The 230,686-nt window shown below is 60.1% G+C and carries 203 protein-coding genes, 5 tRNA genes, 1 riboswitch and 2 other annotated features (1 of these 211 cut by a window edge); of the genes, 134 read left to right on the top strand and 74 right to left on the bottom strand.

The annotated features are described in order from the left end of the window. From deoC to deoD, 4 genes are all read left to right on the top strand, one after another. Window positions 1-145, top strand: partial view of a deoxyribose-phosphate aldolase gene (deoC, locus tag ACJ8PL_RS16340; RefSeq protein ID WP_016929165.1) — the 3' portion only. Its footprint begins 635 nt before the window's first position; 145 of the gene's 780 nt are visible here — the last part of the coding sequence; its start codon lies off the left edge, out of view; its stop codon occupies window positions 143-145. Between the two features lie 66 nt (window positions 146-211). Then, window positions 212-1,537, top strand: coding sequence for a thymidine phosphorylase (deoA, locus tag ACJ8PL_RS16335; RefSeq protein WP_048796556.1), 1,326 nt, complete (start codon window positions 212-214; stop codon window positions 1,535-1,537). Between the two features lie 193 nt (window positions 1,538-1,730). Further along, complete coding sequence (gene deoB, locus ACJ8PL_RS16330; RefSeq protein ID WP_016929163.1) at window positions 1,731-2,954, top strand: phosphopentomutase; 1,224 nt, start codon at window positions 1,731-1,733, stop codon at window positions 2,952-2,954. A 166-nt stretch (window positions 2,955-3,120) separates the two neighbouring features. Then, window positions 3,121-3,852 carry a purine-nucleoside phosphorylase gene (gene deoD, locus ACJ8PL_RS16325; protein ID WP_004933059.1) on the top strand — a complete coding sequence of 244 codons (732 nt, stop codon included), beginning with the start codon at window positions 3,121-3,123 and terminating at the stop codon, window positions 3,850-3,852. A gap of 169 nt (window positions 3,853-4,021) precedes the next feature. Here deoD and ACJ8PL_RS16320 read toward each other — a convergent pair whose 3' ends face one another. Further along, entirely contained in the window at window positions 4,022-4,705 is a 684-nt protein-coding gene (locus ACJ8PL_RS16320; RefSeq protein WP_004933054.1) for a YtjB family periplasmic protein, read from the bottom strand. A gap of 110 nt (window positions 4,706-4,815) precedes the next feature. Between ACJ8PL_RS16320 and serB the strand changes: the two genes are divergently transcribed. From serB to ACJ8PL_RS16300, 4 genes are all read left to right on the top strand, one after another. Then, window positions 4,816-5,793, top strand: coding sequence for a phosphoserine phosphatase (gene serB / locus ACJ8PL_RS16315; RefSeq protein WP_016929162.1), 978 nt, complete (start codon window positions 4,816-4,818; stop codon window positions 5,791-5,793). A gap of 19 nt (window positions 5,794-5,812) precedes the next feature. Next, entirely contained in the window at window positions 5,813-7,198 is a 1,386-nt protein-coding gene (gene radA, locus ACJ8PL_RS16310; RefSeq protein ID WP_028127870.1) for a DNA repair protein RadA, read from the top strand. A 58-nt stretch (window positions 7,199-7,256) separates the two neighbouring features. Further along, window positions 7,257-8,531, top strand: coding sequence for a multifunctional transcriptional regulator/nicotinamide-nucleotide adenylyltransferase/ribosylnicotinamide kinase NadR (gene nadR, locus ACJ8PL_RS16305; protein ID WP_016929160.1), 1,275 nt, complete (start codon window positions 7,257-7,259; stop codon window positions 8,529-8,531). A 133-nt stretch (window positions 8,532-8,664) separates the two neighbouring features. Continuing rightward, window positions 8,665-10,098, top strand: coding sequence for a glycosyltransferase family 39 protein (locus tag ACJ8PL_RS16300; protein WP_442531281.1), 1,434 nt, complete (start codon window positions 8,665-8,667; stop codon window positions 10,096-10,098). 31 nt (window positions 10,099-10,129) lie between these two features. Here the strand turns inward: ACJ8PL_RS16300 and ACJ8PL_RS16295 are convergent, their stop codons facing one another. Then, the gene (locus ACJ8PL_RS16295) at window positions 10,130-11,131 is read right to left on the bottom strand and encodes a zinc-binding alcohol dehydrogenase family protein (protein WP_016929158.1); all 1,002 of its coding nucleotides are present in this window, start codon (window positions 11,129-11,131) and stop codon (window positions 10,130-10,132) included. A 97-nt stretch (window positions 11,132-11,228) separates the two neighbouring features. On the opposite strand from ACJ8PL_RS16295, the gene ACJ8PL_RS16290 reads away from it, so the two are divergent. Further along, window positions 11,229-12,140: a LysR family transcriptional regulator gene (locus ACJ8PL_RS16290; protein WP_016929157.1), complete on the top strand. Its 912-nt coding sequence runs from the start codon at window positions 11,229-11,231 to the stop codon at window positions 12,138-12,140. Between the two features lie 30 nt (window positions 12,141-12,170). Here ACJ8PL_RS16290 and ettA read toward each other — a convergent pair whose 3' ends face one another. The 4 genes from ettA to ACJ8PL_RS16270 form a co-directional block, all read right to left on the bottom strand. Next, window positions 12,171-13,838 carry an energy-dependent translational throttle protein EttA gene (gene ettA / locus ACJ8PL_RS16285; RefSeq protein WP_442531280.1) on the bottom strand — a complete coding sequence of 556 codons (1,668 nt, stop codon included), beginning with the start codon at window positions 13,836-13,838 and terminating at the stop codon, window positions 12,171-12,173. A 142-nt stretch (window positions 13,839-13,980) separates the two neighbouring features. After that, a complete protein-coding gene (locus ACJ8PL_RS16280; RefSeq protein ID WP_016929155.1) occupies window positions 13,981-14,478 on the bottom strand; it encodes an OmpA family protein in 498 nt (165 codons plus the stop codon). Between the two features lie 38 nt (window positions 14,479-14,516). Next, the gene (locus tag ACJ8PL_RS16275; protein WP_016929154.1) at window positions 14,517-15,764 is read right to left on the bottom strand and encodes a diguanylate cyclase domain-containing protein; all 1,248 of its coding nucleotides are present in this window, start codon (window positions 15,762-15,764) and stop codon (window positions 14,517-14,519) included. Then, a complete protein-coding gene (locus ACJ8PL_RS16270; RefSeq protein ID WP_015376603.1) occupies window positions 15,761-16,366 on the bottom strand; it encodes a YfiR family protein in 606 nt (201 codons plus the stop codon). Before ACJ8PL_RS16270 ends, ACJ8PL_RS16275 begins: the two co-directional genes overlap by 4 nt. 639 nt (window positions 16,367-17,005) lie before the next feature. Here ACJ8PL_RS16270 and sltY point away from each other — a divergent pair. Continuing rightward, window positions 17,006-18,934 carry a murein transglycosylase gene (sltY, locus tag ACJ8PL_RS16265; RefSeq protein ID WP_016929153.1) on the top strand — a complete coding sequence of 643 codons (1,929 nt, stop codon included), beginning with the start codon at window positions 17,006-17,008 and terminating at the stop codon, window positions 18,932-18,934. A gap of 54 nt (window positions 18,935-18,988) precedes the next feature. Next, the gene (trpR, locus tag ACJ8PL_RS16260) at window positions 18,989-19,318 is read left to right on the top strand and encodes a trp operon repressor (RefSeq protein WP_016929152.1); all 330 of its coding nucleotides are present in this window, start codon (window positions 18,989-18,991) and stop codon (window positions 19,316-19,318) included. A gap of 11 nt (window positions 19,319-19,329) precedes the next feature. On the opposite strand, the gene yjjX is transcribed toward trpR, so the two are convergent. After that, the gene (gene yjjX / locus ACJ8PL_RS16255; protein ID WP_004933015.1) at window positions 19,330-19,848 is read right to left on the bottom strand and encodes an inosine/xanthosine triphosphatase; all 519 of its coding nucleotides are present in this window, start codon (window positions 19,846-19,848) and stop codon (window positions 19,330-19,332) included. Window positions 19,849-19,949: 101 nt separating this feature from the next. On the opposite strand from yjjX, the gene gpmB reads away from it, so the two are divergent. Beyond that, window positions 19,950-20,597, top strand: a complete 648-nt coding sequence (gene gpmB, locus ACJ8PL_RS16250; RefSeq protein ID WP_049300123.1) for a 2,3-diphosphoglycerate-dependent phosphoglycerate mutase GpmB — start codon at window positions 19,950-19,952, stop codon at window positions 20,595-20,597. On the opposite strand, the gene robA is transcribed toward gpmB, so the two are convergent. Further along, window positions 20,594-21,463: an MDR efflux pump AcrAB transcriptional activator RobA gene (gene robA, locus ACJ8PL_RS16245; protein ID WP_033641224.1), complete on the bottom strand. Its 870-nt coding sequence runs from the start codon at window positions 21,461-21,463 to the stop codon at window positions 20,594-20,596. The genes gpmB and robA overlap by 4 nt on opposite strands. Window positions 21,464-21,805: 342 nt before the next feature. Here robA and creA point away from each other — a divergent pair, with 342 nt between their 5' ends. After that, window positions 21,806-22,285, top strand: a complete 480-nt coding sequence (gene creA, locus ACJ8PL_RS16240) for a protein CreA (RefSeq protein WP_004933005.1) — start codon at window positions 21,806-21,808, stop codon at window positions 22,283-22,285. Window positions 22,286-22,336: 51 nt separating this feature from the next. On the opposite strand, the gene arcA is transcribed toward creA, so the two are convergent. Beyond that, the gene (gene arcA, locus ACJ8PL_RS16235; RefSeq protein ID WP_004933003.1) at window positions 22,337-23,053 is read right to left on the bottom strand and encodes a two-component system response regulator ArcA; all 717 of its coding nucleotides are present in this window, start codon (window positions 23,051-23,053) and stop codon (window positions 22,337-22,339) included. 629 nt (window positions 23,054-23,682) lie between these two features. Here arcA and ACJ8PL_RS16230 point away from each other — a divergent pair. The 5 genes from ACJ8PL_RS16230 (at window position 23,683) to thrC (ending at window position 29,414) form a co-directional block, all read left to right on the top strand. After that, a complete protein-coding gene (locus tag ACJ8PL_RS16230; protein ID WP_016929150.1) occupies window positions 23,683-24,369 on the top strand; it encodes a tRNA/rRNA methyltransferase in 687 nt (228 codons plus the stop codon). A gap of 194 nt (window positions 24,370-24,563) precedes the next feature. Continuing rightward, on the top strand, window positions 24,564-24,650 hold the full coding sequence (gene thrL, locus ACJ8PL_RS16225; protein WP_071525951.1) for a thr operon leader peptide: 87 nt from the start codon (window positions 24,564-24,566) through the stop codon (window positions 24,648-24,650). Then, window positions 24,589-24,706, top strand: a sequence feature (Thr leader region). (Overlaps the previous gene by 62 nt.) A gap of 24 nt (window positions 24,707-24,730) precedes the next feature. Then, the gene (thrA, locus tag ACJ8PL_RS16220) at window positions 24,731-27,190 is read left to right on the top strand and encodes a bifunctional aspartate kinase/homoserine dehydrogenase I (RefSeq protein ID WP_016929149.1); all 2,460 of its coding nucleotides are present in this window, start codon (window positions 24,731-24,733) and stop codon (window positions 27,188-27,190) included. Window position 27,191: 1 nt separating this feature from the next. Beyond that, entirely contained in the window at window positions 27,192-28,121 is a 930-nt protein-coding gene (gene thrB / locus ACJ8PL_RS16215) for a homoserine kinase (protein WP_016929148.1), read from the top strand. A 3-nt stretch (window positions 28,122-28,124) separates the two neighbouring features. Beyond that, window positions 28,125-29,414 carry a threonine synthase gene (gene thrC, locus ACJ8PL_RS16210; RefSeq protein WP_442531279.1) on the top strand — a complete coding sequence of 430 codons (1,290 nt, stop codon included), beginning with the start codon at window positions 28,125-28,127 and terminating at the stop codon, window positions 29,412-29,414. Window positions 29,415-29,460: 46 nt separating this feature from the next. Here thrC and yaaA read toward each other — a convergent pair whose 3' ends face one another. Beyond that, the gene (gene yaaA / locus ACJ8PL_RS16205) at window positions 29,461-30,237 is read right to left on the bottom strand and encodes a peroxide stress protein YaaA (protein WP_442531278.1); all 777 of its coding nucleotides are present in this window, start codon (window positions 30,235-30,237) and stop codon (window positions 29,461-29,463) included. Window positions 30,238-30,342: 105 nt separating this feature from the next. Then, the gene (locus ACJ8PL_RS16200; protein WP_016929145.1) at window positions 30,343-31,779 is read right to left on the bottom strand and encodes an alanine/glycine:cation symporter family protein; all 1,437 of its coding nucleotides are present in this window, start codon (window positions 31,777-31,779) and stop codon (window positions 30,343-30,345) included. A gap of 383 nt (window positions 31,780-32,162) precedes the next feature. On the opposite strand from ACJ8PL_RS16200, the gene tal reads away from it, so the two are divergent. The 3 genes from tal to ACJ8PL_RS16185 all read left to right on the top strand — a co-directional run bounded on the left by tal (window position 32,163) and on the right by ACJ8PL_RS16185 (window position 35,287). Then, entirely contained in the window at window positions 32,163-33,116 is a 954-nt protein-coding gene (tal, locus tag ACJ8PL_RS16195; RefSeq protein WP_004932982.1) for a transaldolase, read from the top strand. 151 nt (window positions 33,117-33,267) lie between these two features. Further along, window positions 33,268-33,855: a molybdopterin adenylyltransferase gene (mog, locus tag ACJ8PL_RS16190; RefSeq protein ID WP_015376607.1), complete on the top strand. Its 588-nt coding sequence runs from the start codon at window positions 33,268-33,270 to the stop codon at window positions 33,853-33,855. A 124-nt stretch (window positions 33,856-33,979) separates the two neighbouring features. Further along, window positions 33,980-35,287 carry an MFS transporter gene (locus tag ACJ8PL_RS16185; protein WP_079451079.1) on the top strand — a complete coding sequence of 436 codons (1,308 nt, stop codon included), beginning with the start codon at window positions 33,980-33,982 and terminating at the stop codon, window positions 35,285-35,287. 45 nt (window positions 35,288-35,332) lie between these two features. On the opposite strand, the gene satP is transcribed toward ACJ8PL_RS16185, so the two are convergent. Beyond that, complete coding sequence (gene satP, locus ACJ8PL_RS16180) at window positions 35,333-35,932, bottom strand: acetate uptake transporter (protein WP_139375481.1); 600 nt, start codon at window positions 35,930-35,932, stop codon at window positions 35,333-35,335. Window positions 35,933-36,256: 324 nt separating this feature from the next. Between satP and dnaK the strand changes: the two genes are divergently transcribed. The 4 genes from dnaK to nhaR all read left to right on the top strand — a co-directional run bounded on the left by dnaK (window position 36,257) and on the right by nhaR (window position 41,896). After that, window positions 36,257-38,170, top strand: coding sequence for a molecular chaperone DnaK (gene dnaK, locus ACJ8PL_RS16175; RefSeq protein ID WP_004932972.1), 1,914 nt, complete (start codon window positions 36,257-36,259; stop codon window positions 38,168-38,170). Window positions 38,171-38,276: 106 nt separating this feature from the next. Continuing rightward, entirely contained in the window at window positions 38,277-39,401 is a 1,125-nt protein-coding gene (gene dnaJ, locus ACJ8PL_RS16170) for a molecular chaperone DnaJ (protein ID WP_004932969.1), read from the top strand. A 236-nt stretch (window positions 39,402-39,637) separates the two neighbouring features. Further along, window positions 39,638-40,804: a Na+/H+ antiporter NhaA gene (nhaA, locus tag ACJ8PL_RS16165; protein ID WP_033641227.1), complete on the top strand. Its 1,167-nt coding sequence runs from the start codon at window positions 39,638-39,640 to the stop codon at window positions 40,802-40,804. A 192-nt stretch (window positions 40,805-40,996) separates the two neighbouring features. Beyond that, on the top strand, window positions 40,997-41,896 hold the full coding sequence (nhaR, locus tag ACJ8PL_RS16160; protein WP_028127865.1) for a transcriptional activator NhaR: 900 nt from the start codon (window positions 40,997-40,999) through the stop codon (window positions 41,894-41,896). 71 nt (window positions 41,897-41,967) lie between these two features. Here nhaR and rpsT read toward each other — a convergent pair whose 3' ends face one another. Further along, window positions 41,968-42,231 (bottom strand): 30S ribosomal protein S20, encoded by a 264-nt coding sequence (gene rpsT / locus ACJ8PL_RS16155; protein ID WP_004932960.1) that lies wholly within the window; start codon window positions 42,229-42,231, stop codon window positions 41,968-41,970. 390 nt (window positions 42,232-42,621) lie between these two features. On the opposite strand from rpsT, the gene ribF reads away from it, so the two are divergent. The 5 genes from ribF (at window position 42,622) to ispH (ending at window position 48,462) form a co-directional block, all read left to right on the top strand. Further along, window positions 42,622-43,560 carry a bifunctional riboflavin kinase/FAD synthetase gene (ribF, locus tag ACJ8PL_RS16150; protein ID WP_016929138.1) on the top strand — a complete coding sequence of 313 codons (939 nt, stop codon included), beginning with the start codon at window positions 42,622-42,624 and terminating at the stop codon, window positions 43,558-43,560. Window positions 43,561-43,716: 156 nt separating this feature from the next. After that, window positions 43,717-46,533, top strand: coding sequence for an isoleucine--tRNA ligase (gene ileS, locus ACJ8PL_RS16145; RefSeq protein WP_016929137.1), 2,817 nt, complete (start codon window positions 43,717-43,719; stop codon window positions 46,531-46,533). Window positions 46,534-46,546: 13 nt separating this feature from the next. Further along, window positions 46,547-47,056, top strand: coding sequence for a signal peptidase II (lspA, locus tag ACJ8PL_RS16140; protein ID WP_016929136.1), 510 nt, complete (start codon window positions 46,547-46,549; stop codon window positions 47,054-47,056). Window position 47,057: 1 nt separating this feature from the next. After that, on the top strand, window positions 47,058-47,528 hold the full coding sequence (gene fkpB / locus ACJ8PL_RS16135) for an FKBP-type peptidyl-prolyl cis-trans isomerase (RefSeq protein ID WP_016929135.1): 471 nt from the start codon (window positions 47,058-47,060) through the stop codon (window positions 47,526-47,528). Continuing rightward, the gene (ispH, locus tag ACJ8PL_RS16130) at window positions 47,509-48,462 is read left to right on the top strand and encodes a 4-hydroxy-3-methylbut-2-enyl diphosphate reductase (RefSeq protein WP_049300133.1); all 954 of its coding nucleotides are present in this window, start codon (window positions 47,509-47,511) and stop codon (window positions 48,460-48,462) included. The genes fkpB and ispH overlap by 20 nt, the downstream gene beginning before the upstream one ends. A gap of 273 nt (window positions 48,463-48,735) precedes the next feature. On the opposite strand, the gene ACJ8PL_RS16125 is transcribed toward ispH, so the two are convergent. After that, entirely contained in the window at window positions 48,736-49,641 is a 906-nt protein-coding gene (locus ACJ8PL_RS16125) for a LysR family transcriptional regulator (protein ID WP_016929133.1), read from the bottom strand. A gap of 212 nt (window positions 49,642-49,853) precedes the next feature. Between ACJ8PL_RS16125 and pvcA the strand changes: the two genes are divergently transcribed. The 8 genes from pvcA to kefC all read left to right on the top strand — a co-directional run bounded on the left by pvcA (window position 49,854) and on the right by kefC (window position 61,585). After that, a complete protein-coding gene (pvcA, locus tag ACJ8PL_RS16120; protein WP_079450074.1) occupies window positions 49,854-50,819 on the top strand; it encodes an L-tyrosine isonitrile synthase in 966 nt (321 codons plus the stop codon). A 96-nt stretch (window positions 50,820-50,915) separates the two neighbouring features. Continuing rightward, the gene (locus ACJ8PL_RS16115) at window positions 50,916-51,779 is read left to right on the top strand and encodes a TauD/TfdA dioxygenase family protein (protein WP_442531277.1); all 864 of its coding nucleotides are present in this window, start codon (window positions 50,916-50,918) and stop codon (window positions 51,777-51,779) included. Between the two features lie 25 nt (window positions 51,780-51,804). Further along, a complete protein-coding gene (locus ACJ8PL_RS16110; protein ID WP_116404036.1) occupies window positions 51,805-53,064 on the top strand; it encodes a glycosyltransferase in 1,260 nt (419 codons plus the stop codon). Window positions 53,065-53,327: 263 nt separating this feature from the next. Continuing rightward, on the top strand, window positions 53,328-54,149 hold the full coding sequence (dapB, locus tag ACJ8PL_RS16105) for a 4-hydroxy-tetrahydrodipicolinate reductase (protein ID WP_048796020.1): 822 nt from the start codon (window positions 53,328-53,330) through the stop codon (window positions 54,147-54,149). Between the two features lie 471 nt (window positions 54,150-54,620). After that, window positions 54,621-55,769 carry a glutamine-hydrolyzing carbamoyl-phosphate synthase small subunit gene (carA, locus tag ACJ8PL_RS16100; protein ID WP_071525950.1) on the top strand — a complete coding sequence of 383 codons (1,149 nt, stop codon included), beginning with the start codon at window positions 54,621-54,623 and terminating at the stop codon, window positions 55,767-55,769. Between the two features lie 16 nt (window positions 55,770-55,785). Next, window positions 55,786-59,010, top strand: a complete 3,225-nt coding sequence (gene carB, locus ACJ8PL_RS16095; RefSeq protein ID WP_016929127.1) for a carbamoyl-phosphate synthase large subunit — start codon at window positions 55,786-55,788, stop codon at window positions 59,008-59,010. 171 nt (window positions 59,011-59,181) lie between these two features. Continuing rightward, window positions 59,182-59,739 (top strand): glutathione-regulated potassium-efflux system oxidoreductase KefF, encoded by a 558-nt coding sequence (gene kefF, locus ACJ8PL_RS16090; RefSeq protein WP_016929126.1) that lies wholly within the window; start codon window positions 59,182-59,184, stop codon window positions 59,737-59,739. Beyond that, window positions 59,732-61,585 (top strand): glutathione-regulated potassium-efflux system protein KefC, encoded by a 1,854-nt coding sequence (gene kefC / locus ACJ8PL_RS16085; RefSeq protein ID WP_016929125.1) that lies wholly within the window; start codon window positions 59,732-59,734, stop codon window positions 61,583-61,585. The genes kefF and kefC overlap by 8 nt, the downstream gene beginning before the upstream one ends. 32 nt (window positions 61,586-61,617) lie before the next feature. Here kefC and ACJ8PL_RS16080 read toward each other — a convergent pair whose 3' ends face one another. Continuing rightward, window positions 61,618-62,232: a LysE family translocator gene (locus ACJ8PL_RS16080; RefSeq protein WP_049300140.1), complete on the bottom strand. Its 615-nt coding sequence runs from the start codon at window positions 62,230-62,232 to the stop codon at window positions 61,618-61,620. Window positions 62,233-62,360: 128 nt separating this feature from the next. Here ACJ8PL_RS16080 and ACJ8PL_RS16075 point away from each other — a divergent pair, with 128 nt between their 5' ends. The 4 genes from ACJ8PL_RS16075 to ACJ8PL_RS16060 all read left to right on the top strand — a co-directional run bounded on the left by ACJ8PL_RS16075 (window position 62,361) and on the right by ACJ8PL_RS16060 (window position 66,323). Continuing rightward, window positions 62,361-63,167: a threonine/serine ThrE exporter family protein gene (locus ACJ8PL_RS16075; RefSeq protein WP_016929123.1), complete on the top strand. Its 807-nt coding sequence runs from the start codon at window positions 62,361-62,363 to the stop codon at window positions 63,165-63,167. Beyond that, a complete protein-coding gene (locus ACJ8PL_RS16070) occupies window positions 63,164-63,628 on the top strand; it encodes a threonine/serine exporter (RefSeq protein WP_015376621.1) in 465 nt (154 codons plus the stop codon). Before ACJ8PL_RS16075 ends, ACJ8PL_RS16070 begins: the two co-directional genes overlap by 4 nt. Window positions 63,629-63,771: 143 nt before the next feature. Beyond that, window positions 63,772-64,254, top strand: coding sequence for a type 3 dihydrofolate reductase (gene folA, locus ACJ8PL_RS16065; RefSeq protein ID WP_016929122.1), 483 nt, complete (start codon window positions 63,772-63,774; stop codon window positions 64,252-64,254). A 179-nt stretch (window positions 64,255-64,433) separates the two neighbouring features. Next, entirely contained in the window at window positions 64,434-66,323 is a 1,890-nt protein-coding gene (locus ACJ8PL_RS16060) for a PhoX family protein (protein WP_016929121.1), read from the top strand. 48 nt (window positions 66,324-66,371) lie between these two features. Here ACJ8PL_RS16060 and apaH read toward each other — a convergent pair whose 3' ends face one another. The 6 genes from apaH to lptD all read right to left on the bottom strand — a co-directional run bounded on the left by apaH (window position 66,372) and on the right by lptD (window position 73,133). Continuing rightward, window positions 66,372-67,223: a bis(5'-nucleosyl)-tetraphosphatase (symmetrical) ApaH gene (gene apaH, locus ACJ8PL_RS16055; RefSeq protein WP_016929120.1), complete on the bottom strand. Its 852-nt coding sequence runs from the start codon at window positions 67,221-67,223 to the stop codon at window positions 66,372-66,374. A 2-nt stretch (window positions 67,224-67,225) separates the two neighbouring features. Next, window positions 67,226-67,603, bottom strand: coding sequence for a Co2+/Mg2+ efflux protein ApaG (apaG, locus tag ACJ8PL_RS16050; RefSeq protein ID WP_016929119.1), 378 nt, complete (start codon window positions 67,601-67,603; stop codon window positions 67,226-67,228). A gap of 12 nt (window positions 67,604-67,615) precedes the next feature. Further along, a complete protein-coding gene (gene rsmA, locus ACJ8PL_RS16045; RefSeq protein WP_016929118.1) occupies window positions 67,616-68,434 on the bottom strand; it encodes a 16S rRNA (adenine(1518)-N(6)/adenine(1519)-N(6))-dimethyltransferase RsmA in 819 nt (272 codons plus the stop codon). Continuing rightward, on the bottom strand, window positions 68,427-69,419 hold the full coding sequence (gene pdxA / locus ACJ8PL_RS16040; RefSeq protein ID WP_317006267.1) for a 4-hydroxythreonine-4-phosphate dehydrogenase PdxA: 993 nt from the start codon (window positions 69,417-69,419) through the stop codon (window positions 68,427-68,429). The genes rsmA and pdxA overlap by 8 nt, the downstream gene beginning before the upstream one ends. Then, window positions 69,406-70,707 carry a peptidylprolyl isomerase SurA gene (surA, locus tag ACJ8PL_RS16035; protein ID WP_033631769.1) on the bottom strand — a complete coding sequence of 434 codons (1,302 nt, stop codon included), beginning with the start codon at window positions 70,705-70,707 and terminating at the stop codon, window positions 69,406-69,408. The genes pdxA and surA overlap by 14 nt, the downstream gene beginning before the upstream one ends. Window positions 70,708-70,772: 65 nt before the next feature. After that, window positions 70,773-73,133, bottom strand: a complete 2,361-nt coding sequence (lptD, locus tag ACJ8PL_RS16030) for an LPS assembly protein LptD (protein ID WP_442531276.1) — start codon at window positions 73,131-73,133, stop codon at window positions 70,773-70,775. Window positions 73,134-73,361: 228 nt separating this feature from the next. On the opposite strand from lptD, the gene djlA reads away from it, so the two are divergent. Further along, entirely contained in the window at window positions 73,362-74,183 is an 822-nt protein-coding gene (gene djlA, locus ACJ8PL_RS16025; protein ID WP_015376627.1) for a co-chaperone DjlA, read from the top strand. Between the two features lie 144 nt (window positions 74,184-74,327). Here djlA and rluA read toward each other — a convergent pair whose 3' ends face one another. The 3 genes from rluA to ACJ8PL_RS16010 all read right to left on the bottom strand — a co-directional run bounded on the left by rluA (window position 74,328) and on the right by ACJ8PL_RS16010 (window position 80,556). Then, on the bottom strand, window positions 74,328-74,978 hold the full coding sequence (rluA, locus tag ACJ8PL_RS16020) for a bifunctional tRNA pseudouridine(32) synthase/23S rRNA pseudouridine(746) synthase RluA (RefSeq protein WP_442531275.1): 651 nt from the start codon (window positions 74,976-74,978) through the stop codon (window positions 74,328-74,330). A 57-nt stretch (window positions 74,979-75,035) separates the two neighbouring features. After that, a complete protein-coding gene (rapA, locus tag ACJ8PL_RS16015) occupies window positions 75,036-77,942 on the bottom strand; it encodes an RNA polymerase-associated protein RapA (RefSeq protein ID WP_028127862.1) in 2,907 nt (968 codons plus the stop codon). Window positions 77,943-78,189: 247 nt separating this feature from the next. Further along, window positions 78,190-80,556, bottom strand: a complete 2,367-nt coding sequence (locus ACJ8PL_RS16010; protein ID WP_442531274.1) for a DNA polymerase II — start codon at window positions 80,554-80,556, stop codon at window positions 78,190-78,192. A 215-nt stretch (window positions 80,557-80,771) separates the two neighbouring features. Between ACJ8PL_RS16010 and ACJ8PL_RS16005 the strand changes: the two genes are divergently transcribed. After that, window positions 80,772-81,542: a DedA family protein gene (locus ACJ8PL_RS16005; RefSeq protein WP_016929111.1), complete on the top strand. Its 771-nt coding sequence runs from the start codon at window positions 80,772-80,774 to the stop codon at window positions 81,540-81,542. A gap of 28 nt (window positions 81,543-81,570) precedes the next feature. On the opposite strand, the gene ilvN (ACJ8PL_RS16000) is transcribed toward ACJ8PL_RS16005, so the two are convergent. The 7 genes from ilvN (ACJ8PL_RS16000) to sgrR all read right to left on the bottom strand — a co-directional run bounded on the left by ilvN (ACJ8PL_RS16000) (window position 81,571) and on the right by sgrR (window position 89,011). Then, window positions 81,571-81,864 carry an acetolactate synthase small subunit gene (gene ilvN, locus ACJ8PL_RS16000; protein WP_016929110.1) on the bottom strand — a complete coding sequence of 98 codons (294 nt, stop codon included), beginning with the start codon at window positions 81,862-81,864 and terminating at the stop codon, window positions 81,571-81,573. Window positions 81,865-81,867: 3 nt separating this feature from the next. Next, window positions 81,868-83,562: an acetolactate synthase large subunit gene (ilvB, locus tag ACJ8PL_RS15995; protein ID WP_028127860.1), complete on the bottom strand. Its 1,695-nt coding sequence runs from the start codon at window positions 83,560-83,562 to the stop codon at window positions 81,868-81,870. A 111-nt stretch (window positions 83,563-83,673) separates the two neighbouring features. Further along, window positions 83,674-83,787, bottom strand: coding sequence for an ilvB operon leader peptide IvbL (ivbL, locus tag ACJ8PL_RS15990; RefSeq protein ID WP_154747116.1), 114 nt, complete (start codon window positions 83,785-83,787; stop codon window positions 83,674-83,676). Between the two features lie 88 nt (window positions 83,788-83,875). Next, window positions 83,876-84,580 carry a thiamine ABC transporter ATP-binding protein ThiQ gene (thiQ, locus tag ACJ8PL_RS15985; protein WP_079450076.1) on the bottom strand — a complete coding sequence of 235 codons (705 nt, stop codon included), beginning with the start codon at window positions 84,578-84,580 and terminating at the stop codon, window positions 83,876-83,878. Further along, window positions 84,567-86,174 carry a thiamine/thiamine pyrophosphate ABC transporter permease ThiP gene (thiP, locus tag ACJ8PL_RS15980; protein WP_079450077.1) on the bottom strand — a complete coding sequence of 536 codons (1,608 nt, stop codon included), beginning with the start codon at window positions 86,172-86,174 and terminating at the stop codon, window positions 84,567-84,569. The genes thiQ and thiP overlap by 14 nt, the downstream gene beginning before the upstream one ends. Further along, the gene (gene thiB / locus ACJ8PL_RS15975) at window positions 86,150-87,136 is read right to left on the bottom strand and encodes a thiamine ABC transporter substrate binding subunit (RefSeq protein ID WP_016929106.1); all 987 of its coding nucleotides are present in this window, start codon (window positions 87,134-87,136) and stop codon (window positions 86,150-86,152) included. Before thiB ends, thiP begins: the two co-directional genes overlap by 25 nt. A 57-nt stretch (window positions 87,137-87,193) precedes the next feature. Next, a riboswitch (TPP riboswitch) is annotated at window positions 87,194-87,312 on the bottom strand. 37 nt (window positions 87,313-87,349) lie between these two features. Beyond that, window positions 87,350-89,011 carry an HTH-type transcriptional regulator SgrR gene (gene sgrR / locus ACJ8PL_RS15970; protein ID WP_123867862.1) on the bottom strand — a complete coding sequence of 554 codons (1,662 nt, stop codon included), beginning with the start codon at window positions 89,009-89,011 and terminating at the stop codon, window positions 87,350-87,352. A gap of 90 nt (window positions 89,012-89,101) precedes the next feature. On the opposite strand from sgrR, the gene sgrT reads away from it, so the two are divergent. The 3 genes from sgrT to ACJ8PL_RS15955 all read left to right on the top strand — a co-directional run bounded on the left by sgrT (window position 89,102) and on the right by ACJ8PL_RS15955 (window position 92,243). Next, window positions 89,102-89,275, top strand: a complete 174-nt coding sequence (gene sgrT, locus ACJ8PL_RS15965) for a glucose uptake inhibitor SgrT (RefSeq protein WP_016929104.1) — start codon at window positions 89,102-89,104, stop codon at window positions 89,273-89,275. Between the two features lie 154 nt (window positions 89,276-89,429). Continuing rightward, window positions 89,430-90,626: a sugar efflux transporter gene (locus ACJ8PL_RS15960; RefSeq protein WP_110146686.1), complete on the top strand. Its 1,197-nt coding sequence runs from the start codon at window positions 89,430-89,432 to the stop codon at window positions 90,624-90,626. Between the two features lie 144 nt (window positions 90,627-90,770). Beyond that, window positions 90,771-92,243 carry a DASS family sodium-coupled anion symporter gene (locus ACJ8PL_RS15955; RefSeq protein ID WP_016929102.1) on the top strand — a complete coding sequence of 491 codons (1,473 nt, stop codon included), beginning with the start codon at window positions 90,771-90,773 and terminating at the stop codon, window positions 92,241-92,243. Between the two features lie 42 nt (window positions 92,244-92,285). Here ACJ8PL_RS15955 and leuD read toward each other — a convergent pair whose 3' ends face one another. From leuD to leuA, 4 genes are read right to left on the bottom strand one after another with little or no spacing between them, the layout of a single operon-like run. Beyond that, a complete protein-coding gene (leuD, locus tag ACJ8PL_RS15950) occupies window positions 92,286-92,888 on the bottom strand; it encodes a 3-isopropylmalate dehydratase small subunit (RefSeq protein WP_079450079.1) in 603 nt (200 codons plus the stop codon). Between the two features lie 9 nt (window positions 92,889-92,897). Beyond that, complete coding sequence (gene leuC / locus ACJ8PL_RS15945; protein WP_110146688.1) at window positions 92,898-94,298, bottom strand: 3-isopropylmalate dehydratase large subunit; 1,401 nt, start codon at window positions 94,296-94,298, stop codon at window positions 92,898-92,900. Between the two features lies 1 nt (window position 94,299). Next, complete coding sequence (gene leuB / locus ACJ8PL_RS15940; RefSeq protein ID WP_025159635.1) at window positions 94,300-95,391, bottom strand: 3-isopropylmalate dehydrogenase; 1,092 nt, start codon at window positions 95,389-95,391, stop codon at window positions 94,300-94,302. A 2-nt stretch (window positions 95,392-95,393) separates the two neighbouring features. Further along, complete coding sequence (gene leuA / locus ACJ8PL_RS15935) at window positions 95,394-96,968, bottom strand: 2-isopropylmalate synthase (RefSeq protein ID WP_016929098.1); 1,575 nt, start codon at window positions 96,966-96,968, stop codon at window positions 95,394-95,396. 874 nt (window positions 96,969-97,842) lie between these two features. On the opposite strand from leuA, the gene leuO reads away from it, so the two are divergent. The 5 genes from leuO to cra all read left to right on the top strand — a co-directional run bounded on the left by leuO (window position 97,843) and on the right by cra (window position 104,816). Beyond that, window positions 97,843-98,790, top strand: coding sequence for a transcriptional regulator LeuO (gene leuO, locus ACJ8PL_RS15930; RefSeq protein ID WP_442531273.1), 948 nt, complete (start codon window positions 97,843-97,845; stop codon window positions 98,788-98,790). 465 nt (window positions 98,791-99,255) lie between these two features. Then, a complete protein-coding gene (locus tag ACJ8PL_RS15925; RefSeq protein WP_442531272.1) occupies window positions 99,256-101,064 on the top strand; it encodes an AMP-dependent synthetase/ligase in 1,809 nt (602 codons plus the stop codon). A 316-nt stretch (window positions 101,065-101,380) separates the two neighbouring features. Beyond that, window positions 101,381-103,099: an acetolactate synthase 3 large subunit gene (ilvI, locus tag ACJ8PL_RS15920; RefSeq protein WP_033641254.1), complete on the top strand. Its 1,719-nt coding sequence runs from the start codon at window positions 101,381-101,383 to the stop codon at window positions 103,097-103,099. Between the two features lie 2 nt (window positions 103,100-103,101). After that, window positions 103,102-103,593, top strand: a complete 492-nt coding sequence (gene ilvN / locus ACJ8PL_RS15915) for an acetolactate synthase small subunit (protein ID WP_004932806.1) — start codon at window positions 103,102-103,104, stop codon at window positions 103,591-103,593. A gap of 218 nt (window positions 103,594-103,811) precedes the next feature. Beyond that, window positions 103,812-104,816, top strand: a complete 1,005-nt coding sequence (gene cra, locus ACJ8PL_RS15910; protein ID WP_397609384.1) for a catabolite repressor/activator — start codon at window positions 103,812-103,814, stop codon at window positions 104,814-104,816. 39 nt (window positions 104,817-104,855) lie between these two features. Here cra and ACJ8PL_RS15905 read toward each other — a convergent pair whose 3' ends face one another. Then, window positions 104,856-105,296 carry an L-alanine exporter AlaE gene (locus ACJ8PL_RS15905; RefSeq protein WP_004932798.1) on the bottom strand — a complete coding sequence of 147 codons (441 nt, stop codon included), beginning with the start codon at window positions 105,294-105,296 and terminating at the stop codon, window positions 104,856-104,858. An 861-nt stretch (window positions 105,297-106,157) separates the two neighbouring features. Here ACJ8PL_RS15905 and mraZ point away from each other — a divergent pair. From mraZ to lpxC, 16 genes are all read left to right on the top strand, one after another. Then, complete coding sequence (mraZ, locus tag ACJ8PL_RS15900; RefSeq protein ID WP_004932796.1) at window positions 106,158-106,616, top strand: division/cell wall cluster transcriptional repressor MraZ; 459 nt, start codon at window positions 106,158-106,160, stop codon at window positions 106,614-106,616. A 2-nt stretch (window positions 106,617-106,618) separates the two neighbouring features. Beyond that, window positions 106,619-107,560: a 16S rRNA (cytosine(1402)-N(4))-methyltransferase RsmH gene (gene rsmH, locus ACJ8PL_RS15895; protein ID WP_016929092.1), complete on the top strand. Its 942-nt coding sequence runs from the start codon at window positions 106,619-106,621 to the stop codon at window positions 107,558-107,560. After that, a complete protein-coding gene (gene ftsL / locus ACJ8PL_RS15890) occupies window positions 107,557-107,877 on the top strand; it encodes a cell division protein FtsL (RefSeq protein ID WP_015376645.1) in 321 nt (106 codons plus the stop codon). Before rsmH ends, ftsL begins: the two co-directional genes overlap by 4 nt. 42 nt (window positions 107,878-107,919) lie before the next feature. Further along, complete coding sequence (locus tag ACJ8PL_RS15885; protein WP_004932790.1) at window positions 107,920-109,683, top strand: peptidoglycan glycosyltransferase FtsI; 1,764 nt, start codon at window positions 107,920-107,922, stop codon at window positions 109,681-109,683. Next, complete coding sequence (gene murE, locus ACJ8PL_RS15880) at window positions 109,670-111,157, top strand: UDP-N-acetylmuramoyl-L-alanyl-D-glutamate--2,6-diaminopimelate ligase (protein WP_442531271.1); 1,488 nt, start codon at window positions 109,670-109,672, stop codon at window positions 111,155-111,157. Before ACJ8PL_RS15885 ends, murE begins: the two co-directional genes overlap by 14 nt. Next, complete coding sequence (gene murF, locus ACJ8PL_RS15875) at window positions 111,154-112,515, top strand: UDP-N-acetylmuramoyl-tripeptide--D-alanyl-D-alanine ligase (RefSeq protein ID WP_028127855.1); 1,362 nt, start codon at window positions 111,154-111,156, stop codon at window positions 112,513-112,515. Before murE ends, murF begins: the two co-directional genes overlap by 4 nt. After that, window positions 112,509-113,591, top strand: a complete 1,083-nt coding sequence (gene mraY, locus ACJ8PL_RS15870; RefSeq protein WP_004932782.1) for a phospho-N-acetylmuramoyl-pentapeptide-transferase — start codon at window positions 112,509-112,511, stop codon at window positions 113,589-113,591. The genes murF and mraY overlap by 7 nt, the downstream gene beginning before the upstream one ends. Before the next feature lie 2 nt (window positions 113,592-113,593). Beyond that, complete coding sequence (gene murD / locus ACJ8PL_RS15865; protein ID WP_049300163.1) at window positions 113,594-114,913, top strand: UDP-N-acetylmuramoyl-L-alanine--D-glutamate ligase; 1,320 nt, start codon at window positions 113,594-113,596, stop codon at window positions 114,911-114,913. Continuing rightward, complete coding sequence (gene ftsW / locus ACJ8PL_RS15860) at window positions 114,910-116,112, top strand: cell division protein FtsW (RefSeq protein ID WP_015376649.1); 1,203 nt, start codon at window positions 114,910-114,912, stop codon at window positions 116,110-116,112. Before murD ends, ftsW begins: the two co-directional genes overlap by 4 nt. Window positions 116,113-116,115: 3 nt before the next feature. Beyond that, window positions 116,116-117,180 carry an undecaprenyldiphospho-muramoylpentapeptide beta-N-acetylglucosaminyltransferase gene (murG, locus tag ACJ8PL_RS15855; protein WP_028127853.1) on the top strand — a complete coding sequence of 355 codons (1,065 nt, stop codon included), beginning with the start codon at window positions 116,116-116,118 and terminating at the stop codon, window positions 117,178-117,180. An 84-nt stretch (window positions 117,181-117,264) separates the two neighbouring features. Next, the gene (gene murC, locus ACJ8PL_RS15850; RefSeq protein ID WP_079450084.1) at window positions 117,265-118,740 is read left to right on the top strand and encodes a UDP-N-acetylmuramate--L-alanine ligase; all 1,476 of its coding nucleotides are present in this window, start codon (window positions 117,265-117,267) and stop codon (window positions 118,738-118,740) included. After that, window positions 118,733-119,653 (top strand): D-alanine--D-alanine ligase, encoded by a 921-nt coding sequence (locus ACJ8PL_RS15845; RefSeq protein ID WP_049300164.1) that lies wholly within the window; start codon window positions 118,733-118,735, stop codon window positions 119,651-119,653. The genes murC and ACJ8PL_RS15845 overlap by 8 nt, the downstream gene beginning before the upstream one ends. A 1-nt stretch (window position 119,654) precedes the next feature. After that, complete coding sequence (ftsQ, locus tag ACJ8PL_RS15840) at window positions 119,655-120,506, top strand: cell division protein FtsQ (protein ID WP_004932761.1); 852 nt, start codon at window positions 119,655-119,657, stop codon at window positions 120,504-120,506. After that, window positions 120,503-121,759, top strand: a complete 1,257-nt coding sequence (gene ftsA / locus ACJ8PL_RS15835) for a cell division protein FtsA (RefSeq protein ID WP_004932758.1) — start codon at window positions 120,503-120,505, stop codon at window positions 121,757-121,759. Before ftsQ ends, ftsA begins: the two co-directional genes overlap by 4 nt. A 74-nt stretch (window positions 121,760-121,833) precedes the next feature. Continuing rightward, window positions 121,834-122,988 carry a cell division protein FtsZ gene (ftsZ, locus tag ACJ8PL_RS15830; protein ID WP_004932757.1) on the top strand — a complete coding sequence of 385 codons (1,155 nt, stop codon included), beginning with the start codon at window positions 121,834-121,836 and terminating at the stop codon, window positions 122,986-122,988. A gap of 103 nt (window positions 122,989-123,091) precedes the next feature. Beyond that, on the top strand, window positions 123,092-124,009 hold the full coding sequence (lpxC, locus tag ACJ8PL_RS15825; RefSeq protein WP_004932754.1) for a UDP-3-O-acyl-N-acetylglucosamine deacetylase: 918 nt from the start codon (window positions 123,092-123,094) through the stop codon (window positions 124,007-124,009). 99 nt (window positions 124,010-124,108) lie between these two features. On the opposite strand, the gene ACJ8PL_RS15820 is transcribed toward lpxC, so the two are convergent. Continuing rightward, the gene (locus ACJ8PL_RS15820; RefSeq protein WP_004932751.1) at window positions 124,109-124,624 is read right to left on the bottom strand and encodes a DUF721 domain-containing protein; all 516 of its coding nucleotides are present in this window, start codon (window positions 124,622-124,624) and stop codon (window positions 124,109-124,111) included. Window positions 124,625-124,650: 26 nt separating this feature from the next. Between ACJ8PL_RS15820 and secM the strand changes: the two genes are divergently transcribed. From secM to mutT, 3 genes are all read left to right on the top strand, one after another. Beyond that, window positions 124,651-125,181, top strand: coding sequence for a secA translation cis-regulator SecM (secM, locus tag ACJ8PL_RS15815; protein ID WP_033641259.1), 531 nt, complete (start codon window positions 124,651-124,653; stop codon window positions 125,179-125,181). Between the two features lie 82 nt (window positions 125,182-125,263). Beyond that, on the top strand, window positions 125,264-127,972 hold the full coding sequence (gene secA, locus ACJ8PL_RS15810) for a preprotein translocase subunit SecA (RefSeq protein ID WP_033641260.1): 2,709 nt from the start codon (window positions 125,264-125,266) through the stop codon (window positions 127,970-127,972). 81 nt (window positions 127,973-128,053) lie between these two features. Further along, window positions 128,054-128,458: an 8-oxo-dGTP diphosphatase MutT gene (mutT, locus tag ACJ8PL_RS15805; protein ID WP_028127851.1), complete on the top strand. Its 405-nt coding sequence runs from the start codon at window positions 128,054-128,056 to the stop codon at window positions 128,456-128,458. Between the two features lie 39 nt (window positions 128,459-128,497). Here the strand turns inward: mutT and yacG are convergent, their stop codons facing one another. The 3 genes from yacG to coaE are packed head-to-tail and all read right to left on the bottom strand — an operon-like array spanning window position 128,498 to window position 130,113. Continuing rightward, entirely contained in the window at window positions 128,498-128,689 is a 192-nt protein-coding gene (gene yacG / locus ACJ8PL_RS15800; RefSeq protein WP_004932737.1) for a DNA gyrase inhibitor YacG, read from the bottom strand. Window positions 128,690-128,740: 51 nt separating this feature from the next. Beyond that, window positions 128,741-129,493 (bottom strand): cell division protein ZapD, encoded by a 753-nt coding sequence (gene zapD / locus ACJ8PL_RS15795; protein ID WP_121976316.1) that lies wholly within the window; start codon window positions 129,491-129,493, stop codon window positions 128,741-128,743. Window positions 129,494-129,498: 5 nt separating this feature from the next. Next, complete coding sequence (gene coaE / locus ACJ8PL_RS15790; RefSeq protein WP_079451066.1) at window positions 129,499-130,113, bottom strand: dephospho-CoA kinase; 615 nt, start codon at window positions 130,111-130,113, stop codon at window positions 129,499-129,501. 362 nt (window positions 130,114-130,475) lie between these two features. On the opposite strand from coaE, the gene ACJ8PL_RS15785 reads away from it, so the two are divergent. Continuing rightward, window positions 130,476-131,519, top strand: coding sequence for a GMP reductase (locus ACJ8PL_RS15785; RefSeq protein WP_442531270.1), 1,044 nt, complete (start codon window positions 130,476-130,478; stop codon window positions 131,517-131,519). Window positions 131,520-131,571: 52 nt separating this feature from the next. Here ACJ8PL_RS15785 and hofC read toward each other — a convergent pair whose 3' ends face one another. The 4 genes from hofC to nadC form a co-directional block, all read right to left on the bottom strand. After that, entirely contained in the window at window positions 131,572-132,771 is a 1,200-nt protein-coding gene (hofC, locus tag ACJ8PL_RS15780) for a protein transport protein HofC (protein ID WP_016929077.1), read from the bottom strand. After that, window positions 132,768-134,210 carry a type II secretion system protein GspE gene (gene gspE / locus ACJ8PL_RS15775; RefSeq protein ID WP_442531269.1) on the bottom strand — a complete coding sequence of 481 codons (1,443 nt, stop codon included), beginning with the start codon at window positions 134,208-134,210 and terminating at the stop codon, window positions 132,768-132,770. The genes hofC and gspE overlap by 4 nt, the downstream gene beginning before the upstream one ends. A gap of 5 nt (window positions 134,211-134,215) precedes the next feature. Continuing rightward, window positions 134,216-134,653: a prepilin peptidase-dependent pilin gene (ppdD, locus tag ACJ8PL_RS15770; protein ID WP_016929075.1), complete on the bottom strand. Its 438-nt coding sequence runs from the start codon at window positions 134,651-134,653 to the stop codon at window positions 134,216-134,218. Window positions 134,654-134,842: 189 nt separating this feature from the next. Beyond that, entirely contained in the window at window positions 134,843-135,733 is an 891-nt protein-coding gene (nadC, locus tag ACJ8PL_RS15765; protein ID WP_016929074.1) for a carboxylating nicotinate-nucleotide diphosphorylase, read from the bottom strand. A gap of 84 nt (window positions 135,734-135,817) precedes the next feature. Between nadC and ampD the strand changes: the two genes are divergently transcribed. After that, on the top strand, window positions 135,818-136,414 hold the full coding sequence (gene ampD, locus ACJ8PL_RS15760; RefSeq protein ID WP_049300177.1) for a 1,6-anhydro-N-acetylmuramyl-L-alanine amidase AmpD: 597 nt from the start codon (window positions 135,818-135,820) through the stop codon (window positions 136,412-136,414). Further along, entirely contained in the window at window positions 136,414-137,268 is an 855-nt protein-coding gene (ampE, locus tag ACJ8PL_RS15755) for a beta-lactamase regulator AmpE (RefSeq protein WP_004932714.1), read from the top strand. The genes ampD and ampE overlap by 1 nt, the downstream gene beginning before the upstream one ends. Before the next feature lie 61 nt (window positions 137,269-137,329). Here ampE and hemL read toward each other — a convergent pair whose 3' ends face one another. Then, window positions 137,330-138,619 carry a glutamate-1-semialdehyde 2,1-aminomutase gene (hemL, locus tag ACJ8PL_RS15750; RefSeq protein WP_015376661.1) on the bottom strand — a complete coding sequence of 430 codons (1,290 nt, stop codon included), beginning with the start codon at window positions 138,617-138,619 and terminating at the stop codon, window positions 137,330-137,332. 174 nt (window positions 138,620-138,793) lie between these two features. Here hemL and clcA point away from each other — a divergent pair, with 174 nt between their 5' ends. Further along, window positions 138,794-140,233: a H(+)/Cl(-) exchange transporter ClcA gene (clcA, locus tag ACJ8PL_RS15745; protein WP_442531268.1), complete on the top strand. Its 1,440-nt coding sequence runs from the start codon at window positions 138,794-138,796 to the stop codon at window positions 140,231-140,233. An 89-nt stretch (window positions 140,234-140,322) separates the two neighbouring features. Next, complete coding sequence (erpA, locus tag ACJ8PL_RS15740; protein ID WP_004932708.1) at window positions 140,323-140,667, top strand: iron-sulfur cluster insertion protein ErpA; 345 nt, start codon at window positions 140,323-140,325, stop codon at window positions 140,665-140,667. 126 nt (window positions 140,668-140,793) lie between these two features. On the opposite strand, the gene ACJ8PL_RS15735 is transcribed toward erpA, so the two are convergent. Genes ACJ8PL_RS15735 through mtnN form a run of 3 tightly spaced genes read right to left on the bottom strand, consistent with a single transcriptional unit; the run spans window position 140,794 to window position 142,917 of the window. After that, window positions 140,794-141,408 (bottom strand): TRIC cation channel family protein, encoded by a 615-nt coding sequence (locus ACJ8PL_RS15735; protein ID WP_015376663.1) that lies wholly within the window; start codon window positions 141,406-141,408, stop codon window positions 140,794-140,796. Further along, window positions 141,408-142,193 carry a vitamin B12 ABC transporter substrate-binding protein BtuF gene (gene btuF, locus ACJ8PL_RS15730; RefSeq protein ID WP_033641486.1) on the bottom strand — a complete coding sequence of 262 codons (786 nt, stop codon included), beginning with the start codon at window positions 142,191-142,193 and terminating at the stop codon, window positions 141,408-141,410. Before btuF ends, ACJ8PL_RS15735 begins: the two co-directional genes overlap by 1 nt. 22 nt (window positions 142,194-142,215) lie before the next feature. Next, the gene (gene mtnN, locus ACJ8PL_RS15725) at window positions 142,216-142,917 is read right to left on the bottom strand and encodes a 5'-methylthioadenosine/S-adenosylhomocysteine nucleosidase (RefSeq protein ID WP_004932702.1); all 702 of its coding nucleotides are present in this window, start codon (window positions 142,915-142,917) and stop codon (window positions 142,216-142,218) included. A 129-nt stretch (window positions 142,918-143,046) separates the two neighbouring features. On the opposite strand from mtnN, the gene dgt reads away from it, so the two are divergent. Both dgt and degP read left to right on the top strand, forming a co-directional pair. Next, on the top strand, window positions 143,047-144,564 hold the full coding sequence (gene dgt / locus ACJ8PL_RS15720; RefSeq protein WP_016929068.1) for a dGTPase: 1,518 nt from the start codon (window positions 143,047-143,049) through the stop codon (window positions 144,562-144,564). A 181-nt stretch (window positions 144,565-144,745) separates the two neighbouring features. Next, on the top strand, window positions 144,746-146,185 hold the full coding sequence (degP, locus tag ACJ8PL_RS15715; protein ID WP_033641270.1) for a serine endoprotease DegP: 1,440 nt from the start codon (window positions 144,746-144,748) through the stop codon (window positions 146,183-146,185). 66 nt (window positions 146,186-146,251) lie between these two features. Here the strand turns inward: degP and barA are convergent, their stop codons facing one another. After that, window positions 146,252-148,978, bottom strand: coding sequence for a two-component sensor histidine kinase BarA (barA, locus tag ACJ8PL_RS15710; protein WP_442531267.1), 2,727 nt, complete (start codon window positions 148,976-148,978; stop codon window positions 146,252-146,254). A 66-nt stretch (window positions 148,979-149,044) separates the two neighbouring features. On the opposite strand from barA, the gene rlmD reads away from it, so the two are divergent. The 8 genes from rlmD to ACJ8PL_RS15670 all read left to right on the top strand — a co-directional run bounded on the left by rlmD (window position 149,045) and on the right by ACJ8PL_RS15670 (window position 160,015). Beyond that, window positions 149,045-150,394, top strand: a complete 1,350-nt coding sequence (gene rlmD / locus ACJ8PL_RS15705) for a 23S rRNA (uracil(1939)-C(5))-methyltransferase RlmD (protein ID WP_079450092.1) — start codon at window positions 149,045-149,047, stop codon at window positions 150,392-150,394. Window positions 150,395-150,403: 9 nt separating this feature from the next. Continuing rightward, window positions 150,404-152,635 (top strand): GTP diphosphokinase, encoded by a 2,232-nt coding sequence (gene relA, locus ACJ8PL_RS15700; protein WP_004932686.1) that lies wholly within the window; start codon window positions 150,404-150,406, stop codon window positions 152,633-152,635. Window positions 152,636-152,737: 102 nt separating this feature from the next. Then, entirely contained in the window at window positions 152,738-153,532 is a 795-nt protein-coding gene (gene mazG / locus ACJ8PL_RS15695; protein WP_033641273.1) for a nucleoside triphosphate pyrophosphohydrolase, read from the top strand. 351 nt (window positions 153,533-153,883) lie between these two features. Then, window positions 153,884-155,521, top strand: coding sequence for a glutamine hydrolyzing CTP synthase (pyrG, locus tag ACJ8PL_RS15690; protein WP_004932674.1), 1,638 nt, complete (start codon window positions 153,884-153,886; stop codon window positions 155,519-155,521). 81 nt (window positions 155,522-155,602) lie between these two features. Further along, entirely contained in the window at window positions 155,603-156,898 is a 1,296-nt protein-coding gene (gene eno, locus ACJ8PL_RS15685) for a phosphopyruvate hydratase (RefSeq protein WP_004932670.1), read from the top strand. Window positions 156,899-157,196: 298 nt separating this feature from the next. Further along, window positions 157,197-158,387 carry an NAD(P)/FAD-dependent oxidoreductase gene (locus tag ACJ8PL_RS15680; protein ID WP_048796401.1) on the top strand — a complete coding sequence of 397 codons (1,191 nt, stop codon included), beginning with the start codon at window positions 157,197-157,199 and terminating at the stop codon, window positions 158,385-158,387. Then, window positions 158,384-158,788 (top strand): hypothetical protein, encoded by a 405-nt coding sequence (locus tag ACJ8PL_RS15675; protein ID WP_016929060.1) that lies wholly within the window; start codon window positions 158,384-158,386, stop codon window positions 158,786-158,788. Before ACJ8PL_RS15680 ends, ACJ8PL_RS15675 begins: the two co-directional genes overlap by 4 nt. Before the next feature lie 30 nt (window positions 158,789-158,818). Next, a complete protein-coding gene (locus ACJ8PL_RS15670) occupies window positions 158,819-160,015 on the top strand; it encodes a methionine gamma-lyase (protein ID WP_079450095.1) in 1,197 nt (398 codons plus the stop codon). A 37-nt stretch (window positions 160,016-160,052) separates the two neighbouring features. Here the strand turns inward: ACJ8PL_RS15670 and ACJ8PL_RS15665 are convergent, their stop codons facing one another. The 4 genes from ACJ8PL_RS15665 to ACJ8PL_RS15650 form a co-directional block, all read right to left on the bottom strand. Continuing rightward, window positions 160,053-161,447 carry an amino acid permease gene (locus ACJ8PL_RS15665; RefSeq protein ID WP_028127847.1) on the bottom strand — a complete coding sequence of 465 codons (1,395 nt, stop codon included), beginning with the start codon at window positions 161,445-161,447 and terminating at the stop codon, window positions 160,053-160,055. Between the two features lie 102 nt (window positions 161,448-161,549). After that, window positions 161,550-163,085, bottom strand: a complete 1,536-nt coding sequence (gene hutH / locus ACJ8PL_RS15660; protein WP_016929057.1) for a histidine ammonia-lyase — start codon at window positions 163,083-163,085, stop codon at window positions 161,550-161,552. Then, window positions 163,082-164,773 (bottom strand): urocanate hydratase, encoded by a 1,692-nt coding sequence (hutU, locus tag ACJ8PL_RS15655; RefSeq protein WP_025159649.1) that lies wholly within the window; start codon window positions 164,771-164,773, stop codon window positions 163,082-163,084. Before hutU ends, hutH begins: the two co-directional genes overlap by 4 nt. Window positions 164,774-165,148: 375 nt before the next feature. After that, window positions 165,149-166,489, bottom strand: a complete 1,341-nt coding sequence (locus tag ACJ8PL_RS15650; RefSeq protein WP_016929055.1) for an MFS transporter — start codon at window positions 166,487-166,489, stop codon at window positions 165,149-165,151. A gap of 327 nt (window positions 166,490-166,816) precedes the next feature. On the opposite strand from ACJ8PL_RS15650, the gene queE reads away from it, so the two are divergent. Together queE and ACJ8PL_RS15640 are read left to right on the top strand one after the other, a co-directional pair. Continuing rightward, window positions 166,817-167,488 carry a 7-carboxy-7-deazaguanine synthase QueE gene (gene queE, locus ACJ8PL_RS15645; protein WP_004932641.1) on the top strand — a complete coding sequence of 224 codons (672 nt, stop codon included), beginning with the start codon at window positions 166,817-166,819 and terminating at the stop codon, window positions 167,486-167,488. 43 nt (window positions 167,489-167,531) lie between these two features. Then, complete coding sequence (locus ACJ8PL_RS15640; RefSeq protein ID WP_162883488.1) at window positions 167,532-168,041, top strand: GNAT family N-acetyltransferase; 510 nt, start codon at window positions 167,532-167,534, stop codon at window positions 168,039-168,041. 26 nt (window positions 168,042-168,067) lie between these two features. Here ACJ8PL_RS15640 and queD read toward each other — a convergent pair whose 3' ends face one another. Further along, entirely contained in the window at window positions 168,068-168,427 is a 360-nt protein-coding gene (gene queD / locus ACJ8PL_RS15635) for a 6-carboxytetrahydropterin synthase QueD (RefSeq protein ID WP_004932638.1), read from the bottom strand. 436 nt (window positions 168,428-168,863) lie between these two features. Here queD and cysJ point away from each other — a divergent pair, with 436 nt between their 5' ends. The 3 genes from cysJ to ACJ8PL_RS15620 are packed head-to-tail and all read left to right on the top strand — an operon-like array spanning window position 168,864 to window position 173,176. Further along, window positions 168,864-170,666, top strand: coding sequence for an NADPH-dependent assimilatory sulfite reductase flavoprotein subunit (gene cysJ / locus ACJ8PL_RS15630; RefSeq protein ID WP_079450099.1), 1,803 nt, complete (start codon window positions 168,864-168,866; stop codon window positions 170,664-170,666). Next, the gene (gene cysI / locus ACJ8PL_RS15625; RefSeq protein WP_016929053.1) at window positions 170,666-172,381 is read left to right on the top strand and encodes an assimilatory sulfite reductase (NADPH) hemoprotein subunit; all 1,716 of its coding nucleotides are present in this window, start codon (window positions 170,666-170,668) and stop codon (window positions 172,379-172,381) included. The genes cysJ and cysI overlap by 1 nt, the downstream gene beginning before the upstream one ends. Window positions 172,382-172,441: 60 nt before the next feature. Continuing rightward, the gene (locus ACJ8PL_RS15620) at window positions 172,442-173,176 is read left to right on the top strand and encodes a phosphoadenylyl-sulfate reductase (RefSeq protein WP_016929052.1); all 735 of its coding nucleotides are present in this window, start codon (window positions 172,442-172,444) and stop codon (window positions 173,174-173,176) included. A gap of 55 nt (window positions 173,177-173,231) precedes the next feature. Here the strand turns inward: ACJ8PL_RS15620 and ACJ8PL_RS15615 are convergent, their stop codons facing one another. Next, complete coding sequence (locus tag ACJ8PL_RS15615) at window positions 173,232-174,302, bottom strand: aminopeptidase (protein ID WP_442531266.1); 1,071 nt, start codon at window positions 174,300-174,302, stop codon at window positions 173,232-173,234. A 260-nt stretch (window positions 174,303-174,562) separates the two neighbouring features. On the opposite strand from ACJ8PL_RS15615, the gene cysG reads away from it, so the two are divergent. The 5 genes from cysG to ACJ8PL_RS15590 all read left to right on the top strand — a co-directional run bounded on the left by cysG (window position 174,563) and on the right by ACJ8PL_RS15590 (window position 179,402). Continuing rightward, window positions 174,563-175,993: a siroheme synthase CysG gene (cysG, locus tag ACJ8PL_RS15610; RefSeq protein WP_016929050.1), complete on the top strand. Its 1,431-nt coding sequence runs from the start codon at window positions 174,563-174,565 to the stop codon at window positions 175,991-175,993. Between the two features lie 22 nt (window positions 175,994-176,015). After that, window positions 176,016-176,924 carry a sulfate adenylyltransferase subunit CysD gene (gene cysD, locus ACJ8PL_RS15605; protein WP_110146701.1) on the top strand — a complete coding sequence of 303 codons (909 nt, stop codon included), beginning with the start codon at window positions 176,016-176,018 and terminating at the stop codon, window positions 176,922-176,924. 11 nt (window positions 176,925-176,935) lie between these two features. Continuing rightward, on the top strand, window positions 176,936-178,363 hold the full coding sequence (cysN, locus tag ACJ8PL_RS15600) for a sulfate adenylyltransferase subunit CysN (RefSeq protein ID WP_016929049.1): 1,428 nt from the start codon (window positions 176,936-176,938) through the stop codon (window positions 178,361-178,363). After that, window positions 178,302-178,991 carry an adenylyl-sulfate kinase gene (gene cysC, locus ACJ8PL_RS15595; protein ID WP_079450100.1) on the top strand — a complete coding sequence of 230 codons (690 nt, stop codon included), beginning with the start codon at window positions 178,302-178,304 and terminating at the stop codon, window positions 178,989-178,991. Before cysN ends, cysC begins: the two co-directional genes overlap by 62 nt. 84 nt (window positions 178,992-179,075) lie before the next feature. Continuing rightward, window positions 179,076-179,402 carry a DUF3561 family protein gene (locus ACJ8PL_RS15590; RefSeq protein WP_016929047.1) on the top strand — a complete coding sequence of 109 codons (327 nt, stop codon included), beginning with the start codon at window positions 179,076-179,078 and terminating at the stop codon, window positions 179,400-179,402. Window positions 179,403-179,454: 52 nt separating this feature from the next. Here ACJ8PL_RS15590 and ACJ8PL_RS15585 read toward each other — a convergent pair whose 3' ends face one another. From ACJ8PL_RS15585 to ACJ8PL_RS15575, 3 genes are all read right to left on the bottom strand, one after another. Then, on the bottom strand, window positions 179,455-180,177 hold the full coding sequence (locus ACJ8PL_RS15585; protein ID WP_016929046.1) for an amino acid ABC transporter ATP-binding protein: 723 nt from the start codon (window positions 180,175-180,177) through the stop codon (window positions 179,455-179,457). Beyond that, window positions 180,161-180,880 carry an amino acid ABC transporter permease gene (locus ACJ8PL_RS15580; RefSeq protein WP_042706788.1) on the bottom strand — a complete coding sequence of 240 codons (720 nt, stop codon included), beginning with the start codon at window positions 180,878-180,880 and terminating at the stop codon, window positions 180,161-180,163. Before ACJ8PL_RS15580 ends, ACJ8PL_RS15585 begins: the two co-directional genes overlap by 17 nt. Window positions 180,881-180,994: 114 nt before the next feature. Continuing rightward, entirely contained in the window at window positions 180,995-181,765 is a 771-nt protein-coding gene (locus ACJ8PL_RS15575; RefSeq protein WP_015376687.1) for a basic amino acid ABC transporter substrate-binding protein, read from the bottom strand. A 403-nt stretch (window positions 181,766-182,168) separates the two neighbouring features. On the opposite strand from ACJ8PL_RS15575, the gene ftsB reads away from it, so the two are divergent. The 8 genes from ftsB (at window position 182,169) to rpoS (ending at window position 188,474) form a co-directional block, all read left to right on the top strand. After that, window positions 182,169-182,489, top strand: a complete 321-nt coding sequence (gene ftsB / locus ACJ8PL_RS15570) for a cell division protein FtsB (RefSeq protein WP_016929043.1) — start codon at window positions 182,169-182,171, stop codon at window positions 182,487-182,489. Between the two features lie 3 nt (window positions 182,490-182,492). Next, on the top strand, window positions 182,493-183,200 hold the full coding sequence (gene ispD / locus ACJ8PL_RS15565; protein ID WP_097102739.1) for a 2-C-methyl-D-erythritol 4-phosphate cytidylyltransferase: 708 nt from the start codon (window positions 182,493-182,495) through the stop codon (window positions 183,198-183,200). 10 nt (window positions 183,201-183,210) lie between these two features. Then, window positions 183,211-183,684: a 2-C-methyl-D-erythritol 2,4-cyclodiphosphate synthase gene (gene ispF, locus ACJ8PL_RS15560; RefSeq protein WP_097102737.1), complete on the top strand. Its 474-nt coding sequence runs from the start codon at window positions 183,211-183,213 to the stop codon at window positions 183,682-183,684. 4 nt (window positions 183,685-183,688) lie between these two features. After that, complete coding sequence (gene truD / locus ACJ8PL_RS15555) at window positions 183,689-184,735, top strand: tRNA pseudouridine(13) synthase TruD (protein WP_097102735.1); 1,047 nt, start codon at window positions 183,689-183,691, stop codon at window positions 184,733-184,735. Further along, window positions 184,716-185,477 (top strand): 5'/3'-nucleotidase SurE, encoded by a 762-nt coding sequence (surE, locus tag ACJ8PL_RS15550; protein WP_161544409.1) that lies wholly within the window; start codon window positions 184,716-184,718, stop codon window positions 185,475-185,477. The genes truD and surE overlap by 20 nt, the downstream gene beginning before the upstream one ends. Continuing rightward, window positions 185,471-186,097, top strand: a complete 627-nt coding sequence (locus ACJ8PL_RS15545; protein ID WP_004932585.1) for a protein-L-isoaspartate(D-aspartate) O-methyltransferase — start codon at window positions 185,471-185,473, stop codon at window positions 186,095-186,097. The genes surE and ACJ8PL_RS15545 overlap by 7 nt, the downstream gene beginning before the upstream one ends. Window positions 186,098-186,422: 325 nt before the next feature. Further along, window positions 186,423-187,421 carry a murein hydrolase activator NlpD gene (gene nlpD, locus ACJ8PL_RS15540; RefSeq protein WP_015376692.1) on the top strand — a complete coding sequence of 333 codons (999 nt, stop codon included), beginning with the start codon at window positions 186,423-186,425 and terminating at the stop codon, window positions 187,419-187,421. Between the two features lie 54 nt (window positions 187,422-187,475). Continuing rightward, a complete protein-coding gene (gene rpoS / locus ACJ8PL_RS15535; RefSeq protein ID WP_004932578.1) occupies window positions 187,476-188,474 on the top strand; it encodes an RNA polymerase sigma factor RpoS in 999 nt (332 codons plus the stop codon). A gap of 79 nt (window positions 188,475-188,553) precedes the next feature. Here the strand turns inward: rpoS and mutS are convergent, their stop codons facing one another. The 4 genes from mutS to ACJ8PL_RS15515 form a co-directional block, all read right to left on the bottom strand. Next, a complete protein-coding gene (mutS, locus tag ACJ8PL_RS15530) occupies window positions 188,554-191,109 on the bottom strand; it encodes a DNA mismatch repair protein MutS (RefSeq protein WP_079450111.1) in 2,556 nt (851 codons plus the stop codon). A gap of 311 nt (window positions 191,110-191,420) precedes the next feature. Further along, window positions 191,421-192,413, bottom strand: a complete 993-nt coding sequence (locus ACJ8PL_RS15525) for a hypothetical protein (RefSeq protein ID WP_170913140.1) — start codon at window positions 192,411-192,413, stop codon at window positions 191,421-191,423. Between the two features lie 29 nt (window positions 192,414-192,442). Then, entirely contained in the window at window positions 192,443-193,414 is a 972-nt protein-coding gene (locus ACJ8PL_RS15520) for an aldo/keto reductase (RefSeq protein WP_048794584.1), read from the bottom strand. 12 nt (window positions 193,415-193,426) lie between these two features. Continuing rightward, the gene (locus tag ACJ8PL_RS15515; protein ID WP_049300195.1) at window positions 193,427-194,227 is read right to left on the bottom strand and encodes an SDR family NAD(P)-dependent oxidoreductase; all 801 of its coding nucleotides are present in this window, start codon (window positions 194,225-194,227) and stop codon (window positions 193,427-193,429) included. 106 nt (window positions 194,228-194,333) lie between these two features. Here ACJ8PL_RS15515 and ACJ8PL_RS15510 point away from each other — a divergent pair, with 106 nt between their 5' ends. From ACJ8PL_RS15510 to chbG, 6 genes are all read left to right on the top strand, one after another. Next, complete coding sequence (locus ACJ8PL_RS15510; protein WP_079450102.1) at window positions 194,334-195,227, top strand: LysR family transcriptional regulator; 894 nt, start codon at window positions 194,334-194,336, stop codon at window positions 195,225-195,227. A gap of 417 nt (window positions 195,228-195,644) precedes the next feature. Beyond that, on the top strand, window positions 195,645-195,962 hold the full coding sequence (locus tag ACJ8PL_RS15505) for a PTS sugar transporter subunit IIB (RefSeq protein WP_442531265.1): 318 nt from the start codon (window positions 195,645-195,647) through the stop codon (window positions 195,960-195,962). Window positions 195,963-195,974: 12 nt separating this feature from the next. Next, window positions 195,975-197,336 carry a PTS N,N'-diacetylchitobiose transporter subunit IIC gene (gene chbC, locus ACJ8PL_RS15500; RefSeq protein ID WP_442531264.1) on the top strand — a complete coding sequence of 454 codons (1,362 nt, stop codon included), beginning with the start codon at window positions 195,975-195,977 and terminating at the stop codon, window positions 197,334-197,336. Window positions 197,337-197,379: 43 nt separating this feature from the next. Further along, window positions 197,380-198,765: a glycoside hydrolase family 1 protein gene (locus ACJ8PL_RS15495; RefSeq protein WP_079450103.1), complete on the top strand. Its 1,386-nt coding sequence runs from the start codon at window positions 197,380-197,382 to the stop codon at window positions 198,763-198,765. 15 nt (window positions 198,766-198,780) lie between these two features. Further along, the gene (gene chbR, locus ACJ8PL_RS15490; RefSeq protein ID WP_016929032.1) at window positions 198,781-199,629 is read left to right on the top strand and encodes a transcriptional regulator ChbR; all 849 of its coding nucleotides are present in this window, start codon (window positions 198,781-198,783) and stop codon (window positions 199,627-199,629) included. A gap of 148 nt (window positions 199,630-199,777) precedes the next feature. Further along, window positions 199,778-200,539: a chitin disaccharide deacetylase gene (gene chbG, locus ACJ8PL_RS15485; RefSeq protein ID WP_079451055.1), complete on the top strand. Its 762-nt coding sequence runs from the start codon at window positions 199,778-199,780 to the stop codon at window positions 200,537-200,539. Window positions 200,540-200,548: 9 nt separating this feature from the next. Here the strand turns inward: chbG and ACJ8PL_RS15480 are convergent, their stop codons facing one another. Beyond that, window positions 200,549-201,928: an MFS transporter gene (locus ACJ8PL_RS15480; protein WP_033641286.1), complete on the bottom strand. Its 1,380-nt coding sequence runs from the start codon at window positions 201,926-201,928 to the stop codon at window positions 200,549-200,551. Between the two features lie 240 nt (window positions 201,929-202,168). Here ACJ8PL_RS15480 and pncC point away from each other — a divergent pair, with 240 nt between their 5' ends. From pncC to recX, 3 genes are all read left to right on the top strand, one after another. After that, window positions 202,169-202,657 (top strand): nicotinamide-nucleotide amidase, encoded by a 489-nt coding sequence (pncC, locus tag ACJ8PL_RS15475; protein ID WP_048794685.1) that lies wholly within the window; start codon window positions 202,169-202,171, stop codon window positions 202,655-202,657. A gap of 111 nt (window positions 202,658-202,768) precedes the next feature. After that, complete coding sequence (recA, locus tag ACJ8PL_RS15470) at window positions 202,769-203,833, top strand: recombinase RecA (RefSeq protein WP_004932541.1); 1,065 nt, start codon at window positions 202,769-202,771, stop codon at window positions 203,831-203,833. A gap of 60 nt (window positions 203,834-203,893) precedes the next feature. Beyond that, window positions 203,894-204,415: a recombination regulator RecX gene (recX, locus tag ACJ8PL_RS15465; protein WP_117287130.1), complete on the top strand. Its 522-nt coding sequence runs from the start codon at window positions 203,894-203,896 to the stop codon at window positions 204,413-204,415. 40 nt (window positions 204,416-204,455) lie between these two features. Here the strand turns inward: recX and ACJ8PL_RS15460 are convergent, their stop codons facing one another. Continuing rightward, a complete protein-coding gene (locus ACJ8PL_RS15460; RefSeq protein ID WP_162180460.1) occupies window positions 204,456-204,599 on the bottom strand; it encodes a hypothetical protein in 144 nt (47 codons plus the stop codon). Between ACJ8PL_RS15460 and alaS the strand changes: the two genes are divergently transcribed. The 11 genes from alaS (at window position 204,549) to luxS (ending at window position 212,150) form a co-directional block, all read left to right on the top strand. Beyond that, entirely contained in the window at window positions 204,549-207,176 is a 2,628-nt protein-coding gene (gene alaS, locus ACJ8PL_RS15455) for an alanine--tRNA ligase (protein WP_028127835.1), read from the top strand. The genes ACJ8PL_RS15460 and alaS overlap by 51 nt on opposite strands. 252 nt (window positions 207,177-207,428) lie before the next feature. Continuing rightward, window positions 207,429-207,614 carry a carbon storage regulator CsrA gene (gene csrA / locus ACJ8PL_RS15450; protein ID WP_004091602.1) on the top strand — a complete coding sequence of 62 codons (186 nt, stop codon included), beginning with the start codon at window positions 207,429-207,431 and terminating at the stop codon, window positions 207,612-207,614. Between the two features lie 310 nt (window positions 207,615-207,924). Continuing rightward, window positions 207,925-208,017 (top strand) — tRNA-Ser (locus ACJ8PL_RS15445). Window positions 208,018-208,020: 3 nt separating this feature from the next. Beyond that, window positions 208,021-208,097: transfer RNA gene (locus ACJ8PL_RS15440), tRNA-Arg, on the top strand. Between the two features lie 61 nt (window positions 208,098-208,158). Continuing rightward, window positions 208,159-208,235, top strand: a tRNA-Arg gene (locus ACJ8PL_RS15435). Between the two features lie 52 nt (window positions 208,236-208,287). After that, window positions 208,288-208,364: transfer RNA gene (locus tag ACJ8PL_RS15430), tRNA-Arg, on the top strand. A 75-nt stretch (window positions 208,365-208,439) separates the two neighbouring features. After that, window positions 208,440-208,516 (top strand) — tRNA-Arg (locus tag ACJ8PL_RS15425). A gap of 315 nt (window positions 208,517-208,831) precedes the next feature. After that, window positions 208,832-209,398 carry a fructose-1-phosphate/6-phosphogluconate phosphatase gene (yqaB, locus tag ACJ8PL_RS15420; RefSeq protein WP_004932523.1) on the top strand — a complete coding sequence of 189 codons (567 nt, stop codon included), beginning with the start codon at window positions 208,832-208,834 and terminating at the stop codon, window positions 209,396-209,398. Continuing rightward, window positions 209,395-209,823, top strand: coding sequence for a YqaA family protein (locus ACJ8PL_RS15415; protein WP_117287129.1), 429 nt, complete (start codon window positions 209,395-209,397; stop codon window positions 209,821-209,823). Before yqaB ends, ACJ8PL_RS15415 begins: the two co-directional genes overlap by 4 nt. An 82-nt stretch (window positions 209,824-209,905) precedes the next feature. Further along, window positions 209,906-211,468 (top strand): glutamate--cysteine ligase, encoded by a 1,563-nt coding sequence (gshA, locus tag ACJ8PL_RS15410; protein WP_025301637.1) that lies wholly within the window; start codon window positions 209,906-209,908, stop codon window positions 211,466-211,468. A gap of 166 nt (window positions 211,469-211,634) precedes the next feature. Next, window positions 211,635-212,150: an S-ribosylhomocysteine lyase gene (gene luxS / locus ACJ8PL_RS15405; protein WP_004932513.1), complete on the top strand. Its 516-nt coding sequence runs from the start codon at window positions 211,635-211,637 to the stop codon at window positions 212,148-212,150. A gap of 65 nt (window positions 212,151-212,215) precedes the next feature. On the opposite strand, the gene ACJ8PL_RS15400 is transcribed toward luxS, so the two are convergent. Further along, a complete protein-coding gene (locus tag ACJ8PL_RS15400; RefSeq protein ID WP_016929024.1) occupies window positions 212,216-213,505 on the bottom strand; it encodes an HlyC/CorC family transporter in 1,290 nt (429 codons plus the stop codon). Between the two features lie 42 nt (window positions 213,506-213,547). Next, the gene (locus ACJ8PL_RS15395; RefSeq protein WP_004932506.1) at window positions 213,548-214,339 is read right to left on the bottom strand and encodes a cytochrome C assembly family protein; all 792 of its coding nucleotides are present in this window, start codon (window positions 214,337-214,339) and stop codon (window positions 213,548-213,550) included. Between the two features lie 169 nt (window positions 214,340-214,508). On the opposite strand from ACJ8PL_RS15395, the gene ffh reads away from it, so the two are divergent. The 5 genes from ffh (at window position 214,509) to rplS (ending at window position 218,125) form a co-directional block, all read left to right on the top strand. Then, window positions 214,509-215,870, top strand: a complete 1,362-nt coding sequence (ffh, locus tag ACJ8PL_RS15390) for a signal recognition particle protein (protein WP_004932504.1) — start codon at window positions 214,509-214,511, stop codon at window positions 215,868-215,870. A 214-nt stretch (window positions 215,871-216,084) separates the two neighbouring features. Beyond that, entirely contained in the window at window positions 216,085-216,333 is a 249-nt protein-coding gene (gene rpsP / locus ACJ8PL_RS15385; RefSeq protein WP_004932501.1) for a 30S ribosomal protein S16, read from the top strand. 18 nt (window positions 216,334-216,351) lie between these two features. Continuing rightward, on the top strand, window positions 216,352-216,900 hold the full coding sequence (rimM, locus tag ACJ8PL_RS15380) for a ribosome maturation factor RimM (RefSeq protein ID WP_019455135.1): 549 nt from the start codon (window positions 216,352-216,354) through the stop codon (window positions 216,898-216,900). 52 nt (window positions 216,901-216,952) lie between these two features. Further along, on the top strand, window positions 216,953-217,720 hold the full coding sequence (gene trmD, locus ACJ8PL_RS15375; protein WP_016929022.1) for a tRNA (guanosine(37)-N1)-methyltransferase TrmD: 768 nt from the start codon (window positions 216,953-216,955) through the stop codon (window positions 217,718-217,720). A gap of 48 nt (window positions 217,721-217,768) precedes the next feature. Then, window positions 217,769-218,125, top strand: a complete 357-nt coding sequence (gene rplS / locus ACJ8PL_RS15370) for a 50S ribosomal protein L19 (protein ID WP_015376707.1) — start codon at window positions 217,769-217,771, stop codon at window positions 218,123-218,125. Between the two features lie 143 nt (window positions 218,126-218,268). Here rplS and ACJ8PL_RS15365 read toward each other — a convergent pair whose 3' ends face one another. The 4 genes from ACJ8PL_RS15365 to ACJ8PL_RS15350 all read right to left on the bottom strand — a co-directional run bounded on the left by ACJ8PL_RS15365 (window position 218,269) and on the right by ACJ8PL_RS15350 (window position 220,288). Next, a complete protein-coding gene (locus ACJ8PL_RS15365) occupies window positions 218,269-218,496 on the bottom strand; it encodes an ogr/Delta-like zinc finger family protein (protein WP_016929021.1) in 228 nt (75 codons plus the stop codon). A 66-nt stretch (window positions 218,497-218,562) separates the two neighbouring features. Then, window positions 218,563-219,075: a lysozyme gene (locus ACJ8PL_RS15360; protein ID WP_079450105.1), complete on the bottom strand. Its 513-nt coding sequence runs from the start codon at window positions 219,073-219,075 to the stop codon at window positions 218,563-218,565. After that, window positions 219,059-219,280 (bottom strand): HP1 family phage holin, encoded by a 222-nt coding sequence (locus ACJ8PL_RS15355; protein WP_016929019.1) that lies wholly within the window; start codon window positions 219,278-219,280, stop codon window positions 219,059-219,061. The genes ACJ8PL_RS15360 and ACJ8PL_RS15355 overlap by 17 nt, the downstream gene beginning before the upstream one ends. Before the next feature lie 243 nt (window positions 219,281-219,523). Further along, window positions 219,524-220,288: a DUF481 domain-containing protein gene (locus ACJ8PL_RS15350; RefSeq protein WP_028127834.1), complete on the bottom strand. Its 765-nt coding sequence runs from the start codon at window positions 220,286-220,288 to the stop codon at window positions 219,524-219,526. Window positions 220,289-220,783: 495 nt separating this feature from the next. On the opposite strand from ACJ8PL_RS15350, the gene ACJ8PL_RS15345 reads away from it, so the two are divergent. Then, window positions 220,784-221,860, top strand: coding sequence for a 3-deoxy-7-phosphoheptulonate synthase (locus ACJ8PL_RS15345; protein WP_016929016.1), 1,077 nt, complete (start codon window positions 220,784-220,786; stop codon window positions 221,858-221,860). A gap of 3 nt (window positions 221,861-221,863) precedes the next feature. Further along, window positions 221,864-222,985: a bifunctional chorismate mutase/prephenate dehydrogenase gene (gene tyrA / locus ACJ8PL_RS15340; RefSeq protein WP_033641292.1), complete on the top strand. Its 1,122-nt coding sequence runs from the start codon at window positions 221,864-221,866 to the stop codon at window positions 222,983-222,985. Window positions 222,986-223,039: 54 nt separating this feature from the next. Here tyrA and pheA read toward each other — a convergent pair whose 3' ends face one another. From pheA to bamD, 4 genes are all read right to left on the bottom strand, one after another. Then, window positions 223,040-224,197 (bottom strand): bifunctional chorismate mutase/prephenate dehydratase, encoded by a 1,158-nt coding sequence (gene pheA / locus ACJ8PL_RS15335; RefSeq protein ID WP_033641293.1) that lies wholly within the window; start codon window positions 224,195-224,197, stop codon window positions 223,040-223,042. Between the two features lie 42 nt (window positions 224,198-224,239). Continuing rightward, window positions 224,240-224,366: a sequence feature (Phe leader region), on the bottom strand. After that, window positions 224,318-224,365, bottom strand: a complete 48-nt coding sequence (locus tag ACJ8PL_RS15330; protein ID WP_101428074.1) for a hypothetical protein — start codon at window positions 224,363-224,365, stop codon at window positions 224,318-224,320. Its footprint overlaps the feature before it by 48 nt. A gap of 122 nt (window positions 224,367-224,488) precedes the next feature. Next, window positions 224,489-224,830, bottom strand: a complete 342-nt coding sequence (raiA, locus tag ACJ8PL_RS15325; protein ID WP_004932457.1) for a ribosome-associated translation inhibitor RaiA — start codon at window positions 224,828-224,830, stop codon at window positions 224,489-224,491. A 312-nt stretch (window positions 224,831-225,142) separates the two neighbouring features. Then, window positions 225,143-225,874, bottom strand: coding sequence for an outer membrane protein assembly factor BamD (gene bamD, locus ACJ8PL_RS15320; protein WP_004932456.1), 732 nt, complete (start codon window positions 225,872-225,874; stop codon window positions 225,143-225,145). A gap of 131 nt (window positions 225,875-226,005) precedes the next feature. On the opposite strand from bamD, the gene rluD reads away from it, so the two are divergent. The 3 genes from rluD (at window position 226,006) to clpB (ending at window position 230,418) form a co-directional block, all read left to right on the top strand. Then, a complete protein-coding gene (gene rluD, locus ACJ8PL_RS15315) occupies window positions 226,006-226,983 on the top strand; it encodes a 23S rRNA pseudouridine(1911/1915/1917) synthase RluD (RefSeq protein WP_028127833.1) in 978 nt (325 codons plus the stop codon). Further along, on the top strand, window positions 226,983-227,714 hold the full coding sequence (yfiH, locus tag ACJ8PL_RS15310) for a purine nucleoside phosphorylase YfiH (RefSeq protein WP_079451051.1): 732 nt from the start codon (window positions 226,983-226,985) through the stop codon (window positions 227,712-227,714). The genes rluD and yfiH overlap by 1 nt, the downstream gene beginning before the upstream one ends. A 130-nt stretch (window positions 227,715-227,844) precedes the next feature. Next, window positions 227,845-230,418 (top strand): ATP-dependent chaperone ClpB, encoded by a 2,574-nt coding sequence (gene clpB / locus ACJ8PL_RS15305; protein WP_025301647.1) that lies wholly within the window; start codon window positions 227,845-227,847, stop codon window positions 230,416-230,418. Window positions 230,419-230,686 lie beyond the last annotated feature (268 nt).

The raw sequence follows: 230,686 nt of genomic DNA, 5'->3' as shown, positions 1-230,686 counted from the left end.
GCTGCATTATCTGCAACTTGCCGATCGTATTCTGGGCGAAGGGTGGGCCGATGCGCGGCATTTCCGCTTTGGCGCTTCCAGCCTGCTGGCCAGCTTGCTGACCGCGCTGGGCCACCAGACCCAGACCGCCGGCGGCGGCTACTGATCGATTTCGTTGGCGGGCGCCAGGCGCGCCCGTCTGCACCGACTCTCGGCGACACAGGGGGATGCCTTGTTCCTGGCTCAAGAAATTATTCGTAAGAAACGCGACGGCCAGCCGTTAAGCGAAGCGGAAATCCGCTTTTTCATCAACGGCATTCGCGACAACGTGGTGTCGGAAGGGCAGATCGCCGCGCTGGCGATGACCATTTATTTCCATGACATGAGCATGCCGGAGCGCGTGGCGCTCACCATGGCGATGCGCGATTCCGGCACCGTGCTGGACTGGAAGAGTTTGGCGCTGAATGGCCCGATCGTCGACAAGCATTCGACCGGCGGCGTGGGTGACGTGACCTCGCTGATGCTCGGCCCGATGGTGGCGGCTTGCGGCGGATATGTGCCGATGATCTCCGGCCGCGGCCTGGGGCATACCGGCGGCACGCTGGACAAACTGGAAGCCATTCCGGGCTTCAATATTTTCCCGGACGATAACGCCTTCCGCAAAATCATTCAGGACGTCGGCGTGGCGATCATCGGCCAGACCAGTTCGCTGGCGCCGGCGGACAAGCGTTTTTACGCCACCCGCGACATCACCGCCACCGTGGATTCGATCCCGCTGATCACCGCCTCTATTCTGGCCAAGAAACTGGCGGAAGGGCTGGATGCGCTGGTGATGGACGTGAAGGTTGGCTCGGGCGCCTTTATGCCGACCTATGCCCTGTCGCAAGATTTGGCGCAGGCGATCGTCGGCGTGGCCAACGGCGCGGGCTGCAAGACCACCGCGCTGCTGACCGACATGAACCAGGTGCTGGCTTCCAGCGCCGGCAACGCGGTGGAAGTGCGCGAAGCGGTACGCTTCCTGACCGGCGAATACCGCAACCCGCGCCTGCTGGAAGTGACGCTGGCGCTGTGCGTGGAGATGCTGCTGTCCGGCGGCCTGGCGCAAGACGAGGCCGATGCGCGCGCCAAGCTGCAGGCGGTGCTGGACAACGGCAAAGCGGCTGAGGTGTTTGGCCGCATGGTGGCGGCGCAGCAAGGGCCGATAGACTTCGTCGAACGTTATGATAGCTATCTGCCGGCGGCAACGCTGAGCAAGCCGGTGTATGCTGAAAAGCCGGGCATCATCAGCGCCATGGATACCCGCGCGCTGGGTATGGCGGTGGTGTCGCTGGGCGGCGGCCGCCGCCGGGCGAGCGACGCCATCGATTACAGCGTTGGCCTGACCGAGGTAGCGCGTCTGGGCGATAAGGTGGATACCCAGCAACCGCTGGCGATGATCCACGCCAACGATGAAGAGAGCTGGCAGCTGGCGGCCGATGCGGTGCGCAGCGCAATGACGCTGAGCGACAAGGCGCCGGAGGCGACGCCGGTGGTGTATAAGCGCATCACTCAAGCGTGATGACCCTCGTCTTTCAAGCCGTAGCGTTGTTGGCTGCACGCGTGCACCCCAGTCACTTACTTGAGTAAGCTCCTGGGGATACACGCGCTAGCCGCCTAGCTACAACTTGAAATCCATTGGGTATAAATTTAGAGAATAAGGGCGATTGCAGTTTTGCGGTCGCAATAGCGTGAGAACACGCAGGAGAGCACAGATGAAACGCACATTTATTATGGTATTGGACTCCTTCGGCATCGGCGCCAGCGAAGACGCCGAACGTTTTGGCGACCAGGGGTCCGACACCCTGGGCCACATCGCCGAGGTTTGCGCGCGCGGTGAAGCCAACGTGGGCCGCCAGGGCCCGCTGACGCTGCCTAACCTGAGCCGTCTGGGCCTCGGCAAAGCGGCGGAGGAGTCCACCGGCAACTTCCCGCAGGGGCTGGATCGCAACGCCGACATCATCGGTGCTTACGCTTACGCCAGCGAGCTCTCTTCCGGTAAAGACACGCCGTCGGGCCACTGGGAAATCGCCGGCGTGCCGGTGCTGTTCGACTGGGGCTACTTCAAGGACGAGCACAACAGCTTCCCGCAGGCGCTGCTGGACAAACTGGTCGAACGCGCCAATCTGCCGGGCTACCTGGGCAACTGCCACTCATCCGGCACCGTGATCCTCGATCAGCTGGGCGAAGAGCACATGAAAACCGGCAAGCCGATTTTCTACACCTCCGCCGACTCGGTGTTCCAGATCGCCTGCCATGAAGAAACCTTCGGCCTGGATCGTCTGTATGAGCTGTGCGAAATCGCGCGTGAAGAGCTGACCGAAGGCGGTTACAACATCGGTCGCGTGATCGCGCGTCCGTTCGTCGGCGATAAGCCGGGCCACTTCCAGCGCACCGGCAACCGCCACGATCTGGCGGTAGAGCCGCCGGCGCCGACCGTGCTGAAAAAGCTGGTGGACGAGAAGGGCGGCGAAGTGGTGTCGATCGGTAAAATCGCCGACATCTACGCCAACGTCGGCATCACCAAGAAGGTGAAGGCGACCGGCATCGATGCTCTGTTTGACGCGACCCTGATTGAAATGGAAAAGGCCGGCGATAACACCATCGTGTTCACCAACTTCGTGGACTTCGACTCCTCTTACGGCCACCGCCGCGACGTGGCGGGCTACGCCGCCGCGCTGGAGCTGTTCGACCGCCGCCTGCCGGAGCTGCTGAAGCTGGTGAAAGACGAAGATATCATCATCTTCACCGCCGACCACGGCTGCGACCCGACCTGGCCGGGCACCGACCACACCCGCGAGCACATCCCGGTGCTGGTTTACGGTCCGAAAGTGAAACCGGGTTCGCTGGGCCACCGCGAGACCTTCGCCGACATCGGCCAGACCGTCGCCAATTATTTTGGCCTGTCGCCGATGGATTACGGTAAGACCATGTTCTAAGCCCTGTCTTTCAAGCCGCAGCGTTGTTAGCTTCACGCGTGAACCTCAGTCGCTTACTCAAGTAAGTTCCTGGGGATTCACCCGCTAGCTGCCTGGCTGCGACTCGAAATTCAAGGCTTGGATGTTTGACGTTTTTATTAAATAAGATTTCTAAAGGAAGAAAATTATGGCTACGCCGCACATTAATGCTGAGATGGGTGATTTCGCTGACGTAGTACTGATGCCGGGCGACCCGCTGCGCGCAAAATACATCGCCGAAACCTTCCTGGAAGGCGCGGTGGAAGTGAACAACGTGCGCGGCATGTTGGGCTTCACCGGCACCTACAAAGGCCGCCGCATCTCCGTAATGGGCCACGGCATGGGCATCCCGTCCTGCTCCATCTATGCGCGCGAGCTGATTGCCGAATTCGGCGTGAAGAAGATCATTCGCGTGGGTTCCTGCGGCGCGGTGCGTGACGATATCAAACTGCGTGACGTGGTGATCGGCATGGGCGCGTGCACCGACTCCAAGGTGAACCGTCTGCGCTTCAAGGATAACGACTACGCGGCGATCGCCGACTTCGACATGGTGCGCAACGCGGTCGACGCGGCGGCGGCGCAGGGCATCCCGGCGCGCGTGGGCAACATCTTCTCCGCCGATCTGTTCTACACACCGGATCCGGACATGTTCCAGGTGATGAAGAAGTACGGCATCCTGGGCGTGGAAATGGAAGCGGCCGGCATCTACGGCGTGGCGGCGGAGCTGTACGAAGAGTTCGGCTGTAAGGCGCTGACCATCTGCACCGTGTCCGACCACATCCTGCGTCACGAAGCGACCACGGCGGCGGAACGCCAGACCACCTTTAACGAAATGATCGTTATCGCGCTGGAATCCGTGCTGCTGGGCGACAAAGCGTAATACCGCGGCGGGCGTCGTCATGGCGCCCGCCCGTCAATCTATTCATTCCGCACGGCCGTTTTTGGCTAACGCTTTACCTTTCAATTGATTATGGGTGCAGCCGTTACGGGCAATCTATTCACTGAAAGGACAATAAAACGGCGAGAACGCATTCAACGCCTGGCCTGAGTTATTCCTTCTTCGGCGCTTCCTGCTTTGTTTCCGGCGCATCCTCTTCGTCGTCTTCCACCGTATTGCCTTCTTCCAGTGGCGTGTTGGCGGTCAACAGGTACGGCGACTGCTGCCAGCGGCTGCGGCGGTGTTGCAGCAGGGTACGCGCCAGAATGATGCCGATCGCCAGCGCCAGCAGGATCATCAGGCGCAGCAGGTTGGTGGTGTTGTCCACCTGCTTGGATTCGGTCGCCAGCACGTGGGTGTCGAGGGTGATGCGGATAAAGCCGATCGGGCCGTCTTTGCCCTGAATGGATTCGACCAACTGGTGGTTGAAGTAGCTGCCGGCGCGTTTGCCGTCGAGCGACAGGCGATCGCGTATACTTATCTGTTCCCCAGCGTGGGAGACCAGCGTGCCGTCAAGCTGATACACGCTGACGTCGAGAATGCGGCTGTGATCGGTGAGCTGCTTGAGGATGGCGTCGATGCGCGGGTTGTTGCCGTCGTCGTCCAGCAGCGGCGCCAGGCTGTAGGCGACCTGTTTGGTCAGCGTCTGCGCCAACTCTTCCACCTGCTCGGATCGCGCCATTTGGTGACTCAGGCTAAAATAAGAGGCGCCCTGCATCAGCAGCACCAGCAAAGCCAGGCAAATCAGGATAATAGCGGTGCGGTGCAGGCGAAATTTCAGTTTAGCGCGAGCCATGCAGGTTCCTTGGGCATCGGGGACACTTTATGTTGCCAGAACCGCTGGCGATAGGATAGCTTGATGCGTCGTTTTATCATGCAGCGTTTTTGTCCATTCAGGAGTCAATGATGTCAAACAGTCTGACCTATTGCGATCTTCCGGCGGAGATCTCTCAATGGCCGGGTCTTCCCCTTTCGCTCAGCGGCGACGAAGTGATGCCGCTGGACTACCGGGCGGGCAATACCGGGTGGCTGTTATACGGCAGAAAGCTGGACAAGGCGCGCATTACGCAATTCCAACGCAAGCTGGGCGCGGCGATGGTGATCGTCACCGCCTGGGGCGTGGACGACTATCAGGTCGTGCGCCTGGCGGGCACCTTGACGCCGCGCGCCAAGCTGCTGGCGGCGGAGAGCGGGCTGGACGTGGCGCCGCTCGGCAAGATCCCGCACTTGCGCACGCCGGGGCTGCTGGTGATGGATATGGATTCGACGGCGATCGAGATCGAATGCATTGATGAGATCGCCAAGCTGGCGGGCGTCGGCGAACAGGTGGCGGAAGTCACCGAACGCGCGATGCGCGGCGAGCTGGACTTTACCGCCAGCCTGCGCCAGCGCGTCGGCACGCTGAAAGGGGCTGACGCCAACATCCTCAAGCAGGTGCGCGACGAGCTGCCGCTGATGCCGGGGCTGACCAGCCTGGTGGGCAAGCTGCAGGCGATGGGTTGGCATGTGGCGATCGCCTCCGGCGGTTTCACCTACTACGCCGAATACCTGCGCAACCGGCTGCGGCTGGTGGCGGCGGCGGCCAACGAGCTGGAGATCCGCGACGGCAAGCTGACCGGCGAAGTGCTGGGGCCGGTGGTGGACGCGCAGTTCAAAGCCGATACGCTGCTGCGGCTGGCGGAGAAGCTGGAGATCCCGCTGGCGCAGACCGTGGCCATCGGCGACGGCGCCAACGATTTGAAAATGATGCAGGCGGCGGGGTTGGGCATCGCCTACCACGCCAAGCCGAAAGTGTATGAAAAAGCGCAGGTGGCGATCCGGCATGCGGATCTGATGGGCGTACTGTGTATTCTCACCGGCAGCCTGAAACACGAAGTGCGATAACGAAAGATTGAGGTAAGACGTGGCAAAAGCGGCAAAACGGGCATTTGTGTGCAATGAGTGCGGGGCGGACTATCCGCGTTGGCAGGGGCAGTGCAGCGCCTGTCAGGCCTGGAACACCATCACGGAAGTGCGTTTGGCCGCGTCGCCCGCAGCGGCGCGCAACGATCGCCTCAGCGGCTATGCCGGCGACGCCGGCGTCAGCAAGGTGCAGAAGCTGTCGGAAATCAGCCTGGAGGCGCTGCCGCGCTTCACCACCGGCTTTCTCGAATTCGACCGGGTGCTGGGCGGCGGCGTGGTGCCCGGCAGCGCCATTCTGATCGGCGGCAACCCCGGCGCCGGCAAGAGCACCCTGTTGCTGCAGGTGCTGTGCAAACTGTCTGAACAGATGAAAACCCTGTACGTCACCGGCGAGGAATCGCTGCAGCAGGTGGCGATGCGCGCCCACCGTCTGGGGCTGCCGACCGGCGGCCTGAACATGCTGTCGGAAACCAGCATCGAGCAGATCTGCCTGATTGCCGAGCAGGAACAGCCGAAGCTGATGGTGATCGACTCGATTCAGGTGATGCACATGGCGGACATTCAGTCTTCGCCGGGCAGCGTGGCGCAGGTGCGGGAAACCGCCGCCTACCTGACGCGCTTCGCCAAGACGCGCGGCGTGGCGATCGTGATGGTCGGCCACGTCACCAAAGACGGCTCGCTGGCCGGGCCGAAAGTGCTGGAACACTGCATCGACTGTTCGGTGCTGTTGGACGGTGACGCCGATTCCCGCTTCCGCACCCTGCGCAGCCACAAGAACCGCTTCGGCGCGGTCAACGAGTTGGGGGTGTTCGCCATGACCGAACAGGGGCTGCGCGAAGTCAGCAACCCGTCGGCGATCTTCCTTAGCCGCGGCGATGAAGTCACTTCCGGCAGCTCGGTGATGGTGGTGTGGGAAGGCACCCGGCCGCTGCTGGTGGAGATCCAGGCGCTGGTGGATCACTCGATGATGTCCAACCCGCGCCGCGTGGCGGTGGGCCTGGAGCAGAACCGGTTGGCGATCCTGCTGGCGGTGCTGCACCGGCACGGCGGGCTGCAGATGTCGGATCAGGACGTGTTCGTCAACGTGGTCGGCGGGGTGAAGGTCAGCGAGACCAGCGCCGACCTGGCGCTGCTGATGTCGCTGGTCTCAAGCCTGCGCGATCGGCCGCTGCCGAACGATCTGGTGGTGTTCGGCGAAGTGGGGCTGGCGGGGGAGATCCGCCCGGTGCCGAGCGGCCAGGAGCGCATCTCCGAAGCGGCCAAGCACGGCTTCAAGCGCGCCATCGTGCCGCACGGCAATATGCCGAAAAAGCCGCCGGCCAACATGCAGGTGTTCGGGGTCAAGAAGCTGGCGGACGCGCTGGACGTGCTGGAAGGGTTTTATTAATGTCGCCGACGGCGAGCAAGATATGCTATTTTGTTTAGCATATTAAACGGAGGTGGCCATGCCGCAATTTGATTACCTGAAGACGTCCATCAAGCAAAAGGGCTGCACGCTGCAGCAGGTGGCGGATGCCAGCGGCATGACCAAGGGCTATCTGAGCCAGCTTTTGAACGACAAAATCAAAAGCCCGAGCGCGCAAAAACTTGAGGCGCTGCACCGTTTTCTCGGGCTGGAGTTCCCGCGTAAAGAGGTTAAAGTCGGCGTGGTGTTTGGTAAATTTTACCCGCTGCATACCGGCCACATCTATCTGATCCAGCGCGCCTGCAGCCAGGTGGACGAGTTGCACGTTATTTTGTGCCACGACGAACCTCGCGACCGCGAGCTGTTCGAGAACAGTTCAATGTCGCAACAGCCGACGGTCAGCGATCGCCTGCGCTGGCTGCTGCAGACCTTCAAGTACCAGAAAAACATCCATATCCACTCGTTCGACGAGCAGGGCATCGAACCCTATCCGCACGGCTGGAACGTGTGGAGCGACGGCATGAAGGCCTTTATGGAACAGAAGGGCATCGTACCGAGCTTCATTTATTCCAGCGAAGCGCAGGATGCGCCGCGCTACCGCGAGCATCTGGGCATCGAAACCATTTTGGTCGATCCCGAGCGTTCGTTCATGAACATCAGCGGCAATCAGATCCGCCAGGATCCATTCCGCTATTGGGACTACATCCCGACCGAGGTGAAGCCGTTCTTCGTGCGCACCGTGGCGATCCTCGGCGGCGAGTCGAGCGGCAAATCGACGCTGGTCAACAAACTGGCCAACATCTTCAACACCACCAGCGCCTGGGAATATGGCCGCGATTACGTGTTCTCGCACCTAGGCGGCGACGAGATGGCGCTGCAATACTCCGACTACGACAAAATTGCCCTCGGGCAGGCGCAATACGTGGATTTCGCGGTCAAGTACGCCAACAAGGTGGCGTTTATCGATACCGATTTCGTCACCACCCAGGCGTTTTGCAAAAAGTACGAGGGGCGTGAACACCCCTTCGTGCAGGCGCTGATCGACGAATACCGTTTCGATCTGGTGATCCTGCTGGAAAACAACACGCCGTGGGTGGCGGATGGCCTGCGCAGCCTCGGCAGCACCGCCGATCGTCTGGCGTTCCAGCGCCTGCTGGAGGAAATGCTGCGCGCCAACGACATCGAGTATGTGCACGTTGAGTCCAGCGATTACGAAGAGCGTTTTCTGCGCTGCGTCGAGCTGGTGCAACAGTTGCTGGCGGCGGACGCCGGCCGGTTGGCGAACGCGCCCGCCCAGCATCACGCCGCAGGCTGAGAAAATTAGCGGAATGTGCGGTCGCGGCGGCAGAAACGGCCGCCCGGGCGCATATTTAACGGCTTGTTTAAACATGGTTCATTCGACAGCGACTACGGTAAGATTTTCTTTACAATAACGCTCAGAAGAAGACATGTCTTATCGCTTGCTCGCTCTTTGGTTGGTCTGCTATGCCGCAGCCTGGACGCTGCTGACTATTCATCTCGATCCTACCCTGCCTTACGACGCCGTCGAGGCGCTCAACTGGGGCCTCAACGGCGAGTGGGGCTCACCGAAAAACCCGTGGCTGGTCGGGGCGGCGATGCAGCCGGCGATCGGGTTCTCGTGGCTGCCGCTGAACCTGTACTGGTATGGCGGGCACTTCATCGCCATCGCCATCGGCATGCTGGGTGTCTGGCTGTTGGCGCGCCGGCTGAGCGGCAGCACCTCGCTGGCCTGGATGGCGCTGTTGACGCTCAACCTGTCCGGCATCATCAATTTCGACATCATTCCCTACAACGACAATTACCTGTTGGTGATGCTGTGGCCGTGGATGGCGCTGTTTTTCCACCTGGCTATTTCGCGTTCGGCCAACTGGTGGCCGGCCTTCGCGTTGGCCGCCGGGCTGGCGATGATGGCGAAGTACTCGACCTTCGCCTTTGTCTATTTCGCTGCGCTGTCGACGCTGTTCGTGCCGCAGATCCGCCGCTGCTATCGCCAGCCGCAGTTCTATCTGGCGGTGGCGATCTGGTTGGCGCTGGTGCTGCCGAACGTGTTCTGGTTGTGGAACCACGACTTTGCCGCCTTCAAGTGGGTGGATTCGCAGATCAAGATGCAGCTCAACCTCGATATGCTGCAGTCGCTGCTGCTGGTGTTCTATCCGTCGCTGGTGCTGTGGGGGATCCTGCGGCGCAGCGGGGCGGTGCTGGCCTGGCCACCGGCGTTGCCGATGCGGGTGTTGCTGTGGGTCTATCTGTTGCCGCTCGGCATCATTACCTTCTGGTTCTCTTTCAACGTCGGCGGCCGGCTGACCGAATGGCTGCAGCCTTTCTTCATGCTGGCGCCCGCGCTGCTGGTCGGTTGCGTGCGCCAGCCGCCGGTGCGTTCTCTGCGCGCGGCAACCATTGGGCTGATGTGTGCGGCGCTGGCGGTCTATCTGGGGTATGCCGCGGTGATGCTGGGCAACGTGCGCAACGCCGGTCAGAAAATGGTGGGTATCAAGGCGTTCAGCGCCGGGGTGGAGCGGCAGTGGCAAGAGCGGTATGGCGTTGAACTGCGCTACGTCGGCGGCGAATACCTGTCGCAGTGGATGACGGTGTACGCCGGTTCCCGGCCGCGGACCATTACGCGTTGGTCCAATCATGCGCGGCCGAATATCTACAACGTCAACATCAGCTATCCGCAGATTGCGCAGCACGGCGTCGCCCTGTTCGGGCGGTTGGGTGAAGACTGCGCGCACAGCGACTTTGGCGGTGAGTTGGCCCACTGGCCGAAGATGCGCCTCGATTGGCAGCAGACGCTGACCTTCCGCGCCGATCCGCATAGTGACGAGCAGATGCTGTGCGTCGGCTTCGTTCGTCCGCAGTAACGGCGGCGCGCTGCGCCGCCGCGATTCAGGCTCAGTAAGCGATGACCAGCTTGCCTTGCATATGGCCGCCGAGCAGCTGTTGATGCGCGGCGGTCAGCGTGTCTACCGACAGCCCGTGCAGGGTTTCGCTCAGCGTGGTGCTCAGCTTGCCCTCGTCCAGCAGCTGCGCCACCTGCTGCAGGATCTTGCCCTGCTGCGCGATATCCGGGGTGGTGAACATGCTGCGGGTGAACATGAACTCCCAGTGCAGCGCGGCGCTTTTCAGCTTCAGCGCGTTTTGATCCAACGGCTGCGCGTTCTCGACGATGGTGCAGATATGGCCGAGCGGCGCGATCAGTTCGGCCATCGCCGGCCAGTGGCCGTCGGTATCGTTCAGACACAGGATGTAATCCACCTGCTCGATGCCGTGCTGCGCCAGGTTGCCCTTCAGATCGCGGTAGTCCACCACCAGATCGGCGCCGCGCTCACGGCACCAGGCGGCGGATTCAGGTCTTGATGCGGTGGCGATCACTTTCACCTTGCTGCGCAATGCGGCCAGCGGAATGGCCAGCGAGCCGACCCCGCCGGCGCCGCCGATGATCAGCAGCGTCTTGTGCTCCGGCGCGTCCTGAATGTTCAGGTGTTCGAACAGCGCCTCCCAGGCGGTGAGGGCGGTGAGCGGCATGGCGGCGGACTCGGCCCAGTTCAGGCTGCGCGGTTTGTGCGCGGCGATGCGTGAGTCGATCAGTTGGTGACTGCTGTTGCTGCCGGGGCGGGTGATGTCGCCGGCGTACCACACTTCATCGCCGGGCTTGAAGCCGCTGACGCTGCTGCCCACGCCCACCACGATGCCGCTGGCGTCCCAGCCGAGGACGCGCGGCTGCTGCAGGCCGCTTTTCTGCAGGCCGGCGTGCACTTTGGTGTCCACCGGGTTGACCGACGCCGCTTTCACTTCCACCAGCAGATCGTACTGGCCGGGAACCGGCATCTCCGGTGAGATTTCGATGAAACTGGCGGGGTTCTGCGGGTCTACGGCAATGGCTTTTATCGACATGATTGTACTCCTTTCAAATGATGCCCCCAGTGTAGACCCGCGGCAGTGGGGTGATAAGATGGACAATATCTAACGGAGTGTTCGTTTAAGGTGAACAATGGAATTCAAACAGCTGCAGGATATGGCGCTGTTCGCGCTGGTGGCGGAGTGCGGCAGCTTTACCGCCGCCGCGCAGCGTGTGGGGTTGCCGAAATCCAGCGTCAGCCAGCGCATCAGCCAGCTTGAGCAGACGCTGGGGCTGCGCTTGCTCAATCGCACCACGCGCCAGCTGAACCTGACCTTCGCCGGCGAGCGTTATCTGGAGCATTGTCAGGCGATGATGTCCGCTGCCGAACGCGCCGATCTGGCGTTGCAGCGGCTGCGCGATAACCCGAGCGGGCGCCTGCGCATCTCGACGCCGGCCGGGCTGGGGGCGACCCTGGTGGCGCGGCTGGCGGCGGATTTTCAGCGCCAGTACCCGGACGTTTCGCTGGAGGTGTCGGTGTCCGACGCCATGGTGGATCTGGTGCAGGAAGGTTACGACGCCGCGCTGCGCACCGGCAAGCCGCAGGATTCTTCGCTGATCGGCCGACGCCTCGGGTACGCGCCGCGCTATCTGCTGGCGGCGCCGTCCTACCTGGCGCAGCACCCGCCGATCGAACATCCGCAGCAACTGCAGCAGCATCGTTGCATCGCCCACCGCGCCTGGACGGCCTGGAACCTGCGCTGCGGCGATGACTACTATCGTTGGCAGCTGCCGCTGGCGCACACCACCGACAACCTGCTGTATGCGCGCGAATGCGCCATTGCCGGTGCCGGCATCACGTTGCTGCCGGCGTTTCTCAGCCGCGAGGTGGTGGCGCAGAAGCTGTTGGTGGAGGTGTTGCCGGCGTGGCGTGCGGAAGGGAACGAGCTGTATCTGGTCTACCCGAGCCGCAAGCTGAACTCCCCGGCGCTGGCTTGTTTCATCGATGTGGTGCTGCAGCACCCGGCGTTCGACGATTACGCGCGCGAGTTGGCGCGGGGGTAAAAAAAGGCGCCGCATGCGGCGCCTTGGGTATTACTTGGCGATCTTTTTGTACTTGATGCGGTGCGGCTCGAGCGCATCGGCGCCCAGCGCGCGCTTCTTGTACTCTTCGTACTCGGTGAAGTTGCCTTCGAAGAATTCCACCTTGCCCTCGTCCTGGTAGTCCAGGATGTGGGTGGCGATACGGTCGAGGAACCAACGGTCGTGCGAGATCACCATGGCGCAGCCAGGGAATTCCAGCAGGGCGTTTTCCAGCGCGCGCAGGGTTTCGATATCCAGGTCGTTGGTCGGTTCATCGAGCAGCAGCACGTTGCCGCCAACCTGCAGCAGCTTGGCCAGGTGCAGACGGCCACGCTCACCGCCGGACAGCTCGCCCACGCGTTTGCCCTGATCGACGCCCTTGAAGTTAAAGCGCCCGACATAGGCGCGGCTCGGCATCTCGGTGTTGCCGATGCGCATGATGTCCTGCCCGCCGGAGACTTCTTCCCAGACGGTTTTCGAACCGTCCATGCTGTCGCGGAACTGATCGACGGAAGCGAGTTTGACGGTGTCGCCCAGCACGATGCTGCCGGAATCAGGCTGCTCCTGACCGGACATCATGCGGAACAGCGTGGATTTACCCGCGCCGTTCGGGCCGATGATGCCGACAATCGCGCCTTTCGGCACCGAGAACGATAGGTCGTCGATCAGCAGGCGGTCGCCATAAGACTTGCGCAGGTTGCTGACTTCGACCACTTTATCGCCCAGGCGCGCGCCAGGTGGAATGAACAGTTCGTTGGTTTCGTTACGTTTCTGGTATTCGGTGTTGTTCAGCTCTTCAAAGCGGGCCAGGCGGGCCTTGCCTTTGGACTGACGGCCTTTGGCGCCCTGACGCACCCACTCCAGCTCTTTCTCGATCGACTTGCGACGAGCGGCTTCGGCGGACGCTTCCTGTGCCAGACGCGCGTCTTTCTGCTCCAGCCAGGACGAGTAGTTGCCTTCCCACGGAATGCCTTCGCCGCGGTCGAGTTCGAGGATCCAGCCGGCCACGTTATCCAGGAAGTAACGGTCGTGGGTGATCGCCACCACGGTGCCTTCAAAGTCGTGCAGGAAGCGTTCCAGCCAGGCCACGGACTCGGCGTCCAGGTGGTTGGTCGGTTCGTCCAGCAGCAGCATGTCCGGCTTTTCCAGCAGCAGGCGGCACAGCGCGACGCGGCGGCGTTCACCCCCGGACAGGTGGGCGATTTTGGCGTCCCAGTCCGGCAGGCGCAGCGCATCGGCGGCGCGTTCTAGCTGGGCGTTGAGGTTGTGACCGTCGTGCGCCTGAATGATCTCTTCCAGGCGGCCCTGTTCGGCGGCCAGCTTGTCGAAGTCTGCGCCTTCTTCCGCGTACAGCGCGTACACTTCGTCCAGGCGCTTCAGCGCGCCGACCACTTCCGCCAGCGCTTCTTCCACCGATTCACGCACGGTGTGTTCGAGGTTAAGCTGCGGCTCCTGCGGCAGGTAACCGATCTTGATGCCCGGCTGCGGGCGCGCTTCCCCTTCGATATCGGTATCGATGCCGGCCATGATGCGCAGCAGGGTGGACTTACCGGCGCCGTTCAGGCCCAGCACGCCGATTTTTGCCCCAGGGAAGAAGCTCAGGGAGATGTTTTTCAAAATATGACGCTTCGGCGGTACCACCTTGCCGACGCGGTGCATGGTATAGACGTATTGAGCCACGTTGCTCTAAGCCTCTCTATATCAGTATTTATAGGATGTCTGGCGGCATGAGTGTAGCCCGTTTCGATCTCGGATCCCAGACATCGCTCAGCGATCGCCAAGTATAACCGTTTATGCGCCGATAAAGGCGCATATTGGTGGCTTATGGCGTGACGACGATCGCGACGCGGCGGTTTTCCGCGCGGCCGCTGGAGGTGCGGTTATCGGCAACGGGATCGCGCTTGCCCATGCCGCGGGTTTCGATATTGGCGCGCGGAATGCCGACGCTGGCCAGCAGATCGGCCACCGCATCGGCGCGGCGCAGGGAAAGCTGATCGTTATAGCTGTCTTCACCGTAGTTGTCGGTATGGCCGTCCAGGCGGAACTTGGTGATGCCGACGCTCAGCAGCGCACGGCCCATCTTCTGCACCGTCTCGGTGCTTTCCGGGTTCAGCTTGCCGATGTTGTTGCCGAACAGCACCTTATCCGACAGGCCGAACTCCCAGCCGTTATCGGTCAGTTTGAAGCCCTGCGATTGCAGCAGCGCAACCTGCTCGGGCGTCAGGCCCTGCGGTTTGCTCTGGCAGCCGGCGAGCGCCAGCAGGGCGACGAACGCCATCGCCAGCAGTGAAAAACGACCTTTAAACAGTTGCTGTATCATAGTCAAAATCCCTAGTTCAAGTGTTATAGCCGGGGCTCTTATTTATGTATAGCCAGCCGCCAGCCTCCGTTATAACGATGCTTTGCCTGATACATCGCATCGTCAGCTTCGTGCAAAAGACCCTGAGGCGTCGACGCGTGATCAGGGTACAGCGCAATACCGATACTCAGAGAGGTGATGACCGCCTCGTCGTTCGGCAAAATGACCGGTTGCGTCATGCAGTCGATGATGTTGTCAGCGATCTGCAAGACATCTTCCGTGCCGTGTACCGGCGCCAACAGCACGGCGAATTCATCCCCTCCCAGGCGGGCGACCAGATCGGTCTCGCGCAACTGCGCGCGAATGCGCCCGGCAATGGTGGTCAGCACCGCATCGCCTGCGGCGTGGCCGTAACTGTCGTTCACCTCCTTGAAGCGATCGCCGTCGATAAACAGCACCGCCAATTTCGCCGGCGGTTCGATATCGCCCAGCGCCCGGCTCAGCCGCCCTTCGAAGAAGGCGCGGTTCGGCAAGCCGGTCAGGCTGTCGTGCGTCGCCCGGTGAGCCAGCGAGTCGTTTTCCTGCTTCAGATGGGCCTGCCAGGCCTCCAGCTCGTCGAGCAAGCCGTTGAAATCGTTGCTGAGCTCATGCAGCTCGGCGATAGGCGCCGACGGCACCCGCAGGCCGAAAGTGCGATCGCGGCGCACTGCATGTGCCACGTTGGCGATGTCGTCAAGCGAACTGACGATGCCGACCAGCATGCGGCGCGACAACACCAGGGCGCACAGGGTGCTGAGCACCAGGCAGGCGATCATGCCGACCATGCCGCGCAACAGGAAACGCAGCAGGCTGCCGCCGTTGCCGCTCAGCCAGACCTGGCCGACCTGTTTGCCCTCGTGGGTGATAGGCAGAATGACCGGTTCGGGCAGCGCCCAGTGCGCGACGATCTGCTCTAGGCCGTGCAGCGGCCCATCGGTAGGATGGCGCCAGTTGGCCAGCATCTTGCCGTTGTTGTCGAGGATCCGCGCGTCCGACACCTCTTCATTGGAGGATATCAGCATCAGCGCTTCGCGCGCGGCGGTGCGGTCTTCAAACACCACGGCGGCCTCGACGGTATAGCTGATGGAGCGCGCGATCAGGTGCAGGTTGTGATTGGCATAGGCGCGCAGCGCAAACAGCGCCACCAGCGTCAAAAAGATGCCGGCGGTGCCGACGGCGATCAGCGCCAGCCCAAGATGCACACGCTGCAGTACTCGGCCCAGCGTCGGGCGCGCATTGCCGGAGCGGTTTCTACGCAACAGCCTCATAGCGGCGGCGCCTGTTTGCGTGCCAGCTGCAGCACGTTGGGGTGAACGCGCACGCCGCTGCGCGCCAGAGCATCCAGGTTGACCTTGAAGCTGGCCTGGTCCCCATCAATCTGCAGGCAAAATGCGCTGCCGGCGGAGCATTCGCTATCGTTCTCGCTGATGCTGAGAATGGAGTTGCCGGAAATGCGCTGCATGAAATTTTGTCTCTGCGCGGCGGTGATGTTCCCTAAGTAGATGACATCACAGCCGGTACTCAGCGTTGGGCTGTCGAACGGCACGCGCTCGGCTTTAATCGGACGCGGCGCGCTCAGCAGGATCGGATCGAACAGCCCTTCGGCATACTGGGTGGGTGCGGTCACGCACAAGCGGATCGGATTGGGTTCACGCGACCAGCGTGCGTAGCTGATGATGCCTACCACCACGGTCGTCACGGCGTGCGTGCGCTTTTGATAGGGATCAGCGGCGGCGTGCGCAGGCTCGGACAACGTCAGCAGCACCAACAAAACGATCAGCAGCAGGCGGCCGATATTCAGGCGTGCGTCAAGGAAGCCCGGTTCGGGGCTTTTTGCGCAACGCATCGCTATCGCGGTCTTATTCACCATCTTCACCCGCCATTCCGGCCTGATCCACCGCCCGCAGGCCGTGGCCTGACAAGGAAAAATCCGGCCCGCTTGAAGGGACAATCGTTTTGCTGAAAGCTGTCAGTCGCACTGCCTAATGAACACTATCTAACCCATAATTGGCGCGGATTGTATTATAAGATGTCTTCGTTGGGCGCTTTATGTGCTGTTTTCTCGGAATTATCTTACTTATTTTTGATAGTATAAAAATGCCCACCCGGGTTTGCCACCGCTTTTCTGCAAAGTTGGCGCGTTTAGCCTGCTGTCAGGCGATTTGCGCAACGGCGGCATCATGTCGAAAATGCAATAATGTGATGGCTAATAATTAAAAAGTATTTTACTTCTCCAATAAGTGCCGGGGCAGCTAATAAAAATCCGGTGGCTGGAAATATCCCGCCGGCCTGATTTGTCAGCCAAAGTAAACGTTTTTTACCTGGCCCCCGTCATGGCGATACACTTCTTCTTCTACAGTATTGAATGGATAAGCGATTGCGCTGTCTATGGTAGATATCCGCGTCCGGGCCGTGCGCCCGGCTTTATTTTGTCCCGCGGCGCCGTGGTGCGGCGGTCACCGGGGAGCTGGGCGGCTCCTGCGGTACAACCAGTGAGGAAAGAGCGAGGATGGTCAAGGTGGACAAGCGACGGCTGTTGGCAATGGGCCTGTGTCTGACGGCGTTTTCAGGCGCGGCGCTGGCGGATTCTCTGGATGCGCAACGTCAGCGTTACCAGCAGATCAAACAGGCGTGGGACGGCAATCAAATGGACGTGGTGGCGCAGCTGATGCCGACGCTGCGCGATTACCCGCTTTATCCTTACCTGGAATACCGCGAGCTGACACAGGATCTGAGCCAGGCGGGGTTCTCCGAGGTGAACGACTTTATCAAACGCCACCCGACGCTGCCGCCGGCGAAATCACTGGTGCCGCGCTTCGTCAATGAACTGGCGCGGCGCGAAGACTGGCGCACCCTGTTGGCCTTCAGCGCGCAGCCGCCCAAACCGGTGGCTGCGCGCTGCAACTATTACTACGCCAAATGGGCTACCGGTGACCAGCAGGCGGCCTGGAGCGGCGCCGATGAACTGTGGCTGAACGGCAAAACGTTGCCGAGCGCCTGCGATCGTCTGTTCAGCGTCTGGCGCGGCGCAGGCAAGCAAACGCCGCTGGATATTCTGGCGCGCATGAAGCTGGCGTTGAAAGAGGGTAACAGTTCGCTGGTCAGCAACCTTTACGGCCAGTTGCCGGCCGACTATCAAACCATGGGCAACGCCCTGGTGCGCTTGCAAAACGATCCGACCACCGTGGAAGCCTTCGCCCGCAGCGTGGGGCCGACTGACTTTACCCGTGCCGCCACCGGCATCGCCTTTGAACGCCTGGCGCGGCAGGATGTGGAAAACGCGCGGGCGATGATCCCGACACTCGCGCGGTTGCAGAAAATGAGCGACGACGAACGGCTGGGGTTGGAAGAGGCGGTGGCCTGGCGCCTGATGGGCAGCGACGCTACCTACGAGCAGGCGCAGTGGCGCGATCAGGTGATTCTGCGCAGCCGTTCGCCTTCGCTGTTGGAGCGCCGAGTACGCATGGCGTTGGGCAACGGCGATCGGCAGGGCGTCGCGACCTGGCTGGCCCGCCTGCCGGAAGAGTCGCGCAACAAGGATGAGTGGCGCTACTGGCGCGCCAGTCAACTGATGGACGAAGGCAAACGCGCCGAAGGCGAGGAGATGTTGCGTAACCTGATGACCGAACGCGGCTTCTATCCGATGGTCGCGGCGCAGAAGCTGAACGCCACTTATCCGGTGATGGTGGCGGTGGCGGCCAAGCCGCGCACGTCGCTGGTCGACGGGCCGGAGGTCGCCCGGGTGCGTGAGCTGATGTACTGGAATATGGACAACCTGGCCCGCAGCGAGTGGGGCTCGTATGTCGCCAGCCGCAGCCGGCCGGAACAAGAAGCGCTGGCGCGCTACGCCTTTGAGCAAAAATGGGCCGATCTGAGCGTGCAGGCGACCATCGTCGGCAAGCTGTGGGATCATCTGGAGGAGCGTTTCCCGGTCGCCTGGCCGCAGGAGTTCCGCCGCGCGACCGATGACAAGGGGATCACCACCAGCTACGCGATGGCGATCGCGCGTCAGGAGAGCGCCTGGAATCCGAAAGCGCAGTCGCCGGTTGGGGCTACTGGCCTGATGCAGGTGATGCCGCGCACCGCGCAGCATACGGTGCAGATGTACAATATTCCCGGCTATGTCGGCCCGAGCCAACTGTTCGATCCGCAGACCAACATCACCATCGGCACCAGCTATCTGGAGTCGGTCTATCAGCAGTTTGGCCGCAACCGCATTCTGTCGAGCGCCGCCTATAATGCCGGCCCGTCGCGGGTGAATACCTGGCTGGGCAACAGCGCGGGGCGGATCGATCCGGTGGCATTCATCGAAAGCATTCCGTTCTCTGAAACCCGCGGCTACGTCAAGAACGTGCTGGCTTATGATGCGTTTTACCGTTATCTGACGCACCGGCCGGCCAAGGTGCTGACCGACGCCGAGTGGCAGAGACGTTATTGATTTTGACGGCCCTATGGTATGCTGCTGTACTAGTTAAATAGTATGGTGGCTGCCATGACGCAATTATCGTTAAACGACCCCGCTCTTTCAGAACAAGGCAATGAGGATTGGCTGCGCTTCGTCGCGCTGCTGCAGAATTCCTTTGCGCAAGAACTGCATCAACCGCTGCTGCAGCTGATGTTGACGCCGGACGAGCGCACCGCGCTGGGCACCCGGGTGCGGATCATTCAGGAACTGATGCGCGGCGAGATGAGCCAGCGCGAGTTAAAAAATGAACTGGGCGCGGGGATCGCCACCATCACCCGCGGATCGAACAGCCTGAAAGCGGCTTCACCCGCGCTGAAACAGTGGCTTGAGCAGCAGCTGTTGCACGACGCGCCCTAGCAGACTCAGCGTTATTGCTGATAGATGGCGTTGTGGAACGGCACCAGCGCCAGCAGCAGCGCCTGGTGGTAAACGCTGGTGCGGCTCAGCCGGCCGTCGGTGAAGACGCCGATGGCGCCGCCCTGACGTTTCACCTCGGCGTTGCCGGTGATCGCCGCCATTTCGCTGCCCAATTCGCGACCGGCGCGAATACCTTGTAAGATGACCTCCGGCAGCATCAGGCTCGCCGAGCGGGATTCGCCACGGATGTGCGGGTTCTCGATGGTCATCCAGGCGAAGGTCATATTCTCTTCAATCCCGGCTTCCACGCCGACCCAAAAATCGGCCTCGGGCCTGACCTGGCGCGCTTCCATGACGCGTTGACGCGAACCGGTGCGGGTTTCGTGGTTGCCTATTGGCTGCAGCGAGACGCCGCTGGCGACGTCAACGGATTCAATGCGGTATTGGCCCGCGCCAAAGACGTCATCGAAGGCGAGTTGAATAGCCTTGATCTTTGCCGGGTTGGTAGTTGCAGCGACAACATGGTACATAACGGGTTTGATATCCTTCTGGCCGATACGCCGGGCAGCGGCAAAAGCGCCACCGGGCCGGGGATAAATGCAAATTTCACGCAGTATAACGGAAAACAAAAATGTTACAGGTATACCTCGTTCGCCATGGCGAAACGGAATGGAACGCGGCTCGCCGTATCCAGGGTCAGTCCGACAGCCCGTTAACCGCCATGGGGGAACACCAGGCCCGTCTGGTCGCCAGGCGCGTCAGCAAAGAAGGCATTACGCACATCATTACCAGCGATCTGGGGCGCACGCGGCGCACCGCGCAGATCATCGCCGACGCCTGTGGCTGCGAAGTGATTAGCGATCCGCGTTTGCGTGAGCTGCACATGGGGGTTCTGGAAGAACGCCTGATCGACAGTTTGACGCCGCAGGAAGAGCTGTGGCGCAAACAGATGGTCGATGGTACTCCTGACGGCCGTATCCCTCAAGGCGAATCCATGGAGGAGCTGGGCGAGCGCATGCGCGCCGCGCTGGAGAGTTGCCTGATGCTGCCTGAAGGCAGCAAGCCGTTGCTCGTCAGTCATGGCATCGCGTTGGGGTGTTTGATCAGTACGGTGCTGGGGCTGCCGGCCTATGCGGAACGCCGTCTGCGCTTGCGCAACTGCTCACTGTCGCGCGTCGATCACCAGCAGAGCCCTTGGCTGGCTTCCGGCTGGATCGTGGAAACGGCGGGCGATGTCACGCATTTGGACATGCCCGCGTTGGACGAACTGCAGCGTTAACGCCGAATCGGGATCAGGTAATCGCACTTGATCTCGATAGGCGCCTGATGCGGACGGCGCTCGCCTTTCGGATAGAAGCGCTCGATGTCGTGCCCTTTGCGGCGCGTCAGCTGGAGCGCCGGCAGGCAGGTGCCGTAGACCGTCAGAATAAAGTCTTGCAGTCCCTCGGTGGGCCCTTCGTAGCTGAACATCGCAAACTCACCGCCCGGCAACACCAGCGGCTGGCCTTCCTGTACCTTGTCAGGCACCTGATCCGGCTCCAGCGCCGTGGTGTACAGCACTTCCTGTTCGTCGTCCTTCTCCTGGCTCGGTCGCGAGTGGTGCAGCCCGTACAGCACCGGCGGCAGGGTTTCGACGTCACCGAGGAACTGACGCCAGAACTGTGAGCGCAGTTCGGTGCGCACGGTGGTGATCTGTTCCAGCGTACAGGAGTAGCTTTGGGTCAGGCCGACCAGGTGCTTGTCCGGCAGCGAGACGAATTCCGGCTGCGGCAGGGTGAAGGCTCCCAGACGGATCGGCGGACAGATGCCGAATGCGTTCCAGTCTTCGGCGCGGCGGTACAGCGCCGGCGTTTGCGCAAACTGTTTTTTGAAGGCGCGGGTGAAGGTCTGCTGCGAGTCGAAGCGATATTGCAGGGCGATATCCAAAATCGGCCGGCTGGTCAAACGCAGCGCGACGGCGGCTTTGGACAGCCTCCTTGCCCGGATGTAAGCACCGATGGCGTTACCGGTAATATCTTTGAACATCCGTTGCAGATGCCATTTGGAGTAGCCTGCCTTGGCCGCCACGTTATCCAGCGACAAGGGTTGGTCCAAATGGCTTTCCAGCCAGCTAAGCAGATCACGAATGATACCGGCTTGATCCATAGATCTTCCTCGTAAAGCTTGGGGGTAGGAACCCGAACTGTTGATTCGTCACGCTGGTGCTGCGCTATCAGACCGATCCATGAGCCATTATGCGTTGCACTCTTTGCCTCTGCTGCGCATGCCGCGCCAGAGTTGGATTGGGGTACACCGTAGTGGGCGCAAAGAAATAACGACGCCGCATCATAGCAATTTTTTTACTCCGCGACTCTCAAAGATTTTTGTCACGCTCTGTGCTAAAACGGACGGTGCGGACCCGTAAAAAACCGATTCCGTGAGCTTAGACATAAATAATGGCGACCGCCGAACCTATTTTTGCAGCAAGGTTATACCGGAGTTAAGTAAATGAAAAAAAGCTGGATATTTTTATTCGGTTTGGTTTGCGCAACCGTTGGCAGCGCGCAGGCGGAGCAGGTGGGCTCCGTTGATACGGTGTTTAAATTGTTGGGGCCGGACCACAAAATCGTGGTGGAAGCGTTCGACGATCCGGATGTTAAAAATGTAACTTGTTATATCAGCCGCGCCAAAACCGGCGGCATCAAAGGCGGCCTGGGGCTGGCGGAGGATACCGCCGACGCGGCCATTTCCTGCCAACAGGTGGGGCCTATCGAGCTGAGCGACAAGATCAAAAACGGCAAGGCGGAAGGCGATGTGGTGTTCCAGAAACGCACCTCGCTGGTGTTCAAGAAGTTGCAGGTGGTGCGCTTCTATGACGCCAAGCGCAATTCGTTGATTTACCTGAGCTACTCCGACAAGGTGATCGACGGTTCGCCGAAGAACGCGTTGAGCGCGGTGCCGATCATGCCGTGGGCTGAGACGAAATAAAAAAACGGGGTTCAGCATGCTGAACCCCGTTTTCATGACGGCAGGCCGGAATTACTCTTCCAGATCGCCGCAGAAGCGGTAGCCTTCGCCGTGAATGGTGGCGATGATTTCCGGCGTGTCCGGCGTCGATTCGAAGTGTTTGCGAATGCGACGGATGGTGACGTCCACGGTGCGGTCATGCGGCTTCAGCTCGCGGCCGGTCATTTTCTTCAGCAGTTCGCCGCGCGACTGGATCTTGCCCGGGTTTTCGCAGAAGTGCAGCATGGCGCGGAATTCGCTGCGCGGCAGCTTGTACTGTTCGCCGGCCGGGCTGATCAAAGAACGGCTGTTGATGTCCAGCTCCCACCCATTGAACTTGTAGCTCTCGACCAGGCGGCGCTCTTCGCCCAGGCTGCCCAGGTTCATGGTGCGCGACAGCAGGTTGCGCGCGCGGATGGTCAGCTCACGCGGGTTGAACGGCTTGGTGATGTAATCGTCGGCGCCAATTTCCAGGCCGAGGATTTTGTCCACTTCGTTATCGCGACCGGTCAGGAACATCAAGGCGACGCTGGCCTGTTCACGCAGTTCGCGCGCCAACAGCAGGCCGTTTTTGCCTGGCAGGTTGATGTCCATGATGACCAGATTGATATCATTTTCAGACAGGATATTGTGCATCTCTGCACCATCATTGGCTTCATGAACAATGTAGCCTTCCGCCTCGAAAATGCTCTTCAGGGTGTTACGAGTGACTAACTCGTCTTCGACAATCAGAATGTGCGGGGTCTGCATATTTGCTACCTAAAATTGCCAACAAAATAGAAAATCGGAAGTACAGAAGTCTTTGTTTTCTTAGAGGAGGGCAGAGATAGCGCCACGTTCCCTCTCAGCAAATGACTAAAGTACGTAAACTCGTTCTTGATGCACTTTCCATCTCATGTCAACAAGATCGCTAGCCTGGTGGGGATGCTGTTCCCTACAACCCCTGGGGTGCCGAAACGGCGCATATCCTAACCCCATTAACAGCAATATAACAGCGCGTGCCGAATTCATCACCCAACAAAACTACGCTTTGTTGACATATATCAAATTCAATTGTAGCACGTTAACAGATTTGTGAAAAACACTTACAGAAATGCCAGTTTAAGTCACAGAACCTCAAATTCTGTGAACGATTCAGCATTATCCGGCCCGATAGGATACAATTATTCGCTTATTGATCATCGCGTTGTTTTAACTTATTGATAAATAAACGCAGTAAAACATAAGCGCGAATAATGACTATTACGATGGGTTTATTAGCTCAACGAGTCGTTTAATCTTGTTTGTTGCTATTAACGCGTTTATTGTTACGTAATTGTAAATATAAGCGGGCGCTGCGCCATCGTCAAAAACGCAGGCCCGCCTTCGGTGGAAGAGTGATGCAGCTTCATATTGTTTTAGTGGCTCCGGCGCGGCCGGAAAATGTTGGCGCGGCGGCGCGCGCGATGAAAACCATGGGCTTCACGTCGTTGCGCATCGTCGACAGCGAGGCGCACCTGCAGCCGGCGGCGCGCTGGGTGGCGCACGGTGCCGGCGAGATCCTCGACGGCGTGCAAACGTTCGCCACGCTAGAGCAGGCGCTGGCGGGCGTGGATTTTACCGTCGCCACCACCGCCCGCAGCCGCGCGCGCTTTCACTACTACTGTACGCCACCCGAACTGCTGGAACAGCTGAGCGAGCGTAAGCAGTGGGTCGGCCAGGCCGCGCTGGTGTTCGGCCGCGAAGATTCCGGCTTGACCAACGAAGAGCTGGCGTTGGCGGACTTGCTGACCGGCGTGCCGATGCAGGCGGACTATCCGTCGCTTAACCTGGGCCAGGCGGTGATGGTGTACTGCTACCAGCTGGCTAGCCTGATGGGTGTCAATACGCCACAGGAAACGGCGGCGTCGGAAGGGCAGCTTAAGGCGCTGCGCCGCCGCGCCGATGCCTTGTTGAGCGCATTGGATGTCGGCGATGACCAAAAATTGCGCGACTGGCTGCACCAGCGCCTCGGCGCGCTGCAACAGCGAGATACGGCGATGCTGCATACGCTGCTGCACGACATCGAAAAAAAACTCGCCAAGTGATAGCGGCTCCATCAGACGGTTACCCAGCGTGATCCACTAGTAAATCGGCTTTAAGTTGTTTTTTTGTTCTGTCATTTTGCTTTTCACCTGTTGCATCGCGCATTACCGCCGCTGAACGGAAAATAAGCAAAAAAAAGAAATAGTTTGACTTGGGATAGCGATTGCTTTAACCAATAGAGGGGACAGAGTATTTCATGAGACAGACAGACAACATGCGCAACATCAGCCTGAAAACCACAATTATTACCACCACCGATACCACAGGTAACGGGGCGGGCTGACGCGCACAGGAAACACAGAAAAAAGCCCGCACCTAATCAGTGCGGGCTTTTTTTTCGGCTTAAATTCGGAGAGATCACACATGCGAGTGCTGAAATTTGGCGGAACCTCGGTGGCGAATGCAGAACGTTTTCTGCGCGTCGCCGACATCATGGAGAGTAATGCGCGTCAAGGGCAGGTAGCCACGGTCTTGTCCGCCCCCGCAAAGATCACCAACCATCTGGTGGCGATGATCGACAAAACGGTGGCGGGCCAGGACATTCTGCCGAATATCAGCGACGCCGAGCGGATCTTTGCCGACCTGCTGAGCGGGCTGGCGCAGGCGCTGCCGGGCTTTGAATACGATCGCCTGAAAGGCGTGGTCGATCAGGAATTCGCGCAGCTCAAACAGGTGCTGCACGGCGTCTCGCTGCTGGGGCAGTGCCCGGACAGCGTGAACGCGGCGATCATCTGCCGCGGCGAAAAACTCTCCATCGCCATCATGGAAGGGGTGTTCCGCGCCAAGGGCTACCCGGTCACGGTGATCAATCCGGTGGAGAAACTGCTGGCGCAGGGCCACTACCTGGAGTCTACCGTGGATATCGCCGAGTCCACGCTGCGCATCGCCGCAGCGGCGATCCCGGCCGACCACATCGTGCTGATGGCCGGTTTCACCGCCGGTAACGATAAGGGTGAGCTGGTGGTGCTGGGCCGCAACGGCTCCGACTATTCCGCCGCGGTGCTGGCCGCCTGCCTGCGCGCCGACTGTTGCGAAATCTGGACCGACGTCGACGGCGTATATACCTGCGATCCGCGCACCGTGCCGGACGCCAGGCTGCTGAAATCGATGTCGTACCAAGAGGCGATGGAGCTTTCCTATTTCGGCGCCAAAGTGCTGCACCCTCGCACCATCACGCCGATTGCCCAGTTCCAAATCCCTTGCCTGATTAAAAACACCTCTAACCCGCAAGCCCCCGGCACGCTGATCGGCAAAGACAGCACCGATGACGCAATGCCGGTGAAAGGCATCACCAACCTGAACAATATGGCGATGATCAACGTCTCCGGCCCGGGCATGAAAGGCATGGTCGGCATGGCCGCGCGGGTGTTCGCCGTGATGTCGCGCGCCGGCATTTCGGTGGTGCTGATCACCCAATCCTCTTCCGAATACAGCATCAGCTTCTGCGTGCCGCAGGGCGAACTGCAGCGCGCCCGCCGCGCGCTGGAGGAGGAGTTCTATCTGGAATTGAAAGACGGCGTTCTGGATCCGCTGGACGTCATGGAGCGCCTGGCGATCATCTCGGTGGTCGGCGACGGCATGCGCACCCTGCGTGGCATTTCCGCGCGCTTCTTCTCCGCGCTGGCGCGCGCCAACATCAATATCGTCGCCATCGCCCAGGGCTCTTCCGAACGTTCAATCTCGGTGGTGGTCAGCAATGACTCCGCTACCACCGGCGTGCGCGTCAGCCACCAGATGTTGTTCAACACCGATCAGGTGATCGAAGTGTTCGTCATCGGCGTCGGCGGCGTCGGCGGGGCGCTGATCGAGCAGATCTACCGCCAGCAGCCGTGGCTGAAACAAAAACATATCGATCTGCGGGTGTGCGGCATCGCCAACTCGCGCGTGATGCTGACCAACGTGCATGGCATCGCGTTGGACAGCTGGCGCGACGAGCTGGCCGGCGCGCAGGAGCCGTTCAATCTCGGCCGCCTGATCCGGCTGGTGAAGGAGTATCACCTGCTGAACCCGGTGATCGTCGACTGTACCTCTAGCCAGGCGGTGGCCGATCAATATGTGGACTTCCTGGCGGACGGCTTCCATGTGGTAACGCCGAACAAAAAGGCCAACACCTCGTCGATGAACTATTATCAGCAACTGCGCGCGGCCGCCGCCGGTTCGCACCGCAAGTTCCTGTACGACACCAACGTCGGCGCCGGTTTGCCGGTGATTGAGAACCTGCAAAACCTGCTGAACGCCGGCGATGAGCTGGTGCGCTTCTCCGGCATCCTGTCCGGCTCGCTGTCCTTTATCTTCGGCAAGCTGGACGAAGGGCTGTCGCTGTCGGCGGCGACCCTGCAGGCCAGAGCCAATGGCTACACCGAGCCGGATCCGCGCGACGATCTGTCCGGTATGGACGTGGCGCGCAAGCTGCTGATCCTGGCGCGCGAGGCCGGTTACAAGCTGGAGCTGAGCGATATCGAGGTCGAGCCGGTGCTGCCGCCGTCCTTCGACGCGTCGGGCGACGTGGACCATTTCCTGGCGCGGCTGCCGGAACTGGATAAAGAGTTCGCGCGCAACGTGGCCAATGCCGCCGAGCAAGGCAAGGTGCTGCGCTATGTCGGTCTGATCGACGAAGGGCGCTGTAAGGTGCGCATCGAGGCGGTGGACGGCAACGATCCGTTGTATAAAGTGAAGAACGGCGAGAACGCGCTGGCCTTCTACAGCCGTTATTATCAGCCGCTGCCGCTGGTGCTGCGCGGCTACGGCGCCGGTAACGATGTGACCGCAGCGGGCGTGTTCGCCGATCTGCTGCGCACACTGTCATGGAAGTTGGGAGTTTAATATGGTTAAGGTGTATGCACCGGCCTCGATCGGTAACGTTAGCGTCGGTTTCGATGTGCTGGGCGCGGCGGTTTCGCCGATCGACGGCACGCTGCTGGGCGACTGCGTCAGCGTGGAAGCCGCCGAGACGTTCAGTTTGCAGAATGCCGGGCGCTTTGTCAGCAAGCTGCCGGCCGAGCCGAAAGAGAACATCGTTTATCAATGCTGGGAGCGTTTCTGCCAGGAGATCGGCCGCGAAGTGCCGGTAGCGATGCGGCTGGAAAAGAACATGCCGATCGGATCGGGGCTGGGCTCCAGCGCTTGTTCGGTGGTGGCCGGGCTGATGGCGATGAACGAATTTTGCGATCGCCCGCTGGATAAGACGACGCTGCTCGGCCTGATGGGCGAGCTGGAAGGCCGCATTTCCGGCAGCGTGCATTACGACAACGTGGCGCCCTGCTATCTGGGCGGCCTGCAGCTGATGCTGGAAGAGGAAGGCATTATCAGCCAGGAGGTGCCGTGCTTCGACGATTGGCTGTGGGTCATGGCCTATCCGGGCATCAAGGTCTCCACCGCCGAAGCGCGCGCCATTTTACCCGCGCAATACCGTCGTCAGGATTGCATCAGTCACGGCCGCTATCTGGCCGGCTTTATTCATGCCTGCCATACCCGGCAGCCGCAGTTGGCCGCCAAATTGATGCAGGACGTGATCGCAGAACCGTACCGCACTCGTCTGCTGCCGGGCTTCGCCGAAGCGCGCAAGGCGGCGCAGGACATCGGCGCGTTGGCCTGCGGGATCTCCGGCTCCGGCCCGACGCTGTTCGCCGTCTGCAATGACGGCGCCACCGCGCAGCGCATGGCCGCCTGGCTGCAACAACACTATCTGCAAAACGACGAAGGTTTTGTTCATATTTGCCGTCTGGATACCGCAGGCGCTCGACTACTGGGATAACGCATGAAACTGTACAACCTTAAGGATCACAACGAGCAGGTCAGCTTCGCGCAGGCGATCAAACAAGGCCTAGGCAAGCAGCAGGGGCTGTTCTTCCCGCTGGAGCTGCCGGCGTTCGAACTGACCGAGATCGACCACCTGCTGGAGCAGGACTTTGTCACCCGCAGCAGCCATATTCTGTCGGCCTTTATCGGCGAAGAGGTGCCGGAGGCGGCGCTGAAGAAACGCGTGCAGGCCGCCTTTGAGTTCCCGGCGCCGGTGGCGAAAGTGACGGAAGACGTCTCCTGCCTGGAGCTGTTCCACGGCCCGACGCTGGCGTTCAAAGACTTTGGCGGCCGCTTTATGGCGCAGATGCTGGCGGAAGTGGCCGGCGATCAGCCGGTGACCATTTTGACCGCCACCTCCGGCGACACCGGCGCCGCCGTGGCGCACGCCTTCTACGGCCTGAAAAACGTCCGGGTGGTGATCCTCTACCCGCAGGGCAAAATCAGCCCGTTGCAGGAGAAACTGTTCTGCACCCTGGGCGGCAACATTCACACCGTGGCGATCGACGGCGACTTCGACGCCTGTCAGGCGCTGGTGAAGCAGGCGTTTGACGATCAGGAATTGAAAGATGCGCTGCACCTGAACTCGGCCAACTCGATCAACATCAGCCGTTTGCTGGCGCAGATCTGTTACTACTTCGAAGCGGTGGCGCAGCTGCCGCAGGAAGCGCGCAATCAGCTGGTGATTTCGGTGCCGAGCGGCAACTTCGGCGATCTGACCGCCGGGCTGCTGGCCAAGTCGCTGGGTCTGCCGGTGAAGCGCTTCATCGCCGCCACCAACGCCAACGATACCGTGCCGCGCTTCCTGACCAGCGGCCAGTGGCAGCCGCACGCCACGGTCGCGACGCTGTCCAACGCCATGGACGTCAGCCAGCCAAACAACTGGCCGCGTGTGGAAGAGCTGTTCCGTCGTAAGGTCTGGCAGCTGAAAGAGCTGGGCCACGCGGCGGTCAGCGATGAGACCACCAGGGAAACGATGCGTGAGCTGGCCGAACTGGGCTATGTCTCCGAACCGCACGCGGCCATCGCCTACCGCGCGCTGCGCGATCAGCTGCAGGAAGGGGAGTTTGGTCTGTTCCTTGGCACCGCGCATCCGGCCAAGTTTAAAGAGAGCGTGGAAGCGATCCTCGGCCAGGAACTGCCGTTGCCGAAAGCGCTGGCGTTGCGGGCCGAACTGCCGCTGTTGTCGCACACGCTGCCGGCCAGTTTCGGCGAGCTGCGCACGTTCCTGATGGCACTTCCGGCCTGAAATTCGGCAGGTTAGAATGCGAAAAGCCGTCTTGCGACGGCTTTTTTTATGCCTGCTCCGGGCGCTTGAACACCAGTTCATTGCCCTGCGAGGCGGCTTCGTCGAAGGCGTAGCCTTCCAGGTTGAAGTCCACCAACTGCTCGCTGCGCGTCAGGCGGTTCTTGATGATAAAGCGGCTCATCAACCCGCGCGCTTTCTTGGCGTAGAAGCTGATGACCTTGAACTTGCCGTTCTTCTCGTCGAGGAACACCGGTTTGATCAGCGAGCCGCGCAGCTTGGCCGGCTTCACCGCTTTGAAATACTCGTCGGACGCCAGGTTGACCACCACGTCGTCGCCCTGTTGCTCCAGCGCTTCGTTGAGCTTTTTGGTGATCTGATCGCCCCAGAAGCTGTACAGATCTTTGCCCTTCGGGTTTTCCAGCTTGATGCCCATCTCCAGCCGATACGGCATCATCAGATCGAGCGGGCGCAGCACCCCATACAGGCCGGACAGCATGCGCAGATGCTGTTGGGCGAAGTCGAAATCGGCTTCGCTGAAATCCTGCGCCTGCAGGCCGGTGTAAACGTCGCCCTTGAACGCCAGCAACGCCTGACGGGCGTTGTCCGGGGTAAATGCCGGCTGCCACTCGCTAAAGCGCGCGGCGTTCAGGCCGGCCAGCTTGTCGCTGATGCTCATCAGGCTGGCGATTTGCGCCGGCGTCAGCTTGCGGCAAATGTTGATAAGCCGCTGAGACTTGTCCAGCAGTTCGGGTTGCGTGAAGCGTTTTGTCGCCAGCGGGCTGTCGTAATCGAGCGTTTTTGCAGGGGAAATAATAACGAGCATGGCCAGATCCTGTTTATCCAAGTGCGGGTACTGTAGCAAAAAGCGCAGGAAAAAGCGGCAATCGGTCCAATAGGCGGGGCGCGCATCGCACGCGCCCCGGAAAACTCAGCGCGGCGGCTTTTGATCGTCCCACACGCCCGGCTCCAGCTGCGATTTCAGCTCCGGGAATCGGGTGGCGTCGAAGGTTGGTAGCTTGCCCAGGCGGCGCTGGCGATGGTAGTCGTCGGCCAGTTTCAGCGCCACCCGCGACAGCAGCAGGATCGCCGTCAGGTTGGTGATCGCCATTAGCGCCATGGAGGTATCCGCCATTTTCCACACCAGCGGCAGCTCCGCCAGCGCGCCGAACATCACCATGCCCAGCGCCACACAGCGGAAAATCAGCAGGCCGCCCGGATGATTGTGTTCGAGGAACACCAGGTTGCTTTCGGCATAGGCGTAGTTGGCGATGATCGAGGTAAAGGCGAAGAAGAAGATGGCGATGGCGACGAACGGCGTTCCCCAACTGCCGACGGCGGTCGACAGCGCGCGCTGGGTCAGATCGATGCCGCTGATGCTGTCGGTCGGCTGATCGAGAATGCCGGAGGAGAGGATGATCGCCGCGGTGGCGCTGCAGATGACGATGGTGTCGATAAATACCCCGAGCATTTGCACGTAGCCCTGCGAAGCGGGATGCGGCGGATAAGGCGAGGCGGACGCCGCCGCGTTGGGCGCCGATCCCATGCCGGCTTCGTTGGAGAACAGGCCGCGCTGCACGCCCTGGGTCATCGCCTGGGAGATGCCGTAACCGACGGCGCCGGCCGCGGCTTCCTGCAGGCCGAAGGCGCTTTTGAAGATCAGCGCCAGGATCGCCGGCATGTGTTCGATGTTATGGCCAATCACCCAGAGGGCCAGCAACAGGTAGGCGCCGGCCATCAGCGGCACCACCAGCTCGGCCACTTTGGCGATGGAACGGATGCCGCCGAAGATCACCACGCCGCTCAGCAGCACCAGACCGATGCCGACGTGCAGCGGTTGCAAATGGAAGGCGACGGCGGAGGCTTGCGCGATGGAGTTGGCCTGCACGGCGTTGAATACCAGACCGAACGCGATGATCAGGAAGATCGAGAACAGCACGCCCATCCAGCGCATGCCGAGGCCTTTTTCCATGTAATAGGCCGGGCCACCGCGGTAGTTGCCGTTGTCGTCTTTGGTTTTATAGAGCTGAGCCAGCGAGCTTTCCACAAATGAGGTGGCCATGCCGATAAACGCCACCACCCACATCCAGAAGATGGCACCGGGGCCGCCGGCGGTCAGGGCGATGGCGACGCCGGTCAGGTTGCCGGTGCCGACGCGCGCCGCCAGCGTGGTGCACAGCGCCTGGAAAGAGGAGATGCCAGCGCTGTCGCTTTTATTGCTGTTTTTCAACACCGAGAACATGTGGCTGAAGTGGCGAAGCTGGATAAAGCGGGTACGCAACGTGAAGTAGATGCCGGTGCCGAGCAGCAGATAAATCAGCACTGACCCCCACAAAATGTTGTTTATAAAATTCATCAGGTCCGTCAAGGGATCCCTCCTCTTATCGAAATGTCATGCGCACCTTGCAGCATCCACCGCAGGTGAAAAACATTGGCCTATTTTTTACAAGAGCTTAGCTGGAATCTGTCCGGCGTCAGTCGATTAAGATTTTTCGCAGATTAGCGGACGAATTGCATCAATTTTTTCGAATTTAACATAATTTATTCGGGCGATAGCACGTTATTGCCTTTCCATCCGCTCGGTAATGGCGAAAGATATCGGCGTAAACGGTTGCTCGCCCAAGGATAAAACAGATGCTTGCGCGCCGCGGTTTTCCAGCCTTGCGCCGGGCTTGGCGCATGTTATTATCAGGGCAGGGCATGGTTGAACAATGCCAAAAGTTCATGCACAAACGATGAGATAATGCCAACATGACCGACAAATTAACTTCCCTGCGCCAACTGACTACAGTGGTTGCAGATACGGGTGATATCGCGGCAATGAAGCTGTATCAACCGCAGGACGCCACAACCAACCCTTCGCTGATCCTCAATGCAGCCCAAATTCCTGAATACCGCAAACTGATTGACGAAGCCATTGCCTGGGCGCGCGGCCAGAGCAGCGATCGCGAGCAGCAGATCGCCGACGCCGCCGACAAGCTGGCAGTCAACATCGGTCTGGAGATCCTCAAACTGGTTCCAGGCCGCATCTCCACCGAGGTTGACGCGCGTCTGTCTTACGACACCGTTGCCAGCGTGGCCAAGGCCAAGCGCCTGATCAAGCTGTACAACGAAGCCGGCATCAGCAACGATCGCATTCTGATTAAACTGGCCTCGACCTGGCAGGGCATCCGCGCGGCGGAGCAGCTGGAGAAAGAAGGCATCAACTGTAACCTGACGCTGCTGTTCTCCTTCGCTCAGGCTCGCGCCTGTGCCGAAGCCGGCGTTTACCTGATCTCGCCGTTCGTCGGCCGTATCCTCGACTGGTACAAAGCTAACGGCGACAAGAAAGAGTTCGCTCCGCACGAAGATCCGGGCGTGATCTCCGTGACCGAAATTTACCAGTATTACAAACAGCACGGCTACAACACCGTGGTGATGGGCGCCAGCTTCCGCAACGTCGGCGAAATCATCGAACTGGCCGGCTGCGACCGCCTGACCATCGCGCCTGCGCTGCTGAAAGAGCTGGCGGAGAGCGAAGGCGCGCTGGAGCGCAAACTGTCTTATACCGGTGAAGTGAAGGCGCGTCCTGCCGCACTGACCGAACCTGAGTTCTACTGGCAGCACAACCAGGATCCGATGGCGGTTGAGAAACTGACCGACGGCATCCGCAAATTCGCCGTAGATCAGGGTAAACTGGAAAAAATGATCGCCGACCTGCTGTAATTCCGGCAGATCGCGCAGTAAAAAGGTGGCTCAGGCCACCTTTTTTTATGCCCGACGCTCCCGTCGGCGGGGGAAGCCCTTATACTCTCGGCAATGACAACAGAACGGGAGACGAACCCGTTCGGACCCCATCAGGCTGTAGAGGTTACGCATGGATATTTTACGTATTGGTTTGGTTTCCGTTTCCGACCGCGCGTCCGGCGGCGTTTATCAGGATAAAGGCATTCCGGCGCTGGAGGAGTGGCTGGCCGGCGCGCTGGCGACGCCCTTCAAGCTGGAAACCCGGCTGATCCCCGATGAGCAGACGCAAATTGAACAGACGCTGTGCGAGCTGGTGGACGAAATGGGCTGCCATCTGGTGCTGACCACCGGCGGCACCGGGCCGGCGCGTCGCGACGTCACCCCCGACGCCACGCTGGCGATCGCCGATCGCGTGATGCCCGGCTTCGGCGAGCAAATGCGTCAGATCAGCCTACACTATGTGCCAACGGCAATTCTTTCTCGCCAGGTGGGGGCGATCCGCAAACAGGCGCTGATCATCAACTTGCCCGGCCAACCGAAGTCGATCAAGGAAACGCTGGAAGGGGTAAAGGATGAGCAGGGCAATGCGGTGGTGCATGGCATCTTCGCCAGCGTGCCTTATTGCATTCAACTGCTCGACGGGCCTTACGTCGAAACGCACGCCGCGGTGGTAGCAGCATTTCGGCCAAAGAGCGCGCGTCGCGAGATAAACCTCTAAATTTCAGCGTTCTGCGAGATCGGCTTCAGCCCGTCTGGTGTGAAAATAATTTGCCGTTATAGTAAGGATTCTTTTACAGAAAGCCTGCGGCTTTTATTTTTACAGCCTTTACCGACGGTGCCCTATGCCTCACGACAATAATCGCCGGCTGAACCGGCAAGACTACAAAACGCTGACGTTGGCCGCGTTGGGCGGCGCGCTGGAGTTTTACGACTTCATCATCTTCGTGTTCTTCGCCGCCGTGGTCGGCGATCTGTTCTTCCCGGCTGACATGCCGGAGTGGCTGCGGCTGGTGCAAACCTTCGGCATCTTCGCCGCCGGCTATCTTGCCCGCCCGCTGGGCGGCATCGTGATGGCGCACTTCGGCGATCTGGTCGGCCGCAAAAAGATGTTTACCCTGAGTATTCTGCTGATGGCGTTGCCGACGCTGGCGATGGGTCTGCTGCCGACCTACGCCAGCATCGGCATCGCCGCGCCGCTGCTGCTGCTGCTGATGCGCGTGTTGCAGGGCGCGGCGATCGGCGGTGAGGTGCCGGGCGCCTGGGTCTTCGTCGCCGAACACGTGCCGCGCCGGCGCATCGGCTTCGCCTGCGGCACGCTGACCGCCGGGCTGACGGTGGGCATCTTGTTGGGCTCGGTGGTGGCGACGGTGATCAACACCACGCTCAGCCCGCAGAGCATCGCCGGCGGCGGCTGGCGCATTCCTTTCCTGTTGGGCGGCATGTTCGGCCTGGTGGCGATGTACTTGCGCCGTTGGCTGCAGGAGACGCCGATCTTTATCGAGATGCAGGCGCGTAAAGCGCTGGCCGAGGAGCTGCCGCTGAAATCGGTGGTGATCAACCACAAACGGGAAGTGGCGGTGTCGATGCTGCTGACCTGGCTGCTCTCCGCCGGCATCGTGGTGGTGATCCTGATGACCCCGACCTATCTGCAAAAGCAGTTCGCCATCGCACCGGCCTTGACGCTGCAGGCCAACAGCATCGCCACCATCATGTTGATCGCCGGCTGCATCGTCGCCGGTTTGTCGGCCGATCGCTTCGGCGCCAGCAAAACGCTGGTGGTCGGCAGTGTGCTGCTGGCCGGCTGCAGCTGGCTGTTCTATCAAACGGTGGGCGTGCGCCCGGAAATGTTGTTCGCCTGCTATGCGCTAGTGGGCTTCAGCGTAGGCGTGGTGGGGGCCGTGCCGTATGTGATGGTGCGGGCCTTCCCGGCGGAAGTGCGGTTTACCGGCATCTCGTTCTCATATAACGTCTCGTACGCTATTTTTGGCGGTTTAACCCCTATTTTTGTGACGCTGATCATGAAATTAACCCCGTTAGCGCCCGCTTACTATGTGCTGGCGCTGTCGCTCATCGGGCTGCTGCTCGGCGTCTACCTGCATCGCGACCTGAACAGCGAAGCCGGCGAGCGGCGAGCCGACTCCTACAGCTAAAAAAAAAGCCCTGCACTGCAGGGCTTTTTCGTCAGGGGAGGGCGATTACGCCGCGACCGGCGATGCCGCGACGCGGGCCGGGGCCGGTTCGCCAATCGGCAGCACGGTGCGGCCGTATTGCTCGTTGAGCACTTCGGCCATCGCCAGGTAGATGGCGCTGGCGCCGCAGATGATGCCCTCATAACCGGCGAAGGTCAGCAGCGCGTGGTTGCCGGTGATGTTGCCGATGGCCAGCAGGGCGAACAGCAGCGTCAGGCTGGCGAACACGAACTGCAGCACGCGGTTGGCGCCCAGGGTGCCGAAGAACATGAACAGGGTGAAGATGCCCCACAGCGCCAGGTAGATGCCCAGCACGTGCGCCTCGGTGGCTTCAGCCAGGCCCAGACGCGGCAGCAGCAGCAGGCCGACCAGGCTCAGCCAGAAGCTGCCGTAGGCGGTGAACGCCGTCATGCCGAAGGTGTTGCCCTTCTTGTACTCCAGCAGACCGGCCAAGATCTGGGCCAGGCCACCGAAGAAAATCCCCATGCTGATGATGGCGGAGTTCAGTGGGAAAAAGCCCGCGTTGTGCAGGTTCAGCAAGACGGTGGTCATCCCGAAGCCCATCAGGCCGAGAGGGCCGGGATTCGCCAACTTGTTGGTGTGCATAAGTCCTCTGCGATAACAGAAAATTAACGGAAACAGCGAAGTAAAATCATAAATGGTCTGAATGGCCAAAAAATCGAAGTTTTCCACCAGAGCGCGCGCATCATAATGATCCCCGCAGCCGGAAACAATGATCTGAATGACGATAAAAAAAGAAATTTTTTTCGCCTTGCCCCTTGATGCCGGACTGGATGGCCCCATCTTATTTGCAACCGCAGCTGCTAACCGCGGGTCGCACTGAGATATCGGGCAGTTGAAAAGCAAAAAATCGCCCGCATATAGGTTAGCAACCTGACTGATTATGAATTTTTTAGTGGAGACGTTTAGATGGGCAAAATTATTGGTATCGACCTGGGTACTACCAACTCTTGCGTAGCAATTATGGATGGTGCCAAGGCACGCGTGCTGGAAAACGCCGAGGGCGACCGCACCACTCCTTCTATTATCGCATATACCCAGGACGGTGAAACTCTGGTTGGCCAGCCGGCTAAGCGTCAGGCAGTGACCAACCCTGAAAACACCCTGTTCGCCATCAAGCGCCTGATCGGTCGCCGCTTCCAGGATGAAGAAGCGCAGCGCGACAAAGCGATCATGCCGTACAAAATCGTCGAAGCCGACAACGGCGACGCCTGGCTGGAAGTGAAAGGCCAGAAAATGGCTCCGCCGCAGATCTCTGCGGAAGTGCTGAAAAAAATGAAGAAAACGGCGGAAGATTACCTGGGCGAACCGGTAACTGAAGCGGTTATCACCGTACCGGCTTACTTCAACGACGCCCAGCGTCAGGCGACCAAAGACGCCGGCCGCATCGCGGGTCTGGAAGTCAAACGCATCATCAACGAACCGACTGCGGCGGCTCTGGCCTACGGCCTGGACAAAGAAGTCGGCAACCGCACCATCGCGGTTTATGACCTGGGCGGCGGTACTTTCGATATCTCCATCATCGAAATCGACGACGTTGACGGCGAAAAAACCTTTGAAGTGCTGGCGACCAACGGTGACACCCACCTGGGTGGCGAAGACTTCGACAGCCGTCTGATCAACTACCTGGTGGAAGAGTTCAAGAAAGATCAGGGTATCGATCTGCGCAACGATCCGCTGGCGATGCAGCGTCTGAAAGAAGCCGCTGAGAAAGCGAAGATTGAACTGTCTTCCGCTCAGCAGACCGACGTTAACCTGCCGTACATCACCGCAGACGCGACCGGTCCAAAACACATGAACATCAAAGTGACTCGCGCCAAACTCGAGTCGCTGGTTGAAGATCTGGTTGCGCGCTCTATCGAACCGCTGAAAGTGGCGCTGAAAGACGCAGGCCTGTCGGTTTCCGACATTCAGGACGTGATCCTGGTGGGCGGCCAGACCCGTATGCCAATGGTGCAGAAGAAAGTCGCAGACTTCTTCGGCAAAGAACCGCGTAAAGACGTGAACCCGGACGAAGCGGTTGCCGTGGGCGCTGCGGTACAGGGCGGCGTGTTGGCCGGTGATGTGAAGGACGTTCTGCTGCTGGACGTGACCCCGCTGTCGCTGGGTATCGAAACCATGGGCAGCGTGATGACGCCGCTGATCACCAAAAACACCACGATCCCGACCAAGCACAGCCAGGTGTTCTCTACCGCTGAAGACAACCAGTCTGCGGTAACCATCCATGTGCTGCAGGGTGAGCGTAAGCGCGCCAGCGATAACAAATCTCTGGGCCAGTTCAACCTCGACGGCATCCAGGCGGCGCCGCGCGGCATGGCGCAGATCGAAGTGACCTTCGATATCGATGCCGACGGCATCCTGCACGTGTCTGCCAAAGACAAGAACACCGGTCGTGAGCAGAAGATCACCATCAAGGCATCTTCTGGCCTGAACGAAGACGAAATCCAGAAAATGGTGCGCGACGCCGAGCTGAACGCTGAAGCCGACCGCAAGTTCGAAGAGCTGGTACAGACGCGTAACCAGGCGGATCACCTGATCCACGGCACTCGCAAGCAGCTGGAAGAAGCGGGCGACAAACTGCCGGCGGAAGACAAAACGGCGATCGAAGCGGCGCTGAAGGATCTGGAAGCGGCGGTGAAAGGCGAAGATAAAGCCGAGATCGAAGCGAAGACTCAGGCGCTGGTGCAGGTTTCCGGCAAACTGCTGGAAATGGCTCAGGCGCAGCAGGCTCAGCAGGGTGCTGACGCCGGCGCGGACAACGCGGCGCAGAAAGACGACGACGTGGTTGACGCCGAGTTCGAAGAAGTTAAAGACAAAAAATAATCGCCCTTAAGCGGGCACGGGGCGGCCGAGGTGTCGTTCCCGGAAACCAGCACGGGCGTCGAGGCAACTCTGCGCCCGTGCACGCATGTTAAGGGTAAGCGAAAGAATGGCGAAGAAAGACTATTACGAGATTCTCGGCGTCAGCAAGACGGCGGATGAACGTGAGATCAAAAAGGCGTATAAACGCCTGGCGATGAAATACCATCCTGACCGCAACCAGGAACAAGACGCCGAAACCAAGTTTAAAGAAGTTAAAGAAGCTTACGAAGTTCTGACCGACGACCAGAAACGCGCGGCCTACGACCAGTATGGGCACGCGGCCTTTGAACAGGGCGGCATGGGCGGCGGCGGCTTTGGCGGCGGCGCCGACTTCAGCGATATCTTTGGCGACGTGTTTGGCGACATCTTCGGCGGAGGCCGCCGTCAGCGTGCCAGCCGCGGTTCCGATCTGCGCTATAACATGGAGCTGACCCTCGAGGAAGCGGTACGTGGCGTCACTAAAGAGATCCGCATCCCGACGCTGGAAGAGTGCGACGTCTGCCACGGCAGCGGCGCCAAACCGGGCAGTTCGCCGGTGACCTGTCCAACCTGTCACGGTCAGGGCCAGGTGCAGATGCGTCAGGGCTTCTTCACCGTGCAACAGGCGTGTCCGCACTGCCATGGCCGCGGTCAGATTATCAAAGATCCGTGCAACAAGTGCCACGGCCACGGCCGGGTAGAAAAATCCAAGACGCTGTCGGTGAAAATTCCGGCCGGCGTCGATACCGGCGACCGCATCCGCCTGGCGGGTGAAGGTGAAGCCGGCGAACACGGCGCACCGGCGGGCGATCTGTACGTTCAGGTGCAGGTGAAGGCGCACCCGATCTTCGAGCGTGAAGGCAACAACCTGTACTGTGAAGTGCCGATCAACTTCGCCATGGCGGCGCTGGGCGGCGAGATTGAAGTGCCGACGCTGGACGGCCGGGTGAAACTGAAGGTGCCTTCGGAGACCCAAACCGGCAAGCTGTTCCGCATGCGCGGCAAGGGCGTGAAATCGGTGCGCGGCGGCAGCCAGGGCGACCTGCTGTGCCGCGTGGTGGTGGAAACCCCGGTCAATCTGAACGACAAGCAGAAGCAGCTGCTGCGTGAGCTGGAAGAGAGCCTGGGTGGCCCGTCCGGCGACAAGAACAGCCCGCGTTCGAAGAGCTTCTTCGACGGGGTGAAAAAGTTCTTTGACGATCTGACTCGCTAACCTACTGTTTCTTTTGGTTTATGTACGAACCCCGGGCTTCTGTTCCGGGGTTTTTATTTGCGCGCCAAACCGCAAATTCCATAATATAAGTGTGACTTATTCGTGCTTTTTATCGGTTTTTCCGAGCTATTTAGCATTTATAAACTTATTTTTTCGAACTAAAACGCCCTCTATACTCACTTCATGACTGTGGTTCGCAGGGCGCTACGTCCTGCACAGATTTGGAGAGACGTACTGTGACCAACATCATTCGTCAATTTTTACGTCAGGAAGCCGCGGGCGGTATCATTCTGATCGCGGCGGCGATCGTCGCCCTGATCATGGCCAACACCCCGGCGCAGGGGATCTATCAGGCATTCCTTAACCTGCCGGTGATGGTGAAGATTGCTTCGCTGGAGATCGCCAAGCCGCTGCTGCTGTGGATCAACGACGGCCTGATGGCCATCTTCTTCCTGGTGGTGGGGCTGGAGGTCAAGCGCGAGCTGATGCAAGGCTCGCTGTCCGGGCGCGACAAGGCGGTGTTTCCGGCGATCGCCGCGCTGGGCGGCATGCTGGCGCCGGCGCTGATTTACCTGCTGTTCAACGGCGCGGATGACGTCACCCGCCAGGGTTGGGCGATCCCGGCCGCGACCGATATCGCCTTCGCGCTTGGCGTAATGGCGCTGCTGGGCAACCGCGTGCCGACCAGCCTGAAAGTGTTCCTGCTGGCGTTGGCGATCATCGACGACCTGGGCGTGATTATCATCATCGCACTGTTCTACACCCACGAAGTGTCGATGGTGGCGCTGGGCGTGGCGGCGGCGGCGACGGCGCTGCTGGCGGTGATGAACTGGCGCGGCGTGGGCAAGACCTCGTTATACATGATGGTTGGCCTGGTGTTGTGGGTGGCGATCCTCAAGTCCGGGGTGCATGCGACGCTGGCCGGGGTGATCGTCGGCTTTATGATCCCGTTGAACGTCAAAAAGGGGCCATCGCCGTCGGAAACGCTGGAGCATGAGTTGCACCCTTGGGTCGCGTTTATGATCCTGCCGCTGTTCGCTTTTGCCAACGCCGGGGTCTCTTTGCAGGGCGTATCGCTGGAAGGGTTAACGTCGCTGCTGCCGGTCGGGATTGCGGCTGGGCTGTTTATCGGCAAGCCGCTGGGGATTTTCCTCTTCAGCCTGCTGGCGGTGAAAATGGGCATCGCCCGTTTGCCTGAAGGCATCGGCTTCAAACAGGTGTTTGCCGTTTCGGTGCTCTGCGGCATTGGTTTCACCATGTCGATTTTTATCGCCTCGCTGGCGTTTGGCGATGCAGATGCGGCGCTCAGCACCTATTCCCGCCTGGGGATCCTGTTGGGCTCCACCACTGCGGCGGTGGTAGGGTATGGATTGCTGCGTCTGGCGTTGCCGCGCGTGCGTTAATCCTGAATGTGCCCGGTTAGGGCACATAATAAAATGGCTGGTCGGAGCTGTACGGTATAAAATATGTGCAGCTTCGGCCGTTCTTCGCTGGGACTAATGGGGTTATACGTTGTCTGAAGCAGGGAAAGGAAGTTTGTCGCTCGTCACGGCACACCGTTTGCCGCTGCGAAACGTTGTTAAGGAGAGCCGCTCGTGAGGATGTCGCATATCAACTTTAATCACCTTTACTATTTCTGGCAGGTCTGCAAGGCCGGTTCCGTGGTCGGTGCCGCCGAAGCGTTGTTTCTGACGCCGCAGACCATTACCGGCCAGATCAAAGCGCTGGAAGAGCGGTTGGACGGCAAGCTATTCAAACGCCAGGGGCGCGGGTTGGTGCCTTCGGAGCTGGGGCAGTTGGTGTTCCGCTATGCCGACAAGATGTTTATGCTCAGCCAGGAAATGCTGGATATCGTCAACTACCGCAAAGAGTCCAACCTGCTGTTCGACGTCGGCGTAGCGGATGCGCTGTCGAAGCGGCTGGTCAGCCAGGTATTGGAAACGGCGGTGGTGGTGGACAACGAGCAGATCCACCTGCGTTGCTTTGAATCGACGCACGAAATGCTGCTGGAGCAACTTAGCCAGCACAAGCTGGATATGATCCTCTCGGATTGCCCGGTGGACTCCAGCCAGCAGGAAGGGCTGTTCTCGCTGAAGCTGGGCGAGTGCGGCATCAGCTTTTTCTGTCGCCAACCGGCGCCGGACCTGCCGTTCCCGGCTTGTCTGGAGCAGCGCAAGCTGCTGATCCCCGGCCGCCGTTCGATGCTGGGGCGCAAGCTGCTCAACTGGTTCAATACGCAGGGCATTCAGGTGGAAATTCTGGGCGAGTTCGACGATGCGGCGCTGATGAAGGCCTTCGGCATGTACCACAATGCGATCTTCGTGGCGCCGACGCTGTATGCGCAGGATACCTACAACGATGACAACGTGGTGGAGATTGGGCGTATCGACAGCGTGCAGGAGGAGTATTACATCATCTTCGCCGAGCGCATGATCCAGCATCCGGCGGTGCAGCGCGTCTGCAACAAAGACTTCTCAGCGCTGTTTTCCTGCTAGCGGTGCACTGAACGCAGGACGTAAAAAAACCGGCCTGAGCCGGTTTTTTTATCAAGCAGATAACGAAATGCTTATTGCATTGCGTTGATGCGTGCAGTCAGGTTTGACTTATGACGCGCTGCTTTGTTTTTGTGGATCAGGCCTTTAGCTGCCTGACGGTCCACCAGTGGTTGCATTACCAGGAATGCATTTTGTGCTGCTTCTTTGTCGCCAGCTGCGATAGCTGCGTCTACCTTCTTGATGAAGGTACGCACCATTGAGCGACGGCTTGCGTTATGCTTGCGGCGTTTCTCAGACTGTACGGCGCGTTTCTTAGCTGATTTGATATTAGCCAAGGTCCAACTCCCAAATATATTCTATTGAGGACAATTCAAAGGCCGAGGAATATGCCCTTTTAGCCTTCGTTTGTCAATGGATTTGTGCAAATAAGCGCCGTTTGTACAGGCGGCACTCGCTACGTTGTGATGGCGCAGGATTTTACCAGCTTCGCTCTTGGGAATACAGTGTTTCGCGAGAAAATTCGCCAATGTTTTGCCGCGGCGGGCGCAAGCCGTTGGCCGCGGTCGAGAATCGCCCCGGCAGCGCCGGATAAACTGCGGCGAAGCCGTTTCACGCGCAGATTATCTCCGGTATGGTATGTCTATTACATAAAGGCACCAATCGCGGGTTAACCTTACCGGCTGTACAAGGTATAATCCGCCGATTTCCACTGTTTTGAGCCAGCTATGGAGCTAATTCGCGGCATTCACAATATCCGGGCGCGCCACCATGGTTGCGTGCTCACCATCGGCAACTTTGACGGCGTACACCGCGGTCATCAGGCGCTGCTGGAGCAGTTGAAGCAACAAGGGCAACGCCTCGGGCTGCCGGTGATGGTCATGATCTTTGAGCCGCAGCCGCTGGAGATGTTCGCCGCAGACAAGGCGCCGGCCCGCTTGACGCGCTTGCGCGACAAGGCCAACTATCTGGCGCAGGCGGGCGTCGATTACCTGCTGTGCGTCAAGTTCGATCCGCGTTTCGCCGCCAACACCGCGCAGGCGTTCGTCGCCGAGCTGCTGGTGGAAAAACTGGGCGTCAAATTCCTGATGGTGGGGGATGATTTTCGCTTTGGCGCCGGGCGTCAGGGTGATTTTCCGCTATTGCAGCAGGCCGGAAAAGAGTACGGCTTCGACGTGGTCAGCACCCCGACCTTCCGCGAAGGCGAGCGGCGCATCAGCAGCACCGCGATCCGCACCGCGCTGAGCGAGGACGATCTGCCGTTGGCGGAGACCCTGCTGGGCCACCCGTACAGCATTTCCGGGCGCGTGGTGCACGGCGACGAGCTGGGGCGCACCATCGGCTTCCCGACCGCCAATCTGCCGCTCAAGCGTCTGGTGGCGCCGGTGAAAGGAGTGTATGCGGTGGAAGTGTATGGCCTGGGGCCGAAGCCGCTGCCGGGCGTGGCCAATATCGGCACGCGCCCGACCGTCGCCGGCGTGCGCCAGCAGCTGGAAGTGCATCTGCTGGATGTCACAATGGATCTTTACGGGCGCCATATTGAGGTGGTGCTCCGCGCAAAATTGCGCAATGAACAGCGGTTTGCTTCGCTGGATGCCCTGAAGCAGCAAATCGCCAATGATGTGGTGACGGCCCGGAAGTTCTTCGGGTTAAAAACACTGGTTTAATCGTTTACCCTAAACAATTCGAGTTGCATCGCGGCGGCAACCGCGCGAACCCCGATGAGCTTGCACAGGCAAGTGATTCGGGTGAGAAAGGGCGGCCGACAAAGATGCAGCTTGAAGTGTGACGGGTAAATAGCCGAAAACGGAAACGAGAATCTCATGAGTGACTACAAGAATACCCTGAACTTGCCGGAAACAGGGTTCCCGATGCGCGGCGATCTCGCCAAGCGCGAACCTGGCATGCTGCAACGTTGGTATGAACAGGATCTGTACGGGATTATTCGTACTGCCAAAAAGGGCAAAAAAACCTTCATTTTGCATGACGGGCCTCCGTATGCGAACGGCAGCATTCACATTGGTCACTCGGTTAACAAGATTCTCAAAGACATTATCATCAAGTCGAAAGGGATGGCCGGCTTCGACTCGCCTTATGTGCCGGGTTGGGATTGCCACGGCCTGCCGATCGAACTGAAGGTTGAGCAACTGTACGGCAAGCCGGGCGAGAAGCTGACGGCGGCCGAGTTCCGCCAGAAGTGCCGCGAGTACGCGGCCGAGCAGGTTGAAGGCCAGAAGAAGGACTTCATCCGCCTGGGCGTGTTGGGCGACTGGGATCGTCCGTACCTGACGATGGACTTCAAAACCGAAGCCAACATCATCCGCGCGCTGGGCAAGATCATCAGCAACGGCCACCTGCTGAAAGGCGCCAAGCCGGTTCACTGGTGCACCGACTGCGGCTCGTCGCTGGCGGAAGCGGAAGTGGAGTACTACGACAAAACTTCGCCGTCGATCGACGTGAGCTTCCATGCGGCCGACGCGGCTGCCGTGGCGGCCAAGTTCGGCGTGAGCCACTTCAGCGGCGCCATCTCCCTGGTTATCTGGACCACCACCCCGTGGACCCTGCCGGCCAACCGCGCGATCTCGCTGCACCCGGACTTCACCTATCAGTTGGTGCAGGTTGACGGCCAGTGCCTGATCCTGGCGGCTGAACTGGTGGAAAGCGTGATGAAGCGCGCCGGCATCACCGAGTGGACCGTGCTGGGCAGCTGCAAAGGCGCCGATCTGGAGCTGCTGCGCTTCAAACACCCGTTCATGGACTTCGACGTGCCGGCGATCCTCGGCGAGCACGTGACGCTGGACGCCGGTACCGGTGCGGTGCATACCGCGCCAGGCCACGGCCCGGACGACTTCGTGATCGGCCAGAAATACGGCCTGGAAGTGGCCAACCCGGTAGGGCCGAACGGCTGCTACCTGACCGGCACCTACCCGCTGCTGGACGGCAAGTTCGTCTTCAAGGCCAACGATCTGATCGTCGATCTGCTGCGTGACAAAGGCGCGCTGCTGCACGTCGAGAAGTTCCTGCACAGCTATCCGTGCTGCTGGCGCCACAAGACGCCGATCATCTTCCGCGCTACGCCGCAATGGTTCATCAGCATGGATCAGAAAGGCCTGCGTCAGCAGTCGCTGGAAGAGATCAAGGGCGTGCAGTGGATCCCGGATTGGGGCCAGGCGCGCATCGAAATGATGGTCGCCAACCGCCCGGACTGGTGCATCTCGCGTCAGCGCACCTGGGGCGTGCCGATGTCGCTGTTCGTGCATAAAGAGACCGAGCAGCTGCACCCGCGCAGCGTTGAGCTGATGGAAGAAGTGGCCAAACGCGTCGAGCAAGACGGCATTCAGGCCTGGTGGGATCTGGACGCGGCCGACATCCTCGGCGCGGAAGCCGCCGACTACGTGAAAGTGCCGGATACGCTGGACGTGTGGTTCGATTCCGGTTCCACCCACGCCTCGGTTGTCGACGTGCGTCCTGAATTCAACGGCCACGGCGCCGACATGTATCTGGAAGGCTCCGACCAACACCGCGGCTGGTTCATGTCATCGCTGATGATTTCCACCGCGATGAAGGGCAAGGCGCCGTACAAGGAAGTGCTGACCCACGGCTTCACCGTCGACGGTCAGGGCCGCAAGATGTCCAAGTCGATCGGCAACACCGTCAGCCCGCAGGACGTGATGAACAAGCTGGGCGGCGACATTCTGCGTCTGTGGGTGGCGTCGACCGATTACACCGGCGAGATCGCGGTGTCCGATGAGATCCTCAAGCGCTCCGCCGACTCTTATCGCCGCATCCGCAACACCGCGCGCTTCCTGCTGGCCAACCTGAACGGGTTCGAGCCGAGCACCGATTGCGTGGCGCCGGAAGACATGGTGGTGCTGGATCGCTGGGCGGTCGGCCGCGCGCTGGCGGCGCAGCGGGATATCGAGCAGGCTTACGCCAACTACGATTTCCACGAAGTGGTGCAGCGCCTGATGCAGTTCTGTTCGGTCGAGATGGGCTCCTTCTACCTGGATATCATCAAGGATCGTCAGTACACCGCGAAGAGCGACAGCGTCGCCCGCCGCAGCTGCCAGACCGCGCTGTATCACATCGTCGAAGCGCTGGTGCGCTGGATGGCGCCGATCATGTCGTTCACCGCAGACGAGATCTGGGGCTTCATGCCGGGCAAACGCGCGCAGTACGTGTTCACTGAAGAGTGGTACGACGGCCTGTTCGGGCTGGCGGAAGGCGAGTCGATGAACGACGCTTTCTGGGCTGAGCTGCTGAAAGTGCGCGGCGAAGTGAACAAGGTGCTGGAGCAGGCGCGTGCCGACAAACGCCTCGGCGGTTCGCTGGAAGCGGCGGTGACGCTGTATGCCGACAGCGAGTTGGCGGCGCGTCTGAACAGCCTGCAGGATGAGCTGCGCTTTGTGCTGCTGACCTCTGCGGCAAGCGTTGCGCCTTTGGCGGATGCGCCGGCCGACGCGCAGGCTTCCGAGCTGCTGAAAGGGCTGAAGATCGCCTTCAGCACGGCGCCAGGTGAGAAGTGCCCGCGCTGCTGGCATTACACCACCGATATCGGTCTGGTGGCGGAGCACGCAGACATCTGCGGCCGCTGTGTGAGCAACGTCGCCGGTGACGGCGAGAAGCGTAACTTTGCCTGAGAACTCGCGCCTGATGAGTAAACCAATTTGTTCGACCGGCCTGCGTTGGCTGTGGGTTGTAGTGGCGGTGCTGGCGCTGGATTTCGGCAGCAAGCAGTGGATCCTCGCTAACTTTACGCTGGGCCAGTCCCAGCCGTTGATCCCGTCGTTCAACCTGTTTTACGCGCGCAACTACGGCGCCGCGTTCAGCTTCCTGGCCGATCACGGCGGTTGGCAGCGCTGGTTCTTCGCCGGCATCGCCATCGCCATCGTCGCGGTGCTGCTGGTGATGATGTACCGCAGCGCGGCACAGCAGAAGCTGAACAACATCGCCTACGCCTTTATTATCGGCGGGGCGCTGGGCAACCTGTTCGATCGCCTGTGGCACGGTTTTGTGGTCGATTTCATCGACTTCTACGTCGGTGATTGGCACTACCCGACCTTCAATCTGGCGGACAGCTTTATCTGCGTGGGCGCGGCGATGATCGTGCTGGAAGGTTTCTTGTCGCCGGCGAACAAAGACGCAAAGAGTAAAGGTGAGTAATATGACGGCTCAGGTTATCAGTGACAGCGCGGTGCTGGTTCACTTCACGCTGAAACTGGAAGACGGTTCGACCGCCGAATCCACCCGCAGCAGCGGCAAACCGGCGCTGTTCCGCCTGGGTGACGGCAGCCTGTCGGCGCCGCTGGAAGAGCAACTGCTCGGCCTGCGCGCGGGCGACAAGCGCGCCTTTACCCTGCAGCCGGAAGCGGCGTTCGGCGCGGAGAACCCGGATCTGGTCCAGTTCTTCTCGCGCCGCGACTTCGCGGAAACCGGCGTGCCGGACGTGGGCACCATCATGCTGTTTACCGCCATCGACGGCAGCGAAATGCCGGGCGTGGTGCGCGCGGTGGCGGAGGATTCAATCACCGTCGATTTCAACCATCCGCTGGCGGGCCATCCGGTGACCTTCGACATCGAAGTGCTGGAGATCGATCCGCAGCAGGAGGAGACGCATGCAAATATTGCTGGCTAACCCGCGCGGCTTCTGCGCCGGGGTTGATCGTGCGATCAGCATCGTGGAACGTGCGCTGGAGCTGTACGGTGCGCCGATCTACGTGCGACATGAAGTGGTGCACAACCGCTACGTGGTCGACAGCCTGCGTGAGCGCGGCGCGGTGTTTATCGAAGAGATCGCCGAAGTGCCGGACGGCTCTATCCTGATCTTCTCGGCGCACGGCGTTTCTCAGGCGGTGCGCGCCGAAGCCAAGGCGCGCGATCTGACCATGCTGTTCGACGCCACCTGTCCGCTGGTGACCAAGGTGCATATGGAAGTGGCGCGCGCCAGCCGCCGCGGCACCGAAGCGATCCTGATCGGCCATGCCGGGCATCCGGAGGTGGAAGGCACCATGGGCCAGTACAGCAACCCACAGGGCGGCATGTACCTGGTCGAGTCGCCGGAAGACGTGTGGAAGCTGCGGGTGAAAGACGAAGACAACCTGTGCTTCATGACGCAGACTACGCTGTCGGTGGATGATACCTCGGACGTGATCGACGCGTTGCGTCAGCGTTTCCCGAATATTATCGGGCCACGTAAGGATGATATCTGCTACGCCACCACCAACCGTCAGGAAGCGGTGCGCAACCTGGCCGGCGATGCGGACGTGGTGCTGGTGGTGGGGTCGAAGAACTCCTCCAACTCCAACCGTCTGGCGGAACTGGCGCAGCGCGTCGGCAAACCGGCTTATCTGATCGATTCGGCGGCGGATATTCAGGAAAGCTGGCTGAGCGAAGCGCGCAATATCGGCGTTACCGCCGGCGCCTCGGCACCGGACGTGCTGGTGCAGGAGGTGATCTCCCGCCTGAAAGCGCTGGGCGGCCTGGACGTGCATGAAATCAGCGGGCGCGAAGAGAACATCGTGTTCGAAGTGCCGAAAGAATTGCGCGTGGACGTCCGTCAGATTGACTGATGTGCGTGAGTGAATGACAACGGGGGGCTTAGGCTTCCCGTTTTTTTTTGGAAAGCGAGCCGCGTAAAAAATAACACTCCATGCATATTCAAATTTTCTGCTAACTAAAGTCAAATTTATTCTGAGTATTTGAAATAACGTCGGTGTGGTTAATTATATAGGCTGGCGAAAAGTCATTAATAAGAATATCATTAGGCTGCAATCTAAATAGGCCCGGTGTTGGCAAAGTGATTACAATAATTACAATAATGGATGTTGCAGATGTTTCTTATTTTATTCCTGCCGAATATGTTCTACGGCGGTTAATCCTTTCTCCTGCAAATAGAGTTTCATATGTTCCAGCAACCGTCTGACTTTTAATGGCTGGATCTCCCTACGTGGCATAATGGCGTAGCAATTAATTTCCGGTAAGCGCCAATCGGGCAATATTTCAATCAGCTCACCGCTGCGCAATTCACGTTCAACATTGGCGAAGAAATTGCGAATGATGCCCTTGCCGGTCAACGCCAACTCCTTCATCGCCATACCGCTGTTGGTGAACAAACGCCCGGTCATGCGCATGCGGTGTTCATCGCCGTTGCGATGGATAAGACGGACAAACTGTGGGTTGCCGAGCGGCGTAAAGGTGACCCAATGGTGATGGGTCAGCGCCTGCGGCGAATCCGGCACGCCGTGGTGTGCCAGGTAGGCCGGTGAGGCGCACAACACTTCGCGGCAGCGGGCCAACCGCGTGGAAACGTAGCTGGAATCGGCCAGCACGCCGCCGCGTATCGCCAGATCGATGCGTTGCGCGATCAGGTCTATCTTCTCATCGTGGATCTCCAGCCGCAGCGTGAGCCGAGGATGCTCGTCGAGAAAGCTTTGCAGCGCCGGCACCAGATAGTGAGTGGCGAATTCAGTGGAGGTGGCGACGCGCAGTTCGCCGACCAGCTCTCCGCGCAGCGCGGCGATCCGTTGTTGGCCACGTTCGGCAGCGTGGATCATCAGCAGGCAATCTTCATAAAAACACAATCCTGCTTCGGTCAGACTCAATGAACGCGTCGATCGCAACAGTAATTGAATGCCCAGATGCTCCTCCAGCTGGCGAATATGTTGGCTGACGGCGGAGGTCGTCATGCCCAATTCTTTTGCCGCCATGCTGAATGCGCCGCAATCGACCACTTTTGAGAAAATGGCCATGCGTTTTAAAATATTGCTCATAGTTTGTTAAGCACAACTTAACCAAGATTGTGAATTATACGGGCTAATAATATAGCATCATCTCTTCTATATTGCCTGAAGCATATAAACGACGGGCTGATTATTATTTTGCAGAGATTTTTTCTCTTTTTGATAAATCTTATTGCGCTTATCAATAATACTCCCGCACCACATCGTAACAGGAGCTCATTGTGGACAGCGCTCAGAAAGAAGAAATATCGTTAAAGATCCTACGTGAATTATTGCAATACCGCCGCCGTTTCCCCGGCGACGACACCTCGATCGCTGAAGAAGAACGGCGGGTCACTCAGGTGCAATTGCCGCGCATTCGGGCATTCATCGAAAACGAGCAACGCATCGAATTCGTGCTGCCGGCCTTCCCGACCAAGTCGCCCAACACCAACAAGGTGATCGGCGCGGTGCCGGACATGGCGGAGCGGCTGTCGCTGATCTTCCTCAACTCGCTATGCCAGCGCATTCAACTCTACTACCCGCCGGGTGCGCATATCGTTATCTGCTCCGATGGCCACGTGTTCGGCGATCTGATCCGCGTCAGTGACGAAGCGATCAACCGCTATCAGCGCGAAATTGAAAACCTGCTGCATGAAGTGGGCGCGACGCATCTCAGCGTATTCAACCTCGGCGACGTCAAAGGCCTGGCCGAACATACCGATGATTACGATCTGCTGCGCCAACTGTTGGTGGAGGGCTATGCCGAATCGGAAGAGGCGATCAAACAGCAGTTGATGCAGGACGAACAGGGCCTCTTGCTGTACCGCGCCATCACGCGCTTCCTGTATGAAGACAGCCAACTGCCGGGCTACAGCGGTTCCAACGCCGCGCTGCAGAAAGACGCCAAACAGCGCGCCTGCGGAGTGATCCAGCGCAGCTGGGCCTGGGGCAATCTGCTGGCGCAGCATTTCCCGGCGGCGATCCGCCTGTCGATTCACCCGCAGCCGGTCGACAGCCTGAAAATGGGCATCCACATGATGCCGACCAAAGACGACTGGCTGACGCCGTGGCATGGCGTGGCAGCCAACGTGAACGGCCAGTTCGTGCTGATGAAGCGTAAAGACGCGCAGAGCCTGGACGGCGAATTGGTGGCGATCCGCGGCACGCCGAGCCATTACCTGATCGAACAACCGCAGATGGCCTGAGGCCGCTGCAGGCTTTTGCGCCCGAAATCCTGGCGGACGCGTTTTTGACGGCACGTTGCCGTGTGAGCAGCACATTCGATGCAAGGAGAATCACCGATGAATAACCAACCGCTTAATTGCCATATTCAACCGAATACCCCGTTTGGCGCGATCCTGACGCCGCAGCATCCGGGGCAAAAGATCGGCGAACTGCCGGTGGCAGCGCTGCGGGCGCTGGCGCAGGAACATCACTTGCTGGTGCTGCGCGGATTCGACTCCGGTTTCAGCGATGGGGAGGTTCTGACGCGCTATGCCGAGCAGTGGGGCGAGATCATGATGTGGCCGTTCGGCGCGGTGCTGGACGTGAAGGAACATCCGGACGCCAAGGATCATATTTTCGACAGCAGCTACGTCCCGCTGCATTGGGATGGCATGTATAAGCCGACTATTCCCGAATTCCAGCTGTTCCACTGCGTGGAGGCACCGTCGCCGGACGAGGGCGGGTGCACTACCTTCGTCGATACCATGCGGCTGCTGGCCAATGCGGACGAAGCGTTGCTGGATCAGTGGCTGTCGGTGTCGATCACCTACCGCATCAAGCAGGTGGTGCATTACGGCGGTGAAGTCTGTTCGCCGCTGGTGGTGCAGCACCCGAACGGCAGGGGCTTGATCATGCGCTACAATGAACCGCCGACGGAAGGGAAAAAATTCCTCAATCAACATGCGCTGGAATATCACGGCGTGCCGGAACAACAGCAGGAACAGTTCCACCACACTCTGCAGCAGCATCTGTACGATCCGCGTCACTATTACGCCCATCAGTGGCAACAGGGCGACGTGGTGGTGGCGGACAACTTCTCGCTGCTGCACGGACGTGAGGGCTTTACCGCCCGTTCCGCGCGTCATTTGCAGCGCGTGCATATTCAAAGCAATCCGGTGTGCGCCAATCTGGCGCTGAAGCCGGCCAACGCAGAAGCTTAAAAGGAGCATTATGGCAAGGATACTGATGGCGGCGGTCGCCACTCCGGGGCACGTCTACCCGATGTTAGCCATCGCTCGCCACCTGATTGCCCAAGGGCATCAGGTGCGGGTGATGACCGGCGCGCTGTTCCGCGAACGCGCCGAAGCGGCTGGGGCGAGCTTCGTGCCGTTCGACGCGCAGGTGGACTTCGACTATCGCCACCTGGAGGAGCATTTCCCCGAGCGCGCCGCGCTGCCGCCGGGCAACGCGCAGATGGCGCTGGCGCTGAAAGATTTCTTCGCCGCGCCGATCCCACTGTTGGATCGTCAGCTGCGTGCGGCCATCGCCGCCGAAAAGACCGATCTGCTGATGGTGGAGAACTGCTTCTACGGCGTGCTGCCGCTGCTGCAGTCCGCCGAACGGCCGCCGGTCTTCGGGATCGGCGTCACGCCGCTGTCGTATTCTTCGCGCGACGCCATTTTCTATGGCCCGCGCATCCCGCCGGCGCTGCTGCCGCGGACGCTGACCCGTGAGCAGTTGGTGGATGAAGAAACGCGGGTGTTGCTTGATGAGGTGCAGCAAAGCTTTGATGCCGCGCTGGTGCAGGCGGGCGGGCGGCCGCTGAATCGCCCGTTCACCGACGCGCTGATCGGCGGCTGCGAGCGTTTCCTGCAGTTGGCCACCACGGCGCTGGAATATGAGCGTGACGATCTGCCGAGCGGCGTGCGCTTCGTCGGCCCGCTGCGCAGCGGCGGCCAGCCGGCGGCGGAAGAAACGCTGTGGGAGGCAAACGATGATCGGCCGCTGGTGATCGTGTCTCAGGGCACGCTGGCCAATGTCGATCTGCATCAGCTGATCGTGCCGACGCTGCAAGCGCTGGCGCATCTGCCGGTGCGGGTGTTGGCCACCACCGGCGGGCGGGCGACGGAAGGCCTGATGGACGCGCTGCCGGGCAATGCCAGAGTGCGCGAGTTCATCTCCTTCGAACGCTGGCTGCCGGAGACGGCGCTGCTGATCACCAATGGCGGTTACGGTTCGATCAACTATGCGCTGAACAGCGGCGTGCCGCTGATCGTCGCTGGCACGGGCGAAGACAAACTGGAGGCGGCCGCGCGCGTGGTCGCCGCCGGCTGCGGCATCAGCCTGCACACCAGCACGCCGAGCCCTGAACAGATCCTGGCGGCGGCGACGCGCATTCTGCAGCAGCCGATCTATCGACAACGCGCAGCGCTGGTGCGTGAGGACTATGCCCGCCACGATGCGCTGACGGCGATCGCCAACGAAGTGGCCGCCATTACCGCCTGACCTCGCTGTGATCCTTTCCCCAGGCGCCGTTTTCGGCGCCTTTTTTCTGCATTTTTTTGCCATGGAAACTGCATGATTATGTACAATCGTCGCAGGCCGCCAAATCGGTTGAATGTTAATCTCACGACAGCGCCGCTGATAAAAGCGGGGGAATATCATAATTTTCTAATTATGAAATGAATCCTCTGGCGACGCTGAAGCGGGGCAGTTACCCTGAATCGATAGCCTAATGGGATAGGCGTCAAATCAAGAAGAGAGCAAGCATGAGTGATTCACAAATCCGCATTGCGATTGCGGGCGCCGGCGGCCGGATGGGCCGTCAGTTGATCCAGGCGGTGCAGCAGGCGGAAGGCGTGGTGTTGGGCGCGGCGCTGTCGCGCCCGGGTTCAAGCCTGATCGGCGTCGACGCCGGCGAGCTGGCGGGCATTGGCGCACTGGGCGTTAAGGTAAGCGACAGCCTGGAGAAAGTGGCGAGCGAGTTCGACATTTTGATCGACTTCACCCGCCCGGAAAGCACCCGGAGCTACCTGGATTTTTGCGTGGCGCACCACAAGGCGATGGTGATTGGCACCACCGGCTTCGATGACGCCGGCAAGCAGGCGATCCGCGCTGCGGCGCAGCACATCGGCATCGTGTTCGCCGCCAACTTCAGCGTCGGCGTCAACCTGGTGCTGAAACTGCTGGAGAAGGCCGCGCAGGTGATGGGCGACTACACCGACATCGAAATCGTTGAGGCGCACCACCGCCACAAAGTGGATGCGCCGTCGGGCACGGCGTTGGCCATGGGCGAAGCGATCGCCGGCGCGCTGGGGCGCGATCTGAAAAACTGTGCGGTCTATGCGCGCGAAGGCCATACCGGCGAACGCGATCCGAAAAGCATCGGCTTTGCCACCATTCGCGCCGGCGACATCGTCGGCGAGCACACCGCGATGTTCGCCGACATCGGTGAACGGGTGGAAATCACCCATAAGGCCTCCAGCCGCATGACTTTCGCCAGCGGCGCGGTACGCGCGGCGGCCTGGCTGCATAACCGGGATAAAGGTTTGTTTGATATGCGAGACGTATTGAATTTGGACCAGTTATAATTGATTTGCATACCATCGTGATGTGGTTGTATTGGTCATAATGCTATGATAATCGGGCAATAATTTTATTGTCCTTTTTTTTTAACATGATAAATATCATGTTGGCTTTGTTTCATTGCCAAAGATGTTATTTATCTATATTTACTTTGCTAATCATCTCCTTTTTTTCCACTCTCGGCTTTTTTAGCGTCTTTTTTGTCCCATTCCGGCGCCGTTTTCCATCATTCTTCCCCGCAACCGTTTTCCAGCCCCGGTTTTCTGTGTTTTTATCGGCGCTCAAGCCGCATGCGCGCCGAGAACTGCAAAAATAAAACAAAAAACGGCAGTTTGGGTAGACAAGCCAGGCACTCATCATTAAAATGCGCCCAATTTGCCAAAAATTGGCCTCGCGGACGGTTTTTGCATTGATTTAGATCGCGATATCTGAATTAATATGCAAATATTGTGATTGATTATTCCTTGGAGGGTGTTTTGATAAAGTCAGCGCTATTGGTTCTGGAAGACGGAACCCAATTCCACGGTCGGGCCATCGGGGCAGAGGGAACGGCAGTGGGGGAAGTGGTCTTCAATACGTCGATGACCGGTTATCAAGAAATCCTCACTGATCCTTCCTATTCCCGCCAGATCGTTACTCTTACTTATCCTCATATCGGCAATGTCGGCACCAATGCTTCCGACGAAGAATCCTCCGCAGTACACGCCCAAGGCCTCGTCATTCGCGACCTCCCGCTGATCGCCAGCAACTACCGCAACGAAGAAAGCCTGTCCGACTACCTCAAGCGTCACAACATCGTGGCGATCGCCGATATCGATACCCGCAAATTGACCCGCCTGCTGCGCGAGAAGGGTGCCCAGAACGGCTGCATCATCGCCGCCGATTCGCCGGACGCCGCGCTGGCCCTGGCCAAGGCGCAAGGTTTCCCGGGGTTGAAGGGGATGGATCTGGCGAAAGAGGTCACCACCCAAGAGGCCTACAGCTGGCAGCAAGGCAGCTGGACGCTTGAAGGCGACCTGCCCGAAGCCAAAACCGCCGCGGAACTGCCATTCCACGTGGTGGCTTACGACTACGGCGCCAAGCGCAACATCCTGCGCATGCTGGTGGATCGCGGCTGTCGCCTGACCGTGGTGCCGGCGCAGACCCCGGCCGACGACGTGCTGAAAATGAATCCGGACGGCATCTTCCTGTCCAACGGCCCGGGCGACCCGGAGCCGTGCGACTACGCCATCACCGCCATCAAACAGTTCCTGGAAACCGACATTCCGGTGTTCGGCATCTGCCTGGGCCATCAGCTGCTGGCGCTGGCCAGCGGGGCGAAAACCATGAAGATGAAGCTCGGCCACCACGGCGGCAACCACCCGGTGAAGGATCTGGACAACAACACCGTGATGATCACCGCGCAGAACCACGGCTTTGCGGTAGATGAAAACAACCTGCCGGCGAACCTGCGCGTGACGCACAAATCGCTGTTCGACCATACGGTGCAGGGCATTCACCGCACCGACAAGGCGGCGTTCAGCTTCCAGGGCCACCCGGAAGCGAGCCCAGGCCCGCACGACGCTGCGCCGCTGTTCGATCACTTTATCGAACTGATTGAGACTTACCGTTCTAACGCCAAATAATCAGGAGCAGTAAAAAATGCCAAAACGTACAGACATAAAAAGCATCCTGATCCTCGGCGCGGGTCCGATCGTTATCGGCCAGGCGTGTGAGTTCGACTACTCGGGCGCCCAGGCGTGTAAAGCGCTGCGCGAAGAGGGTTACCGCGTCATTCTGGTCAACTCCAACCCGGCAACCATCATGACCGACCCGGAGATGGCCGACGCGACCTACATTGAGCCGATCCACTGGGAAGTGGTGCGCAAGATCATCGAAAAAGAGCGCCCGGATGCGGTGCTGCCGACCATGGGCGGCCAGACGGCGCTGAACTGCGCGCTGGAGCTGGAGCGCCAGGGCGTGCTGGCCGAGTTCGGCGTTACCATGATCGGCGCCACCGCCGATGCGATTGACAAGGCCGAAGACCGTCGCCGTTTCGATGTGGCGATGAAGAAAATCGGTCTGGATACCGCGCGTTCCGGCATCGCGCACACCATGGAAGAAGCGCTGGCGGTAGCCGCTGACGTCGGCTTCCCGTGCATCATCCGCCCTTCCTTTACCATGGGCGGCACCGGCGGCGGCATTGCCTACAACCGCGAAGAGTTCGAAGAGATCTGCGAACGCGGCCTGGACCTGTCGCCGACCAACGAGCTGCTGATCGATGAATCGCTGATCGGTTGGAAAGAATACGAGATGGAAGTGGTGCGTGATAAGAACGACAACTGCATCATCGTCTGCTCCATCGAAAACTTCGACGCTATGGGCATCCACACCGGCGACTCGATCACCGTCGCGCCGGCCCAGACCCTGACCGACAAGGAATACCAAATCATGCGCAACGCCTCGATGGCGGTGCTGCGTGAGATCGGCGTCGAAACCGGCGGCTCCAACGTGCAGTTCTCGGTTAACCCGAAAACCGGCCGCCTGATCGTTATCGAAATGAACCCGCGCGTGTCGCGCTCTTCGGCGCTGGCGTCGAAAGCCACCGGCTTCCCAATTGCCAAGATCGCCGCCAAGCTGGCGGTGGGCTATACCCTCGATGAGTTGATGAACGACATCACCGGCGGCCGCACCCCGGCGTCGTTCGAACCGTCCATCGACTATGTCGTAACCAAGATCCCGCGCTTCAACTTCGAGAAGTTCTCCGGCGCCAACGATCGCCTGACCACCCAGATGAAGTCGGTCGGCGAAGTGATGGCCATCGGCCGCACCCAGCAGGAGTCGCTGCAGAAAGCGCTGCGTGGTCTGGAAGTGGGCGCCACCGGCTTCGATCCGAAAGTGAGCCTGGACGATCCGGAAGCGCTGACCAAAATCCGCCGCGAGCTGAAAGACGCCGGTTCCGACCGCATTTGGTACATCGCCGACGCCTTCCGCGCCGGTTTGTCGGTTGACGGCGTTTTCAACCTGACCAACGTCGACCGTTGGTTCCTGGTGCAGATTGAAGAGCTGGTGCGCCTGGAAGAGCAGGTGGCCGAGGCGGGCATCAACGGCCTGAACAAAGACTTCCTGCGCACTCTGAAGCGCAAAGGCTTCGCCGATGCGCGTCTGGCCAAGCTGGCCGGCGTCGCCGAGAGCGAAATTCGCAAGCTGCGCCACAGCTACGGCCTGCATCCGGTATACAAGCGCGTGGATACCTGCGCGGCGGAATTCGCCACCGACACCGCCTACATGTACTCCACCTATGAAGAAGAGTGTGAGTCCAACCCGACCAACGACCGGCCGAAAGTGATGGTGCTGGGCGGCGGGCCGAACCGTATCGGCCAGGGCATTGAGTTTGACTACTGCTGCGTGCACGCTTCGCTGGCGCTGCGTGAAGACGGCTACGAGACCATCATGGTCAACTGTAACCCGGAAACCGTCTCCACCGACTACGACACCTCGGACCGCCTGTACTTTGAGCCGGTAACGCTGGAAGACGTGCTGGAAATCGTGCGCATCGAGAAACCGAAAGGCGTGATCGTGCAGTATGGCGGCCAGACCCCGCTGAAGCTGGCGCGCGAGCTGGAAGCCGCAGGCGTGCCGATCATTGGCACCAGCCCGGACGCCATCGACCGCGCCGAAGACCGCGAACGCTTCCAGCAGGCGGTCAACCGTCTGGGCCTGAAGCAGCCGGCCAACGCCACCGTCACCGCCATCGAGCAGGCGGTCGAGAAGGCGGCGGGCATCGGTTATCCGCTGGTGGTGCGTCCTTCCTACGTGTTGGGCGGCCGGGCGATGGAAATCGTCTACGACGAAACCGACCTGCGCCGCTACTTCCAGACTGCGGTCAGCGTATCCAACGATGCGCCGGTGCTGCTCGATCGCTTCCTGGACGACGCGGTGGAAGTGGACGTTGATGCCATCTGCGACGGCGAACGCGTGCTGATTGGCGGCATCATGGAGCACATCGAGCAGGCGGGCGTGCACTCCGGCGACTCCGCGTGTTCGCTGCCGGCGTACACCCTGAGCCAGGAAATTCAGGACGTGATGCGTCGCCAGGTGGAAAAACTGGCGTTCGAGCTGCAGGTGCGCGGCCTGATGAACGTGCAGTTCGCGGTGAAAGACAACGAAGTCTACCTGATTGAAGTCAACCCGCGCGCCGCGCGCACCGTGCCGTTCGTGTCCAAAGCGACCGGCGTGCCGCTGGCCAAAGTGGCCGCGCGCGTGATGGCGGGCAAAACGCTGGTCGAGCAGGGCGTGACCGAAGAGATCATCCCGCCGTACTATTCGGTGAAAGAAGTGGTGCTGCCGTTCAACAAATTCCCGGGCGTCGACCCGATTTTGGGGCCGGAAATGCGCTCTACCGGGGAAGTGATGGGCGTGGGCCGCACCTTCGCGGAAGCCTTCTCCAAAGCGATGTTGGGCAGCAACTCGGGCATGAAGAAACAGGGCCGCGCGCTGCTGTCGGTGCGCGAAGGCGACAAGGCTCGCGTGGTCGATTTGGCCGCCAGCCTGCTGAAGCAGGGCTTCGAGCTGGACGCCACCCACGGCACCGCGGTGGTGCTGGGCGAAGCGGGCATCAACCCGCGCCTGGTCAACAAGGTGCACGAAGGGCGTCCGCACATTCAGGACCGTATCAAGAACGGCGAGTACACTTACATCGTCAACACCACGGCAGGCCGTCAGGCGATTGAGGACTCCAAGCTGATTCGCCGCAGCGCCCTGCAGTACAAGGTGCACTACGACACCACGCTGAACGGCGGCTTCGCCACCGCGATGGCGCTGAAAGCGGATCCGACCGAGCAGGTGACGTCGGTGCAGGAAATGCACGCGCGCATCGGCAAGTAACCGCGCGAGAACGCAACGTAAGGGGCGCTGCAGATGCAGCGCCCTTTTTTATTCAGCGAATTTGTCGGCTGGCGTTAAAAATTTCCGCTATCAATCAGTGGGCAAACTGTCACTCTGTGTGATTGGTATATGCTTGGTGTATTGGCAAGGAACGAAGGAACGACGATAACAATGATTCTGATAATTTATGCTCACCCGTATCCCCGGCATTCGCATGCCAATCACCGCCTGCTGCAGGCGGTGAGGGATCTCCCCGAGGTGGAGGTGCGCTCGCTGTATGAGCTGTACCCCGATTTCAATATCGACATCAACGCCGAGCAGCGGGCGGTGGAACGCGCCGACCTGGTGGTGCTGCAACATCCGATGCAGTGGTACAGCTTCCCGCCGTTGTTGAAGCTGTGGATCGACAAAGTGCTGGAGCACGGCTGGGCCTACGGTCACGACGGCAATGCGCTGGTGGGTAAAGACTGCCTGTGGGCGGTGACCAGCGGCGGCGACGAGCACCACTTCGAGCTGGGCGATTTCCCCAACTTCGCCGCGCTGGCGCAGCCGCTGCAGGCCACGGCGATCTATTGCGGCATGACCTGGCTGCCTTATTTCGCCGTGCACAATACCTTTACCTGCAACGAGCCAGCGCTGCTCGCCGCCGGCGAAGCCTACCGCCAGCGGCTGGTCGACTATCTGATGGAACATGCCGAAGCGGAAACCCGGGAGGCCAGCCATGGATAATCACCACATGATGATCGAGGGGCTGATCTATCTCGGCTCCGCGGCGCTGTTTGTGCCGATCGCGGTGCGCCTGGGACTGGGCTCGGTGCTCGGTTACCTGATCGCCGGCTGCATCATTGGCCCCTGGGGGCTGAAGCTGGTGTCGGACGCCGAGTCGATCCTGACCTTCGCCGAGATCGGCGTGGTGCTGATGTTGTTTATCATCGGCCTGGAGCTGGATCCCAAACGGCTGTGGACGCTGCGCGCCTCGGTGTTCGGCGGCGGCAGCATTCAGATGGTGGGCTGCGGCCTGGCGCTGAGCGCCTTCTGTTACTTCCTCGGCCTTAACTGGAAGGTGGCGTTGCTGATTGGCCTGACGCTGGCGCTCTCATCCACCGCCATCGCCATGCAGGCGATGAGCGAACGCAATCTGACGCCGTCGCCGATCGGCCGCAGCGCGTTTGCGGTGCTGCTGTTCCAGGATATCGCGGCGATCCCGCTGGTGGCGATGATCCCGCTGTTGGCCAGCAGCGGCGCCACCACCACGCTGGGCGCTTTCATGCTGTCGGCGGCCAAGGTGGTGGGCGCGTTGACGATGGTGGTGTTGCTCGGCCGCTACGTCACCCGTCCGCTGCTGCACTTCGTCGCCCGTTCGGGCATGCGCGAAGTGTTCAGCGCCGTGGCGTTGTTCCTGGTGTTCGGCTTCGGCATCCTGCTGGAGATGGCCGGGCTGTCGATGGCGATGGGGGCGTTCCTCGCCGGGGTGCTGTTGGCGAGCTCTGAATACCGCCACGCGCTGGAGAGCGATATTCAGCCGTTCAAGGGACTGCTGCTGGGGCTGTTCTTCATCGGCGTCGGCATGTCGATCGACTTCGGCACGCTGTTCCATCATCCGTTGCTGATCGCCTCGCTGCTGCTGGGCTTTATGCTGATCAAGGCGGCGTTGCTGTGGCTGATTGGGCCGCTGCTCGGCGTGCCGAAGCGCCAGCGCGGCCTGTTCGCCATTCTGCTGGGGCAGGGCAGTGAGTTCGCCTTCGTGATCTTCAGCGCCGCGCAGCTGGCCGGCGTCTTGCCGGTTGAATGGGCCAAGTCGCTGACGCTGGCGGTGGCGCTGTCGATGGCGGCCACGCCGCTGCTGTTGGTGATCGCCGCGCAGCTGGAAAAAAATGCGCCGAAAGAGGATCGCCCGGCTGACGTCATTGATGACGAGAACGCCAGCGTGATCATCGCCGGCTTCGGCCGTTTCGGCCAGATCGCCGGTCGTTTACTGTTGGCCAACGGCGTGCACACCGTGGTACTGGATCACGATCCGGACCATATCGAAACGCTGCGTAAATTTGACACCAAGGTGTTCTACGGCGACGCCACGCGCGCCGATCTGCTGGAGGCCGCCGGCGCCGCTCACGCCAAGGTGCTGATCAACGCCATCGACGACGTGGAAGACAGCCTGGCGTTAACCGAGCTGGCCAGACAGCACTTCCCGCATCTTAAGGTGGTGGCGCGGGCGCGCGACGTCGATCACTGGTATCAGCTGCGGCAACTGGGGGTGGAAAAACCGGAGCGCGAAACCTTTGAAAGCTCGCTGCGCATCGGCCGCGAGACGCTGGAGTTGCTGGGGCTGGACGCCTATGAGGCGCGCGAGAAAGCGGACACGTTCCGTCGCTACAACCTGAAGATGCTGGAAGACACGCTGGATAATTATCAGGATACCGAGTTCCGCATCGCCAGCCTGCAGCGGGCCAAGGAGATGCTCAGCGCGGCCATCGAGCAGGATCAGAATCGGTTGGCGCGGGTGCAGCAGACCGGCTGGCGCGGCAGCATCGACGGCAAGGCGCCGGAGGATGAAGTGGTGGAAGCCAAAGGATAACCGCAGGGGCGCCGTGATGGCGCCCCTTTTGCTTAGCTCAGCGCGACCTTGATGCCTAAGGCGATCAACATGCCGCCCAGCAATTTGTCGACGATCTTCTGCGTCTTTTCCAGCCCGCGGCGCACCGGCCCGCTCTGGATCAGGAACACCAGCAGCGGCCACCAGATGACCGACAGGCCGAGAATAATCCCCGCGTACCATAGCTTGTCCCCCAGACCGGAATCGATCTGCAGCACTTGGGTGAAGACCGCCAGGAAGAACAGGGTGGCTTTCGGGTTCAGCAGGTTGCACAGGTAGCCTTGCGCAAAGGCGCTCTTCAGGCTGACCCGCTGTTGCGGCAGATTGCTGACGTTCATTTTTCCGCCGCCGCGCGACAGCAGCGCCTGGATGCCGATCCACACCAGATAGACCGCCCCGGCGTATTTCAGCAGGTTGAACAGCCACGGCGTGGTGGTGATCACCACCGCCAGCCCGGCGACGCAGTAGGACATGTGGGTGGCGACGCCGCAGATCACGCCGAAGGCGGTCATCATGGCGGCCAGCCGCGGGTAGCGGGCGGCGTTTTTGATCACCAGGAAAAAATCCGGGCCGGGGGAGAGCATGCCGAGGGCGGCAATGCCGGCGACGAACAACGAAGTTTCAAGCATGGGAGACGTCTCGCGCAAAAGGCAGCAATCTGGCGATAATAACGCCGCTTCCTCTGATGCGCATCAACCCAATGAGGTATTGTTAGGCTCTATGATAATAATTCATCTCCCGCCAGCGACGGAGCACCATGCAGCAGACGACCACTACCGCCACAGACAGGCCGGAACCGCACCGGCAACAACGCGAAATCACCCGACTGTGCATTCAATGCGCGCTGCTGCTGTTGCAGCACGGCGCCGAGAGCACGGTGGTGGAACAGTTGTCGACCCGCCTGGGGCTGGCGCTGGGGATGGACAGCGTGGAAAGCTCGATCTCCGCCAATGCGGTGGTGTTGACCACCCTCAGCCATGGCGCCTGCCTGACCACCACCCGCAAGAACGTCGATCGCGGCATCAATATGCAGGTGGTGACCGAAGTGCAGCATATCGTGATCCTCGCCGAGCATCGCCTGGCGGATGCGCACGACGTGGCGCGCCGCTTTGAAAGGATCCGGCCGCTGCGCTACCCGCGCTGGCTGGTGGTATTGATGGTAGGGCTGTCCTGCGGGTGCTTCAGCATGCTCAACGGCGGCGGCGGCGACGCCTTCCTGGTGACCTTTATCGCCAGCGGCGCGGCGATGCTGGTGCGCCAGATCCTCACCGCCCGCCAGATGAATCCGCTGATCAATTTTTGCCTGACGGCATTTGTCGCGACGTCGATCTCCGGACTGCTGCTGCGCCTGCCGGCGTTTAAAGACACCTCGAGCGTGGCGATGGCCGCCAGCGTGTTGCTGCTGGTGCCGGGCTTCCCGCTGATCAACGCGGTGGCCGACATGTTCAAGGGGCACGTCAATACCGGACTGGCGCGCTGGGCGATGGCCAGCCTGCTGACGCTGGCGACCTGTATCGGCGTGGTGATGGCGATGTCGCTGTGGGATCTGCGGGGGTGGTCATGAATCTGTTGTGGGCCTTGTTGCAGGAGATGCTGTTGGCGGCGGTGCCGGCGCTGGGCTTCGCCATGGTGTTTAACGTGCCGTTGCGCGCGCTGCGCTATTGCGCATTGCTCGGGGCTATCGGGCGCGGTTCGCGCATGCTGATGATGCATGCCGGCATGAACATTGAGTGGGCCTCGCTGTTGGCGGCGATCCTGATTGGCATCATCGGCATCTACTGGTCGCGCTGGCTGTTGGCGCATCCGAAGGTGTTCACCGTGGCGGCGGTGATCCCGATGTTCCCCGGCATTTCCGCCTATACCGCGATGATCACGGTGGTGGAGATCTCGCATCTGGGCTACAGCGAAGCCCTGATGGAGACCATGATCACCAACTTCCTCAAGGCCAGTTTCATCGTCGGCGCGTTGTCGATCGGCCTGTCGTTACCGGGCCTGTGGCTGTACCGCAAACGCCCCGGCGTGTGAAATCGCCCGGCGGGCGATCGTTGGTTATTAGATATACTGATAAGAGCTATCTTATATATTCATCTTGCTTGATTAGCCTATCGACGGCACTCAGGCCTTTACGTATAGTGTCACCAATTTTGCTGCCTACACAGGGTTAAACAATGATTATCAGCCTGATCGCTGCCTTGGCGGCGGATCGCGTTATTGGCATGGAAAACGCCATGCCGTGGCACCTGCCGGCGGACCTTGCGTGGTTTAAACGCAACACGTTGAATAAGCCGGTTATTATGGGCCGCAAGACCTTCGAGTCCATCGGCCGCCCGCTGCCGGGCCGCCACAATATCGTTTTGAGCAGCCGCCCGGGCAGCGAAGCCGGGGTGACCTGGGTAACCTCGCTGGATGAGGCGCTGGCCGCCGCGGGCGACGTGGAGGAAGTGATGGTGATCGGCGGTGGGCGCATCTATACCCAGCTGCTGCCGCGCGCCGACCGTCTGTACCTGACGCACATCGACGCCGAAGTCGGCGGCGATACCCACTTCCCGGATTACGAGCCGGACGAGTGGGAAACCACGTTCAGCGAATTCCACGACGCCGACAATCTGAACTCGCACAGCTACTGCTTCGAAATCCTGCAGCGCCGCTGATTTCAGCCCGTTAGCCAACTCTCCCGGGGGCGCAAGCAATTGCGCCCCCGGCCTTTTTGCGCCGGTCATTTGTAACCTTTCCTTCACATTACCTGATTAGTATGAAGCCCAACTCCGAGCGCCACGGCAACTCTGGTGAATCTTGACCGCGGCGCCATAACTAAAAAGGTAACCACGTTATGACCAAGCAAATTGAGCAATTAGACGCCGACCGCCTGATCGATCCCACTCGCCGCAAGCTGCTGCTTGGCAGCGCCGGCGCCGTCGGCCTGGCCGGCTTTCTCGGCGGCGGCATCTGGTCGGTTTCCGCCGAGGCGTTGGCCGAGGATCTGCCGCCGAACACGCTGCTGGGCTTTCAGGGCATCGCCGCATCTACCGCCGACGAGGTGACCATCGCGCCGGGCTACCGCGCGGAGGTGCTGATCTCCTGGGGTGAGCCGCTGGTGGACGGCGCGCCGGCCTTCGATCCGCAGGGCAACAACAGCGCCGCCGATCAGGAAAAACAGTTTGGCGATAACAATGACGGTATGAGCTTCTTCCCTATCGATGACAATCACGGCGTGATGGCCATCAATAACGAATACGTCAACGAACAGTATCTGTTCGCCCACGGCGGCGCCAAAGCCACCAGCCTGGAAGAGGTGCGCAAGTCGCAGGCGGCGCACGGCGTCTCCATTGTCGCGGTCAAGCGGGTCGGCGACGGCCAGCGCTGGGAGGTGGAACGTCCATCGCGCTATAACCGCCGCATCACCGCCAACAGCGAAATGCAGTTCAGCGGCCCGGCCGCCGGGCACCCGCTGCTGCAGACCGCCGCCGATCCGAGCGGCCGCAAGGTGCTGGGCACCTTCGGCAACTGCGCCAACGGCAAGACGCCGTGGGGGACCTATCTGACCTGCGAGGAAAATTTCGACACCTATTTCGGCACCCGTCAGGCCGATTATCGAACCACGCCGGAACAAAAGCGCTACACGCTGAAGGTCAGTGAACCGGAGCGCAACTGGCCGGACTATGACGAGCGCTTCGATGTGGCGAAGAATCCCAACGAATTCAACCGTCACGGCTGGATCGTCGAGATCGATCCGCTGAATCCGAGCTCGACGCCCATCAAGCACACCGCGCTCGGCCGCTTCAAGCATGAAAACGCGGCGGTGACCGTGGCCAAAGACGGCCGTCTGGTGGTATACATGGGCGACGACGAGCGCGGCGAACATATCTATAAGTACGTTTCCAAAGGCGTGGTCGACGCCGCCAATCCGGCCAACAATCGCACGCTGCTGGACGAGGGAACGCTGTACGTGGCGCAGTTCGACGGCGATGAGGCCGGCACGCCGCTGAAGGGCAAAGGGCGCTGGATTGCGCTTGAGTTTGGCAAGAATGGCCTGACGCCGGAGAACGGTTTCCGCGACGAGGCCGAAGTGCTGATCTTCGCCCGCAAGGCGGCGCAGCAGGTCGGCGCCACCAAAATGGATCGCCCGGAGTGGATCGCGGTGAACCCGCATGACGGTCGCGCATACTGTACGCTGACCAACAACAGCAAGCGCGGTGAGGAAGGGATGCCGCTGAACGCCGCCAACCCGCGACCGAACAATATCTATGGCCAGATCATTCGCTGGGACGAAGGCGGCGACGCCACCGCCGACGTCTTCGCCTGGGATATCTATGCGCTGTGCGGCAACCCGATCGCCCACCCCGAGGGCGTCAACCGCGGCACGCCGAATATCACGGCGGAAAATACCTTCAACAGCCCGGACGGGCTGGGCTTTGATCGCGCCGGCCGCCTGTGGATCCTCACCGACGGCAAGTACAGCAACAAGGGCGATTATGTCGGGCAGGGCAACAACCAGATGTTGGTGGGCGATCCGATCAGCGGCGAGATCCGCCGTTTCATGGTGGGACCGAAGTCCTGCGAATTGACCGGCATCACTTTCACTCCGGACTACAAGACGATGTTCGTCAACGTACAACATCCGGGAGAAGAGGGCGATTCGCACTTCCCGAACAACAGCCCGCGCCCGCGTTCATCGGTATTGATGATCACGCGTGAAGATGGCGGGGTGATTGGGGCGTAAGGCGACAATATAGAAAACAAAGGCGGCCTCCGGGCCGCCTGTGTATTTTCAGGATGCGGCTAATCTGCCGGCGTGGTCAGACGCCTCGCCCCGATTGGCGGGCTGCGTGAAGTAACGGCGGTCTTCCCAGCGCAGCATCGTCAAGTCGCCGCCCCAGCAACAGCCGGTATCCAGCCCGATCACGCCTTCCGGCGTGCCTTTGCCTTCGAGCGAGGCCCAGTGGCCGAAGATGATGGTGTATTCGGGGTCGACCAGGCGCGGCAATTCGAACCACGGCTTCAGCGGCGCCGGCGCGCTGCCCGGCGCATCTTTGCAGATCATGTCGAGTTGGCCGTTGGGGAAGCAGTAGCGCATGCGCGTCAGCGCATTGGTGCTGAAACGCAGGCGCGCCAGGCCGCTCAGCTCCGGCGCCCAGTTGTTCGGCATGTCGCCGTACATGGCGTCGAGGAACAGCGGGTAGCTGTCGCTGCTCAATACCGCTTCCACTTCGCGCGCGCACATTTTCGCGGTGTCGATATCCCACTGCGGAGTGATGCCGGCGTGCGCCATCACCAGCTTTTGCTCATCGTCCACCTGCAGCACCGGTTGGCGGCGCAGCCAGTTGATCAGCTCGTCGGCGTCAGGCGCCTCCAGCAGCGGGGTGATGCGATCTTTGGGTTTGTTGCGGCTGATGCCGGCGTAAACCGCCAGCAGGTGCAGATCGTGGTTGCCCAGCACCATGCGCACCGCCGGGCCGAGCGAGCGCACGTAGCGCAGCACGTCCAGCGAGGCGGGGCCGCGCGCCACCAGATCGCCGGTCAGCCACAGTTGATCGCGCTCGGGATCGAACGCAGCCTGAGCCAGCAGCGACTTCAGTTCATCGAAACAGCCGTGAACGTCGCCGATAAGGTATGTCGACATAATTAATGGATCAGCGTTGGAATGGCTAAGCGAAACACGGGAATAGCGGTGCGGAACGGCTGACCCTGATGGTCAACCATTTCGTAATGGCCTTCCATGGTGCCCAGCGGCGTTTCCAGAATGGCGCCGCTGGTGTACTGAAACTCTCCGCCGGGCGGAATGACGGGCTGTTCGCCGATCACGCCTTCGCCCTGGACTTCGGTTTGGCGGCCGTTGCTGTTGGTGATCAGCCAGTAACGGCCCAGCAGTTGCACGTCGGTCCGCCCCAGATTGCGGATGGTGATGGTATAGGCGAAGACGTAACGCTCTTCTTCAGGGATCGACTGTGATTCCACATAGATGCTCTGAACCTGAATACACACGCGGGGCGAATCAATCATGACAACAACTCCTTATTGCTGCGGCGCCGGATTGGCTGACAGCCAGTTGGCCAGCTTGCAGTACTGCGCCACAGAAATATTCTCTGCTCTGAGCGAAGGATCGACGCCCAGTTCCATCAGCTGTTCCGGCGTGAACAGGTCGCCCAGGCTGTTGCGGATGGTTTTCCGCCGTTGGTTGAACGCCTGCGTGGTGATGCGGCTCAGCATGCGCACGTCGCCCACCGGGTTCGGCAGCACGCTGTGCGGCACCAGACGCACCACGGCGGAATCGACCTTCGGCGGCGGCGCGAACGCGGTCGGCGGCACTTCCAGCACCGGAATGACGTTGCAGTAGTACTGCGCCATCACGGTCAAACGCCCGTAGGCCTTGCTGTTTGGGCCGGCCACCAGACGGTTGACCACCTCTTTTTGCAACATAAAGTGCATGTCGCGGATTGCCTGAGTATAGCTGAAAAGGTGGAACATCAGCGGCGTCGAAATATTGTACGGCAGGTTACCAAATACGCGCAGCGGTTGGCCAGCTTCCTCGGCCAGTTCGGCGAAATTCACCGTCATGGCGTCCTGCTGGTGGATGGTCAGCTTGTCTTTCAACCGCGGGTGGTTCTCCAACCGGGTGGCCAGATCGCGGTCCAGTTCGATCACCGTCATGCGGTCCATGCGTGCGCCGACCGGCTCGGTCAAGGCGCCGAGGCCGGGGCCGATCTCGACCACCGCTTCGCCCGGTTGCGGGTGAATGGCGGAGACAATGCTATCGATGACAAACTGATCGGTTAAAAAGTTTTGTCCAAAGCGTTTGCGGGCAAAGTGCCCTTGGTGGACTCTGTTATTCATTACAATTAATTATCATTTTAATGGCGAGATTCAGGGCCGTTTGGAAACTGCCGACATCGGCGGTGCCGGTGCCGGCCAGTTCCAGAGCGGTACCGTGGTCGACCGAGGTGCGTATGAAAGGCAAACCGAGGGTGATATTCACCGCGCGGCCGAACCCTTGGTATTTTAGCACCGGCAGCCCCTGATCGTGATACATCGCCAGCACCGCATCGGCATCTTGCAGATATTTGGGCTGGAACAGGGTGTCCGCCGGCAGCGGGCCGATCAGATGGATACCGTCAGCGCGCAGCGCGTCGAGCGCCGGGATGATGGTGTCTATCTCTTCGCGCCCCATATGGCCGCCTTCCCCGGCGTGGGGATTCAGACCGCAGACGTAAATGTGCGGCTGGGCGATGCCAAATTTGGTTTTCAGATCGTGGTCGAGAATGCGAATGACTTCGAACAGGCTCTGCTGTGTGATGGCGCCCGGCACCGCCAGCAGCGGCAGGTGGGTGGTCGCCAGCGCCACGCGCAGCTCTTCGGTCGCGAGCATCATCACCACGCGATTGCAGCGGCTGCGATCGGCAAAGAATTCGGTATGGCCGATAAACGGCACGCCGGCGTCGTTGATCACGCCTTTGTTCACCGGGCCGGTGATCAGGGCGGAAAACTCGCCGTTCAGGCAACCGTCGCAGGCGCGCGCCAGGGTTTCCACCACGTAGGCGCTGTTGCCTACGTTCAGTTCACCGGCGGTGACCGGCTGAGCGAGCGACACCGGCAGCACGGTCAGCGTGCCGGCGCGTTGCGCCTCGGCCGGTTGCTGCGGTTGGTAGTCGCGCAGCGTCAGCGGTAGGCCCAAACGCTTGGCGCGTTCAAGCAGCAGGGCCGGATCGGCGCACACCACCAGCTCAACAGGCCAATCCTGTTGCGCCAGGGCGGCTACCAAATCCGGCCCCACCCCGGCGGGTTCGCCGGGGGTAATGACAACGCGTTTATTGCTGTGCATCGCTGCCATCGAGGATCTTCACGTAAGCCTGGGCGCGCTGTTCCTGCATCCAGGTCTGCGCCTCTTCGGCGAACTTACGGTTGAACAGCATGCGGTAAGCGCGATCTTTCTGCGCGGCGTCGGTTTTATCCACCTGACGGGTATCCAGCAGCTGAATCAGGTGCCAACCGAAGGAAGAGTGCACCGGCGCGCTGATTTCACCTTTGCTCAGCTTCAGCAACGCATCGCGGAAGGCCGGATCGTAGATGTCCGGGGAGGCCCAGCCCAGATCGCCGCCCTGCATGGCGGAACCCGGATCCTGCGACAGCTGTTTGGCTTCGTCGGCGAATTTGGCGCGGCCGCTCTTGATCGCTTCCGCAACGGATTGCAGCTTGGCGCGCGCCTGATCGTCAGTCAGCACCACCGAAGGCTTCAGCAGGATGTGACGGGCGTGCACTTCGGTGACCGACACCGACTGGCTCGCGCCGCGGATGTCGTTCACTTTCAGGATGTGGAAGCCGACGCCGGAACGGATTGGGCCGACGACGTCGCCTTTCTTGGCGCTCACCAGACGTTCAGCGAACAGGGTCGGGATCTCTTGCAGCTTGCCCCAGCCCATGTTGCCGCCTTTCAGCGCCTGAGAATCGGCGGAGTAGGTGATCGCCAGCTTGCCGAAGTCGGCGCCGCTGTTGATCTCACCCACCAGGCGTTTGGCCAGCTCTTCGGCTTTATCGACCTGCTGCTGCGACGGGTTTTCCGGCAGCGGGATCAGGATGTGGCTGATGTTCATTTCGGTGTCGCTGCCGTTCTGCGCGCCCACCTGTTTGGCCAGCGCGTCCACTTCCTGCGGCAGGATGGTGACGCGGCGGCGCACTTCGTTATTACGCACTTCGGAAATCAGCATCTCTTTGCGGATCTGCGAACGGTAGGTGTTGTAGTTCAACCCTTCGTACGACAGGCGGCTGCGCAGCTGATCGACGCTCATGCGGTTCTGCGCGGCGATGTTGGCGATCGCTTTGTCCAGCTCAGCGTCGGACACGGTGATGCCCATTTTCTTGGCCATCTGCAGCTGGATATTATCCATGATCAGCCGTTCGATGATCTGATGGCGCAGCGTCTTGTCGTCCGGCAACTGTTGGCCGGCCTGCTGGGCGTTGAGCTTGACTGACTGCAACAGACCGTTGACGTCGCTTTCGAGTACCACGCCGTTATCCACGACGGCGGCGACTTTATCCACTTCTTGGGGTGCTGCGAACGCGGCATTGGCGCAAACCACCAATCCGAGAATAAGCGTTCTCCAGTTCTTCATACATTTCCCATTATGTAATCCGCAAATGCGGGTGAAAGTTCTCGTTTTCAAAGTGTTGCAAAGCGTCAGAATGCGCGCTGATACGGCAGAATGCCGGAGCGCATCATTTCCGCGGAGCCGAGACTATGATCGCTGCTCAGGCCGCGCAGTTCGACGTTGAACGAAACTCTGTTGTCGTAAACGCTGGTATTGTTGCTGTTGTTCCAGTCGGTGATCTTGCGCTCATAGCCCAGGGTCACCGCCCAGCAGCAGGTGTTATACTTCAGCCCCACCAGCTGATCGGCGGATTGTTTGGCGCGGGTGTCGTAGTAGTACGCCCCGACGACCGCCCAACGATCGGCGATCGGCCAGCTGCCGGTGATGCCCACCTGCGAGATGCCGTCCTGGAAGGCCGGAATCGTTTTGGTGTTCAACGCTGTCTGGATGTATTCCGGTGTGGCGTAACGGTAGTTCAGCTGCACCACGCGCTCGGCGTCCTGGCGGTATTCCACCACGCCGTTGCCCAGCGAGACGCTGTTCAGGCGGGTGTCGTACTGCAGGCCGCCGCGCAGGCCCCAACGATCGTCGATTTTCCAATAGGTATCGCCGGCCCAGGCCACGCTGCCGGTATCGTCGTTGTTGTCGTATCCCGTCACCTGATCGCCGGTGCGCGAACGGCTGAAGTAGTAGATTTGACCCACGGAAGCGTTAAAACGTTCCACCAGCGCGTCATCATAAATGCGCGTGGTCAAACCGGTGGATACGCGGTTCTGCGAAGCGATGCGATCCAGGCCGCTGTAGGTGCGGTCGCGGAACAGGCCGGAGTAGTCGGTCTGCAGCAGCGTGGTGTCGTAGGTGTAGATGTTGCTCTGGTCGCGGTACGGCACGTACAGGTACTGCACGCGCGGCTCCAGCGTCTGGGTGGCGCCTTCGGCCCAGATCATCGGCCGCTCGAACACCAGCTTGCCGTCGACCTTGAATTGAGGCAGTACGCGGTTGATCGAGTCATCAAGATCCGGCGCAGCGACGCCTTTGCGGCTCTGGTAGTTGGCGGCGAAACCGTCAGGAATATCCTGCTGGTAGTGGGTCGCCATCACTTTGGCTTCGGTGTTCAGGCTGGCCCAGCCGTTGGTGAGCGGCAGACTCAGCGTCGGCTCCATATGCAGACGGGTGGCGTCCGGGCTGTACGGGTTGACGCTGGTGAACTTGGCCGCCTGGCCGTAAATATGGAAGTCGAACGGACCGAGGTCGTTCTTGTAATAGTTCAGATCCAGCTGCGGCTGGACTTTATACGACTCCGACTGTGAACGATCGGTATCGTCGTAAATCTGGAACTGCTTGGAGCTCAGCGTGGCGTTCCAGTTTTCGTTGGCGTAGCCGAGGCTGAATTTCTGCGTGGCGTAGCCGTCTGTAGTGGAACCGTACTTGGAGTCCAGATCGGTGAAGTATTTGGAATCGCTGACCTTGGTGTAGTCGACGTTGAAGCGCCACACCTGATCCATGACGCCGTTGTGGTTCCAGTAGAACAGCCAGCGTTTGCTGTCCTCATGATCTTTGCCGTATTCCTTGTCGTCCGGCAGCCAGTCGAACTCCATCAGGCCGAGGCCCGGCTGCACCAGATAGCGGAACTCGGTCTGCCACTGCAGGCCGCGCTTGGACATATAGTGTGGCGTGATGGTGGCATCGTAGTTCGGTGCGATGTTCCAGTAGTACGGCAACATGAACTCGAAGCCGTTGTTGCTGCCGTACTTGGCGTTGGGGATCAGGAAACCGGAACGGCGCTTGTCGCCGACCGGCAGCTGCAGGTACGGGCTGTAGAACACCGGCACGCCGCCGATGCGGAAGCGGGCGTTCCATATTTCCGCCACCTGCTCTTCGCGATCGTGGATCACTTCGGAACCGACCACGCTCCAGCTGTCGTCGCCCGGCAGACAGGAGGTAAAGGTGCCGTTTTCCAGGATGGTGTAACGGTTGGCGCCGCGCATTTTCATCTTGTCGGCGTCGCCGCGCCCCTGACGGCCGACCATCTGGTAGTCGCCTTCATAGACGTCGGTATCTTTGGTATTCAGGTTCGACCAGGCCTTCGGGCCTTTCAGTTTGATCTGATTGTCGCTGTAGTGCACGTCGCCGGTGGCGGTGACGGTGCGCACCGGTTCCGTCTGGCCAGGGTTTTCCGTCTGGTTCAGCTCGACTTCTTTGGCGGTCAGGGTGCTGTTGCCCTGCTCGATATGCACGTTGCCGCTGAACAGGGCGCTTTTGGGGTAGTCAGCGCGCGAGTCATCGGCATTGATGGTCACCGGCTGGCTGTTCGGATCGCCGCTGACCAAAGGCTTGTCGTAAACGGGAACGCCAAGCATGCATTGCTCGGCCAGATCAGCCAGCGCATGCTGACTGTAGAGTGCCGTCCAAATCATCGTGGCCAGCAGTGTTGGGAAACTTTTTTTCATACGCGGTTTTGGTGTTCCGTCATCAGAGGCGTCGTGTCCGGCAAACGGTCAGAGACTATATTACTCATCTGCGTTGCGCTAGTGCTAAATCCAGCCGTTTACTTGCGTCGTCGTTAGGCGCAAAGATAAATGACAGGTATGATAATCCAAATTCTAGGAAAAATCGCCTGCGCCCTTTCCTGAAGCGAAGGAGAGCGGGCGGCTTTCGGCATGATAATTGAGGAGTATATGCAGTATTGGGGAAAACTGCTCGGCGTCATCGTCGCCATCTGGTCTGGCGCGGGATTCTGGGGTGTAGTTCTGGGGCTGATTATCGGTCATATGATCGATACGGCGCGCAGCAACAAGCGCAGCCGGGGGTTTTTCACCGACCAGCAAACGCGGCAAACGCTGTTTTTCCGCACCACTTTTCAGGTGATGGGCCACCTGACCAAATCCAAGGGACGCGTTACCGAGGCGGATATCCAGATCGCCAGCCTGTTCATGGATCGCCTGCAGCTGCACGGCGAAGCGCGCACCGCGGCGCAGCAGGCGTTCCGCGAGGGCAAACAGAGCCAGTTCCCGCTGCGTGAGACGCTGCAGCAGTTCCGCAGCATCTGTTTCGGCCGCTTCGATCTGATTCGGATGTTTCTGGAAATTCAGATCCAGGCGGCGTTCGCCGACGGCTCGCTGCACCCGAACGAACGTCAGGTGCTGTACGTCATCGCCGAAGAGCTGGGCATTTCGCGCGCGCAGTTCGATCAGTTCCTCAGCATGATGGAGGGCGGGCGTCAGTTCGGCGGCGGTCAGCAGGGCGGGTATTCGCAGGGCGGCTATCAGCAGGCTCAGCGCGGCCCGACGCTCGACGATGCCTGCAAGGTGCTCGGCGTGCGCAGCAGCGACGATGCCGCCACCATCAAACGCGCCTACCGCAAGCTGATGAGCGAACACCATCCGGATAAGCTGGTGGCGAAGGGCTTGCCGCCGCAGATGATGGAAATGGCCAAGCAGAAAGCGCAGGAGATCCAGGCGGCGTACGACCTGATCAAACGCGAGAAAGGCTTCAAATAACGATACCCGTCATACTTCGAGCCGCAGGTGTATTGGCTGCCCGCGCTTACCCCCGGTCACGTACTTTTTGTACGCTCCCGGGGCTGCGCTTGGTTGCCGCCTTCCTGCAACTCGAATTATTTAGGGTATCCCTGAGCGGTGGGCTCAGAAATCCGGCTCGGCGCGAAAGTGCATCGGCGTCTGGAAGGCGGGGTGGGTGATGCGCAGCTCTTGCGCATGCAGCTGTAGCCGTGGCGCCATCGCCTTAGCCTCCGGTGGGGCGTAGAAACCGTCGCCGAGGATCGGATGCCCCAGCGCCAGCATGTGCACCCGCAGCTGATGCGAGCGACCGGTGATCGGCGTCAGCTTCACGCGCGTGCTGCCGTCGGCGTCGCGCGACAGCACCTGATATTCCGTTTGCGCCGCTTTGCCGGTGTCAAAACACACCTTTTGCAGCGGCCGGTTCGGCCAATCGCAGATCAGCGGCAAATCCACCAGTCCTTCGTCATGTTCCATATGCCCCCAAACGCGGGCGATATAGGATTTCTTCGGCTCGCGTTCGCGGAATTGACGCTTCAGCTCACGTTCGGCGGCCTTGTTGAGCGCCACCACGATCACCCCGCTGGTGGCCATGTCCAGCCGGTGCACCGATTCGGCGGCCGGATGATCGGCCTGAATGCGGGTCATCAGGCTGTCTTTGTTCTCCGGCGCGCGGCCGGGCACCGACAGCAAGCCGCTGGGCTTGTTGACCACCATGATGTGTTCATCCTGATACAGGATGTGCAGCGGGTCCTGCGGGGGATTGTAGAGTTCCATCTTGGCTCCGCGAAAAGGGCCGAACGGGGAGACGGTTGCCTCCCCATGTCGCGCCGGTTACTGGTGGGTGACCACCACCAGACGAATGGCGTCCAGGCGCCAGCCGGCTTCATTGAGGTTGGCCAGCACCTGACGGCGGTTGAACTCCAGCGCTTCGACTTCGTCGTCGCGGATGTTCGGGTTGACCGCCTTCAGCGCTTCCAGACGCGCCAGCTCGGCGCTCAGCTTGTCGTCCGCTTCTTGCTTCGCCTGTTCGATCAGCGTGCGCGCCTGCGCTTCCACCAGGCTTTCCGCCTGCTGCAGCATGGCGTGCACGTCTTGCTGCACGGCGTTGACCAGCTTGCTGGAGGTGTGGCGGTTGACCGCGTTCAACTGACGGTTGAAGCTTTCGAACTCGACCTGCGCCGCCAGGTTGGTGCCCTTGCGATCCATCAGCATGCGGATCGGCGTCGGCGGCAGGAAGCGGGTCAGCTGCAGGTGTTTCGGCGCCTGGGCTTCCACCACGTACACCAGCTCAACCAGCAGGGTGCCGACCGGCAACGCTTTGTTTTTCAACAGGGACACCGCGCAGCTGCCGGTATCGCCGGACAGGATCAGATCCAGGCCGTTGCGGATGATCGGGTGTTCCCAGCTGACGAACTGCGCGTCTTCACGTGACAGCGCCCGATCGCGATCGAAGGTGACGGTGCAGCCGTCCTGCGGCAGGCCCGGGAAGTCCGGCACCAACATATGGTCGGACGGCGTCAGCACGATCAGGTTGTCGCTGCGGTCTTCCTGATTGATGCCGACGATGTCGAACAGGTTGAGCGCGAAGCCCACCAGGTTGACGTCGTTATCTTGCTCGGCGATGGCGGCGGCCAGCGCCTGGGCCTTGTCGCCGCCGTTGGAGTGCATCTCCAGCAGACGGTCGCGGCCTTGTTCCAGCTGCGCTTTCAACTGGTCATGCTGCTGGCGGCAGGCGTGGATGAATTCGTCCAGGCCTTCCTGCTCGGTCGGCGCGGCCAGATAGCCGATCAACTGCTCGTAGCAGCTGTCGTAGATGGTGCGGCCGGTCGGGCAGGTGTGTTCGAAGGCGTCGAGCCCTTCGTGGAACCAGCGGCCCAGCACCGCCTGTGCGGTGTGCTCCAGGTAAGGCACCATGATTTGGATATCGTGCATCTGGCCGATACGGTCCAGACGGCCGATGCGCTGTTCCAGCAGATCCGGGTTGAACGGCAGATCGAACATCACCAGTTGGCTGGCGAACTGGAAGTTGCGGCCTTCGGAACCGATTTCGGAACACAGCAGCACCTGCGCGCCTTCCTCTTCGGAGGCGAAGTAGGCGGCGGCGCGGTCGCGCTCGATGATCGACAGCCCTTCGTGGAACACCGCGGCGCGGATCGCTTCACGCTCGCGCAGCACCTGCTCCAACTGCAGCGCAGTATCGGCCTTGGCGCAGATCACCAGCACCTTTTCGTTGCGGTTGGCCAGCAGGTAATCCAGCAACCATTCGACGCGCGGGTCGAAGTTCCACCAGGTGGCGTTTTCGCCTTCGAATTCCTGGTAGATCTGCTCCGGATACAGCATGTCGCGCGCGCGCGCTTCGACGGATTTCTTGGCGCCCATGATGCCGGACACTTTGATCGCGGTCTGATATTGGGTTGGCAACGGCAGCTTGATCTGGTGCAGGTTGCGGTGCGGGAAGCCCTTCACGCCGTTACGGGTGTTGCGGAACAGCACGCGGCTGGTGCCGTGGCGATCCATCAGCATGGCCACCAGCTCCTGGCGCGCCTGCTCGGCGTTGTCGCCTTCGCTGTTGGCGGCCTTGAGCAGCGGTTCGATGTCCTGTTCGTCGATCAGCTCGCCCAGCAGGTTAAGCTTGTCGTCGGCCAGGCGTTCACCGCTCAGCAGCAGGGTGACGGCGTCGGCCACCGGACGGTATTTCTGCTGTTCGGCGACGAACTCGCCGTAGTCGTGGAAACGGTTCGGATCGAGCAGGCGCAGGCGCGCAAAGTGGCTCTGTTGACCCAGCTGTTCCGGGGTGGCGGTCAGCAGCAGCACGCCGGGGATATGCTCGGCCAGCTGTTCGATCACCTGATATTCGCGGCTCGGCGCTTCTTCGCTCCAGGCCAGGTGGTGCGCTTCATCGACCACCAGCAGATCCCACTGGGCGTCCGCCAGCTCTTCCAGGCGCTGCTTGTTGCGGCGCACGAAGTCCAGCGAGCAGATCACCAGCTGTTCGGTCTCGAACGGGTTGCTGCTGTCGAGCTTGGCTTCGGCGTAGCGGCTGTCGTCGAACAGCGAGAAATAGAGGTTGAAGCGGCGCATCATCTCTACCAGCCACTGGTGCTGCAGCGTTTCCGGCACCACGATCAGCACGCGCTCGGCGCGGCCCGCCAGCAGTTGCTGGTGGATGATCATGCCGGCTTCGATGGTTTTGCCGAGGCCGACTTCGTCCGCCAGCAGAACGCGCGGCGCATGGCGCTGGCCGACTTCATGAGCGATGTGCAGCTGGTGCGGGATCAGGCTGGCGCGCATGCCACGCAGGCCGGCGAACGGCAGGCGATACTGCTCGCTCTGGTATTTGCGGGCGCGAAAACGCAGCGCGAAACGATCCATGCGGTCGATTTGGCCGGCGAACAGGCGATCCTGCGGCTTGCTGAAGGTCAGTTTGCTGTCCAGCAGCACTTCGCGCATCGCCACGCCGCTTTCCTGGGTATCCAGGCGGGTGCCGATATAGGTCAACAGACCGTTTTCCTCTTTCACCTCTTCCACCTGCAGCTGCCACCCCTCGTGGCTGCTGACGGTATCGCCCGGGTTGAACATCACGCGGGTGATCGGCGAATCGTTTCTGGCATAGAGGCGGTTTTCACCGGTGGCGGGGAAAAGCAGGGTAATCATGCGCGCGTCCAGCGCCACGACGGTGCCCAGTCCTAATTCGCTTTCCGTGTCGCTGATCCAGCGTTGACCAAGAGTAAAAGGCATATATTGTCGGCTCGATTCTTTGTAAGTAAGTCTTGTTACCGGGCGGGAAGGGCCGCGGCACCTGTACTGAACGTCTGCTAATCCCGGTTTGTTTTAAATTTGGCGGGCAATAGCCGTTCACGCCATGCAGACGTCGCGAGACGGCAGGGCTAAGCGTGGTTCAGTTTTGGGAAGGGCGCTATGGTAATGGAAGGCGGCGCGTTCGTCACCTGCAAAACCGGATGATTTTTCTTAACCTGGCACAATCTCAAAACAGCCCCATCTGCCCGGTGACCAGCGTGGTGAAGTCGTCGTGCAAGAAAGGGAGTATAGCGTCTGCCACCGGTTGCAGCTGGCGTTCAAGGTAATGCTGATAATCGATGGGCGAATGGCGGGTTTCCAGCGGTTCCGGCCCGGCTACGGTCATCACGTAGCTGATCCAGCCGCCGTTCTGATACTGCAGCGGCCGCCCCTGACTGCGGTTGTAGTCGTCGGCGATGCGCGCGGCGCGGGCGTGCGGCGGCACGTTGCGCTGATAGTCATCGAGCTTTCTGCGCAGCCGTTTGCGGTATACCAATTGATCGTCGAAGTCGCCGTTCAGGGTTTTGCCGACGTAGTCGCGCACATAGTCCTGGTAGGGCTGTTGTTTGAAGATGCGCTGATAGAGCTGCTGCTGGAACTGCTGCGCCAGCGGCGTCCAGTCGGTGCGCACCGTTTCCAGGCCTTTGTACACCATCTCTTCCTGGCCGTCGGCGCGCGCGATCAGGCCGGCGTAGCGTTTCTTGCTGCCCTGCTCGGCACCGCGAATGGTCGGCATCAGGAAGCGGGAATAGTGGGTTTCGAACTCCAGCTCCAGCGCGTTCTCCAGCCCGAACTGCTGCTGCAGATGCTGTTGCCACCAGGCGTTGACCCGCTGCACCAGCGCCCGGCCGATCTGCGCCGCCTGTTGCTCGTCATGCGGCTGTTTCAGCCAGACGAAGGTGGAGTCGGTGTCGCCGTAAATCACCTGATAGCCTTCGGCTTCGATCAGCTCGCGGGTTTGGCGCATGATCTCGTGGCCGCGCAGGGTGATCGACGACGCCAGCCGCGGATCGAAGAAGCGGCAGCCGCTCGATCCCAGCACGCCGTACAGCGCGTTCATGATGATCTTCAGCGCCTGCGACAGCGGCTTGTTGTGCTGGCGTTTGGCGGCCTCGCGCCCTTGCCAGATCTGCTCGACGATCGCCGGCAGGCAGTGTTTGCTGCGCGAGAAGCGGGCGTTGCGAAAGCCGGGCACCGAGTTGGCGTCGCTTGGGTGGCGCATGCCCTCCACCAATCCGACCGGATCGATCAAGAAGGTGCGGATGATCGACGGGTACAGGCTTTTATAGTCCAGCACCAGCACCGAGTCGTACAGGCCGGGCCGGGAATCCATCACGAAGCCGCCGGGGCTGTGCTCTTCCGGCTGTTCGCCGAGGTTGGGGGCGACAAAGCCAAGGCGATGCATGCGCGGCATATAGAGGTGGCTGAAGGCCGCCACCGATCCGCCGCTGCGATCGGCCGCCAGCCCGGTGACGGTGGCGCGCTCCAGCAGGAAGTTGAGCAGATCGGCCTTGGCGAAGATGCGCGTCACCAGTTCACAGTCCTTCAGGTTGTAGCGTGCCAGCGCCGGCTTGTCTTCGGCGAAGCGCCGGTCGATCTCCGCCATGCGTTGATAAGGATTGTCGATCGCCTTGCCTTCGCCCAGCAGTTCCTGCGAAACGTACTCCAGGCTGAAGGAGGGAAAATTCCAGGTGGCGGATTTCAGCGCCTCGATGCCGTCGATGATCAGGCGGCCGGCGGCGGCGGCGAAAAAGTGATTCTGCTTGAAGCCATGCTCGCGCCACTCCAGCAGGTTGCCGCCACGTCCCAGCCGCAGCGGGATTTGGTAGCGCTCGGCGTGCTTCTGCAGCACTCGCAGATCGAACTGCACCAGGTTCCAGCCGATGATGGCGTCGGGATCGTGCCGCTCCAGCCAGACGTTCAACCGCTCCAGCAGCTGAGGGCGGCTGGCGCAGTACTCCAGATCGAAATCCAGCGGCGCATCGCCGCCGTTGGCCGGCCCCAGCATATAGACCTGACGCTGGCCGCAGCCCTCCAGCGCGATAGAGTAAAGTTCGCCGTGGGCGGTGGTTTCGATATCCAGCGACACCAGTTTTAGCGTTGGACGGTACTCCGGCGCCGGCTTCATCTGGCCGTTGAGCAACGGGCCGCCGCCGTCGGGGCTGCCGTTGAACCATACCGGCGCGGTGATGAAGCGTTCCATCAGGTAGCGCTCCGGCGGGCGAATGTCGGCCTCGTAGACCGTAACGCCGCCTTCCCGCAGCAGTTTTTCCAGCTTGATGAGCTGACGGTGCTGGCGGCAGTATAGCCCCAGCATCGGGCGGTGATGAAAATCCGTCAGCGCCAGCGGTTTTAGTTCGACTTGCCGCTCTTCCCGCAGCAGCAGTTCCGCGCGCTGCCTTTGTTCGGCGGGGATAAACGCCACCGAGGTCTGCGGCGGCAGACGCAGCTGACGCGGGCCTGCGTCGGTCGCCAGCCAAAATTCGACCTCGGTGCCGGCTGGCGTGTCGCGCCAGTGGCGAGTGAGCAGGAAACCCTGTTGCAGTGCAGTCATAACCCCTTCGTTTTCCACCGGGCGGCGTGCGCGACGTTCAGCGTGATGTCGGTTTTGGCGCTAATATAGATAAATTATAGTATGGGTTTTTATACAGTAATTGTCCATCGCCGCGCGGCGTTGCCAAATACGCATACAATTCATCGATTGACTCGTCAGCGGCGGCGCTGGAAAATCCTCCGCCCCGTTTGGCCCGAATAATCCGCAGAGGTGTAATGGAAGCCTATTTACAAGATTTGATCACCCAGTCACTGGCTTTCACCCTGATGGTCGTCCTGCTGGTCGCTTTTCTGGAGTCGCTGGCGCTGGTGGGGCTGTTGCTGCCCGGCACGGTGATGATGGCCAGCATCGGCGCGCTGATCGGCAGCGGCAAGGTGGACTTTTACTACGCCTGGGCGGCGGGCATCGTCGGCTGTCTGCTCGGCGACTGGATCTCTTATTTCGTCGGCCGCGCGTTCAAGGGGCCTTTACACCGTTGGTCATTCCTGAAGAAGAACAAGGCGCTGCTCGACAAAACCGAGCATGCCTTGCACCAGCACAGCATGGCGACCATTCTGATCGGCCGCTTCGTCGGCCCGACGCGCCCGCTGGTGCCAATGGTGGCCGGCATGCTCGATTTGCCGCCGTACAAGTTCGCGCTGCCGAACATCATCGGTTGCCTGACCTGGCCGCCGGTTTATTTCTTCCCCGGCATTCTGGCGGGCGTGGCGATCGATATTCCCGCCGGCGCCGACAGCGCGATGTTCAAGTGGCTGCTGCTCGCGGCGGCGCTGCTGGTCTGGCTGGCGGTATGGTTGAGCTGGCGTTGGTGGCGTGAGGGTAAGCGCAACGCCGATCGACTGAGCCGTTGGCTGACGCCGCTGCGGCTGCGCGTGGTTTGCGGATTGAGTTGGCTGGCGGCGCTGGCGGTCGGTTATGCGCTGAGTCAGCAGCCGCTGATGCCGGTGTATCGCCACCTGCTGTGGCAGGTGTTGTCGGGTCAATGACCAAAGGGGGCGAAAGCCCCCGTTCGCCTTATTGGAAGAACGCTTCCAGCTGTTCAAATACCCGCACGTCTTCGCTGTGGCGCTTCACCTGCAGCACGTCTTCCAGCTTTTCCACCTGGCTGATCATTTGCTCCAGCCGCTGATCGTCGGCGACCAATAGCCAAATGCGGCTCTGCTGGCCGTCCTTTAGCGGCAGACACAGAATGCCTTCGACGTTGAACGCGCGGCGGGCGAACAGCCCGCAAACGTGCGACATCACGCCGGGATGGTTACGCACTGCCAGCTCCAGGATCACTTGGGGTTTATCTTGTGGTTGCAGCATGGCTTATTCTCCAATCATGTCGATGTTGGCGGCGCCCGGCGGCACCATCGGAAATACTTTTTCGTTGATATCGATCAGCGCGTGGATCAGGCAGGGGCCCGGGCGTTGGATCGCCTCGGCCAGCGCCGCCTGCGGATCTTCCGCGGCGTTCAGATCGCAGGTATCCAGCCCGAATCCGGCGGCGATCTTCAGGAAGTCGGTGCGCTTCGGGTAGGCGGCGGCGAAGATGCGCTGCTGGTAGAACAGGGTTTGCTGCTGGTGCACCAGCCCCAGCGCCTGGTTGTTCATCAAAATGATTTTCACGTCCAGATTGTGCTCGACCGCGGTGGCCATTTCCTGAATGTTCATCATCAGGCTGCCGTCGCCGGAGAAGCACAGCACTTTGCGCTCGGGCTCCGCCAGCGCTGCGCCGATAGCCGCCGGCAGACCGAAGCCCATGGTGCCCAGACCGCCCGACGTCAGCCACTGGCGCGGCCGGCTCAGCGGATAGGCTTGCGCCACCCACATCTGATGCTGGCCTACGTCGGTGGTGATGATGGCGCTGTCGTCCACACAGCGCGCGGCGGCCAGCACCAGGCCGTAATGGCTCAGCGGATCGTCGGCGTTCGGCATGTTGAACGGGAATTCGCGTTTCAGGTCATTGACGGTGTTCAGCCATGCGCTGCGCGGCTGCGTGTCGATCTGCGGCAGCAACTGGCGCAGCACCTGGCCGACGTCGGCATGGATCGCCACGTTGGCCTGTTTGACCTTGCCCAGCTCGGCGCGGTCGATATCCACATGAATGATGGCGGCGTTAGGGCAGAACTGCTCGGTTTTGCCGATCGCCCGATCGTCGAAGCGCGCGCCCAGCACGATCAGCAGATCGGCTTCCTGCAGAATGAAGTTGGTGCTGCGCGCCGCGTGCATGCCCAGCATGCCCAGCGACAGCGGGTGTTCCACCGGCATCGCGCCCAGCGCCATCAGCGTCATGGTGGTGGGCAGACCGGCGCGTTCGGCCAGTTCCACCGCTTGCCGGTGGGCGTCGGCGCAGATGATGCCGCCGCCCAGGTAGAGGATCGGGCGTTTCGCCTGATTGATCATCGCGGCCGCTTGCGAAACCAGCGCCGGATCGAAGCTTGGAGCGGCGTCCGGCACGGCGATCGGCGGCAGCTCTTCCAGCGTGATGGTGGCGGTTTGCACGTCTTTCGGCACATCGATCCAGACCGGTCCGGGGCGGCCGGACTCGGCGATACGGAAGGCGTCGCCAATCACCTGCGGCAGTTCACGGATATCGCGCACCAGATGGTTGTGCTTGGTGATCGGGATGGAAATGCCGTAGGTATCCACTTCCTGGAAGGCGTCGGTGCCGATCATCGAGGAGGGCACCTGACCGGTGATGCACACCAGCGGAATGGAGTCGAGCTTGGCGTCGGCGATGGCGGTGACCAGGTTGGTGGCGCCCGGCCCGCTGGAGGCGATGCACACCGCCGCCTTGCCGTTGGCGCGCGCCATGCCTTGCGCCATAAAGCCCGCGCCCTGTTCGTGGCGCGCCAGCACGTGGTGAATGCGGGTGCTTTGGCTCAGCGCGTCATACAGCGGCAGCGCGGCGCCGCCGGGAATGCCGGCGACGGTGGTGATGCCCTGACGCTCCAGCAGATGAACGATCAATTGTGCGCCGGTGAAGCGGGTACTCGGTTGAGGCGTGCCCGAAGTTGCCATGTTCCTGTCCTTTCTCAAGGCCGGTGAGCTTTGCTGGGCAGGGTGCTAAAACAAGAAACCCCGCCCGGTTTGCGCCGGCGGGGTTTGGGAATCGATGCGTTGATTCGGACCCTACGGCGCATTGCCGACGACCACCACCACACGCACGACGACCACCGCGGCTGGTAGCGCGGTAACTAGTAGGGTCGAAGTCAGCGAGGATGCGATCACAGGGAACCTTATCATCAGTAAAAAAAGTCAGGTTTTTATAAAAACACAGGCGCAAAATTCGCACAACAGGTTTATTGGCGCAGCATAAAAAACGCGCGTCAGATCACGCTTTGCCCGAAATGCCCAGCACGCGCGCTTCGGGCGCGCTGCCGTCCATCAGGGCCTGCGTCGTGCCGTCGTAATAGATGCGGCCGTCGACCACCAGCAGCGTGCGCGGCGCGATGCGTGCGGCGTCGTCGAGGTTGTGCGACACCATCAGCAGCGTCAGGTTGCGCTGTTCGCATACCGTTTGCAGCAGCTGCAGCATCTCGTTGCGCAGCGCCGGATCGAGCGCCGAGAAGGGTTCGTCGAGCAACAGGATCGGCCGTTGGCGAATCAAACAGCGCGCCAGCGCGGCGCGCTGACGCTGGCCGCCGGAAAGTTGCGACGGCAGGCGCTCCAGGTGCTCTTCCAGACCGACCTGACGGGCGATGTGCTCCCGCTGTTGGCGCTGTTGTTCAGTCAAGCGCAGACCGGGATCCAACCCCAGCCCGATGTTCTGCGCCACCGTCAGGTGCGCGAACAGGTTGTTCTCCTGAAACAGCATCGACACCGGCCGCTTGGCCGGCGGGGTGGCGGTGTGGTCTTCGCCGTTCAGCAGCAGCCGGCCGCTGGCCGCCGGCAGAAAACCGGCGATCAGGCTCAGCAAGGTGCTTTTACCGGCGCCGCTGGGGCCGAGCACCGCGACGCGCTCGCCCGGCTGGATGCGCAGATCAAAGCGCATCGGTAGGTGTTCATACAGGTAGGTCAGTTTTTCAAGCGTCAGCATGGCGGCCCGGTAAGCGTTCAATCAGGGTAAACAACAGGAAGCACAGCAGCAGCAACAGCAGCGCGGTCACCGCCCCGTCGTTGCTGCGGTAGGCGCCAATCTGCTGATACAGGTAAAAAGGCAGGGTACGGAAATGCTCGTTGCCAAACAAGGCGACCACGCCGAAGTCGCCGATCGACAGCACGCAGGCGAAGGCCAGCGCCTGCGCCAGCGGGCGGCGCAGGGCGCGCAGCTCAATCAGCCGCAGCCGTTGCCAGCCGCGGATATCCAGCGACAGGCACAGCGGATTGTAACGTTCGGCGAGGTCGCGCATCGGGTTCTCCAACACCTTTAGCGCGTAGGGCACCGCCATCAGCGCATTGGTGAGGATCACCAGCGCATAGGGCGACTGCGGTAACCCAATTGTATCGCTCAGCAGCAGGAAGAAGCCGGTGGCCAGCACGATGCCCGGCATCGCCAGGATCACCATGCCGCTCAGCTCCAGCGCCTGGCCGCCGTGCAGCTGCTGCCGCAGTTTCAGCTCGCGGCTGCTCCACAGCAGCATCATCGTGAGCGCCACGCACAGTAGCCCGGCGCCGAGGGCGATGCGCAGCGACGTGAACAGCGCCTGCCACAGCACCGGCTGGCGCAGCACGCTGACAATGGCCTGATTGGCGCCGTCGGCGATCACCGCCAGCAGAGGCGGCAGCAGCAGCAGCAGGGCGGCGGCGATCAGCAGAAAATCGCTGATGCGCCGCCACAGGCTGTCTTCCGGATTGCGCCAGCGCTGGGCGTGGGTATGCCCCACCGGCAATGCCTGGCTCAGGCGCTGACTGATCAACACCAGCCCGAGACAACAGCCCAGTTGGATCAGCGCCAGCATGGCGGCACGCCCCAGATCGTAGTCGTAACTCAGCGCCTGGTAGATCGCCAGTTCGATGGTGGTGGCCTGCGGCCCGCCGCCCAGTGACAGCACGGTGGCGAAGCTGGCGAAGCACAGCATGAAGATCAGCGCGCCGCTCGGCAGGATCTGGCGACGCAGCGCCGGCCATTCGACGAAACGGAACTGCTGCCAGCCGTTCATACCCAGTTGGGCGGCCAGCTGGCGCTGCTCCACCGGAATGTTCTCCAGCGCCTGCAGCAACAGGCGGGTGGCCAGCGGCAGGTTAAAGAACAGGTGCGCCAGTAGAATGCCCTGCAGCCCGTAGGGCGAGAAGCCATACTCGACGCCCAGCCAGCCGCACAGCGTCGCCAGCCAGCCCTGGCGCCCATAGACGCTGAGCAGGCCGAACACCGCCACCAGCACCGGCAGCACCAGCGTCATGGCGCACAGCCGCAGCAGCAGCTGCCGGCCGGGGAAACGGCGGCGATAGAGCGCACGCGCCAGCAGAACGGCGGGCAGCACCGAAATCAGCGCCGACAACAGCGCCTGCCAGAAGGTGAAGCGCACCACGTGCCACAGGTAACTGTCCTGCCACAGGCCGCGCCAGTCGCTGTCCGGCGCGTGATGCCACAGTGAGCCCATCGCCAGTGCGGCGACCAGCAGGATCACGCCGGCGGCCAGCAGCCCCGGCCAGAGCCAGCGGGGGATCAGCGGCTGACGGCGGTTTGCCATGCCCGGATCCAACCGCCGCGTTGTTTGGCCACCTCTTCGGCGCTGTATTGCAGCGCGGTCTGCGGCACGTTCATCTGCTCAAAACCGACGGGCAGCGGGGTGTTGATCACCGGGTACATCCAGTTGCCGGTCGGGATGGTGTTCTGGAATGCCGGCGTCACCATGAACTGCATGAAGCGCTCGGCCAGCTCAGGCTGTTTGGCGGCTTTCAGCTTGCCCGCCACTTCCACCTGCAGGTAGTGGCCTTCGCTGAACGTGGCGGCGGCGTAAAGGTCTTTTTTCTCTTCGATCAGGTGATAGGCCGGAGACGTGGTGTAGCTGAGCACCAGGTCGCCTTCGCCTTTCAGGAACAGGCCGTAGGCCTCGCTCCAGCCTTTGGTGACGGTGACGGTCTTCTTCGCCAGCTGCTGCCAGGCGGCCGGCGCCTTGTCGGCATACACTTTTTGCATCCACAGCAGCAGGCCGAGCCCCGGCGTGCTGGTGCGCGGATCTTCGTAGATCACTTTCCAGTTGCGGTCGCCGCTGACCAGCTCCTGCAGGCTTTTCGGCGGGTTCTTCAGTTTTTCTTTGTTGTAGACGAAGGCGAAGTACCCGTAGTCGTAAGGCACGAAGGTCGCGTCCTGCCAGCCGCCCGGCACCGTCAGCTTGGCGGTGTCGACGCCGCTCGGCGCGAACAGGCCGGTTTGCTGCGCCGCCTGCAGCAGGTTGTTGTCCAGCCCCAGCACCACGTCGGCGGCGCTGTTTTTGCCTTCCATGCGCAGGCGGTTCAGCAGCGAGACGCCGTCTTCCAGCGCGACGAACTTCAGTTCACAGCCGCATTCGGCTTCGAAGGCTTTTTTCACCGCCGGGCCAGGGCCCCAGTCGGCGGCGAAGGAATCGTAGGTGTAAACCGTCAGCGTCGGCTTGGCGAACGCCGGCGCGGCGCACAGCAGCAATAAGCAGGGCAGATATTTTTTGACCACGTTGCACTCCTGAAAAATAAGGGGGCAAGGGCATCTGAGGGGGCGAGGCGGCGTCGCCGGTTCGCTGGGCTCAAATCCCTCCGCCGGTATTGACCGGATCAGGTTCGACGGGTGTGCTCTCAGCGGAAAATCGGGCTTATTAGGCGGCCCGGCTCTCCGCACCCCGTTGAGACGGCGCTATTGTAAAGATTAACCGACTTGGGCGAAAGGCGCTTATGTCTCCGGCGGGGCAAACCAGGCGGACTTGAAGTCGAACCAGCCGAGGGTGTTCATCCGCACGCCGCGCATGCTGCGCTGGCCGTGCAGCTGCAGCCAGTGGTGGAACAGCGGATGCAGCTGGTGGTTGCTGACCAGACGCTGGCAGAACTCCGCCAGCGGCAAGCGGTTGGCGCGCCACAGCGCCGCGTCCTGCGCCAGATCTTCGTTCATGCAGTGCTGCATCAGCGGCAGTTCGTACAGCGTGGCGAACAGCGAAAACTCCAGCGGCAGATAGAAGTTGGCGCTGCCGAGCCACAGATCGCTGCGCGCGTCGCCCTGGTGCCAGGTGGCGTAATCCACGCTTTGCACGATCAGGCGGATGCCGTGCTGCGCCAGCAGCGGTTCAATCGCCTGGCGAATGGCGTGAAACTCCGAATGCTCATTGAAGTGGGTCATCGTCAGTTCGGTCAACCCCGCCGGTTTGGGCTGCTGCGCCAGAGCGCGGTTGTGGTGCCAGCGGGGCAGCAGGCCGTACGCCGGCGACCAGTAGCGCTGGTAGAGCGGCCCGGCGCGGCTCAGCAGCGAAATGGGGTTGATCAATTCGCACAGCCAGCTGCGAATGGCGGGGTCGGCGGCCAGCGGGGAGCGCTGATCGAACAGCAAGAAATAACAGCCCTCTTCCAGTCGGCTTTCCAGTTCGTTTTTGCCGGTTTCATCGCCCTGCAGCTGCACGCCGGAGTGCACCAGCTCTTCGGAGAACTCCGGCAGCACCCAGATGTTCACCTCGTCGATCAGCGCCCGGTAGCCGAAATAGTCGTCGAAGGCGTGGATCTTCATCTGGCTGGGAAGATTGCGCACCACGCGGTAGGGGCCGGTACCGACCGGATGGCGGGCGAAATCCGGCAGTTCGCGCCATTCACGCGGCAGGATCATGGCCTGCACGCTGCCCAGCAGCCAGGGCAGCCAGTGGTCGGGGCTGTGCAGATGCACGTCGATAACGAACGGCGTCGGCGAGGTGACGCTCTCGATATGCGAGAACAGCGGTTGCGAGGTCAGACGCGAGAGGGAAGTGATGACGTCCGCCATCTCCAGCTCGCGGCCGTGATGAAAATGGATCGCCGGGCGCAGGTAAAACCGCCAATGCAAGGGCGTCAGCGCCTGCCAATGGTGGGACAGATCGGACTCCAGTTCCCCGTTTTCCTCATTTATGCGCGTCAGGCCGTTGAAGATCTGGCGCGCCAGATGGGTTTCCGAACGCCGCAGCGCCGAGCCGGGCAGCAGGTTGTACAACTGCCGGTAGTAGAGCACCCGCAGGATGTGCTTCCCCTGGCGGAAGCTGCGCCCCAGCTGCGACAGCAGCATCTGGCGCACCACGTTTTTGTCGCCCACCAGTTGCACCAGCTGATCGATGCGATCCTGTTCCAGCAACTCCTCGGCCCGCTGTTGCTGCAGCGCCAGGCCGGTGTAGTGGAAGGTTAGCCGTGAACGCTTGCCGCGCCCCGACTCCGCCTGCCAGGTGAGCCAGCCTTCCCGCTGCATGGCGCTCAGCAGGGAACGCACGTGGCGCCGCGAGCAACTGAGCACCTCTGCCAGATCCTGCAGCGTGGTGTCGGTGGTTTCACCGTGGCAGCGCTGCCACAGGCGGATGAACTGCTGCTGCAATCTGGACGTGGACATAAAAGAGGAACGCTCCCGCTTCAACTCGTCAATTTTTCTTTCCCTATATTACGCCGATAATTTTCATCAATGAAAGGGGAGGACGTAATCATGAAAGCTTTCTTATCCAAACCGTTCTATCAGCGCTATTTCCGCGCGGTGCGCCGCCAGCGCGCCGACTGGCTGAGCCTGGTGCCCGAACAGGCACGGCTGGCGATGCTGGCGCACCTGACGCAATGGGACATTAAAGAGATGACCGATAAGCAGTATCGCGAGCACCTGTAGGGGCTGCGGCAACAAGTTTCTGAGTAATGGTGCTGTTTCACCAGCCAGTGGGGCGACCCACTGGTTTTTTTATGCGCGGTCATGGCGATGCGCTTGCTTTTTCCTCGCCGTGGCCTAAGGTTCTTTCTTCTGCTTTGAGGTCAGGGAAGACGATATGCAACGCCTGAGCCGCTTGTCACTGCGCATTAACCCCATCTTCGCCGCCTTCCTGCTGATCGCTTTTCTCTCCGGCATCGCCGGCGCGTTGCTGACGCCGACGCTCAGTCTGTTTCTGACCACCGAAGTCAAAGTGCGGCCGCTGTGGGTCGGGCTGTTTTACACCGCCAACGCGGTGGCCGGCATCGTGGTCAGCTTCCTGCTGGCCAAACGTTCCGACACCCGCGGCGATCGGCGCAGGTTGATCCTGCTGTGCTGCCTGATGGCGGTCGGCAACTGCCTGCTGTTCGCCTTTAACCGCGACTACCTGACGCTGATCACCGCCGGGGTGCTGATGTCCGCCGTTGCCAACACCGCCATGCCGCAGATTTTCGCGTTGGCGCGGGAATACGCCGACAGCGAGGCGCGTGAAGTGGTGATGTTCAGCTCGGTGATGCGCGCCCAGCTTTCGCTGGCGTGGGTGATCGGCCCGCCGCTGTCGTTTGCGCTGGCGCTGAACTACGGGTTCACCGTGATGTTCCTGATCGCCGCCGCCACCTTCGCGGTTTGCGTGCTGCTGGTGGGATTTATGCTGCCTTCGGTGCCGCGTGCGGCGGAGAATGGGGGGCTGCAGGGCGGGATGTCTGCGCCGATCGCGCCCGCCAGCGCCTGGCGCAATCGCGATGTGCGGCTGCTGTTCATCGCTTCGATGCTGATGTGGACCTGCAATACCTTGTATATCATCGATATGCCGCTGTATATCACCGCCGATCTCGGGTTGCCGGAAGGGCTGGCCGGGGTGCTGATGGGCACTGCCGCCGGGTTGGAAATCCCGGCAATGCTGCTGGCCGGTTATTACGTCAAACGCTTCGGCAAGCGCAACATGATGCTGCTGGCGGTGGCGGCGGGCGTGCTGTTTTATCTCGGGCTGACGGTGTTGGCGACCAAGCCGGCCCTGATCGCGCTGCAACTGCTTAACGCGGTGTTTATCGGCATCGTCGCCGGTATCGGCATGCTCTATTTTCAGGATTTGATGCCGGGCCGGCCGGGCGCCGCCACCACGCTGTTCACCAACAGCATCTCTACCGGGGTGATCCTGGCCGGGGTGCTGCAGGGCGTGCTGGTGGAGAATTTCGGTCATGGTTCGGTGTATTGGATGGCGGCGCTGCTGGCGCTGGCGGCGCTCGGGATGAGCGCCAAAGTGCGTGAAGTGTGAGGTTAAACGACGGCATTCTTGATGCAAGTCATTGAGAAGGCTAAGCCGGACGCTCAAGCTGAAGGCATATGGCGCGCGATCGCTGCGCCCACGCCCATCTCGCTATTGAGATGCCGCCCTGTCGTTTAGAACAGTGGGAACGTTATGGATAAACTCACACCGCTCAAACCGCTTCCTTCCCTGTGCGCCCTTGGCGCCACGCTGATTATCTGGTTCCTCATTCCCGTGCCGGAGGGCGTTGCGCCCAACGCCTGGCAACTGCTGGCGCTGTTTATCGGCACCATCATCGCCATCATCGGCAAGGCGATGCCGATCGGCGCGGTTTCGGTGATCGCCATCGCTCTGGTGGCGGTGACCGGCGTCACCAATCCGGGCAAGCCGGGCGCCGCGCTGGACGATGCGCTCAGCGGTTTCTCCAACCAGCTGATCTGGCTGATCGGCTTTTCGATCATGATTTCCCTCAGCCTGAACAAAACCGGGCTGGGCGCGCGCATTGGCTATTACTTTATTTCGCTGTTCGGCAAGAAGACGCTGGGCATCGCTTACGCGCTGACGCTGGCGGAAACCACGCTGGCGCCGGTGACGCCGAGCAACACCGCGCGCGGCGGCGGCATCATTCACCCGATCATGAAGTCGATCGCCGACAGCTTCGGTTCCAAACCCGAGCTCAATACCTCCGGCAAGATCGGCCGCTACCTGTCGCTGGTGAACTACAACATCAACCCGATCACCTCGGCGATGTTTATCACCGCCACCGCGCCTAACCCGTTGATCGTGAGCCTGATCGCCAAAGGCACCCACGGCAGCTTCGAACTGTCCTGGTCGATGTGGGCGATTGCCGCCCTGGTGCCGGGGCTGTGTTCGCTGCTCGTGATGCCGCTGGTCATCTACCTGCTGTATCCGCCGGAGGTGAAAAGCACGCCGGACGCGCCGCGCTTTGCGCGCGAAAAACTGCAGACGCTGGGGCCGGTGACGCTGCCGGAGAAAATTACTCTCGGGGTGTTCGCGCTGCTGTTGGTGCTGTGGGCCGGCATTCCGGCGATGATTTTCGGCCCGGCGCTGGCGGTCAATCCCACCACCGCGGCGCTGATCGGCCTGGCGGTGCTGCTGGCTACCGGGGTGCTGAGCTGGGAGGATGTGCTGAAGCATAAAGGGGCCTGGGACACCGTGGTGTGGTTCTCGGCGCTGGTGATGATGGCCAGCTTCCTCGGCAAGCTGGGGCTGATCGGCTGGCTGTCGCAAACCGTCGGCAACGGCATCGACCGTATGGGCATGAGCTGGGTGGGCGGTACGATCTTGCTGACCCTCATCTATTTGTATTCACACTATTTCTTCGCCAGCACCACCGCGCACGTGACGGCGATGTTCGCCGCCTTCTTCGCCGCCGGCATCGCGCTCGGGGCGCCGCCGGCGTTGCTGGGCCTGATCCTGGCGTTCTCTTCTTCGCTGATGATGTCGCTGACCCATTACGGCACCGGCACCGCGCCGATCGTCTTTGGCTCCGGCTATGTGACGCTGGGGGAGTGGTGGAAAGCGGGATGGGTGATGAGCGTGGTTAACCTACTGATCTGGATGCTGATCGGCGGGGCATGGTGGAAGCTGCTGGGCTACTGGTGAGGAAAGAATTCACCCGCCGGGCGGCGGGTGAAGTGAAGGGGATTAATTCAGAAACGCCGGCTGCTGCGCTTCGTAGCGGGAGATGTCCGCTTCGTGCTGCAGCGTCAGGCCGATGCTGTCCAGCCCGTTGATCATGCAGTGGCGGCGGAAGCTGTCGATTTCGAACGGATAGTTTTTGCCGCCGGCGTTGACCGTCTGGTTCTCCAGATCCACCACGAACTCCGTCCCCTCGTTGGCGTCCACCAGTTTGAACAGCTCGTCCACCTGCTGCTCGCTCAGCGTCACCGGCAACAGCTGATTGTTGAACGAGTTGCCGTAGAAGATGTCGGCGAAGCTCGGCGCGATCACCACTTTGAACCCGTAGTCGGTCAGCGCCCAGGGGGCGTGTTCGCGCGAAGAGCCGCAGCCGAAGTTTTCGCGCGCCAACAGGATGCTGGCGCCTTTATAGCGCGGTTTGTTCAGCACGAACGCCGGGTTCGGTTGCTGGCCGGCGTCGTCGAGGAAGCGCCAGTCGTTGAACAGGTGCTGGCCGAAACCGGTGCGGGTGACCTTCTGTAAAAACTGCTTGGGAATAATGGCGTCGGTGTCGACGTTGGCCGCATCCAAAGGCACCACTAAGCCGGTATGTTGAGTAAATTTAGCCACGTTAGCCCCTTAGTGAATATCACGGATGTCGGCGAAGTGACCGGCGACGGCGGCCGCGGCGGCCATCGCCGGGCTGACCAGGTGGGTGCGCCCGCCGCGGCCCTGACGCCCTTCGAAGTTACGGTTGCTGGTGGACGCGCAGCGCTCGCCCGGATTCAGACGGTCGTTGTTCATCGCCAGACACATTGAGCAACCCGGCAAACGCCATTCGAAACCGGCTTCGATAAAGATTTTGTCCAACCCTTCGGCTTCCGCCTGGGCCTTCACCGGGCCGGATCCCGGCACCACGATGGCCTGCACGCCGCTGGCGACCTTGCGCCCTTTGGCGATAGCCGCCGCCGCGCGCAGATCTTCGATGCGTGAGTTGGTGCAGGAGCCGATGAACACTTTGTCGATCGGCACGTCGGTCAATTTGATGCCCGGCTTCAAATCCATGTAGGCCAGCGCTTTCTCGGCGGAGGCGCGCTCGACCGGATCGCTGAACGATTCCGGCGCCGGGATCGCCTGATTGACGGCGATCACTTGGCCGGGATTGGTGCCCCAGGTGATCTGCGGCGCGATCTCTTCGGCGCGCAGCGTCACCACGGTATCGAACTGGGCGTCGGCGTCGGACTTCAGCGTGCGCCAATAGGTGACCGCCTGCTCCCAGTTTTCGCCGGTTGGCGCAAACTGACGCCCCTTCAGATAGGCGAAGGTGGTGTCATCCGGTGCGACCAGCCCGGCCTTGGCGCCCATTTCGATCGCCATGTTGCACAGGGTCATGCGGCCTTCCATGCTCAACGCTTCGATCGCCTTGCCGCAGAACTCCACCACGTGGCCGGTGCCGCCGGCGCTGCCGGTTTTGCCGATCACCGCCAGCACGATGTCTTTGGCGGTGATGCCCTCGGCGGCGTCGCCGGTGACTTCAATCTTCATGGTCTTGGCGCGGCCCTGTTTCAGGGTCTGGGTCGCCAGCACGTGTTCCACTTCGGAAGTGCCGATGCCGAACGCCAACGAGCCGAAAGCGCCGTGGGTGGCGGTGTGCGAGTCGCCGCAGACGATGGTCATGCCCGGCAGCGTCATGCCTTGCTCAGGCCCGATCACGTGCACGATGCCCTGGAACGGGTGATTCAGGTCATACAGCGAAACGCCGAATTCCGCGCAGTTCTTGATCAACTCCTGCATCTGGATGCGCGCCATTTCGCCGCTGGCGTTGATGTCTTTGGTTTGGGTCGACACGTTGTGATCCATGGTGGCGAAGGTTTTGCCGGGCTGGCGCACCTTGCGGCCCATGGCGCGCAGGCCGTCGAACGCCTGCGGCGAGGTGACTTCGTGCACCAGGTGACGGTCGATATACAGCAACGGCGTTTCGTTCGGCGCTTCGTGCACCACGTGGGCGTCGTACAGCTTCTGGTATAAGGTCTTGGCCATGTTATGCCCCCTGAGCTACAAAGCGGGCGATGATGTCGCCCATTTCATCGGTGCTGACAGCTTTGCCGTCACCGGCCAGATCGGCTGTGCGGTAGCCCTGTTCCAGCGCCTGGTTGATGGCGCGCTCCACGGCGTCGGCCGCTTCATCGGCGCCCAGGCTGTAACGCAGCAGCAGGGTGGCGGACAGGATCTGCGCAATCGGGTTGGCGATGCCTTTGCCTGCAATATCCGGCGCGGAACCGCCCGCCGGTTCGTACAGGCCGAAGCCTTGCTCATTCAGGCTGGCGGACGGCAGCATGCCCATTGAGCCGGTGATCATCGCGCACTCGTCGGACAGAATGTCGCCGAACAGATTGGAGCACAGCAGCACGTCGAACTGGGACGGATCCTTGATCAACTGCATGGTGGCGTTGTCGATATACATGTGCGACAGCGATACGTCCGGGTAATCCTTGGCGACCTGATTGACCACTTCACGCCACAGAATGGAGCTTTGCAGCACGTTGGCCTTGTCGATCGACGTCACTTTGTGGCGGCGCTTGCGGGCGGATTCGAAGGCGATGCGCGCGATGCGTTCAATCTCGAAACGGTGATACACCTCGGTATCGAAGGCGCGTTCCTGCATGCCCTGGCCTTCGCGGCCCTTCGGCTGGCCGAAATAGATGCCGCCGGTCAATTCGCGCACGCACAGAATGTCGAAGCCGCGGGCGGCGATGTCGGCGCGCAGCGGGCAGAATGCCTCCAACCCTTGATACAGGCGCGCCGGGCGCAGGTTGCTGAACAGTTTGAAGTGCTTGCGCAGCGGCAACAGCGCGCCGCGTTCCGGCTGCTCGGCCGGCGGCAGGTGTTCCCATTTCGGGCCGCCCACCGAGCCGAACAAGATGGCGTCGGCCTGCTCGCAGCCGGCGACGGTCGCCGCCGGCAACGGACTGCCGTGGCGATCGATGGCGATGCCGCCGACGTCGTACTCGGCGGTGGTGATGCGAATGTCAAAGCGTTGACGCACCGCGTCCAACACTTTGCGCGCCTGAGCCATTACTTCCGGGCCGATGCCGTCTCCGGGCAAGACGGCAATGTGATAAGTCTTCGTCATGTTCACACCGTTTCCTGATTATTTTGATGTTTGTTTTGCTGCAGGCGCTGCTTTTCTTTTTCTACCTGCTGTGAGCGCCAAATATTGTTCAACACGTGCACCATCGCCTTGGCGGAGGATTCGACGATGTCGGTCGCCAGACCCACGCCGTGGAAGCGGCGGCCGTTGTAAGAGACCACGATATCCACCTGGCCCAACGCGTCGCGGCCATGGCCCTTGGCGGTCAACTGGTACTTCACCAGCTCGATCGGGTAGTCGGTGATGCGATTTATCGCCTGATAGACCGCATCGACCGGGCCGTTGCCGGTGGCGGCTTCGGCTTTCTCTTCGCCGCCGCAGATCAGTTTCACCGAGGCGGTGGCCATGATGCTGCTGCCGGACTGCACGCTGAAGTAACCCAGGCTGAAGTGCTCCGGCTCTTCCTGCTGTTTGTTGATGAAGGCCAGCGCCTCCAGATCGTAGTCGAATACCTGGCCCTTTTTGTCGGCCAGCTTCAGGAAGGCGGCGTACAGGCTATCCAGGTTGTAATCCTGTTCCTGGTAGCCCATCTCTTCCATGCGGTGTTTCACCGCCGCGCGGCCGGAGCGGGAGGTCAGGTTCAACTGCACGTCTTTCAGGCCGATCGACTGCGGGGTCATGATTTCGTAGTTTTCGCGGTTCTTCAGCACGCCGTCCTGGTGAATGCCGGAGGAGTGGGCGAAGGCATTGGAGCCGACGATCGCCTTGTTGGCCGGGATCGGCATGTTGCACAGCTGGCTGACGATCTGGCTGGTGCGGAAGATTTCCTGGTGATTGATGTTGGTGTGCACGTTCATGATGTCCTGGCGCACTTTAATCGCCATGATTACTTCTTCCAGCGAACAGTTGCCTGCGCGTTCACCAATGCCGTTCAGGGTGCCTTCCACCTGGCGGGCGCCGGCCTGCACCGCGGCGATGGAGTTGCCGACCGCCATGCCCAAATCGTCGTGGCAGTGCACGGAGATGATGGCTTTGTCGATGTTCGGCACGCGGTCATACAGGGTAGTGATGATGCCGCCGAACTGGTTTGGCGTGGTGTAGCCGACGGTGTCCGGGATATTGATGGTGGTGGCGCCGGCGTTGATGGCGGCTTCAACCACGCGACACAGATTGTCGATCGGCGTGCGGCCGGCGTCTTCACAGGAGAACTCCACGTCGTCGGTGTAGTTGCGGGCGCGTTTTACCGAGCGCACCGCCATCTCCAGCACTTCGTCGAACGAGCGCTTCAGCTTCGATTCGATGTGCAGGGTCGAGGTGGCCAGGAATACGTGGATGCGGAACGCTTCGGCGACGCGCAGCGCTTCGGCGGCCACGTCAATGTCTTTGTCCACGCAGCGGGCCAGGCCGCAGACGCGGCTGTTCTTGATCTGGCGCGCGATGGTTTGCACCGACTCGAAGTCGCCCGGCGAAGAGACCGGGAAGCCGACTTCCATCACGTCAACGCCCATTCTTTCCAGCGCCAGCGCAATCTGAATCTTCTCTTTTACGCTCAGGCTGGCCTGCAGCGCCTGCTCGCCATCACGCAGCGTGGTATCGAAAATAATGACTTGTTGGCTCATCGGTGCATTCCTTATCGTGTTGATTTCACGCTAAGCGGGCAAAAAAAAACCCGCGCAGTAGCGCGGGTTTCTTATGGGTGATCGGCTGAGTCAGCTCCGAACTTCGTCCATAGGCATACCGCGCAAACAAGATGCGTTAAGTAGTAGGCCTAGTAGACGGTGAGTACGGATCATAAGGGTTCAGCTTCTCTTAAATTGGGTGTCTGCCTAATTTGATACGTGATTGGCCTGGCGATGTCAACACCTGATTGAATGCGGGGACAATGCATCAGCCCATTAGCTAAACAGAGGATCATTCGGCAAAAAAACGACGCCTTAGAGAAAAAAATGGGACCAGTTTGCGTGCTGCTTAGCATAAACGAATCGAATATATACTGCGCTAATTGCTTCTGGATTTCGTTGCGTTAAGATTTGTGATGAAAAAAACAAGAGGGATTAATCACGGGGAGCAATGAAATAACATTTTCAATACAAATGGTTTAAATTGAACTCATATGAATAATTGATTGTTTTAGTCATAATATAACAAAATAATGCGTTTTTACACAAAGTGAGCGGTGTTTTTAGATGGTTTGATTGCTTATGATGTGTTTTTATAGTTTGTCTCATACAGTGCGGCGACGTTGTTCAATTGTATTAATCATTGTTGATACCTAATTATTAGTACTACCCAGGTGGCATTCTTCTCGCTGACGGGGGAAGCTGCTGACATGTATTCCATATACGACTTATATCGTGTCGATAACACGAGGTTTTTTATCGGTTGATGACGGTAATGGCAGAATTTGTCGTGCAAAGATAAGACAATGCGGCGTTTCATTGTTTGTCGAGCATAAGGATTAGATTATCTACACAGGATTTAGTGGAGTGAAATATGGCTGAGTATGATTCAGAAATCGCCATGGTCAAAGAGCCGGCGGACATTCATTTGCGCAGCGTCGATCTTAATTTACTGACGGTGTTTGACGCCGTGATGCAAATGCAAAATATTACGCGAGCCGCTAATTCGTTAGGGATGTCGCAGCCGGCGGTGAGCAATGCGGTAGCGCGCCTGAAGGTGATGTTCAACGACGAACTGTTCGTGCGCTGCGGCCGCGGGATCCAGCCCACCATGCGGGCCAGGCAGCTGTTCGGGCCGGTGCGGCAAGCGCTGCAGCTGGTGCAGAATGAGTTGCCGGGATCTGAGTTTGAGCCGCTGACCAGCACGCGAGCGTTCTCCCTGTCGCTGTGCAGCCCGCTCGATTTGCGTCTGGGCGCCGGGATAATTAATCACGTCAAACAGATAGCGCCGCAGCTTAACCTGCAAATAAAGTCATACATTAACAATAATATTGAACATCAATTGCGTTATCAGGACGTCGAGTTTGTCATCGGCTACAGCCGTTTCGAGTCGGCGGAGTTTCGCAGCCTGGCGATGTTCGACGACGAATTAGTGCTGACGGTTGCGCAGGCGCACCCGAGAATAGGCGAGGAGGTGACGCCGGAGCACATGCTGGCCGAGCAGCATGCTGCGGTTTCCCTGGAAAGTTTTGGATCGTTCAGTAAACCTTTTTATTCAGACGAGCCGATGCTGCGTGCCGTGACGCAGCAGTGCACGGATCTTTACAGCGTGTTGAATATGGTGTCGCAAACGGAAATGGTGGCGATTGCGCCCGCCTGGTTGGTGCGACAGCTGACGGAGGCGTTGAAAATAAAGGCGGTTCCTTTATGTGGCAACGATAATAAAGCCACCTGCTACCTATCCTGGCATGAATCTTCAGAGCGGGATAAAGGCCACCAGTGGATGAAATCTGTCCTGATTGAGGCGGGTAACCCAAAGTAAAGCGATAAAGATGGGAGCCATATAAAGATAATATTCAACTGAGCGTTTTTTTCTCATGATAAAAACTAAGAACTATCTGTGTTTTTATTAAGATGTTTCTTGGTTTTGCGGCGATAGAATAACTTATTATTAGGGTAAATTTGTTCATTTAGCGAAAACAATTAATATAAATTAATATTCTGATTTTTACTCTCCAGTTGGGATTTTAAACTAACTCGATGTGGCGGCCCGAACGGGCCGCGTTTTATGGCCGCCATCAAACCTTTTCCTTCCCATTCTGTCCAACCCATGAAAGCGCGAAAGCCGGCTTGAGTTTTGGCTCACACTTCTACGCTGAAATCGCTTTTCCCCCTGCCTGAGAGTAGGTAGACTGCGCGGAAAAAAGTAAACACGTGTAAGCTGAGATGAGGGCCGCAAGGCGTCGTTCAGGCTTAACGGTATGATTCATTTCAGGCTTAGAGCACTATGATCACTAATCTGCTGCAATACCATTTGATCCATCGTATACAGCATCAAATCACCCACCGAGCCGATCGCACAGCATTTCGCCAATGGTCGCCCAACGGCGAGTTTCAACTGACCTGGGGAGCGGCGGCTGCCCGCATTGATCGCATTGCCGCCGGGCTGCTGGCGCTGGGCGCCGAAGTGCAAGAACGTATCGGTATCTTCGCCAATAACACGATGGCCTGGTCGTTGACCGATCTCGCGATCCTGCACCTGCGTGGCGTCAGCGTACCGCTCTATTCCACCAATACGCCGGCGCAGGCGGCCTTCGTCATCAATGACGCTGACATTCGCATCCTGTTCGTCGGCGAACAGGCGCAGTTGGACGCCGCCATCGCGCTGCGCGGCGTCTGTCCGCAACTGCGTCATATTATCGTGTTCGACGAGGATGCCGATCTGCGCGATTGCGAGATAGCCCAACACCTGAGCGCTTTCGAGCATGCCGTCGATCCGGCGGCTTTTATCGCTCAACGTCGGCAGCGCATTGAAGAGTGCGACCTGCAGGATCTCTTCACCCTGATCTATACCTCGGGCACCACCGGCGAGCCGAAAGGGGTGATGCTGGATTATCGCAACCTGGCGGCACAGCTCTACCTGCATGATGAGAGACTGACGGTCGGCGAAGAGGATGTGTCGCTCAGTTTCCTGCCGCTGTCGCACGTGTTTGAGCGTGCCTGGAGCTTCTTTGTCATGCATTCCGGCGCGCAGAACGTTTTCCTGCCGAACACCGACTGGGTTCGGGAAGCGATGGGGCAGGTGCGGCCGACGTTAATGTGCGCGGTGCCGCGTTTCTACGAGAAGATTTTCAGCGCGGTGCATGAAAAAGTGGCGCGTGCCCCTTGGCTGCGCCGCGCGCTGTTCCACTGGGCGATCGTCTGCGGGGAGCGCAAGTTCCTGCAAGAGCGGGCCGGCAAACCGTTGGGCAAACTGTTCGAACTCTCTCACCGCTGGGCCGACAAGCTGGTATTGAGCAAGCTGCGCGGTATCCTCGGCGGTCGGGTGCGCTTCCTGCCGGCGGCGGGCGCCAAGCTGGATGACAATGTGATCCTGTTTTTCCAGGCGATGGGCGTCAACATCAAGTACGGTTACGGCATGACCGAAACCTGTGCGACCGTGTCCTGCTGGGAAGAAGGGCATTTCCGCTTCGGCTCTATCGGTAAACCGCTGCCGCAGGTCGAGGTGCGCATCGGTGAAGAAAATGAAATTCAGGTGCGCGGGCCGATCGTGATGCGCGGCTATTTCAACAAACCGTTGGAAACCGCCGCGACCTTTACCGCAGACGGCTGGCTGAAAACCGGCGACGCCGGGGCGATCGATGAAGAGGGCAATCTGTTCATCACCGAGCGCCTTAAGGATTTGATGAAAACCTCTGGCGGCAAATACATCGCTCCGCAGATGCTGGAAGGCACGTTGGCGCAGGACCGCTTTATCGAGCAGGTGGCGATCATCGCCGATGCGCGCAAGTTCGTTTCCGCGCTGATCGTGCCGTGCTTTGAGTCGCTGGAAGAGTACGCGAAGTCAGTCAACCTGAAGTATCAGGATCGCCTGGAGCTGCTGCGCAACGGCGAGATCCTCGCGATGTTCGAAAAGCGCCTGCGCGAGATGCAAAAGGAGCTGGCGCGCTTCGAACAGGTGAAGAAGTTCACTCTGCTGCCGGCGGCTTTTTCCATGGAGTTGGGGGAGCTGACGCCAACCCTGAAGCTGCGCCGCAAAGTGATCCTGCAGCGCTATCAGCGCGAAATCGACTCGATGTACCGGGAACAGACCTGACGCCGCCGCCGGGCCACGTGCCCGGCGAAAAAAGCGGCATATCCTTCACCTGATTTAGTTCTGTAATTTTCCTCCTGTTCGAAACAATGCCTAGCCCAACAACCCTGAGGCTAGCGCATTGTTTTTATAAAGCTGCGATCTCCAGCCGCTTGGCAATAACCCCGCCGCCGTTAAGCCATTTTGCCGTTTGCCTGCCCCATATTCTGACGTTATGTTAATTCGATAGCGACAACCCATAAAAATTTAGGGGCATTGCCCCGCAGCAGGCGCTACGTTCCGGCGCCAGAGAAGAATAAGCAAGCCTGGAGGCAAACCCATGGAGATGTTGTCAGGAGCCGAGATGGTCGTCCGATCGTTGATCGATCAGGGCGTTAAACATGTATTCGGCTACCCCGGCGGGGCGGTGCTCGATATCTACGACGCCCTGCATACGGTCGGAGGGATCGATCATATTCTGGTGCGCCACGAGCAAGGGGCAGTGCACATGGCCGACGGTTACGCACGCGCCACCGGCGAAGTGGGCGTGGTGCTGGTGACCTCCGGCCCCGGCGCCACCAACGCCATTACCGGCATCGCCACCGCCTATATGGACTCGATACCGATGGTGGTGCTGTCGGGGCAGGTGCCCAGCTCGCTGATCGGCTACGACGCCTTCCAGGAGTGCGATATGGTGGGGATTTCTCGGCCGGTGGTGAAGCACAGCTTCCTGGTGAAACGTACCGAAGACATCCCGGCGGTGTTGAAGAAGGCCTTTTACCTGGCTTCCAGCGGCCGCCCCGGCCCGGTGGTGATCGATCTGCCGAAAGACATCGTCGGCCCGGCGGTGCGGATGCCTTATGCCTACCCGCAGGACGTGAGCATGCGTTCTTATAACCCGACGGTGCAGGGCCATCGCGGGCAAATCAAACGCGCGTTGCAAACCATCCTGGCGGCCAAGAAGCCGGTGATGTATGTCGGCGGCGGCGCGATCAACGCCGGTTGCGAAGCCGAACTGCTGGCGTTGGCGGAGCAGCTGAACCTGCCGGTGACCAGCAGCCTGATGGGACTGGGCGCTTTCCCCGGCACCCATCGCCAGAGTGTCGGCATGCTCGGCATGCACGGCACTTATGAAGCCAACAAAACCATGCACCATGCCGACGTGATCTTCGCCGTCGGCGTGCGTTTCGACGATCGTACGACCAACAATCTGGCCAAATACTGCCCGGATGCCACCGTGCTGCATATCGATATCGATCCGACCTCGATCTCCAAAACGGTGGATGCCGATATTCCGATCGTCGGCGATGCCAAACAGGTGTTGGTGCAGATGCTGGAGCTGTTGGCGCAGGATGACAAGGCGCAGGATCACGATGCGTTGCGCGATTGGTGGCAGTCTATTGAACAGTGGCGCGCCCGCGACTGTTTGGGGTACGACAAAAACAGCGGCACCATCAAGCCGCAGGCGGTGATCGAAACCCTGCATCGCCTGACCAAAGGCGACGCCTATGTGACCTCCGACGTGGGGCAGCACCAGATGTTCGCCGCGCTCTATTACCCGTTTGACAAACCGCGCCGTTGGATCAACTCCGGCGGCCTCGGCACCATGGGCTTTGGCCTGCCGGCGGCATTGGGCGTCAAGCTGGCGCTGCCGGAGGAAACCGTGGTGTGCGTCACCGGCGACGGCAGCATCCAGATGAACATTCAGGAGCTGTCCACCGCGCTGCAATATAACCTGCCGGTGGTGGTGGTGAACCTCAACAACCGTTATCTGGGCATGGTCAAGCAGTGGCAGGACATGATTTATTCCGGCCGCCACTCGCAGTCTTACATGGATTCGCTGCCGGACTTTGTCAAGCTGGCCGAGGCTTACGGCCATGTCGGCATCGCCATCCGCACGCCGGATGAGCTGGAAAGCAAGCTGGCGCAGGCGCTGGCGGAAAAAGAGCGGCTGGTGTTCGTCGACGTGACCGTCGATGAAACCGAACATGTTTACCCGATGCAGATCCGCGGCGGAAGCATGGACGAAATGTGGCTTAGCAAAACGGAGAGGACCTGATCATGCGCCGTATTTTATCTGTCTTGCTGGAAAACGAATCCGGCGCCCTCTCGCGCGTGGTGGGGTTGTTCTCCCAGCGCGGTTACAACATCGAGAGCCTGACGGTGGCGCCGACCGACGATCCGACGCTGTCGCGCATGACTATCCAGACCGTCGGCGACGAGAAAGTGCTGGAGCAGATTGAGAAGCAGTTGCACAAGCTGGTGGACGTGCTGCGCGTTAGCGAGCTGGTGCAGGGCGCCCACGTCGAGCGCGAGATCATGCTGGTGAAGCTGCAGGCCAGCGGCTACGGCCGTGAAGAAGTGAAGCGCTGCGCCGACATTTTCCGCGGCCAGATCGTTGATGTGACGGCGACGCTGTATACGGTGCAGCTGGCCGGCACCAGCGACAAGCTCGACGCCTTCCTGAGCGCGGTGCGTGAAGTGGCGGAGATCGTGGAAGTGGCGCGTTCCGGCGTGGTCGGCGTGTCGCGCGGCGACAAAATTATGCGCTGAGCGTGGTCTGGCGGCGAATAATTCGGGGCGCGGCGTGGCTGCGCCCTTTGTTTTTCGGTATTTTTTGCCCGATTGCTGGCACCTTTCGGCAAAAGCGGTTGCTAGGTAGTGTTTTCTGCTGTTAGATCGCAGAGGCTGGATTGAATAACCGTACGGGATGCCATGGTTAATCCGAGCACAGCCTTCACTTCTATTTTCAGCGTCATTAAGGGGTTAATGTGAAACTGGATGAAATCGCGCGTCTCGCGGGCGTTTCGCGCACGACGGCCAGTTATGTCATCAACGGCAAGGCGAAGCAGTATCGTGTCAGCGATAAAACCGTCGAGAAAGTGATGGCCGTGGTTAGGGAGCACAACTATCACCCGAATGCCGTCGCGGCAGGGCTGCGCGCCGGGCGCACCCGTTCTATCGGTCTGGTGATCCCGGATCTGGAAAATACCAGCTATACCCGTATCGCCAACTACCTGGAGCGTCAGGCGCGCCAGCGTGGTTATCAATTGCTGATCGCCTGTTCCGAAGATCAGCCGGACAACGAAATGCGCTGTATCGAGCATTTGCTGCAGCGTCAGGTGGACGCCATCATCGTTTCCACCGCCTTGCCGCCGGAGCACCCCTTCTATCAACGCTGGGCCAACGATCCGCTGCCGATCATCGCGCTGGACCGCGCGTTGGATCGCGAACATTTCATCAGCGTCGTCGGGGCCGACGAGGAAGATGCCTTTGCGCTGGCGGAGGAGCTGCGCACCTTCCCGGCTGAATCGGTGCTGTATCTGGGCGCCTTGCCGGAGCTTTCGGTCAGCTTCCTGCGTGAGCAGGGCTTCCGCCGGGCCTGGCAAGAGGATCCCCGCCACGTCGATTACCTGTATGCCAACAGCTATGAGCGTGAAGCCGCCGGCGCGCTGTTTGCCGAATGGCTGAAGACGCACCCGATGCCGCAGGCGCTGTTCACCACCTCGTTCTCGCTGTTGCAGGGAGTGATGGACGTGACGCTGAAGCAACGCGGCCGTTTGCCGACCGATCTGGCGATTGCCACCTTCGGCGACCATGAACTGTTGGATTTCCTGGAGTGCCCGGTGCTCGCGGTGGCGCAGCGCCATCGTGACGTGGCCGAACGCGTGCTGGAGCTGGTGTTGGCCAGCCTGGACGAACCGCGTAAACCCAAGCCTGGATTGACGCGTATTCGCCGCAATCTGTTCCGCCGCGGCAGCCTGAGCCGCAAGTAGTTTGCCTGGCAGGAGCCCCCGCGTTGGCGGGCTCCTGGTTTAGACGTAGTCCGCCACCCGGAACAGCCGCCGGCAGTATTCCAGGAAATAGCCATACACCACGCCCATCGCCATGGAGACCAGCGCATTGCTGGTTACCGCCGCCAGCATTTGTTGGCCGTCGGCGCCTACGCTCCATAGAATGGCGGCATAAACCGGCGACTGGAAGCTGACGTAGGCCAGCAGATCGGCGAGGTTGCGCAGCAGGAACTGGCCGCGCGGGCAGCGGCGCGCCGTGCGGATAAACAGATCGCGATAGCGGCCGTAAGGCCAGGCGATCAGGATGTTGACCGGGATCGACAGCAGGCGCGAAGAGAGGGATTGCTGGAAGCTCATGCCTGAGATCAACACTTCTATCGCCATGCCGGCGATAAAGCAGTACACCACCAGTGCGAACGTATCGGCAGCGGCGCTACGCCAGTGAGTCGCGGGCGAAAGCATGTGTCATCCTCTTTGGTTAAAATTCTGTTAAGTTATTAATTATTGGATGTTAAGGCTGGTTTTTTGCCTTTTTTATAGTGTACTAATCTGAATTGTCTTTTTTAACTAGGTTTATATTTTTATTTTTAACATTTGTTCGCTTTTTGTCCCGCAGAGCTGGGGCATAGGATGGGGCGGAGAGATTAAAATCGGCGTTTTTAAATAAATCGATTAAAAACATAAGGTTGCGATTTTTCGTTTTTGAAGGGGATTTTTCCGGCAAAAATTGTGGAAATAAAGGTGTAAGAAAATGAAACCATAATTGTAAACAGGTATTTTGGGAATAATCTTACCAAATTGATTTGAATCGAAATTACTTCTGCTCGTAATATCCGAGCCATTTATTTTTATCGCGCCCTCATCACGGCGGTGCAAATTGAAGTAAAATAGCGCCCGGCTTTACGGTGAATAACGATTGAGCGTTATTAACTCAAGGGGTTATGGCCTTATTCCGCGATCGGTTCGCCTGGCGCCGAGCCTTGGCGGGCGCGGCTCGCCAGCGGTTACAGCCCTGAGATTGCCGAGCTGAAAAATGAGACATGGCTTGCAGAAGGAAGTAATGAGTTAATTAATCGCCAGTTCGTCAGGTTTTTAATCAGATTCTTTCCGCTTAGAAAATTCTCTCCGTTTATCATGGTGTTAATTTTTAATCGTCGAATAATCAGAGTTTCTTTCGCGAGTCAGCTCCCAAAATGACCAGAGAAATATTGCCAAAGCGCTGGCGCTCTGGCTTGACAAGGTTTTCATACCCTCCGTAAACTCCATTGTGTGGGAATTTGTGGGGTAAAGTGGTGAAAACGGTCACTAAGGGGTAGCTCAGGAATGTTCCGTGGAGCGACGATGGTCAACCTCGACAGCAAAGGGCGGCTCGCCGTACCTACCCGATATCGGGAATTGCTCAACGAGGAATCGCAAGGCCAAATGGTCTGTACCATTGACCTCCATCAGCCCTGCCTGCTGCTTTATCCTTTGCCCGAATGGGAAATTATTGAACAAAAATTATCACGTCTGTCGAGCATGAATCCCGCCGAGCGCCGCGTTCAGCGCCTGCTGCTGGGGCATGCCAGTGAGTGTCAGATGGATAGTGCCGGTCGTTTGCTGTTAGCCAGTACGCTGCGGCAACACGCCGGGCTCACGAAAGAAGTGATGCTGGTCGGTCAGTTCAACAAGTTTGAACTGTGGGATGAACAGACCTGGTATCAACAAGTCAAGGATGATATTGACGCTGAACAGTCGACTCAGGAACCGTTGTCTGAGCGGCTACAGGACTTGTCGCTATAAGCATGTTGGAAAACTATAAACACACCACCGTCCTGCTGGACGAAGCCGTCAACGGCCTCAACATCCGCAGCAACGGCATATATATCGACGGTACTTTTGGTCGCGGTGGCCATTCTCGTCTGATTCTGTCCCAACTGGGGCCGGAAGGGCGCTTGCTGGCGATTGACCGTGACCCTCAGGCGATTGCAGCCGCCAAATCTATTGAAGATCCTCGTTTTACCATCGTACACGGCCCATTTTCCGAGTTGTCGCACTATGTGCGGGAGCGCGACCTGGTGGGCAAGATCGACGGCGTTCTGCTCGATCTGGGCGTTTCCTCGCCGCAGCTTGACGACGCGGAGCGCGGATTCTCCTTTATGCGCGACGGTCCGCTGGACATGCGCATGGATCCGTCCACCGGCCTGTCCGCCGCCGAATGGCTGATGAAGGCCGAAGCGGACGATATCGCCTGGGTGCTGAAAACCTTTGGCGAAGAGCGTTTCGCCAAGCGCATCGCGCGCGCCATCGTGGAAAGAAACCGCGTGGAGCCGATGACGCGCACCAAAGAGCTGGCGGATCTGATCGCCGATGCCAGCCCGTTCCGTGAAAAGCACAAGCATCCGGCGACGCGCAGCTTCCAGGCGATCCGCATCTATATCAACAGCGAGCTGGAAGAGATCGAGCGTGCGCTCGACGGCGCGCTGGAAGTGCTGGCCCCGCAGGGCCGTTTGTCGATCATCAGCTTCCACTCGCTGGAAGACCGCATCGTCAAACGCTTTATGCGTCACCACAGCCGCGGCGCTCAGGTGCCGGCGGGCATTCCGTTGACCGAAGAGCAGCTGCGCGGCATGGGCGGCCGGACGCTGAAAGCGCTGGGCAAAATGATGCCGTCGGAAGCGGAAGTGGCGGACAACCCGCGTGCGCGCAGCTCGGTGCTGCGTATTGCTGAGAGGATGCCCGCGTGATCGGCAACGAACGTCACGGTTTGGTCGGGGTGATTGGCGGCGATCTGCTGCGCAATGCCAAGATCCCCCTGATTTTACTGATTGCGTCACTGGTTTCCGCGATTTTCGTGGTGACTACCGCGCACCGCACCCGCCTGCTGACCGCTGAGCGCGAACAGCTGGTTCTGGAGCGCGATGCGCTGGATATCGAGTGGCGCAACCTGATTTTAGAAGAGAACGCCCTCGGCGATCACAGCCGGGTTGAACGTATCGCGACAGAAAAACTGCAGATGCAACACGTTGATCCATCGCAGGAAAATATCATCGTTAAACAATGAATGGTTTAACCGGAATAATGACACGGAGTAGAAAGGAAACGCATGAAAGCAGCGCGCCCCGGTAAGTTGAGACGCCAGGAAGATCAGGCCAGCTTTGTCAGCTGGCGTTTTGCGTTGCTGTGCGGCTGCATTTTGCTGGCGATGGTTGGCCTGATGTTGCGCGTCGCGTACCTGCAGGTCATCAACCCCGATCGTCTGGTGAAAGAAGGCGACATGCGTTCGCTGCGCGTGCAGGAAGTGCCGACCGCGCGCGGCATGATCAGCGATCGCGCCGGCCGTCCATTGGCGGTCAGTGTGCCGGTGAATGCGGTGTGGGCCGATCCGAAAGAGCTGAACGAGCGCGGCGGCATCACGCTGGACAGCCGCTGGAAAGCGCTTTCCGATGCGCTGAACATCCCGCTGGACCAGCTTTCCAACCGCATCAACGCCAACCCGAAAGGGCGTTTCGTTTATCTGGCGCGCCAGGTTAACCCGGCGATCGGCGATTACATTCACAAACTCAAGCTGCCGGGGATCTACCTGCGGCAGGAGTCGCGCCGTTACTACCCGGCGGGGCAGGTGACGTCGCACATCATCGGCGTGACCAACATCGACGGGCAAGGTATCGAAGGCGTCGAGAAGAGCTTCGACCGCTGGCTGACCGGGCAACCGGGCGAGAGAACGGTGCGTAAGGACCGCTTCGGCCGGGTGATCGAAGATATCTCCTCCGTCGACAGTCAGGCGGCGCACAACCTGGTACTGAGCGTCGATGAGCGCCTGCAGGCGCTGGTGTATCGCGAGCTGAACAACGCGGTGGCGTTCAACAAGGCCGAATCGGGCACTGCGGTGCTGATCGACGTGAACACCGGCGAAGTGCTGGCGATGGCCAACAGCCCGTCTTACAACCCGAACAACATGGCCGGTACGCCGAAAGAAACCATGCGTAACCGCGCCATCACCGATATTTTTGAACCCGGTTCAACCGTGAAGCCGATGGTGGTGATGACCGCGCTGCAAAACGGCGTGGTGAGAGAAAACAGCGTGCTGAACACCATCCCGTACCGCATTCAGGGCCACGAGATCAAAGACGTGGCGCGGTACTCGGAGCTGTCATTGACCGGGATCTTGCAGAAGTCGAGTAACGTCGGTGTTTCAAAGCTGGCGTTAGCGATGCCGTCCTCAGCGTTAGTAGATACTTACTCTCGTTTTGGGCTGGGAAAAGCGACCAATTTGGGGCTGGTCGGAGAAAGCAGTGGCATATACCCAAAAAAACAACGGTGGTCTGACATAGAGAGGGCCACCTTCTCTTTCGGCTACGGGCTGATGGTAACTCCGTTACAGTTGGCGCGAGTCTATGCAACGATCGGCAGCCTGGGCGTGTATCGCCCATTGTCGATCACCAAGGTTGACCCTCCGGTCGCCGGCGAACGCGTTTTCCCTGAACCTCTGGTGCGCACCGTGGTGCACATGATGGAAAGCGTGGCCTTGCCGGGCGGCGGCGGCGTGAAAGCCGCCATCAAGGGATACCGTATCGCCATCAAAACCGGTACCGCGAAAAAAGTGGGCCCGGACGGCAAATACGTCAACCGATACATCGCTTATACCGCCGGCGTCGCGCCGGCAAGTAACCCCCGTTTTGCCCTGGTGGTCGTCATCAACGACCCGCAGGGTGGGAAATACTATGGTGGCGCAATCTCCGCGCCGGTGTTCGGCGCCATCATGGGCGGCGTATTGCGCACCATGAACGTCGAGCCTGACGCGTTGCCCACCGGTGACAAAAGCGAATTAGTGATTAACAAGAAAGAGGGTTCAGGTGGCAGATCGTAATTTGCGCGACTTACTCGCCCCGTGGGTGCCGACGGCACCCGGGCGCGCGCTGCGGGAAATGACATTAGACAGCCGCGTGGCGGCTGCCGGGGATCTGTTTGTCGCCGTGGTCGGCCATCAAACGGATGGACGCCGCTATATTCCGCAGGCCATCGCGCAGGGCGTCGCCGCTGTGATCGCCGAGGCTGACGGTCAGGCCGAAGACGGCGCCATCGTTGAGATGCACGGCGTGCCGGTGATCTACCTGAGCCAACTGAACCAGCGCCTTTCCGCGCTGGCCGGGCGTTTTTACCATCAGCCGGGCGAGCGTCTGCTCCTGGTCGGGGTGACCGGCACCAACGGCAAAACCACCACCACGCAACTGCTGGCGCAGTGGAGCCAACTGCTGGGCGAAACCAGCGCGGTAATGGGCACCGTCGGCAACGGCCTGCTGGGCCAGGTGTGTCCGACGGAGAATACCACCGGTTCTGCGGTGGATGTTCAACACGTATTAAACGAGTTGGCGGAACAGGGCGCGACCTTCGCCGCGATGGAAGTCTCATCCCACGGTCTGGTGCAACACCGGGTGGCGGCGCTGCCGTTCGCTGCGGCGGTTTTCACCAACCTGAGCCGCGATCACCTGGATTATCACGGTGACATGGCCAATTACGAAGCGGCCAAATGGTCGCTGTTCGCCGCCCACAACGTGGGGCAGGCGATCATCAATGCCGACGATGAAGTCGGCCAGCGCTGGCTGAGCAAGCTGCCGGATGCGGTAGCGGTGACGATGCTGGACAACCTGCAGCCGGGCTGCCACGGCCGCTGGCTGAAAACCACGGCGGTCGACTATCACGACAACGGCGCCACGGTTCGTTTCAGCTCCAGCTGGGGCGACGGCGAGATCGAAAGCCGCCTGATGGGCGCTTTCAACGTCAGCAACCTGCTGTTGGCCTTGGCGACGCTGCTGTCGTTGGGCTACCCGCTGGAGGCGCTGGTGGAAACCGGCAGCCGTCTGCAGCCGGTCTGCGGCCGCATGGAAGTGTTTAACGCGCCGGGCAAACCGACGGTGGTGGTGGATTACGCCCACACGCCGGATGCGCTGGAGAAAGCGCTGGAAGCTGCGCGCCTGCACTGCCAGGGGCAGCTGTGGTGCGTGTTCGGCTGCGGCGGCGATCGCGACAAGGGCAAACGTCCGCTGATGGGCGGCATCGCCGAGCAGTTCGCCGATCGCGTGGTGATCACCGATGACAACCCGCGGACCGAAGAGCCGCGCGCGATTATCAACGACATCCTGACCGGATTGCTGGACGCCGGGCAGGCGCTGGTGATCCACGGCCGCGCCGAAGCGGTGACCAGCGCCATCATGCAGGCGCAGGAGCAGGATGTGGTGTTGGTGGCGGGCAAAGGCCACGAAGATTATCAGCTGGTGGGCAACCGCCGTCTGGATTATTCCGACCGCACGACGGTCGCACGGCTGCTGGGGGTGCTGGCATGATCCCTGTCTCTCTTCAGACACTGGCTGAGGTATTGAGCGCTGAACTGATCGGCGCCGATTGCCAAATTGTCGAGGTGACGACAGACACCCGCAAGGTGACCGCCGGTTGCCTGTTTGTAGCGCTGAAAGGCGAGCGTTTCGACGCTCACGACTTCGCGGCGGATGCCGTAGCCGCAGGCGCCGGGGCGTTGCTGGTCAGTAAGCGCTTATTGGTGGACGCGCCGCAGCTGGTGGTGAAAGACACCCGTCTGGCGCTGGGGCAGCTTGGCGCCTGGGTGCGTCAACAGGTGCCTGCGCGCGTGGTGGCGCTGACCGGCTCCTCGGGCAAGACATCGGTGAAAGAAATGACCGCCGCCATTCTGCGTGAATGCGGCGAAGTGCTGTATACCGCCGGCAACTTCAATAACGACATCGGCGTGCCGCTGACGCTGTTGCGTCTGGAGCCGCAGCATGACTTTGCCGTGATAGAGCTGGGCGCTAATCACATTGGCGAAATTGCTTACACCACCGCATTGACGCGTCCGCAGACCGCTTTGGTGAACAACCTGGCGGCAGCGCACCTGGAAGGCTTCGGCTCGCTGGCCGGCGTCGCCCAGGCGAAAGGTGAAATCTTTACCGGCCTGCCGGCCGACGGCGTGGCGATCATCAACGCCGATAACAACGACTGGCCGCACTGGCAGAGCATGCTGGGCGGCAAAACCGTCTGGCGCTTCTCGCCGCAGGCCGCCGAAGGCGTGGACTTCTTCGCGGACGACGTGCGGGTGAACGGCGCAGGCACGCAGTTTACGTTACACAGCCCGTTCGGCACCGCCGAGATCGCGCTGCCGCTGCCGGGGCGCCACAACGTGGCCAACGCGCTGGCGGCCACGGCGCTGGCGATGTCGGTGGGCGCCACCCTTGAAGCGGTGCGTCAGGGGTTGAAGCAATTGCAGGCGGTGCCGGGGCGTTTGTTCCCGGTGGCGCTGGCCGAAGACAAGCTGCTGCTGGATGACAGCTACAACGCCAACGTCGGGTCGATGACCGCGGCGGCGCAGGTGCTGGCGGAAATGCCGGGCTATCGCGTGATGGTGGTCGGCGATATGGCCGAGCTGGGCGCAGAAGCGGAAGAGTGCCACCGTCAGGTGGGTGAAGCCGCCCGTCTGGCCGGGGTCGACAAAGTGATCAGCGTCGGCGGGTTGAGCCGCGTGCTGAGCGAAGCCTCCGGCAATGGCGAACATTATCAGGACAAGACAGCAGTGATCGCGCGCGTGGCGGAATTACTGTCGGAACATGCGGTCATCACCGTGTTAATCAAAGGTTCACGTAGTGCCGCAATGGAGCAGGTAGTACGCGCGTTACAGGAGAAAGCACCATGTTAGTTTGGCTGGCCGAGCATTTGGTCAAGTATTACTCAGGCTTCAACGTCTTTTCTTATCTGACGTTCCGAGCCATTGTCAGCCTGCTGACCGCGCTGTTCCTGTCGCTGTGGATGGGCCCGCGGGTGATCAAGCGTCTGCAAGAAATGTCCTTCGGGCAGGTAGTGCGTAACGACGGCCCCGAGTCGCACTTCAGCAAGCGCGGCACGCCGACCATGGGCGGTATCATGATCCTGACCTCCATCACCATTTCGGTGCTGATGTGGGCCTACCCGTCCAACCCGTATGTCTGGTGCGTGCTGTTTGTGCTGGTGGGTTACGGCATCGTCGGTTTCGTCGACGACTACCGCAAGGTGGTGCGTAAGGACACCAAAGGGCTGATCGCCCGCTGGAAGTATTTCTGGCAGTCGGTGATTGCGCTGATTGTCGCATTCGCCATGTACGCCGTAGGAAAAGACACGCCAGCCACCGAGCTGGTTGTGCCGTTCTTTAAGGACGTGATGCCGCAGCTGGGCTTGCTGTACATCCTGCTGGCCTATTTCGTCATCGTCGGCACCAGCAACGCGGTCAACCTGACCGATGGCCTGGACGGCCTGGCGATTATGCCGACGGTATTCGTGGCGGCCGGTTTCGCGCTGGTGGCCTGGGCGACCGGTAACATGAACTTCGCCAACTACCTGCATATTCCGTATCTGCGTCATGCCGGTGAGTTGGTGATCGTCTGCACCGCCATCGTCGGCGCCGGCCTCGGGTTCCTGTGGTTCAACACCTACCCGGCGCAGGTATTTATGGGCGACGTCGGTTCGCTGGCGCTGGGCGGCGCGCTGGGCACCATCGCGGTGCTGCTGCGTCAGGAGTTCTTGTTGGTGATCATGGGCGGCGTATTCGTGGTAGAGACGCTGTCGGTGATCCTGCAGGTGGGGTCGTTCAAGCTGCGTGGACAACGCATTTTCCGCATGGCGCCGATTCACCACCACTATGAATTGAAAGGCTGGCCGGAACCGCGCGTGATCGTGCGCTTCTGGATCATTTCGCTGATGCTGGTGCTGATTGGCCTGGCAACGCTGAAGGTGCGTTAATCATGGCAGACTATCAGGGTAGAAAAGTCGTCATCATCGGGTTGGGCCTCACCGGCCTGTCCTGTGTCGATTTCTTCATGGCGCGCGGCGTTACGCCGCGCGTGATGGATACCCGTATCGCGCCGCCAGGGTTGGACAAACTGCCTGAAAGCGTGGAGCGCCATCTGGGTGATTTGAATCAGGACTGGCTGCTGGCGGCGGATCTGATCGTCGCCAGCCCGGGCGTCGCGCTGGCGACCCCGGCATTGAGCGCCGCGGCTGACGCCGGCGTGGAAATCGTCGGCGATGTCGAGCTGTTCTGCCGCGAGGCGCAGGCGCCGATCGTGGCGATCACCGGCTCCAACGGCAAAAGCACCGTCACCACCCTGGTGGGCGAGATGGCGAAAGCCGCCGGTTGGGCGGTGGGCGTGGGCGGCAATATCGGCCTGCCGGCGCTGAGCCTGCTGCGCCAGGAATGCCGGCTGTACGTGCTGGAGCTGTCCAGCTTCCAGCTGGAAACGACGCATAGCCTGCGGGCGGCGGCGGCGACCATCCTGAACGTGACCGAAGACCATATGGATCGCTATCCGTTCGGCCTGCAGCAGTATCGCGGCGCCAAGCTGCGCGTGTATGAAAACGCCGCCGTGTGCGTGGTGAACGCGGACGATGCGCTGACCATGCCGGTGCGCGGCGCCGACGAGCGCTGCGTCAGCTTCGGTGCGGACGTGGGCGACTATCACCTGAACCGTCAGCAGGGGGAAACCTGGCTGCGGGTGCGCGGTGACAAGGTGCTGAATACGCGCGAGATGAAACTGACCGGCCGCCACAACTACACCAACGCCCTGGCGGCGCTGGCGTTGGCGGATGCGGTCAATATCCCGCGCGCGTCCAGCCTGAAGGCGCTGACCACCTTCACCGGCCTGGCGCACCGCTTCCAGCTGGCCTGGGAGAACAACGGCGTGCGTTGGATCAACGATTCCAAAGCTACCAACGTCGGCAGCACCGAAGCGGCGCTGAACGGCCTGCAGGTGGACGGCACGCTGCATCTGCTGCTGGGCGGCGACGGCAAGTCCGCCGATTTCTCGCCGCTGGCGCGCTATCTGCAGGGCGACAACGTGCGTCTGTATTGCTTTGGCCGCGACGGCGCCCAGCTGGCGCAGCTGCGGCCGGAAGTGGCGACGCTGACCGAGACCATGGAGCAGGCGATGCGCACCATCGCCGGCCGCGTACAGCCCGGCGATATGGTGTTGTTGTCGCCGGCCTGCGCCAGTCTCGATCAGTTCCGTAATTTTGAAGTGCGCGGCGATGAGTTCGCCCGCCTGGCGCAGGAGCTTGGCGGATGAAACTACGCTTGCCGAACTTCGGGCTGACAGAACGGCTGAAAGACTGGGTGACCGGCGCGCGCGACAACGACGCGGTCAACATGGTGCTGTACGATCGCACCCTGCTGTGGCTGACCTTCGGGTTGGCGATCATCGGCTTCGTGATGGTGACTTCGGCGTCGATGCCGATCGGCCAACGCCTGGCGGACGATCCGTTCCTGTTCGCCAAACGTGATGCGTTGTACCTCGGCCTGGCGTTCGGTCTGTCGCTGGTGACGCTGCGCATCCCGATGGAAGTTTGGCAGCGCTACAGCAACGTAATGCTGCTGATGTCGATCGTGATGCTGCTGATCGTCCTGGTGGTGGGGAGCTCGGTAAACGGGGCCTCGCGTTGGATCGCGCTCGGCCCGCTGCGTATTCAGCCCGCAGAGCTGTCCAAGCTGTCGCTGTTCTGCTACCTGGCGAGCTATCTGGTGCGCAAGGTGGAAGAGGTGCGCAGCAACTTCTGGGGCTTCTGTAAGCCGATGGGCGTGATGGTGGTGCTGGCGGTGCTGCTGCTGGCGCAGCCGGACCTCGGTACCGTGGTGGTGCTGTTCATCACCACGCTGGCGATGCTGTTCCTGGCCGGCGCGAAAATGTGGCAGTTCCTGGCGATCATCGGCTCCGGCGTGTTCGCCGTGGTGCTGCTGATTATCGCGGAACCGTACCGTATGCGCCGCGTGACCTCGTTCTGGAACCCGTGGGCCGACCCGTTCGGCAGCGGCTACCAGTTGACCCAGTCGCTGATGGCATTCGGCCGCGGTGAGTTCTGGGGGCAGGGGCTCGGCAACTCGGTGCAGAAACTGGAGTATTTGCCGGAAGCGCATACCGACTTCATCTTCTCCATTTTGGGTGAAGAACTGGGCTATATCGGTGTGGTTTTAGCCCTGTTAATGGTATTCTTCGTCGCTTTTCGCGCGATGTCCATCGGGCGCCGCGCGCTGGAGATCGACCAACGCTTCTCCGGCTTCCTGGCCTGCGCGATCGGCGTGTGGTTCAGCTTCCAGGCGCTGGTTAACGTCGGCGCCGCCGCGGGCATGCTGCCGACCAAAGGTCTGACGCTGCCGCTGATCAGTTACGGCGGCTCGAGCTTGCTGATTATGTCGACGGCGATCGTGCTGTTGCTGCGAATTGATTATGAAACGCGCCTGACCAAGGCTCAGGCGTTTGTGAAGAGGTAAGGGATGAGCGGGAAACCTAAGCGTTTAATGGTGATGGCAGGCGGTACCGGCGGGCACGTGTTCCCGGGGCTGGCGGTCGCGCATCATCTGATGGCGCAGGGCTGGCAGGTGCGCTGGCTCGGAACCGCAGACCGAATGGAAGCCGATCTGGTGCCGAAGCACGGGATCGAGATTGATTTTATCCGCATCTCCGGCCTGCGCGGCAAGGGCCTGAAGGCCCAGTTGACGGCGCCGCTGCGGATCTGGCAGGCGGTGCGGCAGGCGAAAGCCATTATGCGCAGCTATCAGCCGGATGTGGTGCTGGGGATGGGCGGTTACGTTTCCGGCCCCGGCGGCCTGGCGGCCTGGCAGTGCGGCATCCCGGTGGTGCTGCACGAGCAGAATGGCATCGCCGGTTTGACCAACCGCTGGCTGGCGCGCATCGCCGCCAAAGTGATGCAGGCCTTCCCCGGCGCGTTCCCGAACGCCGAGGTGGTGGGCAACCCGGTGCGTACCGACGTGTTGGCGCTGCCACTGCCGGCGGAGCGGTTGCAAGGGCGCGAAGGCCCGATCCGTGTGTTGGTGATTGGCGGAAGTCAGGGCGCGCGCGTGCTGAATCAGACAGTTCCTGAAGTCGCGGCGCGTTTGGGCGATAGAATTACGCTCTGGCATCAGGTTGGCAAGGGCGCGCTGGAAACGGTGCTGCGCGACTACGAGAGGGTAGGGCAGACGCAGCACAAGGTGACCGAGTTCATCGACGACATGGCAGCCGCCTATGCCTGGGCCGACGTGGTGGTCTGCCGCTCCGGCGCGTTGACCGTCAGCGAAATCGCGGCGGCGGGGCTGCCGGCGATCTTCGTGCCGTTCATGCACAAGGATCGTCAACAGTACTGGAACGCACGTCCGCTGGAAGAAGCCGGCGCGGCGAAGATTATCGAACAGCCGCAGTTCAACGCCGATGTGGTGGCCGAGCTGCTGGCGAGCTGGGATCGCAAGACGCTGCTGGCCATGGCCGAGAAAGCGCGCGCGGTCGCCATTCCGGACGCCACCGAGCGCGTGGCGGCGGAGCTGGTGCGGCTCGCCAGGTAACGAGTGCAGGGGTTCGGCGCGCCGAACCTGAATAAAAGCAATGTGATGTAGGGCCGGGGTACCGGATCCGGATTAGAGAGAGTGATGAATACACAACAACTGGCGAAACTACGTACTATCGTGCCCGAGATGCGTCGCGTCCGGCACATTCACTTTGTCGGCATCGGTGGTGCCGGCATGGGTGGTATCGCCGAAGTGTTGGCAAACGAAGGGTATCAGATCAGCGGCTCCGACCTGGCGCCGAATCCGGTGACCCAACAGTTGAGCGCGCTCGGGGCGACGATTTACTTCAATCACCGTCCGGAAAACGTGCTGGATGCGAGCGTGGTGGTGGTGTCTACCGCCATCTCCGCCGACAACCCGGAGATCGTCGCCGCTCGTGAAGCGCGCATCCCGGTGATCCGCCGCGCTGAAATGCTGGCGGAGCTGATGCGTTTTCGCCACGGCATTGCTATCGCCGGCACGCACGGCAAAACCACCACCACGGCGATGGTCTCGAGCATTTATGCCGAAGCCCGCCTGGACCCGACCTTCGTCAATGGCGGGCTGGTGAAGGCGGCAGGCACCCACGCGCGACTGGGGTCCAGCCGTTATCTGATCGCGGAAGCGGATGAGAGCGATGCGTCGTTCCTGCACCTGCAGCCGATGGTGGCCGTGGTCACCAACATCGAAGCCGACCATATGGACACTTACCAGGGCGACTTCGAGAACCTGAAGCAGACGTTTATCAATTTCTTGCACAACCTGCCGTTCTACGGCCGTGCGGTGATGTGCATCGACGATCCGGTAGTGCGCGAGCTGTTGCCGCGCGTGGGTCGCCATATCACCACTTATGGCTTCAATGAAGATGCTGATGTGCGCATCGAAGACTACCGGCAGATTGGGCCGCAGGGGCACTTTACCCTGAGCCGTCAGGACAAGCCGTTGCTGACGGTGACGCTGAACGCGCCGGGCCGCCACAATGCGTTGAACGCGGCGGCGGCGGTAGCGGTAGCGACCGAAGAAGGCATCGACGACGAAGATATCCTGCGCGCGCTGGCGGGTTTCCAGGGTACCGGGCGTCGCTTCGATTTCCTCGGCGAGTTCCCGCTGGAGCCGGTCAACGGCAAAGCGGGCAGCGCGATGCTGGTGGACGACTACGGCCACCATCCGACCGAAGTGGACGCCACGCTGAAGGCGGCGCGCGCCGGTTGGCCGGACAAGCGTCTGGTGATGATCTTCCAGCCGCACCGCTACACGCGTACTCGCGATCTGTACGACGATTTCGCCAACGTGCTGTCGCAGGTGGATGTGCTGCTGATGCTCGACGTGTACGCCGCCGGCGAAGCGCCGATCCCGGGCGCGGACAGCCGCTCGCTGTGCCGCACCATCCGCAGCCGCGGCAAGCTGGATCCGATCCTGGTTTCCGATGCCGATAGCGTGCCGGAAACGCTGGCGCAGCTGCTGCAGGATGAAGACCTGGTGCTGGTGCAGGGCGCCGGTAACGTGGGCAAAATCGCCCGTAAACTGGCCGAGCTGAAGCTGCAGCCGCCGAAGAAAGAGGAGGAGCACCATGGCTGATAAAGTTGCAGTTCTGCTGGGCGGCACCTCCGCTGAACGTGACGTTTCTCTGCAATCCGGCGCCGCGGTGCTGGCCGGGTTGCGCGAAGCCGGTATCGATGCGCACGGCGTCGATACCCGCGATTTCCCGGTGACCCAGCTGAAAGAGCAGGGGTTCACCAAAGTGTTTATCGCGCTGCACGGCCGCGGCGGCGAGGATGGCACCCTGCAGGGGCTCCTGGAGTTCCTCGAGCTGCCTTATACCGGCAGCGGCGTGATGGCCTCGGCGCTGACCATGGACAAATGGCGCACCAAGATGGTGTGGCAGTCGATGGGCTTGCCGGTGGCGCCTTACGTGGCGTTGAATCGCCAACTGTACTTCGGCACCGAAAAAGCGGCGCTGCTGGCGCGCGTGGCGGATCTCGGTCTGCCGCTGATCGTCAAGCCAAGCCGTGAAGGCTCCAGCGTCGGCATGAGCAAGGTCACCGAGAGCGCTGCGTTGGAAGCGGCGTTGGAAGAAGCCTTCCGCCATGACGACGATGTGCTGGTGGAGAAGTGGTTGAGCGGGCCGGAATACACCGTGGCAATGCTGGGCGACCAGGTGCTGCCGTCGATCCGCATCCAGCCGGCCGGTGTGTTTTACGACTACCAGGCCAAGTACATTTCGGACGATACGCAGTACTTCTGCCCGAGCGGTTTGAGCGCCGAGCAGGAAGCCGAGATGGCGGCATTGGCGCTGCGCGCCTACCGCGGTCTGGACTGCAGCGGCTGGGGCCGCGTCGACGTAATGCAAGACAGCGATGGCAGCTTCTATCTGCTTGAGGTGAACACCTCTCCGGGCATGACCAGTCATAGCCTGGTGCCGATGGCAGCGCGCCAGTTTGGATTAAGCTTCTCGCAGCTAGTGGCGAGAATTTTGGAGTTGGCCGACTGATATGTCGCAAGCTGCCCTGAATGCGCGCGATCGCGAGGTGGATAACGGCCCGCGCCGCAGCAATGGAACCCAGTTGGCGGGAATGATTTTCCTGCTGATGGTGTTGGGAACGGTCGTGTGGAGCGGTTGGGCGGTGCTTGGCTGGATGAAAGACGCCAGTCGCCTGCCGCTCTCAAGGCTGGTGGTGACCGGCGAACGCCACTACACCACCAACGATGATATTCGTCAGGCGATCCTGGCGCTGGGCGCACCCGGCACCTTTATGACGCAGGATGTGGACGTCATCCAGCAGCAGATCGAACGTCTGCCGTGGATCAAGCAGGCCAGCGTGCGCAAACAATGGCCGGATGAGCTGAAGATCCATCTGGTGGAGTACGTCCCGGTGGCGCGCTGGAACGATTTGCACATGGTGGACGCCGAGGGCAAAGCGTTCAGCGTGCCGGCGGAGCGGGCGGGCAAGCAGAAGTTGCCACTGCTCTACGGGCCGGAAGGGAGCGAGCAGGATGTGCTGGAGGGCTATCGGGCGATGAGCGCCACGTTGGCGGCCAGCAAATATACGCTGAAAATGGCGGCGATGACCGCGCGCCATTCCTGGCAGCTGGCGCTGGACAACGATGTTCGGCTTGAGCTGGGGCGCGATGACCGCAACGGGCGTTTGCAGCGGTTTATCGAGCTTTACCCGGTATTGCAACAGCAGGGCCAGGCGGAGAGCAAGCGTGTCAGCTATGTCGATCTGCGCTACGAGTCCGGCGCTTCGGTAGGGTGGGCTCCGGTGTTGGTCGATCCGCAGGCGCTTGGCGGTCAGCAAAACAGTAATCAGCAACAGAATCAGGCACAGGCAAAACAACAATGATCAAGTCGACGGACAGAAAACTGGTAGTTGGACTGGAGATCGGTACTGCAAAAGTCTCCGCATTGGTAGGGGAAGTTCTGCCCGATGGCATGGTCAACATTATCGGGGTGGGCAGCTGCCCGTCTCGCGGCATGGATAAGGGCGGCGTAAACGACCTGGAGTCGGTGGTGAAGTGCGTACAGCGCGCCATCGATCAGGCCGAGCTGATGGCGGACTGCCAGATCTCGTCAGTGTATCTGGCGCTGTCGGGCAAGCACATCAGCTGCCAGAACGAAATCGGTATGGTGCCGATCTCGGAAGAGGAAGTGACGCAGGACGACGTGGAGAACGTGGTGCACACCGCCAAATCGGTGCGCGTGCGCGACGAACACCGCATCCTGCATGTGATTCCTCAGGAATACGCCATCGATTATCAGGAAGGCATCAAAAACCCGGTTGGGCTGTCCGGCGTGCGCATGCAGGCCAAGGTGCATCTGATTACCTGCCATAACGATATGGCGAAGAACATCGTCAAGGCCGTGGAACGTTGCGGCCTGAAAGTTGACCAACTTATTTTCGCCGGTCTGGCCGCGAGCTACGCGGTGCTGACCGAAGATGAACGCGAACTCGGCGTTTGCGTGGTGGATATCGGTGGCGGCACCATGGATATGGCGGTGTACACCGGCGGCGCGCTGCGCCACACCAAAGTGATCCCTTACGCCGGGAACGTGGTCACCAGCGACATCGCTTACGCCTTTGGCACGCCGCCGACCGACGCGGAAGCGATTAAAGTTCGACACGGTTGTGCGCTTGGGTCGATTGTTAGCAAGGATGAGAATGTAGAGGTGCCTAGCGTTGGGGGACGTCCCCCACGCAGTCTGCAAAGACAGACGCTGGCTGAAGTCATTGAGCCACGCTACACCGAACTGTTGAATCTGGTTAACGATGAAATTTTGCAATTGCAGGAGCAACTGCGTCAGCAAGGGGTGAAGCATCATCTGGCGGCAGGTATCGTGCTGACCGGTGGCGCCGCCCAGATTGATGGTCTGGCAGCCTGTGCGCAACGGGTGTTCCACACCCAGGTACGCATCGGCCAACCCTTGAACATCACGGGTCTGACGGATTATGCGCAGGAGCCTTACTACTCGACGGCGGTAGGTCTGCTGCACTATGGAAAAGAGTCTCACCTGAGCGGTGAGACGGAAGTAGAAAAACGCGCCTCGGTGGGCAATTGGTTTAAACGCATCAATAGCTGGCTGAGAAAAGAGTTTTAATGTTTCAACAAAGAGATCATGCTGAGTAATCTTTTTATGATCTCGCAGCGACAGGCACAAAACGGAGAGAAACTATGTTTGAACCAATGGAACTAACCAATGACGCGGTGATTAAAGTCATCGGCGTCGGCGGCGGCGGTGGCAACGCCGTTGAACACATGGTGCGCGAGCGCATCGAAGGTGTTGAATTCTTCGCTGTGAACACGGACGCCCAGGCGCTCCGCAAAACGGCGGTTGGCCAAACCATCCAGATTGGTAGCGGTATTACCAAAGGTCTGGGTGCGGGCGCGAACCCTGAGGTGGGTCGCAATTCAGCGGAAGAAGACCGCGAAGCCCTGCGCGCAGCGCTGGACGGCGCAGACATGGTCTTCATCGCAGCCGGCATGGGCGGCGGTACCGGTACCGGTGCGGCGCCAGTGGTGGCTGAAGTGGCTAAAGATTTGGGTATTCTGACCGTGGCCGTGGTGACCAAGCCTTTTAACTTCGAAGGCAAGAAGCGCATGGCATTCGCGGAGCAGGGTATCGCTGAGCTGTCCAAACACGTGGACTCGCTGATCACCATCCCGAACGACAAGCTGTTGAAAGTGCTGGGGCGCGGGATCTCTCTGCTGGACGCGTTCGGTGCGGCCAACGACGTGCTGAAAGGCGCGGTGCAGGGTATCGCCGAGCTGATCACCCGTCCGGGCCTGATGAACGTCGACTTCGCCGACGTGCGCACCGTGATGTCCGAAATGGGCTACGCGATGATGGGTTCCGGCGTGGCTTGCGGTGAAGACCGTGCCGAAGAAGCGGCCGAAATGGCGATCTCCAGCCCGCTGCTGGAAGACATCGACCTGTCCGGCGCGCGCGGCGTGCTGGTCAACATTACCGCTGGCTTCGATCTGCGTCTGGATGAGTTCGAAACCGTGGGTAACACCATCCGTGCGTTCGCTTCCGACAACGCTACAGTGGTTATCGGTACCTCGCTGGATCCGGAAATGAACGACGAACTGCGCGTAACCGTGGTTGCAACCGGTATCGGTATGGACAAGCGTCCAGAAATCACTCTGGTGACCAATAAGCAGGCCAGCCAGCCAGTGATGGATCACCGTTATCAGCAGCACGGCATGTCGCCTCTGCCGCAGGAAGTGAAACCTGCCGCCAAGGTGGTCAACGACCAAGCTGCGCAGCCGAATAAAGAGCCCGACTATCTTGATATTCCAGCCTTCCTGCGTAAACAGGCAGACTAAGAATATCCTGAGAATTTGGAATCTCCGCTCTTTGTGCTAAACTGTCCCGCCGGCCATGCTGTATGCTTGGCTGGTAGGATGGATAACATTGCGAGATAAAACGATGATCAAACAAAGGACATTAAAACGTATTGTTCAGGCGACTGGCGTCGGTTTGCATACCGGCAAGAAAGTCACGCTGACAATGCGCCCAGCGCCGGCTAATACCGGGGTCATCTATCGTCGCACTGACTTGAATCCACCGGTTGATTTTCCGGCTGATGCAAAATCCGTGCGTGATACCATGCTCTGTACTTGCCTGGTGAATGAGCATGACGTGCGTATTTCGACCGTTGAGCACCTCAACGCCGCGCTGGCTGGGCTGGGCATCGACAACATCGTCATTGAAGTCGACGCCGCTGAAATCCCAATCATGGACGGCAGCGCCAGTCCGTTCGTGTTCTTGCTGCTGGATGCCGGTATCGAAGAACTGAACTCGGCGAAGAAATTCCTGCGTCTGAAAGAGACCGTACGCGTTGAAGACGGCGACAAATGGGCCGAGCTGTCCCCGCACAACGGGTTCCGCCTGGACTTCACCATCGACTTCAACCACCCGGCTATCGACGCCAGCTCTCAGCGCTACCGTCTTGATTTCTCGGCTGAGTCGTTCGTGCGTCAAATCAGCCGTGCGCGCACCTTCGGGTTCATGCGCGACATTGAATACCTGCAGTCCCGCGGCTTGGCCCTGGGCGGCAGCTTCGATTGCGCCATCGTGGTAGATGACTATCGCGTGCTGAACGAAGACGGTCTGCGTTTCGAAGACGAATTCGTACGTCACAAAATGCTGGACGCCATCGGCGACCTGTTCATGTGTGGCCACAACATCATTGGCGCATTCACCGCGTTCAAGTCTGGCCACGCGCTGAACAACAAACTGCTGCAGGCCGTACTGGCCAAGCAGGAAGCGTGGGAATACGTGACCTTCCAGGACGAAGCCGAAATGCCGTTGGCATTCAAGGCGCCGTCTACCGTATTGGCGTAAGGTCCGAATTCCTCGCCTGCGAATAACGGCAGGCGCATCCCCTGAGAGCCTGATCATTCAGGCTCATGATGCCGGCTGTTTTGCAGTTTGTGTCGCTGATTACTTATCACGACTGGTTGTGTTGGTACCCTCTCCGGCCAATGCAGCCAGCCGTTCCAATATCTTGCGCAGTTTCTCCGGGCTACGGCTCGCCAACCCTCTCAGCTCTTCCGCACTTTCCAGACTCAAATGCCGCATCGGCACGGGTTTTTCCGGCGCTTTCTCTGCGTTTTGCACTTGGTTGCTGCCTTTCGCCATCAAGGCCGGATTAATCCTGATGTCGATCGACGACAATGATGGTAGAATTTGCGCTCGTAGTGCAGACAGCAAAGCGGGTTGTTCGTAGCGCAAGCGCATCATCCAACTGGCATTTGCCGTTTCGAGCACTAAAATACCCTGTCGGAAATTCGCGACGCGGCACCAGGGATGCAGGGGTGCGGGCAACAGGCCCTTCACTGCACGGTTAAGCTTGAGCAGCGCCACCGCGCGTTGCTGGACGTTATGCAGCGGCCCTTTGCTGCCGGCAGACGCGTCGTCGAACAGGACATCTAATAATTGTGGACGGCTATCGCGCATAATGGGCTCCGGCGGATTATAAACTCGTGATCGGTATTCTAAATCGTTGGCGACAATTTGGCAGACGTTATTTCTGGCCCCATCTCCTGTTAGGGATGGTTGCGGCCACGCTTGGCGCGTCTTCCAATTTGTCCGGCGCCCCCGATCAGGCCGCACTGCCGAATACGTCGTCCAGCCTTAACCGGCAAAATTCGGCCAATGGCACGTTCAACAGCCTGGCCCTGCTGCAGGACGCGCATCGCCGTCCTACCTTCAGCGTAGATTACTGGCAGCAACATGCGCTGCGCACCGTCATTCGTCACCTCTCTTTCGCGCTGGCGCCGCAGGCGGTTTATGCGCGGGTGCAGGAGAGCGAAGCCGAAGCGGAACCCCCTTTGCAGGTAGCGCAACTGGCGCTGCTGTCTACCCTCAACGCGCTGCTGACGCACGAGCCGAAGCCGCCGACCATCATTCGCCACACTCACCTTGAGGTGCTGCCCACGCTGGCGCGGCACCAGACCGGCCTGTGGGTGGCGCAGGTGCAGGGCATTCGCGCCGGGCCTGCCGCCCTCGTCTGATCTCGCCCTTCGGGCACAAAAACCATAAATAATAGCAAGTTGACTGCCGTGTTCGGCGGTCATGACAGAGATATCAAACATCATGTTAGTGAAATTATTAACCAAAGTTTTTGGCAGCCGTAACGATCGTACCCTGCGCCGCATGCGCAAAGTGGTTGAGCAGATCAACCGCATGGAACCGGACATGGAAAAACTGTCCGATGACGAGCTGAAAGCGAAAACCAACGAGTTCCGCGCACGCCTGGAGAAAGGCGAGTCGCTGGACAGCCTGATCCCTGAAGCCTTCGCCGTGGTGCGCGAGGCGAGCAAGCGCGTGTTCGGCATGCGTCACTTCGACGTGCAGCTGCTGGGCGGCATGGTGCTGAACGATCGCTGCATCGCCGAGATGCGCACCGGTGAAGGTAAAACCCTGACCGCGACGCTGCCGGCCTACCTGAACGCCCTGAGCGGCCGCGGCGTGCACGTCGTGACCGTCAACGACTATCTGGCGCAGCGTGACGCCGAAAACAACCGTCCGCTGTTCGAGTTCCTCGGCCTGAGCATCGGCATCAACCTGCCGGGCATGCCGGCGCCGGCCAAGCGCGAAGCTTACGCCGCCGACATCACCTACGGCACCAACAACGAATACGGCTTCGACTACCTGCGCGACAACATGGCGTTCAGCCCGGAAGAGCGCGTGCAGCGCAAACTGCACTATGCGCTGGTGGATGAGGTGGACTCCATCCTGATCGATGAAGCGCGTACGCCGCTGATCATCTCCGGCCCGGCCGAAGACAGCTCTGAGATGTACATCAAGGTCAACAAGCTGATCCCTAAACTGATCCGCCAGGAAAAAGAAGACTCCGACACCTTCAAGGGTGAAGGGCACTTCTCGGTGGACGAGAAGGCGCGTCAGGTCCACCTGACCGAACGCGGTCTGATCCTGATCGAAGAGATGCTGGTGGACGCCGGCATCATGGATGAAGGCGAATCGCTGTACTCGCCGACCAACATCATGCTGATGCACCACGTTACCGCCGCGCTGCGCGCCCACGTGCTGTTCACCCGCGACGTGGACTACATCGTGAAAGATGGTGAAGTGATCATCGTCGATGAACACACCGGCCGTACCATGCAGGGCCGCCGTTGGTCCGACGGTCTGCACCAGGCGGTGGAAGCCAAAGAAGGCGTGGAGATCCAGAACGAGAACCAGACGCTGGCTTCGATCACCTTCCAGAACTACTTCCGTCTGTACGAGAAGCTGGCCGGGATGACCGGTACCGCCGATACCGAAGCCTTCGAATTCAGTTCGATCTACAAGCTGGACACGATCGTGGTGCCAACCAACCGTCCGATGATCCGTAAGGATATGCCGGATCTGGTGTACATGACCGAGAAAGAGAAGATCGGCGCCATCATTGAAGATATCCGCGAGCGTACCGCCAAAGGCCAACCGGTGCTGGTGGGTACCATCTCAATCGAGAAATCCGAAGTGGTGTCCCGTGAGCTGACCAAAGCGGGCATCGACCACAAGGTGCTGAACGCCAAATTCCACGCCATGGAAGCGGACATCGTCGCCCAGGCCGGCCAAAGCGGTGCGGTGACCATCGCTACCAACATGGCGGGCCGTGGTACCGACATCGTGCTGGGCGGCAGCTGGCAGGCCGAAGTGGCGCTGCTGGAAGAACCGACCGAAGAGCAGATCGAAGCTATCAAAGCCGCCTGGAAAGAGCGCCACGACGCGGTGCTGGCGGCGGGCGGCCTGCATATTATCGGCACCGAGCGCCATGAATCGCGCCGTATCGATAACCAGCTGCGCGGCCGTTCCGGTCGTCAGGGCGACGCCGGTTCATCCCGCTTCTACCTGTCGATGGAAGATGCCCTAATGCGTATCTTCGCCTCGGATCGCGTGTCCGGCATGATGCGTAAACTGGGTATGAAAGAAGGCGAAGCGATTGAGCACCCGTGGGTGACCAAGGCGATCGCCAATGCTCAGCGCAAGGTAGAGAGCCGCAACTTCGACATCCGTAAGCAGCTGCTGGAATACGACGACGTCGCCAACGATCAGCGCCGTGCCATCTATAGCCAACGCAACGAATTGCTGGACGTGTCCGACGTGAGCGAAACCATCGCCAGCATCCGCGAGGACGTGTTCAAGAGCACCATCGACAACTACATCACGCCTCAGTCGCTGGAAGAAGAGTGGGACATTCAGGGGCTGGAAGAGCGCCTGAAGAACGACTTCGATCTGGAGATGCCGATTGCCCAGTGGCTGGACAAAGAGCCGGAGCTGCACGAAGAGACGCTGCGCGAACGCATTCTGGAGAACGCCAAAGAGCAGTATCAGCGTAAGGAAGAAGTGGTCGGCAGCGAGATGATGCGCAACTTCGAGAAGGGCGTGATGCTGCAGACGCTGGATTCTCTGTGGAAAGAGCATCTGGCGGCGATGGACTACCTGCGCCAGGGTATCCACCTGCGCGGTTACGCGCAGAAGGATCCGAAGCAGGAGTACAAGCGTGAATCCTTCAACATGTTCGCCACCATGCTGGAATCGCTGAAATATGAAGTGATCAGCGTGCTGAGCAAGGTACAGGTGCGGATGCCGGAAGAGGTGGAAGCGCTGGAACAGCAGCGCCGTGAAGAGGCCGAGCGTCTGGCGCAGCAGCAACAGCTGAGCCACCACGACGAGAACGCGCTGGCGACTGAAGATCCGAATGCACCGGCGACCGCCGAGCGTAAAGTGGGCCGCAACGATCCTTGCCCATGCGGTTCCGGCAAGAAATACAAGCAGTGCCACGGTCGCCTGCAGTAATGCCGGCCGCGGTTGACCGATAACACCCAGGGGTTCAGCTTGCTGAGCCCCTGTTTTTTTGACACCCATCAGGAGGGTGAGATGAAACATCTGAATATCGCCGTGGGCATCATCCGTAATGCTCAGCGGGAAATTTTTATTACCCGCCGCGCCGCTGACGCGCACATGGCCGGATTCTGGGAGTTTCCCGGCGGCAAGATCGAACAGGGTGAAACGCCGGAACAGGCGTTGAGCCGCGAGCTGCGGGAAGAGACCGGTATCGAAGCCGAACGTGCCGAACTGCTGGAGGTGGTGGAGCACCGCTTCAGCGATCGTATCGTGACGCTGAATTTTTATCTGGTAGAAGCCTGGGCGGGTGAGCCGTTCGGCCGTGAGGGGCAACCGATGCGCTGGGTAAAACAGGCGGATCTGCGTGAAGACGAGTTCCCCGAAGCCAATGTCGGCATTATTCAATTGCTGGTGGCGCAGGCGAACGCCGCGCAATAACAAGGTTGGCCTGGCGTCCGCCAGGCCAATAGCGGGCGATCAGCGATCGTCCATTTCACTCCAGTCTTCGCTTTCCGACAGATCGCTGTTGCTCGGAATGCGCTTCTCTTCATCGGCCCACTCGCCGAGATCGATCAGCTGGCAGCGTTTGCTGCAAAACGGCCGGAATGGGCTGACTTCACCCCAAACCACGCCGGTGCCACAGGTTGGGCATTTTACTACGGTCGTCATAACGGTTCCTTACGCCTTCTGTCAGTGCTGAGAAGGCTTTCTTTCACAAGTTCAACAACAGGCCAGTTCGAACGTCAGGCGTTCAGGCACCGCGCCATTTTCGCTATCCAGCGGCAGGAAACGAATGGCATAGCGCGTCTTATGGCCGGAAATCTGCGGATAAAGCTGCGGTGCCAGATGGAGGCGCAAGCGCAGCAGATCCGCCCCTTCGGCGTTGTCCTGGAAAAAACCGTTCAGACTGATTTGATTGCGGAACGGCCCGGATTGGCGGATCAGATCCAACACTATGATCAGCGCCTGGTTCAGCGGATCCAGCGACTGCAGCCAGGCGGCGACGTCGGCATCGCGATCCTGCTGCGGCGCGTGCATCCACATGTGCAGGGTCGGCAGATCGAAGCTGCAGCAGCCGCCGGGAATATTCAGCCGCTGACGCACCAGGCCGATCAGCCGGTCTTCGCGCAGCGCCTGGCCGAGGCGCGGCGCCGCCATCAGCGCCGATGAGCGCGACTTCAGCTGGCCACGCAGCTGGTCGATCAGCGCCATATCCACGCCCGGCACATCGGCCCAGGCCAACAGTTTCTGCTGCTGGCGTTCCAACTCTTTGAGCAGTTCGGTGCGTACTTCGCCGCGCTCCAGCACGTCCAGCAAATCGGAGACGGTGCGAAAGAAGGTGAGGGCGATGGCGGTCTCGCTCAGGGCGCGTTGGCCGTGCAGCTGTTGCAGCAGGAATTCGATGCGCAGCCAGGTGCGCATTTTTTCGTTCAGCGGGTGTTCAAAGAGAACGGTTGGGGAAACATCACTCATGCAGTTTAATCCTGTTGGGGCGCTGTTGCCGCCAGTTCAAGGTAGCGACGATGCAGTGCGGCGACCTGTGGCTCTATCCCCTGAGCGGCGCCGCTGTTGTCAATAATGTCATCCGCCACGGCGAGGCGCTGCTGGCGCGTGGCCTGGGCGGCGAGAATGCTCTGCGCTTGCTCACGGCTGACGCCGTCGCGCGCGATGGTGCGAGCCAGCTGGGTTTCGGCGTCGACGTCGATCACCAGCACCCGATCGGCGCGATCCTGCAGACCGTTTTCCACCAGCAGCGGTACCACCCACAGCGCGTACGGGCTGGTGGCCTGCGCCAGTTGGCGCTGGGTTTCACGGTGTATCAGCGGGTGCAGCAGCTGGTTCAGCCAGGTTTTGTCATCGGGATGGCTGAAGATGCGCTGACGCAGCGCAGCGCGGTTCAACGCGCCGTCCGGCAGCAACATTTCATTACCAAATCGTTCGGCGATCGCGGCCAAGGCAGGGGTGCCCGGCTCGACGACCTGACGGGCGATCACGTCGGCGTCGACAAGGGTTGCGCCGTGGCGCGCAAAGGCGTTCGCGACGGTCGTCTTGCCGCTGCCTATGCCCCCGGTCAACGCAACAATGTAGGCCATGGTGTTAGGTGCATCCGATGTTCATAAAAAAATAATAGTCGAATCATAAAGCGATCGCGCAGAAGTGCAAGTCGGCAGGCGGCGCTTGCGCATCGGCACCGATCGGGTGGCGAGAAAAAACGCAGCGGCACGGCAAAAATGAGCGGGCAATCACACTGCGATTATGCAGGTAAATTTGTCGGATTGTAGCGTAAATAAAGGCGAATTCGCAGTCTTGTTCGGCGATTATTAGCGCGTATTATAACGTCACTGGAACTGGCATTAATCTCGCCGCCGTCTTTTTGCGCCACTGGAAAGCCGTCGGGCAGAGGTTCGAATATCCTCCTTGCGATCCGTCGCCATTAACCAGGAAATCATAAGTCATGCGTATTGAAGAAGATTTGAAGTTGGGCTTTAAAGACGTGTTGATCCGCCCTAAGCGCTCCACGCTGAAAAGCCGCTCCGAGGTTGAACTGGAACGTCAGTTTGCCTTCAAGCATTCAGGTTGCAGCTGGTCCGGCGTGCCGATTATCGCGGCCAACATGGACACGGTGGGCACCTTCCGCATGGCCGAGGCCCTGGCTTCTTTCGACGTTCTCACCGCCGTACACAAACATTACAGCGTCGAGCGATGGGCTGACTTCGTGCAGCGCATGCCGGAATCGGTGCTGCGCCACGTGATGGTCTCCACCGGCACCTCCGAAGCCGACTTCGCCAAAATGCAGCAGATCCTGGCCCTGTCTCCGGCGCTGAAATTCATCTGTATCGACGTGGCCAACGGCTACTCTGAACACTTTGTCGCCTTCCTGCAGAAAGCGCGCGAAGCCTGCCCGGATCACGTCATCTGCGCAGGTAACGTGGTCACCGGCGAGATGGTGGAAGAGTTGATCCTCTCCGGCGCCGACATCGTTAAAGTTGGCATCGGCCCGGGGTCGGTATGCACCACCCGCGTGAAGACCGGCGTGGGCTACCCGCAGCTGTCGGCGGTGATCGAATGCGCCGACGCGGCCCATGGGTTGGGCGGCCAAATCGTCAGCGACGGCGGCTGTTCGGTGCCGGGCGATGTCGCCAAAGCCTTCGGCGGCGGCGCGGACTTCGTGATGCTGGGCGGCATGCTGGCCGGCCACGACGAGTGCGAAGGCACCGTGGTGGAAGAGAACGGCGAGAAGTTCATGCTGTTCTACGGCATGAGCTCCGAGTCGGCGATGAAGCGCCACGTCGGTGGCGTAGCGGAGTATCGCGCGGCTGAAGGGAAAACCGTCAAGCTGCCGCTGCGGGGCGAGGTGGAGTTTACCGTGCGCGATATCCTCGGCGGCCTGCGTTCCGCCTGCACCTACGTCGGCGCCGAGCGTCTGAAAGAGCTGACCAAGCGCACCACCTTTATCCGCGTGGCGGAGCAGGAAAACCGCGTCTTCGGCAGCAAATAAGCCGCAGCTTGCATTCGGGCGCCGCGCACCGCGGCGCCCGCTATCCTCTTCTTTATCCCAGCACGCTGCCCAGTTGAAAGATAGGCAGATACATGGCGATCACCAAAGCGCCGACAATCCCGCCCACCACCAGCATCAGCAGCGGCTCCAGCGTTTGCGCCAGCGTATCGGCCAGCTCGTGCGTCTGCCGTTCATACCACTGCGCCAACTTATCCAGCAAGGCGTCCAGCGAACCGGACTCCTCGCCCACCCGCACCAGCTGCCGGCACAGTGGCGGAAACAGCGGTTGCAGACCCAGGGCCTGATGAAACGCTTCGCCTTCGGCGATCTGCCGTTGCACCTGCTCCAGCGCCTGCCGGTACAGCAGATGATCCGCCGCCAGCGCCGCCGCGTTCAAGCCTTCCACCAGCGTCAGCCCCGCGCGTTGGGTCATGGTCAGGATACGAAACGTTTGGCTCAGCGCGCCGCCGTTCACCAGCCGGGCAATCAGCGGCAGGCGCAGCAAGGCGGCCTGTTCGCGTTGGCGCCACGGAGGGCGCGGATGCAACCAGCGGAAGTAGCCGAACAGCGACGCGCCGAGCAGCAGCGCCAAATAGGGGCCAACGGCGATCAGCAGCGCGGACAGCCCCAATAACCCTTGGGTAAACCAAGGCAGCGGCGCATCGAACGACTGATAAACCTTGGCAAATTCCGGCAGCACCATCACCAGCATCAGCACGCTGACCAGCAGCGCCACCGCACAGATGAAAAGGGGATACCGCAGCGCTTTGGTCACTTTGCGGCGCAGCAGGTGCTGAGCCTCCTGCTGTTGCGCCAACTGCAGGCAGCAGCGATCGAGGTTGCCGGTCAGTTCGCCGATGGCGATCAGTTGGCGATAGATCGGTGGAAAAACGCCTGGTTGCGCGGCAAGGCTTTCGGAGAGCGGCTGCCCTTCGCGCACCTGTTCTGCCAACAGGCGCAACAGGCAACGCCAGGCTGCCGAAGGGTGCTCTGCCGCCAGAAGCTGCAGCGTATTGACCAGCGGCAGCCCGGCCTGCAACAAGGTAGCGAGCTGGCGGGTGAAGTGGATTAAGGGTTCTCCGCGCCATTGGCCGGGCGTGACGCGTTTGCCGTGCCCGATCCGCCAAGGTTGCAGGCCTTGTTCGATCAGCAACCTGCTCACCTGCCGCTTTTCATCGCTCATCAGTTCGCCGCGGCGTAAGGCGCCCTGAGCGTCGAAGGCCTGCCACAGAAACAACCGGCGCGCTTTCATGGCGTGGTTACGCCGAGCCGGACGACGTCGATGACGCGGTACAGTTCTTCCAGCGAGGTCGTGCCTTCGGCGGCCAGCGCCAGACCCGCCTGCAGTAGCGAAAGCTGCCCCTGTTCGCGGGCGATATCCGCCAGCAGACTGGGAGCGGCGTTCGCCAGCAATGCTGCCTGAATTTCCGGCGTAATGGCCAACAGTTCATACACGCCGATGCGTCCATAGTAGCCGCCGAAGCAGTGCTCGCAGCCGTCGGCACGCCAGGCGGTCAGCGGTTCCGGCCAGATCGCGGTGGGAAAATGCGTCGGCTGGCTGTGCGGGTAGCGGCAGTGGCGACACAGCCTGCGCACCAGCCGCTGGGCGACGACCAGCTTCAGGCAGCCGGCGAGCAGGTAGCCGGGGATACCCATGTGCATCAGCCGCGTCAGGGTCTCGCCGGTGGAGTTGGTATGCAGCGTCGACAGCACCAGGTGGCCGGTTTGCGCGGCCTTGACCGCGATCTCGGCGGTTTCCGCATCGCGGATCTCGCCGATCATGATGACGTCCGGATCCTGGCGCAGCAGGGCGCGCAGCACTCGGGCGAAGCTCAGCTCGGTTTTGGCGTTGATCTGGGTCTGATTAATGCCGAACAGCGGGATCTCGACCGGATCCTCGACGCTGCACAGGTTGCTCTGCGCATCGTTCAACTGGCGCAGACCGCTGTACAGCGTCACCGTTTTGCCGCTGCCGGTCGGGCCGGTCACCAGGATCAAACCTTGCGGGCAGGTTAACGCCGCCGCGTAGCGCGTCAGATCCGCCCGGCTCATGCCCAGTTGATCCAGCGGCAGCTCCTGCTGCTCACCCTGCTGAACGCGCAGCACCACTTTTTCGCCGTGCAACGTCGGCAGGGTGGCGATACGCATGGCATAGCGCGCGCTGTCCAGCGTCAGGCTGAGCTGCCCGTCCTGAGGCTGACGGCGCTCGGCGATATCCAGCTGGCCGAGGATCTTCAGCCGGGCGATGAGGCGCGCGGCCAGCTGCGGCGGCGGTGAGGCGAGGGTTTGCAGCACGCCGTCGATGCGCAGACGAATGCGAAAATGCTGCCGAAAGGGCTCGAAGTGGATGTCCGAGGTGCGGCGCTGAATAGCCAGGCGCAGCGTCTGGTTGATGAACTGTACCACCGGCGCATCGCCGTCGTCGGGGTAGGCGATGTCGGTCGTGTCCTCTTCGGCCGTCAATGGCGCCGGGAGCGGCTCGTGGTGCTGGTTCAGCGCCATCTCCAGCCTGGCCGCCGGCCATTGTTCCAAATGGATGCGCTTGCCGGTGGCGAAACGCAGCGCCGCCAGCAGCCCCTGCGGCGCTTCTTCGCTGAGCGCGACCGTCAGGGTGGTCGGGTCTTCGCTCAGCGCCAGCGCCTGATAGCGCCGGCACAGGGCGTGAACCTCTTCGCTGATTTGCGCATTCATCGCCGTTACTCCGCCGCGTTGTCGAAGCGGAAGACTTCCTGGCACACCTCAACCAGCGTCGCGTTTTCGCTGCTGCACAGCCGGGTCCAGCGGGTCAGTCCATCGGCGTTCGACTTGGGGGTTAATGCCACCGCCAGGCCCTGCAGCGTTTGGCTGCCGGTCAGCGTGATCACGCCTTTGACGACTTTCACCCCGCTGACATAGCGCGACGTGCCGCCGGTGGGAATGCCTTTGCTGCCGGCCTCGCAGCCGGCGGGCGTGCCTTCGTCCAGCACGCACAGCTCGACCGCCATTTTATACGGCGCCATGGTTTGCAGCATGTCGGTCATCGCCGCTTTCTGGATGTAGCGCTGGTAGGCGGGAATGCCGATGGCGCTGAGGATGGCGATGATGGCGATCACCACCATCAGTTCTATCAGGGTAAAGCCGCGTTGCGTTTCCATGCGTTGTTTCCTCCATTGGGGTGTGGAAGACAACGGTAGCGGCTTGCTCGGGGGCACGGCGAGAGGCTTTTACGCGTTTCTCGGCGCGCCTCCATCAGTAATGATGTGGTTTGCAGCGGTGAAAAAAACGGTGAGAGGGGGTTCGCAATTTTACGGTAACGCCCCCGGCGGCGGCCGGGGGGGAGGGGATCATTTGAAGCGCATCGACAGATCGAGTGCAGTGATGTGCTTGGTCAGCGCGCCGACCGAAATGTAATCCACTCCGGTGTCGGCGAAGGTGCGCAGCGTCTCACTGGTGACGTTGCCGGACACTTCCAGCTGGGCGCGGCCCTGGGTTTGGGCGACCGCCTGACGCATCATCTCGACGCTGAAGTTGTCCAGCATGATGATGTCGGCGCCGGCATCCAGCGCCTGCTGCAGTTCATCGAGCGATTCGACTTCCACTTCCACCGGCACGTCGGCGTGCAGCCAGAAGGCTTTTTCCACTGCGTTTTTGATCGAGCCGGAGGCGATGATGTGGTTTTCCTTGATCAGGAAGGCATCGGACAGCCCCAGCCGGTGGTTGCTCCCGCCCCCGCACAGCACGGCGTATTTCAGCGCGGTGCGCAGGCCGGGCAAGGTTTTGCGGGTATCGAGCAGGCGAGTCCGGGTCCCTTCCAGCAGGGCCACGTAGCGGCTGACCTCGGTCGCCACGCCGGAGAGCGTCTGCACGAAGTTCAGCGCGGTGCGCTCGCCGGTCAGCATCACCCGCGCCGGGCCGCGCAGCCGGCAGAGCGGTTGGTTCGGCGTCAGACGGTCGCCGTCCGCCACCAGCCACTCCACCTGCACCTGATTGCCCAACTGAATAAAGACTTCGTTCAGCCAGCGGCGGCCACAGAACACGCCGGCTTCGCGGGTGATGACGGTGGCTTCGGCCTGTTTGTCTGCCGGTAACAATTGCGCGGTAATATCGCGCCCGGCGTCGACTTCCCCCCCCAGGTCTTCGCGCAGCGCCTGGGCGACGGCATAGGGAATATCACTTTCAATTCGTTCAAGAAGCTCGGTGCGGCGACTGTCGGCACTGTAGCGGCGTGTCGGCATGGAAAACTCCGAAATGGACGGTTAGATCGTAGGGGAACATGCTACTCTGTTGCAGGAATAAGTACCACCGCAGAGAGGTGTCTGATGCAGTTGGAAAATGGCTGGATTGTCGGGGTGACGCGAGTGCTCTCGCCGCACTGCGATCGGCGCCCGGATGACGAGCCGCCCTCGCTGTTGGTCATCCACAACATCAGCTTGCCGCCCGGCGAATTCGGTGGCCCCTATATCGACCAGCTGTTCACCGGCACGCTCGACCCTGCGCAGCACCCTTATTTCGCCGATATCCATCAGCTGCGGGTGTCGGCGCATTGCCTGATTCGCCGCGGCGGAGAGATCGTGCAGTATGTGCCCTTCGACCAACGCGCCTGGCACGCGGGCGTTTCCCTGTATCAGGGGCGCGATCGGTGCAATGATTTCTCCATCGGCATCGAGCTGGAAGGGACTGACCAGTTGCCCTACACCGAGGCGCAATATCGCACGCTGCAGGCGGTCACCGTGCTGCTGGCCGAACATTACCCACCGCTGGCGGCCAATATCGCCGGGCATTGCGATATCGCCCCCGGCCGCAAGACCGATCCCGGGCCGGCGTTCGATTGGGATCGCTATCTGGCATCTCTGGAACAACGCGGCGCGCCCGCCGACGCTATGCTTGAGACAAGAAAAAGGGAGAGGAATCGCTAATGACGCTGTTTACGCTGTTGCTGGTTTTGGCCTGGGAACGCCTGTTCAAGCTGGGAGAGCACTGGCAGCTGGATCATCGCCTCGAAGTGGTATTTCAGCGGCTGCATCGGGTTTCGCTGGCGCAGACACTGGCGATGACCGCCGCCTGGATGGTGATCGTCTGGGGCGTTCTGTGGCTGTCGCACGGGCTGTTCTTCGGCGTGGTGACGCTGCTGCTGTGGATCGTCATCGATCTGCTGTGTGTCGGCGCCGGCATCAAGCGCAAACACTACCGCGCCTACCTGAAAGCGGCGCGGCAGGGTGATATCCACGCCAGCGATCAGATGGCGGAAGAGCTGGCGTTGATCCACGGCTTGCCGGTGGACTGCAGCGAAGAGCTGCGCCTGCGCGAGCTGCAAAACGCGCTGCTATGGATTAACTTCCGTTATTACCTGGCGCCGCTGTTCTGGTTCGTGGTCTTTGGGCCGTACGGGCCGATCGCGCTGGCGGGGTATGCCTTCCTGCGCGCCTATCAAACCTGGCTGGCGCGCCACAATACGCCGCTGGAGCGTTCGCAATCGGGCATCGATCACCTGTTGAACTGGCTGGACTGGATCCCGGTGCGTTTGGCCGGGGTGGCCTATGCGCTGTTCGGCCACGGCGAACGCGCGTTGCCGGCCTGGTTCGCCTCGCTGGGGGATCGGCATTCGTCGTCGTATCAGGTGCTGACGCGGCTGGCCCAGTTCTCGCTGGCGCGCGATCCGCATATGGATCCGGTGCAAACGCCGCGGGCGGCGGTGACGCTGGCGCGTAAGGTGACGATGATCATCGTGGTGGTGGTGGCGCTGTTGACCATTTACGGCACGCTGCTTTAAGCCGCAGAGAAAAACAAAACGGGCGCCGAGGCGCCCGTTTTGTTTGGCCATTCGGCCGGGATTACAGCTTGGCGAAGCAGCGACGTGCGGCGTCGATGGTGCGCTGGATGTCTTCCTTGCTGTGCGCCACGGACATGAAGCCCGCTTCGAAGGCGGACGGCGCCAGATACACCCCTTCTTCCAGCATCAGGTGGAAGAAACGCTTGAAGCGTTCCACGTCGCACTGCATCACGTCCTGGTAGCAGGTGACCGCCGGCGCGTCGGTGAAGAACAGGCCGAACATGCCGCCAACGTTGTTGACCACCAGCGGAATATTCTCCTCCTGCGCCGCGTGCAGCAGGCCAGCGGCCAGCATCTCGGTCAGTTCGGTCAGCGTCTGGTGCACGCCGACCTGTGAGACTTCGGTCAAACAAGCGTAGCCCGCCGCCATGGCGATCGGGTTGCCGGACAGGGTGCCGGCCTGGTAGACCGGGCCGGTGGGCGCCAGCGCGTCCATCACCTCGCGACGGCCGCCGAAGGCGCCCACCGGCATGCCGCCGCCGATGATTTTGCCGAGGCAGGTCAGATCCGGTTCGACGCCGTAATAGGATTGCGCGCCGGCCAGCGCGACGCGGAAGCCGGTCATCACTTCGTCGATGATCAAGAGCGCGCCGTACTTGTCGCACAGGGCGCGCAGGCCCGGCAGGAATTCTGGCAGCGGCGGCACGCAGTTCATGTTGCCGGCGACCGGCTCGACGATAATACAGGCGATCTCGGACGGGTACTGTTCGAAGGCGGCGCGCACCGAATCCAGATCGTTATAGGTGCAGGTCAGAGTGTGCTTGGCGAAGTCGGCCGGCACGCCCGGTGAGTTCGGCTGGCCGAGGGTCAGCGCGCCGGAGCCGGCTTTCACCAGCAGGCAGTCGGCGTGGCCGTGATAGCAGCCTTCGAACTTGATGATTTTATCGCGGTTGGTGTAGCCGCGCGCCAGGCGGATGGCGCTCATGGTGGCTTCGGTGCCCGAGTTCACCATGCGCACCATATCCATCGTCGGCACCAGCTCGGTGACCAGCTGCGCCATTTTGACTTCCATCTCGGTCGGCGCGCCGAAGCTCAGGCCGCGCTGCGCCGCTTCGATCACCGCGTCGCGGATCGCCGGGTGGTTATGCCCCAGCACCATCGGCCCCCAGGAACCGACATAGTCGATATAGGCCTTGCCGTCGGCATCGAACAGGTAAGCCCCGTCTGCCCGCTCGATAAACAGCGGCACACCGCCCACGCCGGTGAATGCACGCACCGGAGAGTTTACCCCGCCGGGGATCAACTGTTGCGCCTGGGCGTACAGACTTTCGGACTTGCTGTGTAGGCTCATAAATCGGCTCCTGGATTCTCTTTTGAATGATTTGACCGCGCTATTCTAGAGGAGAGCGCCGCGTTATGAAACGATCACAGTCAGATACCATTAACGGCAGCGTCCGCCGCCAGGTTGGGGTAGAATTATCGCCCTGCCTATTTGTATTACAAATTACCTGACGAATCACTCGCGATGACAGAATCACAATCACAGCCAGTCGGGACGTTGAGCCCGCGTCTGCGCCGCAGCGATGCGGTGCGTCAGTTTATTCGCCGCGATAAAACCCCGGTGGCGATCCTGGTGATGGCCGCGCTGGTGGGGGCGCTGGCCGGTTTGCTCGGCGTGGCCTTCGATAAAGCGGTGGAGTGGGTGCAGCAGCAGCGGTTGGCTTCGCTGGCGCAGGTCGCCGACTCCTGGCTTCTGGTGTGGCCCCTGGCGTTTATCCTGTCCGCCGCGCTGGCGGCGCTGGGCTATTACCTGGTGCGGCGCTTTGCGCCTGAGGCGGGCGGCTCGGGTATTCCGGAAATCGAAGGCGCGCTGGAAGAGCTGCGGCCGGTACGCTGGTGGCGCGTGATCCCGGTAAAATTCATCGGCGGTATGGGCACCCTGGGGGCGGGCATGGTGCTGGGGCGCGAAGGGCCCACGGTGCAAATGGGCGGCAACGTCGGGCGCATGGTATTGGACGTGCTGCGCATTCGCGGCGCCGAGGCGCGTCATACGTTGCTGGCGACCGGGGCCGCCGCCGGGTTGTCCGCCGCGTTCAACGCGCCGCTGGCCGGCATCTTGTTCATCATCGAAGAGATGCGGCCGCAGTTCCGCTACAACCTGATCTCGATTAAAGCGGTGTTTATCGGCGTTATCATGTCGAGCGTGGTGTTCCAGCTGTTTAACGGCCAGGGGGCGGTGATCGCGGTCGACAAACTTTCTTCGGCGCCCATCAATACCCTGTGGCTCTATCTGGTGTTGGGGGCAATCTTCGGCGCGGTGGGCGTGGGGTTCAACGCGCTGATCTTCCGCACCCAAGACATGTTCGCGCGCCTGCACGGCGGCAGAATGCGCAATGTCTTGCTGATGGGCGGGCTGCTCGGCGGCGTGTGCGGCATTCTGGGGCTGATCCAGCCGGAGGCGGCGGGCGGCGGCTTTGGGCTGATCCCGATCGCCGCGGCGGGCAACTACAGCGTCGGCATGTTGATGTTTATCTTTATCACCCGCATCTTCACCACGCTGCTGTGCTTCGGTTCCGGCGCGCCGGGCGGCATCTTCGCGCCGATGCTGGCGTTGGGCACGCTGTTCGGCACCGCCTTCGGGCTGGCGGGGGCACATCTGTTCCCGCAGTACGGCATCGAGGCGGGCACCTTCGCCATCGCCGGCATGGGGGCGCTGTTCGCCGCCACGGTGCGCGCCCCGCTGACCGGCATCGTGCTGGTGCTGGAAATGACCGACAACTACCAGCTTATTTTACCGATGATCATTACCTGCCTCGGCGCCACGGTGGTGGCGCAGCTGCTCGGCGGCAAGCCGCTGTATTCGTCGATCCTGGCCCGCACGCTGCAAAAGCAGGAGGCGCAGCTGGCGCGGGAGGCGGCGCAGAAAACAAGTAAGGAAAATACAACAAAAGCGGTGAATACTTGAACGCAACACTCAGGTATCGGATAATCGTTAATATTAATCAGGCAGCCATAGTCGCGATCTGATGCTGAACAATGTTGGGAGTAAAGAGTATGAGTGATCAAACGGCACTGCCCCTGCAATTTACCGAGGCAGCAGCAAACAAGGTTAAGTTCCTGATTGCTGACGAAGAAAACCCGAACCTGAAGTTGCGGGTTTACATTACCGGCGGCGGCTGCAGCGGATTCCAGTACGGCTTCACTTTTGACGACAAGGTCAACGATGGCGACATGACCATCGAGAAGCAGGGCGTGGCGCTGGTGGTCGATCCGATGAGCCTGCAGTATCTGGTCGGCGGTTCGGTGGACTACACCGAAGGGCTGGAAGGATCGCGCTTTGTGGTGACCAACCCGAATGCCAAAACCACCTGCGGTTGCGGTTCGTCGTTCAGCATCTGAGTTTGCCTGTCAGAACATCAACCCGCTCGCCTTACGGCCGGCGGGTTTTTTTATGCCTACCCTTCCACGAGAATCACTGCCGTGCCGTTCTCCTGCGCCGGACGGCCGCGAGTGATGCGCGGCTGCTCAGCGTTCGAGAATAAAGGCGGGCAGCTTGAGATGCCAGCGAATGGCCGCCAGCCGAATGGCCAGGGTGATGAGCATGCCCAGCATCATGGCCTGTTGCAGCGGCATGTTGAAGGTGTAGAACGCCGTGGCGTGCACGATGCCGCCGATGATGCAGGCGGTGGCGTAAATTTCGGTGCGCAGGATCATCGGGATCTCGCGCGCCAGCACGTCGCGGATAATGCCGCCGCCGACGCCGGTGATCACCCCCATGCAGATCGCCACCAGCGGGCCGGTGCCGGCCGCGAAGGCCTTGTTGACGCCGATGCCGACGAACACCGCCAGCCCGACGGCGTCCAGCACCGGCAGCACCCACTTCGGCAGGCGGCGCGGCTGGCGCACCAGCAGCAGCGTCAAGACGCAGGTGATCATCGCCACAACCAGATCGGTGGGATCCTTGACCCAAAATACCGGGCCGTTGGCCAGTGCCATGTCGCGGATGGTGCCGCCGCCGACCGCGGTGACTACGCCCAATACCAGAACGCCGAACGGATCCATGCGCAGCTTGCCGGCCAATAGCACGCCGGAGACGGCGAACACCGCCGTGCCGAGAATATCCAACCAGAACACCAGCATCAGCGGATCTCCGCCAGCTGGCGGCACAACTGCTGCGCCGCCAACAGGATGCGCGGCCCGCCGCGATTGAACCAGTCTTCGTTCAGCGCGATCACCGGCACCTGCAGCTGCGGTGCCCAGAAGGCTTTCACATTGGCGGCCTCTTTCTCGCCGCCGGTGATGACGATGGCCTGCGGCTGACGTGCCAGCACCTGCTCGCGGCTGATCTGCGGCCAAGGGGTGCGGCTGTCGGCGAAGACGTTCTGCCCGCCGCACAGCGCCAGCACCTGGCTTTGCAATGTGGCGCCGGAGCTGGTGAACAGCGGCTGGGTGCCGAACTGCAGCAGCACACGCCGTGGCGAGTTAGCGGCGTACTGTTGCTTGAGAGCGGCGAACTGGCGGCGAAGGCCGTCCGCCGCCTGATGCGCCTGCTCCGGGTGCGGGCTGTAGCGCGCCAGCTTATCCAGCAAGCCGGCGATCCCTTCGAGATTGTCGGCGTCCGCATAGAAGATCGGGATGCCGAACGCGGCGAGCTGATCCAACGCGCGTTGTGGATTACCGCCGCGCCAGGCGAGGATCAGATCCGGCTTGAGCGCCAGCACCCGCTCCAGATTGATGCCCTGCCAGGAAGCTACCTGCTCCAGCCTGGCGGCCTGCGGCGGGTAATCGGAATAGGCGCTCGCCGCCACCAGCACATCGCCCATGCCGGCGGCATAGGCGAGTTCGGTGGCGTTGGGCGCCAGGCTGATCACCCGCTGGGCGGCGCCGACCGGCAGGGCCAGCCAGAGCGCCAACAGACAGAGCATCGAGGTGAAGCGCTGCCTCACATCAACCGCGCTTGGCCAGGGTTTGCAGCATGGCGTTGACCATCAGCGTGGACTGCTTGGCCGCTACCACCAGGAACTCGTCAAAGCTCATGTGCGATTCGCTGTCGGCGACGTCGGAAATGGCGCGCACCACCACGAACGGCGTGCCGAACAGATGGCAGACGTGGGCGATCGCCGCGGCTTCCATTTCCACGGCGGCGACGCGCGGGAAGGTGGCGCGGATGCGCGCCAGCGGCTCGGCACCGTTGATGAAGGCGTCACCGCTGCAGATCAGGCCGCGCACCGCGTGCAGATCCAGCTGTTTGATGCAGCTTTCCGCCAGCGCGATCAGCGCATCATCGGCGACGAACGCCGCCGGGCAGCCGGCCATCTGGCCCGGCTCGTAGCCGAAGGCGGTGACGTCGGCGTCATGGTAGCGCACTTCTTCCGACACCACGATGTCGCCCACGCGCAGCGTGCTGGCCAGGCCGCCGGCGGAGCCGGTATTGATCACCACGTCGGGGCTGCAGTGCTCCAGCAACAGGGTGGTGCCCATGGCCGCAGAGACTTTGCCGATGCCGGATTTCAGCAGGGCCACGTCAACGCCGCCGATCTGGCCGGTGTAGATTTCGCAGCCCGCGCGCTGGATGGTTTGACGGTTTTCGATTTGATCGCGCAGCAGGGTGACTTCCTGCTCCATTGCGCCGATGATGCCTACTTTCATAAATAACACTCGCTGATTGGCCGTGAGAATTGCGGCATAGTCTATCATGGCTGTGTATCAGAGATAATGCGTTGCATCCGCTGCCGGGAATTGTTATCACGGGGGCAGGGCGCAACGGCGGAGAAACAGATGTCCGGGATCGACTTCAAGCAAAAAATCAGCTTCCAACGGCCTTTCAGCAAACCGATCGAGGCCGAGGAAGAGTACGACATCGTGCGGCAGTTCGAGAGCGATCGCGGGCGCATCGTCAACTCGGCCGCCATTCGCCGTCTGCAGCAAAAAACCCAGGTGTTTCCGCTGGAGCGCAACGCGGCGGTGCGCAGCCGCCTGACGCACTCGATGGAGGTGCAGCAGGTCGGGCGCCATATCGCCAAAGAGATCCTCAACCGCTTCAAACAGGCGGGGAAGATCGACGAACTCGGCCTGACCCGGCTGCTCGATCCGTTTGAAAGCATCGTGGAAATGGCCTGCCTGATGCACGACATCGGCAATCCGCCGTTCGGTCATTTCGGCGAATCGGCGATCAATGACTGGTTCGCCCAGCGGCTCGATCCCGCCAGCTGCGGCAGTGAGCCGGGCAGCCACGATCGCTGCCAGGTGGCGACGCTGCGCCTGCATGAAGGGGAGAGCGATCTGAACCGGCTGCGCAGCCGGATCCGTCAGGATCTCAGCCACTTCGAGGGCAACGCCCAGGCGATCCGCATGGTGTACAGCCTGCTCAAGCTCAACCTGACCTACGCGCAGGTCGGCTGCATTTTGAAATACACCCGCCCGGCCTACTGGGCGAGCGACATCCCCGCTAGCCACAGTTACCTGATGAAAAAGCCCGGCTACTATCTGGCGGAAGAAGCCTTCGTCGATCGGCTGCGGCGTGAGCTGCATATGGGCGAGTTCGATCGTTTCCCGCTGACCTACATTATGGAGGCCGCCGACGATATCTCGTACTGCGTGGCCGATCTGGAAGACGCGGTGGAGAAGAGCATTTTCACCGTCGAGCAGCTGTATCAGCACCTGATTCAGGAATGGGGCGAGGTGGCGCCGGGCGATCTGTTCGACAAGACCGTCGCCAGCGCGTTTCGCAAGATCGATCGCGGCGGCGCGCGGCGCAGCGCGGAAGATCAGTTCTTCATGTATCTGCGGGTGTTTACCGTGGCGCGGCTGGTGCCGCACGCGGCGCAGCGCTTTATCGACAATCTGGACGCGGTATATCAGGGCAGCTTCAATCAGGCACTGCTGGAGGATTCCAGCCCGGCCTACCGGCTGCTGAAAATATTTAAAAATGTGGCGTTCAAGCACGTGTTCAACCACCCGGAGGTCGAGCAGCTCGAGCTGCAAGGCTATCGGGTGATCAGCGGCCTGCTGGACATTTACAGTCCGCTGTTGGCGATGTCGCTGGCGGACTTCACCCTGCTGGTGCGTGAAGACAGCCACCGCGCGTACCCGATCGAAACGCGTCTGTTCCACAAGCTGTCCACCAAGCATCGGCTGGCGTATGCGGAGGCGGTAGAAGGGCTGCAGCATTTATCGCCGGAGCAGCAAGCCATTCGGGAATATTATTTCCGCGCGCGTTTATTGCAGGACTATATCAGCGGAATGACCGACCTTTATGCCTATGATGAATATCGTCGATTAATGGCGGCGGAATAATTAAGCTGAGGAATAATTATCAGCAATTCCAACCGGTTGGCTGTCTTGATTTTTGTAAAGACGGACAATATTTGTTTACTATTGCCAATCATCTGTGCCGGAACTTCAGGCTATTAATTAACTCTGAATAAGCACGCAAGACGGCCATTCTTTTTTGAACGACTTTATAAGAGACACACAGATGAAAAAAACCGCATTAGTTCTGAGCGCATTGGCATTCAGCATCGGCATGGCGATGGGCCCGGTGACGGCCAGCGCCGCTGAAACCGCCTCTTCCTCCACCCAACAGCTGCCGAGTCTGGCGCCGATGCTGGAAAAGGTGATGCCTTCCGTGGTGAGCATTAACGTTGAGGGCAGCACCACGGTCAATACGCCGCGCATGCCGCAGCAGTTCCAACAGTTCTTCGGTGAAGATTCGCCGTTCTGCCAGGACGGTTCGCCGTTCCAGGGCTCGCCGATGTGTCAGGGCGGTGAACAGCCTGGGCCGGATGGCCAGCCGCAGGGCACGCAGCAGAAATTCCAGGCGCTGGGCGCCGGGGTGGTCATCGATGCCGCCAAGGGCTATGTGGTGACCAATAACCACGTGGTGGATAACGCCAACAAGATCCAGGTGCAGCTGAGTGACGGCCGCCGCTTCGACGCCAAGGTGATCGGCAAGGATCCGCGCTCGGACATCGCCCTGATCCAGCTGAAAGACTTCAAGAATCTGACGGCGATCAAGATGGCGGATTCCGATCAGCTGCGCGTCGGCGATTACACCGTGGCGATCGGCAACCCGTACGGGCTGGGCGAAACCGCCACTTCGGGCATCGTTTCCGCCCTGGGGCGCAGCGGCCTAAACATCGAAAACTACGAAAACTTTATCCAGACCGATGCGGCGATCAACCGCGGCAATTCCGGCGGCGCGCTGGTTAACCTGAACGGCGAGCTGATCGGCATCAACACCGCGATCCTGGCGCCGGACGGCGGCAACATCGGTATCGGCTTCGCCATTCCGAGCAACATGGTGAAAAACCTGACGGCGCAAATGGTCGAGTATGGCCAGGTGAAACGCGGCGAGCTCGGCATCATGGGCACCGAGCTGAACTCTGAGCTGGCCAAGGCGATGAAGGTTGATGCGCAGCGCGGGGCCTTTGTCAGCCAGGTGATGCCGAAGTCTTCCGCCGCGAAGGCGGGCATTAAAGCCGGTGACGTGATCGTCACCATGAACGGCAAGGCCATCTCCAGCTTCGCCTCATTCCGGGCGGAGATCGGCACGCTGCCCGTCGGCAGCAAAATGTCGCTGGGCATTATCCGCGACGGCAAACCGGTGACCATTGATGTCACGCTGGAGCAAAGCGCGCAGACCCAGGTGGCCTCGGGCAATATTTACACCGGCATCGAGGGCGCCGAGCTGAGCAACACCCAGGTCGGCAACCAGAAAGGCGTCAAGGTCGACAGCGTGAAAGCCGGCAGCGCCGCGGCGCGCATCGGCTTGAAAAAAGGCGATGTGATCCTGGGCGTGAACCAACAGCCGATACAGAACCTGGGCGAGCTGCGTAAGATTCTCGACAGCAAGCCGTCGGTGCTGGCGTTGAATATTCAGCGCGGCGAGAGCCAATTGTACCTGCTGGCGCAGTGATAAACGTCAGGCGCTAAAAGAAAAAGGCACGCTGCGGCGTGCCTTTTTGCGTAACGGCCTGCGAATTCAGGCAGGCTGCGTCAGATGCGCGTGCGCCGCGTGGATCACCAGTTCAATCTCATCCAGCAGCTCCAGCCATTCCGGCTCCAGTTCGTCGTTGGTGACGCCCTGGCGCAGTTGCCGCTCGAGGTAGAAACACAGCTGCTTGAGGCGTGGCACGCCGCTGTAGCTGCAGCTGCCGTGCAGCTTATGGACCAGATCGAGGATTTCGTCGTCATGCTGGCCGTCGAGCAGCGCCTGCACCCGTTCGCGCACCTGCGGCAAGAAATCGAGCAGCATTTGCAGCAGATCGCGCGCCAGATCCGGTTTATTGGCTGCCTGACGCAACGCCAGCGGCCAGTCGAGCGACAGCGGTGCGTCGTCGGCGACGGCGTTTTCCATTTCGCCACTGTGATAGCGCGACAGCACGCGGGTCAGCATTTTCTCGTCGATCGGCTTGGCCAGGTAGTCGTCCATCCCGGCCTGCAACAGGTGCTCGCGCTCGCCGCTGGCTGCATGGGCGGTGACGGCGACGATCGGCGTGGAGTTGTGATGCGGCAGTTGGCGGATCAGCTCGCTGGCGTGAATGCCGTCCATCTTCGGCATTTGAATGTCCATCAGGATCAGATCCAGCACGTTGTCGCGCGCCAGCGCCAGCGCTTCCTCGCCGCTCTCGCACAACAGGGTTTTTTCTACCTGTTCCCCCAACAACGTACCGATCAGCTTCAGGTTAGCCGGGTTGTCGTCAACCGCCATCACCGTGAGCGGCAGGCGTTTACGCTCAGGCTGCGCGGTGAGGCGTGCCGGCGCCTCCATCCGGAGCATCGGGAACAGTCGGGTGCTGGTGATCGGCTTGATCAGGCAGCCGAGCGCGCCTTGTTGTTTAAGCAGCTCGGCATCGATTTGCGCCTGGCACGGCAGCGCCAGAATGACCCGATCGGCCAGCTTCAGCGAGGCCAGCAATTTGTCTTCGTGCTGCGCCATGTTGTCGCGGAACGGGATGGGCACGCCGGCCAGCAGGAAATCATAGTGGCTTGGCGGCAACTGGCCCAGCGTCGGCGAGTGGGTGATCACCAGTTGCGTGACGCTGAGCATGTTGAGCGTCGCCTGCGCCGCCGTCGGGTTGGACTCGATATAGGCCAGCGTTTTGCCGTTCAGATCCGGCAGGCTCGGCGCCAGCGACAGCATGCCCTCGTTCAGATCCAGCTTGATGTGGAACCAGAAGGTCGAGCCGCGGTTCAACTGGCTGTGGAAGCAGATATCGCCCCCCATCTCTTTCACCAGCTTTTGCGTGATCACCAGCCCCAGCCCGGTGCCGCCGTGGCGGCGGGAGATGCTGGCGTCCGCCTGGCGGAATGCCTGGAACAGCTGCGACTGCTGGCGTTCGGAGATGCCGATGCCGGTATCGTGGATCTGCACTTCCACTTCCACCCGGCGATCCAGCTGTTTGCGCAGCTCGACGCGAATGTCGATATTGCCGGTTTCGGTGAACTTGATGGCGTTGCCCAGCAGGTTGGTGATGATTTGCTGCAGGCGAAGCGAGTCGCCGATCACCTGCTCCGGCACGTCGTTGTGCACATCCAGCGTCAGCTCCAGGCCCTTGTCGTGGGCGCTGGGCGCCAGCAGCACCACCACTTCGTCCAGCGTTTCACGCAGGGCGAACGGAATATGCTCCAGCACCAGCTTGCCGGCCTCCAGCTTGGAGAAATCCAGCACGTCGTTGATGATGGTCAGCAGGTTGTTGGCCGAGCGCTCGATGGTCTGCAAATAGTCGGTCTGGGTTGCGCTCAGATCGGTTTTCAGCATCTGGCGGGTGAAGCCGATCACGCCGTTGAGCGGAGTACGCAGCTCATGCGACATGTTGGCCAGGAATTCGGACTTGATGCGCGCCGCCTCCTGCGCGCGTTTTTTCGCCAGATCCAGTTCGACGTTCTGGATCTCCATCTGCTCCAGCGTTTCGCGCAGGTCTGACGTGGCCTGATCGATGTTCTGCTGCATCTCTTCGTGATAGGCGGTAAGCGACATCGCCATCGAGTTGATGCCGTTTTTCAGCATGTGCAGCTCGCCGAGCATGTAGCCTTCCACGCGGCTGTCGAGCTGGCCGCGGCGGATGCGGTCGACGGTGTTCACCATATTGCGGATCGGGCCGGTCACGTCGCGCATCAGCCGGTAAGCGAACAGGATGGCGATGCACATGCACAGCAGCAGCAGCAAGGTGGAGACGAAGACCTCTTTATACTGCTGCAGCCGCACCGACTGCAGATCCAGCTCGATCGCCACATAGCCCAGGTTGTTGTCGGGATGGCTGCCGCCGTCGGCGGTTTCATCCGGATACTGGCTTTCCGACAGGATCGGCGTGCGCAGGATCAGCGAATCGCCGCGTCGGGTGAGCATCAGCTCGGTGGGCAACGGCACGCCTTTCGGCAACTGCAGCTGAGCGAAGTTGTGGTGATAATTTGAGGTGACGAACAGGTTGTTCTGCGCATCAAACACGGTGATCGAACGTACGATGTCCGAATGGCGGCGGTGCAAAAGGCTGACCAACTGCCTGACCGATTCGCGGCTGCGGAACGTCATGCCGTACTCGCTGGCCACCGCCAGCGGCTCGATGATGCTGGCGCCGGCGTCGACCAGTTGCTCCTGCAGCTCATTATAGCGGTGCACCACGAAGAAGGTGCTGAGCAGCAAACCAATCAGCAAGGTCGGGGCCAGAATCAGGATCATCATGCGCGCACGCAGGCTGTATTTGGTCATGGGATTCCAATGTGGGAGAATTGACAGCTGACACTAGCTTAATGAACCAGCACACAATCGACAAATATGGCGCAATTCTACTCTCCCAAACGCCGCGTGACGACCCGGCAGAGCTCACAAATCTTCACCGTGACGGTGAGCGATCTCGATCCTTTTGGCCAGGGCGTGGCGCGCCACGACGGCAAAGCGGTGTTCGTGCCGGGCGTATTGCCGGGCGAGCAGGCGGAAATCCAGTTGACCGAAGACAAGCGCCAGTTCGCCAAAGGCAAGCTCAAACGCCTGCTGAGCCGCAGCCCGCAGCGGGTAGAACCGCGCTGCCCGCATTTTGGCGTGTGTGGCGGCTGCCAGCAGCAACATGCTGATGAGGCGCTGCAACAGCAGAGCAAGGCGGCGGCGCTGGTGCGCATGATCGCCCGCGAAACCGGCGTAACCCCGCAACAGGAACCGGTGATCGCCGGCCCGGAATACGGCTATCGCCGCCGCGCCCGCCTGAGCCTGGCATGGCAGCCGAAGCTGCAGCGCCTGATGATGGGCTTTCGCCAGGCGGCCTCCAGCGAGCTGGTGGCGGTGGAGCACTGCCCGGTGCTGCGGCCGGAGCTGGAACAGTTGCTGGCGCCGGTGCGCGCCTGCCTGAGCGGGCTGCAGGCGGTGCGGCGGCTGGGGCATGTGGAGCTGGTGCTGGCGGATAACGGCCCGCTGCTGGTGCTGCGTCATCTCGACGCGCTGAAAGAGGCGGATCGGCAGGCGCTGTTGGCGTTTGGCGAGCGGGAAAAGGTCGCCGTTTATCTGGCGCCGGACAGCGATCGGGTGGAAAAACTGTGCGGTGAAACGCCGTATTATCAGGTTGACGGGCTACGCTTAGACTTCAGTCCGCGCGACTTTATTCAGGTCAATGACGCCGTAAACCAACAAATGGTGGCGCAGGCCCTTGAATGGCTCGATATTCAACCCAATGATCGGGTGCTGGACCTGTTCTGCGGCATGGGCAACTTCACCCTGCCGCTGGCGCGCCGCGCCGCCGCGGTGGTGGGCATCGAAGGTGTTGCCACGCTGGTAGTGAATGGGCAATATAATGCACATAAGAATAAGCTGAATAATGCGTCGTTCTTCCATGAGAATCTGGAGGACAACGTTGCGCGGCAACCTTGGGCAGCACAAGGGTTTGATAAGGTGATGCTGGATCCCGCCCGCGCCGGTGCGGCCGGGGTGATGTCACACATTGTAAAACTGGCGCCGGCGCGGGTGGTGTATGTTTCCTGTAACCCCACCACGCTGGCTCGCGACAGCAACGTGCTGTTGAATGCCGGTTATCGTCTTGCGCGCGTGCGGATGTTGGATATGTTTCCGCACACGGGGCATCTTGAATCAATGGCGCTGTTTATCAACGAGCGTGCGCCAGAGGTCGCTGCAAAGTAGGGAGAAGTTATGGTTGCGGTAAGAAGTGCACATCTGAATACGGCGGGTGAGTTCGCTCTCGATGAGTGGATCGCCGGCTTGGGGCTACCTAACCCGCAGTCATGTGAGCGATTGGCCGCAACCTGGCGTTATTGTGAGCAGCAGACCCAAAACCATCCCGACGCCTCGCTGCTGCTGTGGCGCGGCTTGGAGATGGTGGAAATTCTCTCGACGCTGAGCATGGACAATGACAGCATGCGCGCCGCGCTGCTGTTCCCGCTGGTGGACGCCGGCATCGTGCAGGAAGAGACCCTGACCGAAGCGTTCGGCAAGGGGATCGTCGCGCTGGTGCACGGCGTGCGCGATATGGACGCCATTCGCCAACTGAAAGCCACCCAAAACGACTCGATGGCCTCCGAACAGGTCGACAACGTGCGCCGCATGCTGTTGGCGATGGTGGAGGATTTCCGCTGCGTGGTCATCAAGCTGGCGGAGCGTATCGCCCACCTGCGCGAGGTGAAAGACGCGCCGGAAGACGAACGCGTGCTGGCGGCGAAAGAGTGTTCCAACATCTACGCCCCGCTGGCCAACCGGCTCGGCATCGGCCAGCTGAAGTGGGAGCTGGAGGATTTCTGCTTCCGCTACCTGCATCCGGAAGAATACAAGCGCATCGCCAAGCTGTTGCATGAGCGCCGCATCGATCGCGAACAGTTCATTGACGATTTCGTCGCCGGGCTGCGCGCAGAAATGGCCAACGAAGGCATTCGGGTGGAGATTTACGGCCGGCCGAAACACATCTACAGCATCTGGCGCAAGATGCAGAAAAAACACCTGGCGTTCGACGAACTGTTCGACGTGCGTGCGGTGCGCATCGTGGCGGAGCGCCTGCAGGATTGCTACGCGGCGTTGGGCATCGTGCATACCCACTTCCGCCATTTGCCGGATGAGTTCGACGACTACGTCGCCAACCCGAAACCGAACGGCTACCAGTCGATCCACACCGTGGTGCTGGGGCCGCGCGGCAAGACCGTCGAGATTCAGATCCGCACGCGCCAAATGCACGAAGACGCCGAACTGGGCGTGGCCGCGCACTGGAAGTACAAAGAGGGCGCGGGCGTGACCGTGCGCTCCGGCTACGAAGAACGCATCGCCTGGCTGCGCAAGCTGATCGCCTGGCAGGAAGAAATGGCGGACTCCGGCGAGATGCTCGACGAAGTGCGCAGCCAGGTGTTCGACGATCGGGTCTATGTATTTACCCCGAAAGGCGACGTGGTGGATCTGCCGGCCGGTTCCACGCCGCTCGATTTCGCCTACCACATTCACAGCGACGTCGGTCACCGCTGTATCGGCGCCAAGATCGGCGGCCGCATCGTGCCGTTTACCTATCAGCTGAAGATGGGCGATCAGATTGAGATCATCACCCAGAAACAGCCGAACCCGAGCCGCGACTGGCTGAACCCGAACCTGGGATATGTCACCACCAGCCGCGGGCGCTCGAAGATCCACAACTGGTTCCGCAAGCAGGATCGCGACAAGAACATTCTCGCCGGCCGCCAGATGCTGGACAACGAACTGGAACATCTCGGCATCAGTCTGAAAGAGGCCGAAAAGCTGCTGATCCCGCGCTACAACATGAACTCGCTGGACGAGGTGTTGGCGGCGATCGGCGGCGGGGACATTCGCCTGAACCAGATGGTGAATTACCTGCAGGGCAAGTTCAACAAACCGAGCGCCGAAGAGCAGGATCGCGAGGCATTGCGCCAGCTGGTGCAGCAGAAAGCGCCGCCGCCGGCCCGCAACAAGGACAACGGCCGCGTGGTGGTAGAGGGCGTGGGCAACCTGATGCACCACATCGCCCGCTGCTGCCAGCCGATCCCGGGCGACGACATCGTCGGTTTTATCACCCAGGGGCGCGGTATTTCGATCCACCGTGCGGACTGCGATCAGCTGGTCGATTTGCAATCGCACGCGCCGGAGCGCATCGTCGATGCGGTATGGGGCGAAAGCTACTCCAGCGGTTATTCGCTGGTGGTGCGCGTGATGGCCAACGATCGCAGCGGGCTGCTGCGCGACATTACCACCATTTTGGCCAACGAAAAGGTCAACGTGCTGGGCGTCGCCAGCCGCAGCGACACCAAGAAACAGTTGGCCACCATCGACATGGATATCGAAATCTACAACCAGCAGGTGCTGAGCCGGGTGCTGGCGAAGCTGAACCAGCTGCCGGACGTGATAGACGCCAAGCGTCTGCACGGCAACTAAGCCCACATCGCCTTTCGGGCCGTATGCGCCATCGATACGGCCCGAGATCCATGAATTCGGTGGGCGCTCCCATGCGCCCTCATTCTTTCTCAGAGATTTTTTATGACCCAATCCACTCCGCTGCAGCGCCTGCTGAACATCATGAAAACGCTGCGCGATCCGCAGGTCGGTTGCTCATGGGATCGCAAGCAAACTTTCGCCACCATCGCGCCCTACACGCTGGAAGAGACTTACGAAGTGCTGGACGCCATCGAGCGGCAGGACTACGCCGATCTGCGCGACGAACTGGGTGATTTGCTGTTCCAGGTGGTGTTCTATGCCCAGATGGGGCAGGAGCAGGGGCTGTTCGATTTCGATGAGGTGTGCACCGCCATCAGCGACAAGCTGGAGCGCCGTCACCCGCATATCTTCGGCGACGCCGAGGCGGGAGACAGCGAAGCCGTGGCGGCGCGCTGGGAGCAGCTGAAGGCCGGCGAGCGCGCCGAAAAAGCGCTGCACTCGGTGCTGGACGACATTCCGCAGGCGCTGCCGGCGTTGATGAAGGCGCACAAGATCCAAAAACGCTGCGCCTCGGTCGGCTTCGACTGGAATACCCTGGGGCCGGTGCTGGACAAAGTGTATGAAGAGATCGACGAAGTGATGCACGAAGCCCGCCAGGCGGTGGTCGATGAGAGCAAGCTGGAAGAGGAGATCGGCGATCTGCTGTTCGCCACGGTGAACCTGTCGCGCCATTTGGGGCACAAGGCGGAGAATGCGCTGCAGGCGGCGAACCGCAAGTTCGAACGTCGCTTCCGCCAGGTGGAAGCGATCGTCCAGCAACGCGGGCTGCGGCTTGAAGACGCCACGCTGGAGCAGATGGAAGACGCCTGGCAGCAGGTGAAGCGCCAGGAAAGTTGAATCGCTGCGACGACAATGTTGATCGCAAACAAGGTTCACTTGGGCTGAAACGGTTAAGCTTGCGGTCAGGTCACAGGCGCATGGCTGCCGTCGGCAGCAAAAGGCCAACAAACTGAAATCTAAGGCGTTTTATCGCTCGAGAGGGGCGGTAAAAAGAAACTTTCTCCGCTAACTCTTTGTATTTCCTGGAGGGTTTATGCGGCGCCGGCGGAGTAAACCCTGATGAACACGGGAGGGCGGCCGAGATGATGGACAGCAAAACGATCGTTTGTAGGTCAGGAGAGGTTCGGGTATACTACTTTCCCGTCCTGGTTCTTCCATCGTCTTTAAACCTAAACTCTCAGGTTCAGCATGACAACTAATTATATTTTTGTGACCGGCGGGGTCGTATCCTCTCTGGGTAAAGGCATTGCCGCAGCCTCTCTGGCGGCTATTCTTGAAGCCCGTGGCCTCAACGTTACCATCATGAAACTGGACCCGTACATCAACGTGGATCCGGGCACCATGAGCCCGATTCAGCATGGGGAAGTTTTCGTCACCGAAGACGGCGCAGAAACCGATCTGGATTTGGGTCACTACGAGCGCTTCATCCGCACCAAAATGTCGCGTCGCAACAACTTCACCACCGGCCGCATCTACTCCGACGTGCTGCGTAAAGAACGCCGCGGCGACTATCTGGGCGCGACCGTGCAGGTCATTCCGCACATCACCAACGCGATCAAAGAGCGCATCATCGAAGGCGGCGAAGGCCACGATGTGGTGCTGGTGGAAATCGGCGGCACCGTCGGCGATATCGAATCGCTGCCGTTCCTCGAAGCCATCCGTCAGATGGCGGTGGAAGTGGGCCGTGAGCACACTCTGTACATGCACTTGACGCTGGTGCCGTACATGGCGGCGGCGGGCGAAGTGAAAACCAAGCCGACCCAGCATTCCGTAAAAGAGCTGCTTTCCATCGGTATTCAGCCTGATGTGCTGATTTGCCGTTCCGATCGCGCGGTTCCTGCTAACGAACGCGCTAAAATCGCGCTTTTCTGCAATGTGCCGGAAAAAGCGGTTATCTCTCTGAAAGACGTTGATTCTATTTATAAAATCCCAGGCCTATTGAAATCTCAGGGGCTGGACGATTATATTTGTAAACGATTCAGCCTGAACGCGCCGGAAGCCAACCTGGCCGAATGGGAACAGGTGATCTACGAAGAAGCCAATCCGGGCGGCGAAGTGACCATCGGTATGGTCGGCAAATACGTTGAGCTGCCGGACGCCTACAAGTCGGTAATCGAAGCGCTGAAGCACGGCGGGCTGAAAAACCGTTTGACCGTGAACATCAAGCTGATCGACTCGCAGGACGTGGAAACGCGCGGCGTGGAAGTGCTGAAAGGGCTGGATGCGATCCTGATCCCGGGCGGCTTCGGCTACCGCGGCGTGGAAGGCAAAGTGATGACCGCGCGCTATGCGCGCGAGAACAACATTCCTTACCTGGGCATTTGCCTGGGCATGCAGGTGGCGTTGATGGAGTTCGCTCGCAACGTGGCGGGGATGGAAAACGCCAACTCCACCGAGTTTATGCCAGACTGTAAGTACCCGGTGGTGGCGTTGATCACCGAATGGCGCGACGAAGACGGCAACGTCGAAGTGCGCAGCGAAGAAAGCGACTTGGGCGGCACGATGCGCGTAGGTGGCCAACAGTGCAACCTGAGCGACAACAGCCTGGTGCGTCAGCTGTACGGCGAACCGACCATTGTCGAGCGTCACCGTCACCGTTACGAAGTTAACAACATGCTGTTGAAGCAGATCGAAGCCGCAGGGCTGCGTGTCGCCGGTCGTTCCGCCGACAACAAGCTGGTTGAGATCATTGAACTGCCGAATCACCCGTGGTTTGTAGCCTGTCAGTTCCACCCGGAATTTACGTCTACGCCGCGTGATGGGCATCCGCTGTTCGCCGGCTTCGTGAAAGCCGCAGGCGAGCATCAGAAGCGCCAGGTGAAATAACATATTTGGTAGGCGGCGCGCGGTGAGAACCGCGCGCTGTTTGTCTGGAGTTTTAGTTTAACTTGTACTGAGGAAAACCTAATGTCCAAAATCGTTAAAGTCATCGGTCGTGAAATCATCGACTCCCGCGGTAACCCGACTGTTGAAGCCGAAGTTCATCTGGAAGGCGGTTTCGTAGGCCTGGCTGCTGCGCCGTCAGGTGCTTCTACCGGTTCCCGCGAAGCGCTGGAACTGCGTGACGGTGACAAGTCTCGTTTCCTGGGTAAAGGCGTACTGAAAGCCGTTGCCGCAGTAAACGGTCCGATTGCTCAGGCAGTACTGGGTAAAGATGCCAAAGACCAGGCGAACATCGACAAGATCATGATCGAGCTGGACGGCACCGAGAACAAATCCAACTTCGGCGCCAACGCCATTCTGGCGGTTTCCCTGGCAGCAGCGAAAGCAGCCGCAGCCTCTAAAGGCATGCCGCTGTACGAGCACATCGCTGAACTGAACGGCACCCCAGGCAAATTCTCCATGCCACTGCCGATGATGAACATCATCAACGGCGGCGAGCACGCTGACAACAACGTCGACATTCAGGAATTCATGATTCAGCCGGTTGGCGCGAAAACCCTGAAAGAAGCGGTGCGCATCGGTTCCGAAGTGTTCCACCACCTGGCGAAAGTTCTGAAAGCCAAAGGCATGAACACCGCCGTGGGCGACGAAGGCGGCTACGCGCCAAACCTGGGTTCCAACGCCGAAGCGCTGGCGGTTATCGCTGAAGCGGTAAAAGCGGCGGGCTACGAGCTGGGCAAAGACGTCACTCTGGCGATGGACTGCGCGGCTTCCGAGTTCTACAAAGACGGTAAATACGTGCTGGCCGGCGAAGGCAACAAGGCCTTCACTTCCGAAGAGTTCACTCACTTCCTGGAAGAGCTGACCAAACAGTACCCAATCGTGTCTATCGAAGATGGCCTGGATGAATCCGACTGGGCAGGCTTCGCTTACCAGACCAAAGTGCTGGGCGACAAAATCCAGCTGGTGGGTGACGATCTGTTCGTAACCAACACCAAGATCCTGAAAGAAGGCATCGAGAAAGGCATCGCTAACTCCATCCTGATCAAGTTCAACCAGATCGGTTCTCTGACCGAAACCCTGGCAGCTATCAAGATGGCGAAAGACGCCGGTTACACCGCGGTGATCTCTCACCGTTCCGGTGAAACCGAAGACGCGACCATCGCCGACCTGGCGGTAGGGACTGCGGCTGGCCAGATCAAAACCGGTTCCATGAGCCGTTCTGACCGCGTTGCCAAGTACAACCAACTGATCCGTATCGAAGAAGCGCTGGGTGACCGTGCGCCGTTCAACGGCCTGAAAGAAGTTAAAGGCCAATAAGTTCGACCGATTCGGTTGCTAAATAAAAACCCGCTGCGGCGGGTTTTTTTATGTTTTAAATTCGTGATGATTGTCAGTTTAATAATAAGTTTTTCATTGAAAGCGTGGTTTTGTTTAACCCGATAATTTCATTAAAGATAGTAAATGCGTTTATTTTATATTCCCATTTTATTTGCTTTATAACTATTCGTTACTAGACTGCCAATAAGGCAGTTTATTTTTCGCCGTTCTGCCGTAGACCTTCATCATCACCATACCTTAATACTGCCGGCTTGCTGGCCGGTTGAGCGAGGGCTTGATGCGACAGCGAATCATCATTGTCGGCGGCGGAACCGGCGGCACTATCCTGGCTAATTTATTGGCCGCAAAATTGCACCGGGAAATTATTAATAATAAAGTCGAGTTATTAATGATATCGGATTCACCGCTGCATTATTACAAGCCGGCGTTTATGTATGTGGCGTTCAATACTTTTTTCAAGCAAGAGCTCACGCGCTCACAGCGGAGTTTATTGCGGCCCGAAATACAGTTTATTATTGATAAGGCGGAATCTTTCGATTTAAAACAGCGAAGCATAGCTACGCAAAGCGGTAAATTTTATTCCTATGATTTTCTGGTTTTCGCCACCGGCTGCGTACCTTGGCCAGAGCGCATCGAAGGATTGGCGCAGGCGGGCGATCATTTTTACCAGTATCAGGCCGCCAGGCGGTTAGCGCATAAATTGGCGACGATCGAGAAAGGCCGCATTTTCATCACCGTGTCCTTCCCTGAAACGCCCAATGTGCCCCATCAGTGCGGCATCGCACCGATCGAAACCACCCTGATGCTGGATGACTACCTGCGGCGGCGCGGCGTGCGCAAGGCGGTGGAGATTGTGTACACCTATCCGACCATTTCTCAACTCTTGCGTAACTGCCTGTTTTTACAGCGCCCGACCGGTGAAGCGCTGCCCGCCATTTTTGCCGCGCGCGACATTCGCCACCAGCGAGGGTTTACCCTCAGCCGGGTAGACGCCCAGCGTAACGTCGCCTATTCCGCTGAGGGGGAAGAGCAGCCGTTCGACATTCTGATGGCGACGCCGCCGATTCGCGCAGTCGAGGCGGTGCGCAATACCGGGTTGAGCGAGAGTCAAAACGGTGAAGGCTGGCTGCCGACCGATCATCAAACGCTGCAGGTCTACGGCCAGCAGGGCGTGTATGTCATAGGCGATACCGTGGATTTGCCGGTCAGCAAGGCCGGCGGCTCTTGCCATAATCAGGCGCCGGTCATTGCCGACAACATCGTGGCGGAAATGCGGCTGGGCCACACAGTGAGCCATTATGACGGCAAGGTGCAGGCGGTTGCGCAAATGGGGCTGAATGCCGGCATGCCGCTGGTGTACGACTACCGTCACGACGTGCTGCCGACGCCCGCCACCAAGGTGGGCGGCATGCTGCGCAATGGGTTTAACCGCGGCCTTTACTGGGCCACGGTAAGGGGGCTGATATGACGGAAAGCACGGTGCATGCGGCGGACCTGCAATCATTGGCGGCGTTGCTCGAGAAACTGCAGCCGCTGCTGTCGGGCGGCCGGTTGGATAACGTGGTCGATCTGTTGTCGCTGTTGTCGGACGTGGTGGATATTGCCGACAACGCGCTGGTGGAGAAACTGGCCGGCGTCTTTGAAGGTTTGGTGACCCTCGGCTGGGAAGGCGGAACGGCGCTGCAGATGGCGCACAGCGAGCTGCAGTTGAATCCTCCGCCGGCCAGTTTTCGCGCGCTGTACGCCTTGCTGAAGCAGCCGGATACCCTGCTGGGGTTAACGTTGCTGCTGCGTACTTTACAAATCATCGGCAAGCGCGCGCGAGACAGCGCGTTGCCGTCAGCCCTTCCAGATGAATCGTCGAATTAAGCTTCACCCACTCAGGTAAGGAGTTGTGTTATGTCCGCTACAGCAGTTGGCCACGACTTTGCCACCCGGGCTATTCATTACGGCTACGATCCTCAGCGGTATCAGGGGGCACTGTCTCCACCGGTGTTTATGAGCTCTACGTTTGCTTTTCCCACGGCGGAATACGGCGGCGCCTGCTTTGCCGGCACCGAGCCGGGGTACTTTTATTCGCGCATCGCCAACCCGACGTTAAACCTGCTCGAGCAACGCATCGCCAACCTGGAGGAGGGGGAGGCGGCGGTGGCGTTCGCTTCCGGTATGGGGGCGATCACCGCGTGTTGTTGGACGCTGCTCAGACCGGGTGATGAGCTGATTGTCGATGAAACCGTCTATGGTTGCACCTTCAGCTATTTTCATCATGGTCTGGCGCGCTTTGGCGTCAAGATAACCCACGTTGACCTGACCCGGCCGGAGCGGCTGGCGTCGGCCATGGGGCCGCATACCCGGCTGGTGTATTGCGAAACGCCGGCCAATCCCAACATGCGCTTGATCGATATCGCCGCCGTGGCGGAGATCGCCCATCGGCATCAAGCGTTGCTGCTGGTGGACAACACCTACTGTACGCCCTATCTGCAGCGGCCTCTGGCGTTAGGCGCCGATATCGTGGTGCACTCGGCGACCAAGTACCTCGGCGGGCACGGCGATCTCCTGGCCGGGATAGCGGTGACGCGTCAGGCGTTGGCCGAGGCGATCCGTCTGGAGGGGCTAAAGGACATGAACGGGGCGGTACTGTCGGCGCAGGATGCCGCGCTGGTGCTGCGCGGGATGAAAACCTTGCCGCTGCGCATGGATCGTCATTGCGATAACGCGCAGCGCCTGGCGGAGATGCTGACGGAGCATCCGGCGATCGAGCGGGTGTATTACCCCGGCCTGGCGAACTTCCCGCAGCATGCGTTGGCACGGCGGCAAATGGCGCGCCCCGGCGGCATGCTGGCGTTTGAACTGCGGGGCGGAATGCGTGCGGGCATTCGCTTCCTCAATGCGCTGCAGCTCATCTTGCGCGCGGTCAGCCTGGGCGATTGCGAAAGCCTGGCGCAACACCCGGCCAGCATGACGCACTCGGCCTACACGCCGGAAGAGCGGAAACGGCACCACATCAGCGAGGGGCTGGTGCGGCTGTCCGCCGGGCTGGAGGCGTTTGACGATCTGCAGGCGGATATCCTGCAGGCGCTGGCGCAGGCGCAATAAAAAAACCCGCCGCAGCGGGTTTTGGCCGAAGCGAGCGTTACATCTGTTGCGTCGCGGTGGTCACCGGCGAACCGCCGCCTTTTTTGCGCACCCACAGCCAGTAAGCCGCGGTGAGGAACGCGATCCACACCAGCCCGACGTACAGCGCGATGCGGCTCTCTTCGAAGTAGCCGAGCAGGCCGATGACGAACGCCATAAAGGCGGTCGCCAATGCCGGCGCCACCGGCCACCACGGCACCGGGAAGCTCAACTGACGCGTTTCTTCCGGCGACAGCGTGCGGCGCATGACGATCTGCGACAGCAGGATCATCAGCCACACCCAGACGGTGGCGAAGGTGGCGATCGAGGCGATGATCATGAAGACCTTCTCCGGGATCAGGTAGTTGAGCACCACCGCCAGCAGCAGGGCGATTGACATGACCAGCACCGTCATCCACGGCACGCCGCTGGCGGTCAGCTTGGTGAAGCTGCGCGGCGCCTGGCCGTCCTGCGCCATGCCGTACATCATGCGGCCGGCGCCGAAGATGTCGCTGTTGATGGCCGAAATGGCCGCGGTGATCACCACCACGTTCAGCACGTTGGCGGCGGAGCTGATGCCGAGGTTGCTGAAGATCTCAACGAACGGGCTGCCGTTCTGGCCGATGCTGTTCCACGGATAGATCGCCATCAGCACCGTCAGCGTCAGCACGTAAAACAGCAGGATGCGCACCGGCACGGCGTTGATCGCCTTCGGCAGCACTTTGGCGGGGTCTTTCGCCTCGCTGGCGGTGATGCCGATGATCTCGATGCCGCCGAAGGCGAACATCACTACCGCTAATGACGCGACCACGCCGCCAATGCCGTTAGGCATAAAGCCGCCGTGCTGCCACAGGTTGCTGATGCCGGTGGCGTGCTGGGCTTGCCCGAAACCGAACAGCATCACCGCCGCACCGCCGACGATCATCGCCACGATGGCGGCGACCTTGACCAGCGACAGCCAGAACTCCAGCTCGCCGAAAACCTTGACGCTGCACAGGTTGAGCGCGCCGATAAACAGGATGATGCTGAGCACCCAGACCCACTGGGCGACGTCCGGGAACCACAGCCCCATATAGATGCCGAAGGCGGTGACGTCCGCCAGGGCGACGATCACCATTTCAAAGGTGTAGGTCCAGCCGGTGAGGAACCCGGCCAGCGGGCCGAGATAGTGGCTGGCGTAGTGGCCGAACGAGCCGGAAACCGGCTGATGCACCGCCATTTCACCCAGCGCGCGCATCACCATGAATACCGCCGCGCCGCCCACCAGGTAGGCCAGCAGCACCGCCGGGCCGGCCAGCTGGATGGCGCCGGCGGAGCCGTAGAACAGGCCGGTGCCGATCGCCGAGCCGAGAGCCATGAAACGGATATGCCGCGCGTTTAGTCCGCGTCTGAGTTGTGTCGTTTCGTTACGCATGTTGCTTCCCGTTAAGTGTTTGCCGAACAGGCACGCGCTGCCCGCGCCGGGTGGAACGCACCCGGCGGGGCAGAACAAACTGCGTGATTCAGTGTGTAATGATTATGCCTGGCTAGGCAGCAGCGCCGCAGGCAGCAGCGATGTCAGGTGACCGGCCGCCAATAGCTGGCTGGCGGCTTCAATGTCGGGGGCGAAGAAACGATCCTTGTCGTAGAAACTGACATGCTCGCGCAGCAGACGGCGCGCCTGCTCCAGACCTTCCGAGGTCTTCAGGCCGTTGCGGAAATCCAGGCCCTGGCAGGCGGCCAGCCACTCGACCGCCAGAATGCCGCGCACGTTGTCCGCCATGCTCCACAGACGGCGGCCGGCGGCCGGCGCCATGGAAACGTGGTCCTCCTGGTTGGCGGAGGTCGGAATGCTGTCGACGCTCGATGGATGCGCCAGCGCTTTGTTTTCGCTGGCCAGCGCCGCGGCGGTGACCTGAGCGATCATGAAGCCGGAGTTCACGCCGCCGTTCTCCACCAGGAACGGTGGCAGCTGCGACATGTGTTTGTCCATCATCAGCGAGATGCGGCGCTCGGACAGCGAACCGATTTCGGCGAATGCCAGCGCCAGGTTATCGGCGGCCATCGCCACCGGTTCGGCGTGGAAGTTGCCACCTGACAGCACGTCACCCTGCTCGGCGAACACCAGCGGGTTATCGGAGACGGCGTTGGCTTCGATCTCCAGCACCTCGGCGGCCTGACGGATCTGCGTCAGGCAGGCGCCCATTACCTGCGGCTGGCAGCGCAGGGAGTAAGGATCCTGCACTTTTTCACAGTTGCGGTGCGAGTCGGAGACTTCGCTGCGCGCGCCGAGCAGGTGGCGGTAGGCGAGGGCGGCGTCGATCTGGCCGCGCTGGCCACGCACCTCGTGGATGCGCGCATCGAACGGGCTGCGGGAGCCCAGCGCCGCTTCCACCGTCAGGCTGCCCGCCACGGTCGCGGCGGCGAACAGGTCTTCCGCGTCGAACAGGCCGCGCAGCGCGAAGGCGGCGGAGACTTGGGTGCCGTTCAGCAATGCCAGGCCCTCTTTCGCCGCCAGCGTCAGCGGTTTCAGGCCGGCTTTGGCCAGCGCTTCGGTTGCCGGCAGCCATTGGCCCTGATGGCGCGCTTGGCCTTCGCCCAGCAGCACCAGGCTCATGTGCGCCAGCGGCGCCAGATCGCCGGAGGCGCCGACTGAGCCTTTCAGCGGGATATGCGGATAGACTTCGGCGTTGACCAGCGCGATCAGCGCCTGGATAACTTCCAGGCGAATGCCGGAGAAGCCGCGCGACAGGCTGTTGATCTTCAGCACCATGATCAGGCGCACCAGATTGTCGTCGGTCGGCTCGCCCACGCCGGCGGCGTGTGACAGCACGATCGAGCGCTGCAGATTTTCCAGATCGTCGCGGGCGATGCGCGTCGAAGCCAGCAGGCCAAACCCGGTGTTGATGCCGTATGTGGTGCGGTTTTCTTCAACGATGCGTTCCACGCAGGCCACGCTTCGCTGGATTGGGGCATAGGCGTTGTCGTCCAGCGTCAGCGTCACCGGGTGTTGATACACGTCGCGTAGCTGGGCCAGCGTCAGTTTGCCCGGGCGAATAGTCAGCGCTTTCATGCTTTTTCTCCTTGGGTCGCGGCAACCATCGGCAGGTTCAGGCCTTGCTCGCGGGCGCAGTCGATAGCGATATCGTAACCGGCGTCGGCGTGACGCATGACCCCGGTAGCCGGGTCATTGTGCAGCACGCGGGCGATGCGCTCGGCGGCTTCGTCGGTGCCGTCGCAGACGATCACCATGCCGGAGTGTTGGGAGAAGCCCATGCCGACGCCGCCGCCGTGGTGCAGGGAAACCCAGGTGGCGCCGCTGGCGGTGTTCAGCAGGGCGTTCAGCAGCGGCCAGTCGGAAACCGCATCGGAACCGTCTTTCATCGCTTCGGTTTCACGGTTCGGGCTGGAAACGGAGCCGGAATCCAGGTGGTCGCGGCCGATGACGATCGGGGCGGACAGTTCGCCGCGGCGAACCATCTCGTTGAACGCCAGACCCAGCTTGGCGCGCTGGCCGAGGCCAACCCAGCAGATGCGCGCCGGCAGGCCCTGGAAGCTGATGCGCTCGCGCGCCATGTCCAGCCAGCGGTGCAGGTGTTCGTCATCCGGGATCAGCTCTTTCACCATGGCGTCGGTTTTGTAGATGTCCTGCGGATCGCCGGACAGCGCCGCCCAGCGGAACGGCCCGATGCCGCGGCAGAACAGCGGACGGATGTAGGCCGGCACGAAGCCCGGGAAGTCGAAGGCATTGTCGACGCCGGTTTCTTTCGCCATCTGGCGAATGTTGTTGCCGTAGTCGAAGGTCGGCACGCCCATCTGCTGGAACGCCAGCATGGCTTTGACGTGATCGGCCATCGACTGCTTGGCGGCGGCGACCACCTTGGCCGGCTCGGTCTGGGCGCGCTGGCGATACTCTTCCCAGCTCCAGCCTTTCGGCAGATAGCCGTTCAGCGGATCGTGGGCGCTGGTCTGATCGGTGACCATGTCCGGGCGCACGCCGCGGCGCACCAGCTCAGGCAGGATTTCCGCCGCGTTGCCGCACAGGGCGATGGAGATGGCTTTGCCTTCTGAGGTGTATTTTTTGATGCGGGCCAGCGCGTCGTCCAGATCTTTGGCCTGCTCATCGACGTAGCGGGTTTTCAGACGGAAATCGATGCGGCTCTGCTGACATTCGATGTTCAGCGAGCAGGCGCCCGCCAGCGTGGCGGCCAGCGGCTGCGCGCCGCCCATGCCGCCCAGGCCGGCGGTCAGCACCCAGCGCCCCTGCAGGCTGCCGTCGTAATGCTGGCGGCCCGCTTCGACGAAGGTCTCATAGGTGCCCTGAACGATGCCCTGGCTGCCGATGTAGATCCAGCTGCCGGCGGTCATCTGGCCGTACATGGCCAGGCCTTTGGCGTCCAGTTCGTTGAAGTGTTCCCAGGTCGCCCAGTGCGGCACCAGGTTGGAGTTGGCGATCAGCACGCGCGGCGCGTTGCTGTGGGTTTTGAATACGCCGACCGGCTTGCCGGACTGCACCAGCAGGGTTTCGTCCTCTTCCAGCGTTTTCAGGGTTTCGACGATCTTGTCGTAGCAATCCCAGTCGCGCGCGGCGCGGCCGATGCCGCCGTACACCACCAGCTCATGTGGGTTCTCCGCAACTTCAGGATCGAGGTTGTTCATCAGCATGCGTAACGGCGCTTCGGTCAGCCAGCTTTTTGCGTTTAATTGTGTGCCGCGTGGCGCGCGTACATCGACATTGCGAACTTTGTTATTTGTAGTCACAGCATTTTCCTCAAACAGTATCGGTGCAGATTCCATGCCGCGGTGGGGATGAGTACCACGGCATAACAATGCGTAGGGCTTATTAACATATACTTGTATGTACAAGCATATGCAACACTGACCAGTTGCCGCTGAAAAGTGGCATAAGAAAAAGTTATTTTCTTTTTATATCAGGTTGATATGCGATTTTTTATCACCGGCTTCATGTGCGAAAAGCCGGAGAAAAGTGAGCTGTTCGGCAAAAATGAATTAAAATTGACTCATTTTTGGGCGGCTAGTCACAATATTTTTACAGACTGATTACAGTTGGCGGCGGAGGATAAACAAGCCCTATCACCGCGGGAAGAAAGCCCGCCGTGGGCGGGCTTGCCAGGCTCAGGCGGCCGGTTGCAGCATCGGCTTGCGGCTCATCTTGCACACCGTGGCGATGGCGGCGATCAGCGCCGGTACGCACAGGAACATCAGGATGCTCTGCACTTCCCACTGCATCGCCAGCAGTTGGGCGCCCATCATGGTGCCGGCGACGCCGCCGAAGCGGCCGATGCCCTGCATCCAGGCGATGCCGGTGGCGCGGCTGTGGGTCGGGTAGAAGGTGGCCGCCAGCGTTTGCAGCCCGGACTGCGCGCCGTTCATGGTGACGCCCATCAGGAAGATGAAGGCGCCCAGCAGCACGATCTGCTTGTCTTCGGTGGCCATCGCCACGATCAGCAGGGCGGTGACGACAAAGCCACTCGAGACCACTTTGTGCGCATTCCAGCGGTCCATCAGCCAGCCGGCCACCAGGATGCCCAGCGTGCCGCCGAAGGTGAACAGCGAGGTGAGCATCGCCGACTGTTCCAGCTGATAGCCCAGCCCCTGCATCAGGATTGGCATCCAGCTCAGCAGCACGTAATAGATCACCAGCCCCATGAAGTAGGTCACCCACAGCATCAGCGTGCCGAGCAGGTAAGGGCGGCTGAACAGCAGGCCGACGCTGGTCTTGGCCTGCGTCAGCTTCTCTTCGTACAGGTAAAAACGCGTCACGCCGTCGAGGCTCTGGCTGACGAAGCGTTGCGCGATGCGTTTGATCTTCGCCGCATCCTGCCCGCGGTTGACCATATATTTGACCGATTCCGGCAGCAGCAGGATCAGCAAAACCGTCAACGCCAGCGGCGCAATGGCGCCGAGCAACAGCACGCTGTGCCAGCCGTAGCTCGGGATCAGCCACGATGAAATGGCGCCGCCGCCGGCCGCGCCCAGCGGAAAGCCGCAATACATGGTATTGATCGCCAGCGAACGGCAGCGCTGCGGCGCGTATTCGGAGATCAAGGTAATGGCGTTGGGCATCGCCGCCCCCAGCCCGAGACCGGTGAGGAAGCGCCACAGCGTCAGGCTGTTGAGCGAACCGGCGTAGGCGGTGGCCAGGCTCGACAGGCCGAAGAACAGGCAGGAAAACACCAGCACGCGCTTGCGGCCGATGCGGTCGGAGATTGGCCCGGCTATCAGCGCGCCGAGCGACAGCCCCAGCAGCGCGGCGCTCAGCACCGGCCCCAGATCCTGCTTCACGATGCCCCAGTCTTTGGCGACCGAGGGGGCGATATAGCCCATGGCGGCGGTATCGAAACCGTCGATGGCGAGGATCAGGAATCCGAGAACGATCAGTGTCCAGTGAAACAGCGAAAACTTGCTGTCGTCGATGGCCTGTTGAATGTTTAACTCGCTGGTGGAATGAGTCATGGCACCCTCTAAACGCAGATGTAGTCGTGATGAATAGTATGTGGCCGAAACTGATGCTCGGCTTGTGTTTGCTTGTATATACATCTGCGCGTCGGCGCTTTATGTCAAATATAATTATCTTATTTGTTAACTTCGTGTTGTTTTCTGTGGAGCAGGTTGCACCGCGGATGAAAGGCCTAATACCGGTTAACAAATTAAATGAACGCCATTGGCGGTGAGATATGCTGGCGGCGGCGCGGAGGAAAAAATTTAATACAATTTTGGCCGTTTGGTCGCCGAGCCGGAATCTGCGATAATCGTTTTTTACTTTTCCAGATTGAGAAACCGATGCAGTACCCGATCAACGAGATGTTCCAAACCTTGCAGGGCGAAGGCTTTTTCACCGGCGTGCCGGCCATTTTCATCCGCCTGCAGGGCTGCCCGGTAGGGTGCAGCTGGTGCGACACCAAACATACCTGGGAAAAGGAAGCCCATCGGGAAGTAGACCTGCAACGGATCCTGGTCAAAACAGAAGAGAGCGACGCCTGGGGCAATGCCAGCGCCGAGCAGTTGTTGGCGGTGATGCGCCAACAAGGCTACACCGCGCGCCATGTGGTGATCACCGGCGGCGAACCCTGCATTTACGATCTGGCGCCGCTGACCGAGCTGTTCGAACAGCACGGCTACCGTTGCCAGATTGAAACCAGCGGCACCCACGAAATTCGCTGTTCCGCCAACACCTGGGTGACGGTTTCGCCCAAGGTGAATATGCGCGGCGGCATGAAGGTGTTGGATCAGGCGCTGCGGCGCGCCGACGAGGTGAAGCATCCGGTGGCGCGCGAGCGCGACATCGAGGCGCTGGATGCGCTGCTGGCGACGTTGCAGGATGACAAGGCGCGCATTATCGCGCTGCAGCCGATCAGCCAGAAAGAAGAGGCGACCCGTCTGTGTATTGAAACCTGTATCGCGCGCAATTGGCGGCTGTCGATGCAGACCCACAAGTATCTGAACATCGCCTGAGTTTTTTATTGGCCGCAGGCCTTCGAACGGGACGGGAGTTACGGTGAAAATTATATCGCGTGCATTCGAGGCGGTGACGGAAGCGGAATTGCGGTCGATTCGCTCGCTGTTGTCCGACGCTTTCCCCGAGATAACCGACGGATTTTATCGGCGGCAGGTGCCGGCTTGCCTGGTGACCGCCACGGAAGGCGAGGCGATCGTCGGACAACTGGCGGTGCATGAGCGGCCGGTGTTGATTGACGGTGAGGCCGAGGTGATCGGCATCATCGGGCTGGTGGCCGTGGCACACACGCATCGGCGCCGCGGCGTGGCCGCAAACATGCTGGTGAAGGCGCATGACTATTTGCGCAGTAAAGGGATCGCGTATTCCATACTGTTTGCGGTAAGCGAAAAGTACTATACCGGCGCCGGCTATCGGGCGATGGAAAACGAGACGGCGTTCATTGAGGATGGCGAGAGCAAAACGTTCGTCTATCGAGGGGGAATGGCGCTGAGCCTGTCGGAAAGGCCCTGGGCGGCGCGGCGTCTGGATCTGCAAGGCGAGGTAGTGTGAGGGTATCTGCACATACCCTCACGGCATCAACCTTTATATACGCATCCCGCCGTACAGGTCTCTTTCACCATCACCGCAGTCAGTTCCGGTAACTGGGGCTTGAGCTGCTGCCAAATCCAGGCGGCGAGCACTTCGCTGGTGGGATTTTCCAATCCTGGAATATCGTTCAGATAATGGTGATCCAGCCGTTCCCAGATCGGGGAAAACACAGCCTTGAGCTCGGCGAAATCCATCACCCAACCGGTGTGGGGATCCACTTCACCGGTCACTTCCAGACGCACCATAAACGAATGCCCATGCAGACGGCCGCATTTATGGCCCTCCGGCACGTGCGGCAAGCGGTGTGCGGCTTCAAACTGAAAATCTTTAAACAGCGTGGTTGCCATTATTACGGCCTCATTGACTCAAAAACCGCCGCATAGTACCGGAAAGCGCGTCTGCTTGCCATTTATACCGTTATGGTCTACTGCCGCGGTAACCGCGCCCGGTTAACACTTTTTTTGTTTGGTGTTTGCGGCACCTATCGGCTGGGGTTATGAGTCGAAATGTTGAACGGTGAAAAAATGATGAAAAAAAGCGCTTTAATTTCATCTGGATAAAAAACTTTGTTTAACGGTTTAAGCGTTATCCCTTACCAGAAAAACAGCTTAGTCATTTTGGTTATGATTTATTGCTATCCCTTATTTAATCGTTGCTATTCTGCTCGGTAACCTTACAAACTCTCCTGATCTTTTCCGCACACCCGACGCAGCGAAGAGACAGCGACTGGCACTGGCGCGCGCCTGGCAGGAAAGGCGCTAAGTATAGGAAATAAGTACAGCAATGACGACTCAGGCTCCTCCAACATCTTTGCTCCCGCTGACGCCCGAACAGCTGGCACGCCTGCAGGCGACGATCGGCGACTATTCGCCGACGCAGCTGGCGTGGCTGTCCGGTTATTTTTGGGGCATGGTCAATCAACAGCCCGGAGCCGTGGCCATGGCGCCTGTCGCCCCTGCGGCTGCCGCCGGCATCACTATCATTTCCGCTTCGCAGACCGGCAATGCGCGCCGCCTGGCGGAGCAGCTGCGCGACGATCTGCTGGCCGCCAATCTGAGCGCCACGCTGATCAACGCCGGCGACTACAAGTTCAAGCAGATAGCTCAAGAGCGCCTGCTGGTGATCGTCGCCTCCACGCAAGGGGAAGGCGAGCCGGCGGAAGAAGCGGTGGCGCTGCATAAATTCCTGTTTTCGAAGAAGGCGCCGAAGCTCAATGACACCGCGTTTGCAGTGTTCGGGCTGGGCGACACCTCTTATGAGAATTTCTGCCAGTCAGGTAAAGATTTCGACGGCAAGCTGGCCGAGCTGGGTGCCGAGCGCCTGGTGGAGCGCGTGGATGCCGACGTGGAGTACCAGGAGCTGGCCGCCGCCTGGCGCAAACAGGTGGTGTCGGTGCTGAAGGCGCGCGCGCCGGCGGAAAGCGCCGCGCCGGGCGTGTTGGCCAGCGGCGCGGTTGACCTGATCGACAGCAGTCCGTACAGCAAGGAACAACCGCTCACCGCCCAACTGGCGGTCAAGCAGAAAATTACCGGCCGCGCGTCGGATAAAGACGTGCGCCATATCGAGATCGATCTGGGCAACTCCGGCCTGCGCTATCAGCCGGGCGATGCGCTCGGCGTATGGTTCGACAACGATCCGGCGCTGGTGGACGAACTGGTGCAGCTGTTGTGGCTGAAAGGCGACGAGCCGGTCGAGGTGGAAGGGCAGACCCTGCCGCTGGCGCAGGCGCTGCGCAGCCATTTCGAGCTGACGCAGAACACCACGCCGATCGTCGATAAATACGCCGCGCTGTCGCGCGACGAAACGCTGATCGGCCTGCTGGCGGATAAAGCCGCGCTGCAGCATTACGCGCATAACACGCCGATCGTCGACATGGTGCGCCAGGCGCCGGCGGATCTGAGCGCCGAACAGCTGATCGGTCTGCTGCGTCCGCTGACGCCGCGCCTGTACTCCATCGCCTCTTCGCAGGCGGAGAACGAAAGCGAAGTGCACATCACCGTGGGCGTGGTGCGTTACGACATCGACGGGCGCGCCCGCAGCGGCGGCGCCTCCGGCTTCCTGGCGGATCGCCTGGAGGAAGACGGCGACGTGCGGGTGTTTATCGAGCACAACGACAACTTCCGTCTGCCGGCCAACCCGGAAACGCCGGTGATCATGATCGGCCCGGGCACCGGCATCGCGCCGTTCCGCGCCTTTATGCAGCAGCGCGACGCCGACGGCGCCGGCGGCAAAAACTGGCTGTTTTTCGGCAACCCGCACTTTACCGAAGATTTCCTGTACCAAGTTGAATGGCAGCGCTACGTGAAAGACGGCCTGCTGACCCGCATCGATCTGGCCTGGTCCCGCGACCAGCAACATAAAATATACGTACAAGACAAACTGCGCGAACAGGGCGCGGAAGTGTGGCGCTGGATTCAGGAAGGCGCGCACATTTACGTCTGCGGCGATGCCAATCGCATGGCGAAAGACGTGGAAAACACATTACTGGAACTGGTGGCCGAGCACGGTGGCATGGATACCGAGCAGGCGGATGAATTTTTAAGTGAGCTGCGCCTTGAGCGCCGTTATCAGCGAGATGTTTACTGATGAGTGATAAACACCCCGGGCCTTTGGTAGTCGAAGGCAAACTGGCCGATGCGGAGCGCATGAAGAAGGAAAGCAACTTCCTGCGCGGCACTATCGCCGAAGATTTGAACGACGGCCTGACCGGCGGCTTCAACGGCGACAACTTCCTGCTGATCCGTTTTCACGGCATGTACCAGCAAGATGACCGCGACATTCGCGCCGAACGCGCCGAGCAGAAGCTGGAGCCGCGCCACGCCATGATGCTGCGTTGTCGCCTGCCGGGCGGCATCATCAGCCCGCAGCAGTGGCTGGGCATCGACAAGTTCGCGCAGGAGAGCACGCTGTACGGCAGCATTCGCATCACCAACCGCCAAACGTTCCAGTTTCACGGCATTCTGAAAGGCAACGTCAAACCGGTGCACCAGCTGCTGAACCGCTTGGGGCTGGACGCGCTGGCGACCGCCAACGACGTGAACCGCAATGTGCTGTGCACCTCCAACCCGGTGGAGTCCGAGCTGCATCAGGAAGCCTACGAGTGGGCGAAGAAGATCTCCGAACACCTGCTGCCGCGCACCCGCGCCTACGCAGAGGTGTGGCTGGATCAGGAGAAGGTGGCCACTACCGACGAAGAGCCGATTCTGGGGCCGACCTACCTGCCGCGCAAATTCAAAACCACGGTGGTGATCCCGCCGCAGAACGACGTCGATCTGCACGCCAACGACATGAACTTCGTGGCGATCGCCGAAAACGGCAAGCTGGTGGGCTTCAACCTGCTGGTGGGCGGCGGGCTGTCCATTGAGCACGGCAACAAGAAAACCTACGCGCGTCAGGCCAGCGAGTTCGGCTACATTCCGCTCGAGCATACGCTGGCGGTGGCTGAAGCGGTGGTGACCACACAGCGCGACTGGGGCAACCGCACCGATCGCAAGAACGCCAAAACCAAATACACGCTGGAGCGCGTCGGGGTGGACGTTTTCCGCGCCGAAGTGGAAAAGCGCGCCGGCATCACCTTCGCGCCGATTCGGCCGTATGAATTCACCGGCCGCGGCGATCGCATCGGTTGGGTGAAGGGCATCGACGATCAGTGGCACCTGACGCTGTTTATCGAGAACGGCCGCCTGCTGGACTATCCGGGGCGTCCGCTGAAGACCGGTATGGCGGAGATCGCCAAGATCCATAAAGGCGACTTCCGCCTGACGGCGAACCAAAACGTGATCATCGCCGGCGTGCCGGAAAGCGAAAAAGCGAAGATCGAAGCCTTGGCGCGCGATCATGGCCTGATCGACGACGAGATCAGCGAGCAACGCAAAAACTCGATGGCCTGCGTGTCGTTCCCGACCTGCCCGCTGGCGATGGCGGAGGCCGAGCGTTTCCTGCCGCAGTTTGTCACCAAGGTGGAAGGGATCATGCATCGGCACGGGGTGGGTGACGAGCATATCGTGCTGCGCATCACCGGCTGCCCGAACGGCTGTGGCCGCGCGCTACTGGCGGAGCTGGGGTTGGTGGGCAAGGCGGTCGGCCGCTATAACCTGCATTTGGGCGGCAACCGCGAAGGCACGCGCATTCCGCGCATGTACCGCGAGAACATCAACGAAGATGAGATCCTGAGCGAGATCGATCTGCTGGTGGGGCGCTGGGCGAAGGAGCGCAACGCCGGCGAAGGTTTCGGCGACTTCACCGTTCGCGCGGGCATCGTCAAACCGGTGCTGGATCCGGCGCGAGATTTTTGGGAGTGAGGCCGGCGGCCCCTGGGCAGAGGGGCCGCACAGGTCATTTCAAGTATCAGGAGAGACAACATGGCTGAATTCGATCTGGCGGCGCTGAACGCGTTGCCCAAATCCGGGCAGGCGCTGGCATTAGCGGTGGTCAATGGCCAACTGGAGACCCTCAGCGCCGAACAGCGCGTTGCATGGGCGCTGGAGCATCTGCCCGGCGAATTCGTACTCTCGTCCAGTTTCGGCATTCAGGCGGCGGTATGCCTGCACCTGGTGACGCGTATCCGGCCGGATATCCCGGTGATCCTGACCGACACCGGTTATCTGTTCCCGGAAACCTATCGCTTTATTGATCAACTGACCGACCAACTGAAGCTGAATCTGCAGGTGTTCCGCGCGGAGCAGTCTCCCGCCTGGCAAGAGGCGCGCTATGGCAAGCTGTGGGAGCAGGGCGTGGAAGGGATTGAAAAATACAACCAGATCAATAAGGTCGAGCCGATGAACCGCGCGCTGGAGACGCTGGGCGCGCAGAGCTGGTTCGCCGGCCTGCGGCGCGAGCAGTCAGGCAGCCGCGCCAATCTGCCGGTACTGGCGGTGCAGCGTGGGGTGTTCAAGATCCTGCCGATCATCGACTGGGACAACCGCAAGATTTACCAGTATCTGACCGAACACGGGCTGAGTTATCACCCGCTGTGGGAGCAGGGTTACCTGTCGGTCGGCGATACCCACACCACCCAGAAGTGGGAGCCGGGCATGAGCGAGGAAGAGACGCGTTTCTTCGGCCTGAAGCGCGAGTGCGGCCTGCACGAAGGCTAAACGGCGCGATCAACATGACAGGGCTCAGCAATGCTGGGCCCTGTTTTTTTGCGGGCTACTTTTTCTTCTGCGCTTTCGGCGGGTGCGCCTGCGCCAGCTCTTTGATCAGCGGCAGCAGGATCTGCACGCTGTCGCGGCTGCGTTTGTCGATCCGCCCCGGCAGGTAGCGATCCAGATACTGCAGATTGTCATACTGCGGACGGTGCCAGGTGATGCCCTGCGGGAAGTGCGGGCTGACGGCGCGCTGTTGGTAGCCATCTTTGTCGCCCAGCGACCAGTTGGTGGCCTCCACCGACAGCACCGGGATGCCAGCGGCGTCGAACACCTCTTGATCGGAGCAGCAGCCGGTGCCTTTCGGATGCTGTGCGCTGCCCGGATTGGTGGCGGCGGCGATGCCGTAGCGGTGGGCGATATCCAGCGCGCGATCGCGGGAACGCTTCGCCATTTGCGGCGGCGTGTTGCGCCCGGCGTTGAAATACAGACGATCGCCGGTGATCAGGCTGTCGAGGTTGATCACCAGCGCGGTGTTGCTTTTCTCTTCCGCGCTCATGCGTTGCAGGTAGTTCTGCGCCCCCAGTGAACCGATCTCTTCGGCGCTGGTGGCGACGAAGCGCAGGCCGTAGGCGGTGGGAATGTTCTTCAGGCGTTCCGCCAGTTCCAGCATCACGCCGATGCCGGAGGCGTTGTCGTCGACGCCCTGCAGCGTCAAGCCGCCGAGGTTGTTATCCAGATCCTCATCGCTCTGCGGCGTATAGGTGTCGAAGTGGGCGACGACCACGATCTGTTTTGGGCTGTCGCCGTTGCGGGCGGCGATCACCGAGCTGGCGGTGACGTTGTTCCAGTTCTTCTTGCCGTCTTTGCTGGTGTAGAGATAGCGCGTATTGACGCTGCGAATGTCGCTTTGGTAACCCATCTTGCTGAATTGCTGCTTCAGATAGTCGGCGGTGAGCAATTCTGCCGGGCTGCCCGCCATGCGGCCGGGGAAGTAAGTGGCGATGTGGCGGGTCTGTTCGGCGGCGAAACGGCCCATTGGCGCGTCTTTTACGGGCTGTGCGGCACAAACGCTGAAGACGCCGCCGAGTGCGAGGGCCAGCAGGCTGGTCTTCAGGTAAAAACGGGAAAACATACCGAAAAATCCTTCTTTGCTATCGGCGCTGCCGATCATTTTTCTTCGGCACCCAGTATGAGACGCCGGGCGGCATTACACAATTTCCCTGTCTCTTAATTTCGCACGAACGCGCAAACCGCCGCCGTGAGTATTACCGTTTGCTTCCTGCGTTGCGGCCTATATTCCATAAAGGAACTAATCATTCCTTTTCGTCATTTCAGAGGCTAAATCTCAGCCCGTATAGTCACACTATCTTTCTGTTATATGAAAAGGCTGTTGTGGACTATCTACCAATATTCGCCGACCTGAAACAACGCCCGGTGCTGGTCGTTGGCGGTGGTGACGTGGCTGCGCGCAAAGTCGATCTGCTTCAGCGCGCCGGGGCTGAAATACGGATAGTTGCGCAGTCGCTCTCACCGGAACTGGAACAACAACGTCAGCAAGGGCAGGTGCTCTGGCTGGGGAAAAGCTTTGATCCGCAGCAGTTGGACGACGTGTTTCTGGCGATCGCCGCCACGGACGACAACGCGCTGAACGCTGCGGTGTTCGCCGAGGCGGACAAACGCCGGGTGTTGGCTAACGTGGTGGACGATCAGCCGCGCTGCTCATTCATTTTCCCGTCGATCATCGATCGCTCGCCGCTGGTAGTGGCGGTGTCGTCCAGCGGCCAGGCGCCGGTGCTGGCGCGACTGCTGCGCGAAAAGCTGGAGGCGTTGCTGCCCGCCAGTTTGGGGCAGATGGCGCAGGTGGCGGGCCGTTGGCGCGGCCAGGTCAAACGGCGGTTGGCTTCGATCGGCGAACGTCGCCGTTTCTGGGAGAAAACCTTCGGCGGCCGTTTCGCCACGCTGGTGGCCAACGGCCAGACGGCGCAGGCGGAACGGCAGCTGGAGCAGGATTTACACCGCTTCGCCGCAGGCGATGAAGGCGCACAGGGCGAGATCGCCCTGGTGGGCGCCGGGCCGGGCGACGTGGGGCTGTTGACCCTGCGCGGGCTGCAGGTGATGCAGCAGGCGGACGTGGTGCTGTATGACCATCTGGTCAGCGGCGAGATCCTCGATCTGGTGCGCCGCGACGCCGAGCGCATCTGCGTGGGCAAGCGCGCCGGCGCGCACTCGGTGATCCAGGAAGAGACCAACCGGCTGCTGGTGGAGCTGGCGCAGCAGGGCAAACGCGTGGTGCGCCTCAAGGGCGGCGATCCGTTCATCTTTGGCCGCGGCGGCGAAGAGCTGCAGGTGGCCGCCGCCGCCGGCATTCCGTTCCAGGTGGTGCCGGGCGTCACGGCCGCCGCGGGGGCGACCGCCTACGCCGGCATTCCGCTGACGCATCGCGATCACGCGCAGAGCGTGACCTTTATCACCGGCCACTGCCGCCCGGACGGCGATGGTCTGGACTGGGCCGATCTGGCCCGGGCGCGGCAGACGCTGGCTATCTACATGGGCACTATGAAGGCGGCGGACATCAGCCAACGTCTGATCGCCCACGGTCGCGACGCCGCGACGCCGGTAGCGGTGATCAGCCGCGGCACGCGCGCCGATCAGCAGGTGCAGATCGGCACGCTGGAACACCTGGAACACCTGGCCCAACGGGCGCCGCTGCCGGCGCTGCTGGTGATTGGCGAAGTGGTGGAACTGCACCATCAAATCGCCTGGTTCGGGCATCAATCGCAGACGGAAGGGGCCGCGCGCCCGGCCGTCGTGAATTTGGCATAGGCAAGGCTTTTAAGGATCTGTTATGGACGAGAAACGACTCACTCATTTGCGGCAATTGGAGGCGGAGAGTATCCATATCATCCGTGAAGTCGCCGCTGAATTCGCCAACCCGGTGATGCTGTATTCCATCGGCAAAGACTCTTCCGTGATGCTGCATTTGGCGCGCAAGGCGTTCTTCCCCGGCATGCTGCCGTTCCCGCTGCTGCATGTCGATACCGGCTGGAAGTTCCGCGAAATGTACGAATTCCGCGATCGCACCGCGAAGGAGTACGGCTTCGAGCTGCTGGTGCATAAAAACCCGGAAGGGGTGGCGATGGGCATCAACCCGTTCGTGCACGGCAGCGCCAAGCATACCGATATCATGAAAACCGAGGGCCTGAAGCAGGCGTTGAACAAGTACGGTTTCGACGCTGCCTTCGGCGGTGCGCGGCGCGACGAGGAGAAATCGCGCGCCAAAGAGCGCATCTATTCGTTCCGCGATCGCTTCCACCGCTGGGATCCGAAAAACCAGCGGCCGGAGCTGTGGCACAACTACAACGGCCAGATCAACAAAGGGGAGAGCATCCGCGTGTTCCCGCTGTCGAACTGGACCGAGCTGGATATCTGGCAGTATATCTTCCTGGAAAAGATCGACATCGTGCCGCTGTACCTGGCGAAACCTCGCCCGGTGGTGGAGCGCGACGGCATGCTGATGATGGTGGACGACGATCGCATCGATCTGCAGCCGGGTGAAGTGATCAGCCAGCGCATGGTGCGTTTCCGCACCCTGGGGTGCTGGCCGCTTACCGGCGCGGTGGATTCGCAGGCGCAAACCCTGCCGGAGATCATCGAAGAGATGCTGGTCTCCACCACCAGCGAACGCCAGGGGCGGATGATCGATCGCGATCAGTCCGGCTCGATGGAGCTGAAAAAGCGTCAAGGGTATTTCTAAGGAGCCGCCGGATGAACAACGCAATTGCACAACAAATCGCTGACCAGGGCGGCGTCGAGTCCTACCTGCACGCGCAGCAGCACAAGAGCCTGCTGCGCTTTCTGACCTGCGGCAGCGTCGATGACGGCAAAAGCACCCTGATTGGCCGCCTGCTGCACGATACCCGCCAGATCTACGAGGATCAGCTGTCGACGCTGCACAGCGACAGCAAACGCATCGGTACTCAGGGCGAAAAGCTCGACCTGGCGCTGCTGGTGGACGGTCTGCAGGCCGAGCGTGAGCAGGGCATCACTATCGACGTGGCCTATCGCTATTTCTCGACCGAAAAACGTAAATTTATCATTGCCGATACTCCGGGGCATGAGCAGTACACCCGCAACATGGCCACCGGCGCCTCGACCTGCGATCTGGCGATCCTGTTGATCGACGCGCGCAAAGGGGTGCTGGATCAGACTCGCCGCCACAGCTTTATCGCGACCCTGCTGGGCATTCGCCATCTGGTGGTCGCGGTAAACAAAATGGATCTGGTGGACTATCAGGAAGCGGTGTTCGAGCAGTTCAAACAGGATTACCTGACCTTCGCCCAGCAGTTGCCTGGCGATCTGGACATCAAGTTCGTGCCGTTGTCGGCGCTGGACGGCGACAACGTGGCGAGCGAAAGCGCCCATATGCCGTGGTACAGCGGCCCGACGCTGCTGGAAGTGCTGGAGAGCGTTGATGTGATCAGCGAGCGAGAAAACCAGCCGCTGCGTTTCCCGGTACAGTACGTCAACCGCCCGAACCTCGATTTTCGCGGTTATGCCGGCACGCTGTCCGCCGGCGTGGTGCGGGTGGGGCAACGCATCAAAGTGCTGCCTTCCGGCGTGGAGTCCAGCGTGGCGCGCATCGTGACTTTTGACGGCGATCTGCAAGAAGCGGTGCCGGGCGAGGCGATTACGCTGGTGCTGAAAGATGAAGTGGACATCAGCCGCGGCGATTTGCTGGTCGACGCCGGCGAAAACCTGCAGGCGGCGCAGAGCGCGCGGGTGGACGTGGTATGGATGGCCGAGCAGCCGCTGGTGCCGGGCCAGAGCTACGACATCAAGATCGCCGGCAAAAAGACCCGCGCCCGTGTGGAGAGCATCCGCCATCAGGTGGAGATCAACACGCTGGCGCAGCATCCGGCTGACACGTTGCCGCTCAACGGCATCGGGTTGGTGGAGCTGACCTTCGACGAACCGCTGGTGCTGGACAGCTATCAGAGCAATCACGACACCGGCGGGCTGATCTTCATCGATCGCATGAGCAACGTGACGGTTGGCGCCGGTCTGGTGCGTGAAACGCTGCAGGCCGCATCGGCGGCGCGCGGAGAATTCAGCGCCTTCGAGCTGGAGCTGAATGCGCTGGTGCGCAAGCACTTCCCGCACTGGGGCGCCCGCGATCTGCTCGGTGGCCGATAAGGTGGCCGCTGAACTGAGGGCGACCGGGCCGGACGATGAGAACGTGGTTTGGCATCCGCACGCGGTCACGCGCGCGGATCGCGAAGCGCGCAACGGCCACCGCGGCGCGGTGCTGTGGTTTACCGGGCTGTCCGGCTCGGGCAAATCCACCGTCGCCGGCGCGCTGGAGCAAGCGCTGCATGGGCTTGGCGTCAGCACCTATCTGCTGGACGGCGATAACGTGCGCCACGGTTTGTGCCGCGATCTCGGTTTTTCCGACGAGGATCGGCGCGAGAACATCCGCCGGGTGGGCGAAGTGGCCAAACTGATGGTGGATGCCGGGCTGGTGGTGCTGACCGCGTTCATTTCGCCGCACCGCGCCGAGCGGCAACTGGTGCGCGAGATGCTCGGCGACGATCGCTTTATCGAGGTGTTCGTCGACACGCCGTTGGCGATCTGTGAGGCGCGCGATCCGAAGGGATTGTATAAGAAAGCGCGCGCCGGCGAGCTGCGCAATTTCACCGGTATCGACGCGGTTTATGAGGCGCCGCAGCAGCCGGAAATCCACCTCGACGGCCAACAATTGGTAACAAATTTGATTGCGCAATTGTTAGACGTGTTGCGTGGTCAGGCTATTATCAAACCCTGAATTCAAAAAAAGCGTGTGGCGTTTTTCGCCATGCGCTTTTTACTCTAAGCCGCCGCAGAGCGAGCCGAATAACCAGGGATCACTATGCAAAATGTCACGCCTATCTTGATCGACTCCAAGCAGTCAAAACAGGAGAGAGAGGAGCCTTCTTATTCTTTCCTGGGCGGCGTCAGCGGCTTTGTTTTCTACTGGCTGGCGTTCGCGTTGCCGTTTCTGGTTTACGGTTCCAACACGCTGTTTTTCCTGCTCTATACCTGGCCGTTTTTTCTGGCGCTGATGCCGCTGTCGGTGCTGATCGGCATCACTCTCAGCATGCTGCTGCGCGGCCGTCTGATCTTGACGCTGCTGCTGACCGGCGCCGTTGTGCTGTGCCTGTTCTGGCTGGTGTTCAGCTTCCTGACCGGGTGGTGAGAGAGTGGGCGCCGATGCCGGCGCCCGCAGGATTGCAAAGCCGTGCCGAAGGTTACAAAACTTTGCTCAAAAATGCCTGAGTGCGCGGATTGGACGGGTGACTGAAGATCTGCTGCGGCTGCCCCTCTTCCTGAATGATCCCCTGATCGATAAACAGTACCCGGTCGGCCACCTCGCGGGCAAAGCCCATCTCATGCGTCACCACCACCATGGTCATGCCCTCGAGGGCCAGTGATTTCATCACCGCCAACACTTCGCCCACCAGCTCAGGATCGAGCGCGGAGGTCGGTTCGTCGAACAACATGATCTTCGGCTCCATCGCCAGCGCGCGGGCGATGGCCACCCGCTGCTGCTGGCCGCCGGACAGACTGTTGGGATAGGCGTCGATCTTGTCGAGCAGGCCAACCTTGAGCAGCAGCTGCTCGGCTTGTGCGATGGCTTCAGCGCGCGGCTGTTTCTTCACGCTCACCGGCGCCATGATGATATTTTCCAACACCGTCATGTGTGGGAACAGGTTGAAGCGCTGGAACACCATGCCCACGCTTTCACGCATTTTGTTCAGGTCGGTTTTCTGATCGTGGACGGCGAAGCCGTTCACCTCGATCTCGCCGCCGGAGAGCGTTTCCAGCGCATTGATGCAGCGCAGGAAGGTGCTTTTTCCCGAGCCGGAAGGGCCGATGACGCACACCACTTCGTTGGCGGCGATCTGGCAAGAAATGCCGCGCAGCACATGGCTTTCGCCGAACTGTTTTTGCAGGTTATGTACGCGAATCACTTTTACCGAACCTCTTTTCCATGTGCTGCACCAGCAGCGAGAGCAGGAAGGTGATGACCCAATAGACCAGCGAAATGGTCAGATAGGGCTCCCAGTAGGTGGCGTAGGCGCCGGAGACGGTGCGGGCGGCATAGGCCAGATCCGCCAGGCCGATGGCGGAGGCCAGCGACGAATCCTTGACGATGGCGATGGCGTTGTTGCCCAGCGGCGGCAGCATGCGGCGGAAAGCCTGCGGCAGGATCACCTGACGCATGGTCTTGCCATAGCTCATGCCCAGCGAGCGCGATGCCTCCATCTGGCCGCGATCGATCGACTGGATCCCGGCGCGGAAGATTTCCGACACATAGGCGCCGGCGTTGAGCGTGATCGCCACCACGCAGGAGAGAAAGGCGCCGTAGTCGGCGCGCAGCGCGCGAGCGAAATCGACGCTCATCAGGCCGCTGGTGACCAGCAGACCGTCACGCGGGTTGATGAACAGCGGCACCAGCGCGAAGTGCACCACCATGATCTGCACGAACAGCGGCGTGCCGCGAAAGGCGCTGATGTAGATGCGCACCGGCCACTGAACGCCGTAATGCAGGATGGGTTTCCAGATGCCGTGCGGCGCCTGCGCCAAACGGCCCAGCCCGAGGATCAAGCCCCAGGTGGTGCCCAGCAGCACGCAGATAATGGTGCATTTGATGGTCATCCAGGCGCCTTCCATAAACAGCGGCGCGTATTCCTGGATGATCTCCCAGCGGAAGTTCAAGGGGTATTCCTTCTTGGTAGGCTGAAACGGTGGCGCGCCGACGCTCTTGCGGGCGCCGGCGACTGGGGATTATTCCGCCGGCAGCGTCGGTACGTTACTGTCGAACCAGGTTTGGTAGATCTTGGCGTAGGTGCCGTCGGCGACGATTTTCTTCAGGCCGGCGTTGATCTTGTTGCGCAGTTCATCGTTGCCTTTGGCGACGGCGATGCCGAAATATTGGCGCTCGAACTTGGCGTCGGGCACCAGCTTGAAGGCTTTCTCAGGGTGGGTTTTGATATAGAACTTGGCCACGCCGACGTCGCCGACCGCCGCGCCGATGCCGTCTTCATACAGCTCCTGCAGCATCAGCGGGGTGTTGTCAAAGCGCTTGATGGCGGTGCTGTTTTTACCCAGCGCGTCGGACACCACGATGTCGCCGGTGCTGGAGTTTACCACGCCGACCTTCAGCGCTTTCAGCGCGGCGATGGAGTCCACCGTCGAGTCTTGCGGCACCACGATAGCCTGCTCAGCCGGGAAGTAAGGCGCTGAGAAATCAACCATTTGCTTGCGCTTGTCGGTGATGGTGATGCCGGAAATGATGATGTCGCGATCGCCGGAGTTCAGAGTGGCGAAGATCCCTTCCCACGGCGTATTGATCAGTTTGATTTGGAAGCCTTCAGCCTTGGCCACCGCCTTGATGATGTCGATGTCGAAACCTTCCAGCTGCTTTTGGCTGTTTTCAAATTCGAACGGCCGATAGGTGCCGCCGGAGCCGACGACGTAGGTTGGTTCAGCCGCCAACGCGGCGATGGAGAAGGTGGCGGCCAGGCAGGCGCCGATCAGAACTAAACGTTTTAACATCGCGATCCCCGATAATGAATGGTTATATATTGGAATTATTTATGCACTATGAGTGCATAAAAATAAGCTTCAATGAATGAAAGTGCAACCGCTGCATGAGGATTATTCTCTCTATGGTGTTAAATATTCACTTTTTGCTTTGCTGTGGCGTAAGCGATGGGTCAGGAAGCGGTGATGCAGTGATTCTTGCTGCATAATGGAGGTGGGGCAGCGTGTGTCTCATTGGAAAACGCGGCGCGCGCGCCGAGCCAAAGGGGCGTTTTTTGCCGCTTTCACAGCGGAATTAGGCGATAAACACGGGAACCCTTCATCCGTATTCTGAATTTGGCGCTGAAATGCCGCTCTCAGTGTGGAGTCCAACGAGAAGTTGTGGGATGATTGGTCGGTTTTTCAGGGGGCGGAGATGGGAAAACTTACGCTGCTATTGCTGGCATTGCTCGGTTGGTTACAGTATTCACTGTGGCTGGGCAAAAATGGTATTCACGATTACGTGCGGGTCAATGAAGACGTTGCGGTCCAGCAGGGCAACAACGCCAAGTTGAAAGCGCGTAACGATCAGCTGTTTGCCGAAATCGATGATTTGAACGGCGGACAGGAAGCGATCGAAGAGCGTGCGCGTAATGAGCTGGGCATGATCAAGCCCGGTGAGACTTTCTATCGTCTGGTTCCTGACCAATCCAGACGCAACGCGGCGTCTTCTTCGCAAAACAACGCACAAAAATAACGCATGAATCACTCCGCAGGTACCTTTCCCTCGGTGATTGCCGTCCTGCCCGCTGCCGGTATCGGCAGCCGCATGCAGGCGGAATGCCCGAAGCAATATTTAACCATCGGCCGGCACAGCATCGTCGAACACGCCATTCACGCCCTGTTGCGCCACCCGCGCATTGAACGGGTGATCGTGGCGATCGGCCCCGAAGATCGCCAGTTCGAACAGTTGCCGATCGCCCAGGATCCGCGGGTGATCGTCACCGAAGGCGGCAAGCAGCGCGCCGATTCGGTGATGGCCGGGCTGAAACTGGCGGGTGATGCGGACTGGGTGCTGGTGCATGACGCCGCGCGCCCCTGCCTGCACGCCGACGATCTCGAGCGTCTGCTGGCGATCACCGCACATAGCAAGGTCGGCGGCATTCTCGCCGCGCCGGTGCGCGACACCATGAAACGCGCCGAACCCGGCCGCGAAACCATCGCCCACACCGTCGAACGGCAGGATCTGTGGCATGCGCTGACGCCGCAGCTGTTTCCGCTGCCGCTGCTCAAGCTGTGCCTGCAGCGCGCGCTGGATGAAGGCGCGAACGTCACCGACGAAGCCTCGGCGCTGGAACATTGCGGCTATCATCCGCTGCTGATCGCCGGCCGGGCGGACAACATTAAAGTAACGCGGCCGGAGGATTTGGCGCTGGCGGCGTTCTATTTGACCCAGTTAGACAATTAAGGAGCGCATCATGCGTATCGGTCACGGTTTTGATGTACATAAATTCGGCGGCGAAGGCCCGTTGGTGATCGGTGGTGTTCGCATCCCTTACGACAAAGGCTTGCTGGCCCACTCCGATGGTGACGTCGCGCTGCATGCCGCCACCGACGCCCTGTTGGGGGCGGCGGCGCTGGGCGATATCGGCAAGCTGTTCCCCGATACCGATCCGGCTTTCAAGGGCGCGGACAGCCGCGAGCTGCTGCGCGAAGCCTGGAAACGCATCCGCGCCAAAGGGTTCCGCCTCGGCAACCTCGACATCACGATTATTGCCCAGGCGCCGAAAATGGCGCCGCACATCCCGCAGATGCGCGTCTTCCTGGCGGAAGATTTGCAGTGCCATATGGATGACGTCAACGTGAAGGCCACGACCACCGAGCAGCTCGGTTTCACCGGGCGCGGCGAGGGCATCGCGTGCGAAGCGGTCGCCTTGCTGATCAAGGAATAACCGCATGGATATGGCGAATCTGACCTGGCTGCATGGCCGGCCGCAGAGCACCGGGGTGTTGAAAGCCAATCCGGAAGATTTCGTGGTGGTCGAAGATCTGGGCTTTGCGCCGGACGGCGAAGGCGAGCACGTGCTGGTGAATATCCGTAAAAACGGCTGCAATACCCAGTTCGTGGCCGATTACCTGGCGCGCTTCGCCGGCATTCACGCCCGTTCTGTCAGCTATGCCGGTTTGAAGGATCGCCACGCGGTGACCGAGCAGTGGTTCTGCCTGCATATGCCGGGTAAGGACACGCCGGATTTCTCCCGGTTTACGCTGGAAGGCTGCGAGGTGCTCTCGTCTGCCCGCCACCTGCGTAAAATGCGCATCGGCAACCTGAAGGGCAACCACTTTACGTTGGTGCTGCGCCAGATTTCCGATCGGCAGGACGTGGAACGTCGCCTGCAGGCCATCGCTGCGCAGGGCGTGCCGAACTACTTCGGCAGCCAGCGTTTCGGCCGCGGCGGCAACAATCTGGCGATGGCGCGCCGCTGGGCGAATGATGAAATTCGTGTCAAAGAGCGCAGCAAGCGCAGTTTCTATCTGTCCGCCAGCCGCAGCGCGCTGTTCAATCTGATCGCGAGCCAACGCCTGGCTGACGGCCTGCAGCGCACCGCGCTGGAGGGGGACGCCCTGCAGCTGAGCGGCCGCGGCAGCTGGTTCGTCGCCAAAGCCGATGAGCTGGAGGCATTGCAGCAGCGGCTGGATGCCGGTGAGCTGGTGGTTACGGCTCCCTTACCGGGCGACGGTGAGCCAGGCACCGCCGGCCAAGCCTTGGCTTTTGAACAACAATGCTTGGCGGAACAGCCGGAATTGCTTACGCTTTTAAAGCGCGAGCGTGTCGATCCCGCTCGCCGGGCCCTGCTGTTGCAGCCGCAAAATTTGCAGTGGAACTGGTGGGATGACGTTACCGTAGAATTGCGCTTCTGGCTGCCGGCAGGCAGCTTCGCGACCAGCGTGGTGCGTGAAATTATGCAGCAGGATGACAGTGATGCGGATATTGCTGAGTAACGATGACGGCGTCAGCGCCCCGGGCATTCAGGCGCTGGCGGCGGCGCTGCGGGAATTCGCCGAAGTGCAGGTCGTGGCGCCGGATCGTAACCGCAGCGGCTCTTCCAACGCCTTAACGCTGGAGTCGCCTTTGCGCACGCAGACGCTGGCCAACGGGGATATTGCGGTGTTGCAAGGGACGCCGACCGACTGCGTTTACCTTGGCGTCAACGCATTGATGCGCCCGGCGCCCGATATCGTGGTCTCCGGCATTAATGCCGGGCCGAATTTGGGTGACGACGTTATCTATTCCGGCACCGTCGCGGCGGCGATGGAGGGCCGGCACCTGGGGCTGCCCGCGCTGGCGGTGTCTCTGAACGGTCACCAACACTACGCGACCGCAGCGGCCATTACCTGCCGCATCCTGCGCGCGCTGCAGCGTGAACCGTTACGTACCGGAAAAATCCTGAATATTAACGTACCGGATCTGCCGCTGGCTGAGATCAAAGGCCTGCGCGTTACCCGCTGCGGCAGCCGCCATCCTGCCGACAAGGTCTTCTGCCAGCAGGATCCGCGCGGACAAAATATCTACTGGATCGGGCCGCCTGGTGATAAATTTGATGCCGGGCCGGATACCGACTTTGCGGCGGTGGAACAAGGCTATGTGGCGATAACGCCGCTACAGGTGGATTTAACCGCCTACGCGGCGCAAGAAGTCGTGAAAACATGGTTAACCAAGGCAGAGGTTAGCGGGGAATGGTGAATAAGCGCATGCAAACATTGCTGACGCAGCTGCGGCAGCAGGGGATCCGGGACGAAAAGCTGCTGCGGGCGATCGAAGCGGTGCCGCGCGAGCGTTTTGTCGATGAAGCGCTGGATCACAAAGCCTACGAAAACACCGCATTGCCGATCGGTTCCGGTCAGACCATTTCTCAGCCTTATATGGTGGCGCGGATGACCGAGCTGCTGAATCTGAAGCCCACCTCAAGGGTGTTGGAGATCGGCACCGGTTCCGGTTATCAAACCGCTATCCTGGCACATCTGGTGCAACACGTTTGTTCCGTCGAACGCATCAAGGGGCTGCAGTGGCAGGCCAAGCGCCGCCTGAAACAGCTCGATCTTCACAATGTTTCCACCCGCCACGGCGACGGCTGGCAGGGGTGGGCGTCGCGCGGCCCGTTCGATGCGATCATCGTCACTGCCGCGCCGCCGGAGATCCCGCAGGCGCTGGTGGAGCAGCTGGACGATGGCGGCATTTTGGTGTTGCCGGTGGGCGAGCAGGCTCAAACCCTCAAACGCATTCAGCGTCATGGCAACGATTTCGTTGTCGATGCGGTCGAGGCAGTGCGCTTTGTGCCGTTGGTGAAAGGCGAATTGGCCTAGCGATTGTCTGAATTTTCGACCGTCTGCAAAATCTGTTGCACTTTCATCATGGCCGGATAAGGTTTTCTCGTTCCAATCAGGCTAATTTTCACTAGAATTGGCCTTTCTACGTAGTTGTCTTATGGTGCGGCAACGCCAATGTGGTTAGCATTGGCGCGCGTTTTGATGCTCCGGCGCGAGATGACCTGGCGTTCAGGGATCGGCCGGCGGCGCCTTTACATCGCAGAAACTGGGAAGTGGCAAAAGCTCGGCTACGATGTAAAGGGTATTTTGGATATATCACTGATATTGCTGTCATGGGGGAAGCATGAGCACGGGAAGCCCAATGATTACGTTACGCCGGGTAGCGGTGTGTACGATGGTAAGTTTGTGGTTGGCGGGTTGTACGAATACGGCCTCGACGTCGGCTCCTATCAGCAGCGTGGGGGGCGGCGGTGCCGCTCCATCCGGCAATAATAATGGCGGAGTGCAGCAGGCCAGCCCAGAGGGCCGCATTGTCTATAACCGCAGTTATAACGCCATCCCCAAAGGGAGCTACAGCGGCGGCGAAACTTATACGGTCAAGCGCGGCGACACGCTGTTTTATATTGCCTGGATCACCGGCAATGATTTCCGCGACCTGGCGCAGCGCAACAATATTCCCGAGCCATACAGCCTGAATGTTGGCCAAACCATTCAGCTTGGTAATGGTTCTGCCAACGGCGGCGGCGGCATGTTGGCGACGACAGACGCGACCAAAGGCGGTGTTCCGAAGCCACCTTCCAGCTCCCAGATCCAGACGGCAACGGTTGATTCTCAATCAACTAACGCGTATTCTGAAAACTCGGGTAAACAGAATGTAGGTAAGATGTTACCTGCAGCAGGTGCCGCAGCGGTTGGGACCGCGACTGCGCCTGTTACCGCGCCGGAAGCCGCTCCACCTGTGAGCAGCACCGTCAGCAACAGCGCTCCGGTCAGTACCTGGAGATGGCCGACTGACGGTAAGGTTATTGATAACTTTTCCTCATCAGAAGGTGGGAATAAGGGTGTCGATATCGCCGGTTCCCGTGGGCAGCCTATCTTCGCTACCGCCGATGGCCGCGTAGTGTATGCCGGCAACGCTTTACGGGGTTACGGTAATCTAATCATCATCAAACATAATGATGATTACCTGAGCGCCTACGCTCATAACGACACAATGCTGGTCCGGGAACAACAAGAAGTGAAGGCGGGTCAAAAAATAGCCACCATGGGTAGCACCGGTACCAGTTCAGTACGTTTGCATTTTGAAATTCGTTACAAGGGGAAATCCGTAAACCCGCTGCGTTATCTTCCGCAGCGATAGATTGGGCAGAATACGCTGAGATTCTGCTCGCGGTATCACGGGTAGGAGCAGCATATGAGCCAAAATACGCTGAAAGTTAACGAGTTACATGATGATGCGGATTTCGACGAGAATGGAGCTGAGGCCGAGTCGTTTGATGAAAAAGCGCTGGTAGAAGAAGAGACCAGCGAGAACGATTTAGCGGAAGAAGAGCTGTTGTCTCAAGGCGTTACGCAACGCGTATTGGATGCGACGCAGCTCTATCTGGGTGAGATCGGTTATTCACCTCTGCTGACCGCAGAGGAAGAAGTCTATTTTGCGCGGCGTGCTCTGCGCGGTGACGTGCCGTCCCGCCGCCGCATGATTGAAAGCAACCTGCGGCTGGTGGTGAAAATCGCTCGCCGCTACAGCAACCGCGGTCTGGCGCTGCTGGATCTGATCGAAGAGGGTAACCTCGGTCTGATTCGCGCAGTGGAAAAATTCGACCCGGAACGCGGTTTCCGCTTCTCCACTTATGCAACCTGGTGGATCCGTCAGACGATTGAACGGGCGATCATGAACCAAACCCGTACCATTCGTTTGCCTATCCATATCGTCAAAGAACTGAATGTCTATCTGCGCACCGCGCGCGAGCTTTCTCACAAGCTGGATCATGAACCGAGCGCTGAAGAAATTGCCGAGCAACTCGACAAGCCGGTGGATGACGTCAGCCGCATGCTGCGCCTGAATGAGCGCATCACCTCGGTGGATACGCCGCTGGGCGGGGATTCGGAGAAAGCGCTGCTGGACATTCTGGCCGACGAGAAGGACAACGGGCCTGAAGACACCACGCAAGATGACGATATGAAGCAAAGCATCGTCAAATGGCTGTTCGAATTGAACGCCAAACAGCGTGAAGTGTTGGCGCGTCGTTTCGGCCTGTTGGGCTATGAAGCGGCGACGCTGGAAGACGTGGGCCGGGAGATTGGCCTGACGCGCGAGCGCGTCCGTCAGATTCAGGTAGAAGGTCTGCGCCGTCTGCGTGAGATTTTGCAGATGCAGGGCCTGAGCATTGAGGCGCTGTTCCGCGAATAACGCCGGTTGTTGAACCGCATCAAATAAAAACGGTGAGCATGATGCTCACCGTTTTTTTATGCCCGCGTTTGGCGCCAGACTACACCATATTTTTCAGTCGGTAGAGCCATTCCAGCGCCTGTCGCGGCGACAGGGAATCCGGATCCAGCGCCTCCAGGGCTTCTACCGCCGGCGAGGTCTCTTCCTGCAGCAGCGTCATCTGGGTGGCATCGACGCTGCCCGATGCGGTGTGGCTGGAAATAGACTCCAGCTCGCGCAGTTTCTGACGGGCGCGTTTGATGACGTCGCGCGGCACGCCGGCCAGCGCGGCGACCGCCAGGCCATAGCTTTTGCTGGCGGCACCGTCTTGCACGCTGTGCATGAAGGCGATGGTGTCGCCGTGTTCAAGCGCATCCAGATGCACGTTGACCACGCCTTCCATTTTCTCCGGCAGGGTCGTCAGCTCGAAGTAGTGGGTGGCGAACAGCGTCATCGCCTTGATGCGGTTGGCCAGGTTCTCGGCGCAGGCCCAGGCCAGCGACAGGCCGTCGTAAGTCGAGGTGCCGCGGCCGATTTCATCCATCAACACCAGGCTGTGCTCGGTGGCGTTGTGCAGAATGTTGGCGGTTTCGGTCATCTCCACCATGAAGGTGGAGCGGCCGGAAGCCAGATCGTCCGCCGCGCCGACGCGGGTGAAGATGCGATCCACCGGGCCGATGGTGGCCTTGGTGGCCGGCACGTAGCTGCCGATGTGCGCCATCAGCACAATCAGCGCCGTTTGCCGCATATAGGTGCTTTTACCGCCCATGTTCGGACCGGTTATGATCAGCATGCGGCGCTGCGGCGACAGGGTGAGCGGGTTGGAGATAAACGGCTCGCTCAGCACCTGCTCCACTACCGGATGTCGGCCTTCGGTAATGCGGATCCCCGGCTGCTCGCTCATGGTCGGGCAAGCGTAGTTCAGGGTATCGGCGCGCTCGGCCAGGTTGGCCAGCACGTCCAGCTCGGCCAGCGCGGCGGCGCTTTGTTGCAGTTCCGCCAGGTGCGGCAGCAGCAGATCGAATAGCTCGTCGTACAGGCTTTTCTCGATCGCCAGCGCCTTACCCTTGGAGGTGAGCACTTTGTCTTCGTACTCTTTCAGTTCCGGGATGATGTAGCGCTCGGCGTTTTTCAGCGTCTGACGGCGTACATAGTGGATCGGCACCAGGTGGCTCTGACCGCGGCTGACCTGAATATAATAGCCGTGTACGCCGTTGAAGCCGACCTTGAGCGTATCCAGCCCCAACTTTTCACGCTCGCGGATCTCCAGCCGATCGAGATAGTCGCTGGCGCCGTCGGCCAGTGCCCGCCACTCGTCCAGTTCGCTGTTGTAACCGGGGGCGATCACGCCGCCATCGCGCACCAGCACCGGCGGTGATTCAATGACCGCGCGTTCCAGCAGCTCGCGCAGTTCGTCGAACTGGCCTACCTGCGACAGCAACTGCTGCACGTGCGGCGTTTTCACATCCTGCAGCAGCGCGCGGATGTCCGGCAGTTGCTGGAAAGCATGGCGCATGCGCGCCAGATCTCGCGGCCGGGCGGTGCGCAGCGCCAGACGCGCCAAAATACGTTCCTGATCGCCTACCTGACGCAGCGAAGGCTGCAGATCCGCGAACAGCTCCTGCAATGCGCCGATCGCCTGCTGGCGGGCAGTCAGGACCTTGATGTCGCGGGTTGGCATGTGCAGCCAGCGTTTCAGCATGCGGCTGCCCATCGGCGTGACTGTACGATCGAGGATCGCCGCCAGCGTGTTGTCGCTGCCGCCGGACAGGCTCTGCGTCAGCTCCAGGTTGCGGCGGGTGGCGGCATCCATGATGATGCCGTCCTGCTGGCGTTCCATGGTGATGCCGCGAATGTGCGGCAGCGAAGTGCGTTGGGTATCTTTGACGTACTGCAGCAGGCAGCCGGCGGCGCGCAGCGCCTGGTGCGCCTGTTCGACGCCGAAGCCGGTCAAGTCGCGGGTGCCGAACTGCAGGTTGAGCTGCTGACGCGCTGTCTCCAGCTCGAATTCCCACAGCGGGCGGCGGCGCAGGCCGTGGCGCTGTTCGATCAGCGCCATGTGTTCAAAGGTTTCCGGATAGAGCAGCTCGGCCGGATTGGTGCGCTGCAGCTCGGCGGCCATGGTTTCCAGATCCTGCGGCTCGGCGACGCGGAAGCGGCCGGAGCTGACGTCCAGCGTGGCGTAGCCGAAGCCGCGCGCGTCCTGCCAGATCGCCGCCAGCAGGTTATCCTGGCGCTCTTGCAGCAGCGCTTCGTCGGTGATGGTGCCGGGGGTGACGATGCGCACCACTTTGCGTTCGACCGGCCCTTTACTGGTGGCCGGATCGCCGATCTGCTCGCAGATGGCGACGGATTCGCCGAGCTGCACCAGCTTGGCCAGGTAGTTCTCCACCGCGTGGTGCGGCACGCCGGCCATCGGGATCGGCTCGCCCGCCGAGGCGCCGCGTTTGGTCAGCGAGATATCCAGCAGTTGAGAAGCGCGCTTGGCGTCGTCGTAAAATAGCTCGTAGAAGTCGCCCATGCGGTAGAACAGCAGGATTTCAGGATGCTGGGCCTTGAGGCGCAGGTACTGCTGCATCATCGGCGTGTGCGAATCGAGTTTATCGGTGCTATTCATGCGATTATTTTTCCAATCCATTGAATGTAAAGGGAACTGTGATTTTCATTGTCGTCATTCGCTATCACATTGTTTCAGCAGGCGTCGCCCCATTCAGCGCTTGGCGGGCGGCGCAAATCAAATCATCAAAACGCCAAACGGCGCGCTCAAACCCGAGGTTTGCACAGACGCTTATACTAGCCCAGCGGGCAATCGGCTGTCACAGGTAAAAATGGGAAGTGCTGCGCAAGGCCGGTTTGCAACGAAGCGAGATTGTCGTTCGCCTGCGGGCAACAACGCAAGTGTCGCCGCCCGTTGAGGCGGCGTAGAGTTTATTTTGCGGCGGTGAGAGGCAAGGGCAGTTGATAGAGGCGGAAACTGTCGGGCACTTCGGTTTCATGGCCGGGCAGCAGGCGGTGGCGGATGCGCGACTCGCTGACGAAGGCGCAGCCTTGCGGAGTGATAGTGAGGTTGACCGGCGATTCCATGCCTTCGCGCAAGACCTCAATCCGGTGCGTGCCTGCCGCCTTGGGAGACGGGATCCGCAGGATCCGCCCCTGCCCGCTTTGGATCCCATTCTCCAGCACAATCAGTGCGCCGTCCGGCGCCAATCCCATCCCGTCCGGGTTTTCAATCAGGCGCGGCAGTCGCATTTCCGTCAGCTGCGGCTTTGGAGCGTTATAACTGAGGGTGTAGAGCTTACCGGTGCCGAAATTGGCGACTGCCATCAGCCGGTCGTCGAGCAGCACGATCCCGGCGGCCCCCAGCCCGCTGGGAGCCGCTAGTTGCGGATCCTGATATAGCGTACGGAATGCCGCTTCGCCTGGCCGCAGGCGCAGGATGCCGCCGCCGCGGGTTTCCGTCACATACACCGTACCGTCTGCGCCGAGCACGATATCGTTGCCCATTTCTCCCGCCGGCAGCGCCAGGCTGCGGTTGAGCGTGCCATCCGCGACGTTCAGCGCATAGATGCGGTTGGCGCGCGTTTTGCCGCCGGAGAGAAAGTCCGGCGAATTGCCCCACAGCAGCCCGCGCCGTTCGTCCAGCCGTAGCGCGTTTGAGGCGAACACCGTGTCGGCGCCGGGGAAAAAGGTTTCCCACGCTTGACCCGGCCGCTTGCGCAGCACGTTGCCGCTGGTGATCAGGCCGACATACAGCGTACCGTCCGTCGCGCGGGCGATGCCGTTGGGGTAAAGCGCGCCAGGCGGCAGCGTCATGCTGCTTTCTGTGCAGTCTGCGCTGGCGGCGGCCTGCGCCGGAACGCTAAGGGTGAATGCGGCAGCGAGGGCGAGCAACGCCGCTCGCGCGGTAACAGCGTATGACATGTTTATCTCCGGGAATGGGGGAAAGGGGGCTACCAGCGCTCAGGGCGGGCAGCGTGCGCCATTGGCGCCTCCAGCGCGGCCACGTCTTCCGGTGATAGCCTGAGCTCGAGCGCCGCCAGCGCATCCTGCAGATGGTGCGGCTTGGACATGCCCACCAACGGCGACGCCACGCCGGGTTTGGCCAACAGCCAGGCCAGCGCGATTTGCGCCGGTGGAACGCCGCGCGCGGCCGCCACCTCCGCGACCGCCGCGACGGTGCGTTCTACCTCGTTTCTGCCGCCGTACCAACGGGGCGCCTGCTCGTCGGTGGCGGCGCGCAGCGTGCCGCCGCTGCCGGAGCCGGCCAGCACGCCGCGGGCCAGCGGCGACCAGGGCGTCAGACCAAGCCCCTCCTCCAGGCACAGCGGGATCAGCTCCTCTTCATCTTCACGCGTCACCAGGTTGTATTGGCTTTGCAGCGAAATAAACGGCGCCAGGCGGTGCTGACGTTGAAAGGCCAGCATTTTCATCAGGCGCCAGGCGTGCAGCGAGGAGGCGCCGAGATAGCGGATCTTGCCCGCCCGCACCAGGCCGTCGAGGGTGTCGGCGGTTTCTTCGAGCGGCGTTTCGGTGTCGAAGCGGTGCAGTACGAACAGATCGAGGTAATCCGTTCCCAGCCGCTGCAAGGAGGCGTCGACGCTGTGCAGCAGGTGCTTGCGCGAGAGCCCCCGGCTGTTCGGCTGCGCGTCGATTGGAAAATAGGCCTTGGTGGCGATCACCACGTCTTCACGGCGGGCAAACGCCTTCAGCGCGCGGCCGAGAATGCGCTCGCTTTCTCCGCCGGAGTAAATGTTGGCGGTATCGAAAAAATTGATGCCCGCTTCCAGCGCCTCGCGGATAAAGGGGCGCGCTTCGTCTTCCTTCAGCACCCAGGGCCGCCAGGCCGGATCGCCGTAGGTCATGCAACCCAGGCAGAGGCGAGACACTTTCAGGCCACTGTCGCCAAGCCGAACGTAGTTCATGGCCTCGTCTCCTCAACGCATGCCGGCGATGGTGTAACCGCCGTCCACCAGCAGGCTTTGGCCGGTGATGAAGCGGGCTTCGTCCGTCGCCAGCCACAGCGCCACATCGCCGATGTCTTCCGATTCGCCCAGGCGGCCGGCGGGCGTGTGGGCGATAAAGGGCGCGAAGGCCGCGCTGTCAGCCACGCTGCCGCGCGCCATCGGCGTGTCGATGATGCCGGGGTTGATGTTGTTGACGCGGATGCCCTGGCCGCTGTATTCGAGCGCCACTGCGCGGATCATCGCATCGAGCGCACCCTTGCTGGCGGAGTAGCTGGATGAGCCGGCCAGCGCGCCGTGGGTCAGCCAGGAGGAGGTGTTGATGATCACGCCGCCCGAGCGCTGAGCCAGAAAGGTTTCAATCTCGTATTTCATCGCCAGCCAGACGCCTCTGAGGTTAATGGCGATTACCCGGTCAAAATCCTCGCTGCTCTGTTCGGTGATGGGGGCGAAGTTGCCGATGATGCCGGCGTTGTTGAAGGCGACGTCGAGCCGGCCATAATGGGCGGTCACCGTGGCGATCAGTTGGCGGATATCGTCTTCCTGGGAGACGTCGGCCACGATGGGCAGGGCGTCGCCGCCGGCCAGCGCGATGTCGCGCGCCGTGGCTTCGATTTCCGCCGCGCGTCGGCCGGCCAGCGCGACTTTGGCGCCTTCGCGGGCATAGGCCAGCGCGGCGGCGCGGCCGATGCCGGTGCCGCCGCCGCTCACCAGTACGACTTTGCCCGCCAGACGGCGCGGCGTTTCATGAGTTGGAGCTGTAGCATTAATCATCGTATCGATACCTGGTAATGGGGTCGATCGCAATGCTATGTTGTTAGATGACGGATAACTATCCGCTAAAAATTCATCTCACTATTAGATAATTTATATCAATAGCATGAAAAAACCTGAACTGTCCGGCCTGGCGGCCTTTGTGGCTATCGCCAGTGAACGCAGCTTCCGCCGCGCCGCCGCCCGATTGGGCGTGACGCCGCCGACGCTCACCCACACCCTGCGCGAATTGGAAGCGCAGGTGGGCATTCGCCTGCTGAATCGCACCACCCGCAACGTCTCGCCGACGGAGGCCGGAGAGCACCTGCTGGCGCAGTTGGTGCCGGCTTTTACCGACATCGACGCCGCGCTGGAGAGCCTGAATGCGTTTCGTGCAGGGCCGCGAGGCCTGGTGCGCATCAACGCGCCGCGTTCGGCCATCGAGCTCGCCATCGTGCCGCATCTGGGGCGGTTGGCCTGCGAGTACCCCGGCATTACGCTGGAAGTGGTGGCGGACGAGGGGTTCGCCAACATTGTCGAGCAGGGCTTTGACGCCGGCATTAGGCTCGGCGAGGATCTGCACAACGATATGCGCGCGGTGCGTCTGACGCCGGATCTGCGTTTCGCCATCGTCGCCACGCCGGATTATTTTCAACGGCACGGCGAACCGATGCATCCGCAGGATTTGCTGCAGCACCGCTGCATCGGTTGGCGTAAGGCCTCTTCGGGCGAGCGCTACAAATGGGCATTTCAGCAGGGCGAGCAGCGGTTTTCCGTGGCGGTTAACAGCCCGTTGATACTCGATGACGGCAGGATGATGGTGCAGGCGGCGCTGGCGCACGTCGGCATCGCTTTCGCCATCGAACAAGAAGTAGAAGAACACCTGGCGAGCGGGCGGCTGCGGCGGGTGTTGACCGACTGGTGCGTGCCGTTTACCGGTTTTTACCTCTATTATCCCAACCGCAGGAATCATTCCGTGGCGCTGAGCACGGTGATCGAGTTGCTGCGTCTGCCCACCTAATCCTCTTCACCGGTTATCGCGTTCGGATGGCCGTAGGTGAATCAAGCTTGAACTATTTTTATTCCCTTTTCGTTTGTTCAGGCGCAAATAACCCCTTAAATTCTCGGTGAGTTTGTAACTTGCTGTTTATAATTGTTATTTGAATATTTATTGCGAATATTTCGAGTTTTTATCGGTTATTTGAGAGCCCGGTCACACTATTTTTTTGTGCGAAATGTGAAGGGGGTCAATCCGTCAGGTCAATGAGAGACGGTTATGTCTTCTCCTGGCTTACCGATCCGTTTTTCATGCTCCGTATACTGTCCGTAACCAGGGCAACGTGACGGAAATTTTCATAAGGAATGTGCGTGAAGCAATCGTGATTGCATCTGGCATACAAATAACACGGGGTTTTTTTGATTATCTGAGGTGCTTGGTATGGAAAAGAAAAAAATCTATCTGTTTTGTTCTGCCGGTATGTCCACTTCCCTGTTGGTATCAAAAATGAAGGCGCAGGCCGAGAAATATGAAGTGCCGGTGATCATCGCCGCCTACCCGGAAGTGCTGGCTGCGGAGAAAGGCGTTGAGGCGGATCTGATCCTGCTGGGGCCGCAGATCGCCTACACCTTGTCGGAAGTGCAAAAACAGCTGCCCAATAAACCCGTTGAGGTCATCGATCCGCTGCTGTACGGCAAGGTCGATGGGCTGGGCGTGCTGAAGGCCGCGGTGGCCGCCATCAAGAAAGCCAATCAATAACAGGAGGCCGCCGTGAATACCCTCATTGCCTCGCTCGAGAAGGTTATCCTGCCTTTCGCCGTAAAAATCGGTAAGCAGCCCCACGTCAACGCCATCAAGAATGGCTTTATCCGCCTGATGCCGCTGACCTTGACCGGGGCGATGTTCGTGTTGATCAACAACGTGTTTCTGAGCTTCGGCGAAGGATCGTTCTTCTATTCTCTGGGCGTAAGGTTAGATGCCTCTACCATAGAGACGCTGAATAGTCTGAAGAGCATCGGCGGCAGCGTTTACAACGGCACGCTGGGGATCATGTCCCTGATGACGCCGTTCTTTATCAGCATGGCGTTGGCGGAAGAGCGCAAGGTCGATCCGCTCGCTTCGGCGCTGCTGGCGGTGGCGGCCTTTATGACCGTCACACCGTTCAATGTCGGCGAGGCCTATGCGGTGGGAGCCAACTGGTTGGGCGGCGCCAACATCATTTCCGGTATGGTGATTGGGCTGGCGGTGGCCGAGATGTTTGCCTTCATCGTGCGGCGCAACTGGGTGATTAGCCTGCCGGACAGCGTGCCGGCTTCGGTGTCGCGTTCCTTCTCGGCGCTGATCCCCGGTTTCATCATCCTCTCCATCATGGGGCTGGTGGCGTTCGCGCTGGCGCACTGGGGCACCAACTTCCACCAGATCATCATGGACGGCATTTCGGCGCCGCTGGCCAAGATGGGCAGCGTGGTGGGCTGGGTGTACGTGCTGTTCTCCTCGCTGCTGTGGTTCTTTGGGGTGCACGGCTCCATGGCGCTGGCGGCCCTGGACAGCGGCATCATGACGCCGTTCGCGCTGGAAAACGTGGAGCTGTACAACAAATACGGTTCGGTCGAAGCGGCGGTGGCCGCCGGAAAAGAGTTCCACATGTGGGCGAAACCGTTCGTCGATTCCTACATCTACCTCGGCGGCACCGGTTCGACGCTGGGCTTGATCATCGCCATCTTCATCGCCTCGCGCCGCGAAGATTACCTCCAGGTCGCCAAACTGGCGACGCCATCCGGCATCTTCCAGATTAACGAACCGATACTGTTCGGTCTGCCGGTGATCATGAACCCGGTGATGTTCATTCCGTTCATCCTGGTGCAGCCGGTGCTGACCATTATCACCTCCCTGGCCTACTACTCCGGGCTGATCCCGCCGATCACCAACATCGCGCCCTGGACCATGCCGGTCGGCCTGGGGGCGTTCTTCAACACCAACGGCAGCATCATGGCCATGTTGCTGAGCCTGTTCAACCTGGCGGTCGCCACCGTGATCTATCTGCCGTTCGTGGCGATCTCCAACAAGGCGCAGAGCCAGATCGACGCGGCGACGGAAAGCGAAGAAGACATCGCCAAGGCGCTGAAATTCTAACTGTGGAACGGGGCGGTGCGGCCGCCCTGCGAGGGACGCGAGTATGGAATATCAATTTGCCGACGGGTTCTGGTGGGGCAGCGCCACCTCCGCGCCGCAGTCTGAAGGGGCGGCCGCGCGCGATGGCAAGAGCCGCAACATCTTCGACTATTGGTACGAGATCGCGCCCGAGCGCTTTCACGGACGGGTGGGGCCGACCGAGGCCTCGACCTTTTATGACCATTTCCGCACCGATATCGGGCTGCTCAAAACGCTGGGCCATAATACTTTCAGAACCTCGATCTCGTGGTCGCGGCTGATCCCGGACGGCGACGGTGAAGTGAACCCGCAGGCGGTGGCGTTCTATAACGCGATGATCGACGAGCTGCTGGCGCAGGGCATCACCCCGTTTATCAATCTCTATCACTTCGATATGCCGCTGTGCATGCAACAGCGCGGCGGTTGGGAAAGCCGGGCGGTAGTCGAAGCCTATGCGCGTTACGCCGATACCTGTTTCGGCCTGTTTGGCGATCGGGTCACCCACTGGTTTACCTTCAACGAGCCGATCGTGCCGGTGGAAGCCGGTTACCTGAATGACCTGCACTACCCTTGCGTGGTGGACTTCAAACGGGCGGTCACCGTGGCGTATCACAGCGTACTGGCGCACGCCATGGCGGTGCAGCGTTTCAGAGCGCGGAGGCTGCCGGGGAGCATCGGCATCATTCTGAATCTGAGCCCGACCTATCCGCGCTCCGACGCGCCGGAGGATCGGCAGGCCGCACACGACGCCGATCTGCTGCTCAACCGCAGTTTCCTCGACCCGGTCGCCAAAGGGCGTTACCCGGCCGCATTGCTGCACCTGTTGGAGCGACATGGGCTGATGCCCTATTGCGAACCGCAGGACGCGCAGCTGATCGAAGGCGGCGTGGTGGATATCCTTGGCGTCAACTATTACCAGCCGCGCAGGGTGCAAGCGAAAGCGGGACGGCGCGCCGAGGGGCCGATCGCATCGCCGGAGGATTTGTTCAGTTACTATGCAATGCCGGGCCGCAAAATCAATCCGCACCGCGGCTGGGAGATCTACGAGAAGGGGCTGTACGACATCCTGATGGATCTGAAAGAGAACTACGGCAATCTGCCCTGTTATATTTCGGAAAATGGCATGGGCGTCGAGGGCGAAGAGGCGTTTATCGGCGCCGATGGGCGGGTGGAGGACGATTACCGCATCGACTTTATTCGCGAGCACCTGAAGTGGCTGCACCGCGCGCTGGCGGAAGGCTCGCAGTGCAAAGGCTATCATCTGTGGACCTTTATCGACTGCTGGTCCTGGCTGAACGCCTACAAGAATCGTTATGGGCTGGTGCGGCTGGATCGGGCGGATCAGCGGCGCACCATTAAAAAAAGCGGTTACTGGTTTGCCGAGGCGGCCAGACGCAACGGATTTGACTAACGGGAGGCCGGCGCTGTGTCCGATAACCGAATTTCGCTGAGTGCCAACGACGTGAAGCTGATTCGCGAGCAAGATTTCTTTAACTGCAAAGACTTTCACCTGTTCATCTACAACAAGGTGGAAAGCGCCACCGGGCTGCATCAGCACGACTATTACGAGTTCACCATCGTGCTGAGCGGCAAATGCTATCAGGAGATCAACGGCAAGCGGGTGCTGCTGGAACGCGGGGATTTCGTCTTTATCCCTATCGGTTCCTACCACCAGAGCTTTTACGAGTTCGGCGCGACGAAAATTTTCAACGTGGCGGTCAGCAAAGCGTTCTTTGAAGAGCATTACTTGCAACAGCTGCCGCGCTGTTTTGTCGCCTCGCAGGCCTACAGCCTGAGAAGCGAGTTTTTGGCCTATATCGAATCGGTGGTGAGTTCCCCGCAGTTTCGTGAGGACGACTTCGCCGAATTCCTCGAAACATTGACCTTCTACGTGATCAGCCGCATCCGACATTATAAAGAAGAAAACGACGGCGGCGATGATATCCCGCAGTGGCTGAAGAACACCCTGGCCGGCATGCATGACAAGGCGATGTTCGGCGAAAAGGCGTTGGCGAACATGGTGGCGCTGTCGGGGAAAACCCAGGAGTACCTGACCCGGGCGATGCGGCGTTACTACCATAAAACGCCGATGCAGGTGATCAATGAGATCCGCATCAACTTCGCCAAGACGCAGCTGGAGGTCACCAACTATTCGGTTTCCGATATCGCCTTCGATTCCGGCTATGGCGACGTCAGCCTGTTCATTAAAAACTTCAAGCGGCTCACCGACGTGACCCCGGGCAATTACCGAAAAAAGTGTTACGGCCCTCTTTAGGGCCGCTCCCGATCAGTATCAACGCCGATATGCCGATGAGCTTCAGGGCGCCGGTCGGTTAATCATTTGATTTTTACCTTAACGAGGGGGAATGCCGCGCCGAGCGGTCGGCCTTCCCTTGCCAAAAATCTATCCCGCGGGAGCCTCTATGGAAAAACTACTGATCGTAAATGCCGACGATTTCGGCCTGAGCAAAGGGCAGAACTATGGCGTCATCGAGGCGTATCAGCATGGCGTCGTTTCCTCCACCACGGCGATGGTGAACGGCGGCGGCGCGCAGCACGCGGCGGCGCTCAGCCGGCAATATCCAGGGTTGCCGATCGGGCTGCATTTCGTTTTGACCCATGGCAAGCCGCTGGGCGCCATGCCTTCGTTGGTCAACGAACATGGCGAACTGGGCAAATGGCTGTGGCGCCGCGCCGAGGCCGGCGAGCTGTCGCTGGACGAAATTCACGAGGAGCTGCAGCGCCAGTTCGCGCGGTTTGTGACGCTGTTCGGCCGCCCGCCGACGCATATCGACAGCCATCACCATGTGCATATGCAGCCGCAAATTTATCCGCTGGTGGAGGCGTTCGCGCAAGCGCAGGGTCTGCCGCTGCGTCTCGATCGCGAAGAGGCGAAACGGCGCGAACTGGCGTTGCAGACTCCCTGCAGCACCGACGCGTTTGACGCGGGATTCTACGGTGAAATGATTTCCGAAGCCTTGTTCCTGCAGCGGTTGGCGCGCGCCGACGAGCAGGGCGCCGAGTCATTGGAAATGATGTGCCACCCGGCGTTCCTCGACGCGACGATCCTGCAGAGCAAATACTGCCACCCGCGCCTCGTCGAGCTGGATGTGTTGACCGCGCCGACGCTGAAAGCGGCGATCGCCGAACGCGGTTTTCTGTTGGGCTCCTTCCAGGATCTGTAACACCGCCGTTTACAGCATGGCGTGCGCTTTTTTCAGGCCGGTGTCTTCTTCAGGATCGGCACCCTGAGGCAAGGGCTCCGCCTCTTGTGCTTCAGGCTGTGGCTCGTCGACCTCGGGCGCCGCTTCCGGCGGCGGCATGGTGTCGTGAATGATCTGCTCATCGAAGGTCGGATTGAGCGCCGGCGACAGCGGCGAGCTGGCGAGGCTGTCTGGCAGCGGGATGTGGGGCACCGGCGCGTCCTGCGCCAGCTGCGGTTCTTCCGCTTTCGCCGTGCGGCTGAGGGCCGCCAGCAGCACGCCGCACAGGGCGAAAAAGGCGTACAGGATATTGCCGCCCAGCGGTTCGATCAACGCGCCGACCGCCAATGGCCCGATGCTGGCGCCGACGCCGAACGCCATCAGCAGACAGGCGGCCAGCGAGACGCGGCGTTCCGGCTCGATCAGATCGTTGGCCAGCGCCACCGCCAGCGGGTAGAGCGTAAATTGCAACATGCTGACGACGAACCCGACCGCCAGCAGCAGCGGGAAATCGATGTGCGGCAGCAGCGCCAGCGGCAGCGCCGCCACGATCAGCAAAATGGCGTTGAGGCGCATCAGCAACGGGCGATTATAGCGATCCGACAGCCAACTGAGCGGGAACTGCGCGATCAGCCCGGCGAAGATGGCCAGCGCCATGAACAGGCCGGTTTGCTGAGTGGTTAAGGATTGCAGGCTGGCGTAGACCGGCGCCAGGCCGTAAAACGAGCCCACCACCATGCCGATCACCAGCGTGGTGGCCAGCACCTTGGGAATGGCGCCGACAAAGTAACGCAGCTCCATCGGGGCCGGCGACATGTGGCGCGCATTGGTGCGGGTGGTAAGCGCGATCGGCACCAGACAAAGCGCGAAGCACAGCGCGATCACCAGCAGCGTGGTGATGCCCAGGTTGCTCTGCAGCATCAGCACGATCTGGCCCAGCGACATGCCAAGATAGGTCGCCGCCATATAGAAGCCGAACACCATGCCGCGCTGGTTGGATTCCGCCTGGTCGTTCAGCCAGCTTTCCAGCACCATATACTGGCACATCATGCACAACCCGATCACCAGACGCAGCGCAACCCAAGCGGGAATGAACGCCGTCAGGCCGTGCCCCAGCACCGCAGCGGTGATGATGCCGGCGCAGGCCACGTAGGCGCGGATATGCCCGACGCGGGCGATGAGAAAGTGGCCGACCTTGCCGCCGATCACCAACCCGATGTAGTTGGCGGCGATGATGGCGCCGATCAGCGCGCTGCTGACGTGGATGGAGGTCAGCCGCAGCGAGACGTAGGTGGTGAGCAGGCCCGAGCCCAACAGCAGCAGCAGGGTGGTGGTGTACAACGGCAAGAATACGCCCAACGTTTTTTTCACGCTATCATCCTAATCTCTTCTGGTGCGCCCTGAGGCCGCCGCAGCGTGCCGCCTCCGTGATGTTCCTTGTGCTGGTGCGCCGCCGCTCGATGGGGCGCTTCTTTTGATACTAGCAGCTTGGCCGGGCGCTTAAAACCGCACCTCCTGCGAGACGCTGCGCATTTCCACACGCCAGCCGCTGCAGCGCCTTGATAAATGCTACTATCGGGCGCATATATCTGAATTCGCAAGGGAGGGGTTATGAGTGAAAACCAACTGCGCCGGCTCAGCGTGCTGGCAGGGGAGAAACTGAAGGCTCAGGGCCGCTGGATCACCTGCGCGGAATCCTGCACCGGCGGCGGCATCGCCAAGGCCATTACCGATATCGCCGGCAGCTCCGCCTATTTCGATCGCGGTTTCGTCACCTACAGCAATGCGGCGAAACATGATCTGCTGGGGGTGAGCGAAGCGACGTTGGCGGCGCACGGCGCGGTCAGCGAAGAGGTGGTGCGCGAGATGGCCATAGGGGCGCTGCGGGCGGCGCAGGCCGATCTGGCGCTGTCGGTGAGCGGCATCGCCGGCCCGGACGGCGGCAGCGCGGAAAAGCCGGTCGGCACCGTGTGGTTCGGCTTCGCCGGCAGCGATGGCCGGGGGCTGTCGCGCAAGATGCAATTCGAGGGCGACCGCGACGCGGTGCGGCTGCAGGCGACGATTTTCGCGCTGCAAACCGCCATCGACGAATTTTTGTAAATTAGGCTTGATACTGTATGACCATACAGTATAATTAGTGACATTTCCTGCACAACATACATTCAGTGGCAGTGTGGGGTAACACCGGCATTGCGAAACGAAGGAGCAAAAATGGCTATTGATGAGAACAAGCAAAAGGCGTTAGCTGCGGCACTGGGCCAGATTGAGAAACAGTTCGGCAAAGGCTCCATCATGCGCCTGGGTGAAGACCGCTCCATGGACGTGGAAACGATCTCCACCGGCTCACTGTCACTCGATATCGCTCTGGGCGCCGGCGGCCTGCCAATGGGCCGCATCGTCGAAATTTACGGCCCGGAATCCTCCGGTAAAACCACTCTGACGCTGCAGGTGATCGCCGCCGCGCAGCGCGAAGGCAAAACCTGTGCGTTCATCGATGCCGAGCACGCGCTGGATCCTATCTATGCGAAAAAGCTGGGCGTCGATATCGACAACCTGCTGTGCTCCCAGCCGGACACCGGCGAGCAGGCGCTGGAAATCTGTGATGCGCTGACCCGCTCCGGCGCGGTTGACGTCATCATCGTCGACTCCGTGGCGGCGCTGACGCCGAAGGCGGAAATCGAAGGTGAAATCGGCGATTCGCACATGGGGTTGGCGGCGCGCATGATGAGCCAGGCGATGCGTAAGCTGGCCGGCAACCTGAAAAACGCTAATACTCTGCTGATCTTCATCAATCAGATCCGTATGAAAATTGGTGTGATGTTCGGCAACCCGGAAACCACGACCGGCGGTAACGCCCTGAAGTTCTACGCTTCGGTGCGTCTGGATATCCGTCGTATCGGCGCCATCAAAGAAGGCGACGAAGTGGTGGGCAGCGAAACCCGCGTGAAAGTGGTGAAGAACAAAATCGCTGCGCCGTTCAAACAGGCTGAGTTCCAAATCATGTACGGCGAAGGCATCAACAGCCGTGGCGAACTGGTCGATCTGGGCGTGAAGCACAAGATGATCGAAAAAGCCGGCGCCTGGTACAGCTATAACGGCGAGAAGATCGGTCAGGGCAAGGCGAATGCCTGTAACTTCCTGAAAGAAAACCCGGCTATCGCCGCCGAGCTGGATAAGAAGCTGCGCGACCTGCTGCTGCACAGCGGCGGTGAGCTGGTGGCTGCCTCCGGTGACGACTTCGAAGATGACGAAGCGGAAACCAGCGAGCAGTTCTAATCGCTGAAGATGTGCGCCGCCGTTTATGTGGCGCATATCCTCTGAATTCAGGCTTGAATGATGAATGACTTGCTAAGCCGCGCCATGCGCCTGCTGTCGCAACGCGATCATAGTGAAGCTGAACTGCGCCGCAAACTTGCGGCGCAGCCGTTTGTGGCGAAAGCCCGGTTTGGCGGCAAGGGGCCGCATGCGCCGACATCGCCGACATCGCCGACGGTGGCCGAAGAGCCGGTGGATCCTGCGCTGATCGATCAGGTTATCGTCTACTGTTACCAGCACAACTGGCTGGACGATAAGCGTTTCGCCCACAGCTACATCGGCAGCCGCAGCCGCAAAGGTTATGGCGCGCAGCGGATCCGCAGCGAACTGATGCAAAAGGGCGTGGATAAAGCGCTGGTGCAGGACGCGCTGGCGGAATGCGATATCGACTGGTGCGAACAGGCGAAACAGGTGGCGCAGCGAAAATTTGGCGATGCGTTGCCAACCGACTGGAAAGAGAAAGCCAAAGTGCAGCGTTATCTGCTCTATCGCGGCTTCTTCCAGGAAGAAATTCAGTCAATTTACCGTGATTTTGCGCAATGAGCGCACACGGGGTTTTACTTCCCTCTGAAGAAAATTTATCTTATCCCCACTTTTTGTTCGTGAGCTGGTTGTCATCGTCGGGATGACGCGCCACCGGCTCACGTGTCGTTATTCTAGCCTTTCCAGGAAAATTATGAGCAAGAGCACCGCTGAGATCCGTCAAGCGTTTCTCGATTTCTTTCATAGTAAGGGTCATCAGGTTGTAGCAAGCAGCTCCCTGGTGCCTAACAATGATCCGACATTGCTGTTTACCAATGCCGGCATGAACCAATTTAAGGATGTTTTCCTGGGGCTCGACAAACGCGCCTATTCCCGCGCCACCACCTCGCAGCGCTGCGTGCGCGCAGGCGGCAAGCATAACGACCTGGAAAACGTCGGTTATACCGCTCGTCACCACACCTTCTTTGAAATGCTGGGCAACTTCAGCTTCGGCGATTACTTCAAGCACGACGCGATCAGCTACGCGTGGGAACTGCTGACCGGTGAAAACTGGTTCAACCTGCCGAAAGAGAGACTGTGGGTCACCGTGTATGAAACCGATGACGAAGCGTTCGACATCTGGCAGAAGCAAATCGGCGTACCGGCGGAGCGCATTATTCGCATCGGCGACAACAAGGGCGCGCCTTTCGCTTCCGATAACTTCTGGCAGATGGGCGACACCGGTCCATGCGGCCCGTGCACCGAGATTTTCTACGATCACGGCGATCACATCTGGGGCGGCCCTCCGGGCAGCCCGGAAGAAGACGGCGACCGCTACATCGAGATCTGGAACATCGTTTTCATGCAGTTCAACCGTCAGTCCGACGGCACCATGCTGCCGCTGCCGAAACCTTCGGTGGATACCGGCATGGGTCTGGAACGCATCGCGGCGGTGTTGCAGCATGTGAACTCCAACTATGAGATCGACCTGTTCCGCACCCTGATCGCCGCCGTGGCGAAAGTGACCGGCGCGACCGATCTGGACAACAAATCTCTGCGCGTTATTGCCGACCACATCCGTTCCTGCGCTTTCCTGGTGTCTGACGGCGTGATCCCCTCTAACGAAAACCGCGGCTACGTGCTGCGTCGCATCATTCGTCGCGCGATCCGCCATGGCAACATGCTGGGCGCGAAAGATACCTTCTTCTACAAGCTGGTAGCGCCGCTGATCGAAGTGATGGGCCCGGCGGCCGACGAGCTGAAACGCCAGCAATCGCTGGTGGAACAGGTGCTGAAAACCGAAGAGGAGCAGTTTGCCCGCACGCTGGAGCGTGGTCTGGCGCTGCTGGACGAAGAGCTGGCCAAGCTGCAAGGCGATACTCTGGACGGCGAGACTGCTTTCCGTCTGTACGATACCTACGGTTTCCCGGTGGATCTGACCGCTGACGTCTGCCGCGAACGCGGTCTGAAAGTCGACGAAGCGGGCTTTGAAGAAGCGATGGAAGCGCAGCGTCGCCGCGCGCGCGAATCCAGCGGCTTCGGCGCCGACTACAACAGCCTGATCCGCGTGGACGGCAGCAGCCAGTTCAGCGGCTACGATCACGACGAGCAGCAGGCGACGGTCATCGCACTGTTCCGCGACGGCCAGCCTGTCGATCAGATCAACGCCGGCGAAGAGGCGGTGGTGGTGCTGGACGAGACGCCGTTCTACGGTGAATCCGGCGGCCAGGTCGGCGATAAAGGCGTGCTGAAAGCCGCCGGCGCCGAGTTTGTGGTCAACGACACCCAGAAATACGGTCAGGCTATCGGCCATCAAGGCAAGCTGGCGCAAGGTTCGCTGAAGCTGAACGATCGCGTGGACGCGCAGATCGACACTGAGCGCCGCAACAGCATCCGTCTGAACCACTCCGCGACCCACCTGCTGCACGCCGCGCTGCGCCAAACGTTGGGCGAGCACGTTGCGCAGAAAGGCTCTCTGGTTAACGACAAATACCTGCGCTTCGACTTCTCGCATTTTGAAGCGATGAAGCCGGAACAAATTCGCGCGGTGGAAGATCTGGTTAACCAGCAGGTGCGTCGTAACCTGCCGGTGCAGACCGAGCTGATGGCGTTGGAAGATGCCAAAGAGAAGGGGGCGATGGCGCTGTTCGGCGAGAAGTACGACGACAACGTGCGCGTGCTGACCATGGGCGACTTCTCCACCGAGCTGTGCGGCGGCACCCACGCCAGCCGCACCGGTGATATCGGCCTGTTCCGCATTCTGAGCGAATCGGGCACCGCGGCGGGCATCCGCCGTATTGAAGCGGTGACCGGCGCTGGCGCTATCGCTACGCTGCATCAGCAAAGCGATTTGTTGCAAGACGTTGCTCAGTTGGTGAAGGGCGACAGCAACAACCTGACCGATAAAGTGCGCTCGGTGCTCGATCGTACGCGCGTGCTGGAAAAAGAACTGCAGCAGCTGAAAGATCAGCAGGCGGCGCAGGAAAGCGCGTCGCTGTCCAGCCAGGCGAAAGTGGTTAACGGCGTGAAGCTGTTGGTCAGCCAGTTGGACAATGTCGAAGCCAAAATGCTGCGCACCATGGTGGATGACCTGAAAAATCAATTGGGTTCGGCCATTATCGTGTTGGCGACGACGGCTGATGACAAAGTCAGCCTGGTCGCGGGCGTGACCAAGGATCTGACTGACCGCGTGAAAGCTGGCGAGTTGATCGGCAACGTGGCGCAGCAGGTCGGCGGCAAGGGCGGTGGTCGCCCTGATATGGCGATGGCGGGGGGGACGGATATCAACGCCCTGCCAGCGGCGTTAAACAGCGTAGAAGCCTGGGTGGCCTCAAAGCTGTGAACATAAATAAATAGCACGGACAAACGCCATAATACTTTGTTGATTATGGCGTTTTCATACTGTGCTAACACAATTTAGTTACAATTGCGGGAACAAAGTTTTTCTGGTCGGCTAAACTTACCATTATCTGAGGTGGGACCAAGTCTGCTTACACTTATTGTGGATTGCGCGGCTTACGTTTTCACCACATATGATGGATAATGACGGGGAAACTGAGAGACCCGACTCTTTTAATCTTTCAAGGAGCAAAGAATGTTAATTCTGACTCGTCGAGTTGGTGAAACCCTCATGATTGGCGATGAGGTTACGGTCACTGTGCTAGGGGTAAAAGGCAACCAGGTGCGTATTGGTGTGAACGCCCCCAAAGAGGTTTCAGTTCACCGTGAAGAAATCTATCAGCGCATTCAGGCAGAGAAGTCTCAGCAGACGACTTACTGATTCCGAAGCAGCGTCTCGTTGCCAGACGAGACGCTACTGCATCGTTTTACCCACTTCTTTCGTTCTCCCTCTTCTTTTTCGTGATTATTTTCCCGGTGAGTTTCCTGCTTTATTGCTGCAGACGTTGCGGTTGCCTGTTGATAAAACGCCCTTTTTGCCGTGAAATCGCCCATGTTGGGTGCGAATTGTGCAAACGCGCATGAGTTGGGAAAAATTGTTTGACTTAAAAGTCGGAGAAAGTAATATGTGCGCCACGCAGTGCCGATGAGCTTCTCCAAAGCAAGTCAGGCACAATTCGAAAGAAGCGTATGGTGAGGTGGCCGAGAGGCTGAAGGCGCTCCCCTGCTAAGGGAGTATGCGGTCAAAAGCTGCATCCGGGGTTCGAATCCCCGCCTCACCGCCATTTGCATCCGTAGCTCAGCTGGATAGAGTACTCGGCTACGAACCGAGCGGTCGGAGGTTCGAATCCTCCCGGATGCACCATATTTTGCAGTATGGTGGGGTAGTAACAACGTACCATACGATATCAAAAAAGAATTCCTGTGCATCCGTAGCTCAGCTGGATAGAGTACTCGGCTACGAACCGAGCGGTCGGAGGTTCGAATCCTCCCGGATGCACCATTCTTCAAGTCTGGCTTTATTAGCAAAGCCGGCACGCGGTAAAAATAGTAATGCATCCGTAGCTCAGCTGGATAGAGTACTCGGCTACGAACCGAGCGGTCGGAGGTTCGAATCCTCCCGGATGCACCATCTAAGAGAAGCCCGCCTTAGCGGGTTTTTGCTTTTCTGTTATTCGTGAAACAGGCAAGCGGCAAAAACAGTCATGCATCCGTAGCTCAGCTGGATAGAGTACTCGGCTACGAACCGAGCGGTCGGAGGTTCGAATCCTCCCGGATGCACCATGTTTAACTCCCCGTATCGCGAAGAGAAATCTTCAAGCGGGTGGGAGAAAGGAAAGTGTCCTTGGGGAGGATAACGTTGCTTTAGCAACGGCCCGCAGGGTGAGGCGTTGGCGCCGAATCATCCTCCCGGATGCACCATCTAAGAGAAACCCGCCTTGGCGGGTTTTTCGCTTTTCAGCATTTAGCCATTCTCTCTCACCCCTTTCCTTCTTTGCACCCGATCGATCACAGCACATTCCGCTATGACGCAGTCAGCGACAACCCAACGGCTTTACGCTAAAGTAGTTTTCTTTCCTCAACGATCATGGAGTAACGATGTACGACCGCTATCAGGGTCTTATTTTCGACATGGACGGCACGATTCTGGACACCGAGCCAACGCACCGCAAAGCGTGGAGTGAAGTGCTGTCGCGTTATGGCATGACGTTTGATGAAGCGGCTATGGTGGCGCTGAGCGGTTCACCGACCTGGCGCATCGCTCAGGCGATTATCGCCAGCCACCAGGCCGATCTCGATCCCCATCATCTGGCCGCGGAGAAAACCCGCGCGGTGGAGGCGATGCTGTTGGACAGCGTGCGCCCGTTGCCACTGATCGAGGTGGTAAAATCCTATCACGGTCGCCGTCCGATGGCGGTCGGCACCGGCAGCGAGCACCGCATGGCGGAAATGCTGCTGCGTCATCTCGGCCTGTTCAACTGCTTCGACGCGATCGTCGGTGCGGACGACGTACAGCGCCATAAACCGGAGCCGGACACCTTCCTGCGCTGCGCCGAACTTATCGGCGTGCCGCCGGAAAAGTGCGTGGTGTTTGAAGACGCCGAGTTCGGCATCCAGGCGGCAAAAAGCGCCGGTATGGACGTGGTAGACGTTCGCACGCTGTGAGTAGTACGCTAGCCGTAATATCGTTATTTGGCAGCAGCTTCCTCAGTGCGACGCTGCTGCCGGGAAATTCAGAAATCGTTCTGGTCGCTTTGCTGACCCAGAGTCGCGTCTCGCCGGAATTGCTGGTGCTGGCCGCGACCCTGGGCAACACGCTGGGCGGCTTGACCAATGTCATTATCGGGCGCCTGTTACCGGCGTTGAAACCACAGCGGGGGCTGGCAACGGCGCTCGGGTGGCTGCAACGCTTCGGCCCGGCTGCGCTGTTGCTCAGCTGGGTGCCGGTGGTGGGCGATTTGTTGTGCGTGTTGGCAGGTTGGCTGCGCATGCCCTGGGGCTCTGTCGCGCTGTTTCTGTGTATCGGAAAGGCGCTGCGTTACATCGTTTTGACTATGATAACGGTACAGGGCATCGTCTGGTGGCAGTAACCAAGTGAATATAACTCAATATTCTCTCGGGTGCGGATTCAGTATGCTTACGAGTTATTGTTTTTAGAAGCGGGAGGTCAATTTGATCCCGGACGTATCACAGGCGCTTTCTTGGTTGGAAGCCCACCCTCAGGCATTAAAAGGCATTCGTCGCGGCATCGAGCGTGAAACGCTGCGAGTCACGCCGAACGGCACCTTGGCGACTACCGGGCATCCGGAAAAGCTGGGGGCGGCATTGACGCACCACTGGATCACCACGGATTTCGCCGAGGCGCTGTTAGAGTTCATTACGCCGGTTGATGACAATATCGATCACCTGCTGACGTTCCTGCGCGATATTCATCGCTACGTAGCGCGCAATATTGGCGATGAGCGCATGTGGCCGCTCAGCATGCCGTGCTTTATCGAAGCCGAGCAGGATATTGAGCTGGCGCAGTTCGGTTCGTCGAACATCGGCCGCATGAAGACGCTGTACCGCGAAGGGCTGAAGAATCGCTATGGCGCGTTGATGCAGACCATTTCCGGCGTGCACTACAACTTCTCGCTGCCGCTGGAGTTTTGGCAGGCCTGGGCTGGCGTGCAGGACGCAGAAAGCGGTAAAGAGCAGATCTCGGCGGGGTATTTCCGCCTGATCCGCAACTATTACCGTTTCGGTTGGGTGATCCCGTATCTGTTCGGCGCATCGCCGGCCATTTGTTCTTCGTTCCTCAAAGGTCGCGAGACCACTCTGCCGTTCGAACGCACCGAGCAGGGGATGTGCTACCTGCCGTACGCCACCTCGCTGCGTCTGAGCGATCTGGGTTACACCAACAAGTCGCAGAGTAATCTGGGCATCACCTTCAACGATCTGCACAGCTATGTGGCCGGTTTGAAGCGGGCGATCGTTACGCCTTCCGAAGAGTTCGCCAAGCTGGGCGTGAAAGAGGGTGACCGCTACCTGCAGTTGAACAGTAACGTGCTGCAAATCGAAAACGAGCTGTATGCGCCGATCCGGCCGAAGCGCGTGACCAAAAGCGGCGAGACGCCGTCAGACGCGCTGCTGCGCGGCGGTATCGAATACATCGAAGTGCGTTCGCTGGATATCAACCCGTTCTCGCCGATCGGCGTGGATGCGGTGCAGGCGCGTTTCCTGGATCTGTTCCTGGTGTGGTGCGCGCTGGCCGATGCGCCGGAGATGAGCAGCGATGAACTGCTGTGCACGCGCAAGAACTGGAACCGGGTGATTCTGGAAGGGCGCAAGCCGGGCCAGACCATCGGCATCGGCTGTGGCGCCAGCCATGAACCGCTGGAAAACGTGGGCAAGGCGCTGTTCGCCGATCTGCGTCGGGTGGCGGAAGTGTTGGACGGCGAAGCCGGCAACCGTCAATACCAGCAGGTGTGCGATGAGCTGGTCGCCGCATTTGACGACCCTGAGCTGACCTTCTCCGCGCGCATTCTGAAGGCCATGAAGGCGGAAGGCACCGGGCGCGTCGGTCTGCAGCTGGCGGAGCAGTATCGCCAGACATTGCTGGAAGAGCCGTTGGAAATCCTGAACGAAGCCGAGCTGGATAAAGAGCGGGAAGCCTCTTGGCAGCGTCAACGCGACATAGAAGCCAATGATACGCTAAGCTTTGAAGCGTTCCTGAAGCAAAACGGCGGAAGCTGAAAAAGAAAAAGGCCACATCAATGTGGCCAAATATGCATCTCTGATGACAGGGATGATGATAACAAATGCGCGTCTTTCACATACTCAGACTCGCAGGGTTGGAAAAGGTTTCCCGGTTAGGAAAAAAAGTTTCGAAATAAATGCTCTTTTACGAGGAGGTAGCGAAATGCCATTGCTGGATAGCTTTACCGTCGATCATACCCGTATGGCAGCCCCGGCTGTCCGCGTTGCGAAAACCATGAAAACGCCTCATGGCGATACCATCACGGTATTTGATCTGCGCTTTTGCCGCCCGAACCTGGAAGTGATGCCCGAACGCGGCATTCACACGCTGGAACACCTGTTCGCCGGCTTTATGCGCGACCACCTGAACGGCCAGGGCGTGGAGATTATCGACATCTCCCCAATGGGCTGCCGCACCGGTTTCTACATGAGCCTGATCGGCGTGCCGGAAGAGCAGCGCGTTGCCGATGCCTGGAAAGCGGCGATGGCCGACGTGCTGAAAGTGACCGACCAGCGCAAGATCCCTGAGCTGAACGAGTACCAGTGTGGTACCTACCACATGCACTCGCTGGAAGAAGCGCAGGAAATCGCCAAGCACATTCTGGATAACGGCGTGGTGGTGAACCACAACGACGAACTGGCGCTGCCGAAAGAGAAGCTGCAGGAGCTGCATATCTGACCGTACGTTTCCCGCAGAAACAAAAAAGACGCGATTTCGCGTCTTTTTTACGTTCTGGCCGGCGGTCAGTGATGGCCGACGCTGGACTGCAGCGAGGTGATCGGCGTGACCCGCACCTGTTTGATCATGTTGCCCTGTACGTCGAGAATGTCGATATCGTAATGGCCGATACGCACCCGGGTGCCGATTTCGGGGATCTCTTCCAGTTCTTCCAGCAGCATACCGTTGACGGTACGGGCTTCATTGGCCGGCAAGGTCCAGTTGAAGGCCTTGTTCAGCTCCCGCACGTTGGCGGTGCCGTCGATCAAGACCGAACCGTCGCTCTGCGGCGTGACTTCTTCCGCCAGCGTCGGTGACATCGAGGTGGTGAAATCGCCGACGATCTCTTCGAGAATGTCTTCCACCGTGACCAGGCCCTGAATGTCGCCGTACTCGTCGACCACGATGCCGACCTTCTCTTTATTGCGCTGGAATTTCACCAGCTGCACGTTGAGCGGCGTGCCTTCCGGTACGAAGTAGATCTCATCGGCGGCGCGCAGCAGGTTCTCTTTGTTGAACTCTTTTTTCTCGGTCATCAGGCGATAGGCTTCGCGCACGCGCAGCATGCCGATCGCATCGTCCAGCGAGCTGCGATACAGCACGATGCGGCCGTGTGGCGAGTGGGTCAGCTGGCGCATGATTGACTTCCAGTCGTCGTTGACGTCGATGCCGACGATCTCGGTGCGCGGCACCATGATGTCGTTGACCGTCACCTTTTCCAGGTCCAGCACCGAGATCAGCATGTCCTGATTGCGGCGGGAGATCTGCGACTGGGATTCACGCACGATGGTGCGCAGCTCATCCTTGCTGACGGCGTCGCTGATGCGCACGTTGGTGCGAATGCCGAACAGGCGCAAGGTCAGGCTGGTGATGCCGTTGAGCAGCCAGACCAGCGGGAACATCACCTTTTGCAACGGCGCCAGCAAGACGCTGCTGGGGAAGGCGATGCGTTCCGGATAGAGCGCGGCGAAGGTTTTCGGCAGCACTTCGGCGAACAGCAGCACGGCGAAAGTCAGTATGCCGGTCGCAATCGCCACGCCCAGATCGCCATACAGCCGCATGCCGACGATGGTCGCCAGCGCCGAGGCAAGGATGTTGACCAGGTTGTTGCCGATCAGCACCAGGCCGATCAGCCGATCCGGTTTTTGCAGCAGCTTCTCCACCCGGCGCGCCGAGCGGTTGCCCTGTTTGGACAGGTGACGCAGGCGATAACGGTTGAGCGTCATCATGCCAGTTTCGGAAGCGGAGAAGTAAGCGGAGACCACGATCATGATCACCAGGATAATGATGAGGGTCCCCGTCGACACATGCTCCAATGCAGTATTCCTTATAGAGAGGGAGAATTGGACCGGGCTGGCCTAGCGCACCATCACCTGCTGAATCAGACGGCTGCCGAAGTAGGCGAGCGTCAGCAGAAAGGCGCCGGCGAAGCTGAACCAGACGACGCGGCGGCCGCGCCAGCCTTCATGGTAATGGCCCCACAACAGCACGATATACACGAACCAGGCCATGATCGACAGCACGGCTTTATGCACGTTCTCTTTGCTGAACAGGTTATCCATGTACAGCAGGCCGGTGCACAGGGTGAGCGTCAGCAGCACCACGCCGATCTGGGTGATATGGAACATCTTGCGCTCGATGCTCATCAGCGGCGGCATGTCGGCACTAAAGGTCAGCTTCTTGTTTTTCAACAGGTAGTCGAGCCAGGCGAGCTGTAAGGCGTAGAGCGCGGCGATGATCAGGGTGGCGTAAGAGAACAGCGCCAGGCCGATATGCACCATCAATTCCGGGCTGGCTTCCAGGTGAGTGATGAACTCGCCGGGCATGAAGCTGGCGAAGGCCAGATTGATCATCGCGAAGCTGTAGACGATCGGCAGCAGGAACCAGCCGCGATCGCGTGAAGCGACGAAGGTCATCACCGAACAGATGATCAGGCTGACGATAGAACCAATGTTCAGCAGGCTGAGATTCTGCCCGGCGCTGACGTCAAAGATGCGCTGCTGCAGCGCGATGGCGTGGCAAATCAGCGCCACCACCGCCGAGACGAGGGCGAGCCGACGGTATGCGCTGTTCTTCCGCAACAAACTGGGAATGATCAGTCCAAGGCTGAGCAGGTAGGCCATCAAAGCCACAATGGAGAAAACTGGCATAGCGTTTAATTTTGCTTCGGCGTGGTTAATTGGAGTGTCAGTATAGCGTTGCGCGCGTTTCACTCCAACCTATCTCCAACGCTGAGGCAGAGATCCTGCGCGCTTCGTGTTATCATCGGCGCAATTGTGTCGCCGGAGCGGCCTGTCATTACACGTTGAGCATGAGACGATGTTTGAAAATTTAACCGATCGATTGTCGCGCACGTTGCGCAATATCAGCGGCCGCGGGCGGCTGACCGAAGAGAATATCAAGGAAACCCTGCGTGAAGTGCGTATGGCATTGCTGGAAGCGGACGTTGCGCTGCCGGTGGTGCGCGACTTCATCAACCGCGTCAAAGAGAGCGCGGTTGGCCATGAAGTCAACAAGAGCCTGACGCCGGGGCAGGAGTTCGTCAAGATCGTCAAAGGCGAGCTGATCGCCGCGATGGGCGAAGTCAACACCGAGCTGAATCTGGCGGCTCAGCCGCCGGCCGTGGTGCTGATGGCGGGCCTGCAGGGCGCCGGTAAAACCACCAGCGTCGGTAAGCTCGGCAAGTTCCTGAAAGAAAAACAGAAGAAGAAAGTGTTGGTGGTTTCCGCGGACGTTTATCGCCCGGCGGCGATCAAACAGCTGGAAACGCTGGCGGAAGGCGTCGGCATCGACTTCTTCCCGTCTGACGTCAAAGAAAAACCGATCGACATCGTCAATCGCGCGCTGCAACAGGCCAAGCTGAAGTTCTACGATGTCCTTATTGTCGATACCGCCGGCCGTCTGCACGTTGACGAAGCGATGATGGACGAGATCAAACAGGTGCACGCGGCGATCAAGCCGGTGGAAACCCTGTTCGTGGTCGACGCCATGACCGGCCAGGACGCCGCCAATACCGCCAAGGCGTTTAACGAAGCGCTGCCGCTGACCGGCGTGGTGCTGACCAAGGTCGACGGCGATGCGCGCGGCGGTGCGGCGTTGTCCATCCGCCATATCACTGGCAAGCCGATCAAGTTCCTCGGCGTCGGCGAGAAGACCGAAGCGCTGGAGCCGTTTTACCCGGATCGCGTGGCATCGCGCATCCTGGGCATGGGCGACGTGCTGTCGCTGATCGAAGATATCGAAAGCAAGGTCGACCGCGAGCAGGCGGAGAAGCTGGCCAACAAGCTGAAGAAGGGTGACGGTTTCGATCTGACCGACTTCCTGGAGCAGCTCAAGCAGATGCGCAACATGGGCGGCATGGCCAACATGCTGAGCAAGCTGCCGGGCGCGGGCCAGCTGCCGGATAACGTCAAGTCGCAGATGGACGACAAAGTGCTGGTGCGCATGGAGGCGATCATCAACTCGATGACGCTGAAAGAGCGCGCCAAACCGGAAATCATCAAGGGCTCGCGCAAGCGCCGCATCGCGATGGGGGCCGGCATGCAGGTGCAGGACGTCAACCGCTTGCTGAAGCAGTTCGACGAAATGCAGCGTATGATGAAGAAGATGAAGAAAGGCGGTATGGCGAAGATGATGCGCGGCATGAAAGGCATGATGCCGCCGGGCTTCCCAGGCCGCTGACGGGCCCCCGCACGCTGAGTGCGGGCGCTTTCAGCATTCGCCGTTCGCGGTGAAAACCGCCCGAAATTTGACAGGCTGCAAAAGTTGTCCCCTGCGATCGACGCTTTAGATTGCTTTTTGCGCCAAAATGAGTAAAATTTTCGGGCTTTTTATATTGCAACCGGGCCCCGTCCCTCAATGGGGCCCGGCTGTTTTATTAACTAAAGAGGATGTTATGGTAACAATTCGTTTGGCACGTGGCGGCGCTAAAAAGCGTCCGTTCTATCAAGTAGTAGTGACCGACAGCCGCAACGCTCGTGATGGTCGTTTCATCGAGCGCGTAGGCTTCTTCAACCCGATCGCTTCTGGTCAGGCTGAAGCACTGCGTCTGGACCTGGACCGCATCGAGCACTGGGTTGGTCTGGGTGCAACCGTTTCTGATCGCGTTCACGCGCTGATCAAAGACGCTAAGAAAGCAGCTTAATCTGTCGCGGTGGTGGCAATGAGCAAGCAACTCAAACCGGTAGCGCCTAAGCAGCCGATTGTACTCGGTAAAATGGGGTCCGCTTACGGCATTCGTGGTTGGCTCAGAGTGTTTTCATCCACCGAGAACGCCGAAAGCATTTTTGACTATCAGCCGTGGTTTATCCAGCAGGCGGGTCAGTGGCAGCATATCGAGTTGGAAGACTGGAAGCGCCACAGTCAGGATCTGATCATCAAGGTCAAAGGCATTGACGATCGGGACGCGGCGAATCTGCTGACTAATCGCGAGATTATGGTGGATTCTGAGCAACTTCCTCCGCTGGAGGGTGACGATTACTACTGGAAAGACCTGATGGGCTGCCAGGTAGTCACCACCGCCGGCTACGAGCTGGGTAAAGTCATCGATATGATGGAAACCGGCTCGAACGATGTGATGGTTGTGAAAGCGAACCTGAAAGATGCGTTCGGCATGAAGGAGCGGTTGATTCCGTTTCTTCATGGGCAGGTTATCAAGAAAGTCGATCTCACTGCCCGCGTGATTGAGGCAGATTGGGATCCTGGTTTTTGACCCCCGGATCAAACGGTCGAAGCAAGTGGAATAACGGTAAGGGGATTGGCTTGTGTTCATCGGTATTGTAAGCCTGTTTCCTGAGATGTTCCGTGCTATCACCGATTACGGGGTGACTGGCCGGGCAGTAAAAAATGGCCTGCTGAGCGTGCAGTGTTGGAGTCCGCGCGACTTCACCTACGACCGGCATCGTACCGTGGACGATCGCCCTTACGGCGGCGGCCCGGGAATGCTGATGATGGTGCAACCTTTACGGGAAGCCATTCATGCGGCGAAAGCAGCGGCAGGCGAGGGAGCAAAGGTGATTTATCTGTCACCTCAGGGGCGCAAGCTGGATCAAACCGGCGTGTGCGAACTGGCGGCCAATCAGAAGATGATTCTGGTGTGCGGCCGTTACGAAGGGATAGACGAGCGCGTAATCCAAACCGAAATTGACGAAGAATGGTCAATCGGCGATTACGTTCTCAGCGGCGGGGAACTGCCGGCGATGACCCTGATTGATTCAGTCGCCCGTTTCATACCGGGTGTGCTGGGCCATCAGGCCTCAGCGGAGGAAGACTCCTTCGCCGACGGATTGCTGGACTGCCCGCACTATACCCGCCCCGAGGTGTTGGAAGGAATGGAAGTACCGCCGGTTCTGCTGTCGGGCAACCATGCCGAGATACGTCGCTGGCGCTTAAAGCAGTCGCTGGGCCGAACCTGGCTTAGAAGACCTGAACTTCTAGAAAGCCTAGCTCTGACTGACGAGCAAGCGGTGTTGCTGGCTGAGTTCCAACGGGAACATCAGACCAGGCAACAGGACTATGAAGGAAGCGTCTGACATCAGACGGGACCGATATATCAGTTTACCTAGGGTAAGAGACATATTATGAGCAACATTATTAAGCAACTTGAACAAGAGCAGATGAAACAAGACGTACCTGCATTCCGTCCGGGTGATTCCGTGGAAGTGAAGGTATGGGTCGTTGAAGGTAGCAAAAAACGTCTGCAGGCATTCGAGGGCGTGGTTATCGCTATCCGTAACCGCGGTCTGCACTCTGCATTCACTGTTCGTAAGATTTCCAACGGCGAAGGTGTTGAGCGCGTATTCCAGACTCACTCCCCAGTAATCGACAGCATTACTGTTAAACGTCGTGGTGCCGTTCGTAAAGCTAAACTGTACTACCTGCGTGAACGTACTGGTAAGGCTGCTCGTATCAAAGAGCGTCTGAACCGCGTTAACTAACGCTGCATCCAAAAGTTAATAGTTATCAGGGGTTGGCATTGTGCCAACCCCTTTTTTTATCTGAAAAATCTATCACGTTGCATTTGAGAGGCTTAGCTGCCTGGCCGTGACATTAAAAAGCCTCCGTCAGCGGGCTTTTGGCATTACAGCGCGGCGGCGCTTTGTTTATGTTGATTTTCCGGCGGGTGCGGCTGCGCCGGGACAATGTCATCGCCAGGTTTGACTATCACCCGTGCAACGGACTCGTGCGTGGCGAACGTGCAACTGCAATTGATGTTGCGGCATTGATGGTAACGCTCTTTGGTCGACTCGCTCAAATAGCGGCTGGAGCGAGTGTGGGCCACGTGACCGCATAGTGGACAGTGCATCATAAGAACCCCCTTGAACAAATTAAGTGAAATTGGTGTGGCATCATCCTTTGGCGAGCGAACTCGTCATCATGAGGCAATGCCTTGCAAGCACAGTGCGCGTTCCATGGCGCGTCGCTGTTCCAGCCCTTTGTTTTTCTTTCCGTTTACGTAAACCCAGCGTGGCAGCTGATCGCAGGCCTGCCGCCACTGGCGCTGTTGCAGCAGCGCGACCAGCGTAGAGCGGCAGGCTGCGCTGACGCCCACATTGAAGGCGAAAGCGATCACCGCATCATAGGTTTGTTGCGAGAGCGTATCCGGCAGGCAGGTGGCCATGCCGCGCTCGGTGCGGCGAACATCGTCGACCAAATCCATCGCGGCTTTGCGTTCATCGATCGCTTTATCAGGGATGACGCCAGCGGTGTGCCCAATGCCCTGCGTCCACACCCCGGCGCTGCACTGGTAAGGCGACAGGCGGCAACCTTCGAGATCGGCGATCAGCCTGAGACCGGCTTCTGAGGTTTGCAGCTCGCCAAATGACGGCAACAGCACGGCGATGGCCAAAACGGCGGCGACGCTGCAGCGCTTAACGGTTGCACTCATCGTAAATGTTCCTCCGAGATGTCGCATTGCGCTCAATGGCCTTCAAGATCTGCAGGCTTTTACGTCGGTAGTACCAGTTCACCAGAAACGTGCCGATGCCTACCGCCGCACCGACTAAAAAGGCAATGTCCTGCGGAGACAGCTTGCCGAGCCAGGCGAGAAACAGCGCCATGGCGTAGGTGATGAATGAGGTGATTTTCTCCATAGCCTTATGCTCGCTTCGTTTACAGAATCTCGGGAGCCGGAGGCATCGATGCGTGAGAGCTCGCTATCGATATCCATCATGCTCCTGGTCTGTATGATAATTACTGTATATGCATACAGTATTAAGCTATTTGCTAAAGTCGTCAATGGGTGGGATGAATATTTTTAGCAGATTGTGCAAAAGAGGGCGGCCGGCATAAAAAAAGCCCATCAATGATGGGCTTCGAGAAATAATGGGGGGAGATTACAGGCCGTAGACCAGCGTGACCGAGGTCGTCGTGTCGGTGTTCTTCGGCGCCGAGGCCGGCGGTTTGCTGTTGTAGGTCACGGTGTAAGCTACGCGCAATGAGAAGCGATCGTTGATCGCCACGTTCAACGCGCTTTCCGAGTTCAGCGTGGTTTCTTCGTTCGCCAGCGCGGAAACGCCCTGAATGAACTTGGTGTTATCGGTCAACTGATAGGAATAGTTGGCCGCACCATAGGCTAGCCCCTTGGTTGCACGGCCGCCGCCATGGTACTCGTCATGGCGCACGCCGGGACCGAATTCCACCCGCAGGTCACTGAGCGGCCCGTTAAGGAGCTGACGGCCGTAGCCGCCGGTCAGCGTGGAGCGTGAGTCGTAACCGTTGAAACGGTCACTCAGCCAGCTGGCCTGACCGAACAGGTAGTTGCGATCGGTCAGGTTATAGCGCGTACGGCCACCGGCCTGGTATTTTTCGGACGAGCGCACGTTGGAGGAGGTGGTGTTGTTGGCCGCCCCCCACAGGCTGTACGCCGCGTCGCTATTGAACCAGGTCATGTTGGTGTTGGCCAACAGGGTGGAGCTCTGCGAGTTGCCTGACTGGGCGTTGTAGCCCGCCTGCACGTTGCCTTCGAACGGTTTCTTGGCGGTGGCCGGATCGTCCATCGCGGTGAAAAGCGTATTGTCGGCAAGGGCTGAAACACTGGTGAAAGTCGTTAAGCAGCAAATATACAGCGGAAAAGCGCGACGAGCGCGAGAAGAGAGCATCTTGGATCCAGTTGTTAAGGGGAATTATTGTTGATGACGATCACATTATATCGGTTCATTTCGGCGACAAAAATAGCCGTCATTAGCTTAAGTTTTTAATTTTTATCCCTCATTTATTCGCTTTTCTTCTACTTAAAATCATCGCTTTTGGCGGCATTTCGTGCTGATCCTGCTTCGCACAGGCGCCGGTGCCGAGATCGGCGGCGTATCTTCGCTGTAAAATCATGTGTACAAATAAATTTACAGATATTCATTTTTCTTAGACCGGAAGGCTAAGGTGTGGTGAAGGTTTTTTTGATTTATTAAATGCATGTATTTATTGTATTTTAATTGGTTTTTCCAACTCTTTTTCAAAGGTGATTTAATCAGGATAATTGCGGTAATTTTTTATTTACGGAAAATGGATTGAAAACTTTACATATCGTGATAGGGTAGAGCCCTGAAACGCTCAATGTTCCATTTCAACGCATAACGCCAAACGACAGGAATAGCATCATGCAAAAAGACGCGCTCAATAACGTACACATCAGTGCAGAACAGGTTCTCATCACGCCGGAGGAGCTGAAGAACCAGTTCCCGCTCAGCGCCGACGACGAAAATGAGATCGCCACTGCGCGCAACACTATCGCCAACATTTTGCAGGGGCGCGATCATCGCCTGTTGGTGGTGTGTGGGCCTTGTTCGATCCACGATCCGGACGCGGCGCTGGACTACGCCCGTCGTTTGAAAACCCTGGCGGCTGACTTGAGCGATCAGCTGTATATCGTTATGCGCGTCTACTTTGAAAAACCCAGAACCACTGTCGGCTGGAAAGGTTTGATCAACGATCCGTACATGGACGGTTCGTTTGACGTTGAAGCAGGCTTGCATATCGCGCGTCGCCTGTTGCTGGATTTAGTGGGCATGGGCTTGCCTTTGGCTACCGAAGCGTTGGATCCGAACAGCCCGCAGTACCTGGGGGACTTGTTCAGTTGGTCGGCGATCGGTGCGCGCACCACCGAATCTCAGACCCACCGCGAAATGGCCTCCGGCCTGTCGATGCCGGTCGGCTTCAAAAACGGCACCGACGGCAGCTTGGGCACCGCCATCAACGCCATGCGCGCCGCCGCTATGCCGCACCGCTTCGTCGGCATCAACCAGGCAGGCCAGGTTTGCCTGCTGCAGACGCAGGGCAACCCGGACGGACACGTGATCCTGCGCGGCGGCAAAACCCCGAACTACAGCGCTGAGCACGTTGCGGCCTGTGAAAAACAGATGCTTGAGGCGGGACTCCATCCGTCCTTGATGATAGATTGCAGCCATGGCAACTCGAATAAAGACTATCGCCGTCAGCCGGCGGTTGCCGAGTCCGTGGTGGAGCAGATCAAGGCGGGTAACCGTTCGATCACCGGCATCATGCTGGAGAGCCATCTGCATGAGGGCAACCAGTCTTCCGAACAGCCGCGTGCAGACATGCGTTACGGGGTGTCCGTCACCGATGCCTGCATCAACTGGGAGAGCACGGAAACTCTGCTGCGTCATATGCATCAGGAACTCGGCGCTGCGCTGACGGCTCGCACGGGAGAAAAGTAAGTTATGGTGGCAGAACTGACCGCGCTGCGCGATCAAATCGATGAGGTGGATAAAGCGCTGCTGGATCTGCTGGCGAAACGCCTGCATCTGGTAGCGGAAGTGGGCGAAGTCAAAAGCCGTCATGGCCTGCCGGTTTACGTACCGGAGCGCGAAGCCGCGATGCTGGCCTCGCGTCGCCAGGAGGCGGAAAACCTCGGGGTGCCGCCGGATCTGATCGAGGACGTCTTGCGCCGCGTGATGCGCGAATCGTACGTCAGCGAGAATGATAAAGGCTTTAAAACTCTGTGTCCGCAGCTGCGGCCGATCGTCATCATCGGCGGCAACGGCCAGATGGGCCGGCTGTTCAACCGCTTGCTGACGCTGTCGGGTTATCAGGTCAGGGTATTGGATCAGGAAGATTGGCCGCAGGCGGAACAGCTGCTGGCAGACGCCGGCATGGTGATCGTCAGCGTGCCGATCCATGTGACCGAGCAGGTGATAAGCCGCCTGCCGACGCTGCCTGCCGACTGTATTCTGGTGGATTTGGCGTCGGTGAAGAACCGTCCGCTGCATGCGATGTTGGCGGCGCACAGCGGCCCTGTGGTGGGATTGCACCCGATGTTCGGCCCGGACGTGGGCAGCGTGGCGAAGCAGGTAGTGGTTTACTGCGATGGCCGCCAGCCGGAGGCTTACCAATGGTTGCTTGAGCAGCTGCAGGTGTGGGGCGCGCGGCTGCATCGCATCAGCGCGGTCGAACACGATCAGAACATGGCGTTTATTCAGGCGCTGCGGCACTTCGCCACCTTCGCCTACGGGTTGCATCTGGCGGAAGAGAACGTGCAACTGGAGCAGTTGCTGGCGCTCTCCTCGCCGATCTACCGGTTGGAGCTGGCGATGGTTGGCCGCCTGTTTGCGCAGGATCCGCAACTTTACGCCGATATCATCATGTCGTCGGAAGAAAACGTGGCGCTGATTAAGCGTTACTACCAGCGCTTCGGCGAGGCGATAAAGCTGTTGGAGCATGGCGACAAACAGGCGTTTATCGACAGTTTCCGCAAGGTGGAGCACTGGTTCGGCGATTACGCCCAACGCTTCCTGGTGGAGAGCCGCACGCTGTTGCGGCAGGCTAACGACAGCCGACAGTAAAACGCGGGCGGTAAACGTAAAGGGTTCGGCTTGGCCGAACCTTTTTTTATGGTTTCAGGATGGGTTGACCGGCACCACGGTGTCGCTTGGGTAACAGCCCAGTACCTTCAGCGAGCGGGTGATTGGCGCCAGATCGCGCAGCGCTTTTTGCATCGCGTCGGCACGCAGATTGGCTTGCACATCGATATAAAACATCTCTTCCCACGGATTGCCGTTGATCGGGCGTGATTCCAGTTTGGTCATGATGATGCCGTTGTCGCGCAGAACCAGCAGCGCTTCGACCAACGCGCCGGATTGCTGGCCGGTCGCCATAATCAGCGTGGTTTTGGCCGGCACCTGTTCAGATACGTCGATCGCTTTGCGCGCCAGGACGATGAAGCGAGTGATGTTCTGCTGCTGGTTGGCGAGGTTGTGTTCCAGCACCTGCAGCCCGTATAACGCGCCGCCGGCCTCGCTGCCCAGCGCCGCCACCTTCGGCGAATTCAGCTTGGCGACTTTCTCCATCGCCGCGGCGGTGCTTTCGGTGTACTCGATTTTCCAGTGCGGGAAGCGGTTAAGGAACTGGCTGCACTGTTGGAACGGCTGCGGATGGCTGTAGACGGTTTCAATCTGGCTCAGGTCGCTATCGCCGGCCACCAGAACACAGTGGTCGATCGGGTTGGTCAGTTCGCCGACGATCGACAGGCTGGTGTGCTGCAGCAGATCGTACACCTCGTTAATCGAACCGGAACTGGTATTCTCGATCGGCAAAATTGCGTAGTCCGCCTGGCCGGTTTCCACCTGGGCGAAGATATCCTGAAACTTCTGGCAACCGCATTCTATCAGCCGATCGAAATGGCGGGCGGCATATTGGCGTGCCGCCAGATGTGAATAAGAGCCTTTCGGGCCGAGGAAGGCGATGCGTGCGGCGTGTTGGCTGACAGGGTTGAGCTGGTGCTGCAGCAGCGCCTGCTGGGTCAGAACGGAATCTTCGATAATCAGTTGGAACAGGCGGGTGACGTAGAAGCCGTCCAGGTCGTAGGGTTTGGCGGCGGCGATCAGCGCATCCAGCAGATCGCGTTCGCGCTCTTTGTCGCGGATCGGACGGTGAGAGTGCAGCTTGGTCTTGCCGACTTCGATCGCCAGTTCACGGCGTTCCGCCAGCAGGGCCAACAGTTTCAAGTCCAGTGCGCTGATGCGCTCGCGCAGCACCAATAACGGGTTGTCAGTCATAATCAGCTTCCGCCTTCAATTCTTATTCGTTGTAAAACAGCCATAAAAAAAGCCTCCTGTTTCCAGGAGGCCTTGTTGTTCGTCTTCGCATTCTTTCTTACACGACGAAACGCCTCCCAGTCAGGGGAAGGTAAAAAAGAATGCGAAGAAAAACGGTGTGCGTGGCATGGTCTACCTAAGGTTAATGCGAACAGGTTTTAAAGTAACCGCTGGCTTTTACCCCGTCAACAAAAATACCCGACAAAAAACGCGCCCTCGGGCGCGTTTGATGCGGCAACCGCAGTCGGAGGGTTATTCCTGCTCTTGCGTGACTTCCGGCACGATGTCTTTCACGCTGGCATTGCAGCGGCGCGCTTCGCCTTTGTGCTGCACCTTGTTCAGCTGGCGCTCCAGCTTGGCGATCAGCTCATTAACGGCGGTATACATGTCATCATGTTTGGCGCTGGCGACCAGCGGGCCGTTAGGCGTGGTAATGGTAGCATCGGCGACAAACCCTTGCGGTTCTTTGGATAAGACGATATGCGGGTTAATCAGCTGGGTCTGCCATTTTTCCAGTTTGGTGAGACGGTCTTCGACGTGATTGCGGATTGCGGGAGTGATATCCATTTGTTTGCTGGTAATGTTCAATGTCATATAACTTACCTCTCTGTCTTTCCGTCTTGGTGAATCCAGCATACCCCGCTTTTTGTTTAAATGCGTGATGTAAATCACGATTTTTTGTCACTTTTTGCAAAGTTAGTTCAATCTGTGATTCAGCATTTGAATTGGCTATCTAATGCTTGAGAGTTGTCGCCGGATGGCGCATTATTGATGAGTTGACCGGTGAGGAGCGCTAGCTAACACCGTGTTTTTACTTGTGTATTTTTCCAGTGAAAACTAGGTCGACGCCAATGAAAACGGCAGCCGAGGCTGCCGTTTTGCTTTTCTGCCGTTGCCGACGCGCGCTTATTGCGGGTTGGCGGCGATCACTTTGGCCACTTTGTCAGCCTGGCCGTTCAGCTGCAGCTGCTTGTAGGCATTTTCCATCAGCGGCAACACGTCGTGCGTCGCTTTGGTATCCGGGAATTCACGCAACATCTGCTCGGCGCGATTAACGACCGCGACGTAAGCACCGCGTTTAGTGTAGTATTCCGCCACCGAAAGCTCATACTTGGCCAAGCGGTCTTTCAGATACACCAAACGCTTGTTGGCGTCGGTCGCGTATTGGCTGTTCGGGTATTGCTGAATCAACTGGCTGAAGTCGCGGAACGCAGCGCGAGCGTGCTGAGGATCGCGGTCAGAACGGTCAACCCCGAAGAAGCCCTGCAGCGCGCTGTCATCGAGCGCCATGTCGGTCAGACCGCGCATGTACATCACGTAATCGATGTTCGGGTGCGTCGGGTTCAGACGCATGAAGCGATCGATGGATGCCTGAGCCATCGGCAAGTCGGCGGCCTTATAGTAGGCGTAAATCAAATCCAGCTGGACCTGCTGGGAATACGGCCCGAAAGGATAGCGGTTATCTAACGCTTCGAGTTGCGTAATCGCGCCCTTGAAGTTACCGTCCTGCAGTTTTTGCTGCGCGGTAGCATAGATTTCCGAAGGTGGGTTGTCGGGAACCGCATCCTTGGATGTGGAGCAACCTGCCAGCGCCAGGCTCAACGTGGCTGCCGCCACCAGATATTTCATACGCGTCATGACGTTTTGATTATCCTCAGGGTGTTATTCCGGGAGACTGTCCGTTAAGCTCCCGACAAAGACCAGGTACAATAGCACATTATATTAAACGGCATCGCCGTGAAAACCCAACGTTAACGAAGAAGCTGCATATGGCACAACAAGTACAACTCACCGCAACGGTGGCCGAATCTCAACTCGGACAACGTTTAGATCAGGCTTTGGCCGAATTGTTCCCTGATTATTCACGATCTCGCATAAAAGAGTGGATCCTGGGCGATCGGGTGAAGGTCAATGGCAAAACGTCAAACAAACCGAAAGAGAAGGTGCTGGGCGGAGAGACCGTCGCCATCGATGCACAGATTGAAGAAGAGGCGCGTTGGGAGCCACAGGATATCGCGCTGGATATCGTCTATGAAGACAGCGACATCCTGGTGATCAACAAACCGCGCGATTTGGTGGTGCACCCTGGCGCCGGTAACCCGGACGGCACGGTGCTCAATGCGCTGCTATATCACTACCCGGAAATCGCCGACGTGCCGCGCGCCGGCATCGTGCACCGTCTGGACAAAGACACCACCGGCCTGATGGTGGTGGCGAAAACCGTGCCGGCCCAAACCCGGCTGGTGGAAGCGCTGCAGGCGCGTGAAATCACCCGTGAATACGAAGCGGTGGCGATCGGCACCATGACCGCCGGCGGCACGGTAGAAGAGCCTATCGCGCGTCATTCCACCAAGCGTACCCATATGGCGGTGCACCCGATGGGTAAACCGGCGGTAACGCACTACCGCATCATGGAACACTTCCGCGCGCACACCCGCCTGCGCCTGCGCCTGGAAACCGGCCGTACTCACCAGATCCGCGTGCACATGGCCTATATCAGCCATCCGTTGGTGGGCGATCCGCTGTACGGCGGTCGTCCGCGTCCGCCGAAAGGCGCTTCGGAAGCCTTCATCAATACGCTGCGCGGTTTTGACCGTCAGGCGCTGCACGCCACTATGCTGCGTTTGTATCATCCGATTAGCGGTATTCAGATGGAGTGGCATGCGCCGCTGCCGCAGGACATGGTCGATCTGATCAACGCGCTGAAGGCGGACACCGAAGAATTCAAAGATCAGATGGACTGGTAATGAGCTCGCTCATTCTGCCTGACTGGCCGTTGCCTGCCGGCGTTAAGGCCTGCAGCACCACGCGTCGCGGCGGCGTCAGCCTGCCGCCTTATGACTCGCTGAACCTCGGCGCTCACGTCGGTGACGAGGAGCAAGCGGTGAAGCGCAATCGGGAACGATTGGTTATCGCCGCCGGCTTGCCGCAGATGCCGGTGTGGCTCGAGCAGGTGCACGGCACTCGCGTGGTGACGTTGACGGGACAAGCGCCCGCCGATCTGCGGGCGGATGCGGTGTACAGCAACGTGCCGGGGCAGGTGTGTGCCGTGATGACGGCGGATTGTCTGCCGGTGCTGTTCTGCTCGCAGCACGGCGACGAAGTGGCCGCCGCTCACGCCGGCTGGCGTGGGCTATGCCACGGCGTGCTGGAGCAAACCGTGGCGGCGTTCAGCGCCGCGCCGGGCCAAATTAGCGCCTGGCTGGGGCCGGCGATCGGCCCGCAGCAGTTTGAGGTCGGGCCGGAGGTGCGCGCCGCTTTCATGGCGGAAGACGCTGAGGCCGCAGCGGCATTTGCCCCGCACGGCGATAAGTTTTTGGCTAATATCTACTTGCTGGCTCGCCAACGCTTGTTGCGTGCGGGCGTTCAGGCCATCTACGGCGGCGACCGCTGTACGGTTAACGAAATGAGCCATTTTTTCTCCTATCGGCGCGACGGAATAACCGGACGTCTGGCAAGTTTAATCTGGCTGATATAACCTATTGAATTAGGACGATCCAACGACGCATGGCGTTGTACCGAAAATTTAGCGTCGAGATAACCTTGAAAATTTGAGGGATGACCTCATTTAATCTCCAGTAGCAATTTCGACCCATCTTGGAGGTGTTATGCGTCTGGATCGTCTTACCAACAAATTCCAGCTTGCCCTCGCCGATGCCCAGTCACTAGCCCTTGGGCACGACAACCAGTTTATTGAACCGCTACATCTGATGAGCGCCCTGCTCAATCAGGAAGGGGGCACGGTTCGTCCACTATTAACTTCCGCAGGTATCGATGCCGGGCGCGTGCGCACCGAGATCGAACAGGCGCTGTCCCGTTTACCGCAGGTAGAAGGCACCGGTGGCGACGTTCAACCGTCCCATGAGCTGGTGCGCGTTCTGAACCTGTGCGACAAGCTGGCGCAGAAGCGCGCGGACAAATTCATTTCTTCCGAGCTGTTTGTGCTTGCGGTGCTGGAAGACCGCGGCTCGTTGACCGACTTGTTGAAAGCGGCCGGCGCGACGGCCGACAAAATTAGCAAAGCCATTGAACAAATGAGAGGCGGTGACAGCGTGGAAGACCAAGGCGCCGAAGACCAACGGCAGGCATTGAAGAAATACACGATCGATCTGACCGAACGCGCCGAGCAGGGCAAGCTTGACCCGGTGATCGGCCGTGACGAAGAGATCCGTCGTACCATTCAGGTGCTGCAACGCCGCACCAAAAACAACCCGGTGCTGATCGGCGAACCTGGCGTAGGTAAAACCGCCATCGTCGAAGGCCTGGCGCAGCGCATCATCAACGGCGAAGTGCCGGAAGGGCTGAAGCACAAGCGCGTATTGTCCCTCGATATGGGCGCTTTGATCGCCGGCGCCAAATACCGCGGCGAGTTTGAAGAGCGTCTGAAAGGCGTGCTCAACGATCTGGCCAAGCAGGAAGGCAGCGTTATCCTGTTTATCGACGAACTGCACACCATGGTCGGCGCCGGTAAGGCGGATGGCGCGATGGATGCGGGTAATATGCTCAAGCCGGCGCTGGCGCGCGGCGAGCTGCACTGCGTCGGTGCCACCACGCTGGATGAGTATCGTCAATATATAGAGAAGGATGCGGCGCTCGAGCGTCGTTTCCAGAAAGTGTATGTGGCGGAGCCAAGCGTGGAAGACACTATCGCTATTCTGCGCGGCCTGAAAGAGCGTTACGAACTGCACCACCACGTGCAGATCACCGATCCGGCCATCGTGGCGGCGGCAACGCTTTCGCACCGTTATATCGCCGATCGTCAATTGCCGGACAAGGCTATCGACCTGATCGACGAAGCGGCGTCCAGCATTCGCATGCAGATGGACTCCAAGCCTGAATCGCTCGATCGGCTTGAGCGCCGCATCATTCAGTTGAAGCTGGAACAGCAGGCGCTGAATAAAGAGTCGGACGACGCCAGTAAGAAACGCCTGGACATGCTCAGCGATGAGCTGGGGCAGAAAGAACGCGAATATTCGGAGCTGGAAGAAGAGTGGAAAGCGGAAAAAGCGTCGCTCTCCGGTACTCAGAACATCAAGGCGGAACTCGAGCAGGCCAAAATCACCCTGGAGCAGGCGCGCCGCGTCGGCGATCTGGGGCGGATGTCGGAACTGCAGTACGGCAAGATCCCTGAGCTGGAGAAACAGCTCGCCGCCGCCACGCAGGCCGAAGGCAAGAGCATGAAGCTGCTGCGCAACCGGGTGACCGATGCGGAGATTGCTGAAGTGCTGGCGCGCGCCACAGGGATCCCGGTGGCCAGAATGCTGGAAGGCGAGCGCGACAAGCTGCTGCGTCTGGAGCAAGAGCTGCATTCGCGAGTGATTGGCCAGGACGAAGCGGTCAGCGCGGTCTCTAACGCTATCCGCCGCAGCCGCGCCGGGTTGTCCGATCCTAACCGGCCGATCGGTTCATTCCTGTTCCTTGGCCCGACCGGGGTGGGGAAAACCGAGCTCTGCAAGGCACTGGCTTCGTTCCTGTTCGACAGCGACGACGCCATGGTGCGTATCGACATGTCCGAGTTTATGGAGAAACACTCCGTTTCGCGTCTGGTCGGCGCGCCTCCGGGTTATGTCGGCTATGAAGAGGGCGGCTACCTGACGGAAGCCGTGCGCCGCCGGCCTTACTCGGTGATCCTGCTGGATGAAGTCGAGAAAGCGCACCCGGACGTATTCAATATTCTGTTGCAGGTGTTGGATGACGGCCGCCTGACCGATGGCCAGGGCCGCACCGTCGATTTCCGCAATACTGTGGTGATCATGACGTCCAACCTGGGGTCCGATCTGATCCAGGAGCATTTCGGTCAGATGAACTACGCGCAGATGAAAGAGTCGGTGATGGAGATGGTGAGTCACCACTTCCGTCCGGAGTTCATCAACCGTATCGATGAAGTGGTGGTGTTCCATCCGCTGGGCGAGAAACACATTGCTGCAATCGCCAAGATTCAGCTGTCGCGTCTGTACAAGCGTTTGGAAGAGCGCGGTTACGAAGTGACCATGACCGAACCGGCCCTGGCACTGTTGAGCAAAACCGGTTACGACCCTGTGTATGGTGCGCGTCCGTTGAAACGTGCTATTCAGCAGGAGATCGAGAACCCGCTGGCGCAGCAAATCCTGTCTGGCAAGCTGATCCCCGGCAAGCTGGTAACGCTGGATGTGGAAAACGACCATATCGTTGCACGCCAATAACGACAGTTAAGCCTATTAAAGATGAAAGGGAGCGGGTGACCGCTCCCTTTTCTTTATCTTCGTTTGCTCCTGTTTGCAGGGTTTGCCGCTATTACTGCGCTAAAACCGGTGTTTTTTGACTAATAAACATCCTAAAAAGGCATTTCTGGTGATTATTTGAACGCTTGAAAAGTTTTTTGCAATTAGGGGTTGCGGCCTGCCGAGAACTCCCTATAATGCGCCTCCACTGACCGGGAACAACGACTGACAAGCCGCCGGGTCAGCGAGA

Source organism: Serratia sp. CY83965, assembly GCF_052166375.1.
In the GTDB taxonomy this organism is placed as follows: domain Bacteria; phylum Pseudomonadota; class Gammaproteobacteria; order Enterobacterales; family Enterobacteriaceae; genus Serratia; species Serratia marcescens.
This window is presented reverse-complemented; position numbering and strand designations above follow the sequence as displayed.

Coding starts and splice junctions, on each gene's coding strand:
- ACJ8PL_RS15345 (WP_016929016.1), top strand. CDS start 220,784: ATGCAAAAAGACGCGCTCAATAACGTACACATCAGTGCAGAACAGGTT.
- ampE (WP_004932714.1), top strand. CDS start 136,414: ATGACGCTGTTTACGCTGTTGCTGGTTTTGGCCTGGGAACGCCTGTTC.
- ACJ8PL_RS15520 (WP_048794584.1), bottom strand. CDS start 193,414: ATGAACTACGTTCGGCTTGGCGACAGTGGCCTGAAAGTGTCTCGCCTC.
- nadC (WP_016929074.1), bottom strand. CDS start 135,733: ATGCCGACACGCCGCTACAGTGCCGACAGTCGCCGCACCGAGCTTCTT.
- ACJ8PL_RS15670 (WP_079450095.1), top strand. CDS start 158,819: ATGTCCGCTACAGCAGTTGGCCACGACTTTGCCACCCGGGCTATTCAT.
- murG (WP_028127853.1), top strand. CDS start 116,116: ATGAGCGGGAAACCTAAGCGTTTAATGGTGATGGCAGGCGGTACCGGC.
- ffh (WP_004932504.1), top strand. CDS start 214,509: ATGTTTGAAAATTTAACCGATCGATTGTCGCGCACGTTGCGCAATATC.
- surA (WP_033631769.1), bottom strand. CDS start 70,707: ATGAAGAACTGGAGAACGCTTATTCTCGGATTGGTGGTTTGCGCCAAT.
- murC (WP_079450084.1), top strand. CDS start 117,265: ATGAATACACAACAACTGGCGAAACTACGTACTATCGTGCCCGAGATG.
- pyrG (WP_004932674.1), top strand. CDS start 153,884: ATGACAACTAATTATATTTTTGTGACCGGCGGGGTCGTATCCTCTCTG.
- murD (WP_049300163.1), top strand. CDS start 113,594: ATGGCAGACTATCAGGGTAGAAAAGTCGTCATCATCGGGTTGGGCCTC.
- nadR (WP_016929160.1), top strand. CDS start 7,257: ATGCCGCAATTTGATTACCTGAAGACGTCCATCAAGCAAAAGGGCTGC.
- rsmH (WP_016929092.1), top strand. CDS start 106,619: ATGTTGGAAAACTATAAACACACCACCGTCCTGCTGGACGAAGCCGTC.
- ACJ8PL_RS15905 (WP_004932798.1), bottom strand. CDS start 105,296: ATGCTTTCGCCCGCGACTCACTGGCGTAGCGCCGCTGCCGATACGTTC.
- tal (WP_004932982.1), top strand. CDS start 32,163: ATGACCGACAAATTAACTTCCCTGCGCCAACTGACTACAGTGGTTGCA.
- rsmA (WP_016929118.1), bottom strand. CDS start 68,434: ATGAATAACAGAGTCCACCAAGGGCACTTTGCCCGCAAACGCTTTGGA.
- luxS (WP_004932513.1), top strand. CDS start 211,635: ATGCCATTGCTGGATAGCTTTACCGTCGATCATACCCGTATGGCAGCC.
- ACJ8PL_RS15505 (WP_442531265.1), top strand. CDS start 195,645: ATGGAAAAGAAAAAAATCTATCTGTTTTGTTCTGCCGGTATGTCCACT.
- bamD (WP_004932456.1), bottom strand. CDS start 225,874: ATGACGCGTATGAAATATCTGGTGGCGGCAGCCACGTTGAGCCTGGCG.
- ACJ8PL_RS16230 (WP_016929150.1), top strand. CDS start 23,683: ATGCAGCTTCATATTGTTTTAGTGGCTCCGGCGCGGCCGGAAAATGTT.
- ACJ8PL_RS16060 (WP_016929121.1), top strand. CDS start 64,434: ATGACCAAGCAAATTGAGCAATTAGACGCCGACCGCCTGATCGATCCC.
- pncC (WP_048794685.1), top strand. CDS start 202,169: ATGAGTGAAAACCAACTGCGCCGGCTCAGCGTGCTGGCAGGGGAGAAA.
- deoD (WP_004933059.1), top strand. CDS start 3,121: ATGGCTACGCCGCACATTAATGCTGAGATGGGTGATTTCGCTGACGTA.
- cysJ (WP_079450099.1), top strand. CDS start 168,864: ATGACGACTCAGGCTCCTCCAACATCTTTGCTCCCGCTGACGCCCGAA.
- mazG (WP_033641273.1), top strand. CDS start 152,738: ATGACCCAATCCACTCCGCTGCAGCGCCTGCTGAACATCATGAAAACG.
- ACJ8PL_RS15575 (WP_015376687.1), bottom strand. CDS start 181,765: ATGTTAAAACGTTTAGTTCTGATCGGCGCCTGCCTGGCCGCCACCTTC.
- csrA (WP_004091602.1), top strand. CDS start 207,429: ATGTTAATTCTGACTCGTCGAGTTGGTGAAACCCTCATGATTGGCGAT.
- ispF (WP_097102737.1), top strand. CDS start 183,211: ATGCGTATCGGTCACGGTTTTGATGTACATAAATTCGGCGGCGAAGGC.
- thiP (WP_079450077.1), bottom strand. CDS start 86,174: ATGGCAAACCGCCGTCAGCCGCTGATCCCCCGCTGGCTCTGGCCGGGG.
- rplS (WP_015376707.1), top strand. CDS start 217,769: ATGAGCAACATTATTAAGCAACTTGAACAAGAGCAGATGAAACAAGAC.
- trpR (WP_016929152.1), top strand. CDS start 18,989: ATGACGCAATTATCGTTAAACGACCCCGCTCTTTCAGAACAAGGCAAT.
- lspA (WP_016929136.1), top strand. CDS start 46,547: ATGAGTAAACCAATTTGTTCGACCGGCCTGCGTTGGCTGTGGGTTGTA.
- queD (WP_004932638.1), bottom strand. CDS start 168,427: ATGGCAACCACGCTGTTTAAAGATTTTCAGTTTGAAGCCGCACACCGC.
- lptD (WP_442531276.1), bottom strand. CDS start 73,133: ATGAAAAAAAGTTTCCCAACACTGCTGGCCACGATGATTTGGACGGCA.
- thrA (WP_016929149.1), top strand. CDS start 24,731: ATGCGAGTGCTGAAATTTGGCGGAACCTCGGTGGCGAATGCAGAACGT.
- dnaJ (WP_004932969.1), top strand. CDS start 38,277: ATGGCGAAGAAAGACTATTACGAGATTCTCGGCGTCAGCAAGACGGCG.
- thrL (WP_071525951.1), top strand. CDS start 24,564: ATGAGACAGACAGACAACATGCGCAACATCAGCCTGAAAACCACAATT.
- raiA (WP_004932457.1), bottom strand. CDS start 224,830: ATGACATTGAACATTACCAGCAAACAAATGGATATCACTCCCGCAATC.
- kefC (WP_016929125.1), top strand. CDS start 59,732: ATGGATAATCACCACATGATGATCGAGGGGCTGATCTATCTCGGCTCC.
- ACJ8PL_RS15545 (WP_004932585.1), top strand. CDS start 185,471: ATGGTGAATAAGCGCATGCAAACATTGCTGACGCAGCTGCGGCAGCAG.
- ACJ8PL_RS15590 (WP_016929047.1), top strand. CDS start 179,076: ATGCAAAATGTCACGCCTATCTTGATCGACTCCAAGCAGTCAAAACAG.
- ftsB (WP_016929043.1), top strand. CDS start 182,169: ATGGGAAAACTTACGCTGCTATTGCTGGCATTGCTCGGTTGGTTACAG.
- cysD (WP_110146701.1), top strand. CDS start 176,016: ATGGACGAGAAACGACTCACTCATTTGCGGCAATTGGAGGCGGAGAGT.
- secA (WP_033641260.1), top strand. CDS start 125,264: ATGTTAGTGAAATTATTAACCAAAGTTTTTGGCAGCCGTAACGATCGT.
- queE (WP_004932641.1), top strand. CDS start 166,817: ATGCAGTACCCGATCAACGAGATGTTCCAAACCTTGCAGGGCGAAGGC.
- ACJ8PL_RS16010 (WP_442531274.1), bottom strand. CDS start 80,556: ATGACTGCACTGCAACAGGGTTTCCTGCTCACTCGCCACTGGCGCGAC.
- deoB (WP_016929163.1), top strand. CDS start 1,731: ATGAAACGCACATTTATTATGGTATTGGACTCCTTCGGCATCGGCGCC.
- ACJ8PL_RS15580 (WP_042706788.1), bottom strand. CDS start 180,880: ATGGAAGGCGCCTGGATGACCATCAAATGCACCATTATCTGCGTGCTG.
- sgrT (WP_016929104.1), top strand. CDS start 89,102: ATGAAAGCTTTCTTATCCAAACCGTTCTATCAGCGCTATTTCCGCGCG.
- clpB (WP_025301647.1), top strand. CDS start 227,845: ATGCGTCTGGATCGTCTTACCAACAAATTCCAGCTTGCCCTCGCCGAT.
- leuA (WP_016929098.1), bottom strand. CDS start 96,968: ATGAGCCAACAAGTCATTATTTTCGATACCACGCTGCGTGATGGCGAG.
- ilvI (WP_033641254.1), top strand. CDS start 101,381: ATGGAGATGTTGTCAGGAGCCGAGATGGTCGTCCGATCGTTGATCGAT.
- ACJ8PL_RS15525 (WP_170913140.1), bottom strand. CDS start 192,413: ATGTCATACGCTGTTACCGCGCGAGCGGCGTTGCTCGCCCTCGCTGCC.
- hemL (WP_015376661.1), bottom strand. CDS start 138,619: ATGAGCCTACACAGCAAGTCCGAAAGTCTGTACGCCCAGGCGCAACAG.
- creA (WP_004933005.1), top strand. CDS start 21,806: ATGAAAAAAAGCTGGATATTTTTATTCGGTTTGGTTTGCGCAACCGTT.
- yacG (WP_004932737.1), bottom strand. CDS start 128,689: ATGACGACCGTAGTAAAATGCCCAACCTGTGGCACCGGCGTGGTTTGG.
- ACJ8PL_RS16070 (WP_015376621.1), top strand. CDS start 63,164: ATGAATCTGTTGTGGGCCTTGTTGCAGGAGATGCTGTTGGCGGCGGTG.
- ACJ8PL_RS16115 (WP_442531277.1), top strand. CDS start 50,916: ATGAATAACCAACCGCTTAATTGCCATATTCAACCGAATACCCCGTTT.
- dgt (WP_016929068.1), top strand. CDS start 143,047: ATGTCCGGGATCGACTTCAAGCAAAAAATCAGCTTCCAACGGCCTTTC.
- ACJ8PL_RS16280 (WP_016929155.1), bottom strand. CDS start 14,478: ATGATACAGCAACTGTTTAAAGGTCGTTTTTCACTGCTGGCGATGGCG.
- rpoS (WP_004932578.1), top strand. CDS start 187,476: ATGAGCCAAAATACGCTGAAAGTTAACGAGTTACATGATGATGCGGAT.
- truD (WP_097102735.1), top strand. CDS start 183,689: ATGGATATGGCGAATCTGACCTGGCTGCATGGCCGGCCGCAGAGCACC.
- serB (WP_016929162.1), top strand. CDS start 4,816: ATGTCAAACAGTCTGACCTATTGCGATCTTCCGGCGGAGATCTCTCAA.
- ACJ8PL_RS15620 (WP_016929052.1), top strand. CDS start 172,442: ATGGCTGAATTCGATCTGGCGGCGCTGAACGCGTTGCCCAAATCCGGG.
- ACJ8PL_RS15350 (WP_028127834.1), bottom strand. CDS start 220,288: ATGCTCTCTTCTCGCGCTCGTCGCGCTTTTCCGCTGTATATTTGCTGC.
- tyrA (WP_033641292.1), top strand. CDS start 221,864: ATGGTGGCAGAACTGACCGCGCTGCGCGATCAAATCGATGAGGTGGAT.
- mog (WP_015376607.1), top strand. CDS start 33,268: ATGGATATTTTACGTATTGGTTTGGTTTCCGTTTCCGACCGCGCGTCC.
- yaaA (WP_442531278.1), bottom strand. CDS start 30,237: ATGCTCGTTATTATTTCCCCTGCAAAAACGCTCGATTACGACAGCCCG.
- recX (WP_117287130.1), top strand. CDS start 203,894: ATGAATGACTTGCTAAGCCGCGCCATGCGCCTGCTGTCGCAACGCGAT.
- ACJ8PL_RS15960 (WP_110146686.1), top strand. CDS start 89,430: ATGCAACGCCTGAGCCGCTTGTCACTGCGCATTAACCCCATCTTCGCC.
- clcA (WP_442531268.1), top strand. CDS start 138,794: ATGACAGAATCACAATCACAGCCAGTCGGGACGTTGAGCCCGCGTCTG.
- kefF (WP_016929126.1), top strand. CDS start 59,182: ATGATTCTGATAATTTATGCTCACCCGTATCCCCGGCATTCGCATGCC.
- ACJ8PL_RS15675 (WP_016929060.1), top strand. CDS start 158,384: ATGACGGAAAGCACGGTGCATGCGGCGGACCTGCAATCATTGGCGGCG.
- erpA (WP_004932708.1), top strand. CDS start 140,323: ATGAGTGATCAAACGGCACTGCCCCTGCAATTTACCGAGGCAGCAGCA.
- ACJ8PL_RS16295 (WP_016929158.1), bottom strand. CDS start 11,131: ATGTCGATAAAAGCCATTGCCGTAGACCCGCAGAACCCCGCCAGTTTC.
- ACJ8PL_RS16185 (WP_079451079.1), top strand. CDS start 33,980: ATGCCTCACGACAATAATCGCCGGCTGAACCGGCAAGACTACAAAACG.
- chbG (WP_079451055.1), top strand. CDS start 199,778: ATGGAAAAACTACTGATCGTAAATGCCGACGATTTCGGCCTGAGCAAA.
- recA (WP_004932541.1), top strand. CDS start 202,769: ATGGCTATTGATGAGAACAAGCAAAAGGCGTTAGCTGCGGCACTGGGC.
- ilvN (WP_016929110.1), bottom strand. CDS start 81,864: ATGCTGCAACCACAAGATAAACCCCAAGTGATCCTGGAGCTGGCAGTG.
- rluD (WP_028127833.1), top strand. CDS start 226,006: ATGGCACAACAAGTACAACTCACCGCAACGGTGGCCGAATCTCAACTC.
- ivbL (WP_154747116.1), bottom strand. CDS start 83,787: ATGATAAGGTTCCCTGTGATCGCATCCTCGCTGACTTCGACCCTACTA.
- ftsZ (WP_004932757.1), top strand. CDS start 121,834: ATGTTTGAACCAATGGAACTAACCAATGACGCGGTGATTAAAGTCATC.
- alaS (WP_028127835.1), top strand. CDS start 204,549: ATGAGCAAGAGCACCGCTGAGATCCGTCAAGCGTTTCTCGATTTCTTT.
- zapD (WP_121976316.1), bottom strand. CDS start 129,493: ATGAGTGATGTTTCCCCAACCGTTCTCTTTGAACACCCGCTGAACGAA.
- barA (WP_442531267.1), bottom strand. CDS start 148,978: ATGACCAAATACAGCCTGCGTGCGCGCATGATGATCCTGATTCTGGCC.
- yqaB (WP_004932523.1), top strand. CDS start 208,832: ATGTACGACCGCTATCAGGGTCTTATTTTCGACATGGACGGCACGATT.
- mtnN (WP_004932702.1), bottom strand. CDS start 142,917: ATGAAAGTAGGCATCATCGGCGCAATGGAGCAGGAAGTCACCCTGCTG.
- ACJ8PL_RS15515 (WP_049300195.1), bottom strand. CDS start 194,227: ATGATTAATGCTACAGCTCCAACTCATGAAACGCCGCGCCGTCTGGCG.
- ilvB (WP_028127860.1), bottom strand. CDS start 83,562: ATGGCAACTTCGGGCACGCCTCAACCGAGTACCCGCTTCACCGGCGCA.
- lpxC (WP_004932754.1), top strand. CDS start 123,092: ATGATCAAACAAAGGACATTAAAACGTATTGTTCAGGCGACTGGCGTC.
- thrB (WP_016929148.1), top strand. CDS start 27,192: ATGGTTAAGGTGTATGCACCGGCCTCGATCGGTAACGTTAGCGTCGGT.
- sgrR (WP_123867862.1), bottom strand. CDS start 89,011: ATGTCCACGTCCAGATTGCAGCAGCAGTTCATCCGCCTGTGGCAGCGC.
- apaG (WP_016929119.1), bottom strand. CDS start 67,603: ATGATTGATTCGCCCCGCGTGTGTATTCAGGTTCAGAGCATCTATGTG.
- ispH (WP_049300133.1), top strand. CDS start 47,509: ATGCAAATATTGCTGGCTAACCCGCGCGGCTTCTGCGCCGGGGTTGAT.
- thrC (WP_442531279.1), top strand. CDS start 28,125: ATGAAACTGTACAACCTTAAGGATCACAACGAGCAGGTCAGCTTCGCG.
- leuC (WP_110146688.1), bottom strand. CDS start 94,298: ATGGCCAAGACCTTATACCAGAAGCTGTACGACGCCCACGTGGTGCAC.
- ftsA (WP_004932758.1), top strand. CDS start 120,503: ATGATCAAGTCGACGGACAGAAAACTGGTAGTTGGACTGGAGATCGGT.
- robA (WP_033641224.1), bottom strand. CDS start 21,463: ATGGATCAAGCCGGTATCATTCGTGATCTGCTTAGCTGGCTGGAAAGC.
- ACJ8PL_RS15955 (WP_016929102.1), top strand. CDS start 90,771: ATGGATAAACTCACACCGCTCAAACCGCTTCCTTCCCTGTGCGCCCTT.
- ACJ8PL_RS15360 (WP_079450105.1), bottom strand. CDS start 219,075: ATGAGTGCAACCGTTAAGCGCTGCAGCGTCGCCGCCGTTTTGGCCATC.
- satP (WP_139375481.1), bottom strand. CDS start 35,932: ATGCACACCAACAAGTTGGCGAATCCCGGCCCTCTCGGCCTGATGGGC.
- pheA (WP_033641293.1), bottom strand. CDS start 224,197: ATGACTGACAACCCGTTATTGGTGCTGCGCGAGCGCATCAGCGCACTG.
- btuF (WP_033641486.1), bottom strand. CDS start 142,193: ATGCTCTGTCTGTTGGCGCTCTGGCTGGCCCTGCCGGTCGGCGCCGCC.
- dnaK (WP_004932972.1), top strand. CDS start 36,257: ATGGGCAAAATTATTGGTATCGACCTGGGTACTACCAACTCTTGCGTA.
- dapB (WP_048796020.1), top strand. CDS start 53,328: ATGAGTGATTCACAAATCCGCATTGCGATTGCGGGCGCCGGCGGCCGG.
- nlpD (WP_015376692.1), top strand. CDS start 186,423: ATGATTACGTTACGCCGGGTAGCGGTGTGTACGATGGTAAGTTTGTGG.
- mutT (WP_028127851.1), top strand. CDS start 128,054: ATGAAACATCTGAATATCGCCGTGGGCATCATCCGTAATGCTCAGCGG.
- ACJ8PL_RS15495 (WP_079450103.1), top strand. CDS start 197,380: ATGGAATATCAATTTGCCGACGGGTTCTGGTGGGGCAGCGCCACCTCC.
- thiQ (WP_079450076.1), bottom strand. CDS start 84,580: ATGCTGACGCTTGAAAAACTGACCTACCTGTATGAACACCTACCGATG.
- ACJ8PL_RS15355 (WP_016929019.1), bottom strand. CDS start 219,280: ATGGAGAAAATCACCTCATTCATCACCTACGCCATGGCGCTGTTTCTC.
- arcA (WP_004933003.1), bottom strand. CDS start 23,053: ATGCAGACCCCGCACATTCTGATTGTCGAAGACGAGTTAGTCACTCGT.
- fkpB (WP_016929135.1), top strand. CDS start 47,058: ATGACGGCTCAGGTTATCAGTGACAGCGCGGTGCTGGTTCACTTCACG.
- ACJ8PL_RS15925 (WP_442531272.1), top strand. CDS start 99,256: ATGATCACTAATCTGCTGCAATACCATTTGATCCATCGTATACAGCAT.
- murF (WP_028127855.1), top strand. CDS start 111,154: ATGATCCCTGTCTCTCTTCAGACACTGGCTGAGGTATTGAGCGCTGAA.
- sltY (WP_016929153.1), top strand. CDS start 17,006: ATGGTCAAGGTGGACAAGCGACGGCTGTTGGCAATGGGCCTGTGTCTG.
- ACJ8PL_RS16290 (WP_016929157.1), top strand. CDS start 11,229: ATGGAATTCAAACAGCTGCAGGATATGGCGCTGTTCGCGCTGGTGGCG.
- ilvN (WP_004932806.1), top strand. CDS start 103,102: ATGCGCCGTATTTTATCTGTCTTGCTGGAAAACGAATCCGGCGCCCTC.
- djlA (WP_015376627.1), top strand. CDS start 73,362: ATGCAGTATTGGGGAAAACTGCTCGGCGTCATCGTCGCCATCTGGTCT.
- ppdD (WP_016929075.1), bottom strand. CDS start 134,653: ATGGAAACGCAACGCGGCTTTACCCTGATAGAACTGATGGTGGTGATC.
- apaH (WP_016929120.1), bottom strand. CDS start 67,223: ATGTCGACATACCTTATCGGCGACGTTCACGGCTGTTTCGATGAACTG.
- ACJ8PL_RS16125 (WP_016929133.1), bottom strand. CDS start 49,641: ATGGCCATTTTCTCAAAAGTGGTCGATTGCGGCGCATTCAGCATGGCG.
- ACJ8PL_RS15460 (WP_162180460.1), bottom strand. CDS start 204,599: ATGAAAGAAATCGAGAAACGCTTGACGGATCTCAGCGGTGCTCTTGCT.
- hutH (WP_016929057.1), bottom strand. CDS start 163,085: ATGAAAGCGCTGACTATTCGCCCGGGCAAACTGACGCTGGCCCAGCTA.
- mraY (WP_004932782.1), top strand. CDS start 112,509: ATGTTAGTTTGGCTGGCCGAGCATTTGGTCAAGTATTACTCAGGCTTC.
- mutS (WP_079450111.1), bottom strand. CDS start 191,109: ATGAATAGCACCGATAAACTCGATTCGCACACGCCGATGATGCAGCAG.
- rapA (WP_028127862.1), bottom strand. CDS start 77,942: ATGCCTTTTACTCTTGGTCAACGCTGGATCAGCGACACGGAAAGCGAA.
- degP (WP_033641270.1), top strand. CDS start 144,746: ATGAAAAAAACCGCATTAGTTCTGAGCGCATTGGCATTCAGCATCGGC.
- carB (WP_016929127.1), top strand. CDS start 55,786: ATGCCAAAACGTACAGACATAAAAAGCATCCTGATCCTCGGCGCGGGT.
- ampD (WP_049300177.1), top strand. CDS start 135,818: ATGCAGTTGGAAAATGGCTGGATTGTCGGGGTGACGCGAGTGCTCTCG.
- ileS (WP_016929137.1), top strand. CDS start 43,717: ATGAGTGACTACAAGAATACCCTGAACTTGCCGGAAACAGGGTTCCCG.
- ACJ8PL_RS15735 (WP_015376663.1), bottom strand. CDS start 141,408: ATGCTGGTGTTCTGGTTGGATATTCTCGGCACGGCGGTGTTCGCCGTC.
- ACJ8PL_RS15615 (WP_442531266.1), bottom strand. CDS start 174,302: ATGTTTTCCCGTTTTTACCTGAAGACCAGCCTGCTGGCCCTCGCACTC.
- ACJ8PL_RS15395 (WP_004932506.1), bottom strand. CDS start 214,339: ATGCCAGTTTTCTCCATTGTGGCTTTGATGGCCTACCTGCTCAGCCTT.
- yfiH (WP_079451051.1), top strand. CDS start 226,983: ATGAGCTCGCTCATTCTGCCTGACTGGCCGTTGCCTGCCGGCGTTAAG.
- cysC (WP_079450100.1), top strand. CDS start 178,302: ATGCGCTGGTGCGCAAGCACTTCCCGCACTGGGGCGCCCGCGATCTGC.
- ispD (WP_097102739.1), top strand. CDS start 182,493: ATGAATCACTCCGCAGGTACCTTTCCCTCGGTGATTGCCGTCCTGCCC.
- yjjX (WP_004933015.1), bottom strand. CDS start 19,848: ATGTACCATGTTGTCGCTGCAACTACCAACCCGGCAAAGATCAAGGCT.
- ftsW (WP_015376649.1), top strand. CDS start 114,910: ATGAAACTACGCTTGCCGAACTTCGGGCTGACAGAACGGCTGAAAGAC.
- ACJ8PL_RS16005 (WP_016929111.1), top strand. CDS start 80,772: ATGGAAGCCTATTTACAAGATTTGATCACCCAGTCACTGGCTTTCACC.
- rluA (WP_442531275.1), bottom strand. CDS start 74,978: ATGGAACTCTACAATCCCCCGCAGGACCCGCTGCACATCCTGTATCAG.
- ACJ8PL_RS15820 (WP_004932751.1), bottom strand. CDS start 124,624: ATGCGCGATAGCCGTCCACAATTATTAGATGTCCTGTTCGACGACGCG.
- surE (WP_161544409.1), top strand. CDS start 184,716: ATGCGGATATTGCTGAGTAACGATGACGGCGTCAGCGCCCCGGGCATT.
- rlmD (WP_079450092.1), top strand. CDS start 149,045: ATGGCGCAATTCTACTCTCCCAAACGCCGCGTGACGACCCGGCAGAGC.
- rimM (WP_019455135.1), top strand. CDS start 216,352: ATGAGCAAGCAACTCAAACCGGTAGCGCCTAAGCAGCCGATTGTACTC.
- leuO (WP_442531273.1), top strand. CDS start 97,843: ATGGCTGAGTATGATTCAGAAATCGCCATGGTCAAAGAGCCGGCGGAC.
- gspE (WP_442531269.1), bottom strand. CDS start 134,210: ATGAATGCGCAAATCAGCGAAGAGGTTCACGCCCTGTGCCGGCGCTAT.
- ACJ8PL_RS15650 (WP_016929055.1), bottom strand. CDS start 166,489: ATGACTCATTCCACCAGCGAGTTAAACATTCAACAGGCCATCGACGAC.
- cysN (WP_016929049.1), top strand. CDS start 176,936: ATGAACAACGCAATTGCACAACAAATCGCTGACCAGGGCGGCGTCGAG.
- ACJ8PL_RS16075 (WP_016929123.1), top strand. CDS start 62,361: ATGCAGCAGACGACCACTACCGCCACAGACAGGCCGGAACCGCACCGG.
- pdxA (WP_317006267.1), bottom strand. CDS start 69,419: ATGCACAGCAATAAACGCGTTGTCATTACCCCCGGCGAACCCGCCGGG.
- ACJ8PL_RS16270 (WP_015376603.1), bottom strand. CDS start 16,366: ATGGTGAATAAGACCGCGATAGCGATGCGTTGCGCAAAAAGCCCCGAA.
- ACJ8PL_RS15510 (WP_079450102.1), top strand. CDS start 194,334: ATGAAAAAACCTGAACTGTCCGGCCTGGCGGCCTTTGTGGCTATCGCC.
- coaE (WP_079451066.1), bottom strand. CDS start 130,113: ATGGCCTACATTGTTGCGTTGACCGGGGGCATAGGCAGCGGCAAGACG.
- ACJ8PL_RS16320 (WP_004933054.1), bottom strand. CDS start 4,705: ATGGCTCGCGCTAAACTGAAATTTCGCCTGCACCGCACCGCTATTATC.
- folA (WP_016929122.1), top strand. CDS start 63,772: ATGATTATCAGCCTGATCGCTGCCTTGGCGGCGGATCGCGTTATTGGC.
- ACJ8PL_RS15680 (WP_048796401.1), top strand. CDS start 157,197: ATGCGACAGCGAATCATCATTGTCGGCGGCGGAACCGGCGGCACTATC.
- ACJ8PL_RS15785 (WP_442531270.1), top strand. CDS start 130,476: ATGCGTATTGAAGAAGATTTGAAGTTGGGCTTTAAAGACGTGTTGATC.
- rpsP (WP_004932501.1), top strand. CDS start 216,085: ATGGTAACAATTCGTTTGGCACGTGGCGGCGCTAAAAAGCGTCCGTTC.
- ACJ8PL_RS16110 (WP_116404036.1), top strand. CDS start 51,805: ATGGCGGCGGTCGCCACTCCGGGGCACGTCTACCCGATGTTAGCCATC.
- ftsQ (WP_004932761.1), top strand. CDS start 119,655: ATGTCGCAAGCTGCCCTGAATGCGCGCGATCGCGAGGTGGATAACGGC.
- relA (WP_004932686.1), top strand. CDS start 150,404: ATGGTTGCGGTAAGAAGTGCACATCTGAATACGGCGGGTGAGTTCGCT.
- leuB (WP_025159635.1), bottom strand. CDS start 95,391: ATGACGAAGACTTATCACATTGCCGTCTTGCCCGGAGACGGCATCGGC.
- mraZ (WP_004932796.1), top strand. CDS start 106,158: ATGTTCCGTGGAGCGACGATGGTCAACCTCGACAGCAAAGGGCGGCTC.
- ACJ8PL_RS16300 (WP_442531281.1), top strand. CDS start 8,665: ATGTCTTATCGCTTGCTCGCTCTTTGGTTGGTCTGCTATGCCGCAGCC.
- ACJ8PL_RS16275 (WP_016929154.1), bottom strand. CDS start 15,764: ATGAGGCTGTTGCGTAGAAACCGCTCCGGCAATGCGCGCCCGACGCTG.
- ACJ8PL_RS16080 (WP_049300140.1), bottom strand. CDS start 62,232: ATGCTTGAAACTTCGTTGTTCGTCGCCGGCATTGCCGCCCTCGGCATG.
- gpmB (WP_049300123.1), top strand. CDS start 19,950: ATGTTACAGGTATACCTCGTTCGCCATGGCGAAACGGAATGGAACGCG.
- ACJ8PL_RS15845 (WP_049300164.1), top strand. CDS start 118,733: ATGGCTGATAAAGTTGCAGTTCTGCTGGGCGGCACCTCCGCTGAACGT.
- cysI (WP_016929053.1), top strand. CDS start 170,666: ATGAGTGATAAACACCCCGGGCCTTTGGTAGTCGAAGGCAAACTGGCC.
- ribF (WP_016929138.1), top strand. CDS start 42,622: ATGGAGCTAATTCGCGGCATTCACAATATCCGGGCGCGCCACCATGGT.
- eno (WP_004932670.1), top strand. CDS start 155,603: ATGTCCAAAATCGTTAAAGTCATCGGTCGTGAAATCATCGACTCCCGC.
- hofC (WP_016929077.1), bottom strand. CDS start 132,771: ATGAAAGCGCGCCGGTTGTTTCTGTGGCAGGCCTTCGACGCTCAGGGC.
- ACJ8PL_RS15885 (WP_004932790.1), top strand. CDS start 107,920: ATGAAAGCAGCGCGCCCCGGTAAGTTGAGACGCCAGGAAGATCAGGCC.
- ACJ8PL_RS15665 (WP_028127847.1), bottom strand. CDS start 161,447: ATGCGTAACGAAACGACACAACTCAGACGCGGACTAAACGCGCGGCAT.
- ACJ8PL_RS15365 (WP_016929021.1), bottom strand. CDS start 218,496: ATGATGCACTGTCCACTATGCGGTCACGTGGCCCACACTCGCTCCAGC.